This window comes from Cellvibrio polysaccharolyticus (genome assembly GCF_015182315.1).
GTDB lineage: Bacteria > Pseudomonadota > Gammaproteobacteria > Pseudomonadales > Cellvibrionaceae > Cellvibrio > Cellvibrio polysaccharolyticus.
The window spans coordinates 2,763,400-2,994,085 of sequence record NZ_PRDL01000001.1; the positions used below are offsets into that span (position 1 = coordinate 2,763,400).

The 230,686-nt window shown below is 51.8% G+C and carries 190 protein-coding genes and 1 tRNA gene (2 of these 191 running past the window's edge); 66 read left to right on the plus strand and 125 right to left on the minus strand.

From position 1 onward, the window contains the following. From secF to queA, 4 genes are all read right to left on the minus strand, one after another. On the minus strand, positions 1–519 hold the start of the coding sequence (secF, locus tag C4F51_RS11855; protein ID WP_193910058.1) for a protein translocase subunit SecF. 657 nt of this gene lie to the left of the window's left edge; only the first 519 of its 1,176 coding nucleotides appear in the window; it begins with the start codon at positions 517–519; its stop codon lies beyond the left edge, outside the window. Positions 520–525: 6 nt separating this feature from the next. After that, a complete protein-coding gene (gene secD, locus C4F51_RS11860; protein WP_193910060.1) occupies positions 526–2,409 on the minus strand; it encodes a protein translocase subunit SecD in 1,884 nt (627 codons plus the stop codon). Positions 2,410–2,570: 161 nt separating this feature from the next. Continuing rightward, positions 2,571–3,704: a tRNA guanosine(34) transglycosylase Tgt gene (gene tgt, locus C4F51_RS11865; protein WP_193912552.1), complete on the minus strand. Its 1,134-nt coding sequence runs from the start codon at positions 3,702–3,704 to the stop codon at positions 2,571–2,573. A gap of 101 nt (positions 3,705–3,805) precedes the next feature. Continuing rightward, positions 3,806–4,879: a tRNA preQ1(34) S-adenosylmethionine ribosyltransferase-isomerase QueA gene (queA, locus tag C4F51_RS11870; protein ID WP_193912554.1), complete on the minus strand. Its 1,074-nt coding sequence runs from the start codon at positions 4,877–4,879 to the stop codon at positions 3,806–3,808. A 135-nt stretch (positions 4,880–5,014) separates the two neighbouring features. Between queA and C4F51_RS11875 the strand changes: the two genes are divergently transcribed. The 3 genes from C4F51_RS11875 (at position 5,015) to C4F51_RS11885 (ending at position 6,638) form a co-directional block, all read left to right on the plus strand. Further along, positions 5,015–5,101 (plus strand) — tRNA-Leu (locus C4F51_RS11875). Positions 5,102–5,256: 155 nt separating this feature from the next. Next, on the plus strand, positions 5,257–6,174 hold the full coding sequence (locus C4F51_RS11880) for an adenylate/guanylate cyclase domain-containing protein (protein WP_193910062.1): 918 nt from the start codon (positions 5,257–5,259) through the stop codon (positions 6,172–6,174). After that, positions 6,171–6,638 (plus strand): RDD family protein, encoded by a 468-nt coding sequence (locus C4F51_RS11885; RefSeq protein ID WP_193910064.1) that lies wholly within the window; start codon positions 6,171–6,173, stop codon positions 6,636–6,638. Before C4F51_RS11880 ends, C4F51_RS11885 begins: the two co-directional genes overlap by 4 nt. A gap of 309 nt (positions 6,639–6,947) precedes the next feature. Here C4F51_RS11885 and lptG read toward each other — a convergent pair whose 3' ends face one another. After that, positions 6,948–8,054 (minus strand): LPS export ABC transporter permease LptG, encoded by a 1,107-nt coding sequence (gene lptG / locus C4F51_RS11890; RefSeq protein WP_193910066.1) that lies wholly within the window; start codon positions 8,052–8,054, stop codon positions 6,948–6,950. Continuing rightward, positions 8,047–9,171, minus strand: a complete 1,125-nt coding sequence (lptF, locus tag C4F51_RS11895) for an LPS export ABC transporter permease LptF (protein ID WP_193910068.1) — start codon at positions 9,169–9,171, stop codon at positions 8,047–8,049. The genes lptG and lptF overlap by 8 nt, the downstream gene beginning before the upstream one ends. 226 nt (positions 9,172–9,397) lie before the next feature. On the opposite strand from lptF, the gene C4F51_RS11900 reads away from it, so the two are divergent. From C4F51_RS11900 to C4F51_RS11910, 3 genes are read left to right on the plus strand one after another with little or no spacing between them, the layout of a single operon-like run. Further along, positions 9,398–10,888, plus strand: coding sequence for a leucyl aminopeptidase (locus C4F51_RS11900; protein ID WP_193910070.1), 1,491 nt, complete (start codon positions 9,398–9,400; stop codon positions 10,886–10,888). Between the two features lie 8 nt (positions 10,889–10,896). Beyond that, the gene (locus C4F51_RS11905; protein WP_193910072.1) at positions 10,897–11,340 is read left to right on the plus strand and encodes a DNA polymerase III subunit chi; all 444 of its coding nucleotides are present in this window, start codon (positions 10,897–10,899) and stop codon (positions 11,338–11,340) included. A 17-nt stretch (positions 11,341–11,357) separates the two neighbouring features. Then, a complete protein-coding gene (locus C4F51_RS11910; RefSeq protein ID WP_193910074.1) occupies positions 11,358–11,834 on the plus strand; it encodes a hypothetical protein in 477 nt (158 codons plus the stop codon). Here the strand turns inward: C4F51_RS11910 and C4F51_RS11915 are convergent. Further along, positions 11,831–13,048 (minus strand): sugar efflux transporter, encoded by a 1,218-nt coding sequence (locus C4F51_RS11915; RefSeq protein WP_328701360.1) that lies wholly within the window; start codon positions 13,046–13,048, stop codon positions 11,831–11,833. The two genes, C4F51_RS11910 and C4F51_RS11915, sit on opposite strands and share 4 nt — an antisense overlap. Positions 13,049–13,145: 97 nt before the next feature. Here C4F51_RS11915 and C4F51_RS11920 point away from each other — a divergent pair, with 97 nt between their 5' ends. Beyond that, the gene (locus tag C4F51_RS11920; RefSeq protein WP_193910075.1) at positions 13,146–13,472 is read left to right on the plus strand and encodes a hypothetical protein; all 327 of its coding nucleotides are present in this window, start codon (positions 13,146–13,148) and stop codon (positions 13,470–13,472) included. Between the two features lie 39 nt (positions 13,473–13,511). Then, positions 13,512–14,483: a ribosome biogenesis GTPase YlqF gene (gene ylqF / locus C4F51_RS11925; RefSeq protein ID WP_328701361.1), complete on the plus strand. Its 972-nt coding sequence runs from the start codon at positions 13,512–13,514 to the stop codon at positions 14,481–14,483. 211 nt (positions 14,484–14,694) lie between these two features. On the opposite strand, the gene nspC is transcribed toward ylqF, so the two are convergent. The 3 genes from nspC to speA all read right to left on the minus strand — a co-directional run bounded on the left by nspC (position 14,695) and on the right by speA (position 19,444). Beyond that, the gene (gene nspC, locus C4F51_RS11930) at positions 14,695–15,858 is read right to left on the minus strand and encodes a carboxynorspermidine decarboxylase (RefSeq protein WP_193910077.1); all 1,164 of its coding nucleotides are present in this window, start codon (positions 15,856–15,858) and stop codon (positions 14,695–14,697) included. Positions 15,859–16,220: 362 nt separating this feature from the next. After that, entirely contained in the window at positions 16,221–17,429 is a 1,209-nt protein-coding gene (locus tag C4F51_RS11935) for a saccharopine dehydrogenase family protein (RefSeq protein WP_193910079.1), read from the minus strand. A gap of 95 nt (positions 17,430–17,524) precedes the next feature. Beyond that, complete coding sequence (gene speA / locus C4F51_RS11940) at positions 17,525–19,444, minus strand: biosynthetic arginine decarboxylase (RefSeq protein WP_193910081.1); 1,920 nt, start codon at positions 19,442–19,444, stop codon at positions 17,525–17,527. Between the two features lie 62 nt (positions 19,445–19,506). Between speA and C4F51_RS11945 the strand changes: the two genes are divergently transcribed. After that, positions 19,507–19,704: a hypothetical protein gene (locus C4F51_RS11945; RefSeq protein ID WP_193910083.1), complete on the plus strand. Its 198-nt coding sequence runs from the start codon at positions 19,507–19,509 to the stop codon at positions 19,702–19,704. Here C4F51_RS11945 and C4F51_RS11950 read toward each other — a convergent pair. The 10 genes from C4F51_RS11950 to sdhC all read right to left on the minus strand — a co-directional run bounded on the left by C4F51_RS11950 (position 19,688) and on the right by sdhC (position 32,138). Further along, positions 19,688–20,335, minus strand: a complete 648-nt coding sequence (locus C4F51_RS11950) for a hypothetical protein (RefSeq protein WP_193910084.1) — start codon at positions 20,333–20,335, stop codon at positions 19,688–19,690. The two genes, C4F51_RS11945 and C4F51_RS11950, sit on opposite strands and share 17 nt — an antisense overlap. A 375-nt stretch (positions 20,336–20,710) precedes the next feature. After that, positions 20,711–21,583 carry a succinate--CoA ligase subunit alpha gene (gene sucD / locus C4F51_RS11955; RefSeq protein ID WP_193910087.1) on the minus strand — a complete coding sequence of 291 codons (873 nt, stop codon included), beginning with the start codon at positions 21,581–21,583 and terminating at the stop codon, positions 20,711–20,713. Between the two features lie 10 nt (positions 21,584–21,593). Then, complete coding sequence (gene sucC / locus C4F51_RS11960) at positions 21,594–22,760, minus strand: ADP-forming succinate--CoA ligase subunit beta (protein WP_193910088.1); 1,167 nt, start codon at positions 22,758–22,760, stop codon at positions 21,594–21,596. Between the two features lie 251 nt (positions 22,761–23,011). Then, a complete protein-coding gene (gene lpdA, locus C4F51_RS11965; protein WP_193910090.1) occupies positions 23,012–24,451 on the minus strand; it encodes a dihydrolipoyl dehydrogenase in 1,440 nt (479 codons plus the stop codon). Between the two features lie 106 nt (positions 24,452–24,557). Continuing rightward, positions 24,558–25,769 (minus strand): 2-oxoglutarate dehydrogenase complex dihydrolipoyllysine-residue succinyltransferase, encoded by a 1,212-nt coding sequence (gene odhB / locus C4F51_RS11970; RefSeq protein WP_193910092.1) that lies wholly within the window; start codon positions 25,767–25,769, stop codon positions 24,558–24,560. Positions 25,770–25,810: 41 nt separating this feature from the next. Continuing rightward, positions 25,811–28,645, minus strand: a complete 2,835-nt coding sequence (locus C4F51_RS11975; RefSeq protein WP_193910094.1) for a 2-oxoglutarate dehydrogenase E1 component — start codon at positions 28,643–28,645, stop codon at positions 25,811–25,813. A 256-nt stretch (positions 28,646–28,901) separates the two neighbouring features. Further along, a complete protein-coding gene (locus tag C4F51_RS11980) occupies positions 28,902–29,606 on the minus strand; it encodes a succinate dehydrogenase iron-sulfur subunit (RefSeq protein WP_193910095.1) in 705 nt (234 codons plus the stop codon). A gap of 18 nt (positions 29,607–29,624) precedes the next feature. Continuing rightward, positions 29,625–31,397, minus strand: coding sequence for a succinate dehydrogenase flavoprotein subunit (gene sdhA / locus C4F51_RS11985; protein ID WP_193910097.1), 1,773 nt, complete (start codon positions 31,395–31,397; stop codon positions 29,625–29,627). A gap of 4 nt (positions 31,398–31,401) precedes the next feature. Beyond that, entirely contained in the window at positions 31,402–31,770 is a 369-nt protein-coding gene (gene sdhD, locus C4F51_RS11990; protein WP_193910098.1) for a succinate dehydrogenase, hydrophobic membrane anchor protein, read from the minus strand. Then, the gene (sdhC, locus tag C4F51_RS11995; protein WP_193910100.1) at positions 31,764–32,138 is read right to left on the minus strand and encodes a succinate dehydrogenase, cytochrome b556 subunit; all 375 of its coding nucleotides are present in this window, start codon (positions 32,136–32,138) and stop codon (positions 31,764–31,766) included. The genes sdhD and sdhC overlap by 7 nt, the downstream gene beginning before the upstream one ends. A gap of 545 nt (positions 32,139–32,683) precedes the next feature. Here sdhC and C4F51_RS12000 point away from each other — a divergent pair. Continuing rightward, positions 32,684–33,964: a citrate synthase gene (locus C4F51_RS12000; protein ID WP_193910102.1), complete on the plus strand. Its 1,281-nt coding sequence runs from the start codon at positions 32,684–32,686 to the stop codon at positions 33,962–33,964. Positions 33,965–34,213: 249 nt separating this feature from the next. Next, positions 34,214–38,287: a hypothetical protein gene (locus C4F51_RS12005; protein WP_193910104.1), complete on the plus strand. Its 4,074-nt coding sequence runs from the start codon at positions 34,214–34,216 to the stop codon at positions 38,285–38,287. A 104-nt stretch (positions 38,288–38,391) separates the two neighbouring features. Here the strand turns inward: C4F51_RS12005 and C4F51_RS12010 are convergent, their stop codons facing one another. The 3 genes from C4F51_RS12010 to C4F51_RS12020 are packed head-to-tail and all read right to left on the minus strand — an operon-like array spanning position 38,392 to position 40,561. Next, positions 38,392–39,564: a glutathionylspermidine synthase family protein gene (locus C4F51_RS12010; RefSeq protein WP_193910106.1), complete on the minus strand. Its 1,173-nt coding sequence runs from the start codon at positions 39,562–39,564 to the stop codon at positions 38,392–38,394. Then, on the minus strand, positions 39,565–40,137 hold the full coding sequence (locus C4F51_RS12015) for a DUF1190 domain-containing protein (protein ID WP_193910108.1): 573 nt from the start codon (positions 40,135–40,137) through the stop codon (positions 39,565–39,567). Between the two features lie 10 nt (positions 40,138–40,147). Beyond that, positions 40,148–40,561: a DUF350 domain-containing protein gene (locus C4F51_RS12020; protein ID WP_193910110.1), complete on the minus strand. Its 414-nt coding sequence runs from the start codon at positions 40,559–40,561 to the stop codon at positions 40,148–40,150. 187 nt (positions 40,562–40,748) lie between these two features. Here C4F51_RS12020 and C4F51_RS12025 point away from each other — a divergent pair, with 187 nt between their 5' ends. Next, positions 40,749–41,966, plus strand: coding sequence for a putative DNA modification/repair radical SAM protein (locus C4F51_RS12025; protein WP_193912562.1), 1,218 nt, complete (start codon positions 40,749–40,751; stop codon positions 41,964–41,966). Beyond that, positions 41,966–42,817, plus strand: coding sequence for a TIGR03915 family putative DNA repair protein (locus C4F51_RS12030; protein WP_193912560.1), 852 nt, complete (start codon positions 41,966–41,968; stop codon positions 42,815–42,817). The genes C4F51_RS12025 and C4F51_RS12030 overlap by 1 nt, the downstream gene beginning before the upstream one ends. Positions 42,818–42,937: 120 nt before the next feature. Here the strand turns inward: C4F51_RS12030 and C4F51_RS12035 are convergent, their stop codons facing one another. The 5 genes from C4F51_RS12035 to C4F51_RS12055 all read right to left on the minus strand — a co-directional run bounded on the left by C4F51_RS12035 (position 42,938) and on the right by C4F51_RS12055 (position 51,716). After that, positions 42,938–44,437, minus strand: coding sequence for a tryptophan halogenase family protein (locus tag C4F51_RS12035; RefSeq protein ID WP_407926921.1), 1,500 nt, complete (start codon positions 44,435–44,437; stop codon positions 42,938–42,940). 265 nt (positions 44,438–44,702) lie between these two features. Then, positions 44,703–46,202: a tryptophan halogenase family protein gene (locus C4F51_RS12040; RefSeq protein ID WP_193910114.1), complete on the minus strand. Its 1,500-nt coding sequence runs from the start codon at positions 46,200–46,202 to the stop codon at positions 44,703–44,705. 115 nt (positions 46,203–46,317) lie between these two features. Next, positions 46,318–47,043, minus strand: coding sequence for a SapC family protein (locus C4F51_RS12045; RefSeq protein WP_193910116.1), 726 nt, complete (start codon positions 47,041–47,043; stop codon positions 46,318–46,320). Between the two features lie 12 nt (positions 47,044–47,055). Then, complete coding sequence (locus tag C4F51_RS12050; RefSeq protein ID WP_193910118.1) at positions 47,056–48,594, minus strand: tryptophan halogenase family protein; 1,539 nt, start codon at positions 48,592–48,594, stop codon at positions 47,056–47,058. Positions 48,595–48,692: 98 nt separating this feature from the next. Continuing rightward, a complete protein-coding gene (locus C4F51_RS12055) occupies positions 48,693–51,716 on the minus strand; it encodes a TonB-dependent receptor (RefSeq protein ID WP_193910120.1) in 3,024 nt (1,007 codons plus the stop codon). 619 nt (positions 51,717–52,335) lie between these two features. Between C4F51_RS12055 and mnmA the strand changes: the two genes are divergently transcribed. The 7 genes from mnmA (at position 52,336) to C4F51_RS12090 (ending at position 59,466) form a co-directional block, all read left to right on the plus strand. Then, a complete protein-coding gene (mnmA, locus tag C4F51_RS12060; protein WP_193910121.1) occupies positions 52,336–53,463 on the plus strand; it encodes a tRNA 2-thiouridine(34) synthase MnmA in 1,128 nt (375 codons plus the stop codon). A gap of 60 nt (positions 53,464–53,523) precedes the next feature. After that, positions 53,524–54,150, plus strand: a complete 627-nt coding sequence (hflD, locus tag C4F51_RS12065; protein WP_193910123.1) for a high frequency lysogenization protein HflD — start codon at positions 53,524–53,526, stop codon at positions 54,148–54,150. Positions 54,151–54,152: 2 nt separating this feature from the next. After that, positions 54,153–55,043, plus strand: coding sequence for a DMT family transporter (locus tag C4F51_RS12070; protein ID WP_193910125.1), 891 nt, complete (start codon positions 54,153–54,155; stop codon positions 55,041–55,043). Positions 55,044–55,133: 90 nt separating this feature from the next. Further along, positions 55,134–56,513 (plus strand): adenylosuccinate lyase, encoded by a 1,380-nt coding sequence (purB, locus tag C4F51_RS12075; RefSeq protein ID WP_193910126.1) that lies wholly within the window; start codon positions 55,134–55,136, stop codon positions 56,511–56,513. A 261-nt stretch (positions 56,514–56,774) separates the two neighbouring features. Beyond that, positions 56,775–57,923, plus strand: a complete 1,149-nt coding sequence (locus C4F51_RS12080; protein WP_193910128.1) for a ribosomal protein uL16 3-hydroxylase — start codon at positions 56,775–56,777, stop codon at positions 57,921–57,923. A gap of 225 nt (positions 57,924–58,148) precedes the next feature. After that, the gene (locus C4F51_RS12085) at positions 58,149–58,655 is read left to right on the plus strand and encodes a DUF7931 domain-containing protein (RefSeq protein ID WP_193910130.1); all 507 of its coding nucleotides are present in this window, start codon (positions 58,149–58,151) and stop codon (positions 58,653–58,655) included. A gap of 307 nt (positions 58,656–58,962) precedes the next feature. After that, a complete protein-coding gene (locus tag C4F51_RS12090) occupies positions 58,963–59,466 on the plus strand; it encodes an HU family DNA-binding protein (protein WP_193910132.1) in 504 nt (167 codons plus the stop codon). A 60-nt stretch (positions 59,467–59,526) separates the two neighbouring features. Here C4F51_RS12090 and C4F51_RS12095 read toward each other — a convergent pair whose 3' ends face one another. Then, a complete protein-coding gene (locus C4F51_RS12095) occupies positions 59,527–59,952 on the minus strand; it encodes an HIT domain-containing protein (protein WP_193910134.1) in 426 nt (141 codons plus the stop codon). 313 nt (positions 59,953–60,265) lie between these two features. Here C4F51_RS12095 and C4F51_RS12100 point away from each other — a divergent pair, with 313 nt between their 5' ends. Further along, complete coding sequence (locus C4F51_RS12100) at positions 60,266–61,996, plus strand: proline--tRNA ligase (RefSeq protein ID WP_193910136.1); 1,731 nt, start codon at positions 60,266–60,268, stop codon at positions 61,994–61,996. Between the two features lie 89 nt (positions 61,997–62,085). Here C4F51_RS12100 and C4F51_RS12105 read toward each other — a convergent pair whose 3' ends face one another. From C4F51_RS12105 to C4F51_RS12135, 7 genes are all read right to left on the minus strand, one after another. After that, positions 62,086–62,775 (minus strand): LamG domain-containing protein, encoded by a 690-nt coding sequence (locus tag C4F51_RS12105; protein WP_193910138.1) that lies wholly within the window; start codon positions 62,773–62,775, stop codon positions 62,086–62,088. Between the two features lie 89 nt (positions 62,776–62,864). Next, positions 62,865–65,996 (minus strand): efflux RND transporter permease subunit, encoded by a 3,132-nt coding sequence (locus tag C4F51_RS12110; RefSeq protein WP_193910140.1) that lies wholly within the window; start codon positions 65,994–65,996, stop codon positions 62,865–62,867. Positions 65,997–66,009: 13 nt separating this feature from the next. Then, positions 66,010–67,086, minus strand: coding sequence for an efflux RND transporter periplasmic adaptor subunit (locus C4F51_RS12115; RefSeq protein ID WP_235992327.1), 1,077 nt, complete (start codon positions 67,084–67,086; stop codon positions 66,010–66,012). Positions 67,087–67,491: 405 nt separating this feature from the next. Beyond that, positions 67,492–68,004 (minus strand): regulatory protein RecX, encoded by a 513-nt coding sequence (locus C4F51_RS12120; protein WP_235992328.1) that lies wholly within the window; start codon positions 68,002–68,004, stop codon positions 67,492–67,494. Positions 68,005–68,083: 79 nt separating this feature from the next. Then, positions 68,084–68,650 (minus strand): DUF4136 domain-containing protein, encoded by a 567-nt coding sequence (locus C4F51_RS12125; RefSeq protein WP_193910142.1) that lies wholly within the window; start codon positions 68,648–68,650, stop codon positions 68,084–68,086. A gap of 174 nt (positions 68,651–68,824) precedes the next feature. Next, positions 68,825–69,865: a recombinase RecA gene (gene recA / locus C4F51_RS12130; RefSeq protein WP_193910144.1), complete on the minus strand. Its 1,041-nt coding sequence runs from the start codon at positions 69,863–69,865 to the stop codon at positions 68,825–68,827. A 110-nt stretch (positions 69,866–69,975) separates the two neighbouring features. Continuing rightward, positions 69,976–70,476, minus strand: a complete 501-nt coding sequence (locus C4F51_RS12135) for a CinA family protein (RefSeq protein WP_193910146.1) — start codon at positions 70,474–70,476, stop codon at positions 69,976–69,978. Positions 70,477–70,630: 154 nt separating this feature from the next. On the opposite strand from C4F51_RS12135, the gene mutS reads away from it, so the two are divergent. After that, complete coding sequence (gene mutS / locus C4F51_RS12140) at positions 70,631–73,243, plus strand: DNA mismatch repair protein MutS (protein WP_193910148.1); 2,613 nt, start codon at positions 70,631–70,633, stop codon at positions 73,241–73,243. 245 nt (positions 73,244–73,488) lie between these two features. Then, positions 73,489–73,812, plus strand: a complete 324-nt coding sequence (gene fdxA / locus C4F51_RS12145) for a ferredoxin FdxA (protein WP_193910150.1) — start codon at positions 73,489–73,491, stop codon at positions 73,810–73,812. Between the two features lie 127 nt (positions 73,813–73,939). Here fdxA and C4F51_RS12150 read toward each other — a convergent pair whose 3' ends face one another. Further along, positions 73,940–74,416 carry a MaoC/PaaZ C-terminal domain-containing protein gene (locus C4F51_RS12150; RefSeq protein ID WP_193910153.1) on the minus strand — a complete coding sequence of 159 codons (477 nt, stop codon included), beginning with the start codon at positions 74,414–74,416 and terminating at the stop codon, positions 73,940–73,942. Between the two features lie 156 nt (positions 74,417–74,572). Here C4F51_RS12150 and C4F51_RS12155 point away from each other — a divergent pair, with 156 nt between their 5' ends. Continuing rightward, complete coding sequence (locus C4F51_RS12155) at positions 74,573–75,388, plus strand: universal stress protein (protein ID WP_193910155.1); 816 nt, start codon at positions 74,573–74,575, stop codon at positions 75,386–75,388. Between the two features lie 98 nt (positions 75,389–75,486). Here the strand turns inward: C4F51_RS12155 and C4F51_RS12160 are convergent, their stop codons facing one another. The 3 genes from C4F51_RS12160 to purL form a co-directional block, all read right to left on the minus strand. Further along, the gene (locus tag C4F51_RS12160) at positions 75,487–76,146 is read right to left on the minus strand and encodes a hypothetical protein (protein WP_193910157.1); all 660 of its coding nucleotides are present in this window, start codon (positions 76,144–76,146) and stop codon (positions 75,487–75,489) included. 43 nt (positions 76,147–76,189) lie between these two features. Continuing rightward, the gene (locus C4F51_RS12165) at positions 76,190–77,005 is read right to left on the minus strand and encodes a polysaccharide deacetylase family protein (RefSeq protein WP_193910159.1); all 816 of its coding nucleotides are present in this window, start codon (positions 77,003–77,005) and stop codon (positions 76,190–76,192) included. Positions 77,006–77,169: 164 nt separating this feature from the next. Then, the gene (gene purL, locus C4F51_RS12170; protein ID WP_193910161.1) at positions 77,170–81,033 is read right to left on the minus strand and encodes a phosphoribosylformylglycinamidine synthase; all 3,864 of its coding nucleotides are present in this window, start codon (positions 81,031–81,033) and stop codon (positions 77,170–77,172) included. A gap of 527 nt (positions 81,034–81,560) precedes the next feature. Between purL and mltF the strand changes: the two genes are divergently transcribed. Next, positions 81,561–83,081, plus strand: a complete 1,521-nt coding sequence (gene mltF / locus C4F51_RS12175) for a membrane-bound lytic murein transglycosylase MltF (protein WP_193910163.1) — start codon at positions 81,561–81,563, stop codon at positions 83,079–83,081. Positions 83,082–83,095: 14 nt separating this feature from the next. Here mltF and tadA read toward each other — a convergent pair whose 3' ends face one another. From tadA to C4F51_RS12215, 8 genes are all read right to left on the minus strand, one after another. Continuing rightward, entirely contained in the window at positions 83,096–83,629 is a 534-nt protein-coding gene (tadA, locus tag C4F51_RS12180; RefSeq protein ID WP_328701363.1) for a tRNA adenosine(34) deaminase TadA, read from the minus strand. After that, a complete protein-coding gene (locus tag C4F51_RS12185; protein WP_193910165.1) occupies positions 83,626–83,874 on the minus strand; it encodes a DUF1653 domain-containing protein in 249 nt (82 codons plus the stop codon). Before C4F51_RS12185 ends, tadA begins: the two co-directional genes overlap by 4 nt. Before the next feature lie 160 nt (positions 83,875–84,034). Then, positions 84,035–84,637 (minus strand): hypothetical protein, encoded by a 603-nt coding sequence (locus C4F51_RS12190; protein WP_193910167.1) that lies wholly within the window; start codon positions 84,635–84,637, stop codon positions 84,035–84,037. A gap of 63 nt (positions 84,638–84,700) precedes the next feature. Then, a complete protein-coding gene (locus tag C4F51_RS12195; protein WP_193910170.1) occupies positions 84,701–86,191 on the minus strand; it encodes a tryptophan halogenase family protein in 1,491 nt (496 codons plus the stop codon). A gap of 65 nt (positions 86,192–86,256) precedes the next feature. Continuing rightward, the gene (locus C4F51_RS12200; protein WP_193910172.1) at positions 86,257–87,789 is read right to left on the minus strand and encodes a tryptophan halogenase family protein; all 1,533 of its coding nucleotides are present in this window, start codon (positions 87,787–87,789) and stop codon (positions 86,257–86,259) included. Between the two features lie 20 nt (positions 87,790–87,809). Beyond that, on the minus strand, positions 87,810–88,826 hold the full coding sequence (locus C4F51_RS12205) for a cupin-like domain-containing protein (protein ID WP_193910174.1): 1,017 nt from the start codon (positions 88,824–88,826) through the stop codon (positions 87,810–87,812). Between the two features lie 270 nt (positions 88,827–89,096). Then, a complete protein-coding gene (locus tag C4F51_RS12210) occupies positions 89,097–92,363 on the minus strand; it encodes a TonB-dependent receptor (RefSeq protein WP_193910176.1) in 3,267 nt (1,088 codons plus the stop codon). 639 nt (positions 92,364–93,002) lie between these two features. Then, positions 93,003–93,656, minus strand: a complete 654-nt coding sequence (locus C4F51_RS12215; protein WP_193910178.1) for a hypothetical protein — start codon at positions 93,654–93,656, stop codon at positions 93,003–93,005. A gap of 428 nt (positions 93,657–94,084) precedes the next feature. Here C4F51_RS12215 and C4F51_RS12220 point away from each other — a divergent pair, with 428 nt between their 5' ends. The 3 genes from C4F51_RS12220 to C4F51_RS12230 all read left to right on the plus strand — a co-directional run bounded on the left by C4F51_RS12220 (position 94,085) and on the right by C4F51_RS12230 (position 97,482). After that, a complete protein-coding gene (locus C4F51_RS12220; RefSeq protein ID WP_193910180.1) occupies positions 94,085–95,548 on the plus strand; it encodes an MFS transporter in 1,464 nt (487 codons plus the stop codon). Between the two features lie 26 nt (positions 95,549–95,574). Continuing rightward, on the plus strand, positions 95,575–96,606 hold the full coding sequence (locus tag C4F51_RS12225; RefSeq protein ID WP_193910181.1) for a glycoside hydrolase family 43 protein: 1,032 nt from the start codon (positions 95,575–95,577) through the stop codon (positions 96,604–96,606). Positions 96,607–96,834: 228 nt separating this feature from the next. Next, positions 96,835–97,482 carry a 7-cyano-7-deazaguanine/7-aminomethyl-7-deazaguanine transporter gene (locus C4F51_RS12230; RefSeq protein ID WP_193910183.1) on the plus strand — a complete coding sequence of 216 codons (648 nt, stop codon included), beginning with the start codon at positions 96,835–96,837 and terminating at the stop codon, positions 97,480–97,482. Positions 97,483–97,579: 97 nt separating this feature from the next. Here C4F51_RS12230 and C4F51_RS12235 read toward each other — a convergent pair whose 3' ends face one another. The 3 genes from C4F51_RS12235 to C4F51_RS12245 form a co-directional block, all read right to left on the minus strand. Then, positions 97,580–98,593, minus strand: a complete 1,014-nt coding sequence (locus C4F51_RS12235; protein ID WP_235992329.1) for an NAD(P)H-quinone oxidoreductase — start codon at positions 98,591–98,593, stop codon at positions 97,580–97,582. A gap of 31 nt (positions 98,594–98,624) precedes the next feature. Then, positions 98,625–99,263 carry a pyridoxamine 5'-phosphate oxidase gene (pdxH, locus tag C4F51_RS12240; RefSeq protein WP_193912572.1) on the minus strand — a complete coding sequence of 213 codons (639 nt, stop codon included), beginning with the start codon at positions 99,261–99,263 and terminating at the stop codon, positions 98,625–98,627. An 87-nt stretch (positions 99,264–99,350) separates the two neighbouring features. Continuing rightward, a complete protein-coding gene (locus tag C4F51_RS12245; protein WP_193910185.1) occupies positions 99,351–102,683 on the minus strand; it encodes a CPBP family intramembrane glutamic endopeptidase in 3,333 nt (1,110 codons plus the stop codon). Positions 102,684–103,104: 421 nt separating this feature from the next. On the opposite strand from C4F51_RS12245, the gene C4F51_RS12250 reads away from it, so the two are divergent. From C4F51_RS12250 to C4F51_RS12275, 6 genes are all read left to right on the plus strand, one after another. Beyond that, entirely contained in the window at positions 103,105–104,001 is an 897-nt protein-coding gene (locus C4F51_RS12250; RefSeq protein WP_193910186.1) for a hypothetical protein, read from the plus strand. Positions 104,002–104,006: 5 nt separating this feature from the next. Beyond that, positions 104,007–104,540 (plus strand): GTP-binding protein, encoded by a 534-nt coding sequence (locus C4F51_RS12255; RefSeq protein WP_193910188.1) that lies wholly within the window; start codon positions 104,007–104,009, stop codon positions 104,538–104,540. A gap of 2 nt (positions 104,541–104,542) precedes the next feature. Further along, positions 104,543–104,965, plus strand: a complete 423-nt coding sequence (locus C4F51_RS12260) for a roadblock/LC7 domain-containing protein (RefSeq protein WP_193910190.1) — start codon at positions 104,543–104,545, stop codon at positions 104,963–104,965. A gap of 9 nt (positions 104,966–104,974) precedes the next feature. Next, complete coding sequence (locus C4F51_RS12265) at positions 104,975–105,337, plus strand: hypothetical protein (RefSeq protein WP_193910192.1); 363 nt, start codon at positions 104,975–104,977, stop codon at positions 105,335–105,337. 135 nt (positions 105,338–105,472) lie between these two features. Beyond that, on the plus strand, positions 105,473–107,485 hold the full coding sequence (locus C4F51_RS12270; protein WP_193910194.1) for a methyl-accepting chemotaxis protein: 2,013 nt from the start codon (positions 105,473–105,475) through the stop codon (positions 107,483–107,485). A gap of 242 nt (positions 107,486–107,727) precedes the next feature. Continuing rightward, positions 107,728–108,582, plus strand: coding sequence for an alpha/beta hydrolase (locus C4F51_RS12275; RefSeq protein WP_202987674.1), 855 nt, complete (start codon positions 107,728–107,730; stop codon positions 108,580–108,582). A 108-nt stretch (positions 108,583–108,690) separates the two neighbouring features. Here the strand turns inward: C4F51_RS12275 and C4F51_RS12280 are convergent, their stop codons facing one another. Then, entirely contained in the window at positions 108,691–110,139 is a 1,449-nt protein-coding gene (locus tag C4F51_RS12280; RefSeq protein WP_193910195.1) for a catalase, read from the minus strand. A 252-nt stretch (positions 110,140–110,391) separates the two neighbouring features. On the opposite strand from C4F51_RS12280, the gene mobA reads away from it, so the two are divergent. The 3 genes from mobA (at position 110,392) to C4F51_RS12295 (ending at position 112,162) form a co-directional block, all read left to right on the plus strand. After that, positions 110,392–111,021: a molybdenum cofactor guanylyltransferase MobA gene (mobA, locus tag C4F51_RS12285; protein WP_193910197.1), complete on the plus strand. Its 630-nt coding sequence runs from the start codon at positions 110,392–110,394 to the stop codon at positions 111,019–111,021. 161 nt (positions 111,022–111,182) lie between these two features. Then, positions 111,183–111,575: a VanZ family protein gene (locus C4F51_RS12290; protein ID WP_202987675.1), complete on the plus strand. Its 393-nt coding sequence runs from the start codon at positions 111,183–111,185 to the stop codon at positions 111,573–111,575. Next, a complete protein-coding gene (locus C4F51_RS12295) occupies positions 111,575–112,162 on the plus strand; it encodes a DUF1287 domain-containing protein (RefSeq protein ID WP_193910199.1) in 588 nt (195 codons plus the stop codon). The genes C4F51_RS12290 and C4F51_RS12295 overlap by 1 nt, the downstream gene beginning before the upstream one ends. Before the next feature lie 226 nt (positions 112,163–112,388). Here the strand turns inward: C4F51_RS12295 and C4F51_RS12300 are convergent, their stop codons facing one another. From C4F51_RS12300 to tilS, 13 genes are all read right to left on the minus strand, one after another. Beyond that, positions 112,389–113,393, minus strand: coding sequence for an alpha/beta hydrolase (locus C4F51_RS12300; RefSeq protein WP_193910201.1), 1,005 nt, complete (start codon positions 113,391–113,393; stop codon positions 112,389–112,391). A gap of 354 nt (positions 113,394–113,747) precedes the next feature. After that, on the minus strand, positions 113,748–114,749 hold the full coding sequence (rpoS, locus tag C4F51_RS12305; RefSeq protein ID WP_193910203.1) for an RNA polymerase sigma factor RpoS: 1,002 nt from the start codon (positions 114,747–114,749) through the stop codon (positions 113,748–113,750). A 142-nt stretch (positions 114,750–114,891) separates the two neighbouring features. Then, positions 114,892–115,731, minus strand: coding sequence for a peptidoglycan DD-metalloendopeptidase family protein (locus C4F51_RS12310; protein ID WP_193910205.1), 840 nt, complete (start codon positions 115,729–115,731; stop codon positions 114,892–114,894). A gap of 157 nt (positions 115,732–115,888) precedes the next feature. Further along, complete coding sequence (locus C4F51_RS12315) at positions 115,889–116,824, minus strand: DUF368 domain-containing protein (protein WP_235992330.1); 936 nt, start codon at positions 116,822–116,824, stop codon at positions 115,889–115,891. A gap of 20 nt (positions 116,825–116,844) precedes the next feature. Next, positions 116,845–117,486 carry a protein-L-isoaspartate(D-aspartate) O-methyltransferase gene (locus C4F51_RS12320; RefSeq protein WP_193910207.1) on the minus strand — a complete coding sequence of 214 codons (642 nt, stop codon included), beginning with the start codon at positions 117,484–117,486 and terminating at the stop codon, positions 116,845–116,847. A gap of 252 nt (positions 117,487–117,738) precedes the next feature. Then, the gene (gene truD, locus C4F51_RS12325) at positions 117,739–118,716 is read right to left on the minus strand and encodes a tRNA pseudouridine(13) synthase TruD (RefSeq protein WP_193910208.1); all 978 of its coding nucleotides are present in this window, start codon (positions 118,714–118,716) and stop codon (positions 117,739–117,741) included. Positions 118,717–118,817: 101 nt separating this feature from the next. Next, positions 118,818–119,291: a 2-C-methyl-D-erythritol 2,4-cyclodiphosphate synthase gene (gene ispF, locus C4F51_RS12330; RefSeq protein ID WP_193910210.1), complete on the minus strand. Its 474-nt coding sequence runs from the start codon at positions 119,289–119,291 to the stop codon at positions 118,818–118,820. After that, complete coding sequence (ispD, locus tag C4F51_RS12335) at positions 119,288–120,019, minus strand: 2-C-methyl-D-erythritol 4-phosphate cytidylyltransferase (RefSeq protein WP_193910212.1); 732 nt, start codon at positions 120,017–120,019, stop codon at positions 119,288–119,290. The genes ispF and ispD overlap by 4 nt, the downstream gene beginning before the upstream one ends. A gap of 43 nt (positions 120,020–120,062) precedes the next feature. Further along, positions 120,063–120,344 (minus strand): septum formation initiator family protein, encoded by a 282-nt coding sequence (locus C4F51_RS12340; protein WP_193910214.1) that lies wholly within the window; start codon positions 120,342–120,344, stop codon positions 120,063–120,065. Between the two features lie 206 nt (positions 120,345–120,550). Then, on the minus strand, positions 120,551–121,843 hold the full coding sequence (eno, locus tag C4F51_RS12345; RefSeq protein WP_193910216.1) for a phosphopyruvate hydratase: 1,293 nt from the start codon (positions 121,841–121,843) through the stop codon (positions 120,551–120,553). A gap of 26 nt (positions 121,844–121,869) precedes the next feature. Beyond that, positions 121,870–122,721, minus strand: a complete 852-nt coding sequence (gene kdsA / locus C4F51_RS12350) for a 3-deoxy-8-phosphooctulonate synthase (protein ID WP_193910218.1) — start codon at positions 122,719–122,721, stop codon at positions 121,870–121,872. A gap of 63 nt (positions 122,722–122,784) precedes the next feature. After that, on the minus strand, positions 122,785–124,407 hold the full coding sequence (locus C4F51_RS12355) for a CTP synthase (RefSeq protein ID WP_193910220.1): 1,623 nt from the start codon (positions 124,405–124,407) through the stop codon (positions 122,785–122,787). Between the two features lie 154 nt (positions 124,408–124,561). Beyond that, positions 124,562–125,947, minus strand: a complete 1,386-nt coding sequence (gene tilS, locus C4F51_RS12360) for a tRNA lysidine(34) synthetase TilS (protein ID WP_193910222.1) — start codon at positions 125,945–125,947, stop codon at positions 124,562–124,564. Between the two features lie 98 nt (positions 125,948–126,045). Here tilS and C4F51_RS12365 point away from each other — a divergent pair, with 98 nt between their 5' ends. Together C4F51_RS12365 and greB are read left to right on the plus strand one after the other, a co-directional pair. Beyond that, a complete protein-coding gene (locus C4F51_RS12365; protein WP_193910224.1) occupies positions 126,046–127,989 on the plus strand; it encodes a S9 family peptidase in 1,944 nt (647 codons plus the stop codon). Next, positions 127,986–128,498, plus strand: coding sequence for a transcription elongation factor GreB (gene greB, locus C4F51_RS12370; RefSeq protein WP_193910226.1), 513 nt, complete (start codon positions 127,986–127,988; stop codon positions 128,496–128,498). The genes C4F51_RS12365 and greB overlap by 4 nt, the downstream gene beginning before the upstream one ends. Positions 128,499–128,627: 129 nt before the next feature. Here greB and C4F51_RS12375 read toward each other — a convergent pair whose 3' ends face one another. The 7 genes from C4F51_RS12375 to cysM all read right to left on the minus strand — a co-directional run bounded on the left by C4F51_RS12375 (position 128,628) and on the right by cysM (position 135,568). Continuing rightward, a complete protein-coding gene (locus tag C4F51_RS12375; RefSeq protein WP_193910228.1) occupies positions 128,628–128,936 on the minus strand; it encodes a hypothetical protein in 309 nt (102 codons plus the stop codon). Positions 128,937–128,955: 19 nt separating this feature from the next. Next, complete coding sequence (locus C4F51_RS12380) at positions 128,956–129,612, minus strand: SdpI family protein (protein ID WP_193910230.1); 657 nt, start codon at positions 129,610–129,612, stop codon at positions 128,956–128,958. Further along, positions 129,609–129,890 carry an autorepressor SdpR family transcription factor gene (locus C4F51_RS12385; protein WP_193910232.1) on the minus strand — a complete coding sequence of 94 codons (282 nt, stop codon included), beginning with the start codon at positions 129,888–129,890 and terminating at the stop codon, positions 129,609–129,611. Before C4F51_RS12385 ends, C4F51_RS12380 begins: the two co-directional genes overlap by 4 nt. Before the next feature lie 186 nt (positions 129,891–130,076). Further along, complete coding sequence (gene mazG / locus C4F51_RS12390; protein WP_193910234.1) at positions 130,077–130,886, minus strand: nucleoside triphosphate pyrophosphohydrolase; 810 nt, start codon at positions 130,884–130,886, stop codon at positions 130,077–130,079. A 23-nt stretch (positions 130,887–130,909) separates the two neighbouring features. After that, positions 130,910–133,153: a GTP diphosphokinase gene (gene relA / locus C4F51_RS12395; protein WP_193910236.1), complete on the minus strand. Its 2,244-nt coding sequence runs from the start codon at positions 133,151–133,153 to the stop codon at positions 130,910–130,912. 7 nt (positions 133,154–133,160) lie between these two features. Then, positions 133,161–134,579, minus strand: coding sequence for a 23S rRNA (uracil(1939)-C(5))-methyltransferase RlmD (gene rlmD / locus C4F51_RS12400; RefSeq protein ID WP_193910238.1), 1,419 nt, complete (start codon positions 134,577–134,579; stop codon positions 133,161–133,163). Positions 134,580–134,677: 98 nt separating this feature from the next. Then, positions 134,678–135,568, minus strand: a complete 891-nt coding sequence (gene cysM / locus C4F51_RS12405; protein WP_193910240.1) for a cysteine synthase CysM — start codon at positions 135,566–135,568, stop codon at positions 134,678–134,680. Between the two features lie 131 nt (positions 135,569–135,699). Here cysM and C4F51_RS12410 point away from each other — a divergent pair, with 131 nt between their 5' ends. Continuing rightward, on the plus strand, positions 135,700–138,501 hold the full coding sequence (locus tag C4F51_RS12410; RefSeq protein WP_193910242.1) for a response regulator: 2,802 nt from the start codon (positions 135,700–135,702) through the stop codon (positions 138,499–138,501). Positions 138,502–138,507: 6 nt separating this feature from the next. On the opposite strand, the gene recO is transcribed toward C4F51_RS12410, so the two are convergent. The 8 genes from recO to C4F51_RS12450 form a co-directional block, all read right to left on the minus strand. After that, complete coding sequence (gene recO / locus C4F51_RS12415) at positions 138,508–139,218, minus strand: DNA repair protein RecO (RefSeq protein ID WP_193910244.1); 711 nt, start codon at positions 139,216–139,218, stop codon at positions 138,508–138,510. Next, the gene (era, locus tag C4F51_RS12420; protein ID WP_193910246.1) at positions 139,215–140,129 is read right to left on the minus strand and encodes a GTPase Era; all 915 of its coding nucleotides are present in this window, start codon (positions 140,127–140,129) and stop codon (positions 139,215–139,217) included. The genes recO and era overlap by 4 nt, the downstream gene beginning before the upstream one ends. A gap of 36 nt (positions 140,130–140,165) precedes the next feature. After that, positions 140,166–140,843, minus strand: coding sequence for a ribonuclease III (gene rnc / locus C4F51_RS12425; RefSeq protein ID WP_193910248.1), 678 nt, complete (start codon positions 140,841–140,843; stop codon positions 140,166–140,168). A 2-nt stretch (positions 140,844–140,845) separates the two neighbouring features. Beyond that, complete coding sequence (locus tag C4F51_RS12430; protein ID WP_235992331.1) at positions 140,846–141,268, minus strand: DUF4845 domain-containing protein; 423 nt, start codon at positions 141,266–141,268, stop codon at positions 140,846–140,848. A gap of 39 nt (positions 141,269–141,307) precedes the next feature. Next, positions 141,308–142,213 carry a signal peptidase I gene (gene lepB, locus C4F51_RS12435; protein WP_193910251.1) on the minus strand — a complete coding sequence of 302 codons (906 nt, stop codon included), beginning with the start codon at positions 142,211–142,213 and terminating at the stop codon, positions 141,308–141,310. 71 nt (positions 142,214–142,284) lie between these two features. Beyond that, positions 142,285–144,084: a translation elongation factor 4 gene (gene lepA, locus C4F51_RS12440; RefSeq protein WP_193910253.1), complete on the minus strand. Its 1,800-nt coding sequence runs from the start codon at positions 144,082–144,084 to the stop codon at positions 142,285–142,287. A 159-nt stretch (positions 144,085–144,243) separates the two neighbouring features. Next, entirely contained in the window at positions 144,244–145,656 is a 1,413-nt protein-coding gene (locus C4F51_RS12445) for a Do family serine endopeptidase (RefSeq protein WP_193910255.1), read from the minus strand. 175 nt (positions 145,657–145,831) lie between these two features. After that, the gene (locus tag C4F51_RS12450; protein ID WP_193910257.1) at positions 145,832–146,704 is read right to left on the minus strand and encodes a MotY family protein; all 873 of its coding nucleotides are present in this window, start codon (positions 146,702–146,704) and stop codon (positions 145,832–145,834) included. A 156-nt stretch (positions 146,705–146,860) separates the two neighbouring features. Here C4F51_RS12450 and pyrC point away from each other — a divergent pair, with 156 nt between their 5' ends. Together pyrC and rnt are read left to right on the plus strand one after the other, a co-directional pair. Beyond that, positions 146,861–147,895: a dihydroorotase gene (pyrC, locus tag C4F51_RS12455; protein WP_193910259.1), complete on the plus strand. Its 1,035-nt coding sequence runs from the start codon at positions 146,861–146,863 to the stop codon at positions 147,893–147,895. A gap of 9 nt (positions 147,896–147,904) precedes the next feature. Next, complete coding sequence (gene rnt / locus C4F51_RS12460; protein ID WP_193910261.1) at positions 147,905–148,579, plus strand: ribonuclease T; 675 nt, start codon at positions 147,905–147,907, stop codon at positions 148,577–148,579. Positions 148,580–148,753: 174 nt separating this feature from the next. On the opposite strand, the gene aceF is transcribed toward rnt, so the two are convergent. From aceF to C4F51_RS12480, 4 genes are all read right to left on the minus strand, one after another. After that, positions 148,754–150,361 (minus strand): dihydrolipoyllysine-residue acetyltransferase, encoded by a 1,608-nt coding sequence (gene aceF, locus C4F51_RS12465; protein WP_193910263.1) that lies wholly within the window; start codon positions 150,359–150,361, stop codon positions 148,754–148,756. A 144-nt stretch (positions 150,362–150,505) separates the two neighbouring features. Continuing rightward, positions 150,506–153,154: a pyruvate dehydrogenase (acetyl-transferring), homodimeric type gene (aceE, locus tag C4F51_RS12470; protein ID WP_193910265.1), complete on the minus strand. Its 2,649-nt coding sequence runs from the start codon at positions 153,152–153,154 to the stop codon at positions 150,506–150,508. A 415-nt stretch (positions 153,155–153,569) separates the two neighbouring features. Continuing rightward, positions 153,570–156,614: an insulinase family protein gene (locus C4F51_RS12475; RefSeq protein ID WP_193910267.1), complete on the minus strand. Its 3,045-nt coding sequence runs from the start codon at positions 156,612–156,614 to the stop codon at positions 153,570–153,572. A gap of 132 nt (positions 156,615–156,746) precedes the next feature. Next, positions 156,747–157,019 (minus strand): sulfurtransferase TusA family protein, encoded by a 273-nt coding sequence (locus C4F51_RS12480; protein ID WP_328701368.1) that lies wholly within the window; start codon positions 157,017–157,019, stop codon positions 156,747–156,749. A 196-nt stretch (positions 157,020–157,215) separates the two neighbouring features. Here C4F51_RS12480 and C4F51_RS12485 point away from each other — a divergent pair, with 196 nt between their 5' ends. After that, positions 157,216–158,694 carry a M48 family metalloprotease gene (locus C4F51_RS12485; RefSeq protein WP_328701369.1) on the plus strand — a complete coding sequence of 493 codons (1,479 nt, stop codon included), beginning with the start codon at positions 157,216–157,218 and terminating at the stop codon, positions 158,692–158,694. A 229-nt stretch (positions 158,695–158,923) separates the two neighbouring features. On the opposite strand, the gene C4F51_RS12490 is transcribed toward C4F51_RS12485, so the two are convergent. Genes C4F51_RS12490 through C4F51_RS12500 form a run of 3 tightly spaced genes read right to left on the minus strand, consistent with a single transcriptional unit; the run spans position 158,924 to position 164,773 of the window. Beyond that, positions 158,924–160,342: an efflux transporter outer membrane subunit gene (locus C4F51_RS12490; protein ID WP_193910269.1), complete on the minus strand. Its 1,419-nt coding sequence runs from the start codon at positions 160,340–160,342 to the stop codon at positions 158,924–158,926. Then, positions 160,335–163,517, minus strand: a complete 3,183-nt coding sequence (locus tag C4F51_RS12495; protein WP_193910271.1) for an efflux RND transporter permease subunit — start codon at positions 163,515–163,517, stop codon at positions 160,335–160,337. The genes C4F51_RS12490 and C4F51_RS12495 overlap by 8 nt, the downstream gene beginning before the upstream one ends. Positions 163,518–163,528: 11 nt before the next feature. After that, the gene (locus C4F51_RS12500) at positions 163,529–164,773 is read right to left on the minus strand and encodes an efflux RND transporter periplasmic adaptor subunit (protein WP_193910273.1); all 1,245 of its coding nucleotides are present in this window, start codon (positions 164,771–164,773) and stop codon (positions 163,529–163,531) included. A gap of 286 nt (positions 164,774–165,059) precedes the next feature. Here C4F51_RS12500 and C4F51_RS12505 point away from each other — a divergent pair, with 286 nt between their 5' ends. From C4F51_RS12505 to C4F51_RS12515, 4 genes are all read left to right on the plus strand, one after another. Continuing rightward, on the plus strand, positions 165,060–165,674 hold the full coding sequence (locus C4F51_RS12505) for a TetR/AcrR family transcriptional regulator (protein WP_193910275.1): 615 nt from the start codon (positions 165,060–165,062) through the stop codon (positions 165,672–165,674). 334 nt (positions 165,675–166,008) lie between these two features. After that, complete coding sequence (locus C4F51_RS12510) at positions 166,009–166,170, plus strand: hypothetical protein (protein ID WP_193910277.1); 162 nt, start codon at positions 166,009–166,011, stop codon at positions 166,168–166,170. Then, positions 166,145–166,339 (plus strand): hypothetical protein, encoded by a 195-nt coding sequence (locus tag C4F51_RS18030; protein ID WP_202987677.1) that lies wholly within the window; start codon positions 166,145–166,147, stop codon positions 166,337–166,339. Before C4F51_RS12510 ends, C4F51_RS18030 begins: the two co-directional genes overlap by 26 nt. A gap of 31 nt (positions 166,340–166,370) precedes the next feature. After that, positions 166,371–166,943 (plus strand): alpha-amylase family glycosyl hydrolase, encoded by a 573-nt coding sequence (locus C4F51_RS12515; RefSeq protein WP_202987827.1) that lies wholly within the window; start codon positions 166,371–166,373, stop codon positions 166,941–166,943. 60 nt (positions 166,944–167,003) lie between these two features. Here the strand turns inward: C4F51_RS12515 and C4F51_RS12520 are convergent, their stop codons facing one another. Continuing rightward, positions 167,004–168,044 (minus strand): cupin-like domain-containing protein, encoded by a 1,041-nt coding sequence (locus C4F51_RS12520; RefSeq protein ID WP_193910279.1) that lies wholly within the window; start codon positions 168,042–168,044, stop codon positions 167,004–167,006. Between the two features lie 214 nt (positions 168,045–168,258). Next, a complete protein-coding gene (locus C4F51_RS12525; RefSeq protein WP_193910281.1) occupies positions 168,259–171,438 on the minus strand; it encodes a putative bifunctional diguanylate cyclase/phosphodiesterase in 3,180 nt (1,059 codons plus the stop codon). 479 nt (positions 171,439–171,917) lie between these two features. Here C4F51_RS12525 and C4F51_RS12530 point away from each other — a divergent pair, with 479 nt between their 5' ends. Further along, positions 171,918–172,928, plus strand: coding sequence for a cupin-like domain-containing protein (locus C4F51_RS12530; protein WP_193910283.1), 1,011 nt, complete (start codon positions 171,918–171,920; stop codon positions 172,926–172,928). Positions 172,929–173,012: 84 nt separating this feature from the next. Here the strand turns inward: C4F51_RS12530 and C4F51_RS12535 are convergent, their stop codons facing one another. From C4F51_RS12535 to C4F51_RS12560, 6 genes are all read right to left on the minus strand, one after another. Then, a complete protein-coding gene (locus C4F51_RS12535; RefSeq protein ID WP_193910285.1) occupies positions 173,013–173,738 on the minus strand; it encodes a SapC family protein in 726 nt (241 codons plus the stop codon). A 67-nt stretch (positions 173,739–173,805) separates the two neighbouring features. After that, the gene (locus tag C4F51_RS12540) at positions 173,806–175,362 is read right to left on the minus strand and encodes a tryptophan halogenase family protein (protein ID WP_193910287.1); all 1,557 of its coding nucleotides are present in this window, start codon (positions 175,360–175,362) and stop codon (positions 173,806–173,808) included. 132 nt (positions 175,363–175,494) lie between these two features. Continuing rightward, the gene (locus tag C4F51_RS12545; RefSeq protein ID WP_193910289.1) at positions 175,495–178,371 is read right to left on the minus strand and encodes a TonB-dependent receptor; all 2,877 of its coding nucleotides are present in this window, start codon (positions 178,369–178,371) and stop codon (positions 175,495–175,497) included. 819 nt (positions 178,372–179,190) lie between these two features. Continuing rightward, the gene (locus C4F51_RS12550; RefSeq protein ID WP_193910291.1) at positions 179,191–179,430 is read right to left on the minus strand and encodes a SlyX family protein; all 240 of its coding nucleotides are present in this window, start codon (positions 179,428–179,430) and stop codon (positions 179,191–179,193) included. Next, entirely contained in the window at positions 179,427–180,632 is a 1,206-nt protein-coding gene (locus C4F51_RS12555; protein ID WP_193910293.1) for a serine hydrolase domain-containing protein, read from the minus strand. The genes C4F51_RS12550 and C4F51_RS12555 overlap by 4 nt, the downstream gene beginning before the upstream one ends. After that, entirely contained in the window at positions 180,629–181,033 is a 405-nt protein-coding gene (locus tag C4F51_RS12560; protein ID WP_193910294.1) for a c-type cytochrome, read from the minus strand. The genes C4F51_RS12555 and C4F51_RS12560 overlap by 4 nt, the downstream gene beginning before the upstream one ends. 197 nt (positions 181,034–181,230) lie before the next feature. On the opposite strand from C4F51_RS12560, the gene yciH reads away from it, so the two are divergent. From yciH to C4F51_RS12580, 4 genes are all read left to right on the plus strand, one after another. Beyond that, complete coding sequence (gene yciH / locus C4F51_RS12565) at positions 181,231–181,554, plus strand: stress response translation initiation inhibitor YciH (RefSeq protein ID WP_193910296.1); 324 nt, start codon at positions 181,231–181,233, stop codon at positions 181,552–181,554. Further along, positions 181,554–181,793, plus strand: coding sequence for a DUF3820 family protein (locus C4F51_RS12570; protein WP_193910298.1), 240 nt, complete (start codon positions 181,554–181,556; stop codon positions 181,791–181,793). Before yciH ends, C4F51_RS12570 begins: the two co-directional genes overlap by 1 nt. A 307-nt stretch (positions 181,794–182,100) precedes the next feature. Next, positions 182,101–182,772 carry an RluA family pseudouridine synthase gene (locus C4F51_RS12575; protein ID WP_193910300.1) on the plus strand — a complete coding sequence of 224 codons (672 nt, stop codon included), beginning with the start codon at positions 182,101–182,103 and terminating at the stop codon, positions 182,770–182,772. Between the two features lie 214 nt (positions 182,773–182,986). After that, positions 182,987–183,523 carry an energy transducer TonB gene (locus C4F51_RS12580; RefSeq protein WP_193910302.1) on the plus strand — a complete coding sequence of 179 codons (537 nt, stop codon included), beginning with the start codon at positions 182,987–182,989 and terminating at the stop codon, positions 183,521–183,523. A 115-nt stretch (positions 183,524–183,638) separates the two neighbouring features. Here C4F51_RS12580 and dcd read toward each other — a convergent pair whose 3' ends face one another. The 4 genes from dcd to C4F51_RS12600 all read right to left on the minus strand — a co-directional run bounded on the left by dcd (position 183,639) and on the right by C4F51_RS12600 (position 186,720). Beyond that, a complete protein-coding gene (gene dcd, locus C4F51_RS12585; protein WP_193910304.1) occupies positions 183,639–184,208 on the minus strand; it encodes a dCTP deaminase in 570 nt (189 codons plus the stop codon). A gap of 85 nt (positions 184,209–184,293) precedes the next feature. Further along, positions 184,294–185,397: an iron-sulfur cluster carrier protein ApbC gene (apbC, locus tag C4F51_RS12590; RefSeq protein WP_193910306.1), complete on the minus strand. Its 1,104-nt coding sequence runs from the start codon at positions 185,395–185,397 to the stop codon at positions 184,294–184,296. A 119-nt stretch (positions 185,398–185,516) separates the two neighbouring features. Continuing rightward, positions 185,517–186,224, minus strand: coding sequence for a lytic transglycosylase domain-containing protein (locus C4F51_RS12595; RefSeq protein ID WP_193910308.1), 708 nt, complete (start codon positions 186,222–186,224; stop codon positions 185,517–185,519). Positions 186,225–186,318: 94 nt separating this feature from the next. Beyond that, entirely contained in the window at positions 186,319–186,720 is a 402-nt protein-coding gene (locus C4F51_RS12600) for an SMI1/KNR4 family protein (RefSeq protein ID WP_193910310.1), read from the minus strand. A 559-nt stretch (positions 186,721–187,279) separates the two neighbouring features. On the opposite strand from C4F51_RS12600, the gene C4F51_RS12605 reads away from it, so the two are divergent. Continuing rightward, a complete protein-coding gene (locus tag C4F51_RS12605) occupies positions 187,280–187,702 on the plus strand; it encodes a YidB family protein (protein WP_193910312.1) in 423 nt (140 codons plus the stop codon). A gap of 87 nt (positions 187,703–187,789) precedes the next feature. Here C4F51_RS12605 and C4F51_RS12610 read toward each other — a convergent pair whose 3' ends face one another. The 4 genes from C4F51_RS12610 to C4F51_RS12625 all read right to left on the minus strand — a co-directional run bounded on the left by C4F51_RS12610 (position 187,790) and on the right by C4F51_RS12625 (position 193,886). Next, the gene (locus tag C4F51_RS12610; protein WP_193910314.1) at positions 187,790–190,156 is read right to left on the minus strand and encodes a DNA polymerase II; all 2,367 of its coding nucleotides are present in this window, start codon (positions 190,154–190,156) and stop codon (positions 187,790–187,792) included. Between the two features lie 136 nt (positions 190,157–190,292). Continuing rightward, positions 190,293–192,302 (minus strand): glycoside hydrolase family 97 protein, encoded by a 2,010-nt coding sequence (locus C4F51_RS12615; RefSeq protein ID WP_193910315.1) that lies wholly within the window; start codon positions 192,300–192,302, stop codon positions 190,293–190,295. 130 nt (positions 192,303–192,432) lie between these two features. Further along, positions 192,433–193,359, minus strand: coding sequence for a diguanylate cyclase (locus C4F51_RS12620; protein WP_193910317.1), 927 nt, complete (start codon positions 193,357–193,359; stop codon positions 192,433–192,435). A 152-nt stretch (positions 193,360–193,511) separates the two neighbouring features. Next, on the minus strand, positions 193,512–193,886 hold the full coding sequence (locus C4F51_RS12625; protein ID WP_193910319.1) for a diacylglycerol kinase: 375 nt from the start codon (positions 193,884–193,886) through the stop codon (positions 193,512–193,514). A gap of 129 nt (positions 193,887–194,015) precedes the next feature. On the opposite strand from C4F51_RS12625, the gene C4F51_RS12630 reads away from it, so the two are divergent. The 3 genes from C4F51_RS12630 to C4F51_RS12640 all read left to right on the plus strand — a co-directional run bounded on the left by C4F51_RS12630 (position 194,016) and on the right by C4F51_RS12640 (position 196,787). Beyond that, the gene (locus tag C4F51_RS12630; RefSeq protein ID WP_193910320.1) at positions 194,016–194,552 is read left to right on the plus strand and encodes a phosphatase PAP2 family protein; all 537 of its coding nucleotides are present in this window, start codon (positions 194,016–194,018) and stop codon (positions 194,550–194,552) included. After that, the gene (locus C4F51_RS12635) at positions 194,552–195,607 is read left to right on the plus strand and encodes an MJ1255/VC2487 family glycosyltransferase (RefSeq protein ID WP_193910323.1); all 1,056 of its coding nucleotides are present in this window, start codon (positions 194,552–194,554) and stop codon (positions 195,605–195,607) included. The genes C4F51_RS12630 and C4F51_RS12635 overlap by 1 nt, the downstream gene beginning before the upstream one ends. A gap of 91 nt (positions 195,608–195,698) precedes the next feature. Further along, positions 195,699–196,787: a diguanylate cyclase gene (locus C4F51_RS12640; protein ID WP_193910325.1), complete on the plus strand. Its 1,089-nt coding sequence runs from the start codon at positions 195,699–195,701 to the stop codon at positions 196,785–196,787. On the opposite strand, the gene arfB is transcribed toward C4F51_RS12640, so the two are convergent. The 5 genes from arfB to rpoE all read right to left on the minus strand — a co-directional run bounded on the left by arfB (position 196,756) and on the right by rpoE (position 200,154). Continuing rightward, positions 196,756–197,169: an alternative ribosome rescue aminoacyl-tRNA hydrolase ArfB gene (gene arfB, locus C4F51_RS12645; protein ID WP_193910327.1), complete on the minus strand. Its 414-nt coding sequence runs from the start codon at positions 197,167–197,169 to the stop codon at positions 196,756–196,758. The two genes, C4F51_RS12640 and arfB, sit on opposite strands and share 32 nt — an antisense overlap. After that, the gene (locus tag C4F51_RS12650) at positions 197,163–197,627 is read right to left on the minus strand and encodes a SoxR reducing system RseC family protein (RefSeq protein WP_235992469.1); all 465 of its coding nucleotides are present in this window, start codon (positions 197,625–197,627) and stop codon (positions 197,163–197,165) included. The genes arfB and C4F51_RS12650 overlap by 7 nt, the downstream gene beginning before the upstream one ends. Before the next feature lie 4 nt (positions 197,628–197,631). After that, complete coding sequence (locus tag C4F51_RS12655) at positions 197,632–198,525, minus strand: MucB/RseB C-terminal domain-containing protein (protein ID WP_193910331.1); 894 nt, start codon at positions 198,523–198,525, stop codon at positions 197,632–197,634. Between the two features lie 131 nt (positions 198,526–198,656). After that, on the minus strand, positions 198,657–199,355 hold the full coding sequence (locus tag C4F51_RS12660; RefSeq protein WP_193910333.1) for a sigma-E factor negative regulatory protein: 699 nt from the start codon (positions 199,353–199,355) through the stop codon (positions 198,657–198,659). A gap of 214 nt (positions 199,356–199,569) precedes the next feature. After that, positions 199,570–200,154, minus strand: a complete 585-nt coding sequence (gene rpoE / locus C4F51_RS12665; protein WP_193910335.1) for an RNA polymerase sigma factor RpoE — start codon at positions 200,152–200,154, stop codon at positions 199,570–199,572. A gap of 274 nt (positions 200,155–200,428) precedes the next feature. Here rpoE and nadB point away from each other — a divergent pair, with 274 nt between their 5' ends. Both nadB and C4F51_RS12675 read left to right on the plus strand, forming a co-directional pair. Further along, positions 200,429–202,087, plus strand: coding sequence for an L-aspartate oxidase (gene nadB / locus C4F51_RS12670; RefSeq protein ID WP_407926922.1), 1,659 nt, complete (start codon positions 200,429–200,431; stop codon positions 202,085–202,087). Between the two features lie 170 nt (positions 202,088–202,257). Then, positions 202,258–203,337 (plus strand): beta propeller repeat protein, encoded by a 1,080-nt coding sequence (locus tag C4F51_RS12675; protein WP_193910337.1) that lies wholly within the window; start codon positions 202,258–202,260, stop codon positions 203,335–203,337. A gap of 8 nt (positions 203,338–203,345) precedes the next feature. Here the strand turns inward: C4F51_RS12675 and C4F51_RS12680 are convergent, their stop codons facing one another. Next, positions 203,346–203,855 (minus strand): protein YgfX, encoded by a 510-nt coding sequence (locus tag C4F51_RS12680; protein WP_328701370.1) that lies wholly within the window; start codon positions 203,853–203,855, stop codon positions 203,346–203,348. Continuing rightward, a complete protein-coding gene (locus C4F51_RS12685; RefSeq protein ID WP_193910340.1) occupies positions 203,818–204,069 on the minus strand; it encodes an FAD assembly factor SdhE in 252 nt (83 codons plus the stop codon). The genes C4F51_RS12680 and C4F51_RS12685 overlap by 38 nt, the downstream gene beginning before the upstream one ends. Positions 204,070–204,451: 382 nt before the next feature. Between C4F51_RS12685 and ygfZ the strand changes: the two genes are divergently transcribed. Further along, complete coding sequence (gene ygfZ, locus C4F51_RS12690; protein WP_193910342.1) at positions 204,452–205,435, plus strand: CAF17-like 4Fe-4S cluster assembly/insertion protein YgfZ; 984 nt, start codon at positions 204,452–204,454, stop codon at positions 205,433–205,435. Between the two features lie 43 nt (positions 205,436–205,478). Beyond that, complete coding sequence (locus C4F51_RS12695) at positions 205,479–206,315, plus strand: HDOD domain-containing protein (RefSeq protein ID WP_193910344.1); 837 nt, start codon at positions 205,479–205,481, stop codon at positions 206,313–206,315. 66 nt (positions 206,316–206,381) lie between these two features. On the opposite strand, the gene ung is transcribed toward C4F51_RS12695, so the two are convergent. Beyond that, positions 206,382–207,068 (minus strand): uracil-DNA glycosylase, encoded by a 687-nt coding sequence (ung, locus tag C4F51_RS12700; RefSeq protein ID WP_193910346.1) that lies wholly within the window; start codon positions 207,066–207,068, stop codon positions 206,382–206,384. 82 nt (positions 207,069–207,150) lie between these two features. After that, positions 207,151–207,753 carry a peroxiredoxin gene (locus tag C4F51_RS12705; protein ID WP_193910348.1) on the minus strand — a complete coding sequence of 201 codons (603 nt, stop codon included), beginning with the start codon at positions 207,751–207,753 and terminating at the stop codon, positions 207,151–207,153. 336 nt (positions 207,754–208,089) lie between these two features. Between C4F51_RS12705 and C4F51_RS12710 the strand changes: the two genes are divergently transcribed. From C4F51_RS12710 to C4F51_RS12725, 4 genes are all read left to right on the plus strand, one after another. After that, on the plus strand, positions 208,090–208,299 hold the full coding sequence (locus C4F51_RS12710) for a (2Fe-2S)-binding protein (RefSeq protein ID WP_193910350.1): 210 nt from the start codon (positions 208,090–208,092) through the stop codon (positions 208,297–208,299). A 154-nt stretch (positions 208,300–208,453) separates the two neighbouring features. After that, positions 208,454–208,927 (plus strand): bacterioferritin, encoded by a 474-nt coding sequence (gene bfr, locus C4F51_RS12715; protein WP_193910352.1) that lies wholly within the window; start codon positions 208,454–208,456, stop codon positions 208,925–208,927. Positions 208,928–209,098: 171 nt separating this feature from the next. Continuing rightward, positions 209,099–210,091, plus strand: a complete 993-nt coding sequence (locus C4F51_RS12720) for a 2-hydroxyacid dehydrogenase (protein ID WP_193910354.1) — start codon at positions 209,099–209,101, stop codon at positions 210,089–210,091. A gap of 93 nt (positions 210,092–210,184) precedes the next feature. Continuing rightward, positions 210,185–211,132: a histone deacetylase family protein gene (locus tag C4F51_RS12725; protein WP_193910356.1), complete on the plus strand. Its 948-nt coding sequence runs from the start codon at positions 210,185–210,187 to the stop codon at positions 211,130–211,132. Between the two features lie 23 nt (positions 211,133–211,155). Here C4F51_RS12725 and C4F51_RS12730 read toward each other — a convergent pair whose 3' ends face one another. From C4F51_RS12730 to C4F51_RS12745, 4 genes are all read right to left on the minus strand, one after another. Beyond that, the gene (locus C4F51_RS12730; protein ID WP_193910358.1) at positions 211,156–213,570 is read right to left on the minus strand and encodes an ABC transporter permease; all 2,415 of its coding nucleotides are present in this window, start codon (positions 213,568–213,570) and stop codon (positions 211,156–211,158) included. Further along, entirely contained in the window at positions 213,567–214,274 is a 708-nt protein-coding gene (locus C4F51_RS12735) for an ABC transporter ATP-binding protein (RefSeq protein WP_202987678.1), read from the minus strand. The genes C4F51_RS12730 and C4F51_RS12735 overlap by 4 nt, the downstream gene beginning before the upstream one ends. A gap of 36 nt (positions 214,275–214,310) precedes the next feature. After that, a complete protein-coding gene (locus C4F51_RS12740; RefSeq protein ID WP_193910360.1) occupies positions 214,311–215,600 on the minus strand; it encodes an efflux RND transporter periplasmic adaptor subunit in 1,290 nt (429 codons plus the stop codon). Positions 215,601–215,772: 172 nt separating this feature from the next. After that, a complete protein-coding gene (locus C4F51_RS12745; RefSeq protein WP_193910362.1) occupies positions 215,773–218,475 on the minus strand; it encodes a bifunctional acetate--CoA ligase family protein/GNAT family N-acetyltransferase in 2,703 nt (900 codons plus the stop codon). A 159-nt stretch (positions 218,476–218,634) separates the two neighbouring features. On the opposite strand from C4F51_RS12745, the gene C4F51_RS12750 reads away from it, so the two are divergent. Beyond that, positions 218,635–219,657: a nucleoid-associated protein gene (locus tag C4F51_RS12750; RefSeq protein WP_193910364.1), complete on the plus strand. Its 1,023-nt coding sequence runs from the start codon at positions 218,635–218,637 to the stop codon at positions 219,655–219,657. A gap of 5 nt (positions 219,658–219,662) precedes the next feature. Here C4F51_RS12750 and C4F51_RS12755 read toward each other — a convergent pair whose 3' ends face one another. From C4F51_RS12755 to C4F51_RS12780, 6 genes are all read right to left on the minus strand, one after another. Further along, positions 219,663–220,070, minus strand: coding sequence for a type IV pilus assembly protein FimV (locus tag C4F51_RS12755; protein WP_193910366.1), 408 nt, complete (start codon positions 220,068–220,070; stop codon positions 219,663–219,665). Positions 220,071–220,306: 236 nt separating this feature from the next. After that, on the minus strand, positions 220,307–220,855 hold the full coding sequence (locus tag C4F51_RS12760; protein WP_193910368.1) for a DUF3617 domain-containing protein: 549 nt from the start codon (positions 220,853–220,855) through the stop codon (positions 220,307–220,309). A gap of 390 nt (positions 220,856–221,245) precedes the next feature. Continuing rightward, on the minus strand, positions 221,246–224,449 hold the full coding sequence (locus tag C4F51_RS12765) for a glycoside hydrolase family 3 N-terminal domain-containing protein (RefSeq protein WP_193910370.1): 3,204 nt from the start codon (positions 224,447–224,449) through the stop codon (positions 221,246–221,248). Positions 224,450–224,666: 217 nt separating this feature from the next. Continuing rightward, complete coding sequence (locus C4F51_RS12770; protein WP_193910372.1) at positions 224,667–225,521, minus strand: fumarylacetoacetate hydrolase family protein; 855 nt, start codon at positions 225,519–225,521, stop codon at positions 224,667–224,669. 63 nt (positions 225,522–225,584) lie between these two features. Beyond that, positions 225,585–226,313, minus strand: coding sequence for an SDR family oxidoreductase (locus C4F51_RS12775; protein ID WP_193910375.1), 729 nt, complete (start codon positions 226,311–226,313; stop codon positions 225,585–225,587). A 72-nt stretch (positions 226,314–226,385) separates the two neighbouring features. Then, the gene (locus C4F51_RS12780; protein WP_193910376.1) at positions 226,386–227,597 is read right to left on the minus strand and encodes a UxaA family hydrolase; all 1,212 of its coding nucleotides are present in this window, start codon (positions 227,595–227,597) and stop codon (positions 226,386–226,388) included. A 38-nt stretch (positions 227,598–227,635) separates the two neighbouring features. On the opposite strand from C4F51_RS12780, the gene C4F51_RS18345 reads away from it, so the two are divergent. Beyond that, entirely contained in the window at positions 227,636–227,893 is a 258-nt protein-coding gene (locus C4F51_RS18345; protein ID WP_328701371.1) for a hypothetical protein, read from the plus strand. A 47-nt stretch (positions 227,894–227,940) separates the two neighbouring features. On the opposite strand, the gene C4F51_RS12790 is transcribed toward C4F51_RS18345, so the two are convergent. The 3 genes from C4F51_RS12790 to C4F51_RS12800 form a co-directional block, all read right to left on the minus strand. Then, positions 227,941–228,990 (minus strand): aldo/keto reductase, encoded by a 1,050-nt coding sequence (locus C4F51_RS12790; protein ID WP_202987680.1) that lies wholly within the window; start codon positions 228,988–228,990, stop codon positions 227,941–227,943. Between the two features lie 371 nt (positions 228,991–229,361). Further along, entirely contained in the window at positions 229,362–230,153 is a 792-nt protein-coding gene (locus tag C4F51_RS12795; RefSeq protein ID WP_193910381.1) for an IclR family transcriptional regulator, read from the minus strand. A gap of 89 nt (positions 230,154–230,242) precedes the next feature. Further along, positions 230,243–230,686 carry the 3' portion of an amidohydrolase family protein gene (locus C4F51_RS12800; protein ID WP_193910383.1) on the minus strand. It continues 414 nt past the right edge of the window, so 444 of the gene's 858 nt are visible here — the last part of the coding sequence; its start codon lies beyond the right edge, outside the window; its stop codon occupies positions 230,243–230,245.

Here is a 230,686-nt window from a genome sequence, read left to right on the forward strand (position 1 = left end):
TTCCAGTGCAACCGTGGTTTGGTCGCCACGTACATCAAACAAGACGTTGCCAAAATACTGCTCTTTGAAAAAATCGCCCTGACGCAATTGATCGGGTGACGCACCACTGATAACAAATACCTGGGTAAAGCCATCGCGGTCAGCCTGGGCGCGCTCGATTTCTACCAGTTCCGCCGATGGGCTGATCGTTGCCAGCTCGCGGTCAAGACCGATCAAAGCGGCATCCTGCATGGAGCCCTGAGAGCGGATCAGTACTTCCGACTCGGAGCCGAACAGCACCACAACCGGGTTTTCGAGCCCCTCACGGTGCAATACTTCACGGATTTTATTGAGATCCGCTGGCTTGCTGAATGACACATCAATCTGGGTACCGCCGGTAAAATCCAGGCCGAATTTCAGCCCGTTAACTGACAGTGAAACGATTGAAACCAATATCAGAATCGTCGACAGCACCGCTGCAAATTTGCGCCACCGGACGAAATCAATAATTTTATATTCCTGTTCCTGTGCAATAGCCATGACTGTTTATATCCAAAGTTTCTTGAGAGATTTGTTACGACCGTAGACCAGGTTCGCCAGAGCACGGGTACCCATAATGGCAGTGAACATGGAAATCAGAATACCGAGTGACAGAGTGACCGCAAAGCCCTGCACTGGACCGGTACCAATGGCGTAGAGAATCACAGCAACCAGCAAGGTGGTGACGTTGGCGTCCAGGATGGTGCCCCATGCGCGCTCGTAACCGTTATAAATTGCTGCCTGAGGCGGTGCACCATCTTTCAATTCCTCGCGGATACGCGAGAAAATCAGTACGTTGGCATCGATCGCCATACCCAGCGCCAGCACGATACCGGCAATACCCGGCATGGTCAGCGTAGCGCCAATCAGCGACATGGCTGCCACCAGCAACAACAGGTTAACGGTGAGCGCAACGCTCGCGAAAATACCGAACATGCGGTAGTAGAACAACAGGAACAGCAGAATCAACCCCATAGACCACTGCACCGAGGTGACACCCATCTTGATGTTTTCTGCACCCAGAGATGGACCAATGGTTCTTTCTTCAACGAAGTACATAGGCGCCGCCAGTGCACCGGCGCGCAGCAACAGTGCCAGCTCGGAGGCTTCAGCCGGTGACTCGGCACCGGTGATACGGAACTGCACACCCAGCGCACTTTGAATAGTTGCCAGGCTGATGATCTTCTTCTCGACATACTGCACCGGCACTTCAACCGTTTCACCACTGGCATCAACACGCGGTTCCATAATGGTGCGGTACTCAATGAACAGCACGCCCATGCGACGACCTACACTGTTACGGGTCGCACGGTGCATTCTGGCACCACCTACGCTGTCGAGGGTGATGTTCACCTGCGGCATGTTGGTTTCGGGGTCAAAACTGCTGGTAGCGTTGGCAACGTGGTCGCCGGTCAAAATCAGCTGGCGCTCAAGGAACGCATCACCATAGCGGCGCTGATCCTGTTCGTTACGGAAGGGAAATTGTTCCTTGGCAGAAACCAGCGCATCGGAAGTGGCTTCCAGACGGAATTCCAGGTTGGCGGTTTTACCAATAATACGTTTGGCTTCAGCGGTATCCTGTACGCCCGGCAACTGCACAATAATGCGGTTACGGCCCTGGCGCTGCACAATCGGCTCGGATACGCCCAGCTCATTAATACGGTTTCTCAGCGTGACCAGGTTCTGGCTCAGCGCGTAGTTTTCAATTTCACGCACTGCCGCTTCACTCAACTCGGCCTGAAAGGTAAATTCGCCGCTGTCGCTGGTGGGGTTGCGGGTGTTGAACATCAGGTCATCGTAATCGCGGCGCAGACTGGACAGCGCTTCATCACGCAATTCCTGAGTGCGGAAACGAGCCACCAGAACATTGTCGCTGTTGGCGATGATGGCGCTGTAGCGAATTTTGGCGCGGCGCAGCTTGTCTTTCATCTCTTCAGCATTGGTTTCCTGACGACGGGCAACCGCAGACGCTGTGTCTACTTCCATCAGGAAGTGCACACCACCGGACAGGTCGAGACCCAGCTTCATCGGCTCGGCACCAAAGGCTCTCAACCATGCTGGCGTGGTAGACGCCATACTCAAAGCAACAACATAGTTATTGCCGAGCACTTGCTGAATTTCACGCTTGGCCAGCATTTGCTGGTCGCCATTACGCAAACGAATAAGCGCCGAGGTTCCGCTGCTGGTTGCACCAAAATACTCAATGCCTGCGGCACCCAGAGCAGCTTCAATTTGGGCGAGTACTTTTTCATCAATCTCCATGGTGCTGGATTCACCGGATACCTGTACGGCCGGGTCAGGTGCATAAAGATTGGGGGCCGAATAAATAAAGCCCAGGACGGCTACAGTGAAAATAAGCAGGTATTTCCACAGCGGATAACGATTTTGCATAAATTTTTCCGTGACAATTTTTACAATTGCAGTGTTGTTATGGGCATTCGTCTTGAGGAACGTCCCGACCAACCGGGTTTACTCATGGCTGGCGGGCATGTAAAAGGCCTGAATTATACCCATTTCAGCGCATACAACAATGAAAGCCGTTCCCGGCTGTATCAATTAGCGACGAAACCCTCAGGCAACGGCGGCACCGGAAGCCCTTGAAGACCATAGAAATCTTCCAGAAACTGATCAAAGGTTCCCGCCGACAAGGCATCGCGCATTTGCTGCATCAGCGTCTGGTAATAGCGCAGGTTATGAATGGTGTTCAGTTGCGCACCCAGCATTTCGTTGCACTTGTCGAGATGGTGCAAATAACTGCGCGAGAAATTTTTACAGGTGTAGCAATCGCAACGCGGATCAAGCGCCGAGGTATCTTCGCGGAAACGGGCATTACGCAGCTTGAGTACGCCCTCACTGGTAAACAGGTGAGCATTGCGCGCATTGCGGGTGGGCATGACGCAGTCGAACATATCCACGCCCCGGCGCACACCTTCAACCAGATCAGCAGGTTTACCAACCCCCATCAGGTAGCGCGGCCGATCCGCCGGCATTTCCGGAGTCAGATGCTCCAGCACCCGCAACATATCTTCTTTCGGTTCACCTACCGACAAACCACCAATGGCGTAGCCGTCAAAACCGATTTCAGTAAGCCCCTGCAATGAACGGCTGCGCAACGTTTCATACATGCCGCCCTGCACAATACCGAACAGAGCTGACGGGTTATCGCCATGGGCAGTTTTCGAACGGGCTGCCCAGCGCAAGGACAACTCCATGGATTCCTGCGCCTGGCTTTCACTGGCCGGGTAAGGCGTGCATTCGTCAAAAATCATTACCACATCCGAACCCAGCTCGCGCTGCACACGCATGGAGGTTTCCGGATCGAGAAATACCTGGCTGCCATTAATAGGCGACTTGAAAGCAACGCCGGCTTCGGTAATTTTGCGCAGCTTGCCCAAGCTGAACACCTGAAAGCCGCCGGAGTCGGTCAAAATAGGACCATGCCACTGCATGAAGTCGTGCAGATCGCCATGCGCCTTGACCACTTCCGTCCCCGGGCGAAGCATTAAATGAAAGGTGTTACCCAAAATAATGTGCGCACCGATATCGACAATATCGCGCGGCAACATGCTTTTTACCGTACCGTAGGTGCCAACCGGCATAAAAGCCGGCGTTTCCACCACACCACGCGGAAACCGCAAACGGCCGCGGCGGGCATGGCCGCTGGTTGAATCCAGCTCGAAAGACATAAAACATTCACGAGTCACAGCATATTCTCTCTGTAGTTACGGTGTGATTCACTCACCATCAAATTCTGCGCACGACCCGCAGGCCGTCACCAGCGGAGCAATCAGGGAATATCCTGATCAGCCGCATCATTACGGGTAATAAACATCGCATCGCCATAACTGAAGAAGCGATATTCCTGCTCGACGGCAACCGCGTAGGCTTTCATCGCCAACTGATAACCGCAAAATGCCGACACCAGCATTAATAGCGTCGATTCCGGCAAGTGGAAATTGGTGACCAACGCATCGACCACACGGAACCGGTAGCCCGGGTAGATAAAAATGCGGGTTTCACCTTGATAAGGCAAAATTTCGCCCGCCGGCGCCCCGGTCTTTTCGGAAAACTGTGCGGCACTTTCAAGACAGCGCACACTGGTAGTGCCTACCGCGATGACACGTTTACCGGCGGCACGGGTGGCGCGAATCAACTCACACACCTCTGCCGAAACATCCATTACTTCGCTGTGCATCGCGTGGTCTTCAATATTGTCAGCACGCACCGGCTGAAAAGTACCGGCGCCCACATGCAAAGTGACAAACGCGATTTGCACGCCCTTGTTTTTCAAGTCGGCCAACAACGCCTCGTCAAAATGCAGGCCGGCCGTAGGTGCAGCCACTGCACCTTTGTGTTTGCCATATACGGTTTGGTAACGCTCGCGATCCGCGCTGTCATCCGGCCGGTCTATATAAGGAGGCAGTGGCATGTGCCCTACCCGCTCAAGAACGTCCAGAGCGGTGGAGTCGCCTTCAAACTTCAATTCGAACAAGGCATCATGACGCGCCACCACGGTTATCTGCGTGCCATCATCCAGCAGGATGTGCGAACCGGGTTTGGGGGATTTGCTGGCGCGGGTATGTGCCAGCACTCGCTGACCATCGAGCAGGCGTTCTATCAAAATTTCAACCTGCCCACCGGAACCCTTTTTGCCAAACAGGCGAGCGGGTATTACACGGGTATCGTTGAAAATCATTAAATCGCCCGGCTCAATCAGGGAAAGCAATGCCGGGAAGTGTTGATGCTCAATCGTATGACGAGTTCCATCCACCTTTAATAAACGACTGCCGCGTCGCTCGGTGGCAGGCTCGCGGGCGATTAATGTTTCCGGTAAATGGTAAAAGAAATCCTTGCGCTGCATAACAATTAACGGGGTATCAGAGGTGGACAGGCGTGTCATTGCACGGACGATCGCAAGGTTATAGCAAATTAATTACGCTGACCATCATTTATCTATTGACGTGTGAAATCTCGTTGATATAATGGCGCCCGCTTTGCCAGAGTGGTGAAATTGGTAGACACAGGGGATTCAAAATCCCCCGCCCTTAAAAGCGTGTCGGTTCGAGTCCGACCTCTGGTACCAAATTAAAGAAAAAGGGTTTGCAGCAATGCAAACCCTTTTTTTATGTCGCGTTACCCTCCCCCCTCAGCTGCAAGGTTCTTTCTGAACACAGTAGCTCTTCGCCGTCAGCCCACGTATGATTGCGAATTACCGCAACCTTTTTATGACAGAAGACCATGATCGGGCAACAACCTTTGCACGCCATAATGTTTGCTGATGTTTCGGGCAGCTCCAAACTCTATAAAGAGATGGGCAACGAAGCCGCCAAAGCTATTGTTGATGAAGCCATTCAGTTCATGAGTATGCTAACCATCGTAAACGATGGCACAGTAGTGAAAACAATGGGCGATGAAATCATGGCCCGCTTTGACTCCTGCGATAATGCCTGTGAAACTGCTATTGCGATTCAACAACGCTGCGTTAGAGAATCACAATTGAACGGGCTGGCCATTCGTATCGGCATCAGTTTTGGCGAAGTATTAATTACCCACGACGACGTATTCGGCGATACCGTCAATGATGCTGCTTTTGTCGCGCACATTGCTCGCGCCCATCAAATTGTATTAACCCAATCGGTTATTGATGATCTGGAGCACTCGCTGCTGCAAGCCTGTCAAATGTTCGACAGAATCAGCATTAAAGGCGATAGCGTTCATGCGGCAATTTATCGCCTGCAGTGGGAATCATCCCGTCAGAATCACCGCGCCACCCAGCTGATGCCAATTCAGGAAGTGACCCACCTGGAACAACAGCATTTACTCAGCCTGTGTCAGCGCGACAAAATCATTACCCTTCTGCCCGAACAACTCCCCTTCCACATCGGGCGCGATGATCAGAAAAGCGATTTACCGGTAGATCATGAACTGGTTTCGCGCGATCACTGCAGTATTGAATTTCGCCGCGGAAAATTTGTACTCATCGACCACAGCACCAACGGCACCTTTGTAACGCGTGAGGATCAGCCGGACATTTATCTGCGCCGCGAAGAATTTCCACTGCAAGGTGATGGTGAAATTGGTCTCGGCCAATCTACCCAGCGCGCGGGTCAGTGGCTGATTCGTTTTCATGTGAAAGATGTTGATGACGCGTCATGAGTGAAGCTTTAAAAAATTACCCCAGCGCCGGTATTTTTCGTCGGCTGGCCGCTATGGTTTACGATTCCCTGTTACTGATGGCAATCAGCATCGGCTACTACGCCATTGCGGTGGGCCTGAATGTGTTGATTCAGGGCCAGCCCCCTCACGGACAAAAAGTTGAATGGGGTCATTCCAGCTGGTTTGTTTTTAGTGGTTGGCTGGTGACGATGATCGGTTTTTATGTATTTTTCTGGATCAAATCCGGACAGACCTTGGGCATGCGTGCCTGGCGTATGCGGCTGATCAGCGAATCATGTCGGTTAACAACCGGACAGTGCGTGTTGCGCTGCCTCGCGGGTATAGTTTCATTATTGTCGTTTGGCCTGGGTTATTTCTGGCTGTTGCTGGACCCGAAAAAACAAACACTGCATGACCGTGTTAGTAAGACGTTGGTGATAGTTCTACCCAAAGAACAGAACTGATATTCTTCAGCATCAATACCACGATTATTTTTTAGCATCTCTCCAGCCCCACAGATTGTGCCGGGTCGCCTTCCCGCTGCAACAGATTCGAGCTCGCCGTAAATGCGTCCATGCAGGCTCGACTGCCGCATCCATGTGGCAGACGGCTCTCGTCTGCTGCAGCGGGAAGGCTTCCATTAACTATGGATTTGAATTTCATGCCAAAAAAAACAAAAAAAGCGGACGACGAAGGCAGAAAATCAGGAATCAGGAATCAGGAATCAGGAATCAGGAATCAGGAATCAGGAAAAATTAAATAAAGCGCGCCGATCAGCGCGCTTTATTTAATAAATACAAGCCAAGACAAAAGCAGAATGCGATGGGCAGCGCTACGGCAATTACCGGCGCAAAACCGAATACCACACTGGAAGGCCCCAGCAGATCCTGGGTTAAACGAAACACCACACCAAAGACTACACCGGTAAAAATACGCTGCCCCATGGTCACTTCGCGCAGAGGGCCAAAAATAAATGAAATAGCGATCATCACCAGGCTCAGCGTTGCCAGCGGTTGCAGCAATTTTTGCCAGAACGCCAGACTGTAATCACTACTCACCAGCCCCTGCTCTTTCAAATACCGCACATAGCTATATAAACTACCGGCAGACAAGGCCTCAGGCTCGGCCACCTGCAGGTTTAATAATTCCGGAGTCATGGGCGTTTCCCAGCGGCGGGAAGCGAGAGTATCGGTTTCTGTACCAATCAACCGACCCTGCTGCAAATCCTCTTCGCTTACCGCTGACCCGGGCTGCAAAAAGCGGGTGATGCGAATAGATTCTTCCTGCCAATAGCCTTGTTGATAGATGGCCTGCTGCGTGTAATTACTTTCAATCAGATTACGACTTTCATCAAACTTGTAGCGGGTGATGCCGTAGAGAACACCGTTCGGTAATACCGCATTGAAGTGCATGAATTCATTACCTTCGCGGTGCCACATGCTGCCCCGCCGCGACTCAGGTGTAGGCCTATCCAGCGCAATCGCACGCCGACTTTCTGCTACCTGCTCGGTGTAAGGCGTAACATATTCGCCCAACGCAACCCCGATCAAAATAAACACGGACAGCGGTTTCATTACCATCCAGATAATGCGGCCAACAGAAATACCGGCGGCGCGCATCACTACAAGCTCGCTGGTGCCGGCCAGCAAGCCCAGCCCCACCAGACAGCCAATCAAACAGGCGAAGGGCATAATTTCGTACAACCGACGCGGCAGCGTGAGCCCTACGTAAATCAGCATTTCCTGCAGCGTGTAGTTGCCGCGCAAGCTGCCTATTTCATCCACCAACGCTGCTATCAATAGCAACGCCATGACCACCAGCAATACCATCAATACCGAGCCGGTGATTGATCGTGAGACGTAACGATTGATTTTACGCACGGGCAGTCTCCTGCAGCTTATGACTCGCCCGGCGCTGACGCCATAGCTGGACATTGTGCCAATTCAGCAATAGCAGAGCGAGCACCGCAAATACTCCGTGTATAGCCCACAAGCCTGGCAACAGTGGCCATTTACCGGAATCCATCGCGCCGCGGGTACCAATCAGCGCCCCGAGATACACCAGATAAATAATCAGCGCGGGCAACATTTTCAGGTAACGCCCCTGACGCGGGTTGGTTTTGCTCAACGGCACCGCCAGCATCGCAACAATGATCACCAGCAGCGGTAATGAAAAACGCCACTGCAAGGTAACTTTGCTTTCCAGATCATTGTCAGCAAAGAGTTGCATGGTGGGTTTTGCATCAATTTTATTGGAGAAGAGTAGCGAACTGTCCGCTGGTGGCATGTGCTGCCCGTAAGTTTTGAAGCGCATTACACTGTAGTCGGCACCGCCGGGATGCCCTTCATAACGGATGCCGTTTTGCAGCATCAAATAGCGCTGATCAAACTCCGGGTTCAACTTTTGTTCACCGGCCTCGGCAACAATCACGATCAGGCTTTCGTTGTCGCCATCGTTGGCCGTTTGCGCAACAAAGACCTGATTCAATACTTTACGATTACTGCTGAGGCTTTCTACGTAGGTAATCGCTTGCCCCTTGCCGAGCGATTGAAAGCGCCCTTCCTGCAGGGAATCGAACTCGCTGCGCTGCCTCTGCTCCAGCAACATCACATCGGTTTTTTGCGCACCCATGGGGCCGAACCACAAACTCAGTGAGGCCACCATGGCAGAAACAAATAACGCGGTAATCAGGGTTAGCCCGAGAATCTGCCGCTGGCTGATGCCGCACGCAGAGAGCACCACCATTTCACTTTCAATATAGAGCCGGCCGTAGGACAAAAGAATGGCGATAAACATGCCCAGTGGGAGAATCAGCACCAGAAATTCCGGCATACGAAAAGCGATCAGGCTGAACAAAATATCAACAGAAATGCGGCCGGTGGTCGCCTCGGCAAGATACCGGGCAAAGCGGCCGCTCATGACGATAAGAAGAAGAATACTGCTCACAGCCAGAAGCGTGACTATGATTTCACGGCTGAGATAACGAAGAATAATCACGCATCTATCCTGTTTTTACTACGGCAACGCCGCCGTACATCAATCTGACCGGGCGTCCTGATCAAGCATTGACCGGGGCAAAGGCTTTTGGTTCTGACAGCGCTATTTTGCATCAGACAAGCCCTGCAAAAGTGTGGCATTATCACGTACTCTGCTATTTTTGTCTTGAACCGTTTTTCGTTTTTTGACCTCGAACCGGGTGTCAGCCCCAGGTAAGGAAATATTCATGAGCTATTCCGCAAAAATTGTTGATGCGATTAAACAACGCAGCCACTGCCTTGTAGTAGTGAGCTACGAAAACGGCGTGTTGTCGCCGACCGCATCGCGTGTTCTTGAAGCCGATGCCAGCGCCGGTGCCATCATCAAGCGGGAAAGATTTCAAGGCAAAACAGGCCAAAGTTTACTGCTGCTAAACCCGCAGGGTATCGCTGCCGAACGTCTGTTATTGATAGGCGCAGGCGCACAGGATAAAGACGGTGCCATTACTGCCGAGCAATTTCGCAAAGCCTTGCAACGGGCATTTGACGTATTAAAAGGCACCGCCGCCAGCGATATCGTTTTTTTCCTTGATGAGATTGTAGTGAAAAATGCCGCCCCTGCCTGGCAGGCCGCACAATTGGCGGAAAAATTATCTACCTTCATCTACCGCAGTGATAAACTGAAAAGCAAGCTGCCGGACAATCCTTTCACACCAGGAAAAATCATTTACGCCACCAGTAAAGCCGGCCTGAATGCAGCGACCAAAGCACTGGTGCACGGCGAAGCATTGGCAAAAGGCATTAATTTCACCCGCGACCTCGGCGATCTGCCGGGCAATATTTGTACCCCAACCTATCTCGCCGACGAGGCCAAAAAACTGGGCCGCAATCAGAGCAAGCTGTCGGTCAAAGTGCTTGAAGAAAAGCAGATGGCCGAGCTGAAGATGGGTTCGTTGTTGTCGGTGAGCGCTGGCAGCGACCAACCGGCAAAACTGATTGTGCTGGAATACCGTGGTGGCAGTAAGAATGATGCGCCGGTTGCGCTGGTAGGAAAAGGCATCACCTTCGACACCGGCGGCATCAGCCTGAAACCGGGCGCCGGTATGGATGAAATGAAATACGATATGTGCGGTGCGGCCAGCGTATTAGGTGTTTTTCAAACCCTGATCGAGCTGCAACCCGCTATCAACGTGGTCGGTGTTATCGCCGCCAGCGAGAATATGCCCAGTGGTAAAGCGACCAAGCCGGGCGATATCGTCACCTCCATGTCTGGCCAGACTATCGAAATTCTCAATACCGATGCCGAAGGCCGCCTGGTGCTGTGTGATGCTCTCACCTACACCGAACGCTTCAAGCCAAAAGCGGTGATTGATATCGCCACCCTCACCGGCGCCTGCGTCATTGCATTGGGCCACCATGCGACCGGTCTGTTCAGCAACAATGACGACCTGGCAGAAGCGCTGCTGGACGCGGGCAAACAAGCTCACGACCGCGCCTGGCATATGCCATTGTGGGACGATTATCAAAAGCAGCTGGATAGCAACTTTGCCGATATGGCAAACATTGGTGGTCGCGAGGGCGGCAGTATTACCGCAGCTTGCTTCCTGTCGCGCTTTGCTAAAAAATTCCCTTGGGCGCATCTGGATATCGCCGGTACCGCCTGGAAATCCGGCAGTGCCAAAGGCGCCACCGGCAGACCGGTACCTTTGCTGGTGCAGTACCTGTTAAACCAGGCGTAAAGCGGTTGATGACACGGATAGATTTTTACATTCTGCAAGACAATGCCAGCGAAGCCCGCTGGCATTTTGCGTGTCGCCTGATAGAAAAAGCAGTTCGTCAGGGCCATCGTATTCTGGTCAATCTCGGCAACAGCATCGACGGCCAGGCGTTTGATGATTTACTGTGGAGTTTCAAACCCGAATCCTTTATTCCCCACTGCCTGGCAGACGATGCCAACGCAGCGGCTGCGCAAACGCCCGTGCTTATTTACCAGCAGGCACCGGCAAAAACACCCTTCCCCTTTGAGCAAAGCTTGCTGATTAATCTTGCCGAAGAAGTGCCGACCGTATTCAGCCAATTTGAACGGCTGAGCGAGATCGTTATTCAGGAAGAAAATGTGTTAAAAAACACCCGGGAGCACTATCACTTTTACCGTAAAGGCGGCTACTCTATCGAGCATCGTAAAATATAGATCGGAGCGGCAAGCTGATGGTCGAGGTAAAAGGAAACAACCGTAATACGATTTTGCAGGAACTGGAATCTATCAGGTATTTGCTTGATGACGATGCGTCAGCTGAAGAACCACCAAAAGCTGCGCAGGTGAATTCACCATCCAGCCAAACATCGCTATTTAGCGAAGCTGAACCCGCCTCGCCAACCTCTTCCGGGGCACGTAACCAGCCGTCAATCCCCGCTGCGCGTACCAGTCAAACCGCTATCAGCGAAAACAATCCCTTCTTGCCGCCCCATATTCGCCAACGTCTAACTAGTCATCAACCGCCCATCCCCGGCCAACTTTCTTCGACGGACAAAACCACTTCGCCACCACAAAAACTGCACGACCGCCTGGTTGATAAAGTGCTGGATCGCTTGCAAACCCGCATTGAGATTATTGTCAGGGAAGAACTCGCGCTGCTATCCAGCGATGACAAACAACAACTGCTACAGGAAACCCGCCCCGATTAAGCAGGCCGTTCAGGATGTGCAGCGGGTTGTCTCACCATCGCAAATGCTGCAATCGCCAGACAGACCAAAAACACATTGAACAGGAAGACGGTCTGATAATTCCAGTAATCGGCTACCAGCCCCACCATAAGGCTGCTGAACAAAGCACCGGCGTGTGTGGTGTTGGTGTATAGCGCCGAGGCACTGCCTGATCGCCCGGGCATCAGCTGCTGAATAACCGATACGCCCAGCCCAGCCAGTACACCGATAAAAATCGCATTGCATAACTGCAAGCTGAACAACTGCCAAAGCTCACTGGAAAAATAAACTCCGGTGTACAACAGCAAGCCGGCAATACCGGCAAATCGCACCATCACCAGCACCGGGATGCGCATCGCCAGGTAACCGGATAACAGCATGAAAGGCACTTCCAATAAAGCGCAGGTACCCATAATCCAGCCCACCCACTCGCTGCCGATAGCCAGCTCCCGATCCAGGTACAAGGGCAAACTGATGAGATAGGCATTATTCGCGCCCCACATCAGCGAGAAAGCACAGAAACACAACAACAACGGCTTCCATGACAAAGGTGCCATCGTCGTGGGCGATTTTGTGGCAGCTGTCTCTTCAAAAGGACGCGGAGCCTGTAAACGGGGCAGAAAGCGCACCACCAGCAAAGCCACCACCGCGAACAATCCGGCCGCCAGGCAATAAGTCACTTTAAAACCGGCATGCGCCGCCAGTAAAAAACCTGCCGGTGGCCCAGCCACCCAGGCAAACGCGATTTGCGCGCGCACAACCGCGTTGTACAACGGAATACGCTCCAGCGGGATGCAGCGTTCGGCATAGTCCAAGCTGTAGGCGAGCAGCTGCGAAAACGACACCATCGACAAACTGAACAACACCACCGCCACGCCGGCTACCAGCCAGTATTGACGGGAAAAGGCAAATACCAGACACGACGCTGCACCCAGCACACACAAACTGCTCACCAGCGGCCTGCGGTCAGCCAGACGATCAGACCAGTAACCGATGCTCTGGTTGTAAATAATACTGGCCAGCGCAATACCGGCAAACGGAATGCCCACCAGCAGCGGGCGGACGTTCAATTCGTTGGCCAAAAATAAGCTCAGCGTAGGAATAACCAGCGCCCCGACCAGACCCACGGCAAAAAATAACAGGTAGATTCCAAGGGCAATAGGACGTAGCAGAGGTGATTGAAAGAGTGTCGTCACAAAATTTGGCTCAAGGAAAAATCAGGAGATTCTGGACGGTTAAGCCGTAGCCAGGCACAATGCGCCTTCACCATTCCAGGTTTCGTCAGGGTTTGCTATGTATTGCCTGAGTATTCAAGTGTTGCCAAGCTGTTTTGGCACCTTTAACCGCAGCCGCTTTCTTCAGGTATTGAAGGCGGTTAACCGCACCCCCGAGATCGACCACTATCAGGAACGCCAGCAGGAATTTCTGCATTATAACTTCTTCACCGAGCAGCCTGTAGCGCTCTGGCAGTCGTTGCAGGAGGTGTTACTGAAAAACGCCGACAATGCAGCGCAATTCCTGCCATCTATCATTATTATTTGCGAACCGCTGGCGCAGCCCGATGCAACGCTGTTGTTGCACCATCCCGACCCGCAGGAAAAAATCGATAGGTTACAATAGCGGCTTTCGCTTCTGTTAACCCCGCCGGATAGCGCACTGGTGTGCTTTCTGCAATTACTATTTGAGTACAACATGGCCGCCATTAACTGGTTTCCCGGACACATGCACAAAGCGCGCAAGGATATCGCCGATATCATGCCGCACATGGACATCATTATTGAAGTACTGGATGCCCGCATTCCCTTCTCCAGTGAAAACCCGCTGATTCCTGCTTTACGCGGCGACACGCCCTGCATCAAATTATTGAATAAGACGGACCTCGCCGACCCGCAACTGACCGAGCGCTGGGTGGCGGCCCTTGAACAAAAACAAGGTGTAAAAGCACTGCCCATCAGTAAAAAAAATCCCGAACAAATTCGACAACTGCTGACTCTGGCCGAGTCATTGCTGCCGGATCGCAACCTGGATTTACGCCCGATACGCGCGGTGATTATGGGCATCCCCAATGTGGGAAAATCTACCCTGATCAACACCATGTCGGGCCGCACCATTGCCAAAACCGGTAACGAAGCGGGCGTCACCAAGGCGCAGCAAAAAATCAAACTGGACAACGGCATTATTCTTACCGACACGCCCGGTTTTCTCTGGCCAAAACTGAACCCGCCCTCTTGCGGCTTCCGCCTCGCGGCAACCGGCGCCATCAAAGACACGGTATTTGATTACATTGATATCGCGCTGTTTACCGCCGAGTATTTGCTACGCGCCTACCCGGAAGCCCTGAAAGCACGCTACGGCATTGCCGAACTGCCGGAAACTGATCTTGAAGTGTTGGAGTTGATTGGTGTTCGCCGTGGCTGTACCCGCAAAGGCGGCAGCGTGGAACTGCAAAAAGTCTCCTCGATACTGATCACCGAATTGCGCGCCGGGCTGTTAGGGCCAATAACGCTGGAAACGCCGGAGATGACCCTGGTAGAAGAAGAGCTGGCAAAGAAAGAAGAAGCAGAACGCGCGCGCTTGAAAGAAGAGAATGATCGTATGCGTCGTTTACGCGCCAGAAAAAACCGCAAATAAAATCACATACAAATAGCCGCACAACAAACATCATTACTGGCGCAATCTATTTTTGCGCCAGTAATGATGAATTCAAAGTTTCCTGACAATTAACGAACAGCCTGCCTGCCGGATAACAATAGGCTGGCAAACGCGGACAACGTTAAACAAGCCCACCTTTACCAGCGACCCGCACGATTGCCACCTGCTGGCATTACATGCGAATTACCCATCAGGAAAGGCGGTTTTTAAAATCGTCGTAGCCAAACTCGCGCACAACACGTAACTCATCAGTACGCGAATCCCACAAGGCGATAGCCGGCAAATTAATGCCGTTAAAGGTTGTGGTTTTCACCATGGTGTAATGGGCCATGTCATCAAACATCAAACGCTGCCCTACCGCGAGAGGCTGCTCAAAACTGTAATCACCAATCACGTCACCGGCGAGGCAAGTCATCCCCCCCAACCGATAGGTATAAGCTTTTTCATCGGGCAAACCGGCCTCCAGCACGTCGGCGCGGTAAGGCATTTCCAGCACGTCCGGCATATGGCAGGTTGCGGAAGTATCGAGAATAGCCTGCGGCATGGTATTCCAGGTGAGATCCAACACCTCGGTTACCAGCACACCACTGTGAATAGCAACCGCTTCACCAGGCTCCAGATAAACCTGCACACCGTAGCGACCGGAAAATTCCTTTACCAGCTGAATCAATTCATCGACCTGATAATCTTCACGGCTGATGTGGTGCCCGCCACCAAAATTTACCCAATCCATCTGCGGTAACCACTGGCCGAATTTTTCTTCAACGGCTTTTACCGTCCTGGCAAGCGGCGGTACATCCTGTTGGCAAAGCGTATGAAAATGCAGGCCGGAAATACCGTCGAGCAAGTCATCACGAAATTGTGATAACGGAATACCCATACGTGAACAAGGCGCGCAGGGATCATAAATAGGTACATCGCCTTCGGAATGTTCAGGGTTGATGCGCAAACCGAATTGCAGTTGCGGACGCAGTTCCCGCGCGGCCATCGCCAGCGGCTTGAACCGCTCCCATTGGGAGAAGGAGTTGAATAAGACGTGATCGGCAATTTTCAGAATTTCTTTGAGATCATCTTCTTTATAGGCCGCCGAGTAGCAATGCACTTCGCCACCGAATTCCTCAAAACCCAAACGGGCTTCATGCAGCCCACTGGCGCAAGTACCCGACACATATTTGCCAATTAACGGTGCAAGGCTCCAGCAGGAAAAAGCTTTTAAAGCGGCCAGCACTTTTGCGCCACTTTCCTGTTGCACACGATGCAGAATTTGCAGATTACGCTCAACAGCGGCTTTGTCGATAACAAAACAGGGAGATGGTACGCGGTTGGGATTGAATTGTTTAAAGCTTGAAGGCATTGGAGTATCTACTCTCAGGGAAGACGGCATTCAGGCTGCAACATACGTACGGAACACGCTGTAAACCCGTCCATGGGGCTCAACGACAGCATCCCTGCTGTCGATGGTTCCGTACGTATGTTGCAGCCTGAATGCCTGTGCCAAATGACATAATTTGGCGCAACTGAACTACTGAAATCACTACCAAATAACGACACACCGGATTCAACATTCGATATTAATTTTTTAAAACTGGCACATTGTTCGGGGCTTGGGTAACAGGGTTGGCGTGACCGTCGCTCGCAGGGATGCGAGCGTCGAGCCCCCATGGACGGGTTCACGGCGTGTCACGCCAACCCTGTTACCCAACCCGAAACCGATTATCAGTCTTTCATTTCCGCAGCATTGGCTTCAGTTACATCCGTAACCTGCCAGGGCAAACCGTATTTGTTCAGGTCTTCCATAAACGGATCCGGATCAAACTGCTCCATATTCCAAACGCCAGGCGCTTTCCATTTGCCCTCCAGAATCATCTTCGCCCCGATCATTGCCGGCACACCGGTGGTGTAGGAAATGGCTTGCGACTGAACTTCGGCATAACAGGCTTCGTGATCACAGGTGTTATAAATAAAGACGATTTTTTCTTTGCCGTCTTTAATACCGCGCGCCAGACAACCAATACAGGTTTTACCTTTGGTTAACGGGCCCAGGCTGGCCGGGTCAGGCAACAGGGCTTTAAGGAACTGCAACGGAATAATTTCCTTGCCTTCAAACATGATTGGCTCAATGCCAGTCATGCCGACATTGCCCAACACTTCCAAATGCTTCAGATAGTTGTCGGAGAAAGTCATCCAGAAACGGGCGCGTTTGATTTCCGGCAAGTGTTTGGTAATGGACTCCAGCTCTTCGTGGTACATCATGTAAATTTTCTTCGGGCCGATTTCTGCCGGGAAGTCATAAACACGATTGACAGATAAAGGATCGGTTTCAACCCACTCACCATTTTCCCAGTAACGGCCTTTGGCGGTAACTTCACGGATATTGATTTCCGGATTGAAGTTGGTCGCGAACGGCTTGCCATGATCACCGGCATTACAGTCGATGATGTCCAGATAATGGATTTCATCAAAGTAATGTTTTTTCAAATAGGCGGTGTAAACATTGGTTACACCCGGGTCAAAACCTGAACCCAGCAACGCGGTCAAACCGGCATTTTTGAAACGATCCTGGTAATCCCACTGCCAGGAGTATTCAAATTTGGCCGTTTCCGGCGGTTCGTAGTTGGCGGTATCCAGATAATCAATACCCGCTTCAAGGCAGGCATCCATGATGTGCAGATCCTGGTATGGCAAAGCCACATTAATAACCAGATCCGGTTTTTCCTTATTCAGCAATGCAACCAGCTCGGGCACGTTGTCGGCATCGACTTGGGCGGTGCGGATTGGACGTTTGAGCTGCGCAGCAATGGCTTTGCATTTTGCCTCAGTACGACTGGCGAGGACAATTTCAGTGAATACTTCCGGCAACTGGGCACACTTGTGAACGACAACGCCACCCACACCACCAGCACCGATAATCAGAACTTTAGCCATGAATTACCTTCCGTATAACCTGATATAAAAATGGTTTTAGCCGTGCAGTGACTTCAATGAAGTTGCTGCACGGCGTGAATAATGAAATAAAGGAGTTACCGCTCGAAATAGGTGTAGCCACGCAAGCTTTCTGAATAGGCAGCCAGCATCTGTTGACGATCAGCAATGGTAATGATGCCATCGCGCACCGCTTGCTCAGCGGTAGAACGAAATTGCTGATAGAGCGCGTTAGGGTCGTATTCCACGTAACTCAACACGTCCGCAATGCTGTCGCCGTGCAGCTCATGCACAAAATCAATGGTGCTGTCTGCATTGATGCGCACGCTGGCAACGTTGGTATCCCCGAAGAGGTTGTGCAAATCGCCCAGAGTTTCCTGGTAAGCACCAACCAGGAATACGCCCAGATAATATTCTTCACCCACGTTAATCGGATGCAGCGCCAGCGTGCTGGCGTCACCGTGGGGGCCGGCGAATTTTTTCAATTTTCCGTCACAATCGCAGGTCAAATCGGCAATGATTGCCTGCCGGGTTGGCTCTTCGTTGAGACGGTGAATCGGCATAACCGGAAAGACTTGCTCAATCGCCCAGGAGTCCGGCAGCGATTGAAAGACACTGAAGTTTCCGTAATAAATATCGGCCAATTGTTGTGGCAGGGTTTCCAGCTCAGCGGGGATACGCTTCATCTGTGGCAACAACTGAACAATTTTTTGTAACCCGGCCAGATAGATATTTTCACCCAAGGCGCGATTGCGCAATGAAATATCACCGCGGTGAAACAAATCGCGGATCTGATCGCGGTAGTAAATAACGTCGTTGTAACTTTCCTGCAAACTGGATGTTTTGATTTCGGAAAGCGAATGCCACAAATTTTCGATCATTTCGTGGCAGTCGGACGGCAGTGTTTCCGGTAAAGGGCTTGGCTCGAAATGGGTGATATCGAGAATATTGAACAATAAAATGGCGGTGTGTGCGACAGTGGCACGACCCGATTCGGTAACAATCACCGGGTGTGCAATGTCGTGTTCATCCAGCGATTCCTGAATCGCTTCTACCACGTCGATGCAATATTCTTTTACCGAGTAGTTGCGGCTGTGACCGCTGGTGCTGGAGGTGCCGTCATAGTCGATAGCCAGACCACCACCGAGATCCATATAGCCCAGCGGCGCGCCTTCACCGATCAATTCAATGTAGTAGCGACAGGCCTCCAGGACACCGGCGCGGATGCTGCGGATGTTGGGAATTTGTGAGCCCAAATGAAAGTGCAGCAACTGAAAGCAGTGCAACAAATTGGCATCGCGCAAGATATCTACCACGTTTACCAGCTCATTGGTGTTCAAACCAAACAAGCTGCGATCACCGCTGTCTTCCGCCCAGTGACCTTCTACTTTGGTGGACAATTTCAAACGTACGCCAACCAGTGGCTCGATACCCAGCACACGGCTGCGCTCTATTACCAGCGCCAGTTCCGTAAGCGTTTCCAATACGAAGAAACATTTGAAACCCAGCTTGCAAGCCTGCAAGCCGAGATCAATAAACTCCGCATCCTTGTAGCCGTTACAAATGATCAGGCTTTCGCGATTTTTCAGCGTTGCCAGGGCGATCATCAGTTCCGCTTTACTGCCTGCTTCAAGGCCGTGGTTGTAACGCTCACCAAAGCGGGCAATTTCAGCAATCACGTGATTTTGCTGATTCACCTTGATAGGAAACGCACCGCGATAATGGTTTTGATAACCGCTCATACGAATCGCGTCTGCAAAGGATTCGTTCAGGGTACTTATACGGGTGTCGATCAGATTTTCCAACCGCAGCAACACCGGCATATCCAGCCCGCGCTGCTTTAAACCGTCAATAATTTCCGTTAACGAGACAGCGGCTTCGCCTTCTGCCGTCGGCGCTTTTACCTGCACGTCGCCAGCGTCGGAAACGCCAAAGTAGCCGTTACTCCACTCGTCAATGCCATATAATTCAGCGGATTTACGCGCTGACCAGGTTTCGGTTTTTTCGGTTGTCGTCAATTATTCACCACCCCGTAAAAGAGACAGGCCTTGTGGCCTGTGGGAAGAGAACTGCTGTCGGCATGAATACCGGCCACAGCACAGGAAAAGATAAGGGCGCGCAATTTTCCACATTTTTGCGCAAAAATAAAGCTTTTCAGCCTCATTTTTATCGCATTACAACACTATTCAGCCTTGAATACGTGATTATTCGAGGTCAAATTTTGCTTGGAACACAGCCATCGCCGCTACCCATGACATTTATCAGCGCAGAAAAGTGAAATTGACACTATCCAGGAGAGGTTTATAGGCGCGCTCGGCAGCCCTGTTATCCGGAAATTCACTCGCATCGCTGCGCTCAATAGTGACTACAAAACGATCATCAATCACCGAATACAAAGGCCCGGCACCACCGCTGCGGGCAAAGGTCACTGCCGCGTCTTCTCCGATAGAGGTCTTGAGGATGATGGGCAAATAAGCTTCGCCACCAAAAAATGCCAACATTTCAGGGCTGGCCTCAACCTCTTCAAGCGTCCGTTTGGTGGAATCAACTATCCCTTTGGCCATCCCGTAGGACAGGGCATTAGCGTGCTTGATCATGTCTGCCATCCCCAACGCAGCAATGTTAGACGGCAACTCTGCCTTGGAATCCACTATTTGGACGCTGATGCGCAACTCACCTTTTTCCCAAAAACGACTAGCCTGGTTGTAGGCGCAATTGGTACGGGCATATTCCGCTACCGTGAGAGACCGTGGGGCTGGCAACGCCGACAGGAGCACTCTGTTACACCCCTCCTCCATACCTTCCAGGTTCGCCGCTATCTCATCCCGATCACTCGACTGCCCGCAACCGGACAATCCGGCCGCCATCAATAAGGTAGCCAACAAAGGTGCTTTAAACCGAATATTCATAGTCCTTTCCTTTCTCCAGGTTCATCTTGTGCGCCCATCGAGGCTACACAATCTCTACCTATTTTATAGACCGAACGGAAACCCGGCTGTGATTGAGGCGATGTAAAACGCATTTATCATGACGCTCAATGTCGTTAATCTTCATGACAGGAAGATGACAAATGGCCGTTTTTTGCCGGTATTGAGCGTGTGAAGCGCGCCTGAGCTACCGGGAAGATGAAAAAAAGAGGGTGGCAAACTGAACTCGCAGCAGGAGCCGTGTTACTTATAGCCTGATCCGAAAGGTGCATCTCCGGCAATAGCCAAAGGTTTAGCGCAGACGGACAGGCATAAAAAAACGGCCCGAAGGCCGTTTTTTTTTAACGCCTGAAGATATTACCAGCCGGTAACTTCTTTCAGTGCTTTACCGATATCAGCCAAGCTTTTAACGGTTTTAACACCGGCGTCTTCCAGCGCTGCAAACTTCTCGTCTGCAGTACCTTTACCACCGGAGATAATCGCACCGGCGTGACCCATGCGCTTACCTGCAGGTGCAGTTACACCGGCAATGTAAGATACAACCGGCTTGGTAACGTTAGCTTTGATGTAAGCAGCCGCTTCTTCTTCAGCGGAACCACCAATCTCACCAATCATTACGATAGCTTCGGTCTGCGGATCGTTCTGGAACAACTTCAGAATGTCGATGAAGTTGGAACCCGGAATCGGGTCACCACCAATACCAACACAGGTAGACTGGCCAAAACCGTAATCAGTGGTTTGTTTTACCGCTTCATAGGTCAAGGTGCCTGAACGGGAAACGATACCCACTTTACCTGGCTTGTGAATGTGACCTGGCATGATGCCGATCTTGCACTCGCCCGGAGTGATTACACCTGGGCAGTTAGGGCCGATCAGGGTAACGCCCAGCTCGTCGCACTTCACTTTCGCATCCAGCATATCGAGGGTAGGAATACCTTCGGTAATACAAACGATCAGCTTGATGCCGCCGTTTGCTGCTTCCAGGATGGAATCCTTACAGAAAGGTGCCGGAACATAGATGACAGAGGCATCTGCACCGGTCGCTTCAACGGCTTCTTTTACCGTATTGAATACTGGCAGGCCGAGGTGAGTTTGACCACCTTTACCCGGCGTTACACCACCAACCATTTTGGTGCCGTAAGCAATAGCCTGTTCAGAGTGGAATGTGCCCTGAGCACCAGTAAAACCCTGGCAAATAACTTTGGTATCTTTGTTAATCAAAACGCTCATGACTCACCCCTTACGCGTTGGCAGCAGCGGCAACAACTTGCTTGGCAGCGCCAGTCAAGTCGGTGTCTGCGATGATGTTGAGGCCACTTTCGGACAGAACTTTGGCACCCAGCTCGGCGTTGTTACCTTGCAGGCGAACAACAACCGGCACTTTCACGCCAACTTCTTTAACGGCACCGATCACACCTTCAGCGATCATGTCACAACGCACGATACCACCGAAGATATTGATGAATACGGCTTTAACAGCGGTATCGGACAGGATGATTTTGAACGCTTCAACAACGCGCTCTTTGGTTGCGCCGCCGCCAACATCCAGGAAGTTGGCCGGTTGGCCACCATGCAGTTTAACGATGTCCATGGTACCCATTGCCAGACCGGCGCCGTTTACCATACAACCGATATCACCACCGAGTGCAACATAGTTCAGTTCCCAGGCAGCAGCGTGTGCTTCACGCGCATCTTCCTGAGTAGGATCCTGCATTTCTTTCAGTTCCGGGTGACGGTACAGCGCATTGCTGTCGATAACCAGTTTGGCATCGAGGCAGTGCAGATTACCTTCCGGAGTGATAACCAGCGGGTTAACTTCCAGCAGCGCCAGATCTTTGTCTTTAAAGAGCTTGGCCAGACCGAGGAAAATGTTAACGAACTGATTGATTTGTTTGCCTTCCAGACCCAACTGGAATGCCAGTTCACGCGCCTGGAACGGCTGAGCACCCACCAGCGGATCGATGGTTGCTTTCAGAATTTTTTCAGGGGTTTCGTGAGCGACTTTCTCGATCTCAACACCACCTTCAGTGGACGCCATGAAAACGATACGACGGCTGGAGCGATCAACAACTGCACCCAGGTAAAGTTCTTTGGCGATGTCGGTACAGGTTTCCACCAGAATACGACTAACTGGCTGGCCTTTTTCATCAGTTTGGTAAGTAACCAGGTTATTACCCAACCATTTTTGAGCAAATGCTTCGATTTCAGCTTTGGTCTTGACCAGCTTTACGCCGCCCGCTTTACCGCGGCCACCAGCGTGAACCTGGGCTTTAACGACAAACATATCGCCGCCAATTTTATCGGCTGCTTCTACCGCTTCAGCGACAGTTGCAGCTGCAATGCCTTTAGATACAGGCAAACCATACTGGGCAAACAATTGCTTACCCTGATACTCGTGCAAATTCATGGTGTTGTTCCATTTGACGAATTGTCAGACCTGAGGATAACGATCATGCAGGCTAACAAAAATTATCGATGGCAAAACCGTCTTGTGAACGTTTTTGCCCCCTGGAGGAGTTGAAAACTCCGGGCTCTCCGGTGTTTGGTGGATCAAAAGCGGGTCATGCGCATACAAACCGGTAAACACGGCGCCCACATGAATGCGCATTCATGTGGGCATCTGGCAGTTCATCAAGCACGTCGACCCGCGAGGTAATCCTAGCGCTTCTTTTTGTTTACGGCATGAATGGCATGACCATGCACGCCCAGAGCAGCTTCTTTTACAGCTTCAGATAACGTTGGATGACCGAAAATGATCATGCCAAGGTCTTCCGCACTGGAACCAAATTCCATTGCGATTGCTACTTGCTGCACGAGGTCTGCTGCATTTGGGCCAACGATATGTGCACCCAGAATACGATCCGTCTCGGCGTGAGCAATAATTTTCACCAGACCCTGTGTTTCATTGGCAGCCATAGCGCGGCCATTCACAGAGAACGGGAAAGTACCAACGTTGTAGGCTTCACCGGAGGCTTTGATTTGCTCTTCGGTTTTACCTACCGCAGCCACTTCAGGGTGCGTGTAAATAACGTTTGGAATAATGTCGTAGTTCATAACGGTTTTCTGGCCGGCAATACGCTCGGCAACCATTACGCCCTCTTCGGAACCTTTGTGAGCCAGCATCGGGCCACGCACTACGTCACCAACAGCCCATACGCCAGGTGCATTGGTAGAGCACAAATCGTTAACGTAGATGAAACCGCGCTCATCCAGATTAACGCCGCTATCGGCAGCCAACAGGTCTTCGGTGAACGGACGACGGCCTACGCAAACAATCAGTTTGTCGAAGGTTTCTTTCTGCTCATTGCCGTCTTTGTCGAGGAAGGTAACGACAACTTCTTCGCCTTTCACTTCAGAACCGGTCACCCGGCAGCTGGTGCGAATATCCAGACCTTGTTTGGTGAGAATTTTGCGGGCTTCCTTGGCAATTTGCTGGTCCATAATGGCCAGGAAACTGTCGAGTGCTTCCAGTACAACGACCTGGGAACCCACACGGTTCCACACGCTGCCCAGTTCCAGACCGATAACACCGGCACCAATAACGCCAAGACGCTTGGGTACATCAGTGAATTCCAGAGCGCCGGTAGAGTTAACAATGATTTTGTTATCAACCGGAGCAACGGGGATGTTAATCGGGGAAGAACCGGAAGCGAGAATCACGTTGTCAGCTTCGTATACGGTAGTTTTGCCTTCAAAGTCAGTCACTTCAACTTTGCGGTTGGCGAGCAATTTGCCGGTACCAAACAGGCTGGTAACACCGTTGGCTTTGAACAGTGCAGCAACACCGCCGGTCAGTTGGTTGATGATTTTGTCCTTGCGGGCAACCATCGCAGGAATATCAATTTTTACATCGCTGGTAGAAATACCATGAACGGTCAGATCATCTTTGGCTTCGTGGTATTTGTAGGAGCTGTCGAGCAGTGCTTTGGAAGGGATACAACCGACATTCAAACAGGTACCGCCGTTAACACCCTGGCCGTCCTTATTGCGCCATTTCTCAACACACGCCGTCTTCAATCCCAATTGAGCGGCGCGGATGGCTGCAACATAACCTGCCGGGCCCGAACCAACAACGATAACATCAAATTTATCGGACATAATATTCTTCTCACTTTTTCAGGCTGAAACCTCTGCCTTGTGAGCAGAGGTCATTGAAAGAAAGAGCTGCCTTGCGGTACTCAGAGCTCTCACGCAAACAGGGTTATCAGATTTCCAGCAGAATACGCGCCGGGTCTTCCAACAGGTCCTTGATCGCAACGAGGAACTGAACAGCATCTTTACCATCCAGCAAACGGTGATCATAAGACAGCGCCAGATACATCATCGGCAGAATTTTAACCTGACCATTAACAGCCATCGGACGCTCCTGGATTTTGTGCATGCCCAGGATGGCAGATTGCGGCAAATTCAGGATTGGTGTAGACAACAGCGAACCGAACACACCACCGTTGGTGATAGTGAAGGTACCACCGGACATTTCTTCAATGCCCAGCTTGCCGTCACGAGCGCGCAGACCGAAGTCACGGATGGTGCTTTCGATGGTAGCGAGGCTCATATTTTCAGCATTGCGCAGCACCGGAACGACCAGACCTTTTTCGGTAGAAACCGCTACACCGATGTCCTGGTAACCGTGATAAACAACGTCGTTGTTATCAATGGAAGCATTTACCGCCGGGAAACGACGCAGTGCTTCAGCAGCCGCCTTTACGAAGAAACTCATGAAGCCCAAACGGGTACCGTTATGCGCTTTTTCAAATTGATCCTTGTACTTGCCACGCAGCTCCATAATCGGCGCCATGTTGACTTCGTTAAAGGTGGTCAACATAGCTGTGGTATTGCTGGCTTCGAGCAGACGCTCGGCAATACGCTTGCGCAGACGGGTCATTGGAACGCGTTTCTCAACACGATCACCGGTCGCTTCAAGCGCCGGCGCTGCAGCGGCAGCCGGTTTGGCAGCAGCGGCCGGAGCCGGTGCAGCTTTCAGATGGTTGCTAACGTCTTCTTTGGTAACACGGCCATCTTTGCCGGTACCGGAAAGGTTGGCGGTGTTTACGTTGTTTTCACTGGCCAGCTTGCGCGCGGCAGGGTTTACCAGCTTATCGCCAGCGGCGGCAGCCGGTGCGGCAGCTTCAGCCGGAGCAGATTTTTCTGCAGCAGCTGGTGCAGCGGCGGCAACAGCACCCTCAACAAACAACGCAATCACTTCGTTGCTTTCTACGGTGTCGCCTTCGCCTTTGCGAATTTCACTCAGGCTGCCATCAGCCGGTGCCACAACTTCGAGCACCACTTTGTCAGTTTCAATATCTACGATCAGTTCATCACGTGACACGGCTTCGCCGGGCTTTTTGTGCCATGTGGCGATGGTCCCGTCCTGTACGGATTCAGGGAAAGTTGGGGCTTTAATTTCAATACTCATTGCTGTTCCTTACTCTCTCGCTGTGATTCTCAGGCCAGGCGTTAGACGCCGAGGGCCGCATTGATGAAGCGTGTCTGTTCTTCCAGGTGCGCTGACATATAGCCACCCGCCGGTGCCGCCGAGGCTTCACGACCCACGTAATCGAGGCGCAATGAAGCATCATGTTGCTGAACCGCACGACGCATATGATGCTGGCTGCTATACCAGGCACCCTGGTTCATGGGTTCTTCCTGACACCAGACAACGTCTTGCAATCCGGTGAAGGGTTTCAATGCAGCCTGCAGTTCCTGTTCCGGGAACGGGTACAGCTGCTCAAGACGAATCAGTGCCACATTGTCCTGGGCGCGAGCCGTACGCTCTTCCAGCAGGTTGTAATACACCTTGCCGCTACACAACACAACGCGTTTGACGTTGGCCGGGTTGACGGAATTATCGGCAATAACGTTGAGGAATTGACCATTGGCCAGTTCTTCGAGGGTAGACGTAGCCAGCTTGTGACGCAGCAGGGATTTCGGGCTCATCACCACCAGCGGACGACGCATCGGGCGAATCGCCTGGCGGCGCAACATGTGGAATACCTGAGCCGGCGTCGTAGGCACACAAACCTGAATATTGTGTTCAGCACACAATTGCAGGAAGCGCTCAAGACGTGCCGAGGAATGCTCCGGACCCTGACCTTCATAGCCATGCGGCAACAACATGGTCAAGCCGCACATACGGCCCCACTTGTGTTCACCACTGGTAATAAACTGGTCAATCACTACCTGGGCACCGTTGGCGAAGTCGCCGAACTGGGCTTCCCAAATCACCAGACCATTCGGCGTGGTGGTGGCATAACCGTATTCAAACGCCAGTACCGCTTCTTCTGACAAATAAGAATCGTACAGATCAAACGCCGGCTGACCCTCTTTGACATTTTCCAAAGGGATATAGCTGGAACCGTCTTTCTGGCTGTGAATGACGGCATGACGATGCGAGAAAGTACCACGCCCCACGTCCTGACCGGTCATGCGGACAAAGTGATCCTGCTCCAGCAAGGTTGCGTAAGCAAGAGTTTCGGCCATACCCCAGTTAATAGGCAAGGCGCCGGCTGCCATCTTGCGACGGTCTTCGTAAATCTTCTCAACCTGCTTCTGAATAACAATGCCATCCGGCACTTCACAGGTTTTGTTGGCAATGGCTTGTAACGCTTTCAGTTCGTAACCGGTATTCGCCGGGGTAGTCCAGGCATGGCCAATATAGTTGGACCAATCGACAAACAGCGTACGATCCGGCTCGCTCACCAGCCCGCTGGCAACATATTCACCACGGTCCAGCGCAGCACGGTAGTCGGTAGTCATCTGATCAGCGGTAGGCTGATCCAGCAAACCGGCCGCTACCAGCTTCTCGGCATAGAGGGTGCGGGTGGTTTTCTGGGCGCGAATGACTTTGTACATCAACGGCTGGGTTGCAGACGGCTCGTCAGTCTCGTTGTGACCACGACGACGGTAGCAAACCAGGTCAATAACTACGTCTTTCTTGAACTCGTAGCGGTAGTCCATGGCCAATTGAGCTACAAACAGCACCGCATCCGGATCATCACCGTTAACGTGGAAGATCGGTGTTTCGATCATCTTGGCAACGTCGGTACAGTATTCAGTCGAGCGGGCATCTTCACGCTTGCTGGTGGTAAAACCAACCTGGTTGTTGATCACCAGATGCAAGGTACCGCCGGTGCCATAAGCACGGGTCTGGGACATCTGGAAGGTTTCCATCACCACGCCCTGACCGGCAAATGCAGCATCACCGTGAACAACAATCGGTACTACACCGGCACCGGTCTTGTCGTTACGACGATCCTGACGAGCGCGTACCGAGCCTTCAACTACTGGCGATACGATTTCAAGGTGAGACGGGTTAAACGCCATGGCGATATGCAGTTCACCGCCCGGGGTCATCACGTTGGAAGAGAAACCCTGGTGGTACTTCACGTCACCGGACGTGTCTACCAGACGTTTGCCATCAAATTCGGCGAACAAATCGGATGGGCTTTTACCAAAAACGTTGACCAGGGTATTCAGACGGCCACGGTGTGCCATACCCAGCACAATTTCCTTGGCGCCGAAGGTGCCGGCACGCTTGACCAGCGCATCAACGAGGGGAATAAAGCTTTCACCACCTTCCAGACCGAAACGCTTGGTGCCCGGGTACTTGCTGTCCAGGTGGCGTTCAAGACCTTCAGCGGCCGTTAAACGCTCAAGCACCGCAAGACGCTGCTCTTTGCTGAATTCGGGATTGGAACGAACGCTTTCAAGACGCTGCTGCAACCACTGTTTCTCGGCGAGATTGGTGATGTGCATGATTTCCGGGCCAACATGGCCACAGTAGGTCTTTTCGAGCGCATCAATGATGTCGCGCAAGGAAGCTTCTTCCTTGCCGATAAATAATGTACCTGTCTGGAATACGGTATCCAGATCGGCAGAGGTCAGGCCATGAAACGCCAGATCCAGGTCGGGCACTTTTTCGCGCTGCATCAATCCCAGCGGATCAAGCTTCGCCTGCTGATGCCCGCGGAAACGGTAGGAGCTGATTAATTGAAGTACTTTGACCTGCTTGCGCTCGTGTTCAACGCTGACAGAGCCAGCCGCAGCAGGTGCTGCAACGGTGCGCACACGGGCTTTACCCAATTGTTCAAATTGGGCACGAATAACCGAATGCGGTGTATCCTGGGTTACAACCCCATTCACACGCGGCAGTTGTTCAAAGTAATTACGCCATTCCTCGGGAACGGAATTTGCGTCGTGTAAGTACTGGTCGTAGAGCTCTTCGACATAAGCAGCATTCCCACCGGAAATGTGAGAAGTACTCCAAAATTGCTCCATGATGCTGTCTTGCATTCCACCCACCTTAATCACGGGGTTTCACCAGCAGTTCCCCTACGAGGACAACCGGTTCGGGACTGGCCCAACTACCCCTGCTATCAACTAGCCGTTAGCTACCATAACGCTCTCCACTTGTGGCGGTGAGCGCCGCTCACGTTGTTGTTTTACAAAAACAACAAACAAAAAGTATCACGTTTTCAGTCAGGGGTATCCCCTGACCGAGAGAATCTGCAATTTTTTAGCGTCTGCCAGATACAGAAAAGCGCCACCCCTAGGTAGCGCTCTGTAACAGCATGTTACGAATATGGCCAATCGCCCTCGTCGGGTTTAACCCCTTCGGACACACCGCCACACAATTCTGGATACCATGGCAGCGGAATACGCTGAACGGATCATCCAGATTGGATAAACGTTTTTCAGTTGCCAGATCACGGCTGTCCGCCAGGAAGCGGTACGCCTGCAACAAGCCGGCCGGGCCGATGAACTTGTCAGGATTCCACCAGAAAGACGGGCAGCTGGTTGAGCAACAGGCACAAAGTATACACTCATACAGGCCATCAAGCTTCTCGCGATCTTCCGGCGATTGCAAACGCTCAATCGCAGGAGCCGGCGTATCGTTTTGCAAATACGGCTCGATCTTCTTGTATTGATCGTAGAACTGGGTCATATCAACCACCAGATCGCGGATCACTGGCAGGCCCGGCAAGGGGCGCAAGATCAGTTTGTTGTTTTTAACACACTCGGATAACGGCTTGATACACGCCAGGCCGTTTTTACCGTTGATGTTCATACCGTCAGAACCACAAACCCCTTCACGGCAGGAACGGCGATAAGCCAAACCTTCGTCCTGGGCTTTGAGCAATTCCAATACGTCCAGAACCATCAGGTCTTTGCCCTGCGTGTCCAGTTCGTAGGTCTTCATGTAAGGCGCATTGTCCGTTTCCGGATTGTAGCGATAAACTTCGACTTTCAACATCTCTGCATTCTCCCCCGATTAATAAGTACGAATTTTTGGCTCAAACGCTTCCATGGTGCGCGGTGAGAAATTCACAGCACGCTTGCTGACGCGTTTGTCGCCAGGGGAATAAATGGAATGACACAACCAGTTGGTGTCATCACGATCCTGATAGTCGTCACGGGCATGCGCACCGCGGGACTCTTTACGCTCTTCCGCGGCAATAGCAGTCGCTTCAGCCACTTCCAGCAGGTTTTGCAATTCCAGAGCTTCAATACGCGCTGTGTTGAACGCATTACTCTTGTCAGTAATAGACACATTTTCAATACGCTTGCGCAGTGCTGCCAACTCGGCAATACCCTTCTGCATGTATTCACCTTTACGGAATACACCGAAGTAGTTCTGCATGATGGTCTGCAACTCTTTACGCAGTACCGCAGCGCTTTCGCCGTCAGTAGAGGTATTGATTTTGTTCAGACGCGCCATGGCAGTATCAATATCAGCCGCTGTGGCTTCGCGCTGATCAATACCTTCACGCAAGGCTTTTTCGATGTAGAGACCGGCCGCACGACCAAACACCACCAGATCCAGCAGCGAGTTACCGCCCAGACGGTTGGCGCCGTGTACAGATACACAAGCCACTTCACCACAAGCAAACAGACCTTCGATGACAACATCATTACCGTCAGCATCAATTGTCAGCGCCTGACCATTAACATTGGTCGGAACACCGCCCATCATGTAGTGACAGGTGGGGACTACCGGCACCGGAGCGTAAACCGGGTCAACGTGGGCAAAGGTACGCGACAGCTCACAAATACCTGGCAATTTGCTTTCCAGTACTTCTTCACCGAGGTGATCCAGCTTGAGCAGTACGTGATCCTTGTTCGGACCCACGCCACGACCCTCAAGAATTTCCATAACCATGGAACGGGCAACCACGTCACGACCGGCAAGGTCTTTGGCGTTGGGCGCATAACGCTCCATAAAGCGCTCACCTTCGGAGTTGATCAGGTAACCACCTTCACCACGACAACCTTCGGTGACCAGCACACCGGCACCGGCAATACCGGTCGGGTGGAACTGCCACATTTCGATATCCTGAACCGGGAAACCGGCGCGCAACGCCATACCGATACCGTCACCGGTATTGATGTGTGCATTGGTTGTGGAAGCGTAAATACGCCCTGCACCACCGGTAGCCAGAACAGTCGCCTTGGCTTTTACATAAACGGTTTCGCCGTCTTCGATGTTGATAGCGATAACGCCAACAACCGCGCCATCCTGGTTTTTCACCAGATCAACCGCAAACCACTCATTCAGGAAAACGGTTTTGTTTTTCAGGTTGCCCTGATAAAGGGTGTGCAACAAGGCGTGACCGGTACGGTCAGCCGCGGCACAGGTACGGGCAGCCTGACCGCCCTTACCAAAATCTTTTGATTGACCACCGAATGGACGCTGATAGATACGGCCATTTTCGGTACGGGAGAAAGGCAAGCCCATGTGTTCCAGCTCAAACACCGCCTCAGGACCTACTGAACACATATATTCAATAGCATCCTGGTCGCCGATGTAGTCTGACCCTTTTACGGTGTCATACATATGCCAGCGCCAATCGTCGTTCGGGTCAGCACTGGCGATTGCACAGGTAATACCGCCCTGCGCTGATACCGTGTGCGAACGGGTTGGAAATACTTTGGTAATTACCGCAGTCTTGTAACCGGACTGTGCCAGCTGCAGAGCGGCACGCATGCCCGCACCACCGCCACCAACGACGATACCGTCAAATGAAATTGTACGAATAGTAGCCATACGCTTAGAGCCCCCAGAAAATTTCAATGCCCCAGACCAGATAGGTCGTGGCTACCAGACCAAGAGCAACCTGGCAAACAAGACGCATCCAGGTGGCTTTGGCGCCAAGCAAACGGTTGGTTAAATAGTCTGAAAGAACAGACCAGAGACCAATCCACGCATGGGCAAGAAATGAAATCAGGGCTACCAGGCTGAATACGCGCATCCACAACTGATTGAACAGGTTGCTCCACTGGGCGTAATCAAGACCGGGATTTAAAAGAAGATAGGCGACAATGAAAACTGAATAAGCTGCAAGAGCGACAGCACTGACGCGTTGAATAAGCCAATCGTAAAGGCCACTGCGACCAAAACTGGTTACTGCGGTTACCATATCCATACTCCTGCAAGAATAATTGCGATGGCGGCTGCAACCACTGCAATAGTTGCTCCACGACGACCGCCTTTCAGCGACTCGCCAATACCAATATCCATAATAAGGTGACGAACACCCATAATCGTGTGATACGCCAGCGCAGCGATAATGACCCAGACTACAAACTGAAACAGAGGATGGGACAGAGTATCTTTGGCGGCGGCAAAGCCTTCGGCGGAATCAAGACTGGCGTCAAGCAACCACATCAGAACGGCTACACCGGCAAACAGAAATACGCCGGAAACACGATGAAGAATGGAAACAATGGCATTAATAGGAAAATGGATCGTGGTAATTTCGAGATTGACAGGTCTTTTTTTGTTCACGGTTGATGGTCACCTTTATGCCCTGGGCGGGCAGGTTATCTGAATCTGCGAGGGGAGATGCCTGACGACAACAACGGCGCCAAAAGGTATAGCCCACCGCATCCTGCAAGTCGCGCAGCATTATAGAGAGTGGGCTTTCGAAATACAAACAAAATGCCAGATGTAAAAATCCTTATGGTCAGCGAATACAACCAGGTAAACGGTTACATGACCATTCCGTTTCGCACTGATTTTCCCCCTGAAAAGCCTGACGCTTTGCGAACTCCGCAATTTGATGTAACCGTATTCATAAAAAGGTAAATTAATGCAAATAACGACACCCGAAACACCCATAATCATTTTTACCAATTCGTCAATGATTCAAAGCAAATAAGCGCAAACACCTATCGCCACCGCATCCAAGTCATCTATAATCCCGCTCGCAAACGGAACTACCACAATTTGACAATCATGATTCACGCTATATAGTTGTGCCCCGTTTACCCATTGTGTCCTGGCCATTCTGCCAAGTACGTAAGCCCTTTTTGTAACTACAGGAGTCAGTAATGACTGACAGAAAAGCACACTTAAAGGTTGACGGTTTAGATACCAGCATTGAACTTCCTATCTATGCCAGCTCTACCGGTCCTGACGTTATCGACGTTACCAGCATCACCAAAAACGGCTACTTCACCTTCGACCCCGGCTTCATGTCCACTGCCTCTTGTGAATCAAAAATCACATTTATTGATGGCGACGAAGGCATTCTGTTACACCGCGGCTACCCCATCGAACAACTCGCAGTAAATTCCACTTTCCTTGAAACCTGTTACCTGCTGCTGAACGGCGAACTGCCCAACGAAGCGCAAAAACAGGAATTTATCACCGCTGTTCGCAACAACTCCGCCGTCGACCCCTCCATTGCCAACCTGATCAGAACCTTCAAAAACGATGCCCACCCGATGGCCGTACTGTGCAGCGCCACAGCCGCCCTCGCAGCCGTTTATAACGATCAGATTGACATCACCAAAGCGGAAGATCGCAAGCTGACTGCTTATCGCCTGATTGGCCAGATTCCGACACTGGCAGCGATGGTTTACAAGCACCTGAAAGGTGAAGAATTTATTGCCCCGGATAGCAGCCTCGACTACGCCGAGAACTATCTGCACATGACTTTTGGCAAAGCCGGTCAGGCCGCCAAAGTCAGCCAGGTTCTGGCAAAAGCCATGGACCGCATTTTTATTCTGCACGCAGACCATGAGCAAAATGCTTCTACATCTACTGTGCGCTTGTCCGGTTCTTCAGGCACCAACCCGTTTGCAGCCATCGCTGCCGGCATTTCCACCCTGTGGGGTCCGGCTCATGGCGGCGCTAACGAAGCGGTACTCAACATGCTGACCGAGATCGGCACCGTTGAAAATATCGACAAGTTTGTTGCCAAAGCCAAAGACAAAAACGATGCGTTCCGCCTGATGGGCTTCGGTCACCGCGTTTACAAAAACTTTGACCCACGCGCCAAAGTGATGAAGCAAACCTGTGACGAAGTACTGGCCGAACTGGGTCTGGAAGGCGAACCACTGCTGGCTATCGCCAAACGCCTGGAGCAAATTGCTCTGGAAGATGATTACTTCATCTCCAAAAAGCTCTACCCGAACGTTGACTTCTACTCCGGCATTATCATGAAAGCGATTGGTATTCCGGCAGAAATGTTCACCGTTATCTTTGCTACCGGCCGTGCTGTTGGCTGGTACTCTCACTGGGACGAGATGGTTAGCACTTCGTATAAAATTGGCCGTCCGCGTCAACTTTATACCGGCTACACCGAGCGTAACTACCCGACAAAATAATCCGGCTACCGGGTTATTGCGACGTAAAAAGGGCTGCATTGGCAGCCCTTTTTTATTCATTCGCTTTCCCGGCTGACGTCTGCCACCCGCTATTATCCCCCCCACCGTCTCCGGCGTTAAATCACACATCCGAAGCGCGATTGGCGCCACAGCATTTCCGCCCCGGCGGCGCTATAATTTTCCTGTTTAATTGCCTGTGACATTTCTTTTTTGTAATCCCGATAGAATCACAACAACATGGAGTTGGGTATGTTCCGCTTTGTACTGTATCTGGTTGCTTCCATCCTGATGTCGGCATCGGCTCTGGCCGCTCCCGCTGACAATACTCCCCCGCCATTACAACCCTGGACCAGCTGGGTATTGGAAAAGCACCCCGACATTCAATGTCCTTTTTTATACAACAGCGGCCAGCGCCACTGCCTTTACCCGAGCGCTTTGCGCCTTGAAGCCAACGCCACCGGCGCCACCTTTACTTATGAGGTGGAGTTGTATCGCGCGGGTTGGGTGCAGTTACCCGGCAACGATGATTTCTGGCCAACCCAGGTGCGCAACCAGACCCAACCAGTCAGTGTGCGCCGCCAGGAGCAACAACCGCAGGCATGGCTTGACGCCGGCAAACACCAGCTGAGTGGCAGCTTTCAGTGGAGCGCCCTGCCGCGCTCAATCACCATTCCTGCCGCCTCCGGTATTTTACAGGTGCGTGTCGAGGGGCAAACCATCCTGTCACCGGAAGTTGATCGTGAGCAGCAGTTGTGGCTAAGCGAATCGCAGCAGGAGCCTTCCGCCACGGTCACAGATAATCTGGACATCCGGGTTTTCCGTCTGCTGGATGACGATATTCCGCTCACCGCAACCACCCGACTGGAGTTAAATGTGAGTGGCCGCGAACGGGAAGTTCTTCTCGGGCCTTTGTTGTTATCAGGTTTCGCACCGCAGCGGCTGGACACCAGCCTGCCAGCAAAGCTGGAAGACGATGGCAGCCTGCGCATTCAGGTAAAACCGGGGCGTCACATTGTAACGCTGATTGCGCATCAGTTGTCCGCCACACCCACCCTGACGTTTACACCCACTAATGAATCCTGGCCCGCTCAGGAAGTCTGGGTTTTTGCAGCGCACCGCGATTTGCGCACGGTACAACTTCAAGGCGCATCATCTATTGACCCGTCGCAAACCGGCTTGCCAACAGAATGGCAACAACTGCCTGCCTATCTTGTTACTGCAGAAACACGCATTACGCTGGAAGAATTACAGCGTGGCAGCATGGCTGCCAGTGCCAACCAGCTCAGCCTGCAAAAAGATTTATGGCTGGATTTCAGTGGTAAAGGATTTACCGTGAGAGACATTATTCGCGGAAATTTTTCCGGCACATCACGCCTCGATAGCCTCGCGCCCTATCAACCCGGCAGCGCCGTGCTGAACGGTGAACCGCAAGTCATTACGCATTTAAACGGGGTTGAAAACTCCAACGGCGGCATTGAAATTCGGGAGCGCAACCCGGAGTTAATCGCACTCAGTCGACTGGAAACCACCGGTGAATTTCCGGTAAGCGGCTGGCAACAGGATTTCAGTCGCATTGATGCTCGCCTGCACTTATCGCCCGGCTGGTCGCTGATTAATGCCAGCGGCGTCAGCCAGATTTCCGGTAGCTGGGTTTCAAAATGGTCACTGTGGGATATTTTTCTGGTGTTGATTATCACCGTTACTTTGGCGCGTCTCACATCACCCTGGATTGGCGCACTGGCGCTGGCAACGCTGCTGCTGGTTTACCATCGCGTTAACGCCCCGGTTTTTATCTGGCTCAATATCGCCGCCGCGCTGGCATTATTGCCCCTCGTCACCGGTCAATTCAGAAAATTCTTACACGGCTACAACCTGTTCAGCTTTGCTCTGCTGGCCTTAATTTGTTTACCTTTCGCCGTTAACGAAGCCCGTCAGTTTTTTTATCCGCAACTCGACATGCCCTACCGAAATATTTCCCAACCGGATTACGCCCATGAGCCACCACCGGTGGCCGCAAGTGCTTACGATGAACCCGTGGCCGTAGCAGAAAGCGCCATGATGATGACACGCAGCCTGGCGTCCCCGGCGCCCATGAAAGAAAGCAGCAATAAAATACCTTTGTCACAACAATATGACCCGGCACAGCAAACTCAAACCGGCCCTGGCTTGCCCCAGTGGCAATGGCAAGTGGTCAATCTTTCCTGGAGCGGCCCGGTTATTAGCAGCGATACGACGCGGCTGTATCTGGTATCGCCACTGCTCAATCGCTTTGGTCATTTGCTCAGCGCATTATTGCCGCTGTTGTTAGGCGGCATTTTGCTCAAGCGCTCGATGCCCGCAGCGATTGCATTGGCATCGCGATTAAAACTGCACCGCGTCGCTACGGCCCTGGCTCCGGTGCTGCTAGGCGGCCTGCTGGTGCTGCAACCGGAACCCGCCACGGCAAATACGGTGATCATTGATAAGGAATTATTAAGCGAACTGGAAAGCAGGCTCACGAAATCACCGACTTGCCTGCCGGATTGCGCGAGCATTGAATCCGGCACCTTGCAGATCACCAACAATCAACTGAATTTACGTCTGACAGTCCATGCTGCGGATGTCATCGCCTTTCCTTTGCCCTCGCAAGCCGGACAATGGCGGCCTGACCGCGTCAGTATCAATGGCCAGCCTGCAGCATTAACTTACAGCGATAACCAACAATTACTGACGGTTTTAACCGCTGGCACACAGGTTATCGACCTGCAGGTTTCGCTGGAAAAACGCGATGAAATCACCCTGCAATTTCCGCTGCCGGCTCATAACCTGCAATACGACATTGAGGGCTGGCAAATTGCCGGCAATCGTTCGCGCAGCACTACCGCCAGCAGCTTGCAACTCACGCGCGATATAGCGCCGTCCGATTCTGCCACCACCGAAGAGCGCCTCACACCCGGACGCATTGCACCCTTTGTACAAGTCACCCGCACCCTCAATCTCGGGTTGGAATGGACAGTCATTACCCATGTACAACGGGTTGCACCGGCACAGGGTGTTATTAATCTTGAAATTCCTTTACTGGCTGGCGAATCACCGGTATCCGGTGAAGCAACAGCCGATGGAAAAATGGCTGTGCGCCTGGGTGCCGAGGCACAAACAGCACGCTGGGAATCGGTGCTGAAAATTACCGATCAAATACAATTGCAGGCACCCACCTCTGTGCCCTGGACGGAAGTATGGCAATTGCAAAGTTCGCCGATCTGGCACACCGGTAATCAGGGCATTCCGTCTCTGCAACAAAATGGCGCGCAACTGACAACCTTTTGGAAACCATGGCCGGGCGAAGCCGTTACCATCAATATTGAACGCCCGTCCGCCATTGCCGGTAACCACCTGACGATCAATAGCGTTAACCTCACCCATAAACCCGGTCAGCGCGCGACCAACAGTGAACTGCACATTGCTATTAAAGCGAATCAGGCCGGCCAATATACATTCACCTTGCCCGAAGGCGCGCGCCTGGAATCCTTGCGCATTGATCAGCGCGAACAACCACTTAACCAGACATCCGGAACTTTAAAAATTCCGTTGCGTCCCGGTGAGCAAACGCTGCAATTAAATTGGCAAAGCAACGAAGGTTTCGCCATCAAAACCACTACGCCTGCGGTTGACCTAGGCACTGCCGGCCACAATCAGGCGATTAACATTGAAGTACCCGCAGACCGCTGGGTGTTACTAACCGGTGGACCCGCCATCGGCCCGGCCATTTTAATATGGGGAATTATTGCGGTTATTTTATTGATCGCGGTTGCACTGGGACGGAGCCGACTGACACCGTTAAAAACCTGGGAGTGGGTTTTGCTGGGGCTGGGAATCGCCACTATTAATTTGTATGCGATGGCGTTTGTGGCGGTATGGATGATTTTGCTGAATCAGCGCGGCAAATTGGAAAATTTGCCAACCGCACATAATTTCAAATGGATTCAGTTTGGCTTGTTTGCCTTGTCGGTTATTACATTGGGCTTTTTGCTCGCCAGTATTCCGCTCGGGCTGCTGTCGAATCCGGAAATGTATATCACTGGCAACGGTTCAACCAGTTGGTATTTGCAGTGGTATCAGGATAAAACTGAAAACCTGCTCTCCCAAGCCTGGGTTATTTCTCTGCCGATGGGTTATTACCGCCTGGCGATGCTGCTGTGGTCACTTTGGCTGGCGTTTGCTTTGATTCGCTGGTGCAAGTGGGGCTGGCAACAATTGGGGCATCAGGCACTTTGGTATATTCCGGGCTCGGAAAAAAGTGTTGCCAAAGAAGACCTCGACGAAAAACCTGAACAAACACGCTGAATAAAAAAAGCCGTTAGCAGAGATTGCTAACGGCTTTTCGATCTTCCAACTTTTCTACAACAACAGGCAAATACCAGACTGTCGTTTTGCCCTCAGCGCTATTATCAATCGAGAATAATGTGCGGTAAAAAACGCGATGTGTCTTTGGTAATCAGCGAGCTGTCTTCGCGCAAACAAATACCTGCTGCGCTATCGCCCACCACCCAACTCCCTATCAGGGTGTAAGTATCCTGCTGGCGACGGTTGTCGCGAAATTTTGGTAGGGGTGCCAGCGCCTGACGAATAAAACCACCATCATCGTAGGGCCCGTTTTCAACAACCCGCTGCCCGGCGTCGGTCAGCAGTTCGATGTTGGCACCTTCGCGAGAGAGCAAGGGTTTGCGCACCCAGCCCGCCTGCAATGGCTGCGAAGCCGAATCTTCGAAAAATGCCGGCAACAAATTGGGATGATCCGGGTATTTTTCCCACAACATCGGCAAGATGCCCTTGTTGGACAAAATCATCTTCCATGAAGGTTCCAGCCACAAGGTGCTGGACGTTTTAATAACCTTGCCGAACTCCTCCTGCACCAGAAATTCCCAAGGGTAGAGTTTGAACAAACCCTGAATGTAATAGCCTTCTTCGTCTACCAGCTGGCCGTCTGCCTGTCCGATATTTTCGATGGCGATGTAACGTCCATCAATACCGGCCTGGGTAGCAATATCCATCAGGTAATCGACCGTGCCTTTATCTTCAACACTATTGGCAACACTGGAAAAATAAAAGGGTTGCGGCAATGACAAGCGGCCAAACGCTTCTTCCAGTTTGTCCTGCAAGGAGTTGAATTGATCGGCATGCCCGGGCAGCAAACCGCGCTGCATTTGCTCTTCAAGCCATACCCACTGAAAAAAACCGGTTTCGAATAATGAGGTTGGCGTGTCGTAATTCAATTCCAGCAGTTTGGCCGGGCCTTTGCCATCGTAGGAAAGATCCATGCGGCCATACAAATGGGGTTCGCCGTTTTGCCAGGAATTGTAAATATGATTCCAGAAAGGCTCGGGGATGCCCAATTGCTGCAATTTTTGCGCATTACCGGCAATATCCTCAACCAATGACATCGCCATTTGATGCAGTTCTTCAGTCGGCCCTTCCAGGTCATCTTCAACCTGCTGAAGGCTGAATTGATAGTAAGCGCTTTCGTCCCAGTAAGGCTCACCATCAAAAGTATGAAACTGGAAGCCGGTTTCTTCTGCCCGGGCACGCCAATCGGGGCGTTCTTCTATATCAATACGCTGCATTTAACCACCGACTGTTTGACGGGAGGCCGCCTGAGCACCGAAACCACCACGCTGTGCAATGGCGGATGCACGTGGCTGCACCTGTGAAGGACGCACTGCTGCCGGGCCGGTTTGACGGGCCACCGGGGTATTGGTCGCGGTACGGAAAGTACTGCGATCATCGGCAGATTTGTACAAAGGCTGGGATTGCACACCATTACGTGCGGTATTCGCAGCGGCCCCCGGTGCAGCGCCCTGACGGTTCAGCATTTGCCCGGCCAGGTAGCCCATCATCAACGGCATAAAGAAAGAGCCGCTGGCGTGTTGTTCCGGGGCGGTTTCGCATTGTCCCGCGCCGAAATCTACCTCACACTCAGCTTTGTTGGCGTACTTGGGAGCGACTTGCGGGTGCAGTGCCTGGGCGGCTTTAAAGTCAGCCAGACATTGGTCAGCGGCGGCAACAGTGGCAAAAGAAGAACACTCTTCGGCACTGGTAAACACCACTGCCTGGGAAGCTTCTTCGCCGCAACCTGCCAGCATGAACGGCAGGGCCGGAGCCATTAAAATCAATGCTGCTTTTCTACTACGCTTCATGATCAACTCCTCAATAAGTCATACAGGCGGCATTCAACATGCCGACGGTGATCGCAACCGCTGCGGCAAAGGTGCCGGCAGCCATCTCGCCTTGTTCGATCCGTTGCGGTAACTGCTTTAACAGTACGCGCAATACCAGAAAAGTTAACACCTGCACTACCAGCGCTACCGCTCCCCAAATCGCACAATCCAGCAGCGACAGCGAGTTGGTAATGGCGCTGGACAAGGGCAGTGAAAATCCGATCAGGGCGCCACCAAAAGCCACTGCCGCAGAGCCATTGTTAGCCCGGATCAGCGCCAGCTCATCATGGGGTGTTACCCGGGTATATAGAAAGGTAAACGCCAGCAAAAGCACGACCGCAACCGCGAAATAACCCAGAAAGGCCGGCAATCCGGCGAGTGATGATACGGTTGATTCCAACATGATAGTGCCTCCGTCAGTAAGGATAAGTAGATGGCGATCCTGAGGAAAAAACGACAGAAATACAAGTGGTTAACCGCTATTTACTAGCAGAAGCGAAGGCTTTGACTGTTTATTTCAAGCATTGTCTCACTTGAGGGGCAACAAATAAGCTGATACTGTATATAAATACAGTATTGAGTAAAATGTGATGGAATTGATCGCAAAGCTGGCCATTCTGGCCGATGCTGCCAAATATGATGCGTCTTGCGCCAGCAGCGGAGCACCCAAGCGAAGCTCAAAAGGCAAAGAAGGGCTGGGCTCGACCAATGGCATGGGCATTTGTCACAGCTTTACCCCCGACGGTCGCTGCGTATCGCTGCTGAAAATTCTGCTAACCAATTTTTGTTTGTATGACTGCCAATACTGCGTCAATCGTCGCTCCAGCGATGTACCCAGAGCCCGTTTTACCGCCGAAGAAGTGGTCAAATTAACGCTGGATTTTTACCGCCGCAATTGTGTTAGTGGCCTGTTTTTAAGTTCCGGCATCATCCAGTCGGTGGATTACACCATGGAGCAATTGGTGCTGGTGGCGCAGCTCTTGCGGGAAAAGTATGCCTTCCGGGGATACATCCACCTGAAAACCATTCCTGCGGCGGACCCGGCGTTGATTCAACAGGCGGGGCTTTACGCAGACCGCCTCAGCGTCAATATCGAGCTGCCCACCAACGAGAGCCTGATTCGCCTTGCACCGGAAAAAAACATCCCGTCAATCAGTGACGCCATGGCTGTGATTCATCGGGGCCAACAAGCCGTGCTGGGAGAAAGAAGAGCACCGCTATTTACCCCGGCAGGCCAAAGCACGCAGATGATCATCGGTGCCGACACGGCCAACGATCAGACGATCCTGCAACGTGCCGAAGGCTTGTACCAAAACTTCAAACTGCGCCGGGTTTACTACTCGGCATTTAGCCCCATTCCGGCCAGCCCGACCGGGTTGCCGCTGGCGCCTCCGCCGCTGTTGCGGGAACACCGCCTGTACCAGGCCGATTTTTTAATTCGAGGCTACGGTTTCAGCAGCAGTGAATTACTCGCCAAACCCGGTAATTTACCGCTGGATATAGACCCGAAACTGGCATGGGCGCTGAGCAATCGGGACCGTTTTCCGGTGGATCTGGATCGCGCCGATATCACCTTGATTGCTCGCGTTCCCGGCATCGGCTTACGCACCGCCGAGCGCTTGATTTCACTAAGGCGCGAGCGCCGCATTCGCTACCAGGATCTTATTCGCCTTCGCTGTGTTTTATCCAAAGCCAAACCTTTTATTATTACCAGTGATTACCACCCGCAACAGGCAGAAATTCGCAGCTCGCACTTACGCCAGCAATTGGCGGACAAATTACCGCCGGAACAAATGGGGCTGTGGTAATGATCAATCTCGACTGCGAAAATAATTTCTCCTTATGGAGAACCCAGGCACGGCTTCTGCTCAGCCATAACAGGCCGCCATCGCACGTTAACTGGGATGACTCCGCCTCCCTGTCGCTATTGGATAGCACTGAAACGATACCCACAACGCCGGGCGACAACGCGGTGCGCGTGCCCGCGGAATTGATTCTTTTGCTGGAACGGGCCTGCTGTTATCGGGGTGAGCAACGCTGGAATTTTCTTTACCGCATTTTGTGGCGCGTTAGCCAGGGCGATCGGACGGCCATGTTAGCGGGCGATATTGACGGCAGTGAGCTGCACAAGCGCATTAAACAAGTCCGCCGGGAGGCGCATCATCTTCATGCATTTCTGCGTTTTAATGAAATATCTGATCAAGGGGAAGAAAAACTGGCATACGCCGCATGGCATGAACCGGCGCACGATATTTTGCAACGTGCCAGCAGCCATTTTATTGACCGGATGGGGAAATGCAGCTGGTTAATTGCTACACCGGATGACGGCGTTTTTTATGACGGACAAACCTTGCACTATCAACGCCCCTGCCCGGCCGAATGGCAACATCTCGCAAGAAATGCCACCGACAATAAAAGTGATCTCTGGCTAACCTATTACCAGCATATTTTTAACCCGGCCCGTGTGAATGAAAAAATCACTCAACAACATATGCCGGTGCGGTTTTGGAAAAATTTACCGGAAGGTCCCTCTATTGCAAGATTGATTCAACAAGCAAAGCACGGAAAACAACGCGATGGACAAGCCGCAAGTATTAAATTAATACCCGGAAAACGTATTCCCCGAGCGCCTTTTAATCCGCAAGCACAACAGCAATGACGATAGTTCGACCCTGTCTTTTGTAGATAATAATAGTTTGCAAAAACTGACGAGCAGGCATAAAAAAAGCCGCGTTAGCGGCTCAGGTTGTTAACAAAGTGCCACTCTGTCCGTTTGTCATTAGACGGGAAGAGGCGGTGAATTTTCGAACGCACAATAGCGTTTAATAAATTGTTCATGCGGAGGCAGCGTGGATACGCTTTTCGCTACATGATTTTTAAAGCCATTTAAATACTCAATAATTTCCTTATCGGGCATATTGTCTACAATCGGCTGATAGATTTTGGGGATAACCCCCTGACCGATCATTACCTGACTCCAGCCATTGTGGCGAAACAATTCATCCCCGCCCACGTAAATCATGCCACTCTCACGAAACATTTCAATGCGGTGCTGCAGGGTATCCGGAACGGGCATGGTACGAACATAATTCCAGAAGGGAGTGTCGTCACGGCGGGTTGCGTGATAGTGCAGGATGATAAAGTCGCGAATACCCTCCGCCTCTTCTTTGGACTGACGATTAAACTCTTTGACCACAACCGGTTGAATGCCTCGCAAAGGAAACAATCTCAGCAGACGAATAACCGCTGATGTCACCATATGAATACTGGTTGACTCAAGTGGCTCAAGAAAGCCCGAAGCCAATCCCATTGCGATACAGTTCTTATTCCATATCAATTTACGCCGCCCGGTGACAAACTCAATCAATCTGGGCTCGCCACGTAATGGCCCGGACAGATTCTCACGCAAAGTCATATCAGCCCATTCGCGGTCCGCGAATTGACTGGCGTATACCAATCCATTTCCCACACGATTTTGCAGAGGAATTTGCCATTGCCAACCGGAGCCGTGGGCGGTAGCTTTGGTGTAAGGAACCGCCGGCCCTGATCTCCCGGTTTGAACCGCAAGTGCTGAATCACAGGGAAGCCAATGCTGCCAATTTTCGTAGCCGGTTTTTAAAGCGCCTTCGCTTAATAGCGCCCTGAATCCGGAGCAATCTATAAACAGATCGCCGTTAATGGTTTCGCCCCGAGCCAACCGCACCCCGAGAATGTCCCCGGTATTTGGATCCAGCTCAACGTGCTCAACCTTGCCTTCATGGCGAACCACACCCAGCGCTTCACTGAAGTTTCTCAGATAAAGAGCGTATAAACCGGCATCAAGATGAAAGGCATAGTTCAACGCCGGATTCTCTGTGATCGCAAAGACTCCCCGCTTTGCAGCAACACTCTCCAGGCAAAAATCACCGAAGGATACATTCAGACCAAGTTCGCGCCCCCGGCGCCAGAAGTGCTGAAATTCTCCCGCCCAGAAAACACGCCCTACCTGCCCGAAGGCATGCATGTAATCTTCGCCAATTTCGCCCCAGTTTTTAAAATTAATCCCGAGCTTGAAGGTTGCATGGGTTGCCTTCAACACTTCCGCTTCCGGAATTTCAAGCAGTTTGTGATACGCCGTCATAGTGGGAATGGTTGCCTCACCCACACCCACGGTAGGAATATCATCCGATTCAATCAAGGTAACCCGCACCCGTCCCTGATACATTTTCCCGACGCCCGCCGCGACCAGCCAGCCAGCGGTTCCACCTCCAACAATGACAACGTGTTTAACAGGTTGCATCGGCATTACCTCATGAGATTATTTTATTTTTACATTACAGCACGGACAAACAAGGGGCCTGCCTTTGCCGGAATGAACCCTGCTTTCAAAATTACCCTTGCCCTTCGCCCTTAATTAAAAGCCGGATTAACAGAGCTTTACTCCGGTCACACCATCATGCCAAAGCACTACGAGTAAATTTTGATGTATATTTAACTGTATCGAAAAATACCTGGAGCAAATTAAAAAAACCGATATTACTTATGCAATATCGGTTTTTTTTTAATCAAACCATCGCTGCTTCTGTTTTCTTCGAGACACAGTATCTCGCGAGAAACTCGTCATGCGTGGGTAACATAGAGGTATTTTTAGCCACATGCTCCTGAAAACCTTTCAAGTATTCAAGCAGCTCACTGTCACTCATATTATCAACCACCGGCTGATAGAGTTTGGGCTCAAAGCCCTGCCCCAACAATACCTGGGTCCAACCGTTGTGGCGGAACAACTCTTCTCCCACCAGAAAAACCATACCGCTTTCACGGAACATTTCAAAGCGATGACGCAAAGTATCCGGAACCGACATGGTTCGTACATAATCCCAGAAAGGTGTGTCGTTACGGCGGGTAGCATGATAATGCAGCGCAATAAAATCACGAATGCTCTCCGCTTCTTCACGTGTTTGCCGGTTGTATTCATCCACCAAAATCGGCTGAATACCATTTAATGGAAACAAGCGGAGCAAACGAATAACCGCCGAAGTGATCATGTGAATACTAGTGGATTCAAGCGGCTCAAGAAAACCTGATGCCAAACCGATAGCAATACAATTTTTGTTCCAGGCAAGCTTTCTTCTGCCGGTCTTGAATTGCAATAAGCGCGGTTCATCAATCATTGGCGTTTTAAGGTGCTGACGTAACGTCATATCAGCCCAATCACGATCGGCAAATTTACTGGAAAACACCAACCCTGCACCAACACGGTTTTGCAAGGGAATTTCCCAGATCCAACCGGAACCATAGGCAGTGGCCTGCGTGTAAGGTACGGTGGGTCCGGCTTTTTCCACCTGCACAGCCAAAGCCGAGTCACAAGGCAACCATTCCTGCCAATTTTCATAACCCGTTTTGAGCGCGCCCTCGCTGAGGATGGCACGGAATCCGGAGCAATCAATAAACAAATCGCCACTAATCACTTCGCCCCTGGCTAATCGCACACTGGCAATCTCACCACTTTCCGGATGCAAATCAACATGCTCAACCGTTCCTTCATGACGCACCACACCCAGACCTTCAGCAAATTTCCGCATATATTGCGCGTACAAGCCGGCATCAATGTGGAAGGCATAATTAAGAACCGGGTTGTCTGTCACAGCAAAGCGTCCGGCTCTGGCGGCTACGTTTTCCAGGCAAAAATCACCAAAGGGAATATCCATCCCCAGATTGCGGCCACGCTTCCAGAAATGCTGAAATTCACCGCCCCAGAAAATACGCCCCACTTGCCCAAATGCGTGGACATACTCTTCACCGATATGTCCCCAATTTCTGAATTTAATGCCCAACTTGAAGGTGGCGTCGGCTGCGCTCATCACTTCCGGCTCAGGAATATCCAGCAACTTGTGAAAGGCAATCATGGTAGGGATAGTGGCCTCACCTACACCGACGGTACGAATCGCATCGGATTCAACCAGCGTGATGTTGACTCGCCCGTGATACATTTTCCCGACGCCCGCCGCGACCAACCAGCCAGCGGTTCCACCTCCAACAATTACAACGTGTTTAATAGGTTGCATCGGTATTTTCTCCTGAAATTATTTTATTTTTACAGCTACAAGGTCGAATGGTAATAAAATTGCCAGTGCAGATTCCCTGGCGACAACATCCCTGTTTGTAAAATCACCTTACACTTTATCGACCCTGACGAAGACGGGAATTTTTAACGTTAACCAGATGTTGCATATTACTCATTGAACCATTAATCAAATATGCATAGCGCAATAAGCCTGAACGATGCAGCTGCCCTACTTGCTCATCCGACAAGGTCAGCAGCTTTTCTTTATCAATAGTGGCATAACGGGATGTCTGAAATTTTGTGGAATTCTCAAATTCCATCTCCAAAGAAAACGGGGCGATCAAATCCAGCGCGATGAATGCTTTTAACATGCGCTCGGTTTCAGCAACACCTTCATGAACTACCGTCAGGATGCTGGTAACACGGCTTAAAAAGGGCGCATTGCCGCCATATTCCAGAAACACCGCTTCACCGCTGCCATCTTTGCTGATTCTGGGACTATTCAAATCCACATGAACCACCGGCTCGGGTTGTTGCCCCTGGCGCTCCTGAAAACCAATTAAAAATGGCTCCCGCTCGATGACAGCAGGAATATAAGGCGCATTCCAGATATCGTTTTCGAGAAATAAATTTTCATTATTTTCAAAACCGAATAAAGCGATTAATAACCAGGAGCCATCGTCCTGCTTTTGAAAAACCACCGGGTAATGTTTTTGCAGTTCATTCAATTCGGTGGGATATACCACACAACCACTGACAGCATCGCCGACATCAGCGCCACGGCGGGTAAGAATTTTAAGATCTTTGTGCTTAACGTTATTGAGCAATTGATACTGGCTCATTGATACGATTCCTTATGCCATCTCGGGCTGGCGGATAAAAGTATTAAAGTAACTGCGATTGTCCGGCAAATGCGCCAGATAGTGGGCACGTTTTTGTTCGTTGGCTGCAATGTCTGCCAGCAGCTGTGCTGCCCCATCGGTTTTTTTACCCACGCTGTTTTGCAGGTGCTGCGGTCGCATGCCCAATAAAACATACAAATAGCTGGCGGGCGGAAACAGCTCCATGTAATGACCAAAATCGTTCAGTACAGGATCGCGGTATTTCCACTCTTCCAGTAATCCGCTGAGCCGATCAGATAACGGAATATCTTCTGTAACTGCTTTCCAGTAAGCCGTGTCACGGCGCTCGCTCAGGTGATAATGCAACTGGAGGAAATCGCGAATTCTTGACCATCGCTCGGTAAAGAGTGCGTTGTAACGTGCAGCAATGCCTTCAAATGCAGAGGTCGGTGCGGGTAAATGCTCACACAAGTAAGAAGCCGTCAGCTCAACCATTACCAGCGCCGACGCCTCCAGAGGTTCGATAAAACCCGAGGCCATGCCCACCGCCACGCAATTATTCACCCACGGACGGGCCCGATAACCCGGATTAATCATCAGTTTGCGAGCGGTGCTTACATCCACCGCCGGATTAATGTTGCGCGCATAAGCAGCCAGGGTATCCAGCGCCGCCTGGTCGTCGGTAAATGCACTGGCATAAACGTAGCCGGTGCCACGGCGATGTTGCAAACCAATATCCCAAATCCAGCCGGCACCCTGCGCGGTAGACAGAGTTGCACTTTCAATAGGTGAGGCCGCATTCGTATAAGCTACGGGGAGTGCCAGCGCACTGTCATTGGGAGAAACATCTTTTAAGGAAATAAACGGACTTTCAATACAGCCGCCAATCAGCTTGTTATGAGTGCCGCTGGCATCAATAAAAAAATCGCCTTCAATACGGCGATCATCATTGAGCAATAGAGCAGAAATCCAGCCTTTTTCATCCAGTTCGGCAGATGAGAAATGGCCAATGCAATGCGTCACCCCCAGACGATCAACAGCATGGCGCTTCAGCAAATCAGCAAAGCGGCCGGCATCGAGGTGGTAACCGTAATTGAATACGCCGGCATAGTCAGGCGTTTGAGGTTGCTTGGGCGATTTGCCCGCATCAATCATGGCACTTTGCAAGCAAGCCCAATGACTGAAATCAATAGCAGAATTTTGTTTGGAAAACGCTTTACCCAGCGCATGTCGGCCCATGCCAACAGGCATTGTGAAAGGATGATCATAGGCTTCACCCTGACCTTTACACCAATTCACAAACCGCGAACCTTGTTTGAAAGCCGCGTGGCAAACTTGTAAAAACTCTTTTTCAGGAATGCCAATTTTTTCGAGCGTAGAACGCATGCTGGGCCAGGTGCCCTCGCCTACGCCAATAGTAGGAACATCTGACGACTCAATCAGGGTAATTGCCACTGGTTGGCCATCAACAGACAGACCTTCTGCAGCGAGCCTTGCCGCTACAATCCAACCTGCAGTACCACCTCCGAGAATAACAACCCGTTTCTGCATGGGATAACCCCTTATTATTGTAATGCATCAGAAAAGTTACTAAAAACAAAGCCGCTAAACAGCAGCGGCTTTGTTTCCAGAATGGTACAACGCTTTACTTAGAAAGTATAACGCAGGCCCAACTGATAACGCGCACCCAGATCTTCCAGAGACAACAACTGTGCTTTTGAACGACCGTGTGTACGGTAGTTTTCGCCAGTCACGTTGATGCCTTCAGCAGTCAGAGTCAGATTCTCGTTGATCTCGTAACCGATGGATACGTCGATTTGTGAGTAATCTTCAACGTATTGTGGCTCATTACCACCGCCAGCAGTACGGCTCAACAGGAAGCTGTCACGCCAGTTGTAGGCAACACGAATCTGCCATGCGTCCTTGTCATAAAAACCAACCACGTTGGCGGTATCAGACAAGCCAGTCATGGCAAATTGTCCACCGGTAGCCAGGTTGTCGAAAGCAACATCCGAATCTACCATGGTGTAGTTAGCCTGCACACCAAAACCACTTTCACCGAACCAGTGTTGAGCAGCCAATTCAAAACCGTCGATAACAGATTTTTCATCATTAATCGGACGGCTAACGTCCCATGTAATCAAAGGATCGTTTTCGGTGGCTCTCACCCATATACCGTTATCAGCAATGTACTGACGAAGTGCTGGATCTGCCTGATATGCAGCAAGTACATAATCATTCAAACCCTGCTCATCACTTGGTGCAATACCTGAAGCGATACCTTGCTGGGCAATTTGCCCCAGACGAACATCTCTCAAACCATAAACGTTTTCTTCGAATACTTTGGAACCAATAAATCCATTAATATCCTTCCGGAAGTAACCAACGGAAACGTAACTGTCTTCGTTGTAATACCACTCGGTAGATATATCAAAGTTTTTGGATTCCATTGGCTTCAAGCCTGGAGATCCGCCGTTTGCGGTGCGCTCGTATGGGCTATTGATGGCCACATTAGGACGCAAATCAGCATAACCCGGGCGACCTATGGTTTCGCTGAAAGATAAACGCACTTTAAGGTTTTCGAGCGGGCTGATATCGAAGTCTATGTTAGGCAACAGATAATCATAAGAACCACTCTCGCTCAGATTGGTCTTGTCACCGGTTTTCGGGATAGCGGTCATATCGTTACCGCCGTACCACCAGATCAGACCTGGCTCATTAACCGCGGAGCTGGTAGTTACGTCAGTTTCTTCATAACGCAAACCTACTACGATGTTGGAATCCAGTCCGGCGATGTCGAAGTTGGAGTTGAATTGCAAGAAAGCAGATTTACTCTTTTCTTCAACAATACGGTTGGTTGTGTAAATACCATTCCATTGAATTTTGCCATTCACGAAATCGTAGAAATCGGAAGGATGCTTGCCGGAAGCATTAATAGCTTCAGCAGTTTCAACCATTTTATCCAGATTGGCATCTACGCCAACAAACCAGAGCGGATCGTTGGTAGTAGCACCGAAGTCCGGGAAATCCTTACCGAAGTCGCGGCTTTCGAAATAGTGGTCCGGGAACAGAGCCGGATCAACACCATCCCAGTTGCCCACGCCGGAACGGCTGTCACCAGACGCTCTTGCGAAGTTAACATCTTCACGCTGTTCAATACCGAATTTCAAACCGGCATTTTCGAAGAAGCCTTTACCATTGAACTGGAAGTCACCAACCAGTTGCAACTGCTCAATTTCGGTACGGGTGTGAGAACGCGGGCTGTTACTCATCGCACCGCTCACGTCACCACCGTCTACGATACCGTTACAGTTACCGTTGGTGTAAACATCACGCGGTGGACGATCACGCTCCAGACAGTCATTGACGGTTACGCTCATCAACGGCATTTTACGAGACCAGTCAGTAAATTGACCGGTTACGATGTTAGCGTTAAGACCCATTTCCAACACCTGGCTGTAGTTGTTAGCACTGGAGGTGTGGTAATCAAGACCCAGGTTCAATTGATCATTAACTTCAAACGCCAAGTTAACCCCGAAAGAGTTATTTTGGGTAAGAGAGTTCAAACGACCAGCTGCAAAGGAAACGTCCTTGGTGCCGTCGTAAGTTTCACGGTACAGAACAGGAGTACGTACGGCGCCGTTGTCAAAGGTCAGTTCGGAAATTGCACCGGTGTTAAACCAGGTAGATTGCTGGGCACGTTCTGATTGACGATCAAGCTCGGAGAAGGTGTAGTCCAAAGTAGCAGTCAAACGTTCGATAGGCTTGAACTGAACCACTGCCTGGGCGTTGCTACGCTCACGACGGTTGTCCTGAACCTCGTAACGCAAATCCGATGGCAATGCGTACAGCTGACCATCAGCCGGTGCATTGTTAATAACTGCGTCCGGATTACCATTCGCGTCACGGTGGAAACGTGTCAGCGCTTCGCTATCCCATGCATTCAGGTTATTCCAGTTGTTCACGAAGTTGTTGGCATTGGAGCTGTCACGACGCTGGAAAGAGCCGGACAAAGCAACACCAAAGGTGTCATCGTCGTTAACCCAGGAGAACAAGCCTGAAACTTCCGGGGTGATTTTGTCACTTACTGCAGAACGAGCAGTGCTGTCCTGGATAGCTTTGGCTGCAACGGTTGCACGGCTGCCCGCTTCCAGCGGACGCAGCGTTTTGATGTTGATCGTTGCACCCAGACCACCGGTAGCCACATCCGCGCGACCGGTTTTGTATACATCTACACCAAATACTGACTCGGAAGCCAGGTTGGCGAAGTCGTAAGCACGGGTAGCAGAGTCGCCCGTGTCGCCGTTGGCTACCGCAGGCATTACACGACCATTCAAGGTAACCATGTTCAGCTCGGCGCCAATACCACGAGCTGTTACACGAGAACCTTCACCGTCTGAACGGTTAATAGAAAGACCAGTGATACGCTGCAGAGATTCTGCAAGGTTGGAGTCTGGCATTTTACCGATGTCTTCAGAAGAAATCGCATCAACCACACCCACAGCATTACGTTTGGTGTCCATAGACTGAATAACAGAACTACGGATACCGGTAACAACAACCTCTTCTACCGCGCCGCTCTGAGCCATTACTGGCGCATGGAAGCCGGCTACTACAGAGGAAGCAATGGCCGTAGCCAGTAACTTTCTCTTAAGGTTTTTAGTTTTATACATGAAGCTCTCCTTTATTATCATCGGGAATTATTCCGGTAAAGCTCACCCGAAAGCGCCTGTTTTCATTGAACAAGCGCCCACGTGCGTTCACCTTGCGCGCAAGGTAAATTGGTATCTCACATAAATGTATTGTTATAAGGCTTGATCAACATGACTCCAGTACCTTTTTTTTATCTGGATAATGTCTTGCATGGAACAACAACTGGAACGGGATTGAGAGGTCTTTCCCTGAAAACACAAACTCTATTCGCTGAGCATTTAAACTTATTGATGACAAAAGTTACTCTGAGCTGACAGCGCTGTCAATTACCATTCCCTGTATTTTTATCGTAAATCTGCTTTTCAACACTCAACAGTTATAGCAGATGAAATTCAGCCCGCTATGCCATTTGTATAAAATCCATTTTTAACCGCAAAATGTCATACAATTAGCGCGTTCAGACCGCTTATGGGGTGCCAAATTATCGCTGGATGACAACGCTGTCAAATTCTTTACACTTGCGCCGCAAAAGAGCTACTTGCAACTTACTTTGCCTTTATCGTCAAAACACCTGCCCCGAACTGGGATTAAAGCCCCATGCCGGTTAAAATGACCGTTTTTACCTGTCGGTACCTCCTGATGTCTTCACCCGCTACTACGCCCAATCCCTCCTCCATCAAAGTCATTGTCGGTATGTCCGGCGGTGTTGATTCATCGGTTTCTGCCTTGTTGTTGCAACAGCAGGGCTACCAGGTGGAAGGCTTGTTCATGAAAAACTGGGACGAGGATGACGGCACCGAATATTGCACCGCCATGGCAGACCTGGCCGACGCCGAACGGGTGTGCGAGCGTCTGGGTATTACCCTGCACACCGCCAACTTTGCGGCCGAATATTGGGATAACGTATTTGAACACTTTCTCGAAGAGTACAAAGCCGGCCGAACACCCAACCCGGATATCCTCTGTAACCGTGAAATCAAGTTTAAAGTGTTTCTCGAATACGCCCGGCGGCTGGGCGGCGATCTGATTGCCACCGGCCATTATGTTCGCCGGGCTGACCGTGACGGTCATACCCTGCTGCTTAAAGGCCTGGATGACAACAAGGATCAAAGCTACTTTTTGCATGCGGTGGGCGAAGCAGAATTTGCCCGTTCGCTGTTCCCGGTGGGCGAACTGGAAAAACCGGAGGTTCGCCGTATCGCCGAGCAGCACCAACTGGTCACACACAACAAGAAAGACAGCACCGGTATTTGCTTTATTGGTGAGCGCCGCTTCAAGGATTTTTTACAGCAGTATTTGCCGGCACAACCCGGCGTTATTGAGACCACCGAAGGGGTGGTTATTGGCGAGCACGCGGGGTTGATGTACCACACCATTGGCCAGCGCCAGGGGTTGGGAATCGGCGGGGTAAAAGGTGCAGGTGAAGCGCCCTGGTTTGTTGTAGAAAAAGATCTGGCGCGCAATGTACTGGTAGTTGCCCAGGGAACAGATCATCCGTCGCTTTACCACAATCGTTTGTATGCAGGACAGGTGCACTGGATTAACACCGCGCCAACCGGGACGTTTCGCTGCAGCGCCAAAGTTCGCTACCGTCAGGCGGATCAGGCCTGTGAAGTCAATCTGGCAGACGATGGCAAACTGGTGGTGATATTTGATGAACCGCAACGCGCTATCACCCCCGGCCAATCGGTAGTTTTCTACCAGGATGACATCTGTCTGGGCGGTGCGGTGATTGAAATGACCGATAATACCGGTGATCCGGCATAACACTTCAATCATCCGGTCTTCGGGCCACCATTTTGTAATTCGATCGAAAGGCCATTATTTGTGAACAAGTGGGAAAACATCAGTATCGCACTGGCAGGACTTTTTCAGGCGACCGGACTGGTTGAGCAGCTGGCAAAAACCGGCTATGTACCAACCGACGCTTATCGCACCAGCATAGAAAGCCTGCTGGTGATGAATCCTGACAATACCCTCGACGTTTATGGCGGCTCTGTTGCCAATTTGCGCCAAGGGCTGGAGTGGTTGCGCGACGTATTACAGAACGGCCAGGCAGCACATGCCGATGCCTTGCGTTACAGCCTTGGCGTTCTGCATTTACAAAAAAAGCTATCCGCTGATAAAGCCATGTTGAAAGAAGTGGGCACCCGCCTGCAACAGGCGGCGCATCAAGCCGAGCATTTTTCCAGTACCCATGACAATGTGATCGCCAATATCGGCGGCTTGTATACCGACACCATCAGCACCTTTCGCTTTCGCATTCAGGTCAGTGGTGATTACAACTATTTGCAGCAACAGCGTATTGCCCATCAGGTTCGCGCGCTGTTATTTGCGGGCATACGCTCCGCTATTTTATGGCGCCAGGTGGGTGGCAATCGTTGGCAACTGTTATTAGGCAGAAAGAAAATTCTCGGCAGCGTTGAACATTTGCTTCGTTCAATCCCGGACTGATTATGCTGTGGATTCCCTTTACGCTGATGGCCGCCTTCACTCAGGCGCTACGCAATGCCCAGCAAAAACAACTGAGTGTAGAGGTTAATGCCATCGGCGTTACCCTCGCCCGTTTTATCTGGGCATTGCCACTGGCGTTACTGTATCTGGCTGTACTTCATCTTATCCTTCCTGCTCAACTACCGACCTTCACCACTCGCTTTATCGCCAGCATCAGCGCTGCTGCTGTGTCACAAATTATTGCTACCACCCTGATGGTTATGCTGTTCCAGCGGCGCAGCTATGCGGCCGGTGTCGGCTTGGCCAAAAGCGAAGCTCTACTGGCCGCAATGCTGGGCGTAGTCTTTTTTGGCGTGATATTGGGCCCGGTTGGCTGGCTGGGCATAGCAGCCGGTTCACTTGCGATCTGGTTAATGAAAGGTAAAAGCCAGCCCGGCACACTGGACATCACTACCCTGTTATTGGGATTGGGCAGCGGCCTTTGTTTTGCGTTAACCACACTGTGGGTAAGAGATGCCTGCCACCAATTGCCCCTGCCCTTTATGCACAGCGCCGCCTGGGCGTTAGTGTGGAGCATCAGCATTCAGGTGATATTGCTGGTTTCCTGGCTGGTATGGCGCGACCGCGCTACCCTGCAAAAATTATTACAGCGCCCCTCCCTGGTTTTTCGTATCAGCCTGACAAGCTCTATTGCCTCCCTTTGCTGGTTTACCGCGGTTAATCTCGAAGACGTAGCACTGGTGAAAACCCTCGGGCAAATCGAGGTGCTATTTACGCTGTTTCTCTCCCGCCATTGGTTGAAAGAACAGGTATCGCGACGGGATAAGGCCGGCTTGTTACTGATTCTCGCCGGCGCCGTTTTGGTTATCTGGCCCTCGCTGCCCCGGGGATGAGGCAAGACGGGTTAAAGACCTGAAAAAAAAAGCGCTTTTGGGTATCATAGCGGCTTTTCAGATTAACCCGACCCAGCAAGAGACAGCCCCATGGATAACGCCTTTTCCCAACTCACGGCTCTGAACGCCGTTTCTCCCGTCGATGGCCGCTATGGCAGCAAAACCCTGGCATTGCGGGGCATATTCAGTGAGTTCGGTCTGATCCGTAGCCGGGTTGAGGTTGAAGTACGCTGGTTGCAACAGTTGAGCCGCCATCAGGGTGTTCCGGAAGTGCCTGCGTTTAGCGATGCTACCAACCAGCAACTGGACGCTATCGTCACCAATTTCAGCGAAGCCGATGCCCAGCAAATCAAAGACATCGAGCGCACCACCAACCACGACGTAAAAGCCGTGGAATATTTTTTGAAAAATCAATTTGCCGGTAATGCCGAGCTGGAAGCGGTACTGGAATTTGTCCATTTTGCCTGCACCAGCGAAGACATTAACAACCTTTCCCACGCGCTGATGCTGAAAGCCGGTCGCGATGTTTTTCTGGCCGATGCTGAAACCATCGTGAATGCTATCGCCGGCCTTGCACATGCTTACGCCGCTGACCCGATGTTGTCGCGCACTCACGGCCAAACCGCATCGCCTACCACGGTGGGCAAGGAAATGGCCAACGTTGCCGCGCGCTTGCGCCGTCAGGTGGCTCAGGTTAAACAGGTTGAATTACTGGGTAAAATTAACGGCGCAGTAGGCAACTATAACGCTCATATTTCTGCGTATCCGGATGTAGATTGGCAAGCCAACGCTGAAGTATTTGTCACCTCGTTGGGCCTCACCTGGAACCCCTACACCACCCAGATTGAACCGCACGATTACATCGCCGAACTCTTTGATGCCATCGCCCGTTTCAATACTATTTTGATCGACTTTGATCGCGATGTGTGGGGTTACATTTCTCTCGGTTATTTCAAGCAAAAAACCATCGCTGGCGAAGTGGGCTCATCCACCATGCCGCACAAGGTTAACCCGATTGATTTTGAAAACTCCGAAGGCAACCTCGGTATTGCCAACGCCATTTTCACCCATCTGGCGCAAAAACTGCCGATCTCCCGCTGGCAGCGCGACCTGACCGACTCTACCGTGTTGCGTAACATGGGTGTTGGTTTTGGCTACAGTCTGATCGCTTACGGCTCTACCCTGAAAGGCATTAGCAAGCTGGAAATTAACCGCGCCCGTCTTGCGGAAGACCTGGACAACAGCTGGGAAGTATTAGCCGAGCCAATTCAAACCATTATGCGTCGCTACAACGTAGCTGAACCCTACGAAAAGCTGAAAGCGCTGACACGCGGCCAGGCAATTACCCGCGACGTGCTGGCAACCTTTGTTGAAACATTGGATATTCCGGAACACGCCAAGCAATCCATCCGCGAATTGACGCCAGCCAACTATATCGGCAATGCCATCGACCAGGCCAACGCTATTTAATCGTGCGGCTTAAACCTGTTAAAGATTAAACATCCGTTAAGGAAGCGCTGAAAAATAACGGCAAACAAGCCGGGAATGTTCAGCGCTCTCCGCTCTTTCCAAACGCACCGGCAGATAAGACATCATCCGCTGGCCTCTAAAAATTATTGCAACAACCGTTTACCGCAGCTAGCGAGGTTTTTGGCTTTGTTGTTTTCATTGATATAGCGACAGCCCCGTCATCTGCGCCCATTAACGCTTCACCAACTCAGGATTTCGCTCATGGCAACGCCACTTACTCATCTCGGCGACATCAGTGTTGAAGTATTTTTAAAAGAATACTGGCAAAAAAAACCACTGCTTATTCGTCAGGCTTTCCCCGGTTTCGAATCACCGCTGGACGGGGACGAACTGGCGGGATTATCGCTGGAAGAAGAAGTTGAATCGCGACTGGTGCTGGAAAAGGGGAAAACCCCTTGGGAATTACAAAACGGCCCTTTCGATGAAGACACCTTTGGGAAACTGCCAGAAAGCCATTGGAGCTTGCTGGTGCAAGCGGTCGATCAATGGGTGCCGGAAGTCAACGAACTCTTGCAACACTTCCGGTTTATTCCCAACTGGCGCCTTGATGACATCATGATCAGCTACGCGCCGGACCAGGGCAGCGTGGGCCCTCATTTTGATTATTACGATGTATTTCTGTTGCAGGGAGCCGGTCAACGCCGCTGGCGTCTTGGCCAGATGTGCGACAGTGAATCACCGCGTGTTCCGGGTATTGCGCTGAATATTCTTGAGCAATTCGAGCAAACCGACGAGTGGGTGCTGGAACCTGGCGATATGCTTTACGTACCGCCAGGGCTTGCCCATTGGGGAATTGCCGAAGGTGAATCGATTACCTACTCCATCGGTTTTCGGGCCCCCTCTCACGCTGACATTCTCAGTGAACTGGGACAGGATGTAGCCGATCGTCTCAGTAACGATCAACGCTTCTCGGACCCGGATCTGCAATTACAAGACAACCCGGGCACTATTGCACCGGCAGCCATCGCGCAAATCCGAAAACTCCTCACCGAGCAATTGACCGACGAACGTATCGCCAGCTGGTTTGGCCGCTACATGAGCGAGCGCAAATATCTCGACGAAGAAGCACAGGAGCCGATCGAGAGCGAAGAATGGATCCCGGCGATGCAGGACGGGTTGTTATTATGGCGCCACCCGGCGGCACGATTTGCCTGGTACGCGCTGGAAAATGACCGCGCCCTGTTATTCGCAGACGGCGCACAATTTCCAGCCAGCGCCGGTTTTGCCCGTTATTTATGTGAGTGCGAAGAAATAGACTGGCAGGGCCTTGAGCCCTGGCTGGATGATGACGAGCATATTGCCGTTATCAGCGCGCTGGTAAATCAGGACACGCTACTGCTGGACGAATAAAAAGCCGGTTATTCATCGGCTGGCCAAAACAACCCCTGTCGTCGTGCTGCGGCTACAGGGGTTGTTGCCATAAACAGGCGGCAATTGACGACCAGCAAGCAAATACTGCGAACCCGGCGATGGATTTTTTTGCAGTAATCCGTCAGCTTGTCCAATCGCCACAAGTCACCTGAACCAATAAAAAATCGGCGCCCCGACACGACCTTTTCAAGGGAGTCTGCAAGCATGAATAACGACGCATCTCTCGAAAACCAGCAACACAACCGCCATGCGGTTACCGACCTTGCCGATGCCCGGGCGCACCTTATCAACATTATTCAACAAAGCCGCCGCTACCTGCATATTCTTTCGGAAAACCTGCACCCCAACCTCTACGACGATGACAGCATCTGCGCCGCACTTTCGGCGTTTGTGCGTCAAAACCCCAACAGCCATTTACGCATTCTTATCCATGATCCGGTGTATTTGATCAGGCACCACCATAAAATCATGCCGCTGATCCGCCGCCTGCCCTCAAAAATTTCCATTCGACAAATTATCGCTCCGGCAGGAGACTTTCCTTTTTTCCTTTCCGGCGATCTCGACAAGTCGTTATTGTTCAGCCAGGAAGACCAGGGAAACGGTCACTGTAATCTCCAATGCCGGGTTACCGCCCAACAGTTGCAAGCCCATTTTGAAGAAGCCTGGCGCCAGGCAGTAAACATTGCCGACCTGCAAACCCTTTCTTTATAGCCTTTGGTTTAACAGAAATTGAACACGGGAATAACCGTAACGGCCTCAGGAGAAAGGCATCAAAAAAACCGCTAAAAAAGCGGCTTTTTGATCGGGCAGAACGACTTTTCTGTTGCTGATTGCATTTTTATCCTATATATATAGCGTCAACCTATGTGTCGGGCGATTTAAGCCTGTAAAAACAGGGGTTTTAGCGAATCAACGATTCAAAAACGCTTGTAACACAGGTCAGACAATCTACTATCCCTGCTCTGGTACGATCCTCACGCCGATCTGCCTGCGCTGACTCACTCAAAGGAATTCAAAAATGGCCGTTAAAAAACCAGCCGCAAAAACTGTGAAAGAAGCCGCCGCGCCGGCAGCCAAAAAAGCCCCGGCAGCCAGAGCGACTGCTGCAAAAACCGCGGCAACAAAAACTGCAGCGGCCAAACCGGCTGCCGCTAAACCTGCAGCAGCCAGAAAAGCACCAGCGGCCGCCGCCAAGCCTGCCGTAGTCAAGCCAATTGCCGAGCGTCAGAACAAAACCCAGATTCTGAATCAGATCGTCGAGTCTACCGAGCTGAGCAGAAAGCAGGTTCAGTCTGTACTGGACGAACTGAGCAACATCATTGAAGGTCACATCAAGAAAAAGGGTGTGGGTGAATTTGTTCTGCCAGGCCTGCTGAAAATTACTACCGTTAAAAAGCCGGCGACCAAAGCCCGTAAAGGCATTAACCCGTTCACCGGCGAAGAAGTCACTTTCAAAGCCAAGCCGGCGTCTACTTCCGTTAAAGTGCGTCCGCTGAAAAAACTGAAAGAATTCGCTCTGTAATCCATCAAGCCTGCTTCAGATAGCAAAAACCCCGATTATTCGGGGTTTTTTTATGGTTTTCTATTTCGCGACGGTGAAATCTTCTCCCACCAGCGCATTTTGCAAACGGCTGATGCGGTCTTCAAACGCTTCCGGCTGATAGTCCTTTTGTGGCACCTTGCCCCATATCGGTTGCGGCCAGGCAGCATCATCAACGAAGCGCGCCACATGATGAATGTGCAGCTGACGCACCACATTGCCCAGCGCGGCGATGTTCATCTTGTGCGCATCAAACAGGCTGGTCATCACCTCTGAAAGCCGGGAAGATTCTCTGATTAACTGTTGTTGCTCCTGGTTATCCAGGTGATGAATCTCAAAAATATCTTCCCGCTGCGGTACCAGAATGCACCAGGGATAGTTGGCATCTTTGCTTAACAGCAGCAGGGACAATTCAAATTGCCCGACGATGACAGAATCCTGAGCCAATCGGGGGTGTAATTCAAACATAACAGGTTCCTTTTTAGTCAATTTATGGGGGCCAGGTTATGATAAACAGCATATCCTGTTCTACCATCAAATACCTGGTCGGGTTACCGATTACCGTTAAAGCCGCGGTTAAAAATAAATAATTGGCCGGTAATTGCCGCCGGGCAGCAATTACCGGGTACCAGGTTCTGTACCCGCTTTGACAACCACCGTAGAATACGCGATTTGCCATTGCACAGGTTTCTGCTCACAGGCAGTTTTGAAACAGCAAACCTGAAAATGTTCCCGACCGGATGTCGGGAGCCCGCTATCACCATTAACAAGAAGCCTTTTTATGCGCGCCACACAATTTTTGATTGCCACACTAAAAGAAACCCCCGCCGATGCGGAGGTGATCAGCCATCAGCTTATGCTGCGTGCCGGCATGATTCGCAAGCTGGCCTCCGGCCTTTATACCTGGCTGCCACTGGGTTTGCGTGTGTTGCGTAAGGTAGAGCGCATTGTGCGTGAAGAAATGGATAAATCCGGTGCGCAGGAAGTATTGATGCCGGTTGTGCAGCCAGCAGAGCTGTGGGTGGAATCCGGCCGTTGGGAACAATATGGCCCCGAGCTGCTGCGCATGAATGACCGCCATGACCGCGCTTTTTGTCTCGGCCCTACGCACGAAGAAGTGATCACCGACCTGATCCGCAATGAGCTGAACAGCTACAAGCAATTGCCGGCAACTTTTTATCAAATTCAAACCAAATTCCGCGATGAAATTCGCCCGCGCTTCGGCGTTATGCGTTCACGCGAGTTCATCATGAAAGATGCCTACTCTTTCCATATCTCCCAGGAATCCCTGCAGCAGACTTACGATATTCTTCATCGTGCCTACTGCAATATTTTTACCCGCATCGGTGTTGAATTCCGCCCGGTACTGGCAGACACAGGCTCTATTGGCGGCGCCTTCTCCCACGAATTCCACGTACTGGCCTCCAGCGGTGAAGATGCCATTGCTTTCAGTAATGGCAGCGATTACGCAGCGAATATCGAAAAAGCCGAAGCGATTGCGCCGTCTACGCCCCGGCCCGCCGCAACCCGCGCGCTGGAAGAAGTCTCAACACCAGGCCAACACAGCATTGAAGACGTCAGCAAGTTCTTGCAAATCGCCGCATCGGGCCTGCTGAAAACCCTCGTGGTATTGGGTACTGCCGAAGAAGGCAAACCACAACCGCTGGTAGCACTGGTACTGCGCGGTGATCATGAGCTGAATGACATCAAGGTAGAAAAACTGGCTGGCATTGCCACACCCTTAACCTTCGCACCGGAAGAGCGTATCAAAGCCGAACTGGGCGTTGCGCCAGGTTCTATTGGTCCGGTTAACCTCGGCATCCGTGTCATTGCAGACCACGCTGCCCTGCACAGCGCCGACTTTGCCTGCGGCGCCAACAAAGACGGTTATCACCTGACCGGCGTAAACTGGGAGCGCGACCTGCCGCTGGTTGAAGCAGCTGATATCCGCAATATTGTGGCCGGTGATCCGTCTCCGGATGGCAAAGGTACTCTGGATATCAAACGGGGTATTGAAGTGGGTCATATCTTCCAGTTAGGCACCAAGTATTCCGAAGCGTTGAAAGCGCGGGTGCTGGATGAAAACGGCAAGGAACAAACCATGATCATGGGTTGCTACGGTATTGGTATGACCCGTGTGGTCGCCGCTGCTATTGAGCAAAACTACGATGAAAATGGCATTATCTGGCCGGATGCCATCGCGCCTTTCCATATTGCGCTGATTCCGATCAACCCCGGCAAATCACCGGCGGTCGTAGAAAAATGCGAGCAGCTCTACGCCGAGTTGAAGCAAGCCGGTTTTGATGTGCTGTACATGGATGACGAGAAAGCGCGCCTGGGCGTATCTTTGGCTAACACCGAACTGATGGGTATTCCGCACCGTATCGTAGTAGGTGATCGCGGTCTGGAAGCTGGCGCACTGGAATACAAAGGTCGTCGTGACGCAGAGAAGCAGGAAGTAGCCACTGACGAAATCGTGAGCTTTATCCGCAATAAAATTCAGTTAGGCTGACACTGAAAAAGCGGGAGCCGGTACAGTGAATCGCTGTACCGGCTCCCGCTTTTTTATTGCAGGTATCGGAAAATACCCGATACCAATAATTATTTTTCCAGCTTGTCTACGGTTAAAAACTCAGCGGGCGCCAGCGATTTCGGCGTTACACGCACCTGCAAAATATCCCCGTTAAACCAGTGCACCTGATTCATCCGCGCCCCGAGAGAGGTTGCCGCATGATCGGCAATAGGCAAGTACTCCACCTCTGCTGACAGCTCTTTTTTGCCGTTAACGTAGGCAGTAAATTGGCGATCTTTGTAGGTAACGGCAGCGTGCGCCCATTCATTTACCGGGTGCACCAGCGTTTCGTCAATCAACACCGCTTGGGATTTTTCCGACTTGATGTAGCTGTCGAGATACCATTGCTGTTTGTCGTTCAAACGCAACTCAATGGTCAGCCGGCGGTCGGTATTGTCCGGCGCTTCAATGTGCAAAAAACGCGGCTCCCAGTTATTCGGGAAGACATCGTTAGGACGAAAAATAATTTCTACGGTAAATTCACTGGCACCGACCAACGGGTTGTTATTAACCAGCAGTCGATCACCGTCACCATCAAACGCTACCGCTTTACCGTAAGGCGTTTCTACGACGCGAGGATTACCCAGGGCATTGGTTTCATGGCCGCCGATATTATTCAGCGCGTCAACCGACCAGACGACGGATGGCGATTCAGCCAGCGCGACTGCGGATAAGGATAAACACAAACCTAAAGACAGCAGATTTTTTTTAAAAGACATCGTTTCTCTCACTCTGTTTTTATGACTATTTTTTGATGCAGTAACTATAAAACAAAACCGGATATCTCTCACGATATCCGGTTTTGTTGTCAAACACCGCTTTGCGGTTTGGCAGCGGCTTCATAGGCTTTTTGATCGGCCTCCAGCTGCCTGGCCACATCACCCGGCGAACCGGTTTTTCTGGCAATCAAACTGTACGCCACCGGCACCATGAAAAGTGTAAAAGCAGTCGCTGCCACAACACCAAACATAACCACCACACCGATCACCAGCCGCGTTTCTGCGCCAGCGCCACTGGAAATGACCAAAGGAATCGCACCAGCCACCGTTGTCAAACCGGTCATCAAAATAGGACGCAGGCGAATTTCAGCGGCTTGCATCAAAGCCTCATCAAAAGCTACGCCGCGATCCCGTAACTGATTGACAAATTCGACAATCAAAATACCATTTTTTGCGGCAAGCCCCACTAGCATAATCAACCCGATCTGCGAGTAAATATTAAACGTCAACCCGGTTAAATACAGCCCCAGCATACCGCCGGCAACAGCCAGCGGAACGGTCACCATGATCACAAAGGGGTGCACCCAGCTTTCGAATTGTGCCGCCAATACCAGGAAGGTAATAACAATCCCCAGCACAAACATGAAAATAACCGAGCTGCCCGCCTGTTGGAAATCACGCGACATGCCTTTGTAATCGACCACCGCGGTAGCCGGCAAATGTTCTGCCACCAGACCGTTGAGGTAATCAAGCGCCTCGCCCAGCGATAATTTTGGATCAAGGTTGGCTTCAATAGTCAGTGAGCGGATGCGGTTGTAGCGATTGAGTCGGCTGGCATCGGCCAGCTCCTGCAAACGCACCACACTGGCCAGCGGAATCATTTCTCCGGAGCGGTCAGAGCGAACGTACATATTCTCCAGGCTGGCGGTGGTGCGTTGATCGTCCCGCTCGCCTTGCAACATCACATCATATTCTTCACCATCATCAATAAAGGTAGTGACACGACGCGACCCGAGCATGGTTTCCAGAGTACGCCCGATATTGTTTACGCTAACCCCGAGATCCGCAGCACGATGTGAGTCAATCAACACTTCAATTTGCGGACGCGTTTCCTTGTAGTCCCAATCGATGGCAATCAGGCCGGGATTATTGTCGGCGATTTTTTCCAACATAATATCGCGCCATTCTGCCAGTTCCTGGTAAGTACCGCCGCCCAGTACAAACTGTACCGGCTTGGATGAACCGGAACCGAAGCCCTGACGCATCACCGTTGCTGTCGTCACGCCGGGCAAGTCGGACAGTCGATCGCGAACGTCATCCATAATTTCAAAACCGCTACGACGCTCATCCCACTCTGCCATTACCGCGGTTACCGCACCGGTGTTGAAGTTCACCACGCCGCCCCAGCCGCGCGGAGCACGAATCATCAAACGGGTAATTTCGCCCGCATCCACAAACTCCATCAACCGTTTTTCAATCTCGTCCATGTATTCCACCATGTAGGAATAACTGGCACCTTCGGGGCCATTGACGATTACGTTGAAGGTACCGCGGTCTTCACGCGGCGCGTATTCAGAGGGAATGAGTTGTACCAGGCCGACCGTGCCGGCCAGCAGCAGAATAAAAAACCCCGCCACAATACGCGTATGCGCAAGACATTTGACCAGCGCTTTCATGTAGTAAAAGCGCAAACAGACGATGCTTTTTTCAACATAGATCAGCATCCGCCCTTTCTTTTCATCCTTTTTCAGAATGCGGGAAGTCAACATCGGCGACAATGTCAGTGCGATTAACGAAGAGAAAGCGACCGCTGCCGCCATGGTTATGGCGAACTCGGAAAACAACCGGCCAATGTCCCCTTTTAAAAATACGATAGGCACAAAAATCGAGATCAACACCAGCGTGGTTGCTACTACCGCAAATCCCACTTCACGAGTGCCATCGTAAGCAGCCATCAAGGGTGTTTTGCCTTTTTCCTGAATGTGCCGCACGATGTTTTCCAACACCACAATTGCGTCATCCACCACCAGGCCAATCGCCAGAATCAGTGCCAGCAAGGTCAACATATTGACCGAGAAGCCAAGCAGCGCCAACACAATGAACGTTGCCACAATAGAAACCGGCACGGCAATGGCGGGAATCAACATAGCTTTGGCGCTGCCGAGGAACAAATAGATAACCAGCACCACCATCACAATCGCCAGAAATAACGTTGTGTAAACTTCTTCTACCGCCCGCTCGATAAACACCGAGCTGTCAAAACTGGCTTCCAACCGCATTCCATCCGGCAGGGTCTCATTAACCAGATCGCGCTCAAGTTTTGCGCCACGTGCTACATCGGTGGTGTTGGCGGTAGACTGTTTAACAATACCGATACCAATTTGCGTAATGCCATTACCGCGAAACAGGTTGCGGTCTTCCACCGTGCCTTTTTCTACACGGGCAATATCGCCAATACGCACCAGGTGGCCATCGGTGCCCTGGGTGAGAACCATCCGGCCAAATTCATCGGCGGTGCGATAACTCCTCGCCATACGCACGGTGAAATGCCGATCATCCGATTCAATACTGCCTGCGGGCAACTCGACGTTTTCTGCACGTAAAGCCGCCTCGACATCGTTTACGGTCAAGCCTCGTGCGGCCATTGCCTGACTGTCCAGCCAGATACGCATGGCGTAGCGCTGCTCGCCACCAATTTGTACCCGGGCAACGCCGTCAATGACCGAGAAGCGATCAACCAGATAACGCTGAGCGTAATCTGAAAGTTCCGGCATGGTCATGTTTTCGCCGGTAAAGTTAAACCAGATAATCACATCTTCGTCGGAACTGATTTTTTGCACTTCTGGCGGGTCGGCTTCTACCGGCAAGTTACGCGCAGCGCGAGCTACGCGGTCGCGAATATCATTGGCCGCAGAATCCATGTCCTGCCCGACTTCAAAGGTCACGGTGATATTCGATGCGCCGTTTTCACTGGCTGATTCAATAAAGCGAATGCCTTCGATACCGGAGATGCGGTCTTCCAGAACTTTGGTAATTCTTGTTTCAACAATGCTGGCCGCAGCCCCGGGATAAACTGTGCGAATAGAAACCACCGGCGGGTCGATATCCGGGTATTCACGCAGCGTGAGATGATCAAAGGCGATGACGCCAAAGGCGATCAGCAGCAAAGAGAGTACCGACGCGAACACCGGTCGTTTGATAGATACATCCGATAACATCATGACTGATAGTCCCTCAGATGTGTTTCTGATTTAATAAATCAGCGAGGGATTCCCGCCCGGTTTGCTCGGCGATGATATTAACGAACTGCCCGGTGCGAATTTTTTGTAACCCGTGAGTCACCACGGCATCGTTGGCTTCAAGCCCGGCGAGAATTTCCACCACACCTTGCAAGCGCTGGCCGATAGTTACCGGGATACGCTCAACACGGGTTTTGCCCTCTTCCGGGCGAATAACAAAAACAAAATTCTGATTACCCAACGGCACCAGCGCCGACTCGGAAATCACCAGCGACTCCCGCTGGTCAGCAAACAATTCCAGACTCATCAACATGCCCTGCTTCAGCTCTTGCTGCTCGTTGGGCAAAATGGCACGTACGGTAATCGCGCGGGTAACACTGTCGATGCGGTTGTCGATGCTGAAAACCTCACCTTCAACCAGCAAGTCGCCAAGATCACGGCTGCGCGCTTTAATGGGCAGACCAATCTGCAAACTCCTCAGGTAAATAGACGGTACCGTGAAATCCAGCTTCATGCGTGAGTCGTCATTCAGAGTGGTGATCAGATCACCCGGTGATACCAGAGCACCAACACTGATGTTTCTCAAACCAACCACACCGCTGAAAGGCGCCACAAGGCGCAAATCTTTTAAACGCGACTCCAGCGCCAGGTAGCGGGCACCGGCGGCTTCATATTCGCGCTGACGTTGATCCAGCAAGGAACGGGATGCCGCATTGCGATCAACCAGGGAGCGCACCCGTTCCAGTTGCTTGCGTGCCTCTTCGTGAGTAAAACGTGCTTCATCCAGCAATGCCTGTTCTTCGTTACTGGTCATCTCGACAAGTACGTCACCTTTATTGACGCGCTGCCCATCTTCAAAATTGATGCTGGTTACGGTTTTGGTGACGTTGGAGGTTAAACGTATGGATTCATTGGCGATCACTGTGCCCAATGCTTCAAGACGGGTTTGCAAGGATTGCAGAGTGGCGCGCTGAACAATCACGTCCGGTTCGGATTGCGCGAAAAGCCTCAACGGGCACATTAATAACACCAGAATACAGAAGGTCACTGCCCGCAGGGAATGCAATGGCATATTTCTCTCACCTTGATAAATTATTAAAAGACATCTGAAACCGTTGAAATGGCAACACTTGCAAGGGTTAGAGCGTAAAACACCACAAAATATAACACGCCGGGTGACATTTTGATGATGACCAGCCACGGGCGAAAGATCGTCAATACGAGGCTTTGCCGCTGCGATAAATCAACCGAATAGCTGCTAAATCAGCTACAGCAAGGCTGTGTTGCAACAGCAAAAAATTAACAGGAAATTTCAGAGGTAATAACGCAGCAGAGGAGTTAACACTATTTAACAAGGAATGACACTGGTTAACCAACAAGGAGAGAATAAATGGTGTTTTTTCAACAGGATATTGGACGCAGTCCGCTTAATTGGAATGGACAGCGCTGTCATTTTTGCGCGCAAAGAAACTGTCGATTACTGACTTTGTCCATCGAGAGCATACCGGATTTGTTCGGAATCAAAACCCCGGTATTGCAGGAAACGAATCTGACGTGCCTTCTCTTTAAGATCGGTTGGCGCTTGTTCACCAAAACGGCGGGCTCTGGTGTTTAAACACAAGTCGAACCAATCCAGCTCCTGCTCCCACAAGGCAGTCTGTGCCAAGCTACCCGTTATACCGCGCTCACTCAATTCCTGAGTAACCCGGCGCGGCCCCTTGCCCTGACGAAAACGCATGCGGGTAAACGCCTCGGCAAAACGACTATCCGATTGCAAACCATCGGCGGCCAGCTGGTTTAACGCATCATCCACGCCAGGATGATTATCGAAACGCTGGGAAAGCTTTTTATGAAGCTCTGCACGGGAGTGCTCGCGCATGGCGAGCAGATTCATCGCTGCCATGCGCAGCACAGAAATATTCACCATTGCCGGGGTTGGCGTGTCATCCGGATTGTTCATGCGTGATTTAATCCAAAGCCTTTTATGCATAAAAAATGGCCGCAATAGCGGCCATTTTCCAAACTAACTGCCTTTTTAGCAGCGTCGTCAAACTCACTGAAACGCCGACCTAGATCGGAGGAAATTTGGCAAGCACTTCACGAACTGCGTTGGTCAATACTTCCCGCTGCTCTTGCGGAGTCAGCCCCTGACGTAAACGCTTTTCAGAAACGCCACGCCAGATAGGTTTTTCAGTTTTTGCATCGACCAGGTCAACAATCAAACTGCCCTGATTGTACACACGAGGTGCGCCGGTAGAGCCGTAAAACAAGGGCGAAGGATAATAACGGTAGCCTCTGCCGTAATAACCGTAGCCATACACACGATCATAAGTGCCCGGGTCCAGTTTTTCTTCGATAACTACGTGAAAGTTAACGGTGAAATCCTGACTGCCAGCCGCAACGGATGCGTAACGCTGACCAAGCTCCTGAGCAATAACGTTTTCGATGTGCGAAAACGTAAAGGGTGAAATCAACAGGTTGTCTTTGGTGTCCTGCTTGACTTCGGAAATCGTAAAACTTTTCAGCGCGGCGAAATCATAACCGGCCTGATAATCTGTTGTTACACGCGGGCCACTGGAACAACCCGCCATTAATACTGCGAGAAAACCGATTAAAGCCCACCTTGAATAGCTCATTGCTGCACCTCAATAAAGGTAATGTTATAACTGGCAGCATAGCGACAGGCGTCTGTTCCCGCAAGATATTCCACAATTGCTTACAACTCGCCTGTCGTGGCCAGTTCAGGCATTTCCGACAAGCTTTGGACAGCAAAACTGGCGATTTGTTACTTTTTACAAACCGCCATTGTCTTAGGCTTCTTCGTCAGCGGTTTCAGCATCACCCGGGCTCAGCGACAACGCCTGACTGGCTAACAGTTCGCCACGCACACGCTGTTCAAGCTCCTGGGCAATGGTGGGGTTTTCGTTCAAAAACTTCATGACGTTGTTTTTGCCCTGCCCGATCTTGTTGCCCTGATAACTGTACCAGGCACCGGCCTTATCAATCATTCCCAGCTTCACACCGTAATCAATCACTTCACCCTGACGATTGATACCGGTGCCATAGAGGATCTGGAATTCTGCCTGTTTAAACGGCGGTGCAACCTTGTTTTTAACAACCTTGACGCGGGTTTCGGAACCGATCACTTCCTCGCCTTCTTTCACCGCACCGATGCGACGAATGTCCAGACGCACCGAAGCGTAGAACTTGAGTGCATTACCGCCGGTGGTAGTTTCCGGGTTGCCGAACATCACACCAATTTTCATACGAATCTGGTTGATGAAAATCACCAGACAGTTGGCATTTTTGATGTTGCCGGTAATTTTACGCAGCGCCTGCGACATCAAACGCGCTTGCAAACCAACATGGTGGTCACCCATTTCGCCTTCAATTTCGGCGCGCGGTGTCAAGGCAGCAACAGAGTCTACAACCAATACATCAACCGCACCGGAGCGCACCAGCATATCGGTAACTTCCAGCGCCTGCTCACCGGTATCCGGCTGGGAAATAATCAAATCTTCGACTTTTACGCCCAGCTTGCCGGCGTAAATAGGATCCAGCGCATGCTCGGCATCAATAAAGGCACAATTGCCGCCCAGCCGTTGCGCTTCTGCAATGACCTGCAAGGTCAGGGTAGTTTTGCCCGACGATTCCGGGCCATAAATCTCAATGATTCGCCCTCTCGGCAAACCACCAATTCCCAATGCCACATCCAGCCCCAGAGACCCGGTAGAGATTGCCGGAATGGCCACCTGCTCCTTGTCTCCCATGCGCATTACCGTTCCTTTACCGAATTGACGTTCAATTTGGCTCAATGCGGCCTGCAAGGCTTTTTCTTTATTTGCGTCCATTAAACACCTCAATTAGCTGATGTGGCGATTAGGTTAATTCTGAAATGGCGTGGTAGCCGATGCGCTGAAGCATACACCAAAAACCTGTATACGCAAACAGTACTATTGTTTTATACAGTATTTTCGTGAGACATCCAGTCAACCAGCCCATCCAGTGCAGCCATGATAGCCTGCTCCTGAATACCAAGCCGGTCACCATCAAAGTGATGAAGACGGGTTATACGTCGGCCATCGCGGGTTCCCCAGCAAAACCATACGCTGCCAACCGGCTTCCCGGCAGTGCCGCCGCCCGGGCCGGCAATCCCGCTCACCGATACGGCGATATCGGCATCCGAAAGCGCCAGGGCGCCATCCACCATCTCAATCACCACCGGCTCACTGACTGCACCATGGTGAGTCAGTGCCTGCTCACTCACACCCAGCAGCTTTTGCTTGGCCGCATTGGCGTAGCTGACAATACCGTATTCAAACCAGCGCGAACTGTCAGGCACAGCGGTAATCGCCGCAGCAACACCGCCACCGGTACAGGACTCTGCGGTAACCAGACGCCAACGGACCTGAGCCAACGCCTTGCCCAGGGACTGGCTTTTTTCAACAATAGACGGATTCATTTCACATCCCAACAATTGACCACCAACAACATCACAACAAAGCCGATCACCGTGCAACAGACTGGCACCCTACCGGTCGAGAGCATACAATCCTCTCCTGAATTTTTCTGCGACCACTGCAATTTTTTACGAATACCAACGAGTGCCCTGCCTGATGACCGAAGCTGATCTCTCCGTCCACACGCCCATGATGCAACAATACTTGCGAATCAAGGCGCAACACCCGCATGAGCTGGTGTTTTATCGCATGGGCGATTTTTACGAGCTGTTTTTTGATGATGCAAAAAAAGCAGCCGAACTACTGGAGGTCACCCTCACCGCGCGCGGCAAATCCGGTGGCGAACCGATTCCCATGGCGGGCATTCCTTTTCATGCAGCTGATGGTTACCTGGCAAGACTGGTAAAAGCCGGTGTATCAGTAGCAATTTGTGAGCAAATTGGTGATCCGGCTACCAGCAAAGGGCCTGTAGAGCGCAAAGTGATGCGCATTGTCACCCCGGGTACCGTTAGCGATGAAGCGCTGCTTGATTCCAAACGCGATAACCTGCTGGTTGCTATTCATCAAGCGGGCGACCGCTTTGGCCTTGCGTCGCTGGATATGGCCAGTGGCCGTTTTCTGGTGCTGGAAGTCGATGCACTCGAAGCGGTATTGGGTGAGCTGCAACGCATGGCGCCAGCAGAGCTGCTGATCAGCGACCACATTACCACGCCTGAACTGATTGAAAACCGTAAAGGGCTGCGTCGTCGCGGGCCTTGGGAATACGACCAGGACACCGCACACCGCCTGTTAACCCAGCAATTCGGCACCAAAGACCTCGCCGGGTTTGGTTGCGATCATTTGTCGCTGGCCCTCGCGGCGGCCGGTTGCCTGCTCAATTACGCACGGGAAACACAACGCACCGCACTGCCCCATGTGCGCAGCCTGATTCACGAAAACCGTGAAGAAGCGGTCATTATGGACGCCGCCACCCGCCGCAATCTGGAACTGGATACCAACCTTGCCGGCGGTGATGAACATACACTGTTTTCTGTGCTCAACCGCTCGGCAACCAGCATGGGTGGCCGCTTGCTGCGCCGCTGGTTAAATCGCCCGTTGCGCACGCTGGATACGCTGGTTGCGCGGCAAACCGCCATCGCAGAATTGCGCAAAAACTATCAGTTTGAAGTAGTGCACGGCATCCTCAAACATATCGGCGATCTGGAACGGATTCTCGGCCGGTTGGCGCTGCGCTCCAGTCGCCCCCGTGATTTATCACGGCTTTCCATGTCGTTGGCGGCTTACCCAGAGCTGCAAAGCGAGATCAAGCGGCTGAGTGCCGGTCATCTCGGCACACTTGCCAGCCGTATTTCGGTGTTTCCCGAACTGGTGGACTTGCTGAGCAAGGCGATTGTTGAAAACCCGCCAGTGGTGATCCGCGAAGGTGGCGTTATTGCTGAAGGCTACGATGCTGAACTCGACGATTTGCGTAATATCAGCACCAACGCCGGTCAGTACCTCGTTGATCTGGAAACTCGCGAGCGCCAGCGCACCGGTATCTCTACATTAAAAGTCGGCTACAACCGCGTGCACGGGTATTTTATTGAACTCACCAGCGCCCAGGCCGAAAAGGCCCCCGCCGATTACATTCGCCGACAAACCCTGAAAAATGCCGAGCGCTACATCACACCGGAGCTGAAAGAGTTTGAAGACAAGGCGCTTTCCGCCAAAAGCCGCGCCCTGACACGCGAAAAAATGCTCTATGAAGCCTTGCTCGATGTTTTAAGTGAGCAGTTACTTCCCTTGCAGGAATCCGCTGCTGCTATCGCCGAGCTGGATGTAATTACCACCCTCGCCGAGCGGGCAGATGCGCTGGGCTTTGTTCAGCCGCAACTCACCGCTACACCCGGCATTCACATTACCGGTGGCCGCCATCCGGTGGTAGAACAGGTCACTACCGCACCTTTTGTGCCCAATGATCTGCTATTCAATGAACAGCGTCGCATGCTGATTATTACCGGCCCCAACATGGGCGGTAAGTCTACTTACATGCGCCAGGCCGCGCTGATTACACTGTTGGCGCACATCGGCAGTTTTGTACCGGCCGCCGAGGCAAAAATAGGCATTGTAGATCGAATTTTTACCCGTATCGGTTCCTCCGATGACCTCGCCGGTGGCCGCTCCACCTTTATGGTGGAGATGACCGAAACCGCCAACATTTTGCACAACGCCACCGAAAGCAGCCTGGTGTTAATGGACGAAATCGGGCGAGGCACCAGTACCTTCGACGGTCTTTCTCTCGCCTGGGCCTGTGCAAAACACCTTGCGCAACAAGTGCGTGCCTTTACGCTGTTTGCCACCCATTATTTTGAAATTACCACCCTGCCCGAAAGCCTGCCCAGCGCCGCCAACGTGCATTTGAATGCGACAGAGCATCACGACAATATCGTCTTCTTGCACAAAGTGCAGGAAGGGCCGGCGAGCAAAAGTTATGGTCTGCAAGTGGCAAGGTTGGCGGGCATTCCCGATGTGGTTTTGAAGCAGGCAAAAGCTCAACTGGCAGAATTGGAAGCGGGTAGTACCGCACTGGCTATCGAAACACCCGCCACAATAACTGCAGAAGCGCCCGTCACTACCGCTAGCGAGCAACCCAAGCAGTCCGGATTGTTTGATGCGCTGCCCGAACCGGCGCTGGAAGCCCTGAAAAAAATTCGCCCGGACGATCTTTCGCCACGGGAAGCGCTGGAGCAACTTTATCGCCTTAAGGAAATGTTGAACCGCGGACGTTAGGCGTTTGCCGCCAGTCAGGTTTATCCATCGTTAGCCGGGTAAGTTTATCAACCGTTAAAAGGATGGCGATACCCGGCCGACACAGACCAGTTTTTGAAATTTCTGCAATATCAGGGGCTTAAACGAGAATCATCCCTGTTTGCAGAGCAAAAACACTGCAAATCCAGCCTTAATAACGCTACCAAAAGCAGCTGAGGGTGTTTAAAATACGCGCTCGTTAAAATCAGTAACCTGTGGGGTCACCTATGACTTTTGTAGTTGGGGAAAATTGCATTAAATGTAAGCACACAGACTGTGTTGAAGTCTGTCCCGTAGACTGCTTTTATGAAGGCCCCAATTTTCTGGTGATCAACCCGGATGAGTGTATCGATTGCGCTCTGTGTGAACCGGAGTGTCCTGCTTCCGCCATTTTCTCTGAAGATGAGCTTCCGGAAGGCCAGGAAGTTTTCATTGAGTTGAATGCCGAACTTTCCCAGGTGTGGCCAAACATCACCGAGATGAAAGATTCACCGGAAGATGCCGCCGAATGGGATGGTGTACCCGGAAAACTGCAATATCTCGAACGATAAAACCGACGGTTTTATTTGTAATAAAAAAGGCAGCCATGGCTGCCTTTTTTATTGTGATTATTCCCCTGCATTTACATTGAATCTTGTCGCTGCGGTGCCGAGCAAGGCAAATCCTGAAACTTATAGATCACTCTTCAATGCGAACGACCGGTAACACCGCGGCCGGAATTTCCAGCTTTTCAGCCGGTGCAATTACTTCGGCAACGCCGCGGGCAACCACCTTGCCGTCCTGATTCAAGGCTTCACAAGCAATTTCAACCACCCGGACTTTTTCGCGAATACCGGTAATGGTGAGGTGCACAGTCACTTCATCACCCGGTTTGACCGGGGTTTTAAAGGTCAGGGTCTGGCTGCGATACACCGAACCCGGCCCAGGCAAGCGGGTGGCAATAGCCGCAGAAACCAGCGCACCAGTCCACATACCATGCCCGATTGGCCCGCCAAATGCGGTGGTTGCAGCATAGGCTTCATCGAGATGCACCGGGTTGGCATCACCGGAACAACTGGCAAAGAGTACTATGTCAGCACGGGTCAGGGTTTTGCTGAAGGTCGCGGTTTGCCCGACAAACAACTCGTCCAGCGTATAATTTTTCAACAGAGTCATAGACATTCTTCCTGCCAGATCACAAATGACGCGCAGTTTAATCCATATCAATAAGGAATCGCGTTTGCCGCTGTAAAAAATTCACGGCGATTGATATGCTAGGCCCAAACTGATAAATAACAACTTCCCCTGAACGGGATTCCAGCAGGAGCCGCTATGTCCAAGCAACAAAAGCTTTTCGTTGTCGTTGATCCTTCCTCAGAGCAACACATCGCTCTCGAGCGAGCCATTATCATTTCCAAACTGAAGCCAACCAAACCTTTCCTGTACGTATTTGTTGCGGTTGACCATGATGCCGTTGATCTGCGCGCAAGCCATGACACCCTTTTCCGCACCCAGCAGTGGTTTATCGACACCATTCGTGCCCCGCTGGAAGAAGCCGGCATTGAATACCTGATCGAAGTGTCCTGGTCCAACGAATGGCAAAAATCTATCGTGAATTCTGCCAAGCGTTTTGGCGCTGACCTGATTTATCTGCCGGTTCACGCCAAGCAAAACAACAGCCGCTTCACTTTCAGTGAATCCAAGTGGGAACTGTTGAAAGCGGCCAATTCACCGGTAGTGCTGATTCGTCCGGGCGCGCATACCGAGCGTAAAATTATTCTGGCTGCTATCAACATGCAGGCACAACGCGATGTGCAACGTGAAGTTAACCGCCTGATTATCCAGAACGGCCATTTCTATGCCGACCTTTACGGCGCAGAGTTGCACGTTGTTAACGGTTATCTGGATTCCATGAACTACCCGGATCGCGGTCGTCTGGCCAATGAAACCAAAGTGCCAGCCAACCGTATTCACGTGCGCAACGGCTACTCGTCCGATGTAGTTTCTGCCGTTGCAGAAGACATCAATGCTGACCTGGTGATTATGGGTACCATGGGCCAGAACGGCATGACCTCAACCCGTCGTGGTAATACCGCTGAACGTATTATCGCTGCACTGGATATCGATGTAATGGTAATCAACCACTAATCGTTGATTGAAAAAACAGGTTGAGCTTGAAAAAACCGGCCCCAAAGGCCGGTTTTTTTATGGCGATGCACAAGGCATCCACTTATTCACACCGCATTTTAGGGCGACTGCAATACCAGCGCATTCAGCTGAATACGCAAGGTGGCCAGTGACTGATCAAATACCGCAGCAATCTGCGGGTTATTAGCCATCCAGTTACCATCCTCCCGCGAAATACCAATAGAGCCGGTCATCACCAGGCGTGCCAGCAACACATTGCTGAGAGAATCTACCAACTCAATTTTCAGGGTGAGGCTGTTCACCTCGTTCTGATAGCGCTCCAATGCGCGCGCATGTGCATTTCCCGTTACATCGAGTTGCACCGGCGCGATGCGTTCAATGGCCGCTCGCACAGTCATTACTTCACGCCCGGCATCCAAAGACGTAGCGTAGCTGCCATCAGCAATAAAATGATGAATCAGCGCTGACAGATAATGTTCTCGGAAAAAAAATTTTTCATCATCGCTCAGTGCACGCAATACACCACCGGCACCACTCACCGCATCCAGTTGCAACTCGGGCAAAATCACACCCTGGTAGCGCGCAAAATCGGCTCCCGGCACCACAAAAAAACCGTCTTCGCTGACGACTTCCGCTACTGGTAACGCCGCCGATGACTTTCCTCCGGAGCTGGTGGAACAACCGGAAACTGCCAGCAGCGTAAAAAGTGCACAAAAAAATCTGAAAAATATCACCTGTTTAGCCTGCACTTTTTTCACTCAGCCTCCGGAGTCATCTTGTGAATGCAATCATCAATCGTACTTAACGTGCATTCTGCTCATTAACGTATTTCATTATGTTGATAAATGTATCAACCCAGTAAATATCGCGGTTATCTGCCAGATATTTCAGCAAGGTATCATGCGCTTCGTTGGTAATACTCAGGTGATCACCACCAATACCATGAAAGGTAAAGTGGATCATAGTACCTGCTTTTTCGGCCTGCTTGACCAGTTCAATGAGCTGTTCACCGGAAACATCGTGAGGCGCCAGTACGCTGACGTAAGCCGGGTCAACCGCTTTCATATCGGTTTCAATACCGGCAAAGCGCGACTTTATCGCGACAAAATCGCCCCGAATTGCATCCACATAATTACGCTTGCCGATCATCACATCGCCACAGGGTGTAGTAAAAGTACGCTCGGTTTTACCATCGACCGCATGCAAATAACGGCTGGCGATACGAATTTGGTCAACATGTTGTTCCAGCGTGGTTTTATCCAGATCGTAAAACGGGCTTACCCATTCACGGCCAGGGCCGGAGGCAGAACATTGATGAAAGATGGTGTGATTGCCCAGTTCATGGCCATTGGCCGCTGCTGCTCGCCATTCGGGCAAACGCTGATGCAATACATCACTGGAAATAGTGACATAAAAACTGCCTTTGAAACCGTGACGATCCAGCGCCGGTATCGCATTATCCAGCTGGCTGTTTAATGCATCGTCGTAAGCGAGATTAACAGCAGCGCGCACGTTTCCCGGCCACTGAAAAGTGTCAGCAAGTGCTTGTGAAAAAAAACCGGAACCGCATAACACCCATAGTAAAGAACGGAGTAAAACAGGAGCGTTGGCTTTCATAAATCTTCCTTTTTTATCGCTTTTGTGAAGAAAAAATAGTGGTAAAGAAAGTAATACAGACAATAAAAAAACCGGCTGGCGGCGCTAATAACATGCCCACGCAACCGGTTGTTCAATGAAACGCTTTAATCAGGCACATCCCTGTGCCGTAAAAACCTGACAACTTATTCCACAAAAACCCGCGCATTGCGGAACAGACGTAACCAGGCGCCATCGCCCTGCCAGTCATCCGGGTGCCAGGAGTTGGTAATCGCGCGGAAAACACGCTCCGGGTGCGGCATCATAATCGTGGCACGACCGTCCAGACTGGTGACACTGGTAATACCAAATGGCGAACCGTTCGGGTTAGCCGGGTAAACTTCTGTCGGCTTCAAATGGTTGTCAATAAAACGTACCGCTACGGTGCCGCTGTCATTACAAGCGCGCAGCGCTGCTTCATTGGCAAACTCGGCATGACCTTCACCGTGTGCCACAGCAACCGGCAGATGTGAACCCGCCATGCCTTTGAACAATACCGAGGGCGATTCCTGAATTTGCACCAGGCTGACACGCGCTTCGAACTGTTCAGACAGGTTGCGTACAAAACGCGGCCAGTGGTCTGCGCCCGGAATCAGCGATTTCAAATTGGAAACCATCTGACAGCCGTTACAAATACCCAGCGTGAAAGTGTCATTACGGTGGAAGAAACGTTCGAAACCGGCACGCACGTTTTCATTGAACAAAATGGTTTTTGCCCAGCCTTCGCCTGCACCCAATACGTCACCGTAAGAGAAACCACCACAGGCCACGATGCCTTTGAAGGCATCGAGCGATACGCGACCAGCCAGCAAATCGCTCATGTGAACGTCAACCGACTGGAAGCCGGCGCGGTCAAATGCCGCTGCCATTTCTACATGACCGTTAACGCCCTGCTCACGCAACACCGCCACTTGCGGACGCACGCCGGTGTTAATAAAAGGCGCGGCCACATTTTCATTAATATCGAAGCTGAGTTTCGCACTGAAACCCGGATCTTCTTTGGTAATTGCATCAAATTCCTGCTGCGCACAAACCGGGTTGTCACGCAGGGATTGAATGCGGAAGCTGGTTTCAGCCCAGGTCGCTTGCAGCGCAGCGCGAGCCGCTTCAAATACCACCTGACCATGATGACGCACACGCACATGGTCATCGTTATTCAACTGACCAATCACGTGTACCGGCACACCGGCGTTGGCAAAACGCGCCTGCACGGCGGCACTGTGCTGACGGGAAACCTGCACCACCGCACCGGCTTCTTCACTGAACAAAGCGGCAATCAGTTGTTGATCTGCGAGGTCAATATCCACACCCACGTGACCGGCAAATGCCATTTCGGCCAGGGTTACAAACAGGCCGCCATCACTACGGTCGTGATAGGCGAGCAGTTCGTCAGCCGCAAGGCTTGCCTGAACCGCGTTGAAGAAACCTTTCAGTTGTTCTGCCTGATCCAGATCGGCAGGCACATCGCCCAGCTGGTTATAAACCTGCGCAAGAATGGAACCACCCAGACGGTTTTTACCATTACCCAGGTCAACCAGCAGCAATTCGCTATCACCTTTATCGGTGCGCAATTGCGGGGTCAGCGTTTGGCGAACATCCAGCACCGGTGAGAAAGCGGAAATAATCAATGACAGCGGTGCAGTTACTGCTTTGTTCTCGCCGCGATCCTGCCAGGCGGTACGCATGGACATGGAGTCTTTACCGACCGGAATGGTAAGCCCCAACGCCGGGCAAAGCTCCATACCTACCGCTTCTACGGTGCGGTAGAGTTTTTCGTCTTCGCCTTTATGGCCTGCAGCGCTCATCCAGTTGGCAGACAATTTGATGTCTGACAGCTTTTCAATTCGGGTGGCAGCAATATTGGTGATAGCTTCTGCTACCGCCATACGGCCGGAAGCCGGTGCATCCAGCAGCGCTACCGGGGTGCGCTCACCGACGCTCATGGCTTCACCGAGGAAGCTGTCGTAGCTCACCGTAGTCACCGCACAATCAGCCACCGGCACTTGCCAGGGACCAACCATCTGGTCACGTACCACCATGCCGGTTACCGAACGGTCACCAATGGTGATCAGGAAGTTTTTGCTGGCTACCGCCGGGTGTTTGAGTACGCGATCTACCGCCTCGGTGAGATCAACTTTATCGGCAGAGAAAGCCGTCACCGGTGCCTGATAGCGCTCGGCAACGCGGTGCATTTTTGGTGGCTTGCCAAACAGTATCGACATCGGCAAATCAACCGGTTTGGCGTCGAAATGTTTGTCGTTTACCAGCAGGTGTTTTTCGTCGGTAGATTCACCGACCACCGCATAAGGGCAACGCTCACGAGCACAAATGGCTTCGAAGCGCGCCAGATCTTCCGGTTTGATCGCCAGTACATAGCGTTCCTGGGATTCATTACACCAGATCGCCAGCGGACTCATGCCCGGCTCGTCGTTGGGCACATTGCGCAGCTCGAACTTGCCGCCGCAACCGCCATCTTTGACCAATTCAGGGAAGGCGTTGGACAAACCGCCCGCGCCCACATCGTGAATAAAGGCAATCGGGTTGGCATCGCCTTGCTGCCAGCAGGCATCAATAACTTCCTGACAACGGCGTTCAATTTCCGGGTTCTGGCGCTGTACCGAGGCGAAATCCAGATCTTCGGAAGATGAACCGGACGTCATGGAAGACGCCGCACCACCACCGAGACCAATCAGCATCGCCGGCCCGCCGAGCACAATCAGTTTGGCCCCAGCCGCGAAAGGCGGTTTGTCGACGTGTTCGGTTTTAATGTTGCCGTAACCACCCGCCAGCATGATCGGCTTGTGGTAACCGCGACGTTCACCGTCAAAATTTTCCTCAAAGGTACGGAAATAACCGGTGATGTTCGGGCGGCCGAATTCATTATTAAAGGCAGCACCACCCAATGGGCCGTCAATCATAATATCCAGCGGCGTAACAATGCGGCCCGGCTTGCCGTAATCCTGCTCCCAGGGCTGTACGAAATCCGGGATTTGCAGGTTGGATACCGTAAAACCGTTCAGGCCGACCTTGGGCTTGGAACCACGCCCTACCGCACCTTCATCGCGAATTTCACCACCCGAACCGGTGCCGGCGCCCGGGAAAGGAGCAATCGCCGTGGGGTGGTTGTGGGTTTCCACCTTCATTAACAGGTTGATGGCTTCCTGGTTGTAACCGTACACCTTGCTTTGCGGGTCCGGGTAAAAACGACCGGCTTCCGGGCCGGTAACCACCGCGGCGTTATCGGCATAAGCAGACAGCACATCTTCACCGCCCTGCTCATAGGTGTTTTTGATCATTTTGAAGAGGCTGCGCTCCTGATCAACACCGTCGATGGTCCAGGAGGCATTAAAAATTTTGTGGCGGCAATGTTCAGAGTTGGCCTGGGCAAACATCATCAATTCAACATCGACCGGGTTGCGACCCAGTGTCTGGAAACTTTCCACCAGATAGTCGATCTCGTCGTCTGCCAGGGCGAGGCCGAGTGCGGTATTGGCGGTAGCCAGCGCTGCGCGCCCGCCACCCAGGATATCCACCGTGGTTTGCGGAGCTGGCTGCTGGCGAGTGAATAACTGCGTAGCCTCATCAAAAGAGCCGAATACGGTTTCCACCATGCGATCGTGCAACTGCGCAGCAACCTGCTGGCGATCTGCCTCACTCAAAGTACCGCTAACAAAATAGGCGACACCGCGCTCAAGACGACGAATCGCTTCCAGACCGGTATTTTTAGCAATATCGGTCGCTTTGGAAGCCCAGGGAGAAATGGTGCCAATACGGGGAAGTACCAGAAACAACTGGCCTTCATGGCTGACGTCACCTTCGGTTTTCGGACCATAGGTCAGCAGTTGCGCCAATACCGCCTGACGGGCTTCGTCGAGCGGTTCGCTAACATCGGCGAAATGCACAAACTGCGTGCTCAAACCGGTAACGGACGGAATGTGTTGTTGCAGTCCGGCCAACAGTTTCAGGGTGCGAAAATTTGAAAGAGCGGGAGCGCCACGCAAAATCAGCATAGGGGATCGAGCCTCAAGCATCGGGGGAGAATATAAAGAAGGACGCAATTGTACTTGATCTGGTCAGCTAAGGCAGCTTTTGTCGGCAGATAAAAATTTATAGCATGCCTCTCAAAATGGCGCAGGTTTATCAGACTTAACGCACATTTTTACAATTAAATTCACCCTCTTCCAGGCGGATTTTCAAAACCCCGCCTATACTGCAACAGCTTGAATTTACAGGGATTAATGCTAAACGCTCACTTTTTTTCAGGGTATGACTAACCTATCCATGCTCAAAAAACAAGCTGGCAGAGGCATTTTGAAATCGCTAGAATCGCGCAAAATTTGACCGAGTCAGGCAAATACTTCTGCAACAGTCAGCCAATTTCGGCTGCTGATCACGTGTTACATCAACTAAATCGGGCAACCGGTTTTCCAGAAAAACGACACTCGCCCACGGCAGTTTTCGAATAGACGGACAGATGAACACCAGGAGCTATTCCCATGGATCAGACTCCAATCCGTAACTCCGGAGATCTCAGGATATGGATAAAGGACAAGATACACGCATGATCTTAAGGCCACTTTCGCTTATCAAAGTAATCACCGGACTGACCATCGTCCTTTGTACCTTTCTTTTGGTTCGCAGTTATCAGCCCACTCTCCTTGAGCAAGTTAAAGCCCAGGGCGAATTGCACGTGGTTTCCCGTAATGGACCCACGACGTATTACGAGACGCCAAACGGCTACTCGGGCTTTGAATATGAACTGCTAAAAGGCTTTGCCGATGAACTGGGGGTAGACCTGGTGATTCGCGATGAGCGTCGTATTGACGATATGCTCTATCAGCTTTCTACCCGGGCCACTCACCATCTGGCCGCCGCCGGCATTGTTGTTACGCCCAAGCGTAGCGATCGCGTGCTGTTCAGCCAGCCGTTTATGGATATACACCAGCAAGTCATCTATAACACCCGCAAACCGGCTCCGAAAAAGCTGGAAGATCTGGTGGGCCGTGATTTGGTGGTCTCCAATAAAAGCGCTCACCTCGACCGCCTCGAAGAACTGAAAGAAACCTGGCCGGAACTGAGCTGGCGTGAAGTAGTGGGCGCAGAGATGTTTGATCTGCTGGAGATGGTGCACAAGGGTGAAGCGGATCTGGCGATTATTGATTCGAATATTTTTGAATTGCACCGCTACGTGTATCCGCGAGCAAAAGTTGCCCTGAATATCAGCGAGCCACAACATCTTGCCTGGGCATTCCAGAACACGCTGGATCGCTCTTTATATGATGCGGCAGAACAATACCTGCAACGGGTACAGCAGGATGGCACCTTGCAACGCATTACCGAAAACTTCTATCGCCCGCCACCGATTGAAGAAGTGACCACCGCCGATGCGTTGATGTTCACTTACCGTTTGACCGAGCGCTTTCCACAATGGGAAAACCATTTAAAAGAAGCCGCCGACGATTTTGAGCTGGACTGGAAACTGTTGGCCGCCATCAGCTATCAGGAATCTCACTGGGACCCGAAAGCCGTATCACCGACCGGCGTGCGCGGTTTGATGATGCTGACCCGTGCAGCCGCCAGCGAAGTGGGCGTAAACGATCGCGTTGACCCTAAACAAAGCATCTTTGGTGGTGCGCAATATTTGAAAAACCTGCTGGCTCGTATTCCGGCACGTGTTACCAACGAAGAAGACCGTTTGTACATGGCGCTGGCCGCTTACAACGTAGGGCTTGGCCATCTTGAGGATGCACGGGTACTGACCGAGAAAAACGGTGATGACCCGAACAAGTGGGATGATGTGCGCAAATACCTGCCGCTGCTGTCCAAGCGCCAGTACTACACCAAAACCCGCCATGGTTACGCACGTGGTTGGGAGCCAGTTGCTTACGTGAAAAAAGTGCGCAACTACCACAAAATCATGGCATGGCACGCAGAACAGGAAGAGCGTCGTCTGGCGGTAGCGCAACACGACAACCGCTCGCCGGAAGAAAAAGCCCGGGATGCATCGGGTAATGTTCTCTCGCGCAACGCGCTGGATACCGGCTTCCCGATTCTTTAAGGTTTAATCTCGAATCAGACCGAATCATCAAGGCCGCTGTTGGCAACCACAGCGGCTTTTTTTTGTTCTTTTTCCAGCCGTTGTTGTTCCCGTCGCTTGCGGAAAAAATCGCTGAGCTGGTGCTGGCAGTTAGCGGCAAGTACCCCGCCCACCGCCGCCACCTTGTGATTAAAAAAAGCGGACTCCAGTAAATTGGCTCTGCTTTCTACCACACCGGCTTTCGGTTCGGTGGTGCCATAAACCACCCTCGCCACACGGGCATGCACCATAGCACCGGCGCACATAGTGCAGGGTTCCAGAGTGACATACAGGGTGCTGCCTGGCAGGCGATAATTATTTTCCCGGGTGGCGGCATCGCGCATCGCGACAATTTCTGCATGCGCCGTGGGGTCGGATTGGCTGATAGGGCAATTCCACCCTTCCCCGAGAATTTCTCCATCGCGCACAATAACCGCCCCCACCGGCACTTCGCCCAGCAATTCACCTCTGGCTGCCAGGGTCAGGGCGTAGGCCATCCAGTCGTTGTCGGTTTTATCCCACTGGCTCACTGCGATGCTGCCTCGGGAAAATCATTGCCCGAAAACACTTTCAACCACTGGAAGCGTGCCACTTCTTCACCGGCAATGGTGACGGTTTCCTGAAACATCGCCAAAGGCCGAACCCACCAGGAATAGTCGCCGTACAGGCAGCGATAAACCACCAGCAACTCACCGGTTTCGCTGTGCGTAGCAACGCGAGTAACCTGATAAAGCTTGCCTTTGTAATGACGATACACGCCGGGCATTAACGACATGGCCTGCTACCTTTGCAAAAATCAACGGGAGGAAGCCGGCATTATAGGCGCGCAGCGCCGGGTGAATCCAGAAGTGCAATAAAACCGCACAACGGCAACACCAGGCTGCGGACAAACGTTGGATTGCATGGACAGCCGCCTGATGCGCCAGAATACCGGGCTAGTCAGCGGCAGTCAGAATCTCAATAGATTTTACATTCAGGGTTGCGTGACCACCCTGGCTATCATCCAGAGCGGGCGCCAGATAAATTGCACTGACATTCTCCAGAATTAAACCAACATCGTTTGATGTCGCAGGCGTCCATGCGGGGCGGGAAAAGTCGGCGAGACTGACCGTGACGGTTTTCCAATCTTCTGCTGCCGGTAACAAGGTTTGATAATGCGCATAGCTGTTATCACCATCTTCACCAAAATCCCGCTGTGAAAATTTCATCAATAATGCTTCCGAACATTGGTAGGTAATACGCACGGCTTGAGTGCCACCAAGATGACCGTCCGGGGCATGATAAATAAGCTCGATCCAGGTATTACGATCCGCCGCAGGTTTGGGCGCTCGCTCAAACGCAATTCTGGCCGCGCCGTCTTTGATCAGCGAATCACCGGTAATAACTTTTGAACCGTAAGGATCAGCACCGTAACTCCAGAGATCGGGATTTTGCAGTGAAGGATGCAGAGCATTATCCTCTGCCCATGCGAAAAAGGGCGCAATAAAAAAAATGCTCCCTAAACCCAGGCGTGCTCCAATACTTTTGCATAAAGACATGTCGATATTTCTCCAGAGTGATAGTAAAAATGTTAGAAAGTCAGCAACCGTGTGGGCTGTACATCAGGACAACAACTCATTATGTGTTTTGAAATTCAAGCCACACCGCCGGATGAAATCCGCCACCTCGACAAGGTCGTAAGGTGACTGATATCGGACATGAGCTTCAATTGACGGGAAAACACCGTAACCTGCCAGCAAACAGGCCCAGGATTTGGGTTGATAGCTGCCTACCAGATTATTGAGATGCATATCTCTTGAGAAATCTTCGCTGTGACGCCAGAAATGTAATATTTTTTCAAGATTTTCTGACAGATGGGTATTGGCCGCATTGTCACGCCAATAGTCGGTGTCCTTTCTTTGATTAACCTTATAATGGCAAACAATATAATCGCGGACACCTTCAAACTTGGCGTTGATCTCCTGGTTGAAGTTATCTGAAAATTTATTCGTGTATGATCCGTTCTCGTAATGTTTCATAAAGCGCATAACCGTTTCGCAGGAGAGCGCTAACGCCGTTGCCTCCAGAGGCTCGATAAAGCCTTGCGACAGGCCTACAGCCACGCAGTTTTTTTCCCAGTGTTTTTCAGCACGTCCCACTTTCATTTGCAGATGTCTCACAGCCACATCGCTATCACCCACATTGAGGTGTTGCCTCAGTTCGGTTTCTGCCTGCTCAGGTGTTATATATTCATTGCTGTAAACATAACCATTGCCATAGCGATTGGTTAACGGAATTTTCCAGGCCCAGCCATTCGACAGCGCAGTTGAGCGGGTTTCCGGGGGAATCTCACGGGAGATAGGAGTCGGCATTACCACCGCCGCATTATTAAACAAGTTATCTTTAAAGCTTTTGAAATTAACCTTCAAGGCACCTTGCATTAACAGGGATTTGAAACCTGAGCAATCAACAAAAAAATCTGCATCCAGAAAACTATCGTCACTCAATCTTACCGATGCCAATTCTTCATCCGCGTTAAATATAACCTCGGTCAAGGTACCAAAAACCCGTTTTACTCCTCGGCTCAATGCCTTTTCAGCAAGAAATTGTCCGAGCAGGTGAGAGTCGAAATGATAGCCATAAGCCACACCAAACGGAAAAGATTCAGCCGGTATAGGGCCAAGATTATGTTTCGTCAGATAGGTTTCGAGAAAATAATGATCCGGATGAGCATTCACAGGCTTGCCTTGAAGACGGGCTCTGGTATGTTCAAAAAAGACAGGGACGGTATAGTCGTCAACTTGTGCAGGAAAAGGATGAAAATAACTCTCAAACCCCGTAACAGATGACCAGCCTGCAAAAGAAATTCCATTCTTGTAGGTAGCATTGCAGCGGGACATCCATTCAGATTCAGTAACACCAATGGTGTCAAAAAAGAATTTCAGATGCGGAGTACTACCCTCGCCTACGCCAATAATGCCGATTTCGGTAGATTCCAATAGGCAGACTTCAACATCATTCCAGCGGGATACAATCAGGTTGGCCGCCATCCAGCCCGCTGTACCCCCACCCACAATAAGTATTTTTTCAGGTTTTCCGGTTGTATCTGCCATAAATAGATTCACATATTGGTTAACTGATTAAACGCAGCCATCAGGCACATGATTTTTTTGCACAGTCAGCGAACTTTATTTTGAGCAGCGAATTTTTTAAATGCCGTCAACCATTCGCGTTGCGACATTAATGAGTCGGCCTGCTGCTCTGACCTACCTATGTGCTCGACGATTTTTTGCCTGGCGCGCTGCCCCACTTCATCACTCACCACCGGCGCACGAGTCGGGTAGTCCATGCCATACAGCACCCACAAGTAACTCTCCGCATGAAACAGATCAAAACTGCTGCCGAAATCGGTGCGCTGAGGAATAGAGTAGCGGAACATTTCCAGACGCTCTTTCAAAAGATCAGACCGCTCTACCTTCTCAGTTACATCTCGCCAAAACCGGGTGTCTCTCCTGTCTGAAATGCAGTAATGCAATTGGATAAAATCGAAAATTCTTTCCCAAATGGCCGTGGCAACTTCATTACTGTGTTTGGCATAAAGAGGCATATCTTCTGTGTTAACCGGAAATTTTCTGGCCAGCATGCCGGCACAAAAGTCCGTGATAAATAGTGAGGTAGCTTCCAGCGGTTCTATAAAACCTTGCGCAAGCCCCAGGGTCACGCAGTTTTTTTCCCAGAAATTCTCTCTGAAGCCTGCTTTCATCGGGATTTTTCGAACCTGGGTACTCTCAAGCTTTTTACCGTGATATTGGGAGAACTTCGCTAATGCTTCGTCATCAGTCATGTGCCTGGAAGAGTACACCAACCCGGTACCACGACGGGTCGTCAAAGGAATATCCCAGATCCAGCCAGCACCATGTGCTACTGCTTTGGTGTAAGGAAAAATGCCCTCATCCGGCTCGGAGGCCACTTGCATAGCAAGAGCAGTATCAGTAAGAACAACATCACTTTTGTCAATAAATGGAACCTTTAAGGTTTCCCCCATAAGCAGTGAAGAAAAGCCACTGCAATCAATGTAGAAATCAAACGCCTCATAACCGCCCGAGTCGTATTGAAAACCCTTGATGCTGCCATCTTCGTGGAGCAGCACTTGCTTGACCGTTTCATAAATATGCCTGATACGAAAGCGTTTTTTGGCATTATCCGAGAGAAGCGTGGAAAATTTCGCGGCATCAAAGTGGTATGCGTAATTGATTAAACCCTTATAGGGCGGTGAATTGGGATGTTTGGGACAACGGTTTTTTTCAGCAATATGATAGCTATCAGAAAGCTGTGAAAACCCCGCCACGGACCGGTTTCCCAACCAATAGTAAGTAAGATCATAACCGCCAGGATAGGGAGCATCAAAAGTGTGGTAGTAAAAATTATTCTTCCCGTATTTTTTTGCATCTTTCCAGTTAGAAAATTTAATACCGGCTTTGAAGGTTGCATCGCAATTGATAAGCATATCCACTTCGCTAATACCGAAACTTTGCAAACTATTGCGAATAATGGGAATGGTGCCCTCCCCTACGCCAATTACCGGTATGTCTTTTGACTCAATAACCGTAATCTCAATGTCCGGATCACGAAATAACTCAAGACCCAGATGATTTGCACTCAACCAACCGGCATTACCACCACCGACAATTGCGATGCGCTTTATTTTCATGTTGCGTCCCCGATAATCAATTACTGCTTGAGCCTTTCTATAATGTGGTTTTTAAGCGTCCGCTCGGCCTCCGGTGTTATTTTTCCAATAGCATATTGGCAATGCTCGGGGATGTAGGAAGCCGGATCTACTCCCTGTTTGAAGAGGTAATGGTCAAACATAGCCCGCCAGGCATTTCGTTGCACTGGCGTTAACGTCCGCATCGCCAGCATCGCCATATTCAAACTGTCTAGCGGTGTCGGCTGCATAACTTCTTTTGCGGCAGAACCACTCCACCAGTAGTTCATCAAACCATTGATTTTTTCAAGGGAGTCCACGTGATGCCACCACAAGAGAGGAATGAAAATCGCATCACCAGGATACAGTTCTGCTGACCAGGCATTCTCAAGCGCAGTTTTATAACGCGGGTAACGCTCAAAATCGGGATCGTGAAGATTGACCAGACTGACGGGAGCGCCCGCCGGTGTTAAATTCAGCGAGCCGGGATATAAATTGGCCACCTGGTCTGGAGCAAAAAGAACAAACCGCCGGCGCCCCGCCACCACACAGGCAAGGTTATCGGAACCGTCATAATGGGCACTCACCGTTGTCTGGTTTCCCAACCATAAGCGTGGCTCAACATCCGGAAAAAAATCAGATTTATTGTGACCAGCCAAGCCGGGCAATATGCTGCTCGGCAAAATATTTTGTATTGACGCGGCGGGGTAAATTTCCTTTTTCATTAAATCCAGCAAGCGATCCAGATACAAATCCAGCCGCTCATCGCCTTTAATATAGTTGACCCCTGTCATATCTTCATTGTAAAAAAAACGCCCTTTGATATCGGGATGTCCTAACAGGATACTGGCTTTTTTTCCGGTATAAAAACGCTTTAAATAAGCAACAAATGCCTGTGGCGTTTCTTTTGCGGCGTGCACTAACGGCCACTGTTCTGCAAAGTCTCTTATTACAACCGGCTTTTGCAGCGGCACAATATCGTCAAAAAACTGAGCTGCAGCCAGATTTTTGTATTCGGGAATCTGTTTATAAGTGGTCATATTATTATTCCTGGGTCAACGGGAATATTTCGGGTAAAGCAACAACCAAAACAATACAACAGCGACATCCAATCAACCACCCCACCGGCTCGCTAGCGGGTTAAATTCACCATAACAAATTATTCCCTTATGACACTCCCAAATACGCAGTAGCGATGGGTTTACTTTATCCCTAATACTGTATCTATACCCGGTTTAATGCAAAAAAAGCGCGCAACATTGCTGCTACGCGCTTTTTCAATCAGTACCATTTATTAACTTTTTCCAACATTAGAAGTTGGCACGAACACTCAGAGCATAACGACGGTCAGTGGTAAAACTCAATGCATCCGTTTTAACACCGGCCTGGTTCATTTGATAACGGGTTTTGGTTTCATCATTCAACAGGTTGCTACCTTCAACACCAATTTTCCAATTGTCGTTGATGGTGTAATACAAGCTGGCATCCACCATACCTTGAGCTTTGGCAAAAGCGGGAACATATTCCTCGGATTCACGCAACGTCAGCAAATACTCGGAGCGCCAGGTGTACGCAATGCGGAATGAAATATCGCTGTATTCGTACATGCCCACAATATTCATGTTCTGGTCCGAGTAACCTTGCAATGGCAAGCCACTGAACACACGGAAGGCGTGACGACTGTCATTAACACGCGATCCGTCTTCCTTGAAGCCGAGCGAACCTCCTGCTACATCGTTAGGATCTTCCAAACCTTTCTGGTCAATGTAGGTGTAGTTAAATTGCAAACCCAGACCACTCCATGCCCCGGGCAGGAAGTCGTAGAACTGCGAGTAGGAGAACTCTACGCCGCGGATCGTACCTGAACCGGTATTTGCCGGACCGTAGGCTGATACATCGTAAGTCATACCGTTGTAAGCAACGTCCAGATCGAATTGTCTGTTGCGGATGATGTTATCCAGCTTTTTCTGGAACAGACCCACGGTGACAGAACCTGCCGGTGCAAAGTACCACTCTGTACTCAAGTCAAAGTTTACTGACTCTTCCGGTTCCAGATAAGGGTTGCTGGCCAAGGCTGTCAAATTCATGTTATCGAGCGCAATAACCGGGTTGGTCGCATCACTTTGCGGCAAGCTCGGGTCTTGTAATCTGACATCGTAATCCAGGCTCATCACCGTGATGTTACGAGTATCCATCAAGCTCGGGTAGTACAAGCCTTTGGATACACCAAAGCGCACTACAACATCATCAGCCACACCAAAGCTGAGGTTCAAGCTTGGCAATACCGTATCGTAATCTGTACCTTTTACAGTACTCAACGAAGACTCACCGGTAGCAAGATCATAAAGCGCTTTGTGATCGCGCTGCATGACTTCATTGCGCGAGCTGCCTTCAATACCACGAGTATCTGCCAAAGGTTGCACCAATGCCCCGGTGGATTCCAATTCATAATTCACATAACGCAGACCCACGTTACCCTTCATCGGCACTCTCAATTCATCAAACTCAAAATCACCACGAACATAAAACTCGGTACGTTTTTCATTGGATGAACTGATGTTATGCGCAGCGTATGGCCCTTCTACACGGTTAGGCTTATCGGTGTAAGGCACATAGGTGCCAGTACAAATACCGTTATTAGCTGCACTGCTGGTCGCGTTATGCCAGCCATCTTTACAACCCTGACGAAGGGAGTCGGCATAATTTTTTACCAGTTCCATTTTCGGGAACAGGAAGCTGTCTACATTGCCTTTCAGCACTTTGCCGTTATAAAAATCAGAGAAGTTCACACGCTCGAACAAGTGAGGCTGATTTACCGCGGCAGCAGCCATGCGGTCATCATCAATCCAGGGCGTACCTATCGCAGACCAACCTTCGTAGTTGGTGTTACGCACAGCAAGGTCTTTATCCGAATAGTAAACACCTGCTCTTACGCCGGTCCATGCACCGTCCATTTCGTAGGCAACGTCAAATTTGAAGCTGTCCGCTTTGGCGGTATTGAATTCTTCCTGCTCCATACCTGAGGCCAGGAAGAGATTGGGTTCAGTCGCGATGGGATTACCATCGGCATCCGGAGCCCAACCCGGTGTCGAAATGTTATTGCTCAGGTATTCAATGGTCGGGCGGGAGCCACGCAAGTCAAGGAAGTAAGGTGACACATTGGCCACATGGCCGCCGCGTGTTTGGCCCGCCATGCTGTAGTTGTGTACCACTTGCTCGGAGTCGATGTGCTGATAATCCAGCTCCAGCGTTAACCGATCCGTGGGCTTCAACACCAGGTTGAATGAGGTATCTTCAACGGTGTTTTCGTTGTAGTTCCAGCGGGTGCGATAGTTCATCGGCACTTCTACGTTGGTACCCAACGCAACACCGGATGTTAAGAATCCATTTTTATCAAAAGTGCGCGGATAATTACCGCCTGCACCGTCAATCCAGTCGTGCGAGCTGCGCAGATGACTTACGAAGCCCTGTGCTGCCTGGCCTACCTGGCGCTCAACATATTCCAGTGACGCTTTGGAATTGATGTGCTCCAAAGTAGCAATAACGGTTTCATCGTTATTGGCCCATTGTAAGGAGGTGGTGAAGCCGGTACGCTCGCGATCGTTTTCCGCCGTACTCATATGAATAGCAGCTGGGGTATACCAGGTGACGCCTTCTTCCTGACCGGTCAGGGGTGTGCCTTCATATAAAGGTACGTGCGCATCTTCGGCCGTAATAACATTAGCGGTTGTACCGCAACCACCGCCCCAGGCCTGTGCATTGGGTACGCAAGGGCCGTCATACATGCCTTCTACTTTACCCGGGCCTACCAGCGTTCCCCATTCGTCGTAACTGGCAGCCGGGGTGTTGTCTACACCACGTGAGTGGAAGTTGCCCAGGCCGATACCGTCACCACGGGTTTTGTATTCCGAACGGGAGCCTGCCAGCAGGAAGCCAAACCGACCGGCACTGGTTTCCCAGTTGTCTGCAAACAGTGCGGAAAAAGAAGGTGTAACCTCTTCGCGGAAATCGCCGTAGTTAGCTTTTGCACTGAAGGCAACAACGCGCTCGTTGGAATCGAATGGCTTGCGGGTAATCAGGTTAACCGTACCGGCGATACCACCGGAAATATTATCTGCCGTCTGGTTTTTAACAACCTCAACGGCACCCAGCAATTCAGCCGGAAAATCTTCGTAGCTAAGGCCACCCCAGGGGTTTGCACTGAAGGCATCACGGCCATTAATTTCCGAACGAACACGGTCCAGACCACGCACCAGCACACCGGTACCTTCATCGGCATAGTGTTTAGGATCACTGGAAGAGGCGAAACGTTCAATGGTGACGCCCGGCACACGTTGCAGGGCTTCGGTCACGCTCTTATCGGGCAAGGCACCGATGTCGGAGGCGGTGATCACATCTTTTACCGTGTCAGCATTACGTTTCAGATCCTGGGCGGTTTCAATGCTGCTACGCATTCCCATCACCACGATCTCTTCGACCGCACTACCTTCCTGCGCAATTGCGGCCATGGGCAATACACCTGCCATTGCTGCACCTATCGACAGGCTGAGTATTTTTTTATTCAGTGAAATAGCCATATCTGATCCTTACTCTAATTAATTTTTTGTAATGCACCCCGGATATACATCCGATCCCCAACAGCTTTGGTACTTCTTTCTGCAACAGGTGTACCGATAGTTGCCAGCCAGCCGGACGCGATCTTCCCCAAAAGCCCGCGTTAACAACCGGCTGAAATTATCAGCACTGAAAACCGCTTTTCTTCATCTGACATACCAACTGACGGTACCCCTGACACAAAGAAATTCCATGACGACCACAGTTATTACAGATGCAGTTTTACGCCTCACGGGACAACGTTGTCAACACTTGGGTAACGCTAAAAATCACTCTGAAAACAGGGAAAAACGGCGCGTAAAATTATTTTTATCGAGAAATCATAGAGTTATGAGTGAAACAAACTTTCAAAAAAAGTTTTTTATTTTGCTGACCCAATGATAGTAAATAACAACAAGAAAGACAACGTTGTTTAATGGTGCGAAAAGTAACGGAAAAACGCTATTTTGGTGCAGAAATAAAGAAGCTCGAAATGAATACGGTTTCACCGGAAAATATCCGGCAAAAGTGAGTAGGAAGGAAACAAAAAGGGAAGCAGAAAAAGCCAATCGCCAGCGGGAATAGCAACCTTCCTGCTGGCGATTCAGCTCATGATGACGCAATCATACCGATGGTTTTTCGTTGCTCTCATTCACTATCAATTGGTAAACCATCGATAGCAAACCGATTTGCAGCACCACCATGGTTAGCGAAATCACACTGGAAACCAGGAAAACACGCGGCAACAATGCCGGTAGCAACGCCAGTACCACGGTGTTGACGAACATCACCAGTAACACCAGCAACTGGTGATTGGCCGTAATTCGCCAGGAATCCTTATAGGAAAACTCCTGGTCAATAGCAATTGCCGGAAACACCAGCCCGAGACGAGCGACCACCCAGGTTACCGCAGCCACGGCCAGCGGCCCGCCAATCACCGGTATAACGGCTAACGCCGCAACCGGAATAATGATCAACAACAGCCCCACCGCGTGCAGCGCATAGCGAAGCTCCCGCCGCCCCCAGCCCACAGTGCCCCAGCGCGATACCGAGCCTGGCCCCAACAGCACAATACGATGCACCGTAATAGCCACCAGCACCTGGATGATAAAGGTAACCAGCAGTATGCCGCCCCAGAGCGGGCTGTCCGGTTCCTCGGGTGACAAATAATCAATCACGATAAATGCCAGCAATGGCCATAACAGCGCCTGCAGCAGTTCGCGGCGGTACTGATACAAATAATAGAGAGTAGCGGCGACCGCTTTTTTAAAGGCCATAAAAAATCCAGACAGCATAAGAGAAGCCGTGATTTTACCCTTTGCAGCCTGGGAACCAAACACCGTAATGACACTTTTGCCAACTCCCGGTGGCTGCGCCCGGTTAGGCCCCTGATCAAAAGACCGCTTTTCGTACTTTACGGGAGTGTTGATGACCCGGATAACGGTCACTGTCGGTGGGGTTTCAGCGCTCGCCTTACCCTCGCGGAATTGGCTAACCACCAACCGTTTTTCGTTATTCAGCAGGTCAATCGGGAAACCAACCGGACATGTAATATACTAGTAGACTATAACCCCTGTTTAGCGGCACAATCCCTATCCAATGGAATGGTATTTCCCCTTGTCTCGCCTTAAGCGTGCAACGGAAACTACCGGGAACCATTACGGCAAGTAACATCTTCCATTAACCAATAAAATAAAATATGCCTATGTCCAACTCACAAAAATTATCAGTCACGGAAAAAGTTGGTTACAGCCTCGGCGATCTGGCCGCTAACCTGATCTTTCAAACCCTGCTTACTTTTCTGGCATTTTTTTACACCGATGTTTACGGCATTCCGCCGGCGCAGGCATCCACCATTATTTTTGCCGGCGGCATGATAGGGGCATTTTTCAACCCGGTAATGGGCATTATTGCCGACCGCACCAACACCCGTTGGGGCAAGTTTCGGCCCTGGATTTTATGGACCGCCATTCCCTTTGGCGCGGTCGCCTTGCTGGCCTTCAGCACACCGGACTTCAGTGAAAACGGTAAAGTTATTTACGCCTTCACGACTTATGTGTTGCTGGTAATTATTTATTCTGCCAACAACCTGCCCTACTCTGCATTAAGCGGCGTACTGACCGGCAGCATGGCAGATCGCAACAGCTTGTCGTCCTACCGTTTTGTGGCGGTAATGGTGGCGCAATTTATTATTCAGGTACTCTTGCTGCCGCTGGTACTGATTATGGGCGATGGCGATAAAGCCGCCGGTTTCCATAGCGTGATGTTTTTCTTTTCCATCACCGGTATTGTTTTCTTCCTGATTACTTTTATGACCACCCGCGAACGGGTAATCACCCCGGCAGAAAATCGCTCCGGCATTCTGGAAGACCTCACCGACCTGGTTAAAAACCGCCCCTGGCTGATTATGCTGATTGCCACCATTCTGGTATTTATCACGCTGGCCTTGAAAGGCGGCATGTATATTTATTATTTCAGCAATTATTTAAGCGAAGCTCACTTGGCGGCGTTTTTGAGCAACATTGGTTTCAACGGCTTTATGGCCGGTTTGAATAGCGCGCTCACCAGCATTGGCCTGACTGAATTTGCCTGGCCGGAAGATGCCGCCACCTCGGCATTCAGTTTGTTTAATGCCGTTGGCATTATCATGATGATTATCGGTATCGGCTTTTCCAAGCGATTTGCCGATCGCTTTGGCAAACGCAATGTATTTGCCATTGCCTTGTTCTTATCAACTTTGTTTATTTTTGTGTTTGTATTTTTCCCGCCAGAGGCCATCGCGCTGGCATTTTTGGCGCAGCTGCTGCACGGCTTCTTCTACGGTATTACCACACCGTTACTGTGGGCAATGATCGCCGACGTGGCCGATTATTCGGAATGGAAAAATGGTCGCCGTGCTACTGCGATTATTTTCTCGGCGATGATTTTCGGTTTGAAAACCGGCTTGAGCGTGGGCGGTGCGCTGGTGGCAGCTATTCTCGCCACCTACGGTTATAACCCGCAACTGGACGTACAAAACCCGGAAACCATTAACGGTATCAAACTGGCGGTCAGTGTTTATGCGTCGCTGCCGTTCCTGATTGCCGCAGGCTGCCTGTTCTTCTACCAAATTAACAAGCAAACCGAGCTGCAAATTGAAGCCGAACTTGCTGCTCGCAGAAACATTTGAATACAGCTTTAACGAGGTAACCCTGTATGAGTGAAAAAACCGATCACATTGATTTTGAAACGCTGAATGCCAAAGCGATTTCACAACCACTGGTCACCAACATGTACACCGCTGACCCGTCAGCGCATGTGTTTGATGGAAAAATTTATATTTACCCGTCACACGATATTGATGCCGGCATTCCGTTTAATGACAACGGCGATCATTTCGGCATGGAGGATTACCATGTGTACTCCATGGAATCGCCGGACGGTGCGGTAACCGACCACGGCGTTGCCTTGCATGTGAAAGACGTTGCCTGGGCTGAGCGGCAAATGTGGGCACCGGATGCGACACAGAAAGACGGTAAAACCTATTTCTATTTTCCGGCACGCAATAAAGATGGCATTTTCCAGGTAGGTGTTGCCGTGGGTGATTCACCGGTGGGGCCTTTCGTTGCCGAACCGGAACCGATCCAAGGCAGCTACTCCATTGACCCTGCGGTACTGGCCGATGACGATGGCAGCTATTATTTGTACGTGGGTGGTTTGTGGGGCGGCCAGCTGCAGAAATACCGCGATCACACTTACAGCGAAGCCAATGAAGAACCGGCTGATGACGAGCCGGCGCTTGGCCCCATCGTGGCGCGTTTAAGTGATGACATGAAAGAGTACGCCGAGCCGCTGCGTGAGATCGTTATTCTCGATGAAAATGGCGAGCCGCTGCTGGCTGGCGATCACGACCGCCGCTATTTTGAAGGCCCCTGGGTGCACAAGCACAATGGCTTGTATTACCTGTCTTACTCCACCGGTAATACCCATTACCTGTGTTATGCCTCCAGCGATAATCCTTACGGCCCCTTTACCTACCGTGGCCGCATTTTGAACCCGGTAGTCGGCTGGACAACCCACCATTCCATCTGCCAGTTTGAAGGCAAATGGTATTTGTTCTATCACGACTCCAGTTTGTCGCAAGGTGTTACCCACTTGCGTTCCATGAAGATGGCGGAACTGACCATTCACGACGACGGTACGATTGAAACCCTTGATCCTTATCAGGATTACCAGGTACCGGCATAACCCTTACCGGTTTGATACTGCCCGCCGGGAGAAATCCCGTGCGGGCTTTTTTATAACAGCCATTTTGTGGGCTATCGCCGCACGATGTTTAAAATGGCTCTGGCCGTTTTTTATGCACTGGAACAACTGCGCCTTAGCGCGTAATATGCGCGCCTGCCCGCATCAAGGCGGGTAACAAATTTTTCACGCTGTATGGGTTCCCTCACCCCATTTAAAAAAGGTTTTTTTATGTCTGCGTTCTATTCCTGGCGGGTTTCCATCCCGCTATTGCTGGTGGCGTTTCACCTGCTGATTATTATTGCCAGCAATTATCTGGTGCAATTACCCCTTTCGTTATTCGGCTGGCACACCACCTGGGGCGCTTTCAGTTTCCCGTTTATTTTTCTCGCCACCGACCTCACCGCACGCATTCTTGGCAAGCACAAAGCACGGCTGGTAATCGCCCGGGTCATGCTGCCAGCGCTGCTGGTGTCTTATATTGTTTCGGTTATTTTTCAGGAGGGAAGCTGGCGCGGTTGGAGTTCACTGGAAGACTGGCACAGTTTTGTGTTTCGCATTTCGCTGGCCAGTTTTTGCGCCTACGTGTTGGGGCAATTGCTGGACATTCAGGTGTTTGATCGCCTGCGACGCTTGCCGCAGTGGTGGATTGCACCGGCAGTATCCGGCATTTTTGGCAATGCGCTGGATACCGCGGCTTTCTTTTCGATTGCCTTTTACCGCAGTGAAAATACCTTTATGGCAGAAAACTGGGTAGAAATTGCCACGGTAGATTACGTGATCAAATTGCTGATCAGTTTTATCTTCTTTCTGCCACTTTACGGCATGTTGCTCAACGCTATTGCCCGGCGCCTGGTGGCAGCACAACACAAACCGTAACAGCCTATCGCAAAAAATCGGCAACCCCGGAGCTTATTGAATCCCATAAACACGGGGTTCCAGCTGCAACGCCTGATAAAGAGTTGTTGAGCAGCGGCTAGTGATTGGGCACCAATACTACCTTGCCAATCAGGTTGCCGGACTCCATTAAACGATGCGCTTCGGCGGCTTCGGCGAAGGGATATTCTGCGCTGATCAGCGGTTTGACTTTCCCCTGGGTGATCAACGGCCACACCTGTTGCTCCAGTTCGCGAGCAATTTGTACCTTGATCAAAGGTGACTGGCCGCGCAGCGTGGAGCCGGTCAGGGTTAACCGTTTGATCATTAACGGCATCAAATCAATATTGACCCGGCTGCCCTCCAGAAAAGCGATAGACACCAGCCGGGCATCGCGCGCCGCCGCCGCAAAATTGCGCTGCACATAGTCACCGCCCACCATATCGAGAATCACATCCACACCGCGTCCGTCGGTGAGCTGCTTGATGACAGCCACGAAATCTTCCTCGCGGTAATTGATCGCTTTGGTGGCCCCCAGGGATTCACAAACCCGACACTTTTCTTCGCTGCCAGCGGTGGCGTAAACTGTCACCCCCATGGCCGCCGCAAGCTGAATGGCGAGAGTGCCAATGCCACTGCTACCACCATGCACCAACAGGGTTTCACCGGGCCGTAACGCGGCGCGCTGCCAGAGGTTATGCCATACGGTAAAAGCCGTTTCCGGCAAAGCCGCCGCTTCCACCAGCGACAAACCGGCCGGTACCTGTAAACACTGGGTGGCCGGTGCCACCGCATATTCGGCATAACCGCCACCGTTCACCAGCGCGCAAACCAGATCGCCCCTTTGCCAGCGGGATACCTGTTTGCCGGTAGCGACCACTTCACCGGCAACTTCAAGGCCGAGCAAGGGAGACGCGTCTGGCGGGGGCGGATAATGGCCCAGCCGCTGCAACACATCCGGCCGGTTAACCCCGGCAGCACTGACACGAATCAGCACTTCATCATCTGCCGGTACCGGTAAATTGCCCTCGGCCATGTGCAGCACGTCAGCGGCACCGGGTTCGCGCACTGCAATGTATTGCATCAATGAGGGAAGCGTGGCCTTTGCAGACATGATAAAAACTCCAGGTCAATAACAGGAAAAATCACGGTTCCAGACGTTCAATTTGCCAACCGCCTTCCAGGGTGCGCAGGTACTGAAAACGGTCATGCAAGCGGTGCGCACCGCCCTGCCAGAACTCTATTTCATGCGGAACCACCCGAAAGCCGCCCCAGAAGTCCGGTAGCGGAATTTCACCCTTACCAAATCGCTGTTTCATTTTTTCGAATTGTTGCATTAATACATCGCGCGACGGGATGCTGCGGCTCTGGCGGGATGCCCAGGCACCCAGCTGACTTTCGCGGGGGCGGGAGACAAAATATTTCAACACTTCAGGGGTAGACAGCTGCTCGGCAACGCCGCAAACCTTGACCTGGCGTTGCAATAAATACCAGGGAAAATGCAGGCTGATTTTCGGGTTGTGTTGCAGCTCGACAGCCTTGCGGCTGCCGAGGTTGGTAAAGAAAACGAAACCGCGATCATCGGCTTGTTTTAACAGCACAATGCGCTGGGACGGTTGGCCAATTTCATCCACGGTCGCCACGGTCATGGCATTCGGGTCCGGCATGCCGGTGGCAATGGTTTGCTCCATCCACCGCTTGAATTGCACCATGGGGTTATCGTCGAGATCGCTGCGGTCGAGGCCGCCTTGCGTATATTCCTGACGAAAATGTTCGAGGTTCAATTCCATAACCGGCTCCTGACAAAATAGGTAAATCAACACAGCCGCTTATTAAACGCTGACCGGTCAGTGTTGTCACCCGCCATCGCTTCAGTTTTCGATGGGCCGCGCACTCCAGGCCAACCAGTGTTTGAATAAACCGACACTGACTAGCCCTAACACCAGCATGGCCAGCAAAGCGTGAAACCAGGCAAACGGATAGTCGGCACTGGCCACCCACAGGGTATTGAGCATTGCGTTCACCATCACCATTACCAGCGCGACTGCCGCCTGCTCACGGCGAATCAACGCCATTAGCAAGCCTACTGTAACCAGGGTTGCCAGGCTTTTCGCCAGCGCGGCAAGGATATCGGTTTGCGCCAGGCTGGTGACAGCCAACCACACCAACGCCACACCCATCACCAGCCACCAACGTTTGGCGGTGTGCGTAAAGCGGCTAAGGCCGGTGGCCAATACCAGTAACACCAGTGAGCCCAGCAGCGATTTCCAGGGGTTCAGTATCGCCGTCAGCCAGGGAATCCAGGTGGGGTAATCACCAATGTAATTGGCCGGTGGGTAGCTGACCGGAATCACCGAGCGCACGGCGGCTTCTACACCCGTCAGCGCAATCGCCAGCGCAAAACCGATGGGCCAGGCCCGGCGGGCATTACCCGCTGGTGAAACCGGCAAACTGTAAAGTACCTGCACCAGTAGAAACACCACCGCCAGCACAAAAGCCAGCGAAACCAGACTGCTTAATACCACCACCGCCAACTGCGCAGACCAGCTGCCGAGAGCATCAAAATGCGCCATGGTCGGCTCCAGCCACAGCAGCCCCACCAACAGGTATCCTGAACCAATCACCGCCATCCACGGCAGCGCCGCACGAATGCTGAAACGAACTGCTGCCTGTTTGCCAAAAAAACTGCTGATAGCAGCAATAAACAACACCAGCGCCAGCACTGCGGCCGCAATGTTCAGTGGCGTGCGCTCGCTTTGCCTGATCTGTTGCTGGCGGTGCCAGGCTTCCGGCGTATCAATGCCCCGGCTGGCGTCCACCACACGGTCGCCGGCAACAACGACCCGAATCCAGGCAGTGGCTTCGTCCTGCTGCCAATCATCCGGGTTCAGCCATTCAACTACCCAGTCGCGCCTTGCCGGGCGATTGATCTCCCGTACTGCCTTTTCCTGCCATTGGGCTGCATCTCCCCAACCGGCTTCCGCCACGAACGCAGCCGCCAAATGCACCGCCTGTTCACGATCCAAAGACGCACCCGGCCGCGCCTCTGGCAGGCGCTGACTCACCGCGTGCAAGCTGGCATCCGGGTTTAACAATAGGGTCCACACTTCGGTGCGCTCTTCCACGGGACCATCAAACCGCTGCCATTGCACGCGCCAGCGGGGCGCTGATAAATAACGCCCGATCAATTGCTGATAACCGGATGCGCCCACTTCCTGCCAAACATAGGCATTACTCTCGCCACCGATCGCCGTCACGCTGGCACGCCAACCGCTTTCAAGCTGCACACCTCGCGCTTGCAATACTTGCTCTGCGGCCTGCAACGCCTCACTGCGGCTGGCGGTGTAGCCCTGCCATTGCACGGCATCCGGCCGGGTCCAGGCGAGTAATAAACCGCCAATACCAATAGCCGTGATAACCACCAATACGGCGGGAGAGAATTGCCACGAACCTGGCACCGAAATAACCGGCGGCGGTGCAACTTGTTCGCGCACAACGACATTTACCAGCCCCTGATTACGGGCACTATCCGGTAGCGATTGCCAGCTACCCGCTCGCCAGCGCGCCCACATCACGGCCAACAAAGGCAGCAAGCCGGCAGCGATAACTATCGCCCGATCAATCCACAAGCGGCTGTCGTCGGTCATAAACAACGGCAAGCTCATTAACACCAGGTCATAAAGAAAATGGGTGAGGATGGCGATCATCAACCCGTAGCGTAAAAACACCAGGCCGAACACCAGTGCCGGAATAAACAGTTCCACTACCCGGCTGTAGCCCGGCAAGTTGGGATAGTTGGCGTGAGCACCGGCGAACACCAGCGCCTGCAACAACAAGGTGCCGATAACCAACGGGCGGAGCATGCCAAAACGACGCCCCAGCAATACCGCAATCGACAGCGGGATAGCACGGAACAAACATTCTTCCCAGGTGCCCGCCTGCAAGGCGTTAAACAGCGGCGCCACACCCGGTCGCCAACTGGCGAGGATGTTAGGGTCTACCTGCGACCAGGCCGGTTGCCACCAACCCCAGCGCGCCGTAAGCGCGATAAACAGCACCGCGTACAACAAAAAGAACCCGGTCCAGATGTAAGCCCCCAGCACCCGCCCGACTATCTCCGGTGATGCCGCCTGGGGCGCGTTAAAAAACCCGTATAAACCCGGATGCCGGGGAAAGGCCATGCGGCTCAAACCCTCCGCGACCGCGTAGAGCGCCACCCAGAAAATACCGAAGAAGAAAAAAGTCGCCAGCGCCTGGAAAAGTTGCTGGAACAAAAAAGTGCCCGACGAGGTAACGGTCTGGTAGTACATCCAGGCGGTGGGTAAATTCACTATCACCACCGTGGCCAGACCGGCGGCCAGAACAACGCCTGGCCACACCGCCTTGCGCCATTGCAATTGCCCCTGACGAATCAGCCAGATACCGCCCAGCAAAAACCCGCCGAGGCCAAACACCAACCCCATCAGGGCGTTGGCAACCTGGCTGATACGCTGATTAAGCGCGCGCATTTCGCCAAAGCGCTGCTCGAATGCCTGCGGGATATGTTTAATTCGCACCAGCGAAACCAGCTGGTCACCGGCCAGCAGTGCTTCCAGTCGAAAGCGTGCCTCACCGGCCTGTAAATGCTTGTGCTCCCAGGTAAAGCGATGGTCTGCCCGGCCACGGGTTTGACGAACAACGGCGCTATTGAGCAGGTGGTAATCGGCAAACTGCTCACCCAGCAAGCTTGTGATCGCCGCTTCGGTTAACGCCAGCGCCTCGGGTTCGGGCAAGTCGGCCCCCGGGTTATTTTCCGGTTGGCGGAAGGCAAAACCGGCCAGTTGACCATCCGGAAAGAATCCAACGCCCAACTCTTCTTCCTGGCCTTCACTGAACAAACGTACCCACCAGCCATGGGTTGCCGCTGCCGGGTTGCCGATCAGCTGCTGATACGCAGCGACACCGCCCGCCTCCAGCTCTACATAATGTTGCAGCGCCGCATCGGACTCAAACACGATCGCCTGCCGCCGGGCAGCAAGTTGAGGGAAGTTTTCCAGGCGGAAGGTTTCAGCAGCTTGCAGTGCCTCCTCCCGGGAAAAGGTCACGGCAAATTGCAACGAGGGCGAGACGACAAACAAATTCTTAACCGCGACCACTGCGGCCAGCGCCGACATCAGCAAAAAGAAAACCCAGCGCAAACGGCGGGTAACGGAAATAAACGGCATAGATATCATCCCTGGAAGTGGTGCCTGAGGTACTGAATAAAGTAACTGATGACCATAAGGTTAGGTTCAGTAGCGGCTAATGGTGCGTTATTGTTATGACCCGGGCGCCAAAAAAGACGGTTCCCTGCAAGCCATCCTCTTAAACCCTGATATCTGCATTGCCAACGCGATTGAAAGTCAGCTTTTTTACAGCGCGATAGCGCCGCTTTACACCGCGGCAATCGCGTTTCGTCGCTATGGTGACACCCCATGTTAGTCCACAGCAACCGTTTTGGCGCTGTCGCGTAAAATTTCTTTCTGTCATTCAATTCAACATATTGTTTTGAGAGGTTGGCGCCGTTATACTGATCACCGTTCGATCAAGTTGCCGAAAATTCGTATCGCCCGCCTTTCAATGCAGAGCATTTGAGCTCCTATCCTGATGAATTCAAACCGTTTTTTTCGTATCTCGTCACAAGGGCTGAGCGACCACGAACAAGGTCTGTTGCAGCAACAATTGAAAATGCTCAAGGGGAGAACCCGGAGCAATTGGAATTACGTCGAAGAAGGTCAAACCGCTGAAGTGGTGATTATTCGGGATGCCGCCAATCAACCGGATTTTGCGCTGGGCGCGTTCAATGAAGAACTGATCCGTGCTGAACCGGCGCGCATTGAGTGGCCATTGCGTTTATTCGGCCTTATGTCGCTGCTGGAAGATTGCGAACACCGCCTGCCAGCATCGGCAGCCACACCCACTGCTGCCTCGCTGGGCGCTTTGCTCGCCGGTTTGAAAGCACCGGCACTGCTGCAACACCCTGACTATGTTATCGCCGTGATCCCCGCGCTGGATCAGGTGCGCGTTAAACAGCTCGACTTCGCCACCCTCAGCCACACGCTTGGCGCCGCTGTGGCCTTGCCGGAGGTACGCAGCGAGCAAACACCGCCCGGTGAACTGGCAGAAATTCACTCTCTCAAACGCCTGCTGTGGGCAATATCCCTCAACGAAAAATCCACAGAAAACACCGCCTGGGCGCAACCGACCCAGGAGTTTCGTATTGGTAAATGGCCGTTGTTTAACGAGTGGGTGTCTTCGCCGAAGCTGATGCGGCTGGCGGCGCTTTATACCCGCCAACACGCCAGCATCAACCAGGGTGTGGAATTTTCCCAGGCAAGCGCGGCAGATATTGAAGCTTTTCTGCGTGCTTGCGAGCGCTGTGGGTTGGGGCTGGATATTCGTACCGCCCCGGCAGCGGCGCAATTACAACGTCAGAATAATGATTCACAAAACCTCTTCCAGCGCCTGCGAAATCGCCTGGGATTGGGTATTAACCAGGCATGATGCCCATGAAAATTATATTTATTGGCCCGATGGGCGCAGGTAAAACCACCGCCATTCGCGCCGTTAGCGATATTCCGCCAATTTGTACCGAATCTGAAAATCACGACAAAGCAGCGCACGAGAAAGCCACCACCACCGTTGCCATGGATTACGGCGAAATTCATCTCGACGAAGGCGAAACCGTAGCGCTGTACGGCATACCCGGACAGGAGCGCTTTTCATTTATGTGGCCGGTGCTGGCCGAAGGTGCCATGGGCGCCATTTTGTTGCTCTGTCACAACGAACAGGCCACCGCACAGCTGCTCACTTATCTCGACGCCTTTCCGGCACTGGTAGAACGCGGTTCGCTGGTGATTGGCATTGGTCATACCAACCTGCCTTCGGCCCAGGTGCTGGCGCCCTATCAGGCAGTGCTGGAACAACGCGGGCTGGCGCTGCCGCTATTTGTGACCGACGTGCGCGAGCAACACCATGTGTCGCTGCTGATTGACTCGCTGATCGCTAACGCAGAACTGAACCAACTTTTTCAAGGATCCTGACCATGTCAACGTCGACGTCCCCTTTGCGTTTGCTCTGCACACGCCATTTGCAACTCCTGAAACAGACCGCCGATAATTTAAAACTGGCGGTAGTTTCCAGCACCGACGGTTTTCCTATTGCGCTGCTTGACGTTGAACTGCAACCCGGCCGAAAAGCCACCGCCATGGCCGCCGCACTGGATGGTTTAAGCAAATCCATCGTCAAGGAATTTGGCCTGGGTGCCCTGGAAGGCACTGTACTGGAAACCGAACAGGGTCTGGTGTTGTGCCGCCGGGTACACGGCCCGAAATACAACCTGGTGTTGCTCGCCGTCATGGGCAAAGACACCACTTACGGACACGCCCTGTGGGCAATCAAAAACGCGGCCAAAGAACTGACCGCTTCTCTGCAAGAGCTCACCGAGCTCGACTCTCTCTCCACATAAGGACTGTTTATGTCATCTTCTATTACAGACACGCTTAAACAACTGCTTGATATCGACGGCGCAATGGCGGCAGCACTGGTGGATTATTCCAGCGGGATGATGCTGGGTTCTGTTGGTCAGGGCCTGGATCTGGATATCGCGGCAGGTGGCAACACCGAAGTGATACGCGCAAAATTGAAAACCATTAAAGCACTGGGCCTTAATGAAAATATTGAAGACATGCTGATCACGCTCGACTCACAATACCATTTGATTCGTCCGTTAACCCAAACCCGTGAACTCTTCGTGTATTACGTACTGGATCGCAGCAAAGCCAACCTCGCGCTGGCGCGTCGCAAGTTGCAGTCGGTGGAAGGGCAAATCGCTATTTAACGCTGTTACCTTTCTCCCGCTTTGATTGATACAGATCATCGCTGTTCAACCGATATATTTTATACTGTTTGAACCGCGATGATTTCTTCCGCCTCAACCCCTCGCTCAACTCTCAATCCCCCATAGGGAATAATCATGTCCAGTGTATTCACACCTGCAGTTCAGCTGGCCAACCGGATGTCTTTTTCAAGCAAGTTGCTCACGGTTGTTGTTATTTTTCTTATTCCTTATCTCTGGTTACTGGGGCAGCAATGGTTTGACCATACCCGTGTGGTCAACGCCGCCAGCTATACCGAAGAAGGTATTGACCTGATTCTTGAAATAAAACCGCTCAGCCTCGGTATCGCAAGGCATCGCGGTATCAGCGCGCAATATCTCGCTGGTGCAACCAACACCGCTACCGAGCTGACCACCCTCGAGCAGGAACTGGATGCCCAATTCAAACAGGTGATTGAGCGCATTGCCCGCACCACCCGCTTCGACACGACCTTGCCGGCTATCGCAACGGTCTGGAGCACATTGAAAATAAATGGCGGCGAAAAAAATCCGGCGAGAAATTTTGCGCTGCACACGCAATTGATTGAACAGATACAAACCGAAGTGACCTACCTGACGGATTACTTTGATATTGAACTGCAATCAACCCGCGATAATTATTATCTGTCGCAGATGACGCTGTTCCAAATTCCCCGCTTGCAGGAAATGACCGGCCAATTACGCGCACGCGGTGCGGCGGCGCTCACCGCCGGCGAAATTTCACCGGAGAACCTGGCCACGCTGACCGGTTTGCATCAAGTAATCGACAACCTGATGAGCGGGTTTAATCAGCAAGTCCATTTGCTCAACCGCAACGAAAACCTGCGTAGCTACTTCGCCAGCGCGGTGGAAAAAGTGATTGCCGACACCGACGATTTCAACCGCTATCTCAACCAGCAGGTGCTGGAGCCGGAAGTACCAACCACCACCAACAGTGAATTTTTTAGTCGGGCGAGCAAGCTCATCGAAAGTATTGGCGTGATGGATCGCCTCGCCAGCCAGCAGCTGATGAAGACCGCGCAACAAATGCGCGAAGACGCCAACACCTCACGCACCTTGCTGCTGATAGTGGCCCTCGCCTGCATTATTCTCGGCTGTTATTTGGCCATGGGTATATTGCGAGCGCTGAACCTCAGCGTGTCCTCGGTTAACGACCTCACTCAGGAACTCAAGGCGGGCAACTTCTCCCGCACCTTGCAGGTAGACAGCCATGATGTGATTGGTGATGTTGCCGACAACCTGACGGCGATGGTTACGCAGGTATCACTGCTCATTAATAATATTCAGGACTCCGCCGACCAGGTCAATAAACTGTCGGTTGATCTGCAAGCCGTCACCGACGACACCCGCGCCGAGCTGGATCAACAAAACAACCAGACCCAGCAGTCCGCGTCTGCTGCCACGCAAATGGCGGCAACCGTGCGGGAAGTTGCGCGCACCTGTATTGAAGCCAGTTCAGCCACGGATGTGGCCCGCGATACAGCCTTGGAAGGTAGAACGCGGGTTAACGATGCCATAACCGCCATCAACCAGTTGGGCAACAATGTGGGGGATGCAAAAAATATTATTACCGAGTTGCAAGACGACGTTGCCGGCATCAGTGCCGTGCTGGAAGTTATTCGCAGCATTGCCGAGCAAACCAATCTGCTGGCTCTCAACGCCGCTATTGAAGCCGCACGCGCCGGCGAGCAGGGTCGAGGGTTTGCGGTTGTAGCTGACGAAGTGCGGTCACTCGCCAAACGCACACAGGACTCTACCGCCGAAATTCGCTCGGTTATTGAAAAACTGCAACAGCGTGCATCCAGAGCCGTGGATATTATTTTGCAAAGTTTTGACGGTGCGCAGATGTCGGTAAAAAGTGCTGCCAGCGCTGGCGAATCCTTGCAGTTGATTGTTAACAACGTAGAAATGCTGCGCGACCTCAATACGCAAATTGCTACCGCCGCCGAGCAGCAGGCAACCGTTGCCGAACAAATGTCACGCAGTACGCGTGAGCTGGGAGACTCTTCGGAAAATATCCTGGATCAGGTAGAAAAAACGCTGGGTTACAGCCTGAATATGCGTCAAAGCGCCAGCCGCCTACTCGAAAACACCTTGCAGTTCAAAATCTGACCAACCTGTAACATCAAGCAATACCCGCTCAAATAGCAACCGGCCTTGTGGCTGGTTGCTATTCTCCCCTGCGCTGTACCATCAGCGGCTGGCACTCTTCCTCCCGCCATGTATTACCCACGTTCCATCGCTTTGCCGCCACCCGGTTCTCAACCGCGATAAAAAAATGTCGCGCTTATGCATCCCTGTGTACACTTAAAAGAAACTTGTCCCACCACAATAACAAGCCTGTCGGAGAACTGATGATGAAGTGCTGGTTTTTGCTTTTGCTATTGATGATCAGCGGCTGCCAAACCGCTCAGCAGCCAGTTTCACAAGGCGCTCACAACGATAACGCGGCACTGCCGGTGAAACATTTTGACAGTGAAAAGCGTGCAGAGCATCAAGGTGCATTGCAAGAGCTGCGTTACAAATCCACCACCGTTGGCGTTGAACGGCGCCTGCAAGTGTATACACCGCCAGGTTATGACCCGAAAAAACGCTATCCGGTGCTGTACTTGTTGCACGGTATTGGTGGTGATGAATACGAATGGTCGCGTTTTGGCAACCTGCAAGCGGTGATGGATAATCTCTACGCCGAGGGCATCGCAGAACCCATGCTGGTGGTTTTGCCCAATGGCCGCGCGCAACAAAACGACCGCGCTGAAGGCAATTTATTTGAACATGCGCCCGCCTTTGCGGTTTTCGAGCAGGACTTGCTGGTGGATATCATCCCGTTTATAGAATCCCGCTATGCGGTGAAAAATAGCGCCGAGTCACGTGCAATTGCCGGCTTGTCGATGGGTGGTGGCCAGGCATTGAATATCGGGCTGAGCCACACCGACAAGTTCGCCTGGGTTGGCGGATTTTCCGCAGCACCCAATACTCGCCCACCCGCCATGCTGGTGCCTGACCCGGCGAAGCTGAACCGTCAACTGAAACTGCTGTATGTGGCCTGTGGCGATAGTGATCAACTGTTTCATGTCAGCGATACGCTGCACAAATACCTTGATCGCAATCAGGTAGATCACCGCTGGACGGTGTATCCACAAGGCAAACATGACTGGCATGTATGGAAACAGGATTTATGGTTTTTTGCCCAGCAGCTGTTTAAATAAAACCCTGGTCGCAGGTGCTTTTTGTAAAAATCATATCAACCTGAAAGCCGGATCGACATCACATCGATCCGGCTTTTTAATGTCGTCCGCAACAGCGACGTCAGCTCACTAACCTAACAGCGCTGCAACCCGGGCCGCGTAATCGGCGTCAGCCTGGTGCAAGTAGGCCAGCATGCGCTCCTGTATGGATGTGTTGGCATAACGCAAACCACCCGCAATATTGTTCACCAGCTGTTGCTTTTGATCTTCCGTCATCAACCGGAACAAATCACCCGCCTGCGAGTAATAATCTTCACCGGACTGGTCGTAACGGGCAACCGCCTCTGCCGAAAGGCGTAACGGTGGTTCCTGAGCGCGAATATCCGGAACCGGTGCACCGGCGGCGCTGCGATCATTGGGGAAAAAATTAACCTCGCGGGTTTGCACACTGCGCCCTTGTGAAAAAGGGCAGCCGGCCATTGCACCATCGCGCTGGTAATGATTAACCGGACATTGCGGTGCATTGACCGGAATCTGATTGGCGTTAACGCCCAAACGGTAGCGATGCGCATCCTGATAAGCCAGCAAACGCGCCTGCAACATTTTGTCCGGCGAAGCGCCGGTACCCGGAACCAGATTACTGGGTGCAAAAGCAGCTTGCTCGGTCTCGGCAAAATAATTTTCTACGTTGCGGTTCAGTTGCAAGGTGCCTATCTCCTGCAAGGGAACCAACTTTTGCGACCAGACTTTGGTCAGGTCAAACGGGTTGAGCGACCACTGCGCCGCATCGGCTTCGGTCAATACCTGGAGATACACTCGCCAGGCGGGAAAGTCGCCACGGTCAATGGCGTCCACCAGATCCTGCTGCGCGCCAAAAGGCGGTTGCTGCGCGGCCTCCTCAGCGGTCAGGGTTTTGATACCCTGGCAACTTTTAAAATGCCACTTCACCCAATAGCGCTCACCCTTCGCGTTCCACAAACTGAGCGTGTGCGAACTGAAACCATGCATGTGCCGGTAGGACGCAGGAATACCGCGATCCGACATGAGAATGGTCATCTGGTGCAATGACTGCGGATGATTCGCCCAAAACTCATACATCGCGGCCGGATCAGGCAAATTGGTGCGCGGATTTTTCTTTTGCGAGTGAATAAAATCAGGAAACTTGATGGGGTCATTCAGAAAAAATACCGGGGTGTTGTTACCAACGATGTCGTAGTTGCCTTCACGGGTATAAAACTTCACCGCAAAACCGCGCGGATCACGGGCATAGTCACTGGAGTCCTGACCACCACCCACAGTAGAAAAGCGCACAAACACCTGAGTTTTTTCACCGGCTGTCTGTAAAAAATTGGCGATGGTCAATGGCTCAAGCCCGCTCTTTAACGTGAACTCGCCATAAGCCCCGGTACCCCGCGCATGCACCACCCGCTCCGGGATACGTTCGCGGTTGAAGTGCGCCAGCTTTTCAAACAGGTAATGGTTATCGAAGGTCAACGGCCCCCGGGAACCGGCGCTGATGCTGTTATTGTCGTCAGGCACCGGGGCGCCAGCTGCTGTGGTCAAGGTGGTAAGGCTCATAAAATACTCCTGCGGTTACCTGGGCAAACTCGTTTTGGGAACAGGTGCCAGAGTAAAGCAGCGCCAATCATTATAAAAATTAATAATATGAATACCTCCGATAGCTATTAACTAACCAAAGTAACCGTTTCCAGGCCGGAGCCGTGCTTGGCAATCTCTATTTTCCTGCGTAAGCTTTCAGAATGACGTTACACGAAGGCCACATATCAGCTTATAATGGTGGCGCAATTTTCATCTTGAAGAATTTTCCGCATGAGTGATCAGCCAACAGTTATTGGAGTTATGCTTGCGGGAGGCAAAGCGCGCCGGATGGGCGGTGGCGATAAATGCCTGCTGCCGCTGACTGGCCAAACCCTGTTACAACGTTCTCTCGCCCGCGCCCTGCCCCAGGTCAGCACCATGCTGCTGAGCGCTAACGGGAATGCCCTGCGGTTTGCCCGCACCCGCTTGCCAGTACTGGCGGACAGCATTCCCGGCCAACCAGGCCCGCTGGCCGGTATTTACCAGGCACTGCTGTGGATGCAGGCCAATGCTCCACACAGTGAATGGCTGGTCAGTTTTGCCAGCGATACGCCTTTTTTGCCGGAAGATCAGGTGGAAAAGTTATGGGCCGCTATCACCTCGGACGAACAACTGGTTATCGCCCGCGCCAATGATCGTATCCAGCCCGCGTTTGCGTTATGGCATATCAGCTTGTTAGCGGAAATTGAGCAGGTGCTTACCAGCGATACCCAGGTCGACTTGCGACAATGGGCAGGCAAGCATCGTGCAACCTTTGTCGATTTCGAAAACCCGCACTACGATCCTTTTTTTAATATCAACACGCCACAGGATTTGTACGCCGCCGAAGCCATGCTGCAAAAACAACTCGCCAGCAAATAATCTCATCCGCGGTTAACCCGCCCTGGCAAGTTTTTGCAGACAGGGTTAATTGTCGCGAGCCTGTCAGGTTTCTCACACCCGTCAAATTTTCTCAGCCCTGTTAAATTTTTCCCGGAAGCCCCGCCAGGTTAAACTGGCCTTTTTTCAATTCACGGAATGCTATGAACCTCCTGCTCAGAATCTGGCCTTTAGTCTGCTATTTACAATTTCTTGCCATGCTCATTATTTACACGGTGCTGGGGCTCACGCCCAGTCCGGGCAACATGGTGCCTATGTACAATGATCTGCTGATGCATTTTACCGGCTACCTGGTTGCCGGCATTTCTATCAGTTTTCTCTGGCCGCGTTGGCATTGGGGCTATCGCGCACTGATTCTGCTGGTGTACTCCATCGCCATTGAAGTTGCGCAACACTTTATGCCGCCCCGCACCTTCAGCTTTCTGGATATTCTCGCCAACGGCAGTGGCATTCTGGCGGGCTTGCTGGTTTTTCATATCCTGCAACGTTTTGCTCCGGCAGTACTCCAACCTTTTTTTCACTCCGGAAAATACTGATGAAGCTACGCACCTTATGGTTATTGCCGTTACTCTGCTCGCTGGCGACAAGCGCGCTGGCAGATATGGACAAGGTGCTGCAAGCGGCTATGGCCAGTACGCAGCAAAACATTACCTATAACGCTGCCTGGTTTAAAATTGATTATCCCGGTGGCGATATTCCGCCGCAGTTTGGTGTATGCACCGATGTTATTGTGCGCAGTTACCGCGCCATCGGTATAGATTTGCAGAAAGAAGTTCATGAGGATATTCGTGCGCATTTCGATCAATACCCGGCGCGCCGTATTTGGAACCAGACGCGACCGGACACCAACATTGACCACCGCCGCGTGCCCAACCTGCAAACGTTTTTTACTCGCCATGGTGAATCATTAACGCCGGGCAAGAAGGGAGAGGATTATCAACCTGGAGATATGGTGACCTGGATGTTACCAGGCAATTTACCGCACATAGGTTTTGTCAGCGAGAAACAATCTGCCGATGGTAAACGCCCGTTGATTATTCACAACATAGGCGCAGGCCCAAAGCTGGAAGACATGTTGTTTGATTACACGATCACCGGTCAGTACCGTTATTTGCCGAATTAACATCTCGCGGCTTTTGATAACACTCAGAGCGGTTAAAGCCGTTTGGCGTTAGGATGTTTGTTCCAAAACCGTCGAGTCATGGACGCCCGCCAGGGATGGCGGAAGTTAGAGCAACGTAGGGAACAGTTGCCGTTGACTCGACGGAGCTACACGGATGTATTCATGCGTTTTTGGAACAAACATCCTAATGACAAACGGTCAGCATGGCGAAAGTCTTTATCTGCCTTTAATGGCAGGTCATACGGTAAGCGAATTGTGCATCAAGAAAATTCGCCATAATGGTCGCTGTGGGTTTCATCCACGGATACAGCAACCAGAAACTGTGCGGCGCATGGCGGAAAACTTCAACGTGGTTATTTACCCGCTGTTCATCCAATAGCCGACTTATCTCTTCCTGCCCGACACTGAAACGCGGCACCGAGCTTTTAATAAACAACATCGGCGGGGTATTTTTGTTCACGTAATAAATGGGTGAAGCCTCATGCCACAGTTCGGTTTTGGTCGCGTAATTACCGCCAAACCAGAAACCCGCCGATGATGGATTCTTACGCGGGTCGTCCTCATGCAACCGGGCAGCTTCCGAAGTGAAGTCGGACAGACCATCAATATTGATAATTGCCTGCACGTCGCTGGAAACTTTACTGTGCTTTGCCTGCGGATCAAATTTTTCAATGCCCGCCGTAACACCGGTCAGGCTGGCAATTTGCCCACCGGCAGAACCGCCGGCAATAGCAATTTTATCGACATCAATGCCATAGGTTTCTGCGTTAACCCGCAACCAGCGAATAGCGGCTTTCACGTCGTGAATAGCGGCCGGGTATTTTGCTTCCGGAGCCAGCCGATAACTGATAGTAGCGGTTACATAACCGCGCAGTGCCAGTTGCTGGGCCAGCGGTGTCATGCCTTCACGATAGCCGGAACGCCAACCGCCGCCATGCACCAGCACAATGGCCGGACGTTTTTCGCTCATGGTAGTGGCCGGCGCATACAGATCCAGCTGTAACTCGCGGCGACCATATTTCACATAAGAAAGATTTTTAAACTCGGCCACGCCTTCCGGCAGCTCGGCACTGACCAGGCGAATTTCCGGGTAGTTTTCAAGCTCTTTTTCATACACTGACTCGGCGGTATAGTCGTTATTCGGGTCATATACCGAGGTAATGGGCTGTTGACTGCAAGCGACTGAAAACAGCATCGCAGACAATGCAACGAGAGGAGTAAAAAACTTCATAGCGGCAAACTCTTTATTGTTAAGTGCAGATGTTATTAGCGTGTTGAGACGTTTCCCGGAAGGAAGCTCTAACAAAGTGATTCACAATAAAGCAGATTGACCACCGATACCAGCCCGGCACTAACCCTTTATTACATCGCCGGAAGGTTTTCGACCGGCAGATATTTTGGGACATTGCCGATGCAATCGAGCTAAAAACTTTAGCTATTTATGATCCGCGCATCGGCAACTCAAGGGAGTTTATATTTTTTAAATCGGCAGGGACAAGAGATTCAGAATAGCAACCTGGGCTCAAAATAGAAGCGAAAAAAAAGGCAGCGATTGCTGCCTTTTTCATTGCGTATCATCAGGGAATTACGCACCGAATAGCGCCTCGCTATCCAGACCTTGTTTTTCCATGATGTCACGGAGACGTTTCAACGCTTCAACCTGAATCTGACGAACACGCTCACGGGTCAGACCAATTTCATGACCAACTTCTTCCAGCGTGCTTACCTCATGTCCGCGCAAACCGAAACGACGTGCCAGCACTTCGCGCTGCTTTTCGGTTAACTCGTCCAGCCAGCTGTCGAGACTGAGGGTAAGGTTGTTGTCCTGCAACAATACAGCAGGGTCGGATACGTGGGTATCGGCAATGGTGTCAACAACGGTTCTGTCAGAAGAGTTGCCAATCGGGGTATCGATAGAAGTAACGCGCTCATTCAAACCTAACATCCGCTCTACATCGGATACCGGTTTATCCAGCAATCTGGCGATATCTTCAGCGGTCGGTTCGTGATCGAGTTTCTGGGTCAGTTCGCGGGCTGCACGCAAATATACGTTGAGCTCTTTGACCACGTGAATTGGCAGACGAATGGTGCGAGTCTGGTTCATGATGGCCCGTTCAATTGTTTGACGGATCCACCAGGTGGCATAAGTAGAGAATCTGAAGCCGCGCTCCGGATCGAATTTTTCAACCGCTCTGATCAGACCCAGGTTGCCTTCTTCAATCAGATCCAGCAATGCCAGACCACGATTAACATAACGACGCGAGATCTTAACCACCAGACGCAAGTTACTTTCAATCATACGTTTGCGAGAAGCTTCATCGCCACGCAATGCACGACGGGCAAAATAAACCTCTTCTTCTGCACTTAATAAAGGCGAGAATCCGATTTCGTTGAGGTAGATTTGCGTTGCATCAAGAGTTTTATTGAATTTTTCATCCAATATTCTTTCACCAGCACGACGAGGTGTTGCTGGTTCGGGGTGGTCATCGTCTTCAGCTAACAGGACATTTCTTTCAAACTCTATATCCTGCATGACGAATACATCTTCACGGTCAAATGTGCTTGAATCCCTGTTTCCTATAGTCATTTTTCAGCCCCTTATTCTCAGTTGACCGGTCGACACTGACTGCGCCGACACGTTACTACACAAGCTGTACCATTCCTTGTTGGTGAGATAATTAATCGGTTTATCTCACTGAACGCTATAATTGACAGTTCATTTTCCAGCTTCAACGCTTTGGTAAATAGATCATTGGATCAACAGGTGTACCTTCGCGTCGAATCTCAAAATGAAGCTTGACCCTGTCTGTACCGCTTGAACCCATTCCGGCAATTTTCTGCCCAGCGCCTACACTATCACCCTCCTTAACAAATAATGTGTCGTTGTGCGCATAAGCGCTAAGGAACGTCTCGTTATGTTTAACAATGAGAAGTTTGCCATATCCTCGCAGCCCGGTGCCGGCATAAACCACCTGTCCGGCCGCTGCTGCCAACACAGGCTCACCCAAATTTCCGGCAATATCAATACCCTTGTTCAGGCCGGTGTTAGCCTGGAAGCGAGCAATGATGGTTCCTCTTGCTGGCCATTGCCAGCGCGGCGCCCCGGTCAATAAAACCGGTGCGGAAGGTTTACTGGCAGCGGGTGTTTTAATTTCAGAACGAGCGGCTGGAGGCGCCGGTTTTGCGGCTGCTGCGGTGGTACCGGTTACAGGTCGGGTGGCCATCGGCGGGGGAGATTGCGTGGGAGCGCGCGGCGTATTTTGTGCAACCGCCGGTTGACGAGCACCCGCCTGGAGACGGATGACTTGCCCGGGATAGATGGTAAAAGGGGGAGATATTCTATTGGAGCGGGCTAATTCCTTGTAATCGAGGCCATAACGCCAGGCAATGGAGAAAAGGGTTTCACCTTTGGCAACGTGATGCGTCTGAATCCGCCGACCTGGCGGCTGATCGCGATCAATGACGTGAACACCGGAATTAACAGCACAAGCGCACAGCGACAAAAAAGCGATCAAGATAACAATCACTTTTAAATAAGCATTTAAATGTCGCCATAACGCTTGTGACATAAAGGACTCGGTACGGTACAAAAACGCACGCTTTTTTTACTGTTAAAAGAAGCCTGAAAAATTGCTTTTATGACAAATATATCTAATATTTTAGGCGCCATTTTTGCAATTTTGTCTATTTTTGCCGTCGATGCAAGGAAATATCCAACGAAATGGATTATTTCTGCAATTTGCGTCGATAAACGTTCGCACCATACTCCAGTGCGAAAACCAGAATAAACCCGAACAGTGCCACACCCAACACCGGCAAGGTTTGCGGATCGGTACCGGTCAAGGCCAGAAATTGGTCAGGCAATACATTTTCCTGTTGCACCGGAATTTGTTTGCCATGACGGTCAACCACCATTTCCAATACGTGTTTCCACGGCCAGATAATACTTAAAGACCCCAAAAGGAAGCCGGTCATCAATGCCAGGGTGACATCGTGATAATTCCTTAATAGCCAGGATAGCAGGTGAGAAAACATTAACAAGCCAGTGGCACAACCCGCGGCAAAGCTGATCAGAATCACCAGGTTAAATTCCACCAGTGATTGCAGAATAAATCCGTACAAGCCCATCAGGATCAGCATAAAACTGCCCGAGGTTCCGGGTAACAGCATGGCGCAGATGGCAATAGAGCCAGCCAGAAAAACCACCCACCATTCACCGGGCAATTCTGCCGGGCGAATCATGGAAACACCGGTAGCGAATACCACCCCGACCACAAAGAGAAAAACAATTAACGGATTTCTGAAGGGTAGCGGCTTGGCAATATAGATGGTGGATGCCAGTACCATGCCGTAGAAAAAGCCCCACACCAGCAAAGGATGTTCAGCCAACAACCAGGTGACAACATTGGCGAGCGATAAAATACTGAGCAGAATGCCGCAAAAGAGCGACATCAGAAAGAACCCGTTAATGTGTCTCCAGAACGCGCCAAAACCTTCGCGGAACCAGATCGCCAGCGAAGCCGGTGTCATTTTTTTCAGGGAGTCGAGCAATTCTTCATAAACACCGGTGATAAATGCAACGGTTCCTCCCGATACTCCGGGAACGATATCGGCAGCGCCCATCGCCATGCCTTTGATAAACACCATCAAATAATGCTTCATGTTATTTCCTGAAAGAAGACTTACCGGGTTATGCCCGGAACCAGCGGAACAAATTTCACCGGTTCCAGAATTTGAGTAATAAATTTATCCGAGCTGTCGTCCCGGATGATCATGTGTAAATGCTGCTCGCGGGCACCAACCGGAATAACCAATACACCACCAGGTGCCAGCTGGGCGAGTAGCTCTTCAGGAACAACGGCAGGTGCTGCCGCGCTTAAAATACCGTCAAACGGGCCCACTTCCGGCCAGCCAAAACCGCCATCAGCATGGCGTAACTGAACGTTATTCAGCCCCAGCAGGCGCAGGCGATCACGCGCTTTGTCCTGCAGGGGTTTGATGCGCTCGACACTGTAGATTCGGGGAAGCAGTTGCGCCAGTATGGATGTTTGATAACCGGAACCGGTTCCAACTTCGAGAACCTTGTCCAGCTTGCCACCGGCACCCAACAGAATTTCTGTCATGCGTGCAACGATGTAGGGTTGGGAAAGTGTTTGGCCGTGGCCAATCGGTAAAGCGGTATCTTCATAAGCGCGATGAGCCAGCGCTTCGTCAACAAAGAGATGTCTGGGTGTGTTACGCATAACATCAAGCACTTGATAGTCGCTAACACCCTGTTCAATCAAACGCTGCACCAGACGCTCACGCGTTCGCAAGGAAGTCATGCCAACCCCCTGCAAAATGAGATCACTCACCATAGCCCTCCATTGAGATCAGTCCATCTCAGCCTTGTTTTTTTGGGCCTGACCGACAGCCGCTCGAATAATACACAGCCTGTTATCATTCTCAAGCCGTTTCCGATCCTGCCGTACATTTATTATGCAAATCCCGGTAATGCACCGGGATAAAAAGGCGGCAACTATAACATACTCAATGGCACAGACTTTGGGCTAACAGGCAGCCCGGAAGGCAGCCCGCTATTCGCCAGACTCGGGCGCTCCGGCCTGCGTCAGAAGGGTGATTTCTTTTAAAACAGCGGTTGCGAATTCGCCAGCGGAGAGCGAGAAACTTAATTCAAGATCGCCGCCCAGCCACTGCCATTGCATGGCTTCAGGCTGCAACACCAGCGGACGACGCTCCTGCTGCAAACCCTGATGTTCCAGCGCATTACACCATTCTGACCAGGGCTCCAACACCTGCTGCTCGAGCGCGGCCAGCTCACCACGGGTGATCGCCCGCCCCCTGCCCCACAAAGGACCGGAGGGACATTCTTGCGGCTCACCCTCTACCATGTCTCGCCAATTATTTTGTCGAACCCGCTCCGCCAGTACCAGGTTAAAAACCCAGGAACGTGCCGCCGATAAAATAATGCCTTTCTCCGAGCGTGACTTGATCGGTTTGCGATCAATTAATAAGGATTCCGCCTGGTTCAGATTATTGTACTGACGGCCAAACCGCTGCTCACCAAAATAGTTGGGTACGCCATTGTCACGAATGGTTTCCAAACGCTGCTCCAAAGCCTGCCGATCAGCGCCGGTTACTTCCCGCAAACGAATCACAAACCGGTTGGCCTGATGTTCGCCGCGGCGCAGTTTGTGGTTATGTCGGGCAAACGCCAGCAACTTGAGATTCTCGTTAACGAGCTGCTGCCAATCCGGCTCCGGCTTACTCGGTGGTAAATACACACTGAACCATTGACTGGTGACCGCATGGCGATCCTTACGGCCGGCATAACCGACATCCATCTCCTGAACACCGGCCAGGCTGGCAATTTGTTTGGCAATCCAGGCGGTATTTTCACCCCGTTTGATAAGATGCAAATAAACGTGTTCGCCCTCACCCCCCGGCTCATATCCCAGCACCTCTTCCACTTGAAAGTCTTCAGGAAACTGACGGAACACCGCGGTAGCCAAAGGCTCGCCATAGGCACAAGGGAAATCAGGATTAAATTGCATAAAAATACTCGATATTTAAAAACAAAAAACACTGCCCCCTGTTCAGTGGGCAGTGTCATTCCGGTTGCCGTTCAGCAACAGAGACGAAAGAGAGAAGAAGCTTAACGGCGGCGTAGCAAGACTACGGCGTGGGTGGCGATGCCTTCTTTACGACCGACAAACCCCATTTTTTCACTGGTGGTAGCTTTTACGTTGATTTGTTCAACATCAGCTTGCAGATCGGCAGCAATCGTTTGCACCATGTGAGGAATATGGTTGGCCATACGCGGCGCTTCGGCAATGATGGTCATATCGGCGTTTTCCAGGCACCAGCCTTTGGCCATCACCTTGGCATACACCATGCGCAACAACGAACGACTGTCGACATTGCGATACTGCATATCAGTATCGGGAAAATGCTTGCCAATATCACCCAGCGCAACTGCGCCGAGCAAGGCATCGCACAGCGCATGCAACAGCACGTCGCCATCGGAATGGGCAATCAGCCCATGATCGTGGGGAATAACCACACCGCCAATAACGATTTTGTCACCTTCACCAAATGCATGTACGTCGTAGCCGTGGCCAATTCTCATTGTGCTGTTTCCTGTTGCTGCAAAATCCAGCCGGCCAACGCGAGATCTTCCGGCCGGGTAATTTTAAGATTGTCCCGTCGACCTTCAATGATCAACGGCTGGTAACCGGCACGCTCAAGCGCTGAAGATTCATCGGTTACCAGGTGATTGTGTTGTTGCGCTGCCAGTAATGCGTCACGCAATAAACCGTAGCGAAACTGTTGCGGTGTTTGCGCTTGCCACAAAACCGAACGGTCCAGGGTGGTTTCTATACAGCGGGATTCCACCACGCTTTTTAACGTATCGCTGACCGGCGTGGCCAGAATACCACCCACCGCATGGCTTTGCAGGTGGTGGCGCAGGGCCGCAATATCTGTCAGGTGAATACAGGGACGCGCCGCATCGTGAACCAGCACCCAGTCATCCGGGTCAGCTTGCAACCGGAGGGCATTCAATGCATTGAGCACAGAGAGATGACGCTCGTCACCACCGGCAACCACGGTCAATGTCGGATAAAGGCGGGATAGTTCCAGCGCGGGCCAGTGTTTATCATCATCGCGAATAGCCACCACAATGCCTTTAACGTCCGGCACCTGATGCAAGCGTTGCAGCGTCCACTCCAGCACGGTTTTACCCGCCAGGGATAAATACTGCTTGGGAATATCGGCATTCATACGCGCGCCTATCCCTGCGGCCGGAACGATAATCCAGCAGGCGGATGGCGATGGCAAAGCAGAAGAATTCATCATCAGGATAATCGGGACAGAAACACGCGGATAAAGATCAATGGCATTATTTTTTCTTTTCTTTTAATACCATGAAGAAAGTTTCATTTTCGCCAATCATACCGATATCGCTACGCGCACGCTCTTCAATCGAGTCGAGGCCGCTTTTCAGATTCTCAACTTCAACCTCAAGAACCCGGTTGCGCTCACGCAGGCGATCATTCTCGGTCTGTTGTACGGTAATTTCCGACTCCAGCCGCTGAACGTCAGCAAGGCTTCCTTCGCTCACCCACAAACGGTATTGCAGGGCGCATAAAAGTATTAATAAAGTGCCGAAAATCCACTTCATCGGAATCAATTCTGTCGAAAAAGGGAGGCTATGTTACACCATACTCTCGGGGTGAAGGTAGATGAGACTGGTAATAGCGGGAAGGGCGTCAGATTTTCAAACGCGCGAGCGGAGGGTAATCACAAAAAAAGCAGGCATGAAAACAACGTCCCTGTTGTTCCAACAGACAGCCGGCAAGCGGCTTGTCTGTTTTTAAAGCAGAAAAATCAGGCTTTGAATTCTGCACGACCGCGGTAAGGTGCCGCAGCAGAACCCAGCTCAGCTTCGATGCGCAGCAGACGGTTGTACTTGGATACGCGGTCAGAGCGGCACAGAGAACCGGTTTTGATTTGGCCAGCAGCCGTTGCTACCGCCAGGTCAGCAATGGTGGTGTCTTCGGTTTCACCGGAACGGTGAGAAATTACCGCGGTATAACCAGCGTCCTGAGCCATTTTGATCGCGTCCAGGGTTTCGGACAGAGAGCCGATCTGGTTGAACTTGATCAGAATGGAGTTGGCGATCTTTTTGTCGATGCCTTCTTTCAGAATTTTGGTGTTGGTTACGAACAGATCATCACCCACCAACTGGATTTTGTGACCGATTTTGTTGGTCAGGTCAGCCCAGCCGTCCCAATCGCTTTCGTCTTTACCGTCTTCGATAGAGATGATCGGGTATTTGTTAGCCAGGTCAGCCAGGTAGTCAGAGAATTCGTTGGTGGTGAATACGCGACCTTCGCCAGCCAAATCGTACTTACCGTCTTTGTAGAATTCGGTAGAAGCACAGTCCAAAGCCAAAGTTACGTTATCACCCAGTTTATAGCCTGCTTTTTCAACAGCTTCAGCGATAACTTTCAATGCATCTTCATTAGATGGCAGGTTTGGCGCAAAACCACCTTCATCACCTACGGCAGTGTTCAGGCCTTTATCGTGCAGGATTTTTTTAAGGCTGTGGAAAATTTCCGCACCAACACGCAGCGCTTCAGCAAAAGTTTTGGCGCCAACCGGCTGAACCATAAACTCCTGGATGTCTACGTTGTTGTCAGCGTGCTCACCGCCGTTGATGATGTTCATCATCGGAACCGGCATGGAGTATTTGCCCGGCGTACCGTTCAGGTCAGCAATGTGTGCATACAAAGGTACTTTTTTGGAAATGGCAGCCGCTTTTGCAGCTGCCAGAGATACCGCCAGAATGGCGTTGGCGCCCAGCTTGGCTTTGTTGTCGGTGCCATCAGCAGCCAACATAATGTTGTCCAGCTCGCGCTGGTTAACAGCATCTTTGCCAACCAGCAACGGCTTGATGGTGTTGTTGATATTATCAACCGCTTTCAATACACCTTTACCCAGGTAGCGGGATTTATCACCGTCACGCAGCTCCAAAGCTTCACGTGAACCGGTAGAAGCGCCAGACGGGGCAGCAGCAGAACCAACCGAACCATCTTCCAGAATAACTTCGGCGCTTACAGTCGGGTTACCACGGCTATCCAGAATTTCAAACGCTTTAATATCAACAATCTTGCTCATCAGTTCTTTAACTCCAGTTTCAACAATTAACGAATATCGAGAGGTGGCAGTTGTTTTACCACATCATCCACAGCTTTCATGTGTACTAAAAAATTCTCCAATTGCGACAGCGGCAAGGCGCTGGGGCCATCGCATTTTGCGTTGTCCGGGTCCGGATGCGCTTCCAGGAACAGACCGGCAATGCCCACTGCAAGACCGGCTCGCGCCAGTTCGGCCACCTGATGACGGCGCCCGCCGGAGGCTTCACCCAGTGGATCACGGCATTGTAACGAATGTGTGACATCAAAAATAACCGGCGCGTTCCCACTCACATCTTTCATGGTGCGGAAACCCAGCATGTCTACTACCAGGTTGTCGTAACCGAAGCTGGTGCCACGGTCGCACAAAATAATCTGGTCATTACCGCATTCACGGAATTTTTCAACGATGTTTTTCATCTGCCCGGGGCTGAGAAATTGCGGTTTTTTGATATTGATAACGGCACCGGTCGCGGCCATCGCCGCCACCAGATCGGTCTGGCGCGCGAGAAATGCCGGCAATTGAATAATATCGCAAACCTCGGCTACCGGCTGGCATTGATCAATTTCATGCACATCGGTAATGACCGGGACATTAAACGTCTGTTTGATTTCCTGAAAAATTTTCAGGCCTTCTTCCATACCCGGGCCACGGTAGGAGTGAATGGAGGAGCGATTGGCTTTGTCAAAAGACGCTTTGAAAATGTAAGGAATGCCCAGCTTTTGCGTCACATTCACGTAAGCTTCAGCCACTTGCATGGCCATGTCACGGGATTCCAGCACATTCATGCCGCCAAACAATACGAATGGCAGCGAATTGCCAACGTTGATTTGCCCAACTTTTACCTGTTTTTCTGACACGAAATTCTCACTCTGAAAAGTGAAAAAAGCACACAGATGGCTGCATGCTTTTTAAGGGATCATTTACTTTTTGTTGGCAACCGCGGCTTCTACGAAGCTGCTGAACAACGGATGACCATCACGGGGCGTGGAGGTAAATTCCGGGTGGAACTGACAGGCCACAAACCATGGGTGATCGGCAATTTCAACCACTTCAACCAGAGTGTCGTCAGCGGACCAGCCACCGATACGCAAACCGGCCTGCTGCAATTGATCAACATAGTTGTTGTTCACTTCGTAACGGTGACGGTGGCGCTCAACAATAATATCGTCACCGTAAATCTCGCGTGCTTTGGAGCCGGAAACCAGACGGCATTCCTGTGCGCCCAAACGCATGGTGCCGCCGAGGTCGGAGCTTTCATCACGACGCTCTACCGCACCGTCAGCAGAAATCCACTCGGTGATCAAACCAATCACCGGGTGCGGTGCATTCTTGTCAAACTCGGTAGAGTTGGCGCCTTTCAGGCCCAATACGTTGCGAGCAAATTCAATAACGACCGATTGCATACCGAGACAAATACCGAGGTACGGCACTTTATTTTCACGGGCGTAGCGCACGGCTTGCAGTTTGCCTTCTACACCGCGCTCACCAAATCCGCCCGGCACCAGAATGGCATCGGCTGATTTGAGAATCTCGATGCCTTCGTTTTCAACACGCTCGGCATCAATATATTGAATGGTCACTTTGGTTGAAGCGTGAACACCGGCGTGGGTCAAGGCTTCAGTCAATGATTTATAAGCGTCCAGCAATTCCATGTACTTGCCGACCATGGCAATGGTGACGTGTTTGGTGGGGTGAAGTTTGCCTTCAACCACCTTGTCCCACTCGCTCAGGTCTGCCGGCTTGCACTCAAGACCAAACTGCTCAACCACGATCTGGTCCAGACCAAATTCATTCAGCAAACGCGGAATGGCGTAAATGGTTTCCGCATCCGGCAAGGGCACAACGGCACGTTCGGCAACGTTGGTGAACAGGGAAATTTTACGGCGTGAATCTTCATCCACCAGTCGCTCGGAACGGCACAGGAGCACATCCGGCTGCAAGCCGATAGAGCGCAGTTCTTTTACCGAGTGCTGGGTGGGTTTGGTTTTGGTTTCGCCTGCGGTTGCAATGTAAGGCACCAGCGTCAGGTGCATCAACAAGGAATGGCGCGGGCCCAGTTCCACTTTTAACTGGCGAACCGCTTCAAGGAAGGGTTGCGACTCGATATCACCGACCGTACCGCCGATTTCTACCAGCGCTACATCGACATCGCGACCGCCTTCGATAATACGGCGCTTGATTTCATCGGTGATGTGCGGAATAACCTGAACAGTACCGCCGAGGTAATCACCACGGCGCTCTTTGCGCAGTACGGTTTCGTAAACCCGGCCGGTCGTAAAGTTGTTACGACGGGTCATTTTGGTACGGATAAAGCGCTCGTAATGGCCGAGATCAAGGTCGGTTTCTGCGCCGTCCTCGGTCACAAATACTTCACCGTGCTGGAAAGGACTCATAGTACCCGGATCCACATTAATGTAAGGATCCAGTTTCATGATCGTGACCTTGAGGCCACGGGATTCAAGGATTGCTGCCAGAGATGCTGAAGCAATACCTTTACCAAGAGACGATACAACACCGCCTGTTACGAATATATAACGAGTCATTTGAAGCCTTGTGAATGTAGTCGAGCAGTACAAGAAGCGCGGGTAAACCCGGGTGGCCGGTTTTTACCAATAAGGACGGGGCGCCAGTCTACCAGAACACCTGTTTACGCTCAACGAAAAGGTGCCTTCAAAAGCGGCACACAAATCCATCAATTCAGACCGAATTTGCAGTTTCGCGCCAGAAAATTCGCCACCCCGGCTCACCGATGGCGGCCATTGCGCTTTTTTCAACCCACAAATCACCCACCGCCAACAGTTGGCCGTCTTCCGAGAACAGCAGCGGTATCTGGTCCCGCCACCAGGGTTCGATATCCGAAGCCTGCAACAATTTTTTCAGGGTTTGCGAGTGGGCACGGTAATGCGGATGTGAACGCTCGCCGCCCTGCCGTCGATCTATGCGGATATGCGGATAACGCGCGGCAAGGCAACCATCAGCGCCAGCAGCGTTCACCGCCTCAAAGCATAACTGCATACCGGCAAACACGGGAATTTGATGGTGGCTGGCGAGGGATAAATCCCACGTACTTTCCTGCCCTGGCGTTATCACCTGAAGGTTTTGCCAGGCATCATTGGAATATAAATAAAGCCGCTGCTGAAAACGCTTTAACACCGCCCCACCCCAGCATAATTCAAAGTTGTGGTCTGGCTGAGCTTGTTGCAAGTGTTGATGCAAAATAGCCAGCGGCTGTGCACCGGGCGCATCCAGCCCCAGCAGCTCACTCCAATAGCGCAACAGCGCATTGCGCTCTGCCAGCGCATACTGCTGCAACACCGACACATTGATACTGGCGCCGGATTTTTCCGGACGAGGCTGCAGCGACGGGAAAACCTGTTGCACCGCCAGGTCGGCAAGCTGGTTGGTTTCGGCAACATGGGTGGCGGTTTGCTGCCAACGCAAGGCAAAATCCGGCCAGCGCTCGTTTAACAAAGGGAAGATGTTATTACGCAAAAAATTGCGGTCGTAACGGCTGTCGGCATTACTTTCGTCTTCAACCCAGTGCAATGCCTGCTGACCGGCATAAATTTCCAGCGCAGCCCGCGAGAATCCCAGCAATGGCCGCCAGATGATGCCGCTGGAAAAAGCGCGCTGCTGTGACATGCCTTCAAGACCTTTGGCGCCAGTGCCACGCAATAACCGCAGCAACAGGGTTTCTGCCTGATCATCGGCATGGTGTGCCATTAACAAATGATCACCGGTTTCCATATGCCGTGCAAAGGCTGCATAGCGCGCTTCGCGAGCCGCATCTTCGATGCCTTTTCCGGTGTTAATAACTCGGACTTTTTCTTCGATAAAACGAACACCCGCTTGATGACAAACCGCAGCACAATGCCGACTCCAGACATCCGCATTGGCTGATAAACCGTGGTGCACATGAATCGCAACAACCTCATAGGCCGGGGCACTTTTCAACAGCGCATCCAGCAAACAGCGGGAATCCAGACCGCCGCTGAACGCCACCAGATAGCGCCCGCCGGGTTTATCTTGCGGCAAACAGCGACGCAACGCGTCCGGGCCAAAGCGATTATTTTTTTCTGACATCAACACCAATTCCCATCAAGAGTTTTCATCAGGTAGCAGCCTGCGCCCAACCAGGGCAGAATAATCCGCTTATGGATTTAACCGGTAAAAAAATTCCCATGCATAACTCTGGTAGCAACATACCCTTTGGCAGTTGGCCTTCACCACTTTCTGCACAGCAATTAACCACACTCTCACTGCGACTGGCAGAGCCGCGTCTGGAAAATGGCAACCTCTATTGGCTGGAAACCCGCCCGCACCAAAAAGGCCGCAACGCGCTGGTTAAAATGTCGGCACAAGGCCAAATTGAAGACATTTTGCCAGAAGATTGCAGCGTGCGTACCCGCGCCAACGAATATGGCGGTGCGCCATGGATTATTCATAACGGCGTTATTTATGCCGTACTCGATCATGACCAGCGCGTTTACCGTTTCGCAAACGGGCAATTAACAGCGCTCACCGCAGAGGGGCCTTATCGTTACGCCGATTTCAGCGTGGATGAAGAGCGCCAACGGTTGATTTGCGTTCGCGAAGATTATCAGCCCAAAGAACCTCGCTGTGAAATTATTGCGCTACCACTCGACGCTTCCGGTGATTGCCAGGTACTGGTCAAAGGCGATGATTTTTACAGCAACCCTCGCCTGTCGCCCGATGGCAAATACCTGAGCTGGCTGGCATGGAACCACCCTGACATGCCCTGGGATGCTACTACCTGCTATCTGGCAGCGCTGGATGAAAAAGGACTGCCACACACGGCGGAAAAGATTGCCGGCGGTGCCGGGGAGTCGGTGTTTCAGCCGCAATGGTCACCGGATGGCGATTTGTTTTTTGTGTCAGACCGCAGCGGCTGGTGGAATTTGTATCGCTACCACCAGAAAGCTATTGAAGCGCTCTGCCCCATGGCAGCAGAATTTGCTACGCCGCAATGGGTATACGGCATGTCAACGTTTGGCTTTCTCAATACCGGGGAGCTGATCTGCACTTACACCCGCGACGGGCTTTGGTTTTTGGCCAGGCTCTCTATTGCCAACCGGCAACTCACCACATTAAATACCGGGCTAAACGATATCTCGGCGGTGACCGCTGGTGATAATACCGCTGCTTTTATCGGCGCCAGCGCTACCGGGGCACCGGCGTTGTTTAGCTGGCGCGCAGCAACCGAACAGCTTCAGCAATGCTACCCTGCCAACAATGAAAAACCTCTCGCAGATAAATATATCTCGCAGGCACAAAGCATCAGCTTCCCCACCACCGCAGGGGCAGAAGCCCACGCTTTTTATTACCCGCCTTGCAACCCGGATATCACCCTGCCCGAGGGTGCTTTGCCGCCGCTGTTAGTGATGTGCCACGGTGGACCTACCGGTGCCACCAGCGCTGCCTTCAATCCGAAAATCCAATATTGGACAACACGCGGTTTTGCTGTGGTGGATGTTAATTATCGCGGTAGCACCGGTTATGGCCGTCCTTATCGTGATGCGCTCAAGCAACAATGGGGCATTGCCGATGTAGAAGACGTGGTGAACGCCGCCGAATTTCTCGTACAACAACAAAAAGCCGACCGGGAAAAAATTGCTATTCGCGGCAGCAGCGCCGGCGGTTACACGGTACTCGCGGCACTCACCTTTACCAAGTATTTTAAAGCCGGTGCCAGTCTCTATGGCATTGGCAACCTGGAAACCCTGACCACCGACACGCATAAATTCGAGTCGCGCTATCTGGATTCGCTGGTGGGTAACTGGCCTGCGGAGCAATTACGCTATCGTGAGCGCTCCCCGCTGTTTCATACGGAAAAACTGCAATGCCCGGTTATTTTTCTGCAAGGGCTACAGGATAAAATCGTACCGCCGGATCAGGCCGAACAGATGCTGGCCGCGATGGCGCAACATAAAATTCCTCGCGCTTACGTTACCTTTGCCGACGAAGGCCACGGCTTTCGCCAGAGCGATAATATTGTGAGGGCGATGGAAACCGAATGGTATTTTTACGGCAAGGTTTTCGATTTGCCCTTACCGGACGATATTCACACCATTACCATTGAAGATTTAACCGAGGTAACACCATGAGTCGCTGGCGCCCGCCCCGTCCGCAAAGTTCCGCCTACATTACCGAGGCCGGTGCAAGACGTTTACGAGCAGAGCTGACGCAGCTGTGGAAAGTCGAGCGCCCGCAAGTCACGCAGGTGGTTCACGAAGCAGCAAAAAACGGTGACCGCTCGGAAAACGGCGATTACATTTACGGCAAAAGACGCCTGCGCGAAATTGATTCCCGGGTGCGCTTTCTTACCAAACGTCTTGAAGTATTAACCGTGGTAGATCGTTTACCGGAAGATAGAAACCGGGTTTATTTCGGTGCATGGGTAACACTGGAAGACGAAGACGGCAACGAACAACAATGGCAAATTGTCGGCCCGGATGAGTTTGATGTAAGCAAAGGTAAAATCAGCATGGACTCACCGCTGGCTACCGCCGTGCTGAAAAAATCACTGGATGATGAAATAACCCTGAGAAAAGCCGATAGCGAAGAAATCTGGTACATCACCGCCATAGATTACCGCCCTTACGATGAAGACTGAATAAAAAACGCCGCTGGCAAATTATGTCAGCGGCGTTTTTTTCGATAGATTCCGGCAAAAACTCAACCTTGCAAAGTTAGCAATTGAGAAAGCTTCTGCCTCACTAACGCACCTATGCAGGCTGGCGACTTAAAGTGCAACCAGAAAAACGATCAACGCTTTGATCACAGCGCCCAAGAATATCACTACCGCTTCAATCAGTGCAGCGGCAAAAATGATCAGGGCTTCAAACAAGCGAATGCCAAATGCAGAAATTGTCGCTACCAGCTCCTGTGTTGCGCCAATGCCTGAGTGATCCACTGGCTGCAACAACGCCTGGTCGCCTTCACTCACGCTCAAGCTGTTTTGGAGATTTTCATCTCCGTGCTTGCCATCCTGTGCCGCAGCATTGGCAAAGGTGCAATACATCAGGATTACAAAGGTTATTAGTGTGCGCATTGGCCACCTCACTCGATAATTAACGCGGTTCAAGATTACCGCTCTTTTCCAGGCGTTTGTAATAAACCAGCGAGAAAATCACCGCCACCGGCGCCCAACAAAAAAGTAATACCAGCAACATCCAGTTGGAGACGCCAAGCAGCAAACCGGTTAGCCCCAATACACCACTGGTGACCATTAATTTGGCAGTAAGGCGATGGGTTGCGTACCAAACGCGGTCATTACTCAACGTCCACGGAGTGCGAACACCCAGGAAAAAATTTTTGCGCACTTTACCCAGCGGGTTTCCCAGCAAAATCATCATGGCAAATAGTCCGGCCGGCAGCGCCTGTTTCATAGACACTTCTCCACCCAGAGCAGAAATCATCACCAGGCTATAAATGTAAGCTGGCATAGCTACGATGATAGCCATTGAATACCACCAGGTGGCTTCAAATTTTTTAATTTCAAAGCGCCGTGGTGAAAGGTAGGGCATCAACAAAGCAATCAGCATCATAATCGCCATCAACCCGGGACCAAGTAGCCACAACAATTCCCGACGTTCGTAGCTATCCACCTCACCGGAATAGTTCCAATGCAGCGGAATATATTCAGGTAAGGTCTGCCAAAAATACCCGGTAACCGCACAAACCACTGCAATCATAACAAGACAAAAAGCAATAAAACGTGATTTCATTTTTTACTCCTCGGGGTATTGGTGAGGTCCATCATCCAGCTAACAACGTCTTGCAGCACCGTGGTATTCAAGCCATACCAGATGGTTTGTCCATCGCGACGGCGCGTAATCAGGTCAGCTTCCACCAATACCGCAAAGTGGTGCGACATAGTGGGTTTGCTCATATCAAACTTTGCGGCCAAATCCCCGGCGGTCATTTCACCTTCGCGTAATAGCCGCAAAATTTCCCGCCGTGCGGGGTCAGCGATGGCCTTGAAGGCACTGTTGGATTCAATCATATTAAGATAGCCACCTAATTAGATAGTTATCTAAATATAAGCTGCTCCGATGAGCGCGTCAAACACTTTCGACAGGATTTGGCAGGCAGACTCACCAGGTGAGCTTTCGAGGAAATGGAAAATACAAAAAAGCCCGACAAGATCTCTTGTCGGGCTTTCGCAGACTTTTTATTTAGATATAGAGCTTCAGGATATTTTGAGTGTTTTTGCTTCATCCCAAAGGCGATTCATGGTGTCAATATCGGCTGCTTTCAGCTGATCACCCAACTGCTGCTCTATATATTGAAAGCGCTTTTCGAATTTGCGATTTGCCGAGCGCAATACCGCTTCCGGGTCTTCTTTCAAATAACGGACTACATTCACCACCGCAAATAACAAATCACCCAGCTCTTCGCTCAGATGCTCGCTATCGTTTTGCTCCAGGGCTTCTTCTACTTCAATCAGCTCTTCACGCACTTTGGCAAGTGGGCCATGAATATTTTCCCAATCAAAACCGACATTGGCCGCACGTTTTTGTAATTTGGCAGCGCGACTCAAGGCAGGAAAATTCACCGGTACATCATCCAGCACACCGTGCGCTCCTTTGGAGGCACGCTCCTGCTGCTTGATAATTTCCCAGCGCTGTTTGATATCGTCCGGCAAATTATGACGGTCGCTAACCTGGCTTTGCAGCGTACCTTCCGGGAAAACGTGCGGATGACGCCGCACCAGTTTTTCTACCAGACTGGACACAATGGAAGAAAAATCAAACCGCTGCTCTTCCTTACCAATTTGCGCGTAAAAAATCACCTGAAATAACAAATCGCCCAGCTCTTCGTTTAAATGACCGAAGTCCTGTTTTTCAATCGCGTCCACCACCTCATAAGCTTCTTCAATAGTGGAAGGCGCGATGCTGGCGTAGTCCTGTTTGATGTCCCAGGGGCAACCGGTTTGCGGATCGCGCAAGCGAGCCATTAAATATAACAAATCATCCAGGGTGTAACCTGTCTCGCTCATACCAGGGTATCCATTCGCATTCATCAATGCTTGCGTTGCGCCGATGCAATATTCGGCAACTGATTTAATTTCGACAGAATACGACTCAGCTCGTCAAAACTGCGAATTTCAACCGTAAATTGCATATCCACGGTGTTTTTCTTTTTGTCCGAAATGGTTTGCATGGCGCTGATATTGATGCGCTCGTTATCCAGCAATGCCGTAATATCTTTCAGCAAACCGTAACGGTCGTAGGCTTCAATAATGATATCCACCGAATAGGAACTTTGCGGCGTATGCCCCCATTCCACTTTAATAATGCGCTGGGGGTCATCCGCTTGCAGCTGCAATACGTTGGAACAATCCTGACGGTGAATGGAAACACCGCGCCCCAGCGTGATATAGCCGGTAATCGCGTCGCCTGGCACCGGGTTACAACAGGTGGCTATCCGGGTTAGCAGATTACCCACGCCCTCAATATAAAAATCGGAATCTTTTTTCCGTTCCGGCGACTTTGCCCGCAACGGAATAACCGGTTGTGCCGGGTTGGCTTCTGCCAGTTGTTTTTGCACCGCATGCAGCACCTGGCCGACGCTGGTGTCGTTCGCGCCAACCGATGCATAAAGATCATCCAGGGTGTTGAAGCGCATTCTTTTGATCAGGGCATTGTGGTCGAGATCGCCCAGCGCCAGACGTTTGAATTCCCGCTCCAGCAAGGCATGGCCTTCAGAAATATTCTGTTCACGCGCCTGCAACTTGAACCAGTGTTGCACCTTGGCACGGGCACGGGCGGTGTTTACAAATCCGAGCGCCGGCACCAGCCAGTCCCGGCTTGGTGCGTCCTGCTTTCCGGTGAGAATTTCAACCTGATCAGCGTTATTCAAGTGGTAGGTCAAGGGCACAATACGATTGTTGACCTTGGCACCCCGGCAGCGGTGGCCCACATTGGTGTGAATACGATAAGCGAAGTCGAGCGGCGTTGAACCTTTCGGCAAATCGACGACGTGGCCATCGGGGGTGAAAACATAAATACGGTCTTCATCGACGCTGCGCAGGTCATCTTTTAACTCAAGGCTGTCACTGCCCAGCTCTTCATGCCATTCAAGAACCTGACGCAACCAGGATATTTTCTGTTCGTAACCACGCTCGGAGGTATCCAGATCGGTGCCCTTGTAGCGCCAGTGGGCGCAAACACCCAGCTCGGATTCTTCGTGCATGGCGAAGGTGCGAATCTGAATTTCCAGTACTTTGTTTTCCGGCCCCATCACCGCGGTGTGCAGCGAGCGATAGCCGTTTTCTTTCGGCGAGGCGATGTAGTCATCAAACTCGTGGGGAATATTTCGCCACAAACTGTGCACAATACCCAGCACCGTATAACAATCCCGCACCGTCGGTACCAGGATGCGCACCGCGCGAATATCGTACACTTGGGAGAAATCGATACCCTTGCGGTTCATTTTTCGCCAGATGCTGTAGATGTGTTTAGCGCGACCGCTTACCTCACCCTCAATGTCCGCATTAACCAATTCGCCGCGCAACAAGGCCAGCATGTTGTCGATATATTCCTGACGGGCAAGACGGCGTTCATCCAGCAGCGAGGCGATTTTTTTGTATTCTTCCGGCTCAAGATAACGAAATGAAAGATCTTCCAGTTCCCACTTGATATGACCAATGCCCAAACGGTGCGCCAGCGGTGCATAGATATCGGCAACTTCCCGCGCAACCTGACGGCGGCGGACCAGACTGGCAGACTTTACCGAACGAATGGCACAGGTTCTTTCGGCCAGTTTGATGAGCGCTACGCGAACGTCGTCCACCATGGCCACCAGCATTTTGCGAATGCGCTCGGCCTGTACTTCGGCTTCGTGGCCCAGTACCCGCTCGTCGTCATCGCCGCGCTGGTAACTGATCGCCGCCATTTGCAGCACACCTTTGATCAGCTTGGCGACAGTTTCACCAAACTTTCGCTGCACATCAGCCAGAGCAATTTTGTTTTCGCGTACCGCACGATAAAGCACAGCAGCAACCAGCGCATCGTTATCGAGTTGCAAGTCGGAGAGAATTTCGGCCATTTCAAGGCCGATTTGAAAGCAGTTGGCATCCACGCCCCAGTTGTGCACCGCATCGCTTTTAACCGACACCGCCGCCGCACTGGTTTCACAGGCGGTTTGCAGCTCAAGCCGGTGGGCTTCTGTTTGATTGGCAGCACCGTCGAGACGCTCAATCCATGCAGGGATATCGACGGTACCTTCCGGGGTGACAGGATGATCAGCGCGGACTTTAACCATAATCTGACTACTTTTTATTCAACACAAATAACGCCATGGATTCCACATGGGCCGTATGAGGGAACATATCCATAACACCAAGCCTGGCCAGCGTATAACCGGCCTCCGCCAAAATGGCCGCATCGCGTGCCAGAGTGGCCGGGTTACAACTGACGTAGACCAATTTTTTGGCCCCCAGTTGCCGAATATTCATCAGGATCTCTTTGGCGCCATCGCGCGGCGGATCCAATAAGACCGCATCAATCTTGCCGCATTGCTGCTGCAATTGCCGAACCGACAGTCGGGTGAGATCGGCGGCGATAAAACGGACATTTTCCACACCGCTGCGCTGCGCATTTTCGCGCCCGCGCTCTACCATGTTTTCTACCGCTTCCACCCCGATCACTTCGGCACAATGCTTCGCCAGTGGCAGCGTGAAATTACCGATTCCGCAAAACAGGTCCAACACCCTTTCTTTGCCCCGCAGCGCCAATAAATCAATCGCCTGAGCGACCATCTGACGATTCACCGCACGGTTAACCTGGGTAAAGTCTTGCGGATGCCAGGCGAGTGGCGGCAAGGCTTCATCCGCATAATAGAACAATCGCGGGTCTATTGCCTGCCCTTGCAAATCTTTTAGAACGCCGGAGCCATCATCAACGCAAATACGACACTGGAGATTTTCTTCCAACAGACGTAAACCCTGCCAGTCACGCTCGCCCGGCGTACGGGTGTGACGCAGGATTACCATCGTCTCGCCCTGTCCGGCAAGCAGCTCAATATGGGTAACGGCACGCGCACTGTGCTCAACAGCCAACCAGTTCTGTAGCGGCGCAATCAGTGAATTCAGGGATTTCTCCAGCACCACACAGTTGCTGATCGGGGTGAGCTTGTTACTTTGCCGCTGGCGAAAACCCAGGGTGACGGTGCCGTCATTTTCATACCAGACCCCCAGGCGGGCGCGGCTGCGGTAACCTTCCGATGCAGAAACAATCGCGGGTAAAACCTCCGCCGGCTCCAGCCCGCCCCAACGCTTCATTTGCTCAAGAGCGGTGGCTTGTTTGAATGCCAGTTGATGCGCCGGTTGCCAATGCTGCAACTGACAGCCGCCACATTGATGGTAATGCTCACACACCGGCGTCTGGCGCTCCGCCGAGCTGACCAGCAGATTCTCCACAACCGCTTCTGCATAACGGGCATGATCCTGCTGCAAACGCGCCGAAACGGTTTCACCTTGCAAGGCGCCATCAATAAACAGTGTTTTGCCTTGCCAGTTGGCGATGCCGCGGCCATCGTGCCCCATGCGCTCAATGGTGAACTCACCCAATTTTTGATTGACGGGCGAACGCGCTGCACCAGCGCCTTTGGTTCGCGCGCTATTGCGCGACGATGATATAAAACGACTACCCGGGCGGGCGTTGCTGCCCCCCTGCTTACCTCGACTCATAGTGATATCCGAACGGTTGCGTGAGCTTCCGTCTGGCGGAAGTCCTGATAAGAAAGTAAGACCGGTTGGCGCCGGCGAATTATTCGCCGGAACTTTGATCAGACGTTGAAAATACCGGAAGAAAGGTAGCGGTCGCCGCGATCACAGATAATGGCAACAATGGTGGCATTATCTACCCGTTGACTCAGATCCAGCGCTGCTGCAACAGCACCACCCGAGGAAACACCGCAAAAAATACCTTCGCGCTGCGCCAATGCGCGCATGGTGTCTTCAGCGCGGCGCTGTGACATGCTCACCACCTCATCCACCCGTGCGGCATCATAAATAGCCGGCAAATAAGCCTGTGGCCAGCGGCGTATACCGGGAATACTGGCGCCTTCGTCAGGTTGCAAACCGATAACGCGGATAGCGGGGTTCTGCTCTTTCAGGTAGCGCGAGGTGCCCATAATGGTACCGGTGGTGCCCATCGAACTGATGAAATGGGTGATGGTGCCGGCGGTTTGCTGCCAGATTTCCGGGCCGGTAGATTCATAATGAGCCAGCGGATTATCCTTGTTGCCGAATTGATCCAGCACCTTGCCTTTACCTTCCGCTTGCAACTGCAGCGCCAGATCGCGCGCACCTTCCATGCCCTGCTCCGGCGTTACCAGAATCAATTGCGCGCCATAGGCGGCCATGGCAGCTTTGCGCTCTGCGGTGGAATTGTCGGGCATGATAAGGATGAGCGGATAGCCTTTGATGGCGGCAACCATCGCCAGGGCGATACCGGTATTACCGCTGGTTGCTTCAATCAGCGTGTCACCCGGTTGAATGTAACCGCGCAGCTCTGCCTGACGAATCATTGACAAGGCCGGACGGTCTTTTACCGACCCGGCCGGATTATTACCCTCCAACTTTACCAACAGGGTGTTGCTGGTTTCTCCGGGCAGTCTCTGCAAGCGCACCAGAGGTGTGTTACCAACAAACGCTTCTATTGTGGGAAAGTCCATAAAATCCTCGGTCAACCATCAGCGGCAAGCTGCCAAAGGCGGCTATTCTAGCGCTGATTGTAATATGGTGAAACTCACATAATAATGGTCTTCTTCGGTAAAAACCCTAATCTATTACGGCTTGTCATGCTATGGCACACAAAACGCTCAAACAGGAAGTCTGGCGCCTTATTCTGATCCCATCGCTGGCGATTACCTTACTGCTCTCGGCCACCCTCAGTTATCTTTACATTTCCCAGCTGAACAAGTTTGTCTCTCACCGCGGTAGTATGCTGACGCTGAAAACGGCGCAGCTCAGCCAGTACGCCTTGTCGCAGAACGACCGCAATATGGTGCAATCCATACTCAACGCCTCTCTGGAAGAGCCTTTTGTTCGTGCGGTGTCACTGCACACACTGGCTGATGACAAAACCTGGCATGCCGGCCCGGTTTTTTTTCCGCTTACCGAAGCGGCAAAAACCGACTGGCAGGAACCTCACGAGCAAAACACCGCCAAGTCGATCCGTTTTTCCAGCCCGGTGGTTGATGACAACGACGCCATGATCGGCCGCCTTGAACTCGAATTGCTCACCTCACCCTTTCTGGTAATACGTTACGAAACCCTGCTGATTACCATTCTGGTCACCCTGCTCTGCCTCATTCTGGCTGCGGTGCTGGCAGTGCGTTTGCACGAAAAAATTACCCAACCACTGGGTCACATCCGCAATGTGGTGCAAAAACTGGCCGCCGGAAAATTGCACACCCGGGTAGATACCCAGCAGTCCCGCGAATTTACCGAGCTGGCCGCCGCGGTGAATAACGTCGGCAGCAGCATGGAAGTCACCCGGGATGATATGCAACTGCATATGGATCAATACACCGAGGACTTGCGCGAAACCCTGGAAACCATCGAGATTCAAAATATCGAATTGGACATCGCCCGCAAACAGGCGCTGGAAGCCAGCCGCATCAAATCGGAATTTTTAGCCAACACCAGCCATGAAATTCGTACTCCGCTTAACGGCATTCTGGGCTTCACCAACCTCACCCTGAAAACCGAATTGGACGAGCAGCAGCGCGATTACCTCAACACCATCCGCGACTCGGCGCAAAACCTGTTAACCATCATCAATGACATTCTCGATTTTTCCAAAATTGAAGCCGGAAAACTCACCCTCGATTACGCGCCACTGCAATTGCGCCGGGTCGTTGAAGAGACGCTGCACATACTCGCGCCGGATGCACATGAAAAACATATTCAGCTGATCAATTATATTGATCAGGAAATTCCCGCCTGTTTATTGGGCGACCCGCTACGTTTCAAACAAATTCTTTCCAACCTCACCAGCAACGCCATCAAATTCAGCCCCAAAGGCAATATCGTTATCAACATCGGGCTGGTTTCCAAAACAGAAAGCCAGGTGGTTATTCGGGTCGAAGTTCGCGATCAGGGCATTGGCCTGTCAAACGAACAAAAAGAAGGCTTATTTAAAGCCTTCGCCCAGGTCGATAATTCCAGCTCACGGGAGCACGGCGGCACCGGCCTTGGCCTGGCTATTTGTAAAGGGCTGGTAGAGCGGATGGGCGGCGAAATTGACGTGGACAGCGAACCGGAAAAAGGCTCTGTTTTCTGGTTCACCGCGAAACTGGGTATCGACAAACGTCAGCCTATTCATGCCGCATTCAATGTGCAGGAACAGCATATTCTGGTGTGTGGCGAAAACCCCCAGGTAAATGCCCAGATCACCGGTATGCTGCACCGCTGGCAGGCGCACTGCCATAGCATCACCACCATTCACGACATCTTCCCGGTGCTGCGGCAGGCGCATAACACGCCTCAGGCCTTCTCGCTGGTTATTCTCGATATAGCACCGGAAGACCGCAAAATAAAACCGATTTTTCTGCAAAATTTAATCGAACAATTTGAAGTCGAATTCGGTTGCGATGTGATCGTATGCTGCACCACCACACACCAGCGACAGTTTAAAAATCAGGCGGATAATCCCCGTTTAACGGTTATCAACAAGCCGGTCACGGTTGACAGTTTGCAGCAAGCCGTCAGCCGACAATTGAATATTCAGGTGCGCGAAGCCCGTCCGCTGGATAACAACACCGATGCGATTCCCTTCCGCTCTGCCATTTCGGTGTTGATTGTTGACGACAATGCCGCCAACCTGCAATTGGCCGCTGAACTGCTGCGCGGGCTGAACACCAAAGTGGTTACGGCATCCAGCGGCAAGCAGGCGCTGGAACTGTGCGAACTGGGCAAATTCGATATTATTTTTATGGATATACAAATGCCCGGTATGGACGGACTGGAAACCACCCGCCGCATTCGCGAAACCGAAAGCGACAAAGAGCGCACGCCCATTATTGCTCTTACCGCGCATTCCATGACGGAACAAAAATCCGAGCTGTTGATCGCCGGCATGGATGATTGTGTCAGCAAACCGGTGAGTGAAAATCAACTGGCGCATATCATTTCCCGCTGGACGGCTATGAGCGGTAAAAAAGATGCCGGCTCACTTGCCACATCAAATCGTTCCGCGCCGCCATTACTCCCGGCGGTTACCCAGGCTCCGGATGATCTGGCAACCGTCGACATCGCGCTGGGTTTGCAGTTAGCCAACTTCAAACCGGCACTGGCGCGGGACATGTTAAAAATGTTGCTCGAAAACCTGCCGTCCGAATTGGCCGACATCAATAAGGCTTTCCGCGATAACGATTTTTTACACCTGGAGGAACGCGTCCATCGCATGTATGGCAGCAGCTGTTACTGCGGTGTGCCCCGCCTGAAAAAAATCAGTAGCCTGCTGGACAAACTGTTACAAGCCAAACAGTACAATCAGACCGAAGAAGTGATTGCCTCACTGAATCTGATCATTGAAGACATTTTGTTGTGGGCGAAAGGTAAGGATATTGATGCGCTGTTTGGGCTTTCCCCCAACAAATAACAGCAATCAGGAGGCAGGTGAAGAGAAAAGAGCGCGGCTGTGCAAGGGCCGCGAACCGAGCAAGGGTTTCAACAATTGCCGGCACAGTTTTTTGGCAACAACGCGCACTTGCGGATCAGAAAAATCCCGTCGGGCAATAGCCTGAATCACCCGGCCCGGTATGCATTGCTCCTCGGGCACGTAACCGGCCGCAGCCGAAAAACCATGCTGCAAAAACAGATAAGGCATGTCGGCGTGAATCAAATCACCGGTGTCCAGCGTATTCTCACAATCAAGCCCGTAACCGGCATCTGCTAATAAGGCCAACTCAAAACAACGCAACACCGCTTCCAGCGGCTGTTGTTCGTGCAAGTGTTGCAAGGTGGTTTGATAAACGGCAAACAGTTCCGGGTGCTGGTCCAGCTCCGGCAGCGATCGCAACAGCAATTCGTTAACGTAAAAACCGCTGAAAAGATAATTGGCCTGCAAGGAGAAAAAACGGTTATCCGCCTCAACCGCGGTAAGCAACTTGAGATCCTGTTTGCCGTGCAGGGTTATTAATAAACGCGAAAAAGGCGTTAGCAGCGAGCGGGTGCGGTTTTTTTGTTGGCGAACGCCGCGCGCTACGGCGGTGACCCGCCCCAGTGATTCGGTGAAAAAATCCACCAGCACACTGGTGTCACGGTAAGGTCGTGTATGAATAATATAGGCAGGCAAAAATTCCTGACGGGCGATCATTGCTGGAAATCGTTATAACCCAGGCTGCGCAAGGCACGCTCGTCATCTGACCAGCCGGATTTCACCTTGACCCACAGGTTAAGCATGATTTTACTTTCAAACAATTTTTCCATATCCAGGCGCGCCTGCTGGCCGATCAGCTTGATACGTTCGCCGCGATCACCAATCAAAATTCGCTTCTGGCCGTCACGCTCCACCAGAATCAGCGCAGAGATGGTGAGCAGATTGCCATCGTGTTTGAATTCTTCAATTTCCACGGCCATCTGATAAGGCAGTTCGTCACCCAACTGGCGGGTGATTTTTTCGCGCACAATTTCTGCTGCCATAAAACGTGAGCTGCGATCGGTAATCTGATCTTCCGGGAACAAATGAACGCTTTCCGGCATGTAACTTAATAGCAACTGCTCAAGCCGATCAATGTTGATTTCACGCAAAGCGGATAACGGGATAATCTCGGCAACATTGATCTTCTGCGACAATATCTGCAAATGCGGCAGCAGCACTTCTTTATCTTCCAGCTGATCGACTTTATTCACCGCGAGAATGACCGGGCACTTTACGTGCTCAAGCTGACGGGCGACCATTTCGTCTTCATCGGTCCACTGCAATTTATCCACCACAAAGACAATCGCATCCACGTCTTTCATGGCAGTGCTGGCGGCACGGTTCATGTAGCGATTAATGGCTTTGGGCTGGTTCAGGTGCAAACCCGGGGTATCGACAAAGATAAGTTGATCATTACCTTCGGTTTTAATACCGGTAACGTTGTTACGGGTAGTTTGCGGCTTGCGCGAGGTAATGCTGATCTTTTGCCCGAGCAAATGATTCAACAGGGTCGATTTGCCAACGTTCGGACGACCGACAATGGCCACATAACCACAACGGGATGGTTGTTCGGAAGAATTTGGCATGATGCGCCCTGTATCGGAATAAACAGAAAAAACGGGTTACAGGCCCAGTCGGGCCAGAACGGCAGCAGCAGCCTGCTTTTCCGCCTCGCGGCGGCTACTGGCTTGCGCCGTAGCAGACTGTGAAAGTGTAGCTATTTTACATTCCACTGTGAAAAGTTGAGCATGCGCCTCACCATTAACATCCACAATGTTGTATTCCGGCAACGGCTTTTGCAATGACTGCAAATGCTCCTGCAAACGGGTTTTGGCGTCTTTCACGGTAGTTTCCAGTGACAAGGCCGCCAGCCTTTCTGCGTACCAGCTGTGCAAGCGGTCGCGGCAGCTGTCCAGCCCCGCTTCCAGATAAATGGCACCAATAATGGCCTCTACGGTATCGGCCAGAATGGAATCGCGACGGTGACCGCCACTTTTCATTTCACCCTCGCCCAGCACCAGGCATTCACCAAAAGCAAACTCTCTGGCCAGATGAGCCAGGGTTTCCCCTTTCACCATCTGTGAGCGCAAACGGCTCAGCTGCCCTTCTTTTGCCTCGGGAAACTTTTTGAACAAAGCCTCACCGATAACAAAATTCAAAATGGAGTCGCCAAGAAATTCCAGACGCTCATTATTGGTAGCACCGTGGCTGCGATGCGTCAGCGCCAGTTGCAAATTTTTCTGGTCAACAAAGGTGTAACCCAGACGCTGCTGCAAACGATGGTATTTTAATGATTCCACACTTACTCACTAACCGGTGTGCAGCATTGATTCGGACGGCTGCTGTCGAGGTGGTTTTTAAACACCACAACGACATCCAGGGTTCGAATAAAGGGTGCATTGTCAAATAAAGTCACGCGCGACTCGTAATCAATTTTGACGATCAATTTTTTCGCGTCGCGTTGAATTTCAATATTTTTTGGCCCTTCACTTCGCACATTGTTGATCATGTAGAAGTTGGCCATTTTACGTTTGATTTCCATATCAGACATTTCTTCAAGTGGCGAACCTGCGTCCGCCAGCGATTGAAGACCGCTGACCACATAACGGTTTTCAGCGTAAAGAGGAACAATTTTAAAAGCACACAACAAAAAGAAACCGGCAATAATCAACACCAGAATCCAGCTCAGCAAGCCTAATCCCTGTTGTTTTTTTAACGTTCTCATCTCGGTACCTGCCATCCTTTTTAAGATATCAATCCGCAATTATTCAATTTTGCCTACGCGATCAAACGACGGGATGCTGAACAGTGAATCCCAGTGCATCCAGATAGCGAATGCCTTGCCCACAATGGCGTCTTCACTGACGAACAGCCATTCACGGCTGTCGGAGCTGTGATCGCGGTTATCGCCCATCATAAAGTAATAACCGGCAGGCACCTTCCATTTGCCAGCAAAACCGCGACGCGGCTCACCGCTTAACTGACCGGGAATAAGATTCTTGTTGGTGGTAAAGGTTTTGTCACCAATGGTTTCCTGAACGCGGCGAAAATACGGACTACCGGCCGGCAGAAGCTCTGAACCTGATTCCACAACTTTTTCGCCGTTAATAAACAATTCGTGATTGCGGTATTCAATTTCATCGCCCGGCAACCCGATCACCCGCTTGATAAAGTAGGTTTCCGGCATATGCGGCGGGAAAAACACCATCACGTCACCGCGTTGCGGATCATTGACCGAGATGATTTTTTTGTTGAGCACTGGCAAACGGATACCGTAGGTAAACTTGTTAACCAGAATGAAATCGCCAATATCCAGCGTTGGCTCCATGGAGCCGGAAGGAATTTGAAAAGGCTCGGCGATAAAGGAGCGTAATACAAAAACCAGCAGCAGCACCGGAAAAAAGGAGCGACTGAATTCAACAAAACCCGGCTGCCAAGCGGCCGAGTTATGGGCATTTTCATAGGATTTCTTGCGGTTTTCGTATTGGGTTTTGCTCGCCGTATCGGCCGTTTCAGCCGGTACCGGTTGCGCCAGGAAATCAGCAAATTGCTGATCAACCGCTTCAACTCGCGCCTTCCGTGGACGCGCCCAGACCAGTGCGTCAAACAACCAGATCAGGCCGGTTATAAATACCGCAAGAGTCAAAATGAGAGGCAAATTGATATTCATGAAAATTCCTTCAAGGTACCCGCTGCCGGCCTGACACCGATACAACGGGCATGGCCGGTTCGAGTCAGGCGTTAGCTATCAATTTTTAACACGGCAAAGAAGGCTGCTTGTGGAATTTCCACGCTGCCTACCTGCTTCATACGTTTTTTACCGGCTTTTTGTTTTTCCAGCAGCTTTTTCTTACGCGTTGCATCGCCGCCGTAACATTTTGCAGTTACGTCTTTACGCAAAGCTTTAACGGTAGAACGGGCAACAATCTGGCCACCAATCGCCGCCTGAATGGCCACGTCGTACATCTGGCGAGGGATCAGCTCTTTCATCTTTTCAGTGAGTGCGCGACCCATGCCGTGCGATTTGTCGCGGTGCACAATGATCGCCAGCGCATCGACTTTTTCACTGTTGATCAGTACATCCAGACGCACCAGATTCGCCGCCTGGAAGCGCACAAAGCTGTAATCCAGCGAGGCAAAACCGCGGCTTACCGATTTGAGACGGTCAAAGAAGTCGGTTACGACTTCGTTCATCGGCAGCTCGTAACGCACCGATACTTGTGAGCCGGTGAACTGCAAATCTTTTTGGACGCCGCGCTTTTCAATGCAGAGCGTAATCACGTTGCCGAGGTGTTCTTGCGGCACCAGAATATTCGCTTCAACGATCGGCTCGCGCATTTCTTCAATCGCGCCAGGATCAGGCAATTTGGAGGGGTTATCAACAAAGATAACTTCGCCACCGCGCTTGACCACTTCAAACACTACGGTAGGCGCGGTGGTGATCAGGTCGAGATCATATTCACGCTCCAGTCGTTCCTGGATGATCTCCATGTGCAACATGCCGAGGAAACCGACGCGGAAACCAAAACCCAGTGCGTCAGAGTTTTCCGGCTCGTAGAACAGCGAAGCATCGTTCAGGGTTAACTTGGCCAGGGCTTCACGGAAGTCTTCAAAGTCGTCAGAGCTGAGCGGGAACATACCCGCGTAAACCTGCGGCTTGATTTTCTGGAAACCTTCCAGTGCTGCCACGTCCGGGGTTTGCGCGTGGGTGATGGTATCGCCCACCGGCGCGCCGTGAATGTCTTTGATGCCGGCAACCACAAAGCCTACTTCACCGGCCTTGAGTTCTTTTAACTGGGTAGGTTTCGGGCTGAATACGCCCACACCGTCAACAATCTGTGCCTTGCCGATAGTTTTGGTGATGATTTTGTCTTTTACCCGCAAGGTGCCCTGCTTTACCCGCACCAGCGACACAACGCCAAGGTAGTTGTCGAACCAGGAATCGATAATCAGCGCTTGCAGCGGTGCATTGACATCGCCCACCGGTGGCGGAACCAGACGCACCAGCTCTTCCAGCACATCTTCCATACCCATGCCGGATTTGGCCGAACAGCGCACCGCTTCGGTAGCATCGATGCCGATAATGTCTTCAATTTCCTGGGCAACGCGATCCGGCTCTGCCTGCGGCAAATCCATCTTGTTGAGTACCGGAATAACTTCCAGGCCCTGCTCGATCGCGGTGTAGCAGTTGGCAACCGACTGGGCTTCTACGCCCTGCCCGGCATCCACCACCAGCAAAGCACCTTCACACGCCGCCAGCGAACGGGATACTTCGTAAGTGAAGTCTACGTGGCCGGGGGTATCAATGAAGTTGAGCTGATAGGTTTTGCCGTCACGCGCGTTGTAATACAAGGTTACGCTGTGAGCTTTGATGGTAATGCCGCGCTCGCGCTCAAGATCCATGGAATCGAGCACCTGGGCTTCCATCTCACGATCACTTAATCCGCCACACATCTGAATAAAGCGGTCAGCGATGGTAGATTTACCGTGGTCAATGTGCGCGATGATTGAAAAATTACGGATATGGCTGAGATCGGTCACTGGATATCAAATACTTATGCTGGTTATAAAAACAGAACAGGCGAGACCTGCTCGCCAATGAGGCCGCCAGTTTAGCCTATTTGCATCAGCCATGCCATGTGAACATCAAGGATGATAAAGGCCTGCCATCGCGGATAATGGCAGACCTTTACCGGCACTTTATTTCAAGGTGATGGTATGGAAAACCGGCCGCCCATTACGGAAGAAGCGAATCGCCTGGGGGGCATTTTTTGCAATGCCGTCGGCTACTTTGCGATAATCCTCAACCGTAGTAATGTCGCTGAACGCCAGCTGGTCAATCACATCGCCCGCCATTAAACCGGCATGCGCGGCCGGGCTGTCCGGCTTCACCTGACGCACCAGTACACCGGTGGTAACACTGTTACGGCCGCGGTTTTGCTCTGTAACCGGCTCAACCACCAAGCCCAGCTTGTCCACATCCGGGGCCGCATCCGGCTCGGTTTTGACAGCCACTTTGGGCGCGTCCTGCACTTGCAGTACACCCACCTGCACCTGCAATGTCTGTTTTTTGCCTTTACGTAAAATCTCTACCGGCACTTTGCTGTCCGGGGTGGTTTGCCCCACCAGGAACGGCAAATCCGATTGGGTTTTAACATCGCGACCATTGAATTTCAGGATCAGGTCACCGGCTTGCATACCGGATTTGGCTGCCGGACCCTCCGGCTCCAGATCCGCAATTAACGCACCCACCGGCTTATCCAAACCATAGGAACTGGCGAGGTCGCGGCTCAACCCCTGAATCACCACACCCAACCAACCGCGATCAACCCGGCCTTTTTCACGCAGCTGGTCAACCACTTCTTCAGCGACTGAGGAAGGAATGGCAAACGACAAACCAATCGAGCCACCACCACGGGTGTAGATTTGGGAGTTGATGCCCACCACTTCGCCTTGCAGATTAAACAGCGGGCCACCGGAATTACCCGGATTGATGGCCACGTCGGTTTGAATGAAAGGCACATAGTTACTTTCGTTGCGCTCGGAGGGAATATTACGGCCAATAGCACTGACGATACCGGCGCTGGCCGAGTAGTCGAGACCAAACGGCGAACCAATCGCGACCACCCATTGGCCAACGCGCAAGCTGTCTGCTTTGGCAAACTTCAGCAGCGGCAACTTGTCGGCGTCGATTTTGAGCAGGGCAAGGTCGGAACGGGAGTCGCTACCCACCAGCTCGGCTTTGTATTCACGCTGATCGATGAAGCGCACGGTAATCTCATCGGCGCTTTCAATGACATGGTTATTGGTGAGAATGTAACCGTCTTCGGAAATCACAAATCCGGAACCCATGGCACCACCATGACGCTCGGGCATGTTGTCCTGCTCAAACAGTTCACGAAAAATTTCAGGAATTTGCTGCGACTGCGGCAGGCTCATCGGCGAGCGACCGGCGGTGCTGGCCGTGGTGGTAATTTTGACCACAGCGGGAGAGCTGTTTTCTATCAGATCGGTGAATTCGGGGAGGTTCTGCGCTTGTAACGAAGCAGACGCAACAACCAGCAATCCGGCCAACAACAAATGACTGACCCATTTTTTACCAGCATCCAACATGCGATATTTACCTCTTGTAACCACAGATACCAGGCGCGCAATAAAACCAGTGTCAATACGGCCCGAGTCTATTGGCGAGCGACATCACCAGTGGAGCCGGATGCCATCTGCCTGGCGTTATGACCGGACAGACGACAATAAATTCCAAACCACCCCGTGTCAGCCAGAGGAAAATTTATGGCGAGGACACGCGGCGCTCCAGACGCACAGTGACGCGCCGGTTGCGGTCACGACTGGTCGCATCAAAGTTCGCTACTACCGGATATTGCTCGCCGTGCCAACGAATCAGCAGGCGCTGCTTGTCCACGCCCTGCTCTGCCAGATACCCGGCAACCCACTGCGCCCGCTTTCTGGACAACTGTAAATTGTCGGCCGTGTTACCGATATTGTCGGTGTGCCCATCGATGTAAACAGCAGTAATGCTGCGGTCCTGACGCAACCAGCCCGCGATATTGTTCAGTTTGCGCAATTCTCCCGGGGCGAGAGCCGCGTCCGCCTCCGGAAAAAAAATGGTGGTGCGCTGAAGTTGCTCGTAACCGGGTTGCAGCTCGGCTACACACGTGTTCCACCCCGCCACTGCCGCTTTAAAATGCATAGGCTCAAGGGTGATGCTGACCGGAACAACACCTTGCATAGCCACGGAAGGCTGCAGCCAGATGCGTTGATGCTGCTCCAGCGCCTTGCGCATCTGTGCCACCACATCTCCCTTGCCACGGCTTTGGCGATCCAGATACAAATCCCCCAGCCATACGCCTTCCGATGTATTTCGCCAGGCGGGTGGCAGAGCGTGCACACTGAACGAACCGGTGAGCGGCTCGCCCCGGGCGAGGCGAAGAAAAAAAGTATCCGCCGCCTCTGCCTGACGCTCGAAACCGGCATTTCCTTGAATGCCCAGCGGCTGACGCAGCTCGCAGCGATAAGCAGAAAACACCTGCAACCACTGAACATCGACCAGCGGACTGCGGTAGGAGGCAGCCACGGCCGACCGGCTATCCACACCGATAACCAACAGACCCAGCGTCAGGTAAAAGATCAAAAAACGGTACATGCGGCTTGAGGTTTCTCCGGTGGCTCGATCGCGAAATACACTTCCCGGGCCGTATAAAAAAGGCATTACCCTTCATATCGACCAACAGCGGCTGCGCTTTACCGTTGATTTTGATAGGATGCAACCATTTTTGACGGCAAATACCCGGATACTCCCATGACACAAACGCTGACCATTACCCGTCCGGACGATTGGCACATCCACTTGCGGGATAATGATGCCCTGTCCAGAACCGTTCACGATGCAGCTCACAGCTTCCAGCGCGCATTGGTAATGCCCAATCTGGTTCCTCCAGTCATGACCACCGACAATGCGCTCGCCTACCGCGACCGCATTCTGGCTGCTCGCCCCGCTGGCAGTGATTTTGAACCGGTAATGGCACTCTACCTGACAGACAATACCGACCCCGCCGAGATTGCCCGCGCCAAAGCCGCCGGCATTCGCGCTGCGAAACTTTACCCGGCTGGCGCCACCACCAATTCCGACTCCGGCGTTACCGACCTGAATAAGATTTACCCGGTGCTGGAAGCCATGCAACGCGAAGGCATGCTGTTTTTGCTGCACGGAGAAGTGACGGATAGCAGCATTGATATTTTTGACCGGGAAAAAGTATTTCTCGAGCGCACCTTCAGCAAGGTTGTGAAAGATTTCCCGGCGTTGAAGATGGTGCTTGAACATATCACTACCGCCGATTCCGCCGCGTTTGTTAGCGAAGCCGCAGAGAACGTGGCCGCGACCATTACCGCCCACCACCTGCTTTACAATCGCAACCATATGCTGGCTGGCGGTATTCGTCCGCACTACTATTGCCTGCCTATTCTCAAGCGCAATACGCACCAGCAAGCACTGATCAAGGCCGCCACCAGTGGCAGCCCGAAATTTTTTATTGGCACCGACTCGGCACCTCATGCCCGTCACCGCAAGGAAGCCGCTTGCGGCTGTGCTGGCAGCTATACTGCCAATGCCGCTATCGAGCTTTACACCGAAGCCTTCGAAGATGCCGGTGCACTCGACAAACTGGAAGCCTTTACCAGCTTCTACGGGGCAGACTTCTACGGCCTGCCGCGCAACACTGACACCATCACCCTGATCAAACGCGACTGGCAAATGCCGGATGAGCTGCAGCTGGGCAACGAACCACTGGTTCCTCTGCGGGCGGGTGAAACACTGCGCTGGCAGCGTCAAAACTAAGGGATTATTGTGAATTTACCCGAAAACGCCAGAGATCCAAACGTCCCTTTCGCCAATCGCTTTCGCGGCTTTTTGCCGGTGATCATCGATGTCGAAACCGGAGGCTTTAACGCCCGTAGCGATGCACTGCTGGAAATCGCCGCGGTCACCCTGCGCATGGATGAAGATGGCAATCTGCATCGCCACGAAACCTTTTCCTTTCATGTTGACCCGTTTGAAGGCGCCAACATCGAACAGGCAGCGCTGGATTTTACCGGCATTGACCTCGATAGCCCGGACCGCATGGCCGAACCGGAATTGATGGTAATGACCGATTTGTTCCAGGCAGTGCGCCGCGCCGTCAAGGAAAACGGTTGCACCCGAGCGGTGGTGGTAGGACACAACGCCCACTTCGACCTGGGCTTTGTCAATGCGGCGGTGGAGCGTTGCGAGATCAAACGCAACCCTTTTCATCCCTTCTCCTGCTTCGATACCGCCACCCTGGCTGGCCTGGCATTCGGTCAAACCGTATTGGCCAAAGCCTGTCGCGCAGCCAATATTGAATTCAGCAACAGCGCGGCGCACTCCGCTGCTTACGATGCAGAAAAAACTGCAGATTTGTTTTGCTACATCGTAAACCGCTGGCGTGAACTTGGCGGCTGGGTTCCCTCGCAATCTGGCGAAACGGAAGAGCCGGAAGAGTGATTACTCGCTGCGGTAATTTCATGCCGCCCCCGTAAATAGTCATCATCAGATTTTCAATTTCAGCCAGCCTCTTCGGACGCTGGCTTTTTTACGCCTGTGCTTTGCCAAAACTGACGGGCACAAAAAAACCGACACAAGGTCGGCTTTTTTGCACTCACTGTTAATCAAACGCTATTACAGCAACAAGCGTCTGACATCAGCGATAGTGGCCGTCAGGAAGGTAAAGAAGCGGCCAGCGTCGGCACCGTTGATCGCACGGTGGTCATAAGACAGAGACAGCGGCAGCATATTACGCGGCAGGAATTCCTTGCCATTCCAGACCGGTTTCATTTGAGCTTTTGAAACACCCAGAATTGCAACTTCCGGCGCGTTTACAATTGGCGTGAAGCCATTACCGCCCATTGCACCCAGACTGGAGATGGTGAAACAACCACCTTGCATATCCGCCGGAGTCAATTTGCCATCGCGTGCTTTTTTCACGATACCGGCAAACTCGTCAGACAATTCCCACAAACCTTTCTGATCCACGTTACGAATGACCGGAACCATCAGACCGTTAGGTGTATCTACCGCAACACCAATATGCACGTAGCTCTTCTGCACAATGTGCTCACCGTCATGATGCAGTGACACATTGAAACTCGGTTCGGCACGCAGCGCCGCTGCAGCAGCTTTCAGCAGGAAAGGCAGCGGAGTGAGCTTGCTGCCACGCTTTTCTGCCTCGGCTTTCAGGCTGTTACGGAAAGCTTCCAGGTCGGTGATGTCAGCATCATCCCACTGGGTAACGTGCGGTACATTGAGCCAGTTGCGGGTCATATTGTCCGCAGTGATTTTCTTCACTTTGCTCATTTTGACCAGTTCGATTTCACCGAATTTGGAGAAATCAACTGCTGGTACACGCGGAATACCTGAACCGCCACCAACCGGCGCACCGGATTGAGCAGCAACAACGATAGGCTTGACGTAACCACGCACGTCATCTTTCTGTAAACGACCACGCGGGCCGCTGCCACTCACTTTGCCGAGATCAACGCCCAGTTGACGAGCCAGTTTACGAACAGCCGGGCCAGCATAAACGTCGCCGGTTTGAGCAACTTCTTCTGTAGCAGCGGCAGCTTTGGCCGGTGCAGGGGCAGCTTCTGCCTTGGCAGCAGCTGGAGCAGCGGCGGCTGGAGCAGCAGCAACCGGAGCGGCTGTCGGTGCAGCGCCTGCGGCGGCAATTACACCAATGGCAGAACCCTGGGAAACTTTATCGCCTACTTTCAGGCTGATACTGACGATCTTGCCAGCAGCTGGCGAAGGAATCTCCATGGATGCCTTGTCAGTTTCAAGCACGATCAACGAGTCGCCTTCAGCCACTTCATCACCGGCTTTAACGATAATTTCGATAACTTCAACGCCTTCAGAGCCGCCGATATCCGGTACGGTAATCGGTTGTTCTGCAGTAGCGGCTGGCGCGGCGGCCGGAGCCGGTGCTGCCGCAGCTGGCTGTGCAGCCGGTTCGGCGGCAGGCTTGCTTTCTGCTGCTGGCGCTTCGCCAGCACCTTCTGCTTCAACTTCGATCAGCAGAGCGCCTTCAGAAACCTTGTCGCCCACTTTGACTTTAATGGCAGTAACTTTACCAGCGGCAGAGGCCGGAATCTCCATCGATGCCTTATCGGTTTCCAGAACAACAATGGAATCCTCAAGGGCGATAACATCACCCACGGCTACGCTGATTTCGATGACTTCAACCCCTTCAGAGCCACCGATATCGGGGACTTTAATCGTTTGGATTGCCACTTTAATTCCTCTTGTCAATTTTATCGTTGATCACAAAAACGGCTGCGCCACGGGCGTAATTGCTTGAGAAAAGCAAAGCGCCGATGGCGTATAAACCGATGGCTATAAACAAGATCGCCCTTTCAGAAGAAAGGGCGACAGTTTTTACACGCTCATCGGATCCGCTTTTTCCGGATCAATACCAAATTTTGTAATGGCCTTGGCGACCACGTCTGCTTTGATTTTGCCCTGATCAGCCAGCGATTTCAGCGCTGCAATCACTACGAAGTGGCTGTTAACTTCGAAGAAGAAACGCAGTTTTGCACGGGAATCGCTGCGGCCGAAACCTTCGGTACCCAGTACAGTGTAGTCGCCCGGAATGTAGGCGCGCAGCTGTTCTGCGTAGGTTTTCAGGTGGTCGGTTGCGATCACAACCGGACCCTCACGGCCTTCAAGCTGTTGAGTGATGAACGGCTTGCGTGCTGCTTCAGTCGGGTGCAGCAGGTTCCAACGGGTAGCGCGCTGACCATCACGGGTCAGTTCGTTCACACTGGTTACGCTCCAGACATCCGCTTCAACATCAAATTCGCTACGCAGAATTTCAGCTGCTGCACGAACTTCACGCAAAATAGTGCCTGAACCCATCAATTGTACGCGGTTCTTTTTCTTGCCAGCGCCTTGTTCCAGCAAATACATACCTTTGATGATGCCCTCTTCAGCGCCTTCCGGCATATCCGGGTGCTGATAGTTTTCGTTCATCAAGGTGATGTAGTAGAAGCAGTTTTCCTTGTCGCGGTACATGCGCTTGATACCGTCCTGGACGATAACAGCGACTTCGTAGGAATAGCTCGGATCGTAAGTGCGGCAGTTGGGAATGGTGTTAGCCAATACGTGGCTGTGACCGTCCTGGTGCTGCAAGCCTTCACCGTTCAGCGTAGTACGACCGGCGGTTGCACCCAACAGGAAGCCGCGCGCCTGGGAATCGCCCGCTGCCCACGCCAGATCGCCAATACGTTGGAAACCAAACATGGAGTAGTAGATGTAGAACGGAATCATCGGTACCTGATGGTTGCTGTAGGATGTTGCTGCAGCAATCCAGGAAGACATGGAACCGGCTTCGTTAATACCTTCTTCAAGGATTTGACCTTTGGTGTCTTCCTTGTAGAACATGATCTGGCCAGCATCTTGCGGGGTGTACTTCTGACCTTCAGATGCATAAATACCGATTTGACGGAACATACCTTCCATACCGAAAGTACGTGCTTCGTCAGGAACAATCGGCACGATTTGCTTGCCGATGCTCTTGTCCTTGACCAGTGCAGACAAAATACGCACGAAGGTCATGGTGGTAGAAATTTCACGCTCGCCGGTACCTTTCAACTGGGCCGCAAAAGCGTCCAGCTCAGGGGTTTGCAGGGATTCAAAATCTGCTTTACGCGACGGCAGGTAACCACTCAGAGTTTGACGACGGGATTGCAGGTACTGCATCTCGGGGCTGTCATCGGCCGGACGGTAGTAAGGCAGCTTCGGCAGATCTTCATCGCTGATCGGCAATTCGAAGCGATCACGGAATTTTTTCAGGCTCTCGATATCGAGTTTTTTCACCGAGTGGGTATCGTTGGAAGCTTCACCGGAAGCACCCATGCCGTAACCTTTAACGGTTTGCGCCAGTACAACAGTCGGCTTGCCTTTGGTGGTGGTTGCATTGAGGTAGGCGTTGTACACCTTGCGACCATCGTGACCACCACGCGCCAGATGCAGAATTTCGTCATCTGACATATCGGCAACCAGCTCCAGCAACTCCGGGTATTTACCGAAGAAATGCTCACGGGTGTAAGCGCCGCCGTTGGCTTTGTAGTTTTGCATCTCGCCGTCAACAACTTCGTCCATGCGCTTTTGCAGCAGGCCGGTTTTGTCTTTTTCCAGCAGGCGATCCCAGTTGCTGCCCCACAGAACTTTAACGACGTTCCAGCCAGCACCACGGAAAACACCTTCCAGCTCCTGAACGATCTTGGCGTTGCCGCGAACCGGGCCATCCAGACGTTGCAGGTTACAGTTGATCACGAAAATCAGGTTGTCCAGTTTTTCACGACCGGCCAACGCGATAGCACCCAGGCTTTCCGGCTCATCACACTCGCCGTCACCCAAAAATGCCCAGACTTTACGGTCAGTGGTCGGAATCAGTTCACGCGCCTGCATGTAACGGATAAAACGCGCCTGATAGATCGCCTTGATCGGGCCAAGACCCATGGATACTGTCGGGAACTGCCAGTATTCGGGCATCAACCAGGGGTGCGGGTAAGAGGACAGGCCTTTGCCATCCACTTCACGACGGAAATTGTCGAGGTCGTCTTCAGTCAGACGACCTTCAACGAAAGAGCGGGAATACATACCGGGCGAGCTGTGGCCCTGGAAATAAACGAGGTCACCCGGACCATCGTTGTTACCACGGAAAAAGTGGTTAAAACCTACATCGTACAGCGTGGCTGCGGATGAGAAAGACGCAATATGGCCACCGAGTGCATCATCATTGCTATTGGCTTTCATCACCATTGCCATCGCGTTCCAGCGAATAATGGAGCGAATCTTGCGCTCAAGAGCCCGGTCACCCGGCGGTGTAACTTCCGCAGACGGCGGAATGGTATTGCGATAAGGAGTGGTAATAGCAGAAGGCTGTGCGATGCCATGATCTGCTGCTGCTTCGGACAATTGCTTCAACAAGAACGCTGCGCGTTCTTTACTTCCATGACGAACAACTGATCCCAAGGCATCCAGCCATTCTTTCGTTTCAATGGCATCGATATCTTCTAGCATTCAAATCTCCTCAACCATGCGCGCTTTGGCACATAATAAATGTCGCGATAGTAATAAGTGTTGGAAGTTGGAAAGGGTTATACCGCCGTTTGTATTTATACAGAAGTCATTGATTTCTGTAGCTTTATTAGTAGCGGTGCGCTTGCCGGGTAGCGCAAAAATCGCCGAATTCTTACATAGTTAGTCCTTTTTTACCAGTACTTGACAGATAGCTTTTATCCCGGCAAGTGATACTTCATGTAACATTCCGAACGACAATCGACGAATGCCACTATCGGTAACGCCTCTGGCGTGGCGCATTTTTTACCACAAATCGCCATCTGGCAACTGCAATAGAATATCAATTGCACCCTTCAGTGCACTGACAGCCCTGAAATAGCCGCCAAACCTCAGCGGCCAATTCACATTAAATACATCAGGGATAACTCAGCGCACTCTGTTCGGCACGGTACTCTGTCACCTCTTCTACCGGCCGGAAGCCTTCCGGTACCGGCATACGATCCGAGGTTAACCACAAGCGCCGGGCGCTGTTAAGCATAGCGGCCTGGTAGTATTCAGCCAGCGTTTCTTCGGTGACAGCATCAACCGCCTCAGCCAGCAACGCCTGGCGCTGAAAATCAAAATCGCCATTCGCAATCGCATTCCAGAATCGATCCGCCTGCTCTGCCAGCGAACGGGACGGTTCGCGTAAACGACGCGATATCGCTTCCCGGTTTTCATTAAGCCGTGCTGCAATTGACGTTTTTTGCCCGACCAGGAAATCTTCAATTTCACTCACCAGCCCGGCCTCGGCGGTGCTGGGTGATTGCACCACAAACGCGCTGCCTTCAAGCGTGCGCAAAGGGAGCGGCACCAGACTTACCACATAACCCAACTGCTTTTCGGTGCGCAGCTGATCAAAAAAAGCCGGCTGCAAAATTTGTCGCAACACCTGCATGTGGGCCGCGTCATAAACGGTGTCATTCAATGCCTGCGTGTACAAAAGCGCAATATTGTCGTTGTGCTGTATGGGTTGACGATAAAGCCAGGGCCTGCCCTCGGGTGATAACTGCACAATTTTAGTGGATGGCGGCGTACGACCGGTTCTCACCCCCAACAATTGGTGCTCTGCCAGCGACGCCAGCTTGATAGCTTCTTGCCGGAACAAATTACCGTAGAACAAGGCTTCGAGATTGGCATCGCGCAAAATAACCTGGGAAAACTGACGGAATTGCTCCCAGGTTTTATTTTCCAGCGCTTTCACCAGCGCATCGTCATTCCAGAAAGGGCTGACTTGCAACGCCGCAATTTTCGGCAACAGCACTTGATATGGCGCATTGTGATCACGGTTTTTCCACTCACGCAACAGTGCAGCTTTGCGAATGGCAAAACGCTCCGGCGTGAATTGCGCCTTGCGAATACTTTCGGCGATTTTATTCAGCAACAAACCCTGACGATTACTGTAGCCGGCAATATGCAGATCAAAACCGCGAGCATTTGCCGTGAGCGAATAATCCAGCCCGGCCAATTTTGCCGGCCAACTGAATTCATTTAATTGGTCTTCTACCAGCGCCGCAAATAAGGCTGCCTGGGCTGCACCACTGGCATCGCGCGCCACCAGCGGAGATTTTACCCGCAAATACATATGGGCACGGGGTACATCAAACACCTGATCCTGCTGAAACCACACTTGCGCACGTTGATTACTGAGCACCCGTTGCGGCGCGGCAACCTGCTCTTCAGATGAGGCATTTTCCGGCGAAGGCAGTAAAGGTCGGGAGCGAACTTCCAGCCGCGCCGGAATAAATACGTTTTCTTCCGGGAAGAAAAGTCGCTTGCGCATGGAGGGCTTTACTTCCGCTTCTTCAATAACCCAGGAATCGGCAGCGTATGGCGTTTGATAGTAACGGGAAGAGCGCGAGGTAATAGCGTCGGGGGCAACCGCTGCCAGTAATACATTATCCGCACGCAACCAGCCGAGCGATTGCCGAATAAGTTTTTCATCGTAGCTTTTAAAAACCGTGTCGCCCAGCAAGGTATCTTCCGGGGTGTATACATGCATGGCAGGCGCCAATTGGCGCACGGTATCCATCGGTGGCATTTTTTCCTGATAGCGGAAATTGATATCCGCCATCTGCTGCAATTCCTGGTAGCGCCACTCTTTCAGACCGCGCGTTTCCAGCTGTCGAATCATATGAAACACCACCACCGGAATCTGCCCTTTGGCTTTCCAGCCTTTCTCGGTGAGGTCGATAGTGATTTGAAACAAACCATCGTGGCGGCTTTTCAAACCGACACCGGTACTGAGTGATTCCGCCCAACCCAGCTGACGCAAAAATGACAGCAGACTGCCCTCACCTTCATGACCTAATAAATGGGCGATAAATTCGTAAGGTTTTTTCCGGTAGTTAACATCTACATCCGGCACCGGAAAGAGAAACGTTAACTGTCGCAATTCTTTTTTCGGTTTGATGTCCACTTTAGCGGGCAGGAAATCGCTGCGAAACATCGCCGGATAGGTTGCTGGCAAAGACACCGAATGGGTAGGAATACGACCAAAGATCGGCATCGCCATTTGCTGCAATTCATCCAGCGGTTCTTTGCCAAGAATGACCAGTGACATCAGGCTGGCGGAATAATAGCGCTGATAAAAACGAATCAGCTCGTCGCGAATGGTTTCTTCGTCCGCATCGGCCAGGGTTTCATGGTTGCCCACGGTAAAGGCGGACAGCGGGTGATTGGAGTTCATCAATTCCCGATAAACATCCAGCGTGCGCCGCCCATCGTCTTTCAAACGCATGCGGTATTCTGAATCAACGGCGTTGCGCTCGCGCTCGACATAACGGGCATCAAACAAAGGGGCAATAAAAAACCAGCCAAAGCGGTCAAGGGCCGGTTCAAAATGGGCGCTGTCTACTTCAAAGAAATAATTGGTGTGCTCGGCAGCGGTGTAGGCGTTGTAACGCCCGCCATGCTGCGCAATAAAAGCGGAATAATCACCCGCTTGCGGGTATTTGGCGGTGCCCAGGAACAGCATATGCTCGAGAAAATGGGCAAGCCCGGGGCGATTCCAGGGATTCTGGTTATGGCCGATATGCACATCCAGCGCTGCCGCCGACTTTTCGGTAGCCGGGTCGGAGATCAACAACACGCGCAAATTGTTGGAGAGTGTCAGATAACGGTATTGGCGGGGATCTTCCGGGCTGCTGGTAACCGGAAATACGGCTTTAACCTCAATCAGCGGCTCGTCTTCAGCCGGTTCATCGTCGACCAGCTCATCTTCCGTCACCTCGATTTCATCGCCGTCGTCTTCGCTCAACCCGGCAACTTCATCAGCCGTCTCAGCCACTTCCGGCAGGGCGACGGGCGCCTCTTCTGCCCTGACAACGCCAGCAAAGAGCGATATGGAAAGCAAAATCGGCAACAGCCATCCATAACGGCGGATAGCCTGTTCACCATACTGAACATTTTGACTCTTCATGCGTATTTCAAACCTGCCTGCTCACGGATCAACCGGCTGATACTGCCGGGACCTGAAGCAACCCTTTAGCCCCTCCCGCCAAAGAATTGCCTGTTCATATTCTTCAAGGTGTGTGCGACACCGTTCATCCTCTCAGGTGACGCGCCTTAACCAATAGTGGAAAACCCCTTCCCGCTCCTGAAATGCCTCCAGCGTGTTACCGCTTAAACGGGCATAGGCTGCAACATCACGCACCGAGCCCGCATCGGTTGCCTGTAACTCCAGCAATTGCCCGACAGGGGCGTCGCGCAGTGATTGGCGCAACCGCAATAACGGCAAGGGACAGCGCAGATCGCGCGCATCGACCAGTACATCAGCCCTGACACCATCCACTGGCGCCATGGGCAACTCGTCATTTAAAGCCACAGACTACACCCTCCTGCCACATCGGGAAAAGAGCAACCGCGCCGGAGGCGGCTGCCACGCTGAACAAAATGGCACCTTTTCGGTCAGAATCAACTGGCAATAGCCATTGAAAGACAAAAACGCTAATGTACCCGTCCGATTTCAGCGGCCTTTGTTCGATTCGTTACATTCGTTGTTTACAGGAGCTTTACTCACTGTGCGTGTTTTTCGCAAATCCCTGATGACTGCCCTTTTCATCACCGGTGGTGCGCTGGCCTCGCTGTCAGGCAACGCCCACGCTGTCGACGAAGACGACGGCATGCGCCTGCCTATGCTGGGCGACACCAGTTCCGGCATGATTTCTCCCTCACAGGAGCGTCAGCTGGGGCAAAATTGGCTGCGATTGTACCGCAGTCAGGTGCCCACGTCCTCTGACCCGCTGATTATTGATTATCTGGAAACCCTGCTGAACCGCCTCGCGGCGCACAGCCAGCTGGATAACAAGCAACTGGATCTGGTACTGGTGCAAAACGCCACCATGAACGCCTTTGCGGTACCGGGCGGCATTATTGGCGTTCACACCGGGTTGTTGACCTACGCCAAGACTGAAAACCAGCTGTCTTCCGTACTCGCTCACGAACTTGCTCACCTTAGCCAGCGGCACTATGCCCGTCAGCTGGAGCAGGAAAAGAAAATGAGCGTGCCTTTTTATGCCGCCATGCTCGCCAGTCTGGTGTTATTGGCCAGCAGCGGCAGCCAGGGTGGTGATGTGGGGATGGCTGCACTGAGCGCTACTCAGGCCGCCGCATTGGATGCCCGCCTGCGGTTCAGCCGCCAAAATGAACAGGAAGCTGACCGTATCGGCATGCAGACCATGATTCAGGCTGGCCTTGACCCCTATGCCGCCTCGGAAATGTTTGAAGAAATGCTGCGCGGCGTACGCTATGGCCGTCGCCCGCCGGAATTTTTGCTGACCCACCCGGTTACCGAAAGCCGTGTGGCTGACGCCCGCAACCGGGCCATGCACTATCCACGCAAAGCCTATGAAGACAATCCGCAATTTCAGTTGATGCGCGCGCGCATCCGGGTGTATTCCGAAGAAACACCGCAACTGGCCGTGCGCCGTTTAAAAGGTGAAGTGGAAGGTGAAAGTGCCGCGCCGGATGCCAGCCGTTACGGCTTGAGCCTTGCCTATAACCTGGCCGGGCAACACAAAGAGGCAATGGAAGCATTGAAGCCATTGCTGGAGCAAGAGCCGGATAATTTAACTTACCAGATTATGGCTACCGATATTGAAGTGGCAAATGCGCAATATCCCAAAGCTTTAAAAACACTGACAGATTTGCTTGAAAAGAATCCGGACAATCACCCACTGACGATTCGTTATGCCGAAGCGCTGATGAAATCCGGTGATTACCAACGCTGCGCGGAGGTGCTGGAGCGCTATTCAAGACGCCGCAGTACCGATGATTACGTGTGGTATTTGCTGGCCGAGGTGAATGGGCTTGCCGGGAATATTCTCGGTGTGCATGAAGCCCGTGCCGAATATTTTATTCTTAACGGTATTTACGACCGCGCACAAATTCAGTTGCGCAATGCATTGAAGCTGGCACAGGGCAGTTTTCACCGCACGGCGTTGTTGGAAGAACGGATGAAATATGTAGAAAGAATGCTTCAGGATCGAGCGTTTCGATAAATAATGAATACTTCAGGAAGGACGGCAGATGCTATTCTGTCCGTTCGTCATCAGGGTGTTGGTTCCAAAAACGCATGTATACGTCCGTGTAGCTCTGACGAGTCATCCATGACTCGACTGTTTTGGAACCAACACCCTGATGCCAAACTTGCATTGTGCCAACTTTGACATTGTTCGTAGTTAAAACGTCGGTTTGTGCCGACGTTTTTGTGTGTGAATGTCTCGCGTGTTATCGAGCTGAAATATGAAGCCCCATATTGTCGGTCTGAATCAACGCTATCCCGCCACCAAAACTCCGATAAATCGCCACCAGACGAACAAAGGTTTGTTGCTGTAGCTGCGCCAGTCGGTCGCTGCTGGTTAGCATGTCGCGTTCGGCATCCAGCAAAGATAAAAACTCACCGGAGCCAGCGTCGTAACGGTTGCGCGCCATATCCAGCGCGCGCTGGCTGGCTTGCCATTGTTGTTCGGTACTGAGTTGTTGCTCGCGGCTGAGATTATAGCTATTGACCGACAATTGCATGTCGTTCATCGCATTGAAAACCTGCTGCTCGAATTGCGCCAACGCCATTTGTGATTCTGCTTTGGCAACCCGGATGCGGGCTTTTACAGAACCCAGATCGGCCAGCTGCCAACTCAGATTGGGGGCGACTGACCAGCTGCGTGTTTCCCGCTCCAGTGTTAAATCGGGTGTGGATAAGAACCCGAGAAAACCACCCACCGAAAGGCTCGGGTACAAATCCGCCGTTGCCACTCCGATAGCCGCCGTGCTGGCAGCCAGCGAGCGTTCGGCAGCGGCAACGTCAGCGCGGTAACGCAGGTAATTTTCTCCGGCTTTTACCGCGACCGGCTGTTTCAGTTCGGGCAAGCTGGTTATTGCATCAAGCTGTAACTGGCCAGGTTGCTTTGCCAATAAAGCCGACAAGGTGGACTCAGCTCTCAGCACCAATTCCCTATATTCAGGAACAGCCGACTGTATTTGATAAAACTGCACATCCAGTTGCGCCAGTTCCAGTTCGGAAGCCATACCGCCTTCCAGGCGTGCCTGTACGATCGCGCGGCTTTGTTGCAGGTTTTTCAAATTTTGCTCTGCGACTTGCAAGCGTAATTGCGCCCCGCGATATTCTCCGTAGCTGGTAGCCACCTGGCCGATCAATTGCACTTGCGCGTCATGCCATAAAAGATCGGCATGTTGCGCACGCGCTTCAGCAGCTTCTGTGGCACGGCGTAATTTGCCGAATAAATCCACATCCCAACTTAAATTCAAACCGGTTTGATAGCCCCGTGTAATCACCCCGTCATCCGCCGGTGACAAGGTCGGGTTTTCGGTGGATTGATAACCCAGGTCAACCGAGCCGTTCGGATAACGATCATTAGCGGTATCACGAAAGACCGCATAAGCGCGGTCTACATTGGCACGCGCCTGGGCGAGGTTGCGGTTTTCCTGCAAGGCAACATCAATCAACTGGTTCAAGGTGGCATCGTCAAATGCTTGCCACCAGTTTTTTGCCGATACGGCTTGCTGGTAGTCAACATTCACTGCTGCTCCGGCAATGTGATCCGGTGTCTGGTAATTCGGCCCGACCGCACAACCGCTAAGGGCAACAACCATGGCTACCGCGGCCGATAGTGTTTTTAACTTAACCATGAGTCACCTCTACCGCAGTATCCGTAATACCAGGCTTGTTTTGTTGCGCGCGCTTTTCGCTGCGACGAGCCAGTGTGTAATAGAACAAGGGCGTGAGTAGCAAACCGAATATGGTGACGCCAATCATGCCGGCAAATACCGCCACACCCATTGCCTGCCGCATTTCCGCACCGGCACCGCTGGAAAATACCATCGGCACTACACCCATAATAAAAGCAATCGAAGTCATCAAAATGGGGCGTAACCGCAGGCGACCCGCTTCAAGAATGGCTGTCATTGCATCCATACCGCTGTCTTGCAAGCTTTTGGCAAACTCTACAATCAGAATCGCGTTCTTGGTGGCCAGACCGACCAGAACAATAAATCCAATCTGGGTGAAAATATTGTTGTCACCTCCGTACAGCAATACACCGCTTAATGCCGACAGCAAAGTCATCGGGATAATCAAAATAATCGCCAGCGGCAAACTTAAACTTTCGTATTGCGCAGCCAGCACCATAAACACCAGCAAAATAACCAGCGGATAAATAAACATACCGGCATTACCTGCAAGAATTTGCTGATAGGTCAGTTCTGTCCATTCGTAACTCATGCCGTTGGGCAAGGTTTCTGCCAGAATTTTTTCAATCGCTGCCTGCGCCTCGCCGGAACTGAAACCCGGTGCAGCACCGCCATTAATTTCGGCGGTAGTAAAACCGTTGTAGTGCATAACACGATCCGGCCCTGCGCTATCCGTTACATGAATAAAGGAACCCAGCGGCACCATTTCACCTTGCAGCGTGCGCACCTTGAGTTGACTGATCTGCGCTGCCGTTTGCCGGTATTGCTCGTCTGCCTGCATGTTCACCTGGTAGGTACGACCAAACTGGTTGAAATCATTCACATAGACCGAGCCCATGTAAGTCTGCAGGGTTTGGAAAATTTCATCCATCGCGATGTTTTGCTGAGCGGCTTTGGTGCGATCAATATCAAGATCCAGCTGCGGTACATTGACCTGATAACTGGAAAACACCCCCGCCAGCTCCGGTGTTGCCCAGGCTTTTTGCATCACTTGCATGGTGACTTCATACAGCGCTTCGTAGCCGTGGTTGGCGCGGTCCTGAATTTGCAACCGGAAACCGCCAATAGTACCCAAACCCTGTACCGGTGGCGGAGGGAAGATGGCGATAAAGGCACCTTCAATAGCTGCGAATTTTTTATTTAACTCGGCAGCAATCGCATTGGCTGACAACGACGGGTCAGTACGCTCACTAAAGTCATCCAGCGGTGTAAAAACAATGCCGCTGTTAGGGCTGTTGGTGAAGCCGTTAATACTCAATCCAGGAAAAGCTACCGAGTTGGCAACACCGGGTTGCTCAAGGGCAATACGAGACATTTCCTTGATAATTGCATCGGTACGCTCCAGTGATGAGGCGTCCGGCAATTGGGCGAAGGCCACCAGATACTGTTTGTCCTGCCCCGGTACATAACCGGTAGGCGTTGAGGCAAATTGCAGACCGGTCACCGCCAACAAACCGATATACAGAATGCCGACAATGCCACCAAAGCGAATCACTTTTTTCACCACCCAGCCGTAACTGTTCGACAAGCGCGCAAAAAAGCGGTTGAAGGGTTGGAACAACCAGCCGCCCAGTAGCTTGTCCATACCGCGAGTCAGCGCATCTTTTTTCTCGTGATGGCCTTTCAATAACAACGCCGATAAAGCCGGACTCAAGGTGAGCGAGTTGATAGCAGAAATGAATGTGGAAATGGTAATGGTCAACGCGAATTGCTTGTAGAACTGACCGGTCAGGCCCGACATAAATGCTGTGGGAATAAACACCGCGGCCAGTACCAAGGTGGTAGCAACAATGGGCCCGGTTACTTCTTTCATGGCTTTTTTAGTGGCTTCAACCGGCGTTAAACCATCGCCAATATTTCGCTCAACGTTTTCTACCACCACAATCGCATCGTCCACCACAATACCGATGGCCAACACCAGACCAAACAGCGACAGCGCATTCAATGAAAAACCCATGATGTGCATAAAGGCAAAGGTACCCACCAACGAAACCGGCACTGCCACCAATGGAATAATGGAAGCACGCCAGGTTTGCAAAAACAGCACCACAACCAGCACCACCAGCAACACAGCCTCAAGCAAGGTTTTGGCAACCGCCTCAATAGAACCGCGCACGAATACCGTGGGGTCGTAGACGATGTCGTAACTTAAACCATCGGGAAACCCCTCTGCCAACTCAGCCATTTTGGCGCGAACGTTGTCAGAAATTTGAATGGCATTGGAACCGGACGCCTGAAAAATCGGGATAGCTACCGCATCTTTGTTGTCGAGCAACGAGCGCAAAGCATAGGTAGACGCACCCAGTTCAACACGGGCGATATCTTTCAAACGGGTAATTTCACCGCTGGCACCCACCTTGACGATAATATCTTCAAATTCTTCAACGGTTGCCAGGCGGCCTTTAACATTAATCAGCAATTGAAAATCGGCTTCGCCACTGGGTTGCGCACCCAAACTGCCAGCTGCCGCCTGCTGATTTTGCTCGCGGATAGCGGCAGTAATTTGCACCGGCGATAAACCCAGCGCAGCCACTTTATTGGGGTCAAGCCAGATGCGCATGCTGTAGTCGCCCGCACCAAATAAACGAACCGCACCGACGCCATCAATTCTGGCCAGTTCATCCTTAACATTCAGCGCTGCGTAATTCGACAGATACAACATGTCATAGCGATTGTCGGGTGAAGTCAGGTGCACCACCATGGTCAAATCCGGCGAGGATTTTTCCGTAACAATGCCCAAACGCTGCACTTCCTGTGGCAAACGTGGCATGGCGCGATCTACCCGCGCTTGCACCTGGGTTTGTGCGCGGTCTACATCAATACCAATGGCGAAGGTAATGGTGAGTGTCATGCGACCATCGGAGGTCGCCTGGGAGGACATGTACAACATATCCTCCACACCGTTGATTTCCTGTTCCAGTGGTGATGCAACGGTTTCAGCAATAACTTTCGGGTTGGCGCCCGGGTAATTGGCGGTAACCACCACCGTCGGCGGTACCACTTCAGGGTATTCGGTAATCGGCAATTGCCAAACGGCAATGGCCCCGGTGATAAAAAACAACAGCGAGATAACCGCCGCAAAAATCGGCCGGTTAATAAAAAATCGTGAAAACATCCCTCAGCTCCTTAACCGCGACTCGGGGTCACGTCAGCCTGGGCAGTGAGGGTTGCTTCACCGGCGTCCAGACGTTGTTGGGTGTCGCGCAAGCTGGCCAATTGTTCTGCCGTTGCCATCTCTACCAATTTGGGGTCTATCAACATATTGGGCATAACCCGCTGTAAACCATTCACCACAATGCGATCGTTAGCCGCCAGACCAGTGCGAACCACACGCAAGCCATTCACTTTTTCGCCCAGTTGTACAGCGCGGTATTCCAGTTGATTGGTAGCGTTTACCAGCAGCACGAATTTGTTGTTCAAATCGGTACCGATGGCTTTTTCATCAATCAGAATGCCCTCGTAGGAATCGCTGCCTACCAGCTTGATACGGGCAAAAAGACCTGGCACCAATTGGTTATCCAGATTGGCGAAACTGGCGCGAATACGAATGGTGCCGGTTTGCCCATTGATGCGGTTATCGACAAAATCCACACTGCCGCGGTGGCTGTACGTGTTATCGGTTGCCAACGCCATATACACCGGGTTGGCGGTGCTATCGCGAGCATCCACACGCTTGCCGTCTTGCGTTAACTGCGCGTATTTCAGGTAGGTCTGCTCGTCTACATCAAACCAGGCGTACATTTTTTCGGTAGAAACGAGGCTGGTAAGTTGGCTTTGACCGGCGGTAACGTAATTGCCTGCGGTCACTTCGGCGTAAGAAACGCGTCCGCTGATCGGCGCCGTTACGCGGGTGTAAGCAAGATCCAGCTCGGCACGGGTCAGGGCGGCTTTTACCGACGCAACCGCTGCCGCGGTTTGTTGTTTGCGGGCCAGACGCGATTCAAACATCTCGGCTGAAATAGCCCGCTGGCTGACCAGACGTTCTGCCCGCAGGTGATCATTCGCCGCCAGCGATTGCGCACTCAGCGCGCCATCCAGCTCCGCTTTCAAACGCGCCACTTCAGCAGCAAAGGGCCGGGAATCAATTTGAAACAACAGGTCGCCTTCGTTAACCAGGGTGCCTTCAATAAAATTGACCTGCTCGATATAACCCGATACCCGGGGCACCAGGCTGACCGTTTGCGGCGCTTCAAGGCGGCCGGTAAATTCGTCCCACTCGGTAATGCGCTCGTGCACCACTTCGGCAACACTCACCTGCGGCGCGGCAGGCGCACCCGCCTGACTGGCAACTTCCGGATTGCCACAAGCAACCAACACCAGGCTTGCGATACTCCCCAACACCAGGGTTTTGAAAAAGTGTTTCGTGCTCATGACCAATGTCTCCATTTTTAAACTGCGCCAACGGTCGGGCTGCCGCAGAAATCTGTTTTGTACCGATCGGTAATATATAGATCCGCAAAACCCTGTCAACGAATTTTTGTACCGACCGGTAAAATAATCCGAAAAGGCGGGAATATCAGCAGGCCAGTGTTGTCATAGCAGCAGCTTTTCGGTATGAGCCGGTTAACGGAGGGAAAGGAGAGGCCCGCAAAACCTTACTGGACAAGGGGACTTTTGCTGAATACCATATGACCAATTTTGTTACAGGAGCAGAGCAATGGCCGCTGTCACTTGTACCCCGGGTGTGGGCAGACCACGTGCGTTTGATATCGAAGAATCGCTGGAAAAAGCGCTGGAAGTCTTCTGGCGCAACGGTTATGACGGTACCTCATTGGCGGATCTCACCGAGGCAATGGGCATTAACAAGCCCAGCTTGTACGCCACTTTCGGTAATAAAGAACAACTGTTTTTAAAAGCAATTGAGTTTTATGAAAGCCGCCCTTGCGCTTTTTTCCTGCCAGCGCTTGAAAAGCCCACCGCTTATCAGGTTACCGAGCACATGTTGTTTGGCGCGGCACATAACATGGCCGACAAGAATCACCCGCAGGGCTGTGTGATTGTTCAGGGCGCCCTCTCATGCAGTGAATCTGCCGCAAAAGTCAGAGAAGCACTGATTGATCGTCGCGTCGATGCCGAGCAGCAACTTTGCACCCGTTTTCAACGCGCCAAAGAAGAAGGTGACCTGCCTGACCATGTGGATGCCACGGTGCTGGCACGTTACATCGCCACCGTACTGCAAGGCATTGCGGTACAAGCCAATAACGGTGCCTCTTCCGAGCAATTGCGCCAGGTAGCGGTGATGACGCTACAGGCTTTTCCTCGCAATAACTGACCTCCCCGGTTCCGATGACAGCATCCTGGCTGTCATCGGCAACGCCCCTGCACTCCGTTTAGCACCTGTAAAAAAATCACGGTGTGTCTTGTATCCCGACAAGATGCCATTCTCCAGACAAAAACTTTTCCCAATAAAGTGATTCGCAAAACAACCTGCAATGAATACGTATGTAGCAGATTGAGCTACAAAGCGGCTTTCACTATTCTGCTTCTGATCAAACCAAACCGGTTGGGTTTTCTCTCATTATAAAAACGTAAATTTTTTCAGCGCGCGTCTCATCCTGCGCAAATTACTGCGCCTGCCGTTCTTATAAAAACAAAAGGAAATGGTTATGAATACCCCCCTGCCCGTTCGGCTATGGGTAACGCTGGCAATATTGATTGCAAATGGCGGCACGCTATTGGCCAATGAATCCCCCTCCCTCGATGCATGCCTGAAAAAAGCCTCAGTGGTTAATGATGCCGTTATTGAGTTTGCAAGTTGCGTCACCTGAGTGGCAAGACCAGATTATTTATCTTGTTCTGGCGGATCGTTTTTTTGATGGCGATCCTGGCAATAACGATCAAGGTGTCGGCGAATATGCGCCCGGGGTTGATGGCCATTACAGCGGCGGTGATCTTAAGGGAGTAACCCAAAACCTGGATTATATTCAAACGCCTTGACGAGCATTTTGGCGATTTAGCGGATTATCGTTTGCTGTCACACGCGCTTCACCATCGCGGTATGTATCTTATTCAGGATGTGGTGGTTAACCATGTGGGTAATTTTTTCAGTTATACGGGGGAGTACGATCCCAAAGATCCAACGCGCAATTTTTCACTGAATACGGAAGCAAGCCCCGGTTCGGCACCTGATCAATATCCATTTAGTTCGAATAATGCGAATAACCCCGAGCACCGTGCAGTGGCCATTTATCATTGGACGCCGGAAATCAATGATTTTTCAAATCGCACCCAGGAAACGACTTTTCAAAGCGGTATGCTCAATGATCTCAATACTGAAAATCCGGTAGTGAGAGATGCACTCAAAGATTCGTTTGCCTATTGGATAAAAGAAGTGGGTGTCGATGCGATTCGTATTGATACCGTGAAATATGTTGAAGCTGAGTTTTATGAAGATTTTCTTCATGGGGAAAATAGCTTAACGGCAAATAAGGGTGGTGAAGGTGCCTATCGCGGGCTGACCAAAGAGCCAAGCATGTGGACTTTCGCTGCGCCTGATATTAAAGGGCCGCTTATTTTGGATGCTGCGATGCTGAGTTTATAACAACAATGCCCGCTGATGCGGGCATTGTGTTTATAGTGACGGTTAGGCGAATGCCTGGTTTTAGCGATTCAAACGACTGATCAAAAAGGCACGGAGTTGCCGTGCCGTAAGGTCATCAATGGGCCCCAGCTCACCGCGCGCATGCTCGGGAATGTGTTCAACGGGCAAATCGGAAGGGCCAAAAATGTAGTAGTCGAACAACAACTTCCATGCCTGTTTCTCATACTCCGGGCGATCGCGCAAACTCAACAATGCATGCTTTAACACATTCATCGGCGTGCCCATAAATTTGGGCGAGGTATTCCACCAGTAATTGATAAGAATGTTGAACGGGTTAAGTGCCTCTACCTGATGCCACCACATACTCGGGTAAAACAGCAGATCGCCCGCCTCCAGATCGGCAATTTGGGCATGGGGCAAGGCATCGCGAAAACGCGGGTATTTTTCAAAATCCGGATAGTCAAAATCCACCATACTGATCACCTGGCCACCAGGGGTCGGGTCCAATGGGCCCGGGTATAAATTGGCCACCTGATCAACCGGAAACAAAGTAAAACGTCGCCGACCCGCCACACAACAGGCAATATTATTGGGCGCGTCATAATGCGCTGCGGCAGTGGTACGGTTACCAATCCAGATGCTGGCCAGCGGCGGATTCTGTTCGTACATGGGGTGGTTGAACAGCAGGTCATTTTGCTCACGCAGGCCAGGCAGGCAGGCATCAATGGTGGTTGAGCCAATGTAAAAAGAAGGAGGTTCCGGGTTGGTCAGGTTGCTTTGCAGCTGCTCCAGCACCTGATCAATGCGCACGCGGTGACTCTCATAATTCATACCGGTCAAAGTGTCGTTGTAGCCAAACCGCCCTTTCAGCTCATGCGGCGCCACATAACACGCGACTTGCATGCCATTGTAAAAAGAACGCAGGTAATCCATCGCTTTTTCATCAGATTCAAGCCCGGCTTTTACCAAGGGCCAGTCACTGATGGCGCCTTTTAAAATTACCGGTTGCAGATCGTCCATCAGTTTTTGATAGGGAATATTGTCAAACCGGTAGCCTTCAAGCACGGTTACTTTACGACCGACTGCTGCGATATCCATCATTGCCCGTCCGAATTTATTGCTTTTTTGTGATTGGTTGCCACTCACGGGTGGTGAGTTTTCGGCCATTTAAGCACAACACACCTGTTCATGAAACACTTTGCCAGATACCGGTAAAAGGAGGATGGTATTTCTTGATCTGGCGCAAGCAGAGGCGAAGAGAAGAACTCACCGGAAAGAAGTGAACCACCCTGGCAGGCGAATCCTGCGGCTGGCATTAATCCTTTAGCCACACCTCAAGCAGCTGTAACGGCATGGGGTGGCCGATATGATATCCCTGCGCATAGTCGCAACCCATCAAGCGCAGACGGATAAACAACTCCTCGTTCTCTACCCCCTCGGCGACCACTTTCAATCCGAGATTGTGAGCCAACTGAATGGTGGAGTTGACGATCACCTCATCCTGCACGCTGTTCAACATGGAGGAAATAAACGAGCGATCAATCTTCAGGGTTTGTACCGGCAAACGCTTGAGATAGGCCAATGACGAATAGCCGGTTCCAAAATCGTCAATAGACAATTGCACACCCAACTTGCTGATACTTTCCAGCGTAAGGAGAGCGCGGTTGGGGTCTGTCATCAAAGCGCTCTCGGTAATTTCCAGCTCCAGAATACTGGCCGGCACGCCGTATTGTTCCAGCAAATTGGCGATCAACTCCGGCAAGGTTTCATCCATCAAATTGCGGGCGGAAAGATTAACCGCGATAGAGGCCGGCTTGCCCTCCTGCAACCACAGATGGCATTGCTGGATACTTTTTTCCAACACCCAGGCCGTTAACGGATAAATCAAACGGGTGGATTCGACCATGGGGATAAAATCACCGGGCAGAATGAAACCGAACTCCGGATGGTGCCAGCGGATCAACACCTCAAAACCGCACACACTGCGGTCACTCACGGCAACCTTCGGCTGAAAATACAACATAAACTGATTTTCGCGAATGGCTCTGCCGACTTCGGAAATCAACGCCAGGCGACGCGGCGAGTGCGGGTCGGCATCAATGCTGTACAGACAAACACCGCGATCTTCCCGCTTGGCGCGATACATTGCCACATCGGCATAACGCATCAACGTACTCAGGTCCGCAGCCTGTTCCGGGATGATGGCAATACCAATACTTGCGCTGATTTCTACCGGAAAACCTTTAACATCAAACTGCTGACGCAGTGAATCCAGAATACGCTGCCCGGCAATTCTCGCCTGGCCTACATTACTGGCATTGTGGAGAAAAACAGCGAATTCATCACCACCCAGCCTTGCGACTGTCCCCGGCAATGCGCGCATACAATGTAACAACCGGGCACCAATTAATTGTAGTAGATGATCGCCACACTGATGCCCCAGGGTATCATTAATTTCCTTGAACCGATCAAGATCAATTAATAACAAGGCACCGGTTTTATAGTCATCGCTGGCGATCCATTGATCGATATCTTTATAAAGCGACGAGCGATTGGGCAACCCGGTGAGAGCGTCGTGCGAAGACTGATGTTCCAGCCGCCGCAAGTAATGTTTGTGGTTGGCGAGGTTTTTAGTGATGCCGTAAAAGTGGCGAAGATGATTATTCTCGATAATGCCTACACAGGAAATTTCGTAAAAAAATCGCCGCCCGGTTTCATCGCAACGGCTGCACTCATAATTCACCAGACAAAAATCCTGCTCTATAAAAGACCGTATATCAAAAAGATATTGATCGGAAAATTCAGGCAACAACGGCGTATTCAACAAAAGCTGGCGCGGCGTTTTCAGCATATCGGCCAGTACCTGATTGCACTCTTCGAGCCGTGCATATTCTGCAATACGGGCAACCATTTCATCGACCGGCAAGTCGAGAGCAATCGGCTTTTCAAAACCAAAACACCACACAGCATCGGAAGCATGTTCAAGAAAAGCGCGATAACGTTTTTCACAACCGTCCAGCTCTTCAAGCTGTTGCTGAAAACTGGTGGTGTCGGTCATCAAAACCAGTACTTCTCCACTGGCATTGACCGGCAAGAGTTCCAGCGACACAACATAGTCGCGCTCTTTAAGAGTGAGCAGCAAACTGTCGCGCTTACTGTATTTGCCAGACAGCAGGCAACCGTGCACAAAGTTGCGAACTGCCAGCGTATCGCGCCACTGAAATGCCAGGTCGAAAAACCATTCGCCGCGCAGCGATACCGAACCCAGCCATTTTTTACTGGCCCGGTTGGCGTTCAACACGCGAGCCTGGGCATCCAGATAAAACGCGCCACACGTCAGACTTTCAAATAAAAACTTCCATTCGGTATTGTCTTCGCGAAGTAGCGATGAACGCGATACCGACAACCGCACCATATCCACCGACCGCCGTATCGCCTGGCTATCGGCTTCAACACGCCGGCAAGAGCCCCCGCCCACTTGCTGCAACACCAGCGGTTCCATAGCGGCTTTACTGCCGGGTAGCGCCGCCAACCGCTCCGGCTGCGAGGTTACTGGCAGAGCCGGTTGCACCGTTGGCAGCGGTTCTTTTTCTTCAACGCCTACGCCGATGTCGGGGGATGGTTGCACATCGCGGGCGATTGCGCGCAGTTGAACCAGCATCCGATCCAGCTTTCCGGCTCGGTCACGCAGCGGCAAAAAACTGACTTCCAGACGTAAAAGTACCGCCTCATCAAGCGCTTTTCGTTTGTCCGGCGGTTGTACGTAAGGCTCTTCAGGGGCGTAGAGCAACTCAACCGAACCGGCTTTGGCTTGCTGGTAAAAACCACGAATTTTCTCCCAGACCATCGCCTGCTTCATCACCTGGCGGTCCAGCAACAGGTTGTAGCGCCCCACCGCTCGGGTGACGCGTTGCGCTGGCAACTGCAGTAAGAGCTCCAGCGCCGGGTTGTGCTGCAAAAAAACACCCCAGCAATCTGTCATCAAACTGGCCACCGGGCTTTCCGAGAAAACGTTGAACACCGCCTGCTGCACTGTTTCCGGAGCCGGCTCTGCCAGCCATTGTTGTCCACTCACGGCAATACCGTGATACACCAGCTGGTCGTCAATATGGCGCGGTAAAAGCCGCGAGGCTGATTTTTGTTCGTCCGGTCGGAGGCGACGGCCCATAAAGCGGAAACGGGGCGCGCGCGGCAAACCGCTCAAACTCACCTCGCAGGTGTAGGCGCAATGGCTGTCGGGATCGGGCACAGGAGAAAAGGTTTGTTGAAAAATATAGCGGTCTGCCGATGACATCAGCAACAACAAGGCATCCAGCTGGGTGAGCTCTTCGGTTAACTCGGGCAACATTTCGTAAAAATGGGAAGACAGCTTTAATTCGCCCGTCCTGGGGATGACATACCAAAGCACGACATCTGATAGCTCCAGCCGATGACTGCCGGGGAAGTGCTCAAAATACTCGTGCTCGGATTCCGGATTTTGCGGTCCATTCTGCATAATCTGTCACTTTATTAGTTATAGCAGTCATTGATCCTCTTCAGAAAAGTGTAGTCATCATTTGCGAGAAAGGTTAATACGCATACAACCCTCAAGGCCTGATTCTTCGGTCAGGTAAATCGCAGGGAAAAGTAAAACAGGGAAGCCAAAAGTGTTTATGCAAAAAACCAATAATAAATGCCATTTTGATAAGGAAATATCTCCTTATTCGACAGCATCACTGTTCGCAGAAAAACACGCTACTACACTCTTGAGCCCGAACCGGGAATGTAAAGATTCGGGTTATGCCCGTGAGACAGGAAATATCGTGCACAGCCACCAGGGAAACCTTAGCAAAACACGAATTTTTTAATCCCCGCCACATTGCCCACTTATTCCCGTAAAACCTCGCCTCGGGATACTGCAATCTGCTGAACATCCTGATACTCTGAAAACCAAACCACTTTAAATAATAATTATTTTTTTGAGTCTATTTTTTTATGACTATTTCCCTCAAAAAAACCCTTGAATGGCACCCGCCCACTCGGGAAGAATTTCAACAGGATGTTATCCCGCTTTACCGTCCGGTCATCATTCGTAACTATTTAAAACACTGGCCGGCTATCGCCCGGCAAGCGCAATCACCTGCCGCGCTGGCGGATTACATCAAGTCGTTTGATCAGGGGAAAAATGTGGTCACCTACCTGGGTGATCCATCAATACAGGGAAGATTTTTCTATCAGAATGATATGCAAGGTTTCAATTTTGAACGCATTACTGAAAAACTGACCCATGCTATTGATCGTATTTTATCGCACATGGAAGACACTGCCCCACCGGCGGTTTATTCCGGAGCAGTTTCCATAGCCGATAATATTCCCGGGTTCTCAGCAGAGAACCGCTGCGAGTTGGCAGGCCACACCGCAGTGGCAAGAATCTGGATGGGTAACGCAGCGACAGTTTCTACCCACTACGACATGCTGGATAACATCGTGGGAGTTGTCGCCGGTCGGCGACGCTTTACCTTGTTCCCACCGCAACAACTGTGCAACCTGTATGTAGGCCCTATCGACTTTACGCTATCCGGCCAGCCGGTCAGTATGGTGTCACTAAAAGAGCCGGATTTTGAAAAATACCCACGCTTTAAAGAGGCGTTGGCCGCTGCGGAAGTAGCCGAACTTGAACCCGGTGATGTTTTGTATATCCCCAAGCTCTGGTGGCACCACGTTGAATCACTGGATCGCTTTAATACGATCGTTAATTACTGGTGGAACAACACAGCACTGGGGAGTGATATTCCCTTTACCACGATGATGCATGGGCTACTCTCTATCAGCCATTTACCCCGACCGGAGCGCGAAGCCTGGCGAGCTTTTTTTGATCATTATTTATTTCAGCTGGACGATGATCCGGTAGCGCACATCGAACCGGCGCACCGTGGCATATTGGGGCGCATGACTCCGGAGCTGTATAAAAAAATCAAGGCCTATATTCTTTCAACCCTGAGATAACATTAAGCCAGACCGCGGTCAGAATATTACCGCCACACTGCAGGTTTGGCGCTACTCTGACCGCGGCCAATTCGCGGATTTTCTTCACCCATTACACTTTCGGTTCTTTTTATCAATCAAGGTATACAGGTGGCCGAAAGAAGCCAGCATAGTGTAAATCGGTTGCAAATAGCCAAGTGAGTGCAGTTCCGCGATGGATTCTCCCGGCAATGACTTAAGCTTGTTTTCGTCAATCGAGTAAAAGCCCTGAATATGGCGTTGCTCATTATTGATTAACTCAATTTTCAACGTAGTGGGGGCAATAAGATTCAGTGTCAGCAGTTTATTGATAAAACTATTGGTATCGGTAAAGCCGTCTTGCAAAACTTTTAGCACTGATGTCATTTTTTCCAGATAAGGTGTAGGAAAGCCTCTTTCGTTAAATAGCGCCTCTCCTTCCTGCTTTTGTACACGCGGATCCGCCTCGTTAATAAATACAACCTGTTCGCTCTCGTCCGCAGCCGCACCCGGTTTATTCTGCACACCCACCATAAACGGGTGGCGGGTAACATTAAGCGGAATATACAAAGCATTCCACTCGTCATTTTCTATAAAAAGATTTTCTCCTTCATCAAAACCAAATACCGCCACGCTGACAAAAAAACCGGTATCCGGGTTCTTGGTGAAAAGAATCGGGTAATTCACTACCAGCTGCTGAAACTCCTGCATGATTACCGAACTGTTACGAAGCCTAAGAGCATTGCCAATGGGCTTGCTTGTTACACGGAGGTCTTTATGCTGTGTGCTGCTTAATAACACGGGCTGGTTCATATCCGCTTCTCTGAAAAATGGCTTCGATAGAAAATTTTCAAAAATTACCTGAAAAATACTGATGATTTCAGATTTTTTGAAAACCGTACTGGTGTACCTTGTTAAGCAGCTCCCGATGCGCTGGCAAGCTGGACACGACTCGCTGGATCATTCGTTCGTTATCACTCAATTGACGCCGGGCGAATTCAATATCGGCTTCGGTAAGCCGGATGTGATCGGAACGGGTTTTGAAGCCCATGCCGTACAAAACATATTGGTAACTGGCCGCCGGGAACACTTCACAGCGGCTGGTGAAATCATGATCCCAGGGGTGCTGATAACGCCACAAGTCCATCAACTCTTTCAAACTGTCAGGAATGGTTGCCGGGTCCCGGTTGTCGATCCAGAACTGGTTATCCGTGCGCTTGCTCAAAATATAATGCAATTTCAGAAAATCGATAATGCGATCCCAGCTGTATTGAAAGGTTTCGTTGAAACGTTTGGCAATGGTGTCCATGACTTCCCGGCAACGGGGTAACTGGTCACTTATCATCTCTGCCGATAGCTCCACCAGCACCAGCGCGGAGGCTTCCAGCGGTTCGAGAAAGCCGGCAGACAAGCCCACCGCTACGCAGTTATTTTTCCAGAAGAGTTTTCGATGCCCGGCAGTAATGGGAATTTTGCGCACACTGCAATTGGCGGCACTTTTGCCGACGGTGGCTTCGAGGTAACGAAATAGCGCTTGCTCGGCTTTTTCATCGTCGGTGTGGCGGCTTGAATAGACATGGCCAATACCACGACGCGACTGCAAACCGATATCCCAAATCCAGCCAGCCTCCTGCGCGGTAGAGATGGTATGCGAGGCGATACTGCAATTTTCCGTGGCGTAGGGTGCTTGCACAGCCAGTGCTGTATCAATGAACAACACATCGGTTTTATCAACAAAAGGCACCTTGTAATGTTCGCCCAGCAACAGCGAGCGAAAGCCGGTGCAATCAATAAAAAGATCGCCTGCCACATCGCCGTGATTGTTAGTAGAAACGAAAGCGATATCGCCGTTGTCAGCGGAGTTTATCTTTATCACGTTGTCAGAAATATACGCTACGCCCAACCGGGTAAGGCAGTGTTTTTTCAGGAACTCGGAGAACTTTCCGGCGTTAAGATGGTAGGCATAATTGGCAACGGCCTCATACTCCGGCGTGGTCATACTTTTTGGCGCCAGACCATTTTCGCAAAGTGCTTCCTGATAACAAACCGCTTGGGAAAAAGATTTTTCGTGTGGATGTTGTTGCCAGTAAGGTGCCATGTTGCCTTGATGGAAACCGGCAGGTAGCACCAGCGGGTGGTAATAAAAATCATCTTCCGAGCCGTCAACCCATTTGGCGAATTTTGCGCCCTGCTTGAAAGCAGCATCACACTCACGCAAAAAATCGGTTTCGGAAATACCCATTTTTCGCAAGGTGCCACGCATGGTGGGCCAGGTGCCTTCACCCACACCAATCGGTTTTATATCGGGTGATTCAATCAAAGTGACTTTGATGCCAAATTCGGACGCGGCGTGATGTTTGGCAGCGATGGTGCCAGCGGTGATCCAGCCGGCGGTTCCGCCGCCAACAATAACGACAGATCTGAGAGGGGTTGTCATAACAGTTTACCCGATAGAGAAATCATTATTATTTTACAAATCAAGGTGTGCAAAATGGCCGCCCGAAGGCGGCCCACATCCTTGTCACTTCATGCTTTACAACCTGTTACTACTTCAAATGGAACGCGTTGACTAGAAGCTGGCACGAATGCCCACCGCATAACGGGAGCCGGTAGAAATAGCTTCATAGAGTTGCTCTTTGTAACGACCGTGCGAACGATAACCTTCACTGGTAACGTTAATACCTTCAAGCAACACAGTGACGTTGTCAGTAATGTCGTAACTCATACTGAAGTCCCACTGTCCGTAATCTTCCACAATCACGGCATCACCACCCTGCACTTGCGAGAAGCCTTGCAGGAATGAATCACGCCAGTTGTAGGTTATACGAGCCTGGAAAGGCCCATTTTCGTAGTAACCCATCATATTGGCAGAGTCGCTCAAGCCGGTAATCGCAAAGCGCTGGCTAACGTCTTCAACATCCAGCTCACGGTTGGTGCTTACGAAGGTCGCATTGGCGCCAACCCCGAAGCCCGTTTCGCCAATAGCATGTTGAATGGCAATTTCCGTACCACGCACCTTCGCCGTTGGGCCGTTAACATCAGAACTGATTTTGAACACGCCTACATCGGCGGTGGTGGTATTCGGATTCTCAAACGAACCCCCGTTGGAACTCGGATCAGTGACATTGTTGATGGTTCCTTCACGCACACCACCCACAATAAAGTCATTAATGAATTTTTCAAAATAACCCACTGACACGTAACTCAGTTCCGAGTAATACCATTCCAGCCCGAGATCAATATTATCAGCGGAGAAAGGTTTCAAACCGGGGTTACCCGCATTGGCGTTGAGCTCGCCGCCTGGCCGTGTAATACCCAGCGTACGGGTTGACCTCAGCGAAGCAATGTTCGGACGGGTAATGGTTCTTCCTGCGGCAAAACGGCCAACCAGATCGTCAGTGATATTCAGTCTTACTGCCAGGTTGGGCAGTAAAACATCATAACTTTGCTTCTCTGTATATTGGGTCATACCGCCAGCAGCATAAATTGCTTTCAATGAAGTGGGGTCAGCATATTCAAAGCCGGTAAGCACCTGTTCAGAACCTGTTGAGGTGATATCGGTGCTCTCCAAACGAACACCCGACTGAATATGAACAGGCATATTGAAAAACTCGGTGTCCACATCCAACTGAATGTAGGAAGCGAGTGTTTCTTCTTCAACCAGATAACTGTTTGGTGACCACTCGGTGGGGATTTGCGAATAGCCATCCCCCATCGCCGGCCAGATATAGGCAAACACATCACTCGGGTCGAAGTAAACCCACTCGCTCGGAAGGCCTTGCCGGCCACTGAATTGATCCAGGAAGCCACTACCGATCGTCGTACGTCGGGTCAGCGCGTCGGCACCAATAACCGGGAAGCCGTACATACCGGCAAAATCTTCTACCACGTTTGCCGGCTCGTGCGCGTTGTATTTCAGGCGATTGTTTTTGCTTTGATCGGTGTACATCAAGCCTGCCCGGAAAACGATATTATCTTCCGACCAGTTACCCTCGATTTTGAACTGGTTAAGTTCATCTTCGGTATTACCGCTTTGAATATCGTTGCGGTGCGCGCGTAGTAAATCGGTAGCTATCTGTCCATCAGGCCCGGTGCCGGTCATTGAACCGTTCGGGTCAAGGCCATTGGCAGCAGCCCAGGCATAACAATTGGCAAAACCGGCATCAGTCCAGCCGGTATTGGTTGCCGGAGCACAATTGGGCGCCTGTACTCTGCCCGGGTTGGCATTGTAAATATCTTGCACCGTTGGTAACTCGGCACCATCCATAATACGGAAGCGCTGCTGGTTACGATAACCGACAATGGCCTGATATTGATTAAACTCGCCGCCCGGGTTTTGCTCGGATTTGGCGAAGTTTGCATCGAAAGTCATGCTGAATTTGTCGGTCACTTCCCATTCAACATTGATACCGAACGAATTGTTTTCGGAAACGGTTTCATTCCAGTTCTGAATGTTATCAAACGTCCCTTCTTCGAACATATCAATGGCGGTTCCGTTTTCATTGATAAGGACATTTTGTACACCGCCGGAGTTAAACCATACCCCGAATTGGGAGCTTTTATGCTCGTTATGCAACTCGGAATAAAGATAATCCGCAGTCACCGTCAAACTGTCTGACGGGGCGTATTGAAAAACCAGATTGGCGTTAGTACGGGTACGCTCGGACTCTTGCAGCGAAATGTTGTAATTTTGCGGCATAAAAGTATTGGGCGTTTTATTGGTTTCAGGGTTGAGCAAACGATTGCCGAAATTCGGATTCACCACCCAACCATCTACCGCCACACGCTCCTGCTCGTATTTACGCTGCTGGTGCGATGCGGCAAAAAGAACACCGAATGTGCCATCTGCAAACGTATTACTGATCAGCCCTGAAACTTCCGGTGTCACCGATCCTTCATCAATATCCGAAACACCTTTTACACTGCCCGCGACACGGAAGGCACCAATATCCAATGGCCTTGCAGTATTGATATTAATGGTGGAACCGATACCACCGGAGGGGTTCACCGCGCTGGAGGTTTTTTGTACTTCAACACCACTGACCAATTCGGCAGCCAGATCGTTAAAGTTAAAGCTACGCCCGGCACCACTACTGGGCATTTGTCGCCCGTTAGTCGTTACCATATTGAAGTTGGGACCAAAGCCCCGCACGGATACCGAGTTGCCTTCACCCGCGTTACGGTCAATGGAAACACCGGAAATACGTTGCAGAGATTCCGCCAGGTTGGCATCGGGGAACTTACCGATGTCTTCTGCCGAAATAGCTTCTACTACGCCACCCGCTTCACGCTTGATATCCATCGCTCTTTCAAGCGATGCGCGAATACCCGAAACATACACCTCTTCTACGACCGAACCACTCTCCTGCGCCACCACCGTTACCGATAATGATGATGACGCGACTGCAACGAGGATTGCGTGTGACAATTTATTCTTATTAAACATACCACTACTCCTGAACATTGAGTTTTAGCGGTAGAGCTGAATGCACCCGAGTAAAAAAAGGAAATAGAGAAAAGGAATCCCGACTGTCCTGACTCGAGAAGCTCCGCGACTTACATGAAATACAGCTTTTAGCTATTTATTGTATTAATCCAAAAATGACACACCGAAAGTGAGTGATTTATTATTTACCCACCCTTATGGTCAAAACGAATATTAAACAGCTTTAAGTCCGAGTCAACTGTCTTTACACACGCGGCCAGCAGGGGAAAATGTATTGTGATGGCGTTTCAATAATTGAAGGAGGTTTAAACCGCTGATGAGGAAAAATTTTCCGTTTACCATCAATAACGAAAAAAGTAGCGGCGCATTTTAGATGAGAAGAATTTATCGCATTGGTATCAATCACTTACAGGTGCTCATGAAAATTTGCACCCACACCTGATTCAAAGAAAAAGCAGATTAATAAAAAATATGACTTTCGATAAAATCCAGAAAAAATCAAATATAAAATAAATTTTACAAACAAACCGAAAGTCCCAAACAAAACTTAACGTAATTTTTATCAAAAAATCAGATATTTTTTTAAGAAATACTCGTTTTACACACAAGTACACAAGATAAAAATAAAACCCTGACCCAGTGCTTTATGCCAACAAATATGCACTTACTATTTTTTCGCGCCATTCCATTTTTTATAAAAACAGCATGTAACGGGTTTCAACATTAAAAAAGCCCGCCTCAAAAAAAGAGACGGGCTTCACATTGAGCCATACAAGAAGACTTGCATGGCAGCTATAGCAACAGGTATTACCACATGTACTAATAGTGCGGCGGGCGCTCCTGATCCGGGCGGGCAGAGCCCTGCTCCTGCGTGTACATGTAATCGTCTAATCGCTTGGCCATTAACGCGACCTGCTGGCGTAACCGGATAATTTCCTGGTCTTGCCGGGTAATGACACTATTCAGTTCGTTCAGTGTGTCCTCCTGAAAAGCCACCCGGGTTTCCAGCTCGATTAATCGTTCCTGCAAGTCGCTGGTGCTGTCCTGTGAAAGACTCATAACGGTATCTCCGGTAACTGATAAAGGGCGTCGATCAGGCGAATAGCGCGATCATCAATCAGCACACTCTGGCCGACACGCGAGGTTACATAACCAAAACCTATGTGATATTCCGGGTCGGCAAACCCGAGGGTACCACCGGCACCCGGGTGGCCGAAGGCACGCGCTCCGCGGCCAAAGCGACTATCCGGACGATCAGCCTGAGTAAGCATGCTGCCGCAGGCAAAACGCAACGGAACACCTAATACCTGATCTACCGCTGACGACTGTTCTTGCCAGCACAGCGCCAACACCTCATCGGACAACAACTTCCCTTCCAGCAGGGCGCTGTAAAAATTCGCCAGATCGGCGGCACTGGCGTGCGCGTTGGCAGCGGGAATTTGCGCCTGGCGCCATTCCCGGGTGTTGGTGCTCATCATTAACGACATGGGGTTGGCGAAAGCGCGATTGGTAATGCCGCGCGGGTCAGATTTCATCAACCGGCCCAGTGAAGCGCTGTCTGCACCCGGCGTGCGAGCCACATCAGATTCTGCTGCGCCTGCAGGGCGTTTCAACGGGGCAATATCGGCAACCGTGGTAACGGCTGTATCGCTCAATCCGTAAACAGCACCGCAGTTGCCCGGCACCGCCACCAGCGCTTGAAATGCCTGGTAAAAATTGGCGGTGCCGGCAACGCGCTTGACGACTTCACCCAGAATCCAGCCATAGACGAAGGGGGAATAACCCTGCCCCTGGTCGACGTCGAACCAGGGTGTTTCTGCGGCAATAGCTGTGGTGATGGCGTCCCAATCAAACACTGCCGCATCCGCGATACGCTCGTGAAACGCGGAAACTCCACTGCGGTGGCAAAGCACCTGACGCACGCTGATATCCGCTTTGCCGTTAACCGCAAATTCCGGCCAGATACTGGCGATTTTGTCATCCAGGTTCAATTTACCGTCGGCAATCAGGCGCAATACCGCAACGGCAACCAGGGGTTTACCGGCAGAAAAAATATTGACCCGGGTATCTGCCTGCCAGGGTTGTTCGGTGGTACCGGCAAGGCGGTTGCTGAAATGGCCTGCGTAAATATCAATCAATGGTTTACCACGGTGAATGACCGAAAGTGCAGCGCCTTCTTCACCGCCCTGGGCAAAGTTTTTCGCAAAGGCATCAACAACCGGCTCACAACCCGGCTGCCAGTGGCCATGAATATCTGTCATAAAGCGTGATCCTGAACAGAGAGAGGTAAATTTTGCTGCGAATAATATAACGAGAGCGCCTGAATATCCCGATCTGATAGCGATTTCACCACCGAACTCATCAAGGGGTTTTCGCGAGTACCCTCCCGAAAAGCCATCAGCTCCCGCGCAAGATGCTCCTGCGGTTTACCGGCCAGGCTTGGGTAGGATTTTACATTGGACACACCCCGCGGCCCATGACAGCCCAGGCACAAACGGGACTGCTGCCGACCATGCGCCAGTAACACCTCGGGACTTTCGTCTTTCGTTGATAGCTCGACGCCGGTTTGGGGCGCATCGGAACAAGCGCTTAACCAGCCAATGCCCGGCACCAACAAAGCCGCCACCAGGTATTTACCCAGCCGGGAACACCGGTAAGTCATGCCGGGTTTACCTGAGTAGAATCAAGATAGGCTATCATGCTGCTCCTTATTTACCAGGCCGTTACGGCGTTAATGCCGATGGCCTGCTGTTGTCGGTCCGGTTTTGTGTGGTTCACCCGCAACGGCAGCGACGATTACACTTTCAGCAAACGTGCCTGACGTGCAAATCAATATGGCACACCAACCTGGATAGCGATATGAACAAGAATAGTCGCCTTGTCTATTCCACCGAAACCGGCCGTGTTAAAGAAACGGCCCCCGAAGCTGCTGTACCGCAAGGCGACGGCATTGTACGTATTCGCCGGGAAACCTCCGGCCGCAACGGCAAAGGCGTTACCACCATCAGTGGTATCCCGATGACCGAGGCTGACCTGAAAAACCTCGCCAAACAGCTTAAACAATTATGCGGCACTGGCGGCGCGGTGAAAGACGGAATTATTGAAATTCAGGGCGACAATCGCGAAAAACTCAAAGCCGAACTCGAAAAACGCGGCTACACCGTAAAACTGGCAGGTGGCTGATGAGTTGGCATACTGACCCGGCCATCCTCAAGGAATTGGTCACAGTAACCATGCCTTTTGGCAAATATCACGGGCGTGTTCTGGCTGACGTTCCCGAAGAGTATCTGCTCTGGCTGCAAGGCAAAGGTTTTCCCGCCGGCCGCCTGGGACAACAGCTGGCGCTACTCTATGAGATAAAACTCAATGGCCTTGAGTCCCTGCTAACCCCCTTACGTCAGCCTTCTACCTTTCGCAATTAATTAACACCGATCACCAGGGGTTCAGGTATAGCGGCTTTTTTTATTAAACCGCGCTGTGATAAACCGCATTAGGATTTAAAGGCGCGCAACAAGGCTGATTCACTGCCGTGACCCGCTTCCTCCCCAACCGGCTCACGCGAACGGCGCGTCAATGACGGTTTAACGCCCTGGAAGTATCTGGCTAAAAAGCAGGCGGAAAACTCTCGTTCAGGCTGCCACCAGGAATGGGATGTTTACATCACTTGTCTCAACAAAAGGTGTCCGTTTTTGCCTGACAAGTACAGCCATACTGGAATCAATGACATTCATGCAAACCAAACCCGACAACTTTATCGCTCCCTTTTGCCACAGCGAAATAGATATTCTATTTCAGGATGAACATTTTTTATTAATCAACAAACCCGGTGGTTTGTTGAGTCTCTCCGGGAAGAACCCACTCAATAAGGATTCTGTACATTTCCGTTTGGTGCAAAATTTTCCCACTGCAAGGCTGGTACATCGGCTGGATTTCGGTACGTCAGGCATTATGGTGGTCGCACTGAATAAAGTGGCCAATGCACATATAGGCAAACAGTTTCAGGCCGGCACCGTGGTTAAAAGTTATACCGCTATGTTGTACGGTAATGTACCCGGTGAATCCGGTGTGATTGAATTGCCGATTGCCAAAGATCCCGAAAATTTCCCCCTGCAAAAAATTTGTGCTGAATCCGGTAAAACGGCCCGGACAGATTACACCGTCATTGATCGCACCTCTTCGCCGCCCACCACAAGGGTTTTATTTACACCGCAGTCGGGCCGAACCCACCAACTGCGTATTCACAGCCGTGAGTTTGGCCATTCCATTTTAGGCTGCGATTTGTACGGAACACATGAAACACTTGCTATGGCGCAGCGCTTGATGTTGCATGCAACCCGCCTTGAATTTGATCATCCCTTAACAGGAGAACGGGTATCCGGGTTTAGCCCTTGCCCATTTTGATCAAGGCTTCGCCAGATTGTCCGGAACCCTGCTTTTTACTACGCGACAGACGGTGCCTCGCAACGATTCAATGCCTGCAATGGTGCGCCTGAGGTGATTGACCAGGTGCTTTATTTTTCAGGCATGGATGCGGAGTGACATTCTGGCCTCGTTCTTGCTTTTATCCTCACTGAGTCGCCATTGCGGCAATTTTTTGACAGAGAGGCATAGAACGATGGACATGGAAACCCTTTTCCAATTAACTGACACCTCCTTGAAAATGGGCATCGGCGCCGTGATTGCCGCGCTTTGCGCGTGGGGCATCATGCGTCGACAGAATAACAGCCAATTTGACGTGCAGCGGGAAAACCGCCGCCTGCAGATTCTGGAAGATGTTTCTTCCCAGGTCGGCATGGTCAGCCATAGCTTCGCCAAATATTCGTCACTGGTGGTTGAATCGGTTCAATTCGGGGATCGCTGGCCGGTAGCGCGCCGTCAGGAGCTGGAAGCCGTGAACAGCGAGCTGGTCAATGAATTCCGCAAATTGGCCGATGCCGAAGCCCGCTTGCTGATGTTGGGAGAAAAAAACCTCGAGCGCACCCTGCGTCTATACGGTGCCCGCATCGCGGTTTACCGCAAACAGGTTTATGTAGGCCGTCAGGACATCAGCCCGGAAGAAATCTCTTCTCTTAAAGCGGCCATCCATCAGGTGCGGGAACAGTTTTACGACATGCTGAGCCGCAAATACGATCGCCTGCTCGCCAACGCCTGACCGGCAAACCTCTGCCAGAAAACAAAAACGGCGGCAATAATTTGCCGCCGTTTATTGTAAAAAGCCCCGGTTTTTTGACCGGGGCTTTTTTATGGACGCAGAGTCGCCGGGCGAATCAGGTACGCGGTAAGGTTACGCCGCGCTGCCCTTGATATTTCCCACCGCGATCCTTGTAAGAGGTTTCGCACACTTCATCGGATTCAAAAAACAGCATTTGTGCCACGCCTTCGTTGGCGTAGATTTTTGCTGGTAGCGGTGTGGTATTGGAAAATTCCAGGGTGACATGCCCCTCCCACTCAGGTTCCAGCGGTGTTACGTTAACGATAATACCGCAGCGCGCGTAGGTGGATTTACCGAGGCACACGGTAAGAATCGAGCGTGGAATACGGAAATATTCCACCGTTCTTGCCAGCGCAAACGAGTTGGGCGGGATGATGCACACATCGCTTTTGATATCGACAAAACTTTTTTCATCGAAATTTTTCGGGTCCACCACCGTGGAATGCACGTTGGTGAAAATTTTGAATTCGTCTGCACAGCGAACATCGTAGCCGTAACTGGAAGTCCCGTAAGAGATGATTCGCTGGCCTTGTTCATCAAAGCGCACCTGACCCGGCTCAAAAGGCTCGATCATGCCGTGCTCTTCGACCATGCGGCGCATCCACTTGTCAGACTTGATACTCATTGTTACTCCTCGGGCTGAGTGTGAAGACGGGCCGGCATGATAGCGTTTTTCAGCTCACGCGCCTACCGGCACGACGTCAGCGACATCAGTCGTCAGAGATCACAATATTCGGCGCACTGGCGGTTTGGCGGTTCAGCTGCCAGAGGTTGGCAGCCAGTTTTCTGGCAATAGCGCGGTATTGCAAACTGATCGGCGACTGCGGGTCGGTCACCAGCCCGGGGATGCCGCTGTCGGTCTGCTCGCGAATGCTGACATCCAACGGCAGTGAACCCAGCAGCTCGGACTGGTATTCGCGGGCAATACGCTCGCCACCGCCCTGGCCAAAAATATGCTCGGCATGGCCGCAATTCGAGCAGATATGCAACGCCATGTTTTCCACCACACCCAATACCGGCACATGGACTTTACGGAACATCTCAATGCCCTTTTTAGCATCGAGCAAGGCGATATCCTGCGGTGTAGTAACGATCACCGCACCGGTTACCGGCACCCGCTGGGCGAGCGTAATTTGAATATCACCGGTGCCGGGCGGCATGTCGATAATCAGGTAATCCAGGTCATCCCATCGGGTTTGCGACAGTAACTGCTGCAAGGCACCGCTGACCATTGGCCCGCGCCACACCATCGGCGTTTGCTCGGTCACCAGGTAGCCCATGGAGATAGATTGAATATTGTGCGCCTGAATCGGCAACATCATCTGGGCACCACCGGCGACCGAGATAACCTCCGGCCGCTTTTCGCCAACGCCCAGCATATGGTGCTGGCTGGGGCCATAAATATCCGCATCCAGAATACCGACGCGGGCGCCTTCCGCTGCCAGTGCCAGCGCCAGATTCAGTGATGTGGTTGATTTGCCCACCCCGCCTTTGCCTGAGGCCACAGCGATGATATTACGTACACCCGGAATGGCCTGCTGCGCGTTGGCCGCCGGGTTGGCCGCAACCTGCCAATCAATATCCAGCGATGTATCAGTCAGCCCCTCAACACCGGCCAGGGCGTCGCGGATTGCCGCCGCCAGGCCCTCAATAACAGACTCGGCCGGATAGCCAAGGCGAATGTGCAATTGCAAACGACTGCCGGTAACCGACAGAGAAGCCAGCGAACCTGTCTCAATCAGGTTTTTGCCAAGTACAGGATCAGGTACACGGGCGAGCGCTGCGGTAACCGCAGCCTGGGAAAGGGAAGACATAATCAACCTCGAAAATACGGAGTGTCACCTTAATTCAGCACTTTCATCGCTACTCACCGGATTAAACCCTGGTGGTAGTGCGATGTGGAAAGTCATGAACCGGTGGAATACGGCAAGAATTACTGGCTGGCAACTTCCTGCACAGCCATGGCTTTTTGATAGCGATCGTGAAGAATTTTAACCCTTTTTACGTAGGTTTGGGTCTCTGCAAAAGGAGGTATACCCTGATGACGGCGAACCGCACCCGGACCGGCGTTGTAAGCCGCCGTTGCCAGGCTTACATCACCTTTGTGCAGTTCAAGCAACCAGGCAAGGTATTTCACGCCGCCCTGAATATTTTGTGCCGGCAAGGATGAATCTTTAACGCCCATGTCTTTGGCGGTTGCCGGCATCAGCTGCATTAAACCGATCGCCCCCCGACGGGAAACCGCATCGGCTTTAAACGCCGATTCGGCATGAATAACAGCTCGCACCAGCGCCGGGTCAACACCGTAACGGGTGGCTGCTGATTGAATGGGGTAATTGAAAGATTCAAGGTGCAACGGAATGTTATGCCAATCCAGTTTCGAGGCCGGATTGCAGGCAAAGCAACTGTAGGTAATCACTTCGTAGGTAGTGCGCATGGGCGCACGGTCAGAAAACGACAACACGCCATCGCGTTTGTATTTGTAAATTTTAACGGCAGAAGCCGGGCGATTGGCATCGTTTGTGGCGGGCGCCAGCGCAGCACCTGGCTCGCTGGCAGTGCGCGTATCGGCCAGCGCAAACCAGGGCATGCAGCACAGCGCCAACAGCAATAAAAAATGGTGGCGAGCTATTCCAGGCATCGTGAAACGATGACGCGGGATGCGGCTACCGAGGAGGACCGCTCCTGAAAACACCCGATTTCCGTAGGTACGCAAAGCCTGTCCCCTGTGTGCGTCAGCTTTCCAGCCAGACGTCCCTGACCCACTGCCAGACCGAATCCCAGGTTTCTCCGGTCAGATCACCATCGATCCAATGTACAACTTCACCTTCCGGATCAACGCAGTAATAATTACCGTTATCTTCACACAACGGCAGCAGGTGGCGAGGTACGCCCAACGACCAGGCAAGCGCCGCAACTTCCGGCAAATGCGTGTGCGAATGCGGGTCTGCCACCGTTACCGGCTCCAGCGAGCCGGTGACAACATCACTGGCTTCGAGCAGATACTGGCGCATATCACGGGGGATCGGCAGCAACATCTCTTCCTCTATCACCACCAGATCTTCTTCGTCCGGGAGTTCAAGCGGCACAGGCACAGCCTGGTGGTGGTCACGTAATAAATCGAGTATTTCTTCCATCGAAAAAAGCCCGGGAAAGCGAAGGGAATGAGTAAAAGATGTCGCTCATGCTAACCAGCTCGCCCCGGGGATACAAGTATTGCGCACAGAATCCTGACGGGTGATAAAGATAACAATGCTTCACACGCCAACCGCCAGCGATCACCATGACCGGTTACGCAGACGGTACAAGGCGACGACGAGACGCTGGATGTTTCACGAATTGGTGATATTCTCAGTAAATCCGGTGCGGTTTGTAACCGGAGAATAGCAACCCCTTGCGGTTATATTGTGGGCCACCGGATGGCCGGAATTCTCTATCGACAGGATTACAAAGGCAGCGCCAGACCAGGTTATTAGCGGCATCTGTGCGGCCTGGATGTCAATGGAGAGTTAACGCAATCTGACCGGAAAACCGGTTTTACGCCATCCTTGCAGCGAATCAAATTCCTGTGAAACAGTGAACGCCGGCAAAGCGAAAACAGCTGGCGGTTGATCTGATGATGGACATAATGCGGTGTTTTATGACGCCTCCGGTATGGGAGGTTAATTTTTATCCTGAGTGTGAACAGGTGTGTCTATGAGCTTATTAAAAATTGCTGCGGATTTATTTATTTCCCAATTGGGCTCCAGAGGCACAAGCCTGAATCTGGAAACTGTTGTCGGGGCATTACAACAATTGTTGCCGACACAAAGTGGCGATCTTGATCTTGCCGCGCTGGTGGGAAAATTCACCGGTCAGGGTGGGGATCTGGCGGCACTGGCCACCTCATGGTTAGGCAACAGCACCAACAAGTCGCTGGATATCAGCCAGCTCATTGCAGCGCTGGGACAGGATAAAGTGGACAGCTTTGCCGGCAAAGTCGGCGTGGACACCACCACGGCGGCATCAGGTCTGGCGGGTATTTTGCCTGATCTGATTAACCGGAACAGCGATGGCGGTGCTTTGCTGGGCGGTTTGGCCGGCTCGGCAGCCAAAAGTATTCTGGGCAAGTTTTTCTGATAATGAAGGACATACCGCTACTCTCTGGCGGTATGTCAGCCTTCCCTCCAAAACAATTCCCCTTCTCGCTGCAAGCAATTTGCCCCGCTAACCAAACAGTGACAACTGGTTATCCAGCAATTGCTGCAACGATTGTTGGCGGAAATGCAAAATGGTATCTGCCACCGGCACCAATTGTTTATCTACATAATGTTGGTAATCCAGCGGACTTTGCCGCGCCTGCAAGGGTTCTGCGCCGGAGGTGGTGATGACATATTCAATCCAGTCGCCGCGTCGCAATAACGCGCCGGTCCACTGATGCAACTTGCGTGCAGCCTGCACATGCGGCGGTACATTTTTTTGATACTCGTGCAAATGACGTCGTAACCGCTTGCGATACACCAGCGCCTCATCGCACTCACCCGCCAGCACCTTTCGCGTTACCTCGCGAACAAATTCTTCGTAGTCTTCTTCAAAAAAAATACGCGCATACAAGGTCATCTGAAAATCCCGCGCCAGTAACGTCCAATCCGTGCGAACGTTTTCCAGCCCTTTAAAAACCAGCTCGGGAGAACCGTTGTTATTCACGACCCCGGCGTAACGCTTTTTGGTGCCTTCATCGGAACCGCGCATGGTCGGCATTAAAAATTTTACGTAGTGGGTTTCAAACTGAATTTCCAGAAAACTCTCGATGTTAAATTTTTCTTTCAGAGCATTCGACCACCAGACATTTAGCTCCCGCGCCAGCCGCTGACCGATCACCTGACACTGCTGTTCGGATTTTGGCACGTGCGCGGCATTGGCCCATTCCACATGCACAAACAGCGAGTCGGTATCGCCGTAAATAACGCGGTAGCCCTGCTCTTCGATCCAGTCGCGACTCTGCTGAATAATTTCATGGCCGCGCAAGGTAATAGAACTGCTGATGCGAGGATCAAAAAAACGGCAGCCGGTAGAACCCAGCACGCCGTAGAAAGAATTCATAATAATTTTAATAGCATGGGATAAGGGCGCGTTGCGCTGACGCTTGGCCAATTCGCGGGCTTCGGAAAAATGCCTGATCAATCCGGGCAGAATGTGGCCGTCCCTTGCAAAAAAAGCTTCATTGAAGCCTTGCACTACACCATCCTCCGGCAGGTCACTGTGCTGTGCCAGCCAGAACGCACAAGGGTCAATTAAAAAGGTGCGCATAATACTCGGGTACAGACTTTTAAAGTCCAGCACCAGCACATTGTCGTAAATGCCCGGGTGGGAATTCATAACGTAACCACCGGGGCTGATCACGTCCGATTGCAGCTCGCCATAATTGGGCGCTACATAACCGCGCCGGTGCAAACGCGGCAGATATAAATACTCAAATGCGGCAACCGAACCCCCGACACGATCCAGCAACAAACCGGTTAACTGGCTGCGTTCCATCGCAAAATGCAGCAATTTTTTTTCATCGAAAATTTGCCACACCAGCTTGCAATCCTGCAGGTTGTAAGCGGCCAGCGCCAGCTTGTCCTGCTGAAACAAGGTGGTGATTTCCTCGCCGCGATCATTGCCGGTTAGCAACTTGCCTTCGTCCAGCAGCTCAACAGAAACGTTTTGCAGGGAGAAACTGTCAAAGCGATAGTTGGCCGCTTTGAGCAGTTCAATACCATCCAGAATTTGCCGACCGGGAACGGTGACAAAACGGCGCCCCCCGTCGCCCTCTTCCTGCCGCCAATGTACCGGTTGCTGACCTCGCCCGAGCGCCAGCGATAACCCCAGCGTCTGGCTTAGGCATTCCAATACCCACAGGTCAAATTGCACCACATTCCAGCCGATAATAATGTCCGGGTCGTACTTTTCCAGCCATTGATAAAAAGCGCAGAGGCAGAGTTTGGCGTTGGCACAAAACTGTAATTGCCCGGTATTTTCGCCCTCACCCACCATGAACACCCTGGCCACTTCATCACTGTAAACAGCAATCGAGTAAAGGCTTTTGGCGTCCATAGAGGTTTCGATATCGAGCGATACCATGCGCAGCCGGGGGCGGTAATCAATCGGTGTCAGCGGCGGATTCAATTGCACCTGAAAAGCATCCGCTGGCGCGGGCAGTTCAATGCGCGCGGCGGCAGTGATAAAACGTTCCATCAGGAAACGCTCAGCCGGTCGAATGTCGGTTTCCCAACAGGAGATATTGGCGTTTTGCAGTTGTTGCTGTATGTCGCGGGCGAGCCGCTGGGTTTGACAATAGAGTGCGCTTACCGGTGTGTTAACAAAGGTTTTTAAAGGAACGTCGGCGAGACGCCAGGCGGCTTTGCCGGGCTTGGCTTGTAATAGCAATTGCGTTATTTTTTCGCTGTGCTCGCGGGGCACAAAGAAAACAATCTCCTGCCCGGTGATGCGCGTCCAGCGCGGCCCCTCCTCCGTCGCCCACCAGAAATCCAGCACCGTGCCTTCGCGGGTATCGCGCCACTGACGTGTCAGTAAAAAAGCGTCCGTCATGAGTCAGGTTTCTGTGCAGGGAGATTGGGGAGAGCTGTTTATCCGAACAGTATATAGAGAAGACTCCCGCGGTTCCAATTTGGCACAGGAGAATTTGGCACAGGAGACACAGGGCAGCCTATGTCTCCTGTTTTGATCACTGCGCGTCAAGGCGAAGCACAAAGCCGCCCCAGGATGTCATAGCCACCGGGAAATCCGTCAGTTTGTCCAGGGTGATATTTTTGGCGTGCCAGGCTTCGCTGGCATCATCGGTGATGAGCAGCCCCTGAGTCCCAATACCCGGCAATACCGATAGATCCAGCGTCAGGGATTTTTCTTTTTCTTCGCCATTGATACCGGCGATGTACCAGGTTTTACCATGGCGCCGCGCCAGCACCGCCAACTCACCCGGGTGACCGGCCAGCAAACGGGTTTCATGCCATACCGCGGGCAGCTTTTTAAAGTAGTCCAGATAGCCTTCCGGCAATGACAACATGCTGTCTGCACTGTCGGCGATGTGTTGCACACCCGACTCGAATACAACCGCCAGCGCGGCTTCATGGGCATTGCTGGTAAAACGTTTTACCGGTTGTTCGGCAAAGGCGACCGGGGTGTAATCCATAGAGCCGATCACGTTGCGCAGAAAAGGATGCAGGGCATTTTGCCAGGGCGCCTGACCACCGTAGGGCTGCTCGCCGGAGAAACTGTAAAACTCGCCGCCGCGCACGGCTTCCATGGTCATCAGGTTTGGCCAGGTGCGCTCCCAACCGCGAGGGATGGTGCTGCCGTGAAAGTTGGCTAACAAATGAAACTCGGCGGCATCTTCCAGCAATTCAAGGTACTGACGAATAATGTCCTGCTTGTCGCTTTGGAAAAAATCTACCTTGATGCCTTTGACACCCAGCTTCTGCAGTTTGGCAAATTCAGCGCGGCGAATCTGGCGATCATCCATACGGTTGCGCGGTTGCTCGCCAATAAAATTATGCCGCCCGCCGGAGTTGTACCAGAAGAACAAACCGACATTACGCTCCTTCGCATAAGTCACCAGCTCTTCCATAATATTTTCACTGATCAAGTTCCAGTTGGCATCTACCAACGAGTAACGCCAGCCCATGGTTTGCGCAAAATCGATAAATTTTTTCAGCGTTTGCGGGTTCTTGCTGGAGTCGTGGTCAGACCACCAGCTCCAGGAGGCAATGCCCGGCTCTATCCAACGGGTGTCCGCCACTTTGGACGCTTCTGCAAGATGAAAAACCAGGTTGCTTTCAACAATGTGGGCCAGTTGATCGCCGACAATAAACATCCGCCAGGGCATATTCCACGGCAGCGTAGACGCGGCAATGTTACTGCCAAAACCGGCCGCAGAGTCCTGAGTAGGCGGTGCTATTTTATAAATACCTTTGGTAGCAACCGGCTGCAAATGAGAGCCGTGAAAACCGGCATCAAGATTGGTTTCATGCAGCAGCGCCCACACATCACCGCGCTGAATCAATGAAGGAAAACCCCAACCCACGCCGAGTTCTTTGGGCGTTGCGGTGCCACTTTTTACTTTCAGGTAAGCGGTTTCGTAGGATGGATGAAAGATGGTAGAAAAATCGTAAGGCTGGCCAAAAAAATCCGCCTGTTCACCAACATTGAAAACCGTATTTTCTTCAATGACCTGATAATAAAACAGGCTTTCTTCGGGCAGCCGATAGCGAAAAGCAACGCCTTCGTTGTAGGCACGCAATTGCAGCGTCAGCAGCAAGCGGGTTTCCGGATCGCGCACGGTAATATCCAGACTGCGCCACGTCGCCTGATTCTCAAGGCGCTTGCCGGTCAGCATGGTGTACTTGTCTTCGCCGGAAGACACGGTGCTGGAGACAAACTCCAATTTGCGGGAAAAATCGCTGATAACCGGCTTGAGTTGCAATACCTGCTGATTAAAGCGCTGCACTTTTAAACCCAGTGTTGACCAATCCAGCAGAGTTTCTGTGCGGTTATCGCGGTTGAAAGCTATACGATATTCCAGGCCATCACCCGAGGCGCGACGCACACTGATACGCTGGCGCTCGTCGGGCGAGCTGAGCGACCATTGTTCCTCGCTCCAGTTAGCGGCCTGAAGGGGTAAGCTGGCGAGCAACCCGACGCAGAGCGTGAAAAAAAATCCTGATAATGTTCCTGTCATTATTATTTCCCCATTGACGTGAATGCCTCTGTAACCGATGCAACATAGTCAAAATGACAACAAAAAGGGAGCTTTTTAACGGTTTTTTTATCGACAGTGACAGGTGAGCGTTGAATCGGCAGGAAAGAATTCAGTTGGTGTGCTGGTAGGAAGCGGTGCGGTTACGGCCCAGTGATTTGGCAAAATACAGCGCTTTATCGGCAGCGGCGATAAGCTGGTCCTGGGTCATAAAATCTTCGCTGGCGATACCGCCACTGACGGTCAAAATACCATGAGGGCTCTTAACGTGCTGCAACGCCAGGCGGATGACCGATTCACGAACCCGCTCTGCTGCCTGAATGGCGCCACTGCCATCGGTATTGGGCATCAATAACAGCAACTCTTCACCCCCATAACGGTAAAGGCTGTCGCCGTGGCGCATGCTTTCAACCATGGTGTTGACCACCTGTTTCAACGCCTTGTCGCCATGCACATGGCCATAGTGGTCGTTAAAGGCTTTGAAATAATCCAGATCAAACAAGGTGATAGCAAAGCGCTGACCGGCGCGCCGGGTGTTGGCTGCCACTCGCACCAGATCCCCTTCCATGGCCCGGCGATTACCAATGCCCAGCAGAGGGTCCTCAAGGGATTGCGCACGCAGATGCATGTTGTCGTCTATCAATTGCACCTGATTTTCGAGGATATCCACGTAAACGTTGATCATATCGGTGTGGGTAACCATGCCGACCAGCAGCTGGTTATCATCAACCACCGGCAGATGACGAATCTTGTGGGTACGCGCCAGCTTCAACGCCTCAAGCAATGAGTCATTGGCATTTACGCAGAGGGGGTTAACAACCATGGCATCCGCAACCGGACGACTAACGGCGTCGCCGGCAACATTCATAAACACGCCTATCAGGTCACGCTCGGTGAGCAGGCCAACAACGCGCCCGGCCTCACTTACCACGACACAGGAATGGCTGTTGTGCCGCATGGTTTCAATTACAGGTCCCAGTAAATCGTCAGGAGAGGCCTCCGAGCCAATCGGTGTCATTAAATCTCTTACGGCGATCATAAACGGTCCTGCAGGCAGGCTATGAAGCGTCGATGAAACCCTTAAGACCCGGAGATTCACCCGCTGTGGTCGTCAGGAGATAATTCGGGATAGTAGCACCATGTCGTCAAAATCGTTACCAAATTCCTTGTATAAAGCGTTTTTTATTGCCGCTATGAGGCAAAGCGCGACCAGCCAATAATGCCCCATATTAGAGCAGCGAGCAGAATGCTTAAAAATACCATAGCAGAACCAATATCTTTTGCCCTGCCGGAGAGCTCATGCAACTCAAACCCGGTACGGTCTACCACCGCTTCAATGGCGGAGTTGATCAGCTCGGCGATGAGCACGCCAAACAATGAGGAGATCAGCAGTATCAGCTCCACCGGGGTGACCGCCAGCCAGAAAGCAGAAGGCAGCAGCAACACCACCAGAATCAGCTCCTGACGGAAAGACTCTTCAAACCGCCAGGCGGCGGCAAAACCTTTCATGGAATAGCCGAAGGCAGCAATGAGGCGGGGCAGCCCCCTTTTATCAGGTTTGGCCATAATAAAAATTCATTTTTAAATCCAGAGAAAACACCGCAGCGTGCCGTTTAACAGGAGCCTGCCGGGCGTCACAGAAGTGTCATAAAGGCATGCTATTTGTGTGTCGTCATAAACGCGAAGGGTGACACTATGAATACTTTTCTACAAAGAATCCATCACCTCGATACGCTACTTTTTTTGTGGCTGCATGTTACCAAACGCTATCCTTATCGCAAATCGATTCGCTGGATTTCCCGCAGCGGCGATGGCCCTTTTTACATCTTCATTACCCTGATTATTTTGTTGCTCGACAGCCAACAAAGCATGGCGTTTCTCGCTGCCGGTTTGCTGGCTTACGTGGGTGAAGTTTCCCTTTATCTGCTCTTGAAAAATACCATTCGGCGAGACCGGCCAGCGGTGCGCATTGAAACCTATGAAGCCTGGATTGTTCCGTCGGATAAATTCAGTTTCCCCTCAGGCCACACCGCGGCTGCGTTTGTGTTTGCCTGTCTGCTGTTGCAGTTTTATCCGTTGTTTGCCGCACCGGCTTTTATCTGGGCGTCGCTGATTGGTGCCAGCCGGGTTTTACTCGGTGTGCACTACCCTAGTGATATCGCCGCTGGCGCGCTGTTGGGTTGCAGTTGCACGCTTACCGCTATTTTTCTCACCACCCCGGCACTTTCATAATGAAAATTTTGTACGGCGTGCAAGCGACAGGTAACGGCCATATCACCCGCGCACGCATCATGGCGAAAGCGTTGGCGGCGGAAAATATTAACGTTGATTGGGTTTTCTCCGGGCGCGAGCCGGACGCATTTTTTGATATGGAGATCTTCGGTCATTACCGCCTGTTCCGTGGCCTGACCTTTGTAACCCGACATGGGAAAGTAGACTATCCGCGCACTTTGCTGAAAAGCGACTTGCTGCAATTGCGGCGGGATATCAACACACTGGATGTCAGCGGTTACGATCTGATCATCAGTGACTTTGAACCGGTTTCCGCCTGGGCGGCAAAAAAAGCCGGCAAAACGTCGCTGGGCATTTCTCACCAAAGTGCTTTTCTGCACCCGGTTCCGACTCAAGGTGCCAACCTGTTTACCCGTGGGTTTATGCGATTTTTTGCCCCGGTCAGCCAACCGATCGGACTGCATTGGCATCATTTCCAGCAAGCTATTTTACCGCCGATGGTAGAAAACACCGGCCACGCTTGCTTGATCAACCAGGGCGAAATTCTGGTGTATTTACCCTTTGCCAGCCTGGAAGATTTTTTGCCGGCGCTGCGACCAATCAACACCTGCCAGTTTCACGTTTTTCACGGCGACCGCTACACGGGCAATTTGCCCGCCCACATTCATTTACACCCCTTGTCACGGGATCACTTTCAACAAGCCTTGCACCAATGTGAAGGGGTTATTTGCAGCGCCGGTTTCGAGCTGCCCAGCGAAGCGCTACACCTCGGGAAAAAATTGCTGGTGCAACCGGTAGGCGGGCAAATGGAACAGCAATCCAATGCCCTTGCGCTGCAAGAACTGGGTTACGCGCAGGTTGCACAAACCCTCAATGCGGTGTGCATCCGGGACTGGCTGGCCACGCCCCAACCCGATGCGAAACATTTTCCCGATGTTGCCGCTGCGCTGGCGAGCTGGATAAAGCAAGCCGACAGAATACCGCTTGCCAGCCTTGCCAACACGCTCTGGAACGCTCAAAAAGTGACACATAATACTCAAGCAACCAGGGAATGAGTAAATGTGTAACGCCACATTAAAACCATTATTGACTGCGCAAAAATAGTGCTAGGCTGGGTGATCGAAAGTCCTTTCCCAGGGAAACGCCATGAAAGAACTCTCCGGACGAGGCGCGCGATTCGTCAAACGTATCTATCCTGCGCGTGTTATTGGTCTGGGGCTGGGTTTTCTGGCAATCGCCGTAGCCATTCATCCCCTCGCCCATCCGCCGGTTCTCTGGCTGCTCCTGTTTCTCAATGGTTTCGTCTGGCCGCATGTGGCTTACCAGATTGCCTTACGCAGCCCCAACCCCTATCAAACCGAACGTCAGAGTTTTCTTATCGACAGTGGCACTGCCGGCGTCTGGCTGGTGGCCATGGGGTTTAATCCGATACCCGGCGCACTGGTAACCATGATGCTGTGGATGAATAACATGGCAGCCGGTGGCCCGGTGTTGTTTTTAAAAGGCGCGCTGGCGTCGGTGGCGGGTGTGCTGATAGGCGGGCTGGTACTGGGGTTTCAATTACATATCAACACCGATATGCAGGTTGTGCTGGCTTGCCTGCCGCTGCTGCTGATTTATCCGTTAATGATTGGCGGCATTGCCTGGCGGCTGGCAATTCAGTTATCAGAGCAAAAAAAGGCACTGCAACACCTCAGCCGTATCGATGCACTCACCGGCCTTTACAACCGAGGCTACTGGCAAGCACGCGCCCAGGAAGAACAGGAGCGAATGAAGCGGCAACAGGGCAACGCGAGTTTGATCATGCTGGACATTGATCATTTCAAAAACATCAACGATCACCACGGACACGGCACCGGCGATATTATTCTTCAGGAAATTGCGAAAATTTTGCTGCACACCTCGCGGCAGGTGGATATTGCCGGGCGTTATGGCGGAGAGGAGTTCGTTATCTTGTTGCCGGATACCGACAAGGCCGGTGCAATGCAGGTGGCAGAGCGATTGCGCACCACCATCGCGCTGCATCATTTTATTGATACCAGCGGCCCGATCGCGCAAACCATTAATTCAACCATCAGCATTGGCGTGGCCGATTTGTCGCAGGTGGGTAATTTTTCAGAATGGGTACGAGCGGCGGATATGGCGTTGTACACGGCGAAACGCCACGGCCGAAACCGCAGCATTTGTTTTCAGCAATATATGGTCAGTAATCGACCTTCTTGCGAAAGCGCTTGACGTCGCCGCGCTTGGTTTTGCCCTCCACACGACGGACTACCGATGCCCGGGTAGGACGAGTTGGCCGGCGCGGTTTTGGCTGCGACACAATACTGCGAATTAACTCCGCAAGACGCAACAGCGCATCCTCGCGATTCTTTTCCTGGGAGCGAAAGCGCTGTGCTTTGATCACCACCACACCGTCCGAGGTAATGCGCTGATCGCTCAGTGCCTGCAAACGGGTTTTGTAATCGTCCGGCAAGGAAGAGGCAGGAATGTCGAAGCGCAGGTGAACCGCCGACGACACCTTGTTGACGTTCTGACCACCGGCGCCCTGCGCGCGCATCGCCAGCATTTCAATTTCATGATCCGGCACAGCCAGATGCTCGGTAATCACTAACACACCGGATTCCTGAGAGGTAAAGCAGAATGAGCGGTGATCAACACCGGTTGCAGCCGCGGATTGTCTCGCGAGAGCCAGGCAAAACGGCGCAGCAAAATGCCGCCCGCCACCAAACCGGTCAACGCCATTAAGGCAGTGATGCCATCGCTGGCAAAGAGATGATGGGCGATGCCGGCAAAAACCAGTAAAAATACCAACGGCAACAAATAGGAAACCAGAGAACCGGTGGCGACCAGCGACTCGGGCACGCCGATATCCACCTGGTCACCTACGGTAAATTGGTCAGTAGTATGACCGTTGAGTAGCACCCTTAGTAATGGATTATGGCCACTGACACGCGCCAGCATACTTTGCCCGCAACCCGCCTCGGAGCGACACCCGGAGCAGGTGGAGCGGCGCACCGTGGCCACCCACAAACAGTCCTGCTCAATCGCAGCGACGGTGCCCTGCTCAATCATCACCTTATTGCTCCACCGGCCCTACAGCGGTGGAAGCTTCGATACTGGCAGCAATTTGCTCCGCCGCTACCGCCGGAATCTCACCAACGACCGTAACCCGGTACAGCTGATCATTGCGCACAGCCTTGCTCATATACAACACCGTTGGCCCACGTTGACCAACGCCTTCCGGCGGAGGACTACCCGCCGCTTCAATAAAGATGGAGAAGGTAGTAAGCCCATCGGTGTACATCAACATGTCGCGCACCGGGCTAACTTTTTGCTGGCCGGTAAAGGCAAAGCCTGGCGGTATCCAACGTACCCGCCATTCTTGCGGTTCGCCGGTCCGGGTTTGGTTACATTCATTCATCGGCGCTTTCGCCACCCGCTGTTTTTGTGCCAGCGGCGAATTTTTCATCGCTTCCACATCCGGGTTCAAATCCAGCTCGACAAACTGATACCGCTCAATACTGCGACCATTGGTATCTACAGTAAGCGACTTGAGGATAAGGCCGGTTTCCTGGTCAACACTCAGAACCAACCCATAACGGTACACATCGCGTGGAATAACTTGCAGCACGGTGGTCATACGACCGGCGACCCGCTCTACCGAGCGCACCTGGAATTGATAAAATTCTTCAAGACCGGCCAGGCGCTGTCCCATTTGCGTGAGGCGGCCTTGCAGCAGTTGATCACCGGGGGGATAGCAGTCAAGCGCTTGACCATTGCGAACAATTTCGCGCTCCGGGCCACTGAGGTATTGCAGACGTTCGTATTCGATACCGTCTTCTACCCAATGCGAAACGCGGAAAGATTGCAGGGTGTAGCTGTGCTGATGCTCATAGGTGAATGAGCCCTGGTAATTCAGCGTGTGCGAAACCCGCGACATTCTCGCCAGAATGGTTTGAATGCTTTGCACCTCCGCGCCGGCCTGTGATGCCCCGCTGGCAGGTTGCGTATCAGTTTCGTTCTGCGCTAATGCAACTGGGGACGTGTGCACGATGGCAAACGTCCCCAGCAAAATAATCCACTGCGTTATCCGCATATAAATCAGTCTTCTTCAGTAAACACCACACGGGCAAAGGGCAACATTCCCTGGCTACTGTTCAGCGCGGCATTATCTGAATGGGATTCAATCAACTGATTCAGATAATCACGTATTTCTTCGTTCGGCGCAGCAGCCTGGGTGTTGGTGCTCTGACGCGGAACAAAGATGACCTGACGGTTATCCTGGGGACGAGCTTCGTAACTGTTGTGCATACCCACGGTACGCAGAGACAGCGGTTGACCATGATAGCCTGACGGCAGGGAAACTGCACCCGCTGGAGCGGCTTCAACCGCGTTATTGTCGGCCACAACCGGCGCTCCGGCCTCATTGGCGTCATAGGTTTGAGCAAACAGCAATACACCACCGGCAACCGTGGCCGCTACGGCGAAACGGCCAACATTTTGCCACCAGTGATTTTTTTGCTGGACGGCTTCCCGCGGCGTTTCAGCAGCAGCGGCTGTATGAGCATCTTCTTCAGCAATCGCTGCACTGACGCGGGCCGCGAAATCGCCTGCTTCGAACAGGGGCAGATCCTGACGGATGACCGCGCTGGCTACCTGATAGCGACTCCAGGTAGCTTTGATCTCAGGCTCGGTCTGGCTCGCCTTGAGCAAACGCTGCAGCTCCAACTCTGTCGCTTCGTTATCTACCAGGGCAGATAATGATTCGGCAAAAAATTGCTGTTGGGATGATTCCGTCATTCCGGGAATACCTCAGTCAAAGACAAATATAACGGGCCATCGATCACTGTTGACGCCCTGCTGTTTATAACGAATGGCCGCGTTACCGCCAATCTGTTTGTTGTTTCCGTAAAACCTGACTTAAAGACCTGGCGGTTTTTCAAAGGTTCAATATTCTGCCGCTTTTGATCAAGTTTCGTTAACAATGTGAATAAATTGTGCAAACACCCCTGACTCAGGAAATCAACGGCTGGATTTTTTTATCAATCGCTTCCCGCGCACGGAAAATACGTGACCGCACAGTGCCCACCGGACAATCCATAATGGTAGCGATGTCTTCGTAGCTCAAACCTTCCATTTCACGCAAGGTAACCGCGGTGCGCAGATCTTCCGGCAAATCGCGAATAGCCTGATCAATGGTGGCCTGAAGCTCGTCGCGCAGCAGATTGTGCTCCGGCGTATTCATTTCCTTCATTGCTTCGTTGCCGCTGTAGAACTCGGCATCTTCCACCTCGACATCGCTGGCAGGTGGGCGGCGGTTACGGGCCACCAGATGGTTTTTGGCGGTGTTGATCGCAATGCGATACATCCAGGTATAAAACGCACTTTCACCGCGAAAGTTCGGCAACGCCCGATAAGCCTTGATAAAAGCGTCCTGGGCAACGTCCTGCACTTCAGCGTGATCACGAATAAAACGGCTGATAATTGCCAGAATCTTGTGTTGGTATTTAATAACCAGCAGGTCAAATGCCCGCTTGTCACCCTTCTGTACACGTTCCACCAGTTGCTGATCAGCATCTTGGGCTAACGGCTCTGTCATTCTCGTAAAACCCCCAAGTACCTTGTGTAACCACAAGGTCAATTCCCCGCTTTTTCGGTAGCTACCCGTAGGTGCCAGCAAAAAAGCTATTTGTAAGCGGGATCTACCCCTGACGCAAAAGTCCTCTTTTGCAATAGCGGCATAGACCCGTTCTGCCAGTTATAAGTTCCGCGCGATTATACGGGTTTCTATATAACTATAGGCGTTAATTCAGAGAAGCCGTATAGGGGTTAGTCAACGGGTTGTATATACTGCGCCTTTCAGCAGTCTCCTGATGAACGGACAGGTAGTGATGAACAAATATTACAGTCATGACATTTTGGTAATCGGTTCCGGTGCGGCCGGCCTGACATTGGCTCTTCATTTGGCCAAATACGCAAACGTTGCGGTACTGAGCAAAAGTGCGCTCAATGAAGGATCTACCTGGTTTGCCCAGGGCGGCATTGCCGCAGTATTGGATGATCAGGATTCCATCGAGGCGCATGTGGCGGACACGCTTATCGCCGGTGCGGGCCTGTGCCACGAAGACGCGGTACGCTTCACCGTTGAGCACAGCAAAGAAGCCATTGAATGGCTGATTGATCAAGGGGTAAATTTTACCCGCGAGAACGGCAAAACCGATTACCACCTGACACAGGAAGGCGGTCACAGTCATCGCCGTATTATTCACAGTGCCGATGCGACCGGCCAGGCGGTGCATACCAGCCTGATTGATCAGGCGCTGCAGCAATCCAACATCGAATTATTCGAGCACCATCTGGCAGTAAACCTGATTACCCAGGCCGATGATGGCTACCCTCGCCTGCGCTGTACCGGTGCTTACGCGCTGAACCACAATGACGATCATATTCACGTATTCCAGGCCAAGGTAGTGGTGCTTGCAACCGGCGGTGCCAGCAAGGTTTATCTCTACACCAGCAACCCCGACAGCGCCAGCGGTGACGGTATCGCCATGGCATGGCGCGCCGGTTGCCGGGTGGCCAATATGGAATTCAACCAGTTCCACCCCACCTGTTTGTATCACCCCAACGCAAAAACGTTTCTGATTACCGAAGCGTTGCGTGGCGAAGGCGCTTACTTGAAATTGCCGAATGGCGAACGTTTTATGCCGCGCTTTGATGAGCGCGCCGAACTGGCACCGCGCGATATTGTGGCGCGCGCTATTGACCACGAAATCAAACGTCTGGGCTGCAAGTGTGTGTATCTGGACATCAGCCACAAGTCACCGGAATTTATCAGCGAACACTTCCCCACGGTAAAAGCCCGCTGCCTGGAATTTGGCATCGACATTACCAAAGAGCCGATTCCGGTAGTACCCGCCGCGCATTACACCTGCGGTGGTGTGGTGGTAGACCGCAACGGCCAGACAGATCTTGAACATCTTTATGCGATTGGAGAAACCACCTTCACCGGCTTGCACGGTGCCAATCGCATGGCCAGTAATTCGCTGCTGGAATGTATCGTTTACGCCCGCTCCGCCGCCGAAGATATTCTCGCCAAGCTGAATGCAATCCCCCAACCGGACAAGTCGCCCGCCTGGGATGAATCGCGAGTAACCGACTCCGACGAAGATGTGGTGATCTCGCACAACTGGGATGAGCTGCGCCGCTTTATGTGGGACTACGTGGGCATCGTGCGCACTCACAAACGATTGGAACGCGCCACCCATCGCATCAAGCTGCTGCAAAAAGAAATCGCCGAGTACTACAGCCATTACAAAATCAGTGGCGACCTTATTGAACTGCGCAACCTGGCAACCGTTGCCGAGTTGATTATTCGCTCTGCTATCGAACGCAAAGAGAGTCGCGGCTTGCACTTCTCGCTGGATTACCCCAACAAATCGCCAGTGGCTCGGGATACCGTGCTGGTACCGGCCAACTTCGCCGGGCAAAATCTCATCATCAGCAAAAACCGCTCTGTTGCAGAAGAGTAAACACGCCTCTGTTGCTGAAAAGCCGATGACACAAATCATCGGCTTTTTTATTTTTCACGCCCCGCCAACCTCCACCGCGCAATTGCTTACAATCAGGTACATTTTTTTACTACTCCCGAAGTGATGCCTTGCCATACTCACCCGGTCATTATCACGGGAGACGGGCCAGCATGGCACTTCGCTATCAACTTCCAATGCTGTTGCCATTTGTTCTTGCCACGTGCGCCTTGCTATCGGCCTGCGGTGGCGGCGACCAACGGGATAAACCTCAACCGTCAACCACCATGACGTTTATCCACGACGGCTTGCAAGGCCTGACCATCCATCAGCTTTATCACCACAACGACCAGCTATTTGCTGCCACCAGCAACGGCGTATACGTTAAAACATCCACCTCGGATGGCTGGAAAATTCGTGGCCTGGCGAATTTTCAGGTAACCGACATCGCCTTCATGGATACCGCGCATTTTATTGCCAGCGCACAAGCAAACACTCAGGACGCTCCGGCTGCGCAACTGCTCGAAACCACGACTGCCGGGCATCAATGGCAGCCGCTGGATGCACACACCAGCCTGGCGCCAGCTACTGATTTGCAGGGCTTGAGTTATGCCGAAGAAGTGAATGCGCTCTACGCCATCAGTGAAAATTTTCTACTGACATCATTGGATAGCGGTCGTGACTGGCAACCCTTGTTACCTGAGCAAACAACCAACCCGGTGGTCTCGTTGTTTGTCCTTCGCCACCCGGTTACCGGCGATATCTGGTCCGGTGGTTACAACGAACAACTCCAGCCCTGGCTGCAAGCCTGGTCTGCCGATACCGGGCAAACCCTGGTCGCGACAAGCGTGGGCAAAACGCCCGGCCGCGTTCGTCACCTGAGCCTGGACCCGGAGCGCCCCGCTACGCTGTTGCTGAGCAGTGATGAAGGCTTATGGCGCAGTGAAGATTACGGAAAGCAGTGGAATTTTTTGCAGGCGCCACCGGCCAATAGAATGTATCCAACGCTGCTGCATGACCCTCGCAACGCTGACTGGGTATACACCAGCAGCCGCGAAATAAACAACACGGGTTCGCAACGATTAATTTTTGAAATGTCGCAAAACCGCGGCACAAATTGGACACGTTATTACTATCCGGGCAATAACTTGCAAGGCGGAACGCAAAGCATGCTCGCAGTCATAGAAAACCATAAAACAGTGGTTTATCTGGGGCTGGCAGGTGGCGGCATTGTTAAAATCAACATGCCGTAGAGCCTGTTTTATTGATGGCGGGAGCTGCTTTTCCAGTAACGGGTTTTAAGATAGACACGCAGTTTGCGTTGATTGTCGGCAGTGGCGCTATCGGGCAAAATCACCAGCCTTTTACGCTGCCCGGTAGCAATATTGCCCAGCGGCAAAACGATCAACCAGGACCAAACCACCACATCATCAACAATGCGCCAATCGTGGCTCGCGGTTGTTGTCATATTCTGCTGCCAGCACCAGGTGTCAGAGCGCATTTCCAATATGCCCTGCTGTTGGCGCTGCCAACGGCGAAAATAAATCCAGTGCGCCAAACACATGCCCGCATAAACAATCACCAGCAGCAGGCTTTGCCAGCTGACGCCCAGCGCACTGACAATCGCCATCACGGACAGGGATGCAAGCAATACAGTTACCAGCGCAACCCCGTTATATAAATACCCGGAAGGTGCCAGAGGAATGTGTAAATGATAACGGGGCGAGGCCGGCTTAGCTGCGGCGGGGCAAGCCTGTGTTGTCGCGAACAATATCTACAATCCTTTGTAAACGGCTGTCGGATGGATCTTCCCTGCGCATAAACCAGGCGTACATGTCCTGGTCTTCACACAACATCAAGGCTTCATAACTGACTTTATCTTCAGCGGACAAGGTGTCATAGACCCTCTCGACAAAGGGCAGCAGAATCAGGTCAAGCTCAAGCATTCCCCGACGGCTGGCCCACAACAAGCGATTTTTATCCATGATAGGTTCCGCGCTTTGAAAAACGCCCAGTATACCAGGATGCGTGCGGCAAAAATATTCTTTCCGGCCAGCGTCACCTTTCACCGCGCCTTTTGGTTGCCGGTCGCTTTTTGCCGCTGAATGCAGATCTCGCTAAAAAGCCGGTTTCTACAACGCCAAAAAAAGTGACACTTACAACAACAGGTGATCATTAAAAAACCAAACCATGAGTTGAGCGGCGCGTTAACGCATTATTTTTTATCACAATAAATCACAGGCAGGTTTCGGATGGCCCTGGTTGCAGTATAGTTAGCGGTTTGCACAAGGTTGTTGGCGCACAAGGATTCGTTGAATCCGTCACGCGCCATTTTTCTGTTTTCCCGCGCCTATGGAGCCTGATGCTATGAGTGCTCTCACTATTTCTGACACTTTGGCAACTACCACTGACTCACTTCAATTGATCGAGCTTGATCACCAGGGAATTCTGGGTATAGAAGGCCCGGACGCCGTTAAATTTTTACAAGGCCAGGTGACTTGCGACATCCGCGATCTGGCGTCGCCAGTCAGCCGGGCTGGCGCCCAATGCACGCCGAAGGGGCGTATGCTGTCCAGCTTTCGGGTACTGCAATCGCAACCGGAAACCTTGCTGCTGCGCGCCGACACCGCGATGCTGGAGGCCATCCAGAAGGATTTGGGCAAATATATTGTGTTCTCCAAAGCCAGGCTGAGTAACCGCAGCGAACACTACCGGTTGCTGGGTATAACGGGTGCCGGCGCCGCAAAATACGTTGAAGAGATTAGCGGCCAGACTTTCAGCGGCAACGATGCCTGGCTGAAATACCGGCAAAGTTTTTTTATTCAACTCGACGAACAGCGCGTTGAATGCTGGCTCGCCAGCGAGGATGCCGTGCAACTGACCAGCCAGCTCGGCACGCGCACGACCAAAGCTCCCGCCAACAGCTGGACACTGGCAACCATCCGTGCCGGATTCGGTGAGGTTTATCCGGAAACCCGTGAGCTTTTCACCCCGCAATCGTTAAATTATCAGCTGGTCAATGCGATTAACTTTCGCAAGGGCTGTTACACCGGCCAGGAAATTGTCGCGCGCCTGCATTACAAGGCCACGCTGAAGCGTCACATGTACCGCGTGACCTTTAGGCTGCCGGATGGTTTTTCTCTACCAACACCGGGCGCCGGGATTGTAGATGCCCAGGGGAAAACACTTGGCGAGTTGGTCGTAGCCGCCGTTGACCGGAACAATACCGCGGAAGCTCTGGTGGTTGTGCCGGACAATCAGCTTGAGCACCTCTATCTTGCACAACATCCGGAGATTCAGCTAACCAGGCTGGATCTGCCTTACCTTATCCCTCTTGAGAATGACCATTGATCAGGAACCGGCCGCAACAGCCCGTACAACAACAGGAAATACGATGAATTTGATTCTCGACAAGGTCCGTCAGGAAATAATCCAGGCCATTGAATCTGACCGACTGGTTTTACCCACACTGCCCGAAGTCGCCTTGCGGGTACGTGAAGTGGCAGAAGACCCCGCGGCTGATATGGAAACGCTGGCTGCGGTTATCGGCAACGATGCTGCTTTGAGTGCTCGCATTATCAAGGTCGCCAACAGCCCGCTACTGCGCGCTCCGCGTCCGTTAAATGATTTGAAATCGGCGGTGATGCGGCTCGGTATTGCTTACACCAGCAACATCGCTACCGGCCTTGCCATGGAGCAAATGTTCCAGGCAACTTCTGATCTGGTAGATCACCGCATGCGCGAAGTCTGGAGCCGCTCCAGCGAAGTAGCCGGTATTTGCCACGTGTTGTGCCGCCACTACACAAAATTGCGCCCCGATCAGGCAACCCTGGCCGGGCTCGTTCACCAAATCGGTGTGCTGCCTATTTTGACCTACGCGGAAAGTAACCCGGCGCTGCTCAGCAACAGCCTGGTGCTGGATCGTGTGATTGAAGAATTGCACCCGATTCTGGGTGATCTTATCCTGAAAGCCTGGCGCTTTCCGGCTGAGCTGGCGCGTATTCCTTCGGAGCACTTGCAGTTTACCCGCGAACAAAACCACGCCGATTACGCGGATATCGTAACCGTGGCACTGTTGCAAAGTCATATGGGAAGCACCCACACCCTGGCAAATGTGGACTACAGCAGCGTTACCGCCTTCGCCCGCCTCGGCTTGGAAACCGACATGCAATACGCCGAATCGGAAGATCTGTCGGCAGAAATGGAAGCTGCCATGTTGCTGCTTTCATAAGGCAGACAAAGGTTCAAACCCCGCACACCGCGTGCAGCCTTGACACTGCACGCTTTCACCACCTGATTAGAGGACCGACCAATTGATGGGTGCCTTGCCCTGTTGCTGCAAATATTGATTCGCCGCAGAAAAGTGTCCGTTGCCGATAAAACCGCGATAGGCCGACAAAGGTGAAGGGTGCGGTGATTTCAAAATCAGGTGTTTGCGACCATCAATCAACTGACTTTTTTTACCGGCGTAGCTGCCCCACAACAGAAAAACAACACCTTCACACTGCTCACTCACCACCTGAATAGCCCGGTCGGTAAAAACCTCCCAGCCCTGCCCCTGATGCGACCCGGCATTGGCACGCTCCACCGTCAGCGTGGCATTCAGCAGCAACACGCCCTGCTCCGCCCAGGACTGCAAACAACCGTGCGGCGGCACTGCAATACCCAGGTCGCGATTCAACTCTTTGAAAATATTTTGCAAGGATGGCGGCGTCGCAACACCGGGCTGAACAGAAAAACACAAACCGTGCGCCTGGCCCGGCCCGTGATAAGGGTCTTGTCCGATAATCACCACTTTTACGGCGGACAACGGCGTGCTGTTAAAGGCGTTAAAGATATTGGCCGAGTCAGGGAATACCACCTTCCCCAACTGCTTTTGCTGCAACAGAAAACGGCGCAAATGCGCCATGTAGGGTTGTTCAAACTCGGATTGCAGCGCAGCCAGCCAATCAGCTGGCAAATCCACTTTACGGGCAGCAGACATAAAAACCTCATTACAGAGGCCGGGAACGAAAAAGCCCGGCAATAGCCGGGCTTTTTACTAAACATCACAGCAAATGTAAAACTTACAGTTTGCTGGCGTTGGCAGACAGGTACGCAGCAACGCCTTCCGGAGAAGCAACCATACCGGCATCACCTTGTTTCCAGCCAGCCGGGCATACTTCGCCGTGCTCCTGGTGGAAAGCCAGCGCGTCAACGGTACGCAGGGTTTCATCAACGTTACGGCCAATCGGCAGATCGTTTACCAGCTGGTGACGTACAACACCGTCTTCGTCGATCAGGAAGGTGCCACGGAAAGCTACACCGCCTTCAGATTCAACGTCGTAAGCTTTAACGATGTCGTGTTTAACGTCAGCTACGGCGGTGAAACGAACCGGACCAATACCACCGTCGTTTACCGGGGTGTTTCTCCAGGCGTTGTGGGTGAAGTGAGAGTCGATAGAAACACCGATCACTTCTACATTGCGCTTTTTGAACTCTTCAACGCGGCTATCGAAAGCCAGAATTTCTGACGGACAAACAAAGGTGAAGTCCAGCGGCCAGAAGAAAATAACGGCTTTCTTGCCTTTGATTGCAGAGTACAGGTTGAAGTCTTCAACGATTTCACCGTTTGCAAGAACAGCGGCTGCTGTAAAATCCGGTGCTTGTTTACCTACTAATACGGCCATGTCGGTCTCCTGGATGATTGACAGGTTAAAAGAAATTGGCAGAACGATCCCGCGAAAATATCACCGGCGCTCCGATATGAGGTTGTTCAGCATCACAACTGAAGAATCTCACAATGAGTAACCATTTAGCTGATAGCAGTTGGCTATAATACACAGTCATTTTTTTCTGTCATATTGATTTTCTATATGACGCCCATAGTACAGCCACCCGCCTTATAAACCCCTCGAATTTAACGCTCACTTTTTACACAAAAAACTTCCCATATATTATTGACATAAATTCTCATTAACATTAGGATTCGCATCTCAACCCGCTACCTCCTTTCGGACTACTCCATGTACGTGTGCTTGTGTAAAGGCGTAACTGATCGTCAGATTCAAAAAGCTGTCCAGGACGGAGCCACTACCATTAAACAACTGCGCAATTGCCTTGGCGTTACCAGTCAATGCGGCAAATGCGGCATCACCACCCGTGAAATCCTCAACGAAGCGCTGGAGTCTGTCTCCGAAAACAACGCTTTCGGGCTTTGCTACGCTGTTGGTTAAGCAATAACCGGCGACAATGCAAAAGAGAATTTGAATCACTTTTCATTAGATTCATTTTCCTTTATATTTCAATAGCTTACGCTTGACTTCCACTCCGGTCAGATCCAGACTGTAGAACACCGTGCGTTCTACAATCAGATTCCAGGAGCAGATCATGAAAGGCGATGCCAACGTTATAGCCGCTTTAAACAAAATTCTCGGTAATGAGCTGGTCGCCATTAACCAATACTTTCTACATGCGCGTATGTACAAGGATTGGGGTCTGAAAGAACTCGCTGACCACGAATACCATGAATCCATTGATGAAATGAAACACGCCGACATCCTGGTAGAGCGTATTTTGTTCCTCGAAGGCCTGCCCAACCTGCAAGACCTCGGTAAATTGCATATCGGTGAAGATACCCGTGAAATGTTGCAATCCGACCTGAATGTTGAACTGAAAGCGATTCCTGATCTGCGCGAAGCGATTGGTATTTGCGAAGGCGTTCAGGACTTTGTCAGCCGCGATCTGCTGAAAGGCATTCTCGAATCTGAAGAAGAACACGTTGATTGGCTGGAAACCCAGTTATCACTGATTGAAAAAGTCGGCCTGCCCAACTACCTGCAAAGCAAAATGGGCCCGGTGTAATCCAGCCCCACCCGCATTAAACCTTGCCTGAACACTGCGCCAGCGATGTTCAGGCATTTTTTTATTCGGCGCCACCTTTCTGCTGTACCCCGATTTTCTTGCGCTGAATCAAGCAAGTAGCGGGGTTTTGTTTTAGACTCGGGACATGCATTGTTCAACGAGGACAACACCATGAAAGTGGCCGTTTTCAGCACCAAATCCTACGACAGGGAATCCCTGACACAAACCAATGCCGGGCGTCACGAGCTGGTGTTTCATGATGTGGCGCTCAATGTTAAAACCGCTGCACTGGTTGAGGATTGCAATGCCGTCTGTTGTTTTGTCAATGACCAACTGAATGCTGCGGTACTGAAACGCCTCTCCTTGCAAGGCGTTACGCTGGTCGTGCTACGTTGCGCTGAAGTGCAGCAAGTAGACCTCGCTGCCGCCAAAACCCTGGGCATCACCGTCGCTCGCGTACCCGGTTACTCGCCTCACGCCGTTGCGGAACACGCATTGGGATTAATCCTGATGTTGAATCGCCACCTCCATCGCGCCCACTACCGGGTACGTGAAAACGACTATTCGCTAAATGGTTTGCTGGGCTTTGACCTCGCCGGAAAAACGGTCGGGGTTATTGGCACCGGTGCTATCGGCAGTGTGTTCGCTCGCATCATGCAAGCCATAGGTTGCAAGGTAATTGCCAACGACCCGGTTGTTGATGAAAGCCTGCAAGCTGCTGGCGTCGCCTATCTGTCGTTGGATGAATTCTACAAGCAAGCCGATATTATTTCCCTGCACTGTCCGGTTAATAAAAACACCCGTCACATCATCAACGCAGCAGCCGTTGAGGCGATGAAAAATGGCGTGATGCTTATTAATACCGGCGCGGGCGCGCTGGTGGATACCGAAGCCGCCATTGAAGGTTTGAAAACCCGTAAAATCGGCTATCTCGGGCTGGATGTTTATGAAGCCCCCAACCATGGCTTTTATGAAGACAATTCCAACCAGGTGTTGCAGGATGATGTATTTGCTCGCCTGCTTACCTTCCCCAATGTTGTTGTCACTGGCCACCAGGCATTTTTCACCCGCGAATCGCTGGCCACTATCAGTGAGCAAACCCTGGAAAATATTACCGCTTTTGAAAGTGGCAAGCTGGCGCTGGTGCATCAGGTTACTGAATAATAGCCATCGTTATTTAAACCGGAAAACTATCCGGTAACAGGGGTGCTTAGCGAAGCATCCTTTATCTGTAAAACAACCAGACCTGCTGCTGCCATGATTGCAACTTTTATTACGCATCCCGCCTGCCATCAACACGACATGCCTGCAGGGCATCCTGAATGTGCCGCACGGCTGGATGCCATCGACAATCAACTCCTTAGCAGCGGTCTGGATTGTTTGCTGTACCACCGCGAAGCCACTGCCGCCACCAACGAACAAATTTTGCGAGTACACAGCGCTGCGTATTTGCAAAAAATTGAACAATCCCTGCCGCAAAGCGGCTGCGTTTCATTAGGCGATGATGTTTTTGTATCGCCCGGTACCTTGAATGCCGCACGCCACGCAGCGGGTGCCGGCATTACCGCTATTGATAGCATTATGAAAGGCGAAACCGATGTTGTGTTTTGCAATGTGCGCCCCGCAGGCCACCATGCAGAGCGCGATAAAGGCATGGGCTTTTGCATTTTTAATAACGTCGCCATTGCCGCAACCTATGCCATGGATAATTACGGTATGGAACGCATTGCCATCGTGGATTTTGATGTGCACCACGGCAACGGCACCCAGGCCATTTTTTTAGATGACCCGCGGGTGCTGTTTTGCTCGGTATTTCAGCACCCGTTTTATCCGGATACGCCTATCGCCCCGGTGCCGCAACACATTATTAACATTCCCCTGCCCGCCACCGCGCGCAGCAAGGAATTTCGCCAAGCACTGAATGAAAAACTCTTTGATAAACTGGAAGCCTTTGCCCCCCAACTTATTCTTATCTCGGCAGGCTTTGACGGCTATATTGATGACGATATGTCATCCATGTCTCTGGTTGAGCAGGATTACGCCTGGATTGGCCGGGAGCTACGAACGTTAATGGATAACAGCCAACAAAAAAACGATGCCGCACAGCAATGTCGCGGCATCGTTTCACTATTGGAAGGCGGTTACGATATTGACTCCCTCGGCCGCTGCGCTATGGCCCATTTGAAGGCACTCGCCAAACTGTAAAAGCTTCCACTAGGGCAATAACCTTAATCCTTGCCACGTAAACCATACGACACTGGCCTCAGCAACATAGGACGTAGCGGTAAATAGGTAGCCAGAGCGGCTGTACTACCAACCAGCACCACTGTCGCAATAGCTCCCCACAGAAGTTGCCAATTCATAAACTCAGAAAGTACCGACCATAAAAGCGATATCAGCACGACGAGAAAAATTATCCCTGCCGTAGCTCCGCTGGAGAATGCTCCGGAATAATCCTTGAAGATATCCAGCACCAGCGCATTATGCCGGGCGCCAATAGCGCGTCGAACCGCAATTTCGGCAGCACGCATTTGTGTGGAATAACTGAGAACACCATACAAACCCACGCCGGCAAGCAATATGGTCAAAACGGCAAGAACAGCCGTCGTTACCGCTGTTGCATAGTGCGCGAACAGCAGACGGGCTTTGGTTTCCGATAATATATCCAGTGTCGAAACAACCATACGGCCATCAACTTCCTTCAGAACATCAACAAGCTGCTTGTTGGTTATTTTCTGATTGGCTTTCAGCTGGAGTAACATCCAGAACCTGGCGCGGTCTGCCGGCGCATAAATTCTGCCGACCGCGGAATCACTCCCGGGCTTGTAGATGTCTTCCACAATACCAATGATAACGAAGGTGCGATCCATTGCATTCAGCGTACGCCCAATCACATCAAGATCTGGCGATAGCATTCGCGCAAAGGTTTTATTCACGATAACAACATCACTGTCAGGCACCAACTGCTCTCTCGAAAAAGCGTCGCCGGCAATGAGCGGAATATCGAGCAGGTCGAAATAGCGATGATCAATACGCATGCCCATGGGTGAAAACTGTTGATTGCTTTGGGAATCAACGATATTCCAACTGAAATCGCTGATCAACGGAGAACTGCCAAAGGTAATGGCTTCGATTTCCGGTAACTGCAGCAGTTTCCGTTCGAATTCCAGCAAAACAGGTACCGGGTCAGGCAAATCATCGATAAGATCCAGCTGCAGATTAACCATTTTTTCGGTGTTAAAACCCATAGGCCGCTCGATTCTTTCGATAGCGTTACCAAATAAAACCACATTACTGAAGGTTAATACCGCAGCAACGGCAACCTGACTGGCAATCAACCAGTTTCTTGCTCTTTTTGATACTGTCGCGCCCGTGCCTTTGCCGCTGGCTTGCAATGCATTGTTCAAACGTTTGTAGTCAATTAATGATGAACACACATAGACAAAAATGACCGTTAACAAACCTATCAGCACCAATGCCGCCGAAACACTGATGTAATTCAGTCCAAGTTCATTCAGTCTGGGTAACAACTCAGCAAAATAAACCTGCATTACGATAAAACTGGAATGCGCGATACCCAGAGCAAAGAGTGCCGCAACCAGCAGCAAGAGAAAGGTTTCTAAAAAAATTTCCGAACGCAGATGAGCTTTCCTTGCGCCGAGCGCCGCCCTGATGGCTAATTGACGGTACTTTTCTGCCGTGCGAGCCATAAAGAGGTTGGTGATATTGGCCACAGCAATAATCAGCAGCCCGGCAACACCCGCTACTAACAGATAGATCGTCTTATTGGTATCGGACGAGATGACATCCTTCAACGATGTAACAGTGATGCTCATCGACCAGTCTGCAAATCGCGGCAGCGAATTGACGTTGGCGAAGAAATCCTGCTCTGAAAAATTGCTTAACAGGCTTGCTGCCTGGGCGGCATTAACACCTGGCTTTAATTTACCGAGAAACCTGATGCGGAAATCATTGTTGCTCCAATCATCACGAAAAGATGAGCCATTAAAAAACCAGGGCATCCAGATATCAGTGAGCGCATTATTGCCATTCAGTGTGGGTTCTATAAAGTCCGACGAAACCACCCCGACAATCTGAAAGTTGGTACCGGCAATACGCACGCTTTGCTGGAGGATGTCATCACGCCCATCGAAAAGATCCTGCCAGGCCCGATAACTCACTACCGCTACCGGCCTGTCATCAGCAAACCCTTCTTCAGGAGAAAGCGCACGCCCTAGTGCCATTTTGGAAGCCAAAAAGTTGAACCATTCGGGCGTTACATAAGCGGTTGCTGCCGTGCGCTGGCTCGCATCCGAAGCAAGCACTTCGCGGTCATAAAACAGCAAGGTGCATTGAGTGAAGGCGATATCGCAGTGGTCGGTATATAAAGACTCGGCAGCAGGATAAATAAAGCTGCTCGAAAGCAGATTGCCCTCGGAATTATAAATGTCGTAATCCAGCGCAACCAGTTTTTCCTGCTCGGGATAAGGCAATGGCTTGAAGAGCACGAGATAGCCCAGTGTTAGCACCGCAATCAATGCGCCCATGGTCAAGCCCATGGTAACTATAACGCTGATAACAAATCCCGGCCTCTTGCCCGATTCAAGCAAACTTTGCCGAATAGCATATCGGGAGATCGTCATACGGGTTGCCCTGCTTCGGGCACATTCAAAAACTCTCCATCGAGGAGTTGCAAGCGGGTTCGGGCCAAATCGGAATAACGCGGATCATGGGTAACCATGCAGAGTGTGGTGCCCTGTTCATTGAGTTTTTCAAGCACCCCCATTACCTGATCGCCACTTTTCGAGTCCAGGTTGCCGGTAGGTTCGTCAATCAGCAGAATGGCCGGATTTGCCACCAGGGCCCGGGCAATGGCGACGCGCTGCTGCTGCCCACCAGATAATTGATTCGGTTTATGAGATGACCGGTGGGTGATGCCGACCAGCTCAAGACATTCCTTAACCCGGTTTTCAATGTCAGTGCGGGTAGACTTCATATCGCTGTAGCGCAGAGGCAAAGCGACATTGTCAAAAACACTGAGCTCATCAATCAGATTGAATGACTGGAAAATAAATCCGATTTTTCGATTACGCATGGTTGCGGCATCATCGAGGGAAAGCTGAGTAACATCAATTCCATCCAGCCAATAGGTGCCTGCCGTCGCGGTGTCCAGCAAACCTAACAAGGAAAGTAGCGTTGATTTTCCACAACCGGATGGCCCGGAAATAGAAACATAGTCGCCCGCATAAATATTGAGATCAATTTCTTTAAGGGCGTAGGTATCCATGGTTTCAGTTTCAAACACCTTGCTAATGTTTTTCATCTGAATAGTCATTCCGGGACCCATAATGATTTCCTTTTGCTACCTGGATATTTAAACCGACTATCTCAGCTTTAAATTGCTGACCGTAGAATTCAGACGCGTTAAATCAGAAGCAATAAACTGATCACCGTCTTTTGCGCCAGACCTGACTTCTATCAGCCGGCCGCTGCTAAAACCAAACTCCAGATTTTTAAGCGTGGCGGTATCATTACTGTTGTTGACTTGATAGAGCATACCGCTACCTTGAGATCGCACACCGGCAGGTCGCTCCATATAGAAAACATTGGCGAGGCGCTCAATTTCGATAAACCCTTCGATATTTTGTTCCGGCCTGGCACTGGCCGGAAGATCAACAGGTAATGCAATTTCAACGCTGACCGTATTGTTGGAGACTACGGGATCAATACGGGTTACCTGTCCTTTGATTTTATCGCGCCGGGTATCTATCAATGCGGCTTGTCCCACCTGAATCAAATGGGCCTGACTCTGGGGTACACGTAAAACCGCTACCAGCGTTTCAATGCTGCCGATCATCGCAATTTCCTGCCCCGGTGCAACAGCCTGCCCTTCTTCAACGGACAGTCTTTGCACCACACCCACGAAATCTGCACGCACTTGCAACCGATCGCGTCGATCCCGAGCCACGTCAAGCAAGCCGGTCATCTGCGCAATAATGTCCTCCTGGATGCTCAGCCCTTCCTTGAACGCATCGCGCACACCGACCAAACGTTGCTTTTGCACCGCTAATCGGGATTTGAGCTGATTTTCATTAGCCACAGTTTCCTGAAAGGTTATTTGAGATACGACCCCCGCCGTATTCAGCTTTTGCTCTGCCTCGCGACGAAACTGAATGGTTTCCAGCTGAGCCTTCAGATCAGCAAGGTCGGCTTCTTCTTTGAGCATTTCCAGATGCTGGTTCAACCGCAGCTGCCTTAAATTGGCTTTAGCCCGTGCGACATCCTGTTCGGCGCTCTGAACAAGATGCTCCAATTCAGGGTTTTCAAGGATGGCAATAACACTGTCGTTGCTGACCACTGAACCGGGGCGTAACAGAATTTCCTTGACGGTGGCTTCATTGATTGACGTCAGCACTCTGAGCCGATTGGAGCGCAATACGCCGTAGCCATCGACCTGCACCAGCAGTTCTCCTTTCTGCACCGTGGCCAGCACAATATCCTTGCGATCAATGGCCACCGCAGCGTTGCTCATTTGCAGATAAATAATCAATGCCAGAAGAAGAATGCCAACGCCTGAAAAAATCCAGGTGGGCCGTTTGAGTTTTCGAGGGGAAGTGCTAGTTTTTACAACGTCCATTGTCTGCGCCCTGCCATTGGCAATATCCTTACCCATTTAAAATTTCGTTGTTATATTTGTAAATAGACCCGGCTTTTAGCGAAAAACAACCGCACCTGAAAAGTCAGGTTGCTGCCTGGCGCAAGGGGCTCAACGTTAAAGCGTTTTATAATGCTTTTCAACACTTTAATGTTTGCTCAAAAGCACCCGAAAAACGCTAACCGGGTGATTACTCTTCAGCAGCTGGTGCAGCCTGCAAGTCCATGTGCATATCAATTACGCCGTCATCGCGCAGATATTTTACGGTGAAACCCAGTTTGCGGGCGAGGTTGGCCATGCCGCCATTTTCCAGCATGGTTACACCGGTTAATGTCAGGGTGTTCTGGTCGCGGCAGTAATCAATCATTTTTTGCATGAGGCGATAACCCAGCCCCAGATATTTATTATCAGAACGCACCGCGATGGCAAATTCCGCTTCGGTATTATCCGGATCGCGTTGCGCATGCACCACACCGAGAATTTCTTCCGCCGCTGATCCGGCGTTTTCCACGGCAATAAAGGCCATTTCGCGCGCGTAATCAATTTGCGTGAAGCGCGCCATTTGTTCGTGGGAGAAACGCGGCATTTCACCAAAATAACGTTTGTAGCGGTCATCACGGCTCAGCGCCTGATCAAAAGCCTGGTGCCGTGTTTCATCCTCGGGGCGAATAGGACGTAACAATACTTCGCGACCGTCCTGCAGCACAAAAATTTCTTCCAGCTCTTTCGGATAAGGGCGAATAGCCAGCGCCCGAGTGGCCGAGAGGGGCGCCACATCCACACTGACATCCAGCGCAACCATTTCATTCGCCATCGCCAGAACCGGGTTGATCGTGAGGCCCACAACATTTTCGTGATCAACGATAATCTGGCTGATTTTGGTGAGCAGAATACATAACGCCTGGCGGTCGAGGGTGGAATGCCATTGTTGCTCGCGAATTTTGCCTTCGGCCAGTGCCTGAATAACCAGATAGCGCGATAACGCCATATTCAAAGGCGGCAGTGCAACAACGGCGTTACGATGAATATTCCATACCGGGCCGGCCTCACCGAGAATAATCACCGGGCCAAAAACAGGGTCTGTTTGCACCTGAATACGCAGCAAATGTGCACCGGTACGACGTGCCATGGTTTGCAGGGTGAATCCGCTAAAAGTCGCATCGGGAAATAACGATTGCACCCGCTGCAAACTGGCATTAGCGGCGTCCTCGACTTCCTGGCGGCTATTAAGATTAAGCACCACGCCGCCGCTGTCCGACTTTAACGGAATGTCAGGCACCACAATTTTCAATGCCACCGGAAAGCCAAGCGCTTCGGCTTGCGCCACCGCTTCGGCCACCGTGGCAGCGGTTTTGGTGGGGATGGTGCTGATGCCGTAAGCATTCAATAACTCGGCCGATTCCTGACCATTCAAATGCAAACGCTGCTCGGCCAACGCGCGGGAAATAATAACACCGGCCAATTCCGGGTGGTGAGGAATGGCATCGCTGACCGAATCAGGAGTTTCCGAAAGTAGTTTCTGATTGCGGCGGTATTCGACCATGTGCATAAACGCACCGATGGCGCCTTCCGGTGTGCGGAAGGAAGCAACCCCGGCTTCGGCGAATAGCTGCCGTGCTTTTACCGCAGCATCTTCACCCATCCAGTTCACCAGCAAATTGGGCTTGCGCCCTTTGTGGCTTTCAAAGGTACGGATCACTTCCTGCGCGTAGGCGGTGGGCGAACTCAACCCGGAGGGCGCATGCATAATCAGCAGGTTGTCGATGCGTTTACTCTGCAATAATACCGACAACACTTTGCCGTATTGCTCCGGCAAGGCATCGCCGAGCATATTGACCGGGTTGAACGCCCGTCCACCGCTGTGAATGATGGTTTGCAGCTGTTCAATAATTTCCGGTTCCAGGGTGGCCAACCGGCCGCCGCGCTGCAAGAGCGCATCAATGGCCATGGCGCTGGCGCCGTTACCGTTGGAGAGAATTGCCAGGTGTTCACCGGTGACCGGCTTGCCATAGGCGAGAGTTTCCACTGCCGCCATCAGTTCGCGTAAATCCCCTACTCGCAACATGCCAGCACGGCGAAAAGCGGCGCTGTATACCGCATCGTCACCAATCTCCGACACATCACAACGTGAGGTCATCGCGGTGATTTCAGTGTTGGTACCGCTTTTAATCACCAGAATCGGTTTGTTAAATGAGGCAGCACGGGCTGCCGACATAAAGCGGCGGCCGTCCTGAATATCATCGAGATACAACAGAATCGCCTGGGTTTTGGCATCGCGGCCGAGATAGTCGATCACATCATCAAAATCGACATCAACACCATCGCCCAAAGAAATAAAATGCGAAAAGCCGATACGCCGCCGACGCGCCCAGTCCAACAGCGTTAAAAACACACCGGATGATTGCGACACAAAAGCAATTTTCCCAACGGTTGCCGACGTATGGGAACAGCTGGCATTCAAACCCAGGCCGGGAACAATAATGCCTAAACAATTAGGCCCCAGAACCCGCACGCCCGACTGCCGGGCAATTTCCAGCATTTGCTGTTGCAAATTGGTGCCTTGTGCGGTGTGCAGGGTGTCAAGGCCGGCGGCAATAACGATAGCGCTGCGCGTGCCTTTGCGCCCCAGCTGCAAAATAATGGCCGGTACGCGTGAGGCGCGGGTGCAAATGATGGCGAGGTCGGGCGCTTCCGGTAATTCTTCAATAGAACGGTAGGCAAGTACGCCATTAACCGCTTTATGGTGCGGTGTGACCGGCATAATCGGGCCATCGAAACGGCCTTGCAGCAAGTTGCGCATCACCACGTAACCGGTGCGTGTGGGCTGGTTGGAGGCACCGATAACGGCGATGGAACGCGGCTTTAACAGTTGCTCAATATGCTGCAGGCTCATAGTCGGCTTCGATCAGTCAATAGACTTTCAGTGTAATCAAAGATGTTGGGCCATTAAACCCGTGCAGACGGCGAAAGCTGTTTTATATCAATCAATGGTAAAATAGCCCGCTTTTACCCTGAACCACTTTTGCTTCCATCGACCGTCGGCATTTTACTTATGGCATTTACGTCAATTATCGCTCACCACATCCACCGCGCCAGCCCTGAATCCCAGGTGACTTCCAACTTGCGCGCTGACGGCTTTACCACCCAGGGCACGCTGCTCGAATGCGCTCAGGAGCTGAAAACCCATTTTATTCGCAAAGGTGGCAAGCAATACGGTCGCTTCTCCGACGATACTGCCAATTTCCCGCTGTCCGCCTGGTTGAAGGAGTACCGCGAGGGTCGCCTGGGTTTTGTCAGTCTCAGCCACAAAGTCACCAGCAACCTTGCGCTGGAAATAGAAAAAACCACCTCAACCCTGGACGGTTATTTATTCTTTATCGAAGAAGCGCTGGAGGCAGGGCAATATCTGTCGATATTTCTCGCCGAGCACCAGCATGCGGTATATCTCGATGCCGAGCTGGATCTCGACAACTCCCGCTACCTGGATACTGCCGGCTTCAACCTGGCGGCCAAAGTACATATCAATGATTGGGAAAGCGGCGACTCAGCCACTTACCTGACGCTGCTAAAAACGCGTGGTGATAAGGATCTGGGTGATGCCTTTGCGCAGGCGGTGGGCTTCAGCGATAAATACGATATCAAAGCCGACACCTCGCGCTTTCTCGATATCGTCGATAACTACAGCAAAAACCTCGATGAGCAAACCGCGCGCGTTACCCGTACCAAGGTCGTGGATTATTGCCTTGAGCAAAGTAAAGCGGGCAAGCCGGTGGTGTTGAATGAATTATCGGAAACACTCGCGACAGAAACCAAACAAGGTGCACCGAATGATTTTGTGCGCTTTGTCGAAACCCGACAGGCAGAGCCACCGCGTGAATTTATTCCCGACTCCAGCCAGATCAGAAATTACGTGCGTATCAGTGGCCGCAACGATGCACTGAGCATGAGTTTTGCCTCGGAGTGTTTGGGCAAAGATATTGAATACGATGCGGAAAAAGATGTGCTGACGATCAATAACATCCCCGCTTCATTGAAAAGCAAATTGCTTAAACATTTGAAGCGGGACAGTGAGTAAACGCCTCAGGGGATAGGCGCAGGCAAATCCAGCAGCGCCGTGTATTCACGCAATACACGGCCGCCCGGCCAGCGCGCTTCAACAATCAAATGCAAAAAAGGCTCATGGATGAAAGAGTGGGATTGCAAGCGGTAATGTGTGGTTTTGCTTTCGACCGCCGCTACCGGTTCAACCGTAATTTCATCGTAAATTAACGGTCGGTCTATCTGGTATTTGGCGAAAGTATTGTGCGAGGCAATGCTGATAACAATTTCTTCTGCGGACAAATTCCCCGCTTCCAGTATTTCCACTTCAGCGTGTAACGCCTGATTGAGCGTGGACAATACTTTTAACTCCCCCAGCCCCACCGCACTACTCTGACTGCTTATCAACAACAAAGATAAAATACCAACAGGCTGTAAAAGTCGTTTCACCGTGTTCCCTCGCGCTCACCTTGCGGTTATAGATCGGGGATTAACCACCCCGTCGTCAAATTTCGCAAAGTGTACCGACATTGACACAGACACAATGAGAACCGCGACACATTTTTGGAGCGGATAGCAGCCAAACCGGCAGTAAGTTTTTTACACCGGAGAAGAAACTCTATGAGAACGGGGAATAAAGAGAGAAAAATGCGGCCTGATGCATCAACCGATCAGGCCGGATTTTTTTAAGGCGCTGGCGGCTTGAGGGTACCGCAATCAGCAGATAGCCACTTTCCGCTTTGTTTGACGTTAACCACTTCCGGCGAGCCGCCGGCCAGCGTGGTGGTGATAGACGCATCACCGGTGTAACTTTTTGGATTCTGGAAATGGATTTCGCCGCTGCCTTTTCCTTGCGGGCAGTCAAATGCTACGCGAAATTTGTTGCTGCCCAATTGCTGCAAATCCTGCTCGCAACCACTATCTGCTTGCGGCAGCGTACCGCTGTCAATTTGTTGCTGGGTCACACACACCTGCACCACTGACAGATTATTACCTAAACCAACGCCTTGTTGCTGCATCATGGATTCGAGCATTTTTCGCTCGGATTCAGGCAGGCTGGCCATGTATTTTTGCGCTTCAGAGAGCGCCGCACCAATTTGCCCTTCAGCCTTGATGGTGAAGGTGTTTTCCCACAGCCCCGGTGCCATATCGACCTTGATTTTTTCTGCCATAACCGCAGAGCTGGCAAAACCGAGCGCAATAACGCCGCAAAGCATCATGTTTTTAACAGTCATATAAAAATCCGTTGCGAGGAAGAATCAACAGTTATGCTAGAACACCCGCTATTGGCCGTAAAGCCGACTAACGCAGGATTGCTGGCGGTGTCGCAATATACAGGTATTTGAGCAAGAGGCATTCGCGAATTGCCCGACGGGCATCACCCTGTCCGTTTGTCATTAGGGTACCTGGTTCCAAAAGCGCATAGATATCCGCAAGCGGAGCCGGACCATCATCGCAGATGATAGTCGTTCCGTGCGCGCAAAACATGTTTTGCTTCATTGCGCACTACACCCCTGTAGCTTCGACGAGTCATCCCTGACTCGACGGTTTTGAAACAAAGGCTCTAACATCAAACTGCACCGCGCTGCATTAGACCTTTCAGCACTTTGAAAAAACCCAATGACTTACTGCCCCAACAGCTTTTTCAATGTGGGTTCCATCGCCTCTGCCCAGCGCTGGTAACCCGTCGGGTTAAGGTGCAACAGGTCAGGCATGATGGAACGCGGCAGTACTTTGTCTTTTTGCAAAAACACAGAACTTACGTCCAGATAAAAAATGTGTTGGTTGTCCGCATAGCCTTGAATTATGCGATTAACATCAAGGTTGATTCTGCGCATAAATGCGTCCGGTTGTTCCTCACGCGGGAAAACGCCCAGCAATAAAATTCGCGTATCCGGCAAACGGGTGCGCAGTTCATCGAGAATATTGCGAATACCGGCGGCGGTTGTTTTGGGAGATTCATGACGGTGACCTGTGTTGTTGGTGCCAATCATCAGCACCGCAACTTTCGGTGAAATACTATCCACCTCACCGTGTTGTAATCGCCACAATACGTTTTCTGTTCTGTCACCACTGAAGCCCATATTTACCGCATTGCGCGAAGCGTAAAACCGCTGCCATACGTCCTTGCCTTCTTTTTCCCAGCCCTGGGTAATCGAATCGCCAATCATTACCAGATCAACATTGCCTTGTTGCACTCTGTCCAGTACCGCCTGATGACGGGGCATCCACCAGGATTTTGCCCAGAACTCGTTCAACGGCGCCGGGGTTACCGATACGGTTTTGTAATCCGGACAAGTGACATTACCCTCGTCTTTTTTCAGGAACATAATATTCGCCAGCGAGACTTCACCCGCACCACCAACACCGATATTAAACGGATGGCTTACCCCGGAAAAATCGTCACCCTCACGATAAAAACAGGCGAGTGGTACGCGCAGGTTTTTCCAGCCTTTGCCTTTTTGCGCTATCGCGGTTTCGGTGAGAGACACTTTACGTTCGCACTCGGGTCCGCACCGCAATTTCAATTCCAGCCCGGCGTTTTCAAAACGAACGACGTTCAGGTCAAAGGCAACCACACCGCCCTGGCGGGCATGATCCTGCAAGTTCAACGGGCGTCCGCCTTCCCAGGTTAAACCGGCAAAGGGCACCGATTTCCAGGTCAGTGTCAATGCATCTTCCTGCACGTCTTTGTCGCTGGTTTTTACGATCACGCTGCTATCAGGTAACGCGGCGTAAGCACCGCTGAGGATTTGATTGCGCTCGTGGTTGTTAAAGAAAATATTCCAAGGCTGCAACGGGCGGCCAACATGGAAACGGATATCCGCCGACTGGCCGCTGGCTACGCCTTTAACCGATTCTGCCAGATCGGACGGCCCGGTTTGATTGCCCTCATAGGTAAGGCCGTAGCCATAAGGAAATAGCGGGTTGTAATTTTTTTGATGAATATTCAACTCGGATTGCAAGGGCAAAGCAGGCCATGAAAACGACAAGGTACCTTTAAAGTCATGATTGACCTGACCATCTGCTTTGGCGAGTAGTACATCGGCAATACCCGCGCCTTCGGTACCCGGCAACCAGGCGGCAACAAAAGCATCAGAAGCATTAATTTCCGGATTCACCCACATAGCCCGGCCGGAAAGAAATACCGATACAACCGGAATGCCTTCCGCTTTCAATTTTTTCAGCAAGGCAAGGTTGGGTTTTTCAACCGGTTCAAATTCCAGCGAATCCAGATCACCATTACCTTCTGCGTAAGGGTCTTCACCAAACACCACCACAGCGACATCCGGTTTTTGTTGATATTTGCCTTGCGGAGACAATTCCACCTGGCCACCGGCAAGTGTCACCGCTTGCTTGATGCCACCATAAATGGAGGTAGCGCCGGGGAAATTGCTGTTGGTATTGCCCGTGCCCTGCCAGCTCACGCTCCAGCCACCGGATTGCTTGCCAATATTGTCGGCACCATCACCCGCCAGCAAAATACGGGCTTGTGGCTTGATGGGTAATACGCGATTTTTGTTTTTCAGCAAGACCAGACTTTCACGCACGGCCTGGCGAGCAACGGCACGGTGATCGGCATGACCAATCAATGATTGGTCGCCAGCCAGGGCACGCTGTGAAGGTTTCTTATCGAACAACCCGGCAATCAACTTGACCCGCAAAATACGGCGCACGGCATCATCAATGCGAGCGGTATCAATTTCCTTGCTTTCCACTTGAGCCAGGGTGTTGCTGATCATGGCTTTCCAGTCGGACGTGACCATTAACAAATCGACACCGGCATTGATCGCCTGGGCGCAGGAGTCGTTGGTACAACCCGGCACCTGACCCTGGCCATTCCAGTCACCTACTACCAGACCTGCAAAACCCATGCGATTTTTCAGCACCTCCGTTAGCAAGTAATGGTTGCCGTGCATTTTTTCGCCATTCCACGAAGAGAAGCTGGCCATAATGCTCAGTACGCCGGCGTCAATCGCAACCGGATAACCGGGGTTGTGAATATCAATCAACTGTTGTTCGCTGATGCGAGCATCGCCCTGGTCGTCGCCACCCAGGGTGCCGCCATCGGCAAGAAAGTGTTTGGCCGTTGCCACAACCCGTTGTTCGTTTAAAAAATCACGACCGGCAGCTTCGCCCTGCAAACCTTCAACCATAGCGCGGGAAAACGTCTTCACCAACTCCGGGTCTTCGGAATAACTTTCGTAGGTGCGCCCCCAGTTGTCATTACGGGCAACAGCCAGGGTTGGCGCGAACACCCATTCGATACCTGTGGCGCGCACTTCTCTTGCGGTTGCTTCACCGATTTTTTTAATCAGCGCCGGGTTACGCGTTGCCCCCAAAGCAATGTTGTGCGGGAACAAGGTCGCCCCGGTGACATTGTTATGACCGTGTACCGCATCGGTGCCCCAGATAATCGGAATAGCTACCGAACCGTCGCTGGCATCCATCGACGCTTTGTAAAATTCATCCGCCAATGACAGCCAATCTCCGGCTTTGGCATTGCTGATGCGGTTGGGCATGGAGCCGCCACCGTTCAACACCGAACCTATGTGGTATTGCTTTGCCTCTGCCGGGGTGATTGACTGAATTTCAGCCTGCATCATCTGGCCGACTTTTTCTTCCAGCGTCATTTTCGCCAGCAAGGCTTCAACCCGCTGTTCGATATCATTTTTAACAAAAGGACTGCTCGCTTTCGGCCATTCACCGGACGCGGTATGGCTGGCACGATGGTCGCCAGCCTGTTGTTGGGTGCAGGCAATCAAAGCCGCAGCCAGCACACCGGCAACGATAAAACCCGTAATAGGACGGCGGGGAAATTTTTTCATGAAGAGATACCTGGAACCCATTGCGATTATTGTTTGGATGGCAAAAAACCGCGTTACCCCTGGCAGCGGGTGCTGCGAGGTAACACGGTTTTACAGCCTGTCAGACATGCGGCATTTATACTCCTGCCATGGCTAACAGTCATTTTTTGTCGGCTAAAGAATTGTCAAGCCAGGCAGTCTGGCCTGTGCAGGGCTCCCGGTATTACTCAGGCGTTAATCAGGGCGTTGCTGACCATGCCATTACCGTTTGTTGCTGAACACCCAGGCCATCAATACCCAGGCTCATGACATCACCCGCCTCAAGGTACAGCGGCGGCTTTTGCCCAAGCCCTACCCCCGGCGGCGTGCCGGTAGAAATAATATCACCCGGTTGCAAACTCATAAACTGGCTGAGGTAGTGCACCAGAAACGCAGGGCCAAAAACCATTTGTCGGGTAGAGCTCTGCTGAAAGGTTTTGTCATTCACTTTCAACCATAAATCCAGATTCAGCGGGTCAGCGATGTCATCACGCGTGACCAACCAGGGGCCAATCGGGCCGAAGGTATCGCAACCTTTGCCTTTATCCCATTGACCGCCCCGCTCCAACTGGAAAGCGCGTTCGGAAATATCGTTGATAACGCAATAGCCGGCAATATGGCTTTCCGCTTCTTCCAGCGCAACATAACTGGCAGCCTTGCCAATCACAACGCCGAGTTCAACTTCCCAATCCAGTTTGGTGGAGTTGCGGGGTTTAATCACCACATCATTAGGCCCGGTAATCGCGCTGGTGGCTTTCATAAACACCACCGGTTCATCCGGCACTGCCATGCCCGATTCGGCGGCGTGGTCTGCATAATTCAAACCGATACAAATAAATTTTCCGACACGGTTAACACAAGCCCCCAGACGCACCGGGGCATCAACCACGGGCAAGGATGAGGTATCCAATGTTGCCAGTTGCCGGAGTGTTTTGTCGTCGAGCGCGAGGCCATCAATATCTGCTATATGAGCAGAGAGATCGCGAATAACACCGGCTGAGTCCAGCAAGCCCGGCTTTTCTTCACCCGCGTTGCCATAACGTAATAATTTCATAAGTCTGCTCCACTGGTTACATCAGAAATAGAAAAGGATTGTCGGCGGTATTTTGCCGAGCGATCAATTGCTCCAGCCGCCATCAATAATATGGGTTGTACCGGTTGTGAATGCCGCTGCATCGCTGGCGAGGTATAGCGCCAGCTCGGCAATTTCCTGCGCACTGCCCAGCCGCCCCATCGGTTGCCTCGCGACAAAATTTTTATACGCGGTGTCGTAATCACCGGTTGCGTGCATCCGTTGCTCAAGCGATGGCGTTTGTACCGTACCCGGGCAAATGGCATTGCAGCGCACTCCCTGAGTCACAAAATCGGCGGCCACGGCTTTGGTAAAACCTATCACAGCCGCCTTGGTCATGCCGTAGGCAAAACGGTTGGGCGCGCCTTTGATGGAACTGGCCACTGATGACATATTAATTATCGAACCATTGCCGGTGGTGATCATGCCGGGCAGAAATGCACGCACCATGCGATACATGGAGGTGACATTAATATCGAAAGAAAATTGCCAGGCTTTTTCATCGCAATCGAGAATCGTGCCGTTGTGCACATAACCGGCACAATTGAATAACACATTAACCGGGCCGGTTTCCTGGCTGAATTGCACAATCGCCTCGGCGTCGAGCACATCCAGCTGGCGCGTCTCGCAATTTTCCAATTGCGCCAGTGACGCGGCATTGATATCCGTTGCGATAACACGTGCACCTTCAGCGGCAAACAATTCGGCGGCGGCTTTGCCAATCCCCTGACCGGCACCGGTAATCACTACGACTTTTCCGAGCATTCTGTTCATAAAGAAACCTTTTCAGGAGTTTTATCGTTATTGTTAAAAAGCGTCTTCAATTGACGTTAATAATTTTCGGTGTCAGCCGCTTACCCGTAGCGGCAAACAACCAGGGCCAATCGGTTCAAACGATTTATAGGTGAGAATAAATTCCTGATGCCCGAGCGCTTCAGAAACGCTCGGACTACCGCAGGCAACATCAATCACTTTGTTATAAATTTCATGGCCGACTTCATCCAGAGACGCTTCCCCTTCAAGAATGCGCCCGGCATTGATATCCATGTCGCCCGATAACTTGCGCCAGGTTTCCGGGTTGGCACAGACTTTAATAACCGGAGAAACAGCAGAACCGACCACCGAGCCACGCCCGGTAGTGAATAAGGTTAAATGACAACCGCAGGCGATCAGTTCAACAATTTCTGCGTTGTCGGAAATATTCGGAAAGCCGAATCTGGGTTCGCCATCGGGCACCACGTCCAGCAAATACAAACCACCCGCCGTGGGAATATCCCCCGGTTTGATCAAACCGCTAATCGGCGATGAACCGGATTTTGAATAGGCTCCCATGGATTTTTCTTCGAGGGTGGTGAGGCCACCGTCAGCATTACCGGGGGCAAAACTGCCAAACCCCATCACCCGGTAATAGTGTTCGGCTTTTGCGACGCAGGCTTCAATTTCCTGGCCCAATGCCGGTGTGATAGCGCGATCCGCCATAATGGTTTCACAACCGATCAGCTCGCCGGTTTCTTCAAAAATACAGGCCGCGCCTTCTTCTACCAGAAAATCAAAACACCGCCCTACCGCCGGGTTGGCGCTGATACCGCTGGTGCCATCCGAGCCGCCGCAAATGGTTCCAATAATCAGCTCGTTAATCGCCATGGGAACCCGCGTTACGCTGGCCACTTGTTGGCGCAACCGTTCCACCGCTTCAACGCCAGCGCTGGTCGTTGCCAGCGTGCCACCATTTTCCTGAATAATCAGCAGTTCCGCCGGTCGTCCACTTTGCTGAATCAAGGATAAAAGTTTGTCGCGGTTCATGCTTTCGCAGCCTAGCGACACCAGCAGCGCACCGCCCACATTCGGATGGGTGCAGATAGCGGTCATCATGTGAAAAGCATATTCATTGGGATAACAGCCCGGGAAGCCGATCAAATGCACATCGGTTTGGTTAGAGAGGTTTACAATGCGTCGGCTGACGTGGTGCGCGCACTCCACCAGGTAAGCAACAACAATAATATTGCGGATGCCTTTACGCCCGTCCTGCCGCAGATAACCGGATAAATTATTGTTCATCAGGATTCGCTCCGCTGACTGTTTTGCCGTGTGCGTGTATGGCTGGGGATATAATCACTTTGCATGTTGTGCATGTGCACATGTTCTCCTCGCTGGACCGACGTCAACAGCGAACCTATCGCAGCACCGTATTTATAAATTTTTTCACCCGTCTGCAAATCAGCTCGCGCCACTTTATGCCCCACCTGGATGGCATCGGCACTGACAACCTCCGCACCATCAATGGTCACGCCATCACCCGGTTGAATGTGCCGGATGCAGACCAGGACATTGTCTGCCGGGTGCAAGAGAATTAACGCGTTTTTATTTTCAGTGGATGCCATTTTATTGCTCTCATCGCCCATCATTTTTCAGCAACTCGCTTTATGGATGCAGATGGCACCGGTGCATCGGGATGAATAAGTTGCTGCTGATGAAGCGCCTCCCAAAATGCAACCGGGATTGCAAAGTTCATCAAGGCAACTGCCGACAATAATTCTTCATTATTGGAAAAACCGGCCAATACATGGCTTACCACCGGATGTGCCACGGGAAATTGCAACGCGGCCGCCGCCAGAGGCACGCCAAACTCGTAACAGATAACTTCCAATTGTTTAACGCGGTCAATCACAGAGGGCGGCGCCGGTTGGTAGTTGTAATACCAGGGGCCTTCACCCCCGGTACCGCTGGCAAGAATGCCGGAGTTAAACGGCGCCGCGGCGATAAGCGAGACCCGCCGTTGTTGACACAAGGACATAAAATGATCGCAAGGTTGCTGTTCCAGCAAGGTGTAGCGGCCGGCAAGCAGGATGCAATCAAGGTCGACAGCGGCCAGCAAGGTTTCACCAATTTGCCACTCGTTGGCACCCAGCCCTATCGCCCGAATCAGGCGCTGGTTTTTCAATGCTTCCATGGCGCGATAGCCGCCTTGCAGAAAATCCTGCAGATAGTGTGGGTGTGCGTCGCCATGGGTTTGCCGGCCAAGATCGTGTATCAGCAGCGTATCGATATAGTCCGTCTGCAAGCGCTGCAAACTGCTCTCGAAAGAGCGCATTACGCCATCGTAGCTGTAATCAAACACCGGCTCGAAATCGGCAGCGCCGGCAAATCCGTGTCGAACATATTCCCCACGACTAACCGGCTGCAAACGACGCCCGACCTTGGTTGAAAGTTCAAAGCTTTCGCGAGGAAGCGATTGAATAGCCCTGCCCAGGCGTTGCTCGCTAAGCCCGAAACCGTAATGCGGGGCGGTATCAAAGTAGCGAATACCCGCATCGAAAGCAGTGCGTACCGTGGCGATAGCCGCTGCCTCGTCGACTTCGTGGTAAAGGTTGCCAATTGGCGCTGCACCAAAGCCGAGCGCTGCAACGCCCCGACCACTCCCCGCACAGGAAGGAAAAATTGAATGACTCAACAGATGGCCTCGTTTTTATAATTAAAAACCACATTGCTAATAAAAAACATTCTACGTGAGATCCGCAGAGAAAAACACCGCTGCGCCCGGTCTTTTTGTGACAAAAATAAAAATTTATAAAAATAATCAGGTCGGCGCTGCGCCTGCATCAACGTAAAAAGCGTGAAAGCCAACAGGGAGAAAAAACCAGCCACAAAAAACAAAGCCGGTATTGCAAAAAACAATACCGGCTTCCGGAAAGGTAGAGGCAAGCGCCTATTCACTCAGGAGAAAAATGCCTGGACTGCAGCGCTATAAACCTCTGTAAAAGATGCAAACTGGCAAGAAGTCAGCGTTAAACAACCGCCTGAAAAGACGGGCCTGAATGACCGTCAGTCGTTAAGGGCTTCGGAAATTTTTCGGGCCGCCAACTGTAAACGCTCAAGCACTTCCGCCTGACTGGCACTTTGCGATTTGATTTTAATAAAGGGAACAATAAGGCTGGCGATGGCACCTTGCATACCGGCCACTGGCACACAGATATCAGTGATGCCTTCAACAAAATCACTGGGAGATTCAATATAGCCTTGCTGCGCCGCCTGTTCAGACCGCTGCAAAAAAGGCGTTATGACGGCTTCGCTGGCAGTCGCCTGCAAACGCGGCAACCAATGGCTTTTCATCTCTTCGGTGGCATGACCGTACAACAAAATACCGGAGTTGGTTTCTACCAGCAGGCGGCGATAACCTACCCGTACGGAAAAGCCTATATCCATCGGGCTTTCAACACGCGCCACCACCACAATTTGATCCCCGGAAGGCACCACAAGGTGGCAGGATTGCCCAACTTCGCGCGTCAATTCTTTCATGATCGGCAGTGCGGCTTCCAACAATACGCGTGCAGAACCCTGGGAGATACCCAGCGTAAATAATTTGTTGGTGAGAGTGTAGCCGTCACGACCATCGCCTGCGGCAGCAATGTAACCGCGAAACTCCAGTGCCAATACCATGCGGAATAATTCGCTCACCGAACGGCCGAGCATATTGGCCATTTGCGATGTCGTCATGGGGACGCCCTGGCGGGCGAGTAACTCGAGAATATCCAGTCCTTTCTCCAGGGCCGGAGCCCGGTACTTGCGTTCGTTGTCATCCTGTAACGATTCGACCTGAGCGTGTTGAGCTTTCATAGTGTTCCACTTTTATTATTTGAGAATTCCCGGAAACCGAATCACTGTAACCAGTAAAGCTGACGCCACAACAGCGCAGCGCAAAATCGTCATTTTAACCGGCTGATGCCATAGAAGCGCAATACATTCCCTTCGGTAATTGCATATTTTTCTGCGGGCGAGCAGTCGGCCAGCAAGCGCATTGCTGTTTCGCTCCAGTTTTCATAACCAGCCAGCTGCGGATTGGCAGCAAGGTTGACTACAGGCCAATCGCTACCCCACATTAACCGCCCCGAGCCAAACCAATACAACAGCCGCTCAACACACTGTTGCAACACCGGCTCACACTGGCTCGCAGCCATTTCTGTTACCAACCCGGAGAGCTTGCAATACACCTGAGGCTTGGCAGCAAGTTTTTGCATGAAGTATTGCCATTGGCGAGAGTCTTCTACCGAACCCGGTGACAAAGGAGGTTTGGCGGCATGGTCAATCACCACCGGTAATTCAGGATATTGATCGGTAAGGGCGTCCAGATACGGCAAGTGTCTGGCAAA

Excerpts from the sequence above, each read along its gene's own strand:
- C4F51_RS12640 (WP_193910325.1), top strand. The coding sequence starts at position 195,699 with ATGAAAGAACTCTCCGGACGAGGCGCGCGATTCGTCAAACGTATCTAT.
- nadB (WP_407926922.1), top strand. The coding sequence starts at position 200,429 with ATGAACGGACAGGTAGTGATGAACAAATATTACAGTCATGACATTTTG.
- C4F51_RS12070 (WP_193910125.1), top strand. The coding sequence starts at position 54,153 with ATGCTGTGGATTCCCTTTACGCTGATGGCCGCCTTCACTCAGGCGCTA.
- C4F51_RS11905 (WP_193910072.1), top strand. The coding sequence starts at position 10,897 with ATGACACGGATAGATTTTTACATTCTGCAAGACAATGCCAGCGAAGCC.
- C4F51_RS12190 (WP_193910167.1), bottom strand. The coding sequence starts at position 84,637 with ATGTCTTTATGCAAAAGTATTGGAGCACGCCTGGGTTTAGGGAGCATT.
- fdxA (WP_193910150.1), top strand. The coding sequence starts at position 73,489 with ATGACTTTTGTAGTTGGGGAAAATTGCATTAAATGTAAGCACACAGAC.
- C4F51_RS11980 (WP_193910095.1), bottom strand. The coding sequence starts at position 29,606 with ATGTTGAAAGTCGAAGTTTATCGCTACAATCCGGAAACGGACAATGCG.
- C4F51_RS12745 (WP_193910362.1), bottom strand. The coding sequence starts at position 218,475 with ATGAGCCTGCAGCATATTGAGCAACTGTTAAAGCCGCGTTCCATCGCC.
- C4F51_RS12780 (WP_193910376.1), bottom strand. The coding sequence starts at position 227,597 with ATGAACAATAATTTATCCGGTTATCTGCGGCAGGACGGGCGTAAAGGC.
- C4F51_RS12235 (WP_235992329.1), bottom strand. The coding sequence starts at position 98,593 with ATGTCTGCAAAGGCCACGCTTCCCTCATTGATGCAATACATTGCAGTG.
- C4F51_RS12495 (WP_193910271.1), bottom strand. The coding sequence starts at position 163,517 with ATGTTTTCACGATTTTTTATTAACCGGCCGATTTTTGCGGCGGTTATC.
- C4F51_RS12050 (WP_193910118.1), bottom strand. The coding sequence starts at position 48,594 with ATGCAGAAACGGGTTGTTATTCTCGGAGGTGGTACTGCAGGTTGGATT.
- nspC (WP_193910077.1), bottom strand. The coding sequence starts at position 15,858 with ATGCCTTCAAGCTTTAAACAATTCAATCCCAACCGCGTACCATCTCCC.
- C4F51_RS12595 (WP_193910308.1), bottom strand. The coding sequence starts at position 186,224 with ATGCCTGGAATAGCTCGCCACCATTTTTTATTGCTGTTGGCGCTGTGC.
- C4F51_RS12255 (WP_193910188.1), top strand. The coding sequence starts at position 104,007 with ATGAAAATTATATTTATTGGCCCGATGGGCGCAGGTAAAACCACCGCC.
- C4F51_RS11910 (WP_193910074.1), top strand. The coding sequence starts at position 11,358 with ATGGTCGAGGTAAAAGGAAACAACCGTAATACGATTTTGCAGGAACTG.
- yciH (WP_193910296.1), top strand. The coding sequence starts at position 181,231 with ATGAACAAGAATAGTCGCCTTGTCTATTCCACCGAAACCGGCCGTGTT.
- C4F51_RS12100 (WP_193910136.1), top strand. The coding sequence starts at position 60,266 with ATGCGCGCCACACAATTTTTGATTGCCACACTAAAAGAAACCCCCGCC.
- C4F51_RS12735 (WP_202987678.1), bottom strand. The coding sequence starts at position 214,274 with ATGGGTCCCGGAATGACTATTCAGATGAAAAACATTAGCAAGGTGTTT.
- C4F51_RS12555 (WP_193910293.1), bottom strand. The coding sequence starts at position 180,632 with ATGACAGATATTCATGGCCACTGGCAGCCGGGTTGTGAGCCGGTTGTT.
- C4F51_RS11935 (WP_193910079.1), bottom strand. The coding sequence starts at position 17,429 with ATGGCTAAAGTTCTGATTATCGGTGCTGGTGGTGTGGGTGGCGTTGTC.
- C4F51_RS12290 (WP_202987675.1), top strand. The coding sequence starts at position 111,183 with ATGAACCTCCTGCTCAGAATCTGGCCTTTAGTCTGCTATTTACAATTT.
- C4F51_RS12385 (WP_193910232.1), bottom strand. The coding sequence starts at position 129,890 with ATGATTGAATCCAACAGTGCCTTCAAGGCCATCGCTGACCCCGCACGG.
- C4F51_RS12020 (WP_193910110.1), bottom strand. The coding sequence starts at position 40,561 with ATGTTGGAATCAACCGTATCATCACTCGCCGGATTGCCGGCCTTTCTG.
- C4F51_RS12600 (WP_193910310.1), bottom strand. The coding sequence starts at position 186,720 with ATGGAAGAAATACTCGATTTATTACGTGACCACCACCAGGCTGTGCCT.
- bfr (WP_193910352.1), top strand. The coding sequence starts at position 208,454 with ATGAAAGGCGATGCCAACGTTATAGCCGCTTTAAACAAAATTCTCGGT.
- C4F51_RS12545 (WP_193910289.1), bottom strand. The coding sequence starts at position 178,371 with ATGTTTAATAAGAATAAATTGTCACACGCAATCCTCGTTGCAGTCGCG.
- C4F51_RS12550 (WP_193910291.1), bottom strand. The coding sequence starts at position 179,430 with ATGAGTCTTTCACAGGACAGCACCAGCGACTTGCAGGAACGATTAATC.
- C4F51_RS12580 (WP_193910302.1), top strand. The coding sequence starts at position 182,987 with ATGGACATGGAAACCCTTTTCCAATTAACTGACACCTCCTTGAAAATG.
- C4F51_RS12355 (WP_193910220.1), bottom strand. The coding sequence starts at position 124,407 with ATGACTCGTTATATATTCGTAACAGGCGGTGTTGTATCGTCTCTTGGT.
- apbC (WP_193910306.1), bottom strand. The coding sequence starts at position 185,397 with ATGTCTTCCCTTTCCCAGGCTGCGGTTACCGCAGCGCTCGCCCGTGTA.
- C4F51_RS12615 (WP_193910315.1), bottom strand. The coding sequence starts at position 192,302 with ATGACAGGAACATTATCAGGATTTTTTTTCACGCTCTGCGTCGGGTTG.
- sdhD (WP_193910098.1), bottom strand. The coding sequence starts at position 31,770 with ATGGTAACCGCAGTAACCAGTTTTGGTCGCAGTGGCCTTTACGATTGG.
- sucC (WP_193910088.1), bottom strand. The coding sequence starts at position 22,760 with ATGAATTTGCACGAGTATCAGGGTAAGCAATTGTTTGCCCAGTATGGT.
- ygfZ (WP_193910342.1), top strand. The coding sequence starts at position 204,452 with ATGAGTGCTCTCACTATTTCTGACACTTTGGCAACTACCACTGACTCA.
- ispF (WP_193910210.1), bottom strand. The coding sequence starts at position 119,291 with ATGAGAATTGGCCACGGCTACGACGTACATGCATTTGGTGAAGGTGAC.
- C4F51_RS12635 (WP_193910323.1), top strand. The coding sequence starts at position 194,552 with ATGAAAATTTTGTACGGCGTGCAAGCGACAGGTAACGGCCATATCACC.
- C4F51_RS12090 (WP_193910132.1), top strand. The coding sequence starts at position 58,963 with ATGGCCGTTAAAAAACCAGCCGCAAAAACTGTGAAAGAAGCCGCCGCG.
- mutS (WP_193910148.1), top strand. The coding sequence starts at position 70,631 with ATGACCGAAGCTGATCTCTCCGTCCACACGCCCATGATGCAACAATAC.
- C4F51_RS12685 (WP_193910340.1), bottom strand. The coding sequence starts at position 204,069 with ATGGATAAAAATCGCTTGTTGTGGGCCAGCCGTCGGGGAATGCTTGAG.
- C4F51_RS12750 (WP_193910364.1), top strand. The coding sequence starts at position 218,635 with ATGGCATTTACGTCAATTATCGCTCACCACATCCACCGCGCCAGCCCT.
- recA (WP_193910144.1), bottom strand. The coding sequence starts at position 69,865 with ATGGACGCAAATAAAGAAAAAGCCTTGCAGGCCGCATTGAGCCAAATT.
- C4F51_RS12540 (WP_193910287.1), bottom strand. The coding sequence starts at position 175,362 with ATGACAACCCCTCTCAGATCTGTCGTTATTGTTGGCGGCGGAACCGCC.
- C4F51_RS12205 (WP_193910174.1), bottom strand. The coding sequence starts at position 88,826 with ATGACCACTTATAAACAGATTCCCGAATACAAAAATCTGGCTGCAGCT.
- C4F51_RS12025 (WP_193912562.1), top strand. The coding sequence starts at position 40,749 with ATGGAATTGATCGCAAAGCTGGCCATTCTGGCCGATGCTGCCAAATAT.
- C4F51_RS12625 (WP_193910319.1), bottom strand. The coding sequence starts at position 193,886 with ATGGCCAAACCTGATAAAAGGGGGCTGCCCCGCCTCATTGCTGCCTTC.
- C4F51_RS12225 (WP_193910181.1), top strand. The coding sequence starts at position 95,575 with ATGAGTGAAAAAACCGATCACATTGATTTTGAAACGCTGAATGCCAAA.
- C4F51_RS18345 (WP_328701371.1), top strand. The coding sequence starts at position 227,636 with ATGGCTGGGGATATAATCACTTTGCATGTTGTGCATGTGCACATGTTC.
- C4F51_RS12530 (WP_193910283.1), top strand. The coding sequence starts at position 171,918 with ATGACTATTTCCCTCAAAAAAACCCTTGAATGGCACCCGCCCACTCGG.
- odhB (WP_193910092.1), bottom strand. The coding sequence starts at position 25,769 with ATGAGTATTGAAATTAAAGCCCCAACTTTCCCTGAATCCGTACAGGAC.
- C4F51_RS12270 (WP_193910194.1), top strand. The coding sequence starts at position 105,473 with ATGTCCAGTGTATTCACACCTGCAGTTCAGCTGGCCAACCGGATGTCT.
- rpoS (WP_193910203.1), bottom strand. The coding sequence starts at position 114,749 with ATGACTATAGGAAACAGGGATTCAAGCACATTTGACCGTGAAGATGTA.
- C4F51_RS12795 (WP_193910381.1), bottom strand. The coding sequence starts at position 230,153 with ATGAAAGCTCAACACGCTCAGGTCGAATCGTTACAGGATGACAACGAA.
- C4F51_RS11920 (WP_193910075.1), top strand. The coding sequence starts at position 13,146 with ATGTATTGCCTGAGTATTCAAGTGTTGCCAAGCTGTTTTGGCACCTTT.
- lpdA (WP_193910090.1), bottom strand. The coding sequence starts at position 24,451 with ATGTCCGATAAATTTGATGTTATCGTTGTTGGTTCGGGCCCGGCAGGT.
- C4F51_RS12125 (WP_193910142.1), bottom strand. The coding sequence starts at position 68,650 with ATGAGCTATTCAAGGTGGGCTTTAATCGGTTTTCTCGCAGTATTAATG.
- C4F51_RS12250 (WP_193910186.1), top strand. The coding sequence starts at position 103,105 with ATGAATTCAAACCGTTTTTTTCGTATCTCGTCACAAGGGCTGAGCGAC.
- C4F51_RS12260 (WP_193910190.1), top strand. The coding sequence starts at position 104,543 with ATGTCAACGTCGACGTCCCCTTTGCGTTTGCTCTGCACACGCCATTTG.
- C4F51_RS12560 (WP_193910294.1), bottom strand. The coding sequence starts at position 181,033 with ATGACTTACCGGTGTTCCCGGCTGGGTAAATACCTGGTGGCGGCTTTG.
- C4F51_RS12230 (WP_193910183.1), top strand. The coding sequence starts at position 96,835 with ATGTCTGCGTTCTATTCCTGGCGGGTTTCCATCCCGCTATTGCTGGTG.
- C4F51_RS12340 (WP_193910214.1), bottom strand. The coding sequence starts at position 120,344 with ATGAAGTGGATTTTCGGCACTTTATTAATACTTTTATGCGCCCTGCAA.
- C4F51_RS12165 (WP_193910159.1), bottom strand. The coding sequence starts at position 77,005 with ATGAAAGCCAACGCTCCTGTTTTACTCCGTTCTTTACTATGGGTGTTA.
- mazG (WP_193910234.1), bottom strand. The coding sequence starts at position 130,886 with ATGAGCGAGACAGGTTACACCCTGGATGATTTGTTATATTTAATGGCT.
- C4F51_RS12045 (WP_193910116.1), bottom strand. The coding sequence starts at position 47,043 with ATGAGCCAGTATCAATTGCTCAATAACGTTAAGCACAAAGATCTTAAA.
- C4F51_RS12705 (WP_193910348.1), bottom strand. The coding sequence starts at position 207,753 with ATGGCCGTATTAGTAGGTAAACAAGCACCGGATTTTACAGCAGCCGCT.
- C4F51_RS12475 (WP_193910267.1), bottom strand. The coding sequence starts at position 156,614 with ATGAAGAGTCAAAATGTTCAGTATGGTGAACAGGCTATCCGCCGTTAT.
- C4F51_RS12185 (WP_193910165.1), bottom strand. The coding sequence starts at position 83,874 with ATGTCGTTAATGCCCGGCGTGTATCGTCATTACAAAGGCAAGCTTTAT.
- C4F51_RS12380 (WP_193910230.1), bottom strand. The coding sequence starts at position 129,612 with ATGAAATCACGTTTTATTGCTTTTTGTCTTGTTATGATTGCAGTGGTT.
- era (WP_193910246.1), bottom strand. The coding sequence starts at position 140,129 with ATGCCAAATTCTTCCGAACAACCATCCCGTTGTGGTTATGTGGCCATT.
- C4F51_RS12300 (WP_193910201.1), bottom strand. The coding sequence starts at position 113,393 with ATGAAGTTTTTTACTCCTCTCGTTGCATTGTCTGCGATGCTGTTTTCA.
- C4F51_RS12245 (WP_193910185.1), bottom strand. The coding sequence starts at position 102,683 with ATGCCGTTTATTTCCGTTACCCGCCGTTTGCGCTGGGTTTTCTTTTTG.
- queA (WP_193912554.1), bottom strand. The coding sequence starts at position 4,879 with ATGCAGCGCAAGGATTTCTTTTACCATTTACCGGAAACATTAATCGCC.
- C4F51_RS12375 (WP_193910228.1), bottom strand. The coding sequence starts at position 128,936 with ATGCGCACACTAATAACCTTTGTAATCCTGATGTATTGCACCTTTGCC.
- C4F51_RS12610 (WP_193910314.1), bottom strand. The coding sequence starts at position 190,156 with ATGACGGACGCTTTTTTACTGACACGTCAGTGGCGCGATACCCGCGAA.
- C4F51_RS12040 (WP_193910114.1), bottom strand. The coding sequence starts at position 46,202 with ATGCAACCTATTAAACACGTTGTAATTGTTGGAGGTGGAACCGCTGGC.
- C4F51_RS12500 (WP_193910273.1), bottom strand. The coding sequence starts at position 164,773 with ATGAGCACGAAACACTTTTTCAAAACCCTGGTGTTGGGGAGTATCGCA.
- mltF (WP_193910163.1), top strand. The coding sequence starts at position 81,561 with ATGGATAAAGGACAAGATACACGCATGATCTTAAGGCCACTTTCGCTT.
- C4F51_RS12155 (WP_193910155.1), top strand. The coding sequence starts at position 74,573 with ATGTCCAAGCAACAAAAGCTTTTCGTTGTCGTTGATCCTTCCTCAGAG.
- C4F51_RS12650 (WP_235992469.1), bottom strand. The coding sequence starts at position 197,627 with ATGATTGAGCAGGGCACCGTCGCTGCGATTGAGCAGGACTGTTTGTGG.
- C4F51_RS12295 (WP_193910199.1), top strand. The coding sequence starts at position 111,575 with ATGAAGCTACGCACCTTATGGTTATTGCCGTTACTCTGCTCGCTGGCG.
- C4F51_RS12150 (WP_193910153.1), bottom strand. The coding sequence starts at position 74,416 with ATGACTCTGTTGAAAAATTATACGCTGGACGAGTTGTTTGTCGGGCAA.
- C4F51_RS12280 (WP_193910195.1), bottom strand. The coding sequence starts at position 110,139 with ATGAGCCTTACCACCTTGACCACAGCAGCTGGCGCCCCGGTGCCTGAC.
- C4F51_RS12430 (WP_235992331.1), bottom strand. The coding sequence starts at position 141,268 with ATGAGAACGTTAAAAAAACAACAGGGATTAGGCTTGCTGAGCTGGATT.
- C4F51_RS12730 (WP_193910358.1), bottom strand. The coding sequence starts at position 213,570 with ATGACGATCTCCCGATATGCTATTCGGCAAAGTTTGCTTGAATCGGGC.
- C4F51_RS12085 (WP_193910130.1), top strand. The coding sequence starts at position 58,149 with ATGAATAACGACGCATCTCTCGAAAACCAGCAACACAACCGCCATGCG.
- C4F51_RS12525 (WP_193910281.1), bottom strand. The coding sequence starts at position 171,438 with ATGCAGAATGGACCGCAAAATCCGGAATCCGAGCACGAGTATTTTGAG.
- C4F51_RS12695 (WP_193910344.1), top strand. The coding sequence starts at position 205,479 with ATGAATTTGATTCTCGACAAGGTCCGTCAGGAAATAATCCAGGCCATT.
- C4F51_RS12570 (WP_193910298.1), top strand. The coding sequence starts at position 181,554 with ATGAGTTGGCATACTGACCCGGCCATCCTCAAGGAATTGGTCACAGTA.
- C4F51_RS12575 (WP_193910300.1), top strand. The coding sequence starts at position 182,101 with ATGCAAACCAAACCCGACAACTTTATCGCTCCCTTTTGCCACAGCGAA.
- C4F51_RS12105 (WP_193910138.1), bottom strand. The coding sequence starts at position 62,775 with ATGTCTTTTAAAAAAAATCTGCTGTCTTTAGGTTTGTGTTTATCCTTA.
- C4F51_RS12215 (WP_193910178.1), bottom strand. The coding sequence starts at position 93,656 with ATGGCCTTTAAAAAAGCGGTCGCCGCTACTCTCTATTATTTGTATCAG.
- C4F51_RS11880 (WP_193910062.1), top strand. The coding sequence starts at position 5,257 with ATGATCGGGCAACAACCTTTGCACGCCATAATGTTTGCTGATGTTTCG.
- tilS (WP_193910222.1), bottom strand. The coding sequence starts at position 125,947 with ATGTCAGAAAAAAATAATCGCTTTGGCCCGGACGCGTTGCGTCGCTGT.
- greB (WP_193910226.1), top strand. The coding sequence starts at position 127,986 with ATGAGTCGCTGGCGCCCGCCCCGTCCGCAAAGTTCCGCCTACATTACC.
- C4F51_RS11975 (WP_193910094.1), bottom strand. The coding sequence starts at position 28,645 with ATGCAAGACAGCATCATGGAGCAATTTTGGAGTACTTCTCACATTTCC.
- C4F51_RS12725 (WP_193910356.1), top strand. The coding sequence starts at position 210,185 with ATGATTGCAACTTTTATTACGCATCCCGCCTGCCATCAACACGACATG.
- relA (WP_193910236.1), bottom strand. The coding sequence starts at position 133,153 with ATGGTTAAAGTCCGCGCTGATCATCCTGTCACCCCGGAAGGTACCGTC.
- C4F51_RS12605 (WP_193910312.1), top strand. The coding sequence starts at position 187,280 with ATGAGCTTATTAAAAATTGCTGCGGATTTATTTATTTCCCAATTGGGC.
- mobA (WP_193910197.1), top strand. The coding sequence starts at position 110,392 with ATGAGTGATCAGCCAACAGTTATTGGAGTTATGCTTGCGGGAGGCAAA.
- secD (WP_193910060.1), bottom strand. The coding sequence starts at position 2,409 with ATGCAAAATCGTTATCCGCTGTGGAAATACCTGCTTATTTTCACTGTA.
- rlmD (WP_193910238.1), bottom strand. The coding sequence starts at position 134,579 with ATGAGTCGAGGTAAGCAGGGGGGCAGCAACGCCCGCCCGGGTAGTCGT.
- C4F51_RS12535 (WP_193910285.1), bottom strand. The coding sequence starts at position 173,738 with ATGAACCAGCCCGTGTTATTAAGCAGCACACAGCATAAAGACCTCCGT.
- C4F51_RS11900 (WP_193910070.1), top strand. The coding sequence starts at position 9,398 with ATGAGCTATTCCGCAAAAATTGTTGATGCGATTAAACAACGCAGCCAC.
- C4F51_RS12410 (WP_193910242.1), top strand. The coding sequence starts at position 135,700 with ATGGCACACAAAACGCTCAAACAGGAAGTCTGGCGCCTTATTCTGATC.
- C4F51_RS12510 (WP_193910277.1), top strand. The coding sequence starts at position 166,009 with ATGAATACCCCCCTGCCCGTTCGGCTATGGGTAACGCTGGCAATATTG.
- C4F51_RS12210 (WP_193910176.1), bottom strand. The coding sequence starts at position 92,363 with ATGGCTATTTCACTGAATAAAAAAATACTCAGCCTGTCGATAGGTGCA.
- lepB (WP_193910251.1), bottom strand. The coding sequence starts at position 142,213 with ATGAATATCAATTTGCCTCTCATTTTGACTCTTGCGGTATTTATAACC.
- C4F51_RS12310 (WP_193910205.1), bottom strand. The coding sequence starts at position 115,731 with ATGTCACAAGCGTTATGGCGACATTTAAATGCTTATTTAAAAGTGATT.
- C4F51_RS12490 (WP_193910269.1), bottom strand. The coding sequence starts at position 160,342 with ATGGTTAAGTTAAAAACACTATCGGCCGCGGTAGCCATGGTTGTTGCC.
- rpoE (WP_193910335.1), bottom strand. The coding sequence starts at position 200,154 with ATGACAGAGCCGTTAGCCCAAGATGCTGATCAGCAACTGGTGGAACGT.
- tgt (WP_193912552.1), bottom strand. The coding sequence starts at position 3,704 with ATGTCTTTCGAGCTGGATTCAACCAGCGGCCATGCCCGCCGCGGCCGT.
- truD (WP_193910208.1), bottom strand. The coding sequence starts at position 118,716 with ATGCAATTTAATCCTGATTTCCCTTGTGCCTATGGCGAGCCTTTGGCT.
- C4F51_RS12765 (WP_193910370.1), bottom strand. The coding sequence starts at position 224,449 with ATGAAAAAATTTCCCCGCCGTCCTATTACGGGTTTTATCGTTGCCGGT.
- C4F51_RS12195 (WP_193910170.1), bottom strand. The coding sequence starts at position 86,191 with ATGGCAGATACAACCGGAAAACCTGAAAAAATACTTATTGTGGGTGGG.
- sucD (WP_193910087.1), bottom strand. The coding sequence starts at position 21,583 with ATGAGCGTTTTGATTAACAAAGATACCAAAGTTATTTGCCAGGGTTTT.
- C4F51_RS12760 (WP_193910368.1), bottom strand. The coding sequence starts at position 220,855 with ATGACTGTTAAAAACATGATGCTTTGCGGCGTTATTGCGCTCGGTTTT.
- C4F51_RS12775 (WP_193910375.1), bottom strand. The coding sequence starts at position 226,313 with ATGAACAGAATGCTCGGAAAAGTCGTAGTGATTACCGGTGCCGGTCAG.
- sdhA (WP_193910097.1), bottom strand. The coding sequence starts at position 31,397 with ATGGCTACTATTCGTACAATTTCATTTGACGGTATCGTCGTTGGTGGC.
- C4F51_RS12200 (WP_193910172.1), bottom strand. The coding sequence starts at position 87,789 with ATGAAAATAAAGCGCATCGCAATTGTCGGTGGTGGTAATGCCGGTTGG.
- C4F51_RS12000 (WP_193910102.1), top strand. The coding sequence starts at position 32,684 with ATGACTGACAGAAAAGCACACTTAAAGGTTGACGGTTTAGATACCAGC.
- C4F51_RS12445 (WP_193910255.1), bottom strand. The coding sequence starts at position 145,656 with ATGTTGGATGCTGGTAAAAAATGGGTCAGTCATTTGTTGTTGGCCGGA.
- C4F51_RS12520 (WP_193910279.1), bottom strand. The coding sequence starts at position 168,044 with ATGATGGATATCGCAGCAGTCGGTCGTAAAGTAACCGTGCTTGAAGGC.
- C4F51_RS12620 (WP_193910317.1), bottom strand. The coding sequence starts at position 193,359 with ATGATCGCCGTAAGAGATTTAATGACACCGATTGGCTCGGAGGCCTCT.
- C4F51_RS12035 (WP_407926921.1), bottom strand. The coding sequence starts at position 44,437 with ATGCAACCTGTTAAACACGTTGTCATTGTTGGAGGTGGAACCGCTGGC.
- C4F51_RS12080 (WP_193910128.1), top strand. The coding sequence starts at position 56,775 with ATGGCAACGCCACTTACTCATCTCGGCGACATCAGTGTTGAAGTATTT.
- C4F51_RS12275 (WP_202987674.1), top strand. The coding sequence starts at position 107,728 with ATGATGAAGTGCTGGTTTTTGCTTTTGCTATTGATGATCAGCGGCTGC.
- C4F51_RS12720 (WP_193910354.1), top strand. The coding sequence starts at position 209,099 with ATGAAAGTGGCCGTTTTCAGCACCAAATCCTACGACAGGGAATCCCTG.
- C4F51_RS12770 (WP_193910372.1), bottom strand. The coding sequence starts at position 225,521 with ATGAAATTATTACGTTATGGCAACGCGGGTGAAGAAAAGCCGGGCTTG.
- C4F51_RS11945 (WP_193910083.1), top strand. The coding sequence starts at position 19,507 with ATGAATACCGGCCACAGCACAGGAAAAGATAAGGGCGCGCAATTTTCC.
- C4F51_RS12675 (WP_193910337.1), top strand. The coding sequence starts at position 202,258 with ATGGCACTTCGCTATCAACTTCCAATGCTGTTGCCATTTGTTCTTGCC.
- C4F51_RS12115 (WP_235992327.1), bottom strand. The coding sequence starts at position 67,086 with ATGCCATTGCATTCCCTGCGGGCAGTGACCTTCTGTATTCTGGTGTTA.
- C4F51_RS12505 (WP_193910275.1), top strand. The coding sequence starts at position 165,060 with ATGGCCGCTGTCACTTGTACCCCGGGTGTGGGCAGACCACGTGCGTTT.
- C4F51_RS12110 (WP_193910140.1), bottom strand. The coding sequence starts at position 65,996 with ATGATGTTATCGGATGTATCTATCAAACGACCGGTGTTCGCGTCGGTA.
- C4F51_RS12055 (WP_193910120.1), bottom strand. The coding sequence starts at position 51,716 with ATGTATAAAACTAAAAACCTTAAGAGAAAGTTACTGGCTACGGCCATT.
- dcd (WP_193910304.1), bottom strand. The coding sequence starts at position 184,208 with ATGAGTATCAAGTCTGACAAGTGGATGCGCCGCATGGTCGAAGAGCAC.
- cysM (WP_193910240.1), bottom strand. The coding sequence starts at position 135,568 with ATGGACTTTCCCACAATAGAAGCGTTTGTTGGTAACACACCTCTGGTG.
- C4F51_RS12265 (WP_193910192.1), top strand. The coding sequence starts at position 104,975 with ATGTCATCTTCTATTACAGACACGCTTAAACAACTGCTTGATATCGAC.
- C4F51_RS12450 (WP_193910257.1), bottom strand. The coding sequence starts at position 146,704 with ATGTACCGTTTTTTGATCTTTTACCTGACGCTGGGTCTGTTGGTTATC.
- C4F51_RS12015 (WP_193910108.1), bottom strand. The coding sequence starts at position 40,137 with ATGAAGCGTAGTAGAAAAGCAGCATTGATTTTAATGGCTCCGGCCCTG.
- purB (WP_193910126.1), top strand. The coding sequence starts at position 55,134 with ATGGATAACGCCTTTTCCCAACTCACGGCTCTGAACGCCGTTTCTCCC.
- C4F51_RS12135 (WP_193910146.1), bottom strand. The coding sequence starts at position 70,476 with ATGAATCCGTCTATTGTTGAAAAAAGCCAGTCCCTGGGCAAGGCGTTG.
- C4F51_RS12365 (WP_193910224.1), top strand. The coding sequence starts at position 126,046 with ATGCATAACTCTGGTAGCAACATACCCTTTGGCAGTTGGCCTTCACCA.
- purL (WP_193910161.1), bottom strand. The coding sequence starts at position 81,033 with ATGCTGATTTTGCGTGGCGCTCCCGCTCTTTCAAATTTTCGCACCCTG.
- C4F51_RS12630 (WP_193910320.1), top strand. The coding sequence starts at position 194,016 with ATGAATACTTTTCTACAAAGAATCCATCACCTCGATACGCTACTTTTT.
- recO (WP_193910244.1), bottom strand. The coding sequence starts at position 139,218 with ATGATCGCCCGTCAGGAATTTTTGCCTGCCTATATTATTCATACACGA.
- ung (WP_193910346.1), bottom strand. The coding sequence starts at position 207,068 with ATGTCTGCTGCCCGTAAAGTGGATTTGCCAGCTGATTGGCTGGCTGCG.
- C4F51_RS11885 (WP_193910064.1), top strand. The coding sequence starts at position 6,171 with ATGAGTGAAGCTTTAAAAAATTACCCCAGCGCCGGTATTTTTCGTCGG.
- C4F51_RS12315 (WP_235992330.1), bottom strand. The coding sequence starts at position 116,824 with ATGAAGCATTATTTGATGGTGTTTATCAAAGGCATGGCGATGGGCGCT.
- C4F51_RS12120 (WP_235992328.1), bottom strand. The coding sequence starts at position 68,004 with ATGCATAAAAGGCTTTGGATTAAATCACGCATGAACAATCCGGATGAC.
- C4F51_RS12320 (WP_193910207.1), bottom strand. The coding sequence starts at position 117,486 with ATGACTTCCTTGCGAACGCGTGAGCGTCTGGTGCAGCGTTTGATTGAA.
- C4F51_RS12095 (WP_193910134.1), bottom strand. The coding sequence starts at position 59,952 with ATGTTTGAATTACACCCCCGATTGGCTCAGGATTCTGTCATCGTCGGG.
- C4F51_RS12660 (WP_193910333.1), bottom strand. The coding sequence starts at position 199,355 with ATGACGGAATCATCCCAACAGCAATTTTTTGCCGAATCATTATCTGCC.
- ispD (WP_193910212.1), bottom strand. The coding sequence starts at position 120,019 with ATGATGAATTCTTCTGCTTTGCCATCGCCATCCGCCTGCTGGATTATC.
- C4F51_RS12005 (WP_193910104.1), top strand. The coding sequence starts at position 34,214 with ATGTTCCGCTTTGTACTGTATCTGGTTGCTTCCATCCTGATGTCGGCA.
- C4F51_RS12740 (WP_193910360.1), bottom strand. The coding sequence starts at position 215,600 with ATGGGTAAGGATATTGCCAATGGCAGGGCGCAGACAATGGACGTTGTA.
- mnmA (WP_193910121.1), top strand. The coding sequence starts at position 52,336 with ATGTCTTCACCCGCTACTACGCCCAATCCCTCCTCCATCAAAGTCATT.
- pyrC (WP_193910259.1), top strand. The coding sequence starts at position 146,861 with ATGACACAAACGCTGACCATTACCCGTCCGGACGATTGGCACATCCAC.
- C4F51_RS12030 (WP_193912560.1), top strand. The coding sequence starts at position 41,966 with ATGATCAATCTCGACTGCGAAAATAATTTCTCCTTATGGAGAACCCAG.
- eno (WP_193910216.1), bottom strand. The coding sequence starts at position 121,843 with ATGAGCAAGATTGTTGATATTAAAGCGTTTGAAATTCTGGATAGCCGT.
- C4F51_RS11950 (WP_193910084.1), bottom strand. The coding sequence starts at position 20,335 with ATGAATATTCGGTTTAAAGCACCTTTGTTGGCTACCTTATTGATGGCG.
- C4F51_RS12010 (WP_193910106.1), bottom strand. The coding sequence starts at position 39,564 with ATGCAGCGTATTGATATAGAAGAACGCCCCGATTGGCGTGCCCGGGCA.
- aceE (WP_193910265.1), bottom strand. The coding sequence starts at position 153,154 with ATGCTAGAAGATATCGATGCCATTGAAACGAAAGAATGGCTGGATGCC.
- C4F51_RS12220 (WP_193910180.1), top strand. The coding sequence starts at position 94,085 with ATGTCCAACTCACAAAAATTATCAGTCACGGAAAAAGTTGGTTACAGC.
- C4F51_RS12710 (WP_193910350.1), top strand. The coding sequence starts at position 208,090 with ATGTACGTGTGCTTGTGTAAAGGCGTAACTGATCGTCAGATTCAAAAA.